The 229,862-nt window shown below is 72.5% G+C and carries 200 protein-coding genes, 7 pseudogenes, 1 CRISPR repeat array and 1 riboswitch (2 of these 209 cut by a window edge); of the genes and pseudogenes, 92 read left to right on the forward strand and 115 right to left on the reverse strand.

The genetic code is table 11. From position 1 onward, the window contains the following. Positions 1 to 299, reverse strand: partial view of a hypothetical protein gene (locus tag ACN28G_RS12090; RefSeq protein ID WP_421479143.1) — the beginning only. The gene continues 643 nt to the left of window position 1, outside the view; the window shows 299 of its 942 coding nt (coding positions 1-299); it begins with the start codon at positions 297 to 299; its stop codon lies beyond the left edge, outside the window. Between the two features lie 313 nt (positions 300 to 612). On the opposite strand from ACN28G_RS12090, the gene ACN28G_RS12095 reads away from it, so the two are divergent. After that, on the forward strand, positions 613 to 1,221 hold the full coding sequence (locus ACN28G_RS12095) for a histidine phosphatase family protein (protein ID WP_421479144.1): 609 nt from the start codon (positions 613 to 615) through the stop codon (positions 1,219 to 1,221). Here ACN28G_RS12095 and ACN28G_RS12100 read toward each other — a convergent pair. Together ACN28G_RS12100 and ACN28G_RS12105 are read right to left on the reverse strand one after the other, a co-directional pair. Further along, a complete protein-coding gene (locus ACN28G_RS12100) occupies positions 1,154 to 1,657 on the reverse strand; it encodes an Lrp/AsnC family transcriptional regulator (RefSeq protein WP_091438870.1) in 504 nt (167 codons plus the stop codon). The two genes, ACN28G_RS12095 and ACN28G_RS12100, sit on opposite strands and share 68 nt — an antisense overlap. Positions 1,658 to 1,721: 64 nt before the next feature. After that, entirely contained in the window at positions 1,722 to 2,864 is a 1,143-nt protein-coding gene (locus ACN28G_RS12105) for an acyl-CoA dehydrogenase family protein (RefSeq protein ID WP_091438872.1), read from the reverse strand. Positions 2,865 to 3,041: 177 nt separating this feature from the next. Here ACN28G_RS12105 and ACN28G_RS12110 point away from each other — a divergent pair, with 177 nt between their 5' ends. Beyond that, on the forward strand, positions 3,042 to 3,959 hold the full coding sequence (locus ACN28G_RS12110) for a 5'-3' exonuclease (RefSeq protein ID WP_091438874.1): 918 nt from the start codon (positions 3,042 to 3,044) through the stop codon (positions 3,957 to 3,959). 14 nt (positions 3,960 to 3,973) lie between these two features. On the opposite strand, the gene ACN28G_RS12115 is transcribed toward ACN28G_RS12110, so the two are convergent. Together ACN28G_RS12115 and ACN28G_RS12120 are read right to left on the reverse strand one after the other, a co-directional pair. Then, positions 3,974 to 4,858: an MHYT domain-containing protein gene (locus ACN28G_RS12115; protein ID WP_091438876.1), complete on the reverse strand. Its 885-nt coding sequence runs from the start codon at positions 4,856 to 4,858 to the stop codon at positions 3,974 to 3,976. A gap of 141 nt (positions 4,859 to 4,999) precedes the next feature. Beyond that, positions 5,000 to 7,783, reverse strand: a complete 2,784-nt coding sequence (locus tag ACN28G_RS12120; RefSeq protein WP_421479145.1) for a DEAD/DEAH box helicase — start codon at positions 7,781 to 7,783, stop codon at positions 5,000 to 5,002. Positions 7,784 to 7,860: 77 nt separating this feature from the next. Here ACN28G_RS12120 and ACN28G_RS12125 point away from each other — a divergent pair, with 77 nt between their 5' ends. Both ACN28G_RS12125 and ACN28G_RS12130 read left to right on the forward strand, forming a co-directional pair. Then, on the forward strand, positions 7,861 to 8,619 hold the full coding sequence (locus ACN28G_RS12125; protein WP_421479146.1) for an HAD family hydrolase: 759 nt from the start codon (positions 7,861 to 7,863) through the stop codon (positions 8,617 to 8,619). Between the two features lie 46 nt (positions 8,620 to 8,665). Next, entirely contained in the window at positions 8,666 to 9,370 is a 705-nt protein-coding gene (locus ACN28G_RS12130; RefSeq protein ID WP_421479147.1) for a TetR/AcrR family transcriptional regulator, read from the forward strand. Between the two features lie 51 nt (positions 9,371 to 9,421). Here the strand turns inward: ACN28G_RS12130 and ACN28G_RS12135 are convergent, their stop codons facing one another. From ACN28G_RS12135 to ACN28G_RS12160, 6 genes are all read right to left on the reverse strand, one after another. Next, complete coding sequence (locus ACN28G_RS12135; protein WP_421479148.1) at positions 9,422 to 10,354, reverse strand: diacylglycerol kinase family protein; 933 nt, start codon at positions 10,352 to 10,354, stop codon at positions 9,422 to 9,424. Positions 10,355 to 10,373: 19 nt separating this feature from the next. Further along, the gene (tatC, locus tag ACN28G_RS12140; protein WP_091438882.1) at positions 10,374 to 11,324 is read right to left on the reverse strand and encodes a twin-arginine translocase subunit TatC; all 951 of its coding nucleotides are present in this window, start codon (positions 11,322 to 11,324) and stop codon (positions 10,374 to 10,376) included. Positions 11,325 to 11,342: 18 nt separating this feature from the next. Further along, complete coding sequence (tatA, locus tag ACN28G_RS12145; protein ID WP_091438883.1) at positions 11,343 to 11,705, reverse strand: Sec-independent protein translocase subunit TatA; 363 nt, start codon at positions 11,703 to 11,705, stop codon at positions 11,343 to 11,345. Between the two features lie 206 nt (positions 11,706 to 11,911). Further along, positions 11,912 to 12,160, reverse strand: coding sequence for a hypothetical protein (locus ACN28G_RS12150; protein WP_091438884.1), 249 nt, complete (start codon positions 12,158 to 12,160; stop codon positions 11,912 to 11,914). A 136-nt stretch (positions 12,161 to 12,296) separates the two neighbouring features. Beyond that, positions 12,297 to 13,286: a helix-turn-helix transcriptional regulator gene (locus ACN28G_RS12155; protein ID WP_091438885.1), complete on the reverse strand. Its 990-nt coding sequence runs from the start codon at positions 13,284 to 13,286 to the stop codon at positions 12,297 to 12,299. After that, positions 13,283 to 14,281 carry a helix-turn-helix transcriptional regulator gene (locus ACN28G_RS12160; protein WP_091438886.1) on the reverse strand — a complete coding sequence of 333 codons (999 nt, stop codon included), beginning with the start codon at positions 14,279 to 14,281 and terminating at the stop codon, positions 13,283 to 13,285. Before ACN28G_RS12160 ends, ACN28G_RS12155 begins: the two co-directional genes overlap by 4 nt. A gap of 105 nt (positions 14,282 to 14,386) precedes the next feature. Between ACN28G_RS12160 and ACN28G_RS12165 the strand changes: the two genes are divergently transcribed. Next, positions 14,387 to 15,472, forward strand: a complete 1,086-nt coding sequence (locus tag ACN28G_RS12165) for a DUF3866 family protein (RefSeq protein ID WP_091446536.1) — start codon at positions 14,387 to 14,389, stop codon at positions 15,470 to 15,472. A 21-nt stretch (positions 15,473 to 15,493) separates the two neighbouring features. On the opposite strand, the gene ACN28G_RS12170 is transcribed toward ACN28G_RS12165, so the two are convergent. From ACN28G_RS12170 to arc, 8 genes are all read right to left on the reverse strand, one after another. Next, positions 15,494 to 15,685 carry a hypothetical protein gene (locus ACN28G_RS12170; protein ID WP_091438887.1) on the reverse strand — a complete coding sequence of 64 codons (192 nt, stop codon included), beginning with the start codon at positions 15,683 to 15,685 and terminating at the stop codon, positions 15,494 to 15,496. 71 nt (positions 15,686 to 15,756) lie between these two features. After that, complete coding sequence (gene pafA, locus ACN28G_RS12175) at positions 15,757 to 17,115, reverse strand: Pup--protein ligase (protein ID WP_091438888.1); 1,359 nt, start codon at positions 17,113 to 17,115, stop codon at positions 15,757 to 15,759. Positions 17,116 to 17,331: 216 nt separating this feature from the next. Beyond that, the gene (gene prcA, locus ACN28G_RS12180; RefSeq protein WP_091438889.1) at positions 17,332 to 18,159 is read right to left on the reverse strand and encodes a proteasome subunit alpha; all 828 of its coding nucleotides are present in this window, start codon (positions 18,157 to 18,159) and stop codon (positions 17,332 to 17,334) included. A 65-nt stretch (positions 18,160 to 18,224) separates the two neighbouring features. Next, on the reverse strand, positions 18,225 to 19,064 hold the full coding sequence (gene prcB, locus ACN28G_RS12185) for a proteasome subunit beta (protein ID WP_175440560.1): 840 nt from the start codon (positions 19,062 to 19,064) through the stop codon (positions 18,225 to 18,227). After that, positions 18,983 to 19,165, reverse strand: coding sequence for an endonuclease domain-containing protein (locus ACN28G_RS12190; RefSeq protein WP_229688339.1), 183 nt, complete (start codon positions 19,163 to 19,165; stop codon positions 18,983 to 18,985). The genes prcB and ACN28G_RS12190 overlap by 82 nt, the downstream gene beginning before the upstream one ends. Before the next feature lie 104 nt (positions 19,166 to 19,269). Continuing rightward, positions 19,270 to 19,485 (reverse strand): ubiquitin-like protein Pup, encoded by a 216-nt coding sequence (locus tag ACN28G_RS12195; protein ID WP_091438891.1) that lies wholly within the window; start codon positions 19,483 to 19,485, stop codon positions 19,270 to 19,272. 84 nt (positions 19,486 to 19,569) lie between these two features. Beyond that, entirely contained in the window at positions 19,570 to 21,087 is a 1,518-nt protein-coding gene (gene dop, locus ACN28G_RS12200) for a depupylase/deamidase Dop (RefSeq protein WP_091438892.1), read from the reverse strand. Between the two features lie 151 nt (positions 21,088 to 21,238). After that, complete coding sequence (arc, locus tag ACN28G_RS12205) at positions 21,239 to 23,020, reverse strand: proteasome ATPase (protein WP_091438893.1); 1,782 nt, start codon at positions 23,018 to 23,020, stop codon at positions 21,239 to 21,241. Between the two features lie 472 nt (positions 23,021 to 23,492). Here arc and ACN28G_RS12210 point away from each other — a divergent pair, with 472 nt between their 5' ends. After that, entirely contained in the window at positions 23,493 to 23,789 is a 297-nt protein-coding gene (locus ACN28G_RS12210) for a ferredoxin (protein ID WP_091438894.1), read from the forward strand. 167 nt (positions 23,790 to 23,956) lie between these two features. On the opposite strand, the gene ACN28G_RS12215 is transcribed toward ACN28G_RS12210, so the two are convergent. From ACN28G_RS12215 to ACN28G_RS12225, 3 genes and pseudogenes are all read right to left on the reverse strand, one after another. Continuing rightward, positions 23,957 to 24,532, reverse strand: coding sequence for a hypothetical protein (locus ACN28G_RS12215; protein WP_091438895.1), 576 nt, complete (start codon positions 24,530 to 24,532; stop codon positions 23,957 to 23,959). Between the two features lie 267 nt (positions 24,533 to 24,799). After that, positions 24,800 to 25,681: pseudogene (locus tag ACN28G_RS12220) on the reverse strand (tRNA (adenine-N1)-methyltransferase); the annotation flags it as partial. Positions 25,682 to 25,743: 62 nt separating this feature from the next. Next, a complete protein-coding gene (locus tag ACN28G_RS12225) occupies positions 25,744 to 26,958 on the reverse strand; it encodes a site-2 protease family protein (RefSeq protein ID WP_091438896.1) in 1,215 nt (404 codons plus the stop codon). A gap of 271 nt (positions 26,959 to 27,229) precedes the next feature. Between ACN28G_RS12225 and ACN28G_RS12230 the strand changes: the two genes are divergently transcribed. The 5 genes from ACN28G_RS12230 to ACN28G_RS12250 all read left to right on the forward strand — a co-directional run bounded on the left by ACN28G_RS12230 (position 27,230) and on the right by ACN28G_RS12250 (position 33,750). Further along, positions 27,230 to 28,147, forward strand: a complete 918-nt coding sequence (locus ACN28G_RS12230; protein ID WP_091438897.1) for a RecB family exonuclease — start codon at positions 27,230 to 27,232, stop codon at positions 28,145 to 28,147. A gap of 76 nt (positions 28,148 to 28,223) precedes the next feature. Then, a complete protein-coding gene (locus tag ACN28G_RS12235; protein WP_091438898.1) occupies positions 28,224 to 29,444 on the forward strand; it encodes a sensor histidine kinase in 1,221 nt (406 codons plus the stop codon). 11 nt (positions 29,445 to 29,455) lie between these two features. Next, on the forward strand, positions 29,456 to 30,142 hold the full coding sequence (locus tag ACN28G_RS12240; RefSeq protein ID WP_091446538.1) for a response regulator: 687 nt from the start codon (positions 29,456 to 29,458) through the stop codon (positions 30,140 to 30,142). Positions 30,143 to 30,433: 291 nt separating this feature from the next. Continuing rightward, positions 30,434 to 31,201 (forward strand): ABC transporter ATP-binding protein, encoded by a 768-nt coding sequence (locus ACN28G_RS12245; RefSeq protein ID WP_091438899.1) that lies wholly within the window; start codon positions 30,434 to 30,436, stop codon positions 31,199 to 31,201. Continuing rightward, positions 31,201 to 33,750, forward strand: a complete 2,550-nt coding sequence (locus ACN28G_RS12250; protein WP_421479149.1) for an ABC transporter permease — start codon at positions 31,201 to 31,203, stop codon at positions 33,748 to 33,750. The genes ACN28G_RS12245 and ACN28G_RS12250 overlap by 1 nt, the downstream gene beginning before the upstream one ends. A gap of 193 nt (positions 33,751 to 33,943) precedes the next feature. On the opposite strand, the gene ACN28G_RS12255 is transcribed toward ACN28G_RS12250, so the two are convergent. The 4 genes and pseudogenes from ACN28G_RS12255 to ACN28G_RS12270 all read right to left on the reverse strand — a co-directional run. Next, positions 33,944 to 34,600: an HAD family hydrolase gene (locus ACN28G_RS12255; protein ID WP_091438901.1), complete on the reverse strand. Its 657-nt coding sequence runs from the start codon at positions 34,598 to 34,600 to the stop codon at positions 33,944 to 33,946. A 175-nt stretch (positions 34,601 to 34,775) separates the two neighbouring features. Further along, entirely contained in the window at positions 34,776 to 35,555 is a 780-nt protein-coding gene (locus ACN28G_RS12260; RefSeq protein WP_229688338.1) for a neutral zinc metallopeptidase, read from the reverse strand. 168 nt (positions 35,556 to 35,723) lie between these two features. Then, positions 35,724 to 36,203: pseudogene (locus ACN28G_RS12265) on the reverse strand (ionic transporter y4hA); the annotation flags it as partial. Positions 36,204 to 36,623: 420 nt separating this feature from the next. Further along, a pseudogene (locus ACN28G_RS12270) lies at positions 36,624 to 37,226 on the reverse strand (calcium:proton antiporter); the annotation flags it as partial. Positions 37,227 to 37,431: 205 nt separating this feature from the next. Here ACN28G_RS12270 and ACN28G_RS12275 point away from each other — a divergent pair. Further along, positions 37,432 to 38,085 carry an HNH endonuclease family protein gene (locus ACN28G_RS12275; protein ID WP_091438903.1) on the forward strand — a complete coding sequence of 218 codons (654 nt, stop codon included), beginning with the start codon at positions 37,432 to 37,434 and terminating at the stop codon, positions 38,083 to 38,085. Here the strand turns inward: ACN28G_RS12275 and ACN28G_RS12280 are convergent. After that, positions 38,073 to 38,303 carry a hypothetical protein gene (locus ACN28G_RS12280; protein ID WP_175440561.1) on the reverse strand — a complete coding sequence of 77 codons (231 nt, stop codon included), beginning with the start codon at positions 38,301 to 38,303 and terminating at the stop codon, positions 38,073 to 38,075. The genes ACN28G_RS12275 and ACN28G_RS12280 overlap by 13 nt on opposite strands. A gap of 661 nt (positions 38,304 to 38,964) precedes the next feature. Then, positions 38,965 to 42,480, reverse strand: a complete 3,516-nt coding sequence (metH, locus tag ACN28G_RS12285) for a methionine synthase (RefSeq protein ID WP_175440562.1) — start codon at positions 42,478 to 42,480, stop codon at positions 38,965 to 38,967. Positions 42,481 to 42,742: 262 nt separating this feature from the next. Here metH and ACN28G_RS12290 point away from each other — a divergent pair, with 262 nt between their 5' ends. Next, positions 42,743 to 43,612 (forward strand): PAC2 family protein, encoded by an 870-nt coding sequence (locus ACN28G_RS12290; protein ID WP_091438905.1) that lies wholly within the window; start codon positions 42,743 to 42,745, stop codon positions 43,610 to 43,612. Positions 43,613 to 43,750: 138 nt separating this feature from the next. Here the strand turns inward: ACN28G_RS12290 and ACN28G_RS12295 are convergent, their stop codons facing one another. After that, entirely contained in the window at positions 43,751 to 44,005 is a 255-nt protein-coding gene (locus tag ACN28G_RS12295) for a hypothetical protein (protein WP_421479150.1), read from the reverse strand. Between the two features lie 177 nt (positions 44,006 to 44,182). On the opposite strand from ACN28G_RS12295, the gene ACN28G_RS12300 reads away from it, so the two are divergent. Next, positions 44,183 to 44,974 (forward strand): GntR family transcriptional regulator, encoded by a 792-nt coding sequence (locus ACN28G_RS12300; protein ID WP_421479151.1) that lies wholly within the window; start codon positions 44,183 to 44,185, stop codon positions 44,972 to 44,974. 99 nt (positions 44,975 to 45,073) lie between these two features. On the opposite strand, the gene mshC is transcribed toward ACN28G_RS12300, so the two are convergent. From mshC to ACN28G_RS12330, 6 genes are all read right to left on the reverse strand, one after another. Next, positions 45,074 to 46,312 (reverse strand): cysteine--1-D-myo-inosityl 2-amino-2-deoxy-alpha-D-glucopyranoside ligase, encoded by a 1,239-nt coding sequence (gene mshC, locus ACN28G_RS12305; protein WP_091438907.1) that lies wholly within the window; start codon positions 46,310 to 46,312, stop codon positions 45,074 to 45,076. Between the two features lie 67 nt (positions 46,313 to 46,379). Further along, positions 46,380 to 47,192, reverse strand: coding sequence for an SCO1664 family protein (locus ACN28G_RS12310; protein ID WP_091438908.1), 813 nt, complete (start codon positions 47,190 to 47,192; stop codon positions 46,380 to 46,382). Beyond that, positions 47,189 to 47,773: a DUF3090 domain-containing protein gene (locus ACN28G_RS12315; protein ID WP_091438909.1), complete on the reverse strand. Its 585-nt coding sequence runs from the start codon at positions 47,771 to 47,773 to the stop codon at positions 47,189 to 47,191. The genes ACN28G_RS12310 and ACN28G_RS12315 overlap by 4 nt, the downstream gene beginning before the upstream one ends. A 76-nt stretch (positions 47,774 to 47,849) precedes the next feature. Further along, positions 47,850 to 48,554 carry an MSMEG_4193 family putative phosphomutase gene (locus tag ACN28G_RS12320; protein WP_091438910.1) on the reverse strand — a complete coding sequence of 235 codons (705 nt, stop codon included), beginning with the start codon at positions 48,552 to 48,554 and terminating at the stop codon, positions 47,850 to 47,852. Positions 48,555 to 48,749: 195 nt separating this feature from the next. Beyond that, positions 48,750 to 49,586, reverse strand: a complete 837-nt coding sequence (locus ACN28G_RS12325) for an undecaprenyl-diphosphate phosphatase (protein WP_091438911.1) — start codon at positions 49,584 to 49,586, stop codon at positions 48,750 to 48,752. Beyond that, positions 49,583 to 50,635 carry an LLM class F420-dependent oxidoreductase gene (locus ACN28G_RS12330; protein WP_091438912.1) on the reverse strand — a complete coding sequence of 351 codons (1,053 nt, stop codon included), beginning with the start codon at positions 50,633 to 50,635 and terminating at the stop codon, positions 49,583 to 49,585. Before ACN28G_RS12330 ends, ACN28G_RS12325 begins: the two co-directional genes overlap by 4 nt. Before the next feature lie 223 nt (positions 50,636 to 50,858). On the opposite strand from ACN28G_RS12330, the gene ACN28G_RS12335 reads away from it, so the two are divergent. Beyond that, complete coding sequence (locus ACN28G_RS12335) at positions 50,859 to 51,830, forward strand: aldo/keto reductase (protein WP_091438913.1); 972 nt, start codon at positions 50,859 to 50,861, stop codon at positions 51,828 to 51,830. 116 nt (positions 51,831 to 51,946) lie between these two features. Beyond that, positions 51,947 to 52,138, forward strand: coding sequence for a DUF5703 family protein (locus ACN28G_RS12340; RefSeq protein WP_091438914.1), 192 nt, complete (start codon positions 51,947 to 51,949; stop codon positions 52,136 to 52,138). A gap of 48 nt (positions 52,139 to 52,186) precedes the next feature. On the opposite strand, the gene ACN28G_RS12345 is transcribed toward ACN28G_RS12340, so the two are convergent. Together ACN28G_RS12345 and ACN28G_RS12350 are read right to left on the reverse strand one after the other, a co-directional pair. Then, positions 52,187 to 52,849, reverse strand: coding sequence for a hypothetical protein (locus tag ACN28G_RS12345; protein WP_091438915.1), 663 nt, complete (start codon positions 52,847 to 52,849; stop codon positions 52,187 to 52,189). Positions 52,850 to 52,892: 43 nt separating this feature from the next. Further along, positions 52,893 to 54,221, reverse strand: a complete 1,329-nt coding sequence (locus ACN28G_RS12350) for a M20/M25/M40 family metallo-hydrolase (protein ID WP_421479152.1) — start codon at positions 54,219 to 54,221, stop codon at positions 52,893 to 52,895. An 82-nt stretch (positions 54,222 to 54,303) separates the two neighbouring features. On the opposite strand from ACN28G_RS12350, the gene ACN28G_RS12355 reads away from it, so the two are divergent. The 3 genes from ACN28G_RS12355 (at position 54,304) to ACN28G_RS12365 (ending at position 56,275) form a co-directional block, all read left to right on the forward strand. Further along, positions 54,304 to 54,909, forward strand: a complete 606-nt coding sequence (locus ACN28G_RS12355) for a hemerythrin domain-containing protein (protein WP_091446542.1) — start codon at positions 54,304 to 54,306, stop codon at positions 54,907 to 54,909. A gap of 105 nt (positions 54,910 to 55,014) precedes the next feature. Next, the gene (locus ACN28G_RS12360) at positions 55,015 to 56,019 is read left to right on the forward strand and encodes a LysR family transcriptional regulator (RefSeq protein WP_091438917.1); all 1,005 of its coding nucleotides are present in this window, start codon (positions 55,015 to 55,017) and stop codon (positions 56,017 to 56,019) included. Positions 56,020 to 56,038: 19 nt separating this feature from the next. Continuing rightward, the gene (locus ACN28G_RS12365) at positions 56,039 to 56,275 is read left to right on the forward strand and encodes a hypothetical protein (protein ID WP_091438918.1); all 237 of its coding nucleotides are present in this window, start codon (positions 56,039 to 56,041) and stop codon (positions 56,273 to 56,275) included. Between the two features lie 114 nt (positions 56,276 to 56,389). Here the strand turns inward: ACN28G_RS12365 and ACN28G_RS12370 are convergent, their stop codons facing one another. From ACN28G_RS12370 to ACN28G_RS12380, 3 genes are all read right to left on the reverse strand, one after another. Continuing rightward, positions 56,390 to 56,740 (reverse strand): DUF3140 domain-containing protein, encoded by a 351-nt coding sequence (locus ACN28G_RS12370; protein WP_421479153.1) that lies wholly within the window; start codon positions 56,738 to 56,740, stop codon positions 56,390 to 56,392. After that, positions 56,740 to 56,904, reverse strand: a complete 165-nt coding sequence (locus tag ACN28G_RS12375) for a hypothetical protein (protein WP_175440563.1) — start codon at positions 56,902 to 56,904, stop codon at positions 56,740 to 56,742. Before ACN28G_RS12375 ends, ACN28G_RS12370 begins: the two co-directional genes overlap by 1 nt. Positions 56,905 to 57,016: 112 nt before the next feature. Then, positions 57,017 to 59,569 (reverse strand): ATP-dependent Clp protease ATP-binding subunit, encoded by a 2,553-nt coding sequence (locus ACN28G_RS12380; protein WP_421479154.1) that lies wholly within the window; start codon positions 59,567 to 59,569, stop codon positions 57,017 to 57,019. A gap of 87 nt (positions 59,570 to 59,656) precedes the next feature. On the opposite strand from ACN28G_RS12380, the gene ACN28G_RS12385 reads away from it, so the two are divergent. The 5 genes from ACN28G_RS12385 to ACN28G_RS12405 all read left to right on the forward strand — a co-directional run bounded on the left by ACN28G_RS12385 (position 59,657) and on the right by ACN28G_RS12405 (position 64,904). Beyond that, positions 59,657 to 60,037 (forward strand): hypothetical protein, encoded by a 381-nt coding sequence (locus ACN28G_RS12385; RefSeq protein WP_421479155.1) that lies wholly within the window; start codon positions 59,657 to 59,659, stop codon positions 60,035 to 60,037. Between the two features lie 168 nt (positions 60,038 to 60,205). Beyond that, a complete protein-coding gene (locus ACN28G_RS12390) occupies positions 60,206 to 60,466 on the forward strand; it encodes a hypothetical protein (protein ID WP_030504016.1) in 261 nt (86 codons plus the stop codon). A gap of 10 nt (positions 60,467 to 60,476) precedes the next feature. Further along, positions 60,477 to 61,577: a hypothetical protein gene (locus ACN28G_RS12395; protein WP_229688646.1), complete on the forward strand. Its 1,101-nt coding sequence runs from the start codon at positions 60,477 to 60,479 to the stop codon at positions 61,575 to 61,577. After that, positions 61,570 to 64,248, forward strand: a complete 2,679-nt coding sequence (locus ACN28G_RS12400) for an FtsK/SpoIIIE domain-containing protein (RefSeq protein ID WP_421479156.1) — start codon at positions 61,570 to 61,572, stop codon at positions 64,246 to 64,248. Before ACN28G_RS12395 ends, ACN28G_RS12400 begins: the two co-directional genes overlap by 8 nt. Then, entirely contained in the window at positions 64,245 to 64,904 is a 660-nt protein-coding gene (locus ACN28G_RS12405) for a hypothetical protein (protein ID WP_421479157.1), read from the forward strand. The genes ACN28G_RS12400 and ACN28G_RS12405 overlap by 4 nt, the downstream gene beginning before the upstream one ends. A 159-nt stretch (positions 64,905 to 65,063) precedes the next feature. On the opposite strand, the gene ACN28G_RS12410 is transcribed toward ACN28G_RS12405, so the two are convergent. The 9 genes from ACN28G_RS12410 to ACN28G_RS12450 all read right to left on the reverse strand — a co-directional run bounded on the left by ACN28G_RS12410 (position 65,064) and on the right by ACN28G_RS12450 (position 71,196). Beyond that, positions 65,064 to 66,332, reverse strand: coding sequence for a cupin domain-containing protein (locus ACN28G_RS12410; protein ID WP_421479158.1), 1,269 nt, complete (start codon positions 66,330 to 66,332; stop codon positions 65,064 to 65,066). Between the two features lie 9 nt (positions 66,333 to 66,341). Beyond that, on the reverse strand, positions 66,342 to 66,584 hold the full coding sequence (locus ACN28G_RS12415) for a hypothetical protein (protein ID WP_091438925.1): 243 nt from the start codon (positions 66,582 to 66,584) through the stop codon (positions 66,342 to 66,344). Between the two features lie 122 nt (positions 66,585 to 66,706). Beyond that, positions 66,707 to 67,135: a DUF2267 domain-containing protein gene (locus ACN28G_RS12420; RefSeq protein WP_091438926.1), complete on the reverse strand. Its 429-nt coding sequence runs from the start codon at positions 67,133 to 67,135 to the stop codon at positions 66,707 to 66,709. 250 nt (positions 67,136 to 67,385) lie between these two features. Then, positions 67,386 to 67,784: a TraR/DksA family transcriptional regulator gene (locus tag ACN28G_RS12425; RefSeq protein ID WP_091438928.1), complete on the reverse strand. Its 399-nt coding sequence runs from the start codon at positions 67,782 to 67,784 to the stop codon at positions 67,386 to 67,388. Between the two features lie 142 nt (positions 67,785 to 67,926). Beyond that, positions 67,927 to 68,565 (reverse strand): uridine kinase, encoded by a 639-nt coding sequence (locus ACN28G_RS12430; RefSeq protein WP_421479159.1) that lies wholly within the window; start codon positions 68,563 to 68,565, stop codon positions 67,927 to 67,929. A gap of 77 nt (positions 68,566 to 68,642) precedes the next feature. Then, positions 68,643 to 69,248: a winged helix-turn-helix domain-containing protein gene (locus ACN28G_RS12435; protein WP_421479160.1), complete on the reverse strand. Its 606-nt coding sequence runs from the start codon at positions 69,246 to 69,248 to the stop codon at positions 68,643 to 68,645. Positions 69,249 to 69,563: 315 nt separating this feature from the next. After that, on the reverse strand, positions 69,564 to 70,115 hold the full coding sequence (locus ACN28G_RS12440; protein WP_421479161.1) for a winged helix-turn-helix domain-containing protein: 552 nt from the start codon (positions 70,113 to 70,115) through the stop codon (positions 69,564 to 69,566). Positions 70,116 to 70,168: 53 nt separating this feature from the next. Further along, complete coding sequence (locus ACN28G_RS12445; RefSeq protein WP_091438933.1) at positions 70,169 to 70,660, reverse strand: rhodanese-like domain-containing protein; 492 nt, start codon at positions 70,658 to 70,660, stop codon at positions 70,169 to 70,171. A gap of 74 nt (positions 70,661 to 70,734) precedes the next feature. Continuing rightward, positions 70,735 to 71,196 carry a cysteine dioxygenase gene (locus tag ACN28G_RS12450; RefSeq protein WP_421479162.1) on the reverse strand — a complete coding sequence of 154 codons (462 nt, stop codon included), beginning with the start codon at positions 71,194 to 71,196 and terminating at the stop codon, positions 70,735 to 70,737. Positions 71,197 to 71,399: 203 nt separating this feature from the next. Between ACN28G_RS12450 and ACN28G_RS12455 the strand changes: the two genes are divergently transcribed. After that, positions 71,400 to 71,747: an ankyrin repeat domain-containing protein gene (locus ACN28G_RS12455; protein WP_421480895.1), complete on the forward strand. Its 348-nt coding sequence runs from the start codon at positions 71,400 to 71,402 to the stop codon at positions 71,745 to 71,747. A 598-nt stretch (positions 71,748 to 72,345) separates the two neighbouring features. Then, a CRISPR array of direct repeats spans positions 72,346 to 73,777; the repeat unit is 29 nt; unit sequence CTGCTCCCCGCGCATGCGGGGGTGATCCC. A gap of 11 nt (positions 73,778 to 73,788) precedes the next feature. On the opposite strand, the gene ACN28G_RS12460 is transcribed toward ACN28G_RS12455, so the two are convergent. The 5 genes from ACN28G_RS12460 to ACN28G_RS12480 form a co-directional block, all read right to left on the reverse strand. Next, positions 73,789 to 74,289: a DUF2231 domain-containing protein gene (locus ACN28G_RS12460; protein WP_091438940.1), complete on the reverse strand. Its 501-nt coding sequence runs from the start codon at positions 74,287 to 74,289 to the stop codon at positions 73,789 to 73,791. Between the two features lie 100 nt (positions 74,290 to 74,389). Continuing rightward, positions 74,390 to 75,130, reverse strand: coding sequence for a GAF and ANTAR domain-containing protein (locus ACN28G_RS12465; RefSeq protein ID WP_091446548.1), 741 nt, complete (start codon positions 75,128 to 75,130; stop codon positions 74,390 to 74,392). Positions 75,131 to 75,319: 189 nt separating this feature from the next. Beyond that, positions 75,320 to 77,611 (reverse strand): accessory Sec system translocase SecA2, encoded by a 2,292-nt coding sequence (gene secA2, locus ACN28G_RS12470; protein ID WP_091438942.1) that lies wholly within the window; start codon positions 77,609 to 77,611, stop codon positions 75,320 to 75,322. Positions 77,612 to 77,784: 173 nt separating this feature from the next. After that, positions 77,785 to 78,873: a zinc-dependent alcohol dehydrogenase gene (locus ACN28G_RS12475; RefSeq protein ID WP_421479163.1), complete on the reverse strand. Its 1,089-nt coding sequence runs from the start codon at positions 78,871 to 78,873 to the stop codon at positions 77,785 to 77,787. Next, positions 78,866 to 79,867 (reverse strand): Gfo/Idh/MocA family protein, encoded by a 1,002-nt coding sequence (locus ACN28G_RS12480; protein ID WP_421479164.1) that lies wholly within the window; start codon positions 79,865 to 79,867, stop codon positions 78,866 to 78,868. Before ACN28G_RS12480 ends, ACN28G_RS12475 begins: the two co-directional genes overlap by 8 nt. Positions 79,868 to 80,062: 195 nt before the next feature. Here ACN28G_RS12480 and ACN28G_RS12485 point away from each other — a divergent pair, with 195 nt between their 5' ends. From ACN28G_RS12485 to ctaD, 5 genes are all read left to right on the forward strand, one after another. Beyond that, positions 80,063 to 81,079, forward strand: coding sequence for a glucosyl-3-phosphoglycerate synthase (locus ACN28G_RS12485; RefSeq protein ID WP_091438954.1), 1,017 nt, complete (start codon positions 80,063 to 80,065; stop codon positions 81,077 to 81,079). A 130-nt stretch (positions 81,080 to 81,209) separates the two neighbouring features. After that, positions 81,210 to 82,460 (forward strand): glycosyltransferase, encoded by a 1,251-nt coding sequence (locus tag ACN28G_RS12490; protein ID WP_421479165.1) that lies wholly within the window; start codon positions 81,210 to 81,212, stop codon positions 82,458 to 82,460. A gap of 277 nt (positions 82,461 to 82,737) precedes the next feature. Beyond that, complete coding sequence (locus ACN28G_RS12495; RefSeq protein ID WP_421479166.1) at positions 82,738 to 83,241, forward strand: DUF4383 domain-containing protein; 504 nt, start codon at positions 82,738 to 82,740, stop codon at positions 83,239 to 83,241. 133 nt (positions 83,242 to 83,374) lie between these two features. After that, positions 83,375 to 84,103 (forward strand): STAS domain-containing protein, encoded by a 729-nt coding sequence (locus tag ACN28G_RS12500; RefSeq protein ID WP_091438964.1) that lies wholly within the window; start codon positions 83,375 to 83,377, stop codon positions 84,101 to 84,103. 95 nt (positions 84,104 to 84,198) lie between these two features. After that, the gene (gene ctaD / locus ACN28G_RS12505; RefSeq protein ID WP_091438967.1) at positions 84,199 to 86,169 is read left to right on the forward strand and encodes a cytochrome c oxidase subunit I; all 1,971 of its coding nucleotides are present in this window, start codon (positions 84,199 to 84,201) and stop codon (positions 86,167 to 86,169) included. A 56-nt stretch (positions 86,170 to 86,225) separates the two neighbouring features. Here ctaD and ACN28G_RS12510 read toward each other — a convergent pair whose 3' ends face one another. The 3 genes from ACN28G_RS12510 to ACN28G_RS12520 all read right to left on the reverse strand — a co-directional run bounded on the left by ACN28G_RS12510 (position 86,226) and on the right by ACN28G_RS12520 (position 90,058). Further along, positions 86,226 to 87,077, reverse strand: a complete 852-nt coding sequence (locus ACN28G_RS12510) for a SigB/SigF/SigG family RNA polymerase sigma factor (protein ID WP_091446551.1) — start codon at positions 87,075 to 87,077, stop codon at positions 86,226 to 86,228. Between the two features lie 273 nt (positions 87,078 to 87,350). Further along, positions 87,351 to 88,781, reverse strand: a complete 1,431-nt coding sequence (locus tag ACN28G_RS12515) for a hypothetical protein (protein WP_421480896.1) — start codon at positions 88,779 to 88,781, stop codon at positions 87,351 to 87,353. Between the two features lie 152 nt (positions 88,782 to 88,933). Beyond that, complete coding sequence (locus ACN28G_RS12520) at positions 88,934 to 90,058, reverse strand: Vms1/Ankzf1 family peptidyl-tRNA hydrolase (protein WP_421479167.1); 1,125 nt, start codon at positions 90,056 to 90,058, stop codon at positions 88,934 to 88,936. Between the two features lie 167 nt (positions 90,059 to 90,225). Between ACN28G_RS12520 and ACN28G_RS12525 the strand changes: the two genes are divergently transcribed. Next, entirely contained in the window at positions 90,226 to 90,774 is a 549-nt protein-coding gene (locus ACN28G_RS12525; protein WP_175440778.1) for a hypothetical protein, read from the forward strand. Here ACN28G_RS12525 and ACN28G_RS12530 read toward each other — a convergent pair. Continuing rightward, positions 90,661 to 91,077: a DUF3817 domain-containing protein gene (locus ACN28G_RS12530; protein WP_091438972.1), complete on the reverse strand. Its 417-nt coding sequence runs from the start codon at positions 91,075 to 91,077 to the stop codon at positions 90,661 to 90,663. The two genes, ACN28G_RS12525 and ACN28G_RS12530, sit on opposite strands and share 114 nt — an antisense overlap. 164 nt (positions 91,078 to 91,241) lie before the next feature. Between ACN28G_RS12530 and ACN28G_RS12535 the strand changes: the two genes are divergently transcribed. Together ACN28G_RS12535 and ACN28G_RS12540 are read left to right on the forward strand one after the other, a co-directional pair. Then, positions 91,242 to 92,720: a glutamate--cysteine ligase gene (locus ACN28G_RS12535; protein ID WP_091446557.1), complete on the forward strand. Its 1,479-nt coding sequence runs from the start codon at positions 91,242 to 91,244 to the stop codon at positions 92,718 to 92,720. Between the two features lie 36 nt (positions 92,721 to 92,756). Then, positions 92,757 to 93,182, forward strand: coding sequence for an SUKH-4 family immunity protein (locus ACN28G_RS12540; RefSeq protein WP_217628825.1), 426 nt, complete (start codon positions 92,757 to 92,759; stop codon positions 93,180 to 93,182). Positions 93,183 to 93,289: 107 nt separating this feature from the next. Here ACN28G_RS12540 and ACN28G_RS12545 read toward each other — a convergent pair whose 3' ends face one another. The 5 genes from ACN28G_RS12545 to glgX form a co-directional block, all read right to left on the reverse strand. Beyond that, the gene (locus ACN28G_RS12545) at positions 93,290 to 94,033 is read right to left on the reverse strand and encodes a class I SAM-dependent methyltransferase (protein ID WP_421479168.1); all 744 of its coding nucleotides are present in this window, start codon (positions 94,031 to 94,033) and stop codon (positions 93,290 to 93,292) included. A 67-nt stretch (positions 94,034 to 94,100) separates the two neighbouring features. Beyond that, on the reverse strand, positions 94,101 to 94,295 hold the full coding sequence (locus ACN28G_RS12550; RefSeq protein WP_421479169.1) for a hypothetical protein: 195 nt from the start codon (positions 94,293 to 94,295) through the stop codon (positions 94,101 to 94,103). Positions 94,296 to 94,484: 189 nt separating this feature from the next. Continuing rightward, complete coding sequence (treZ, locus tag ACN28G_RS12555) at positions 94,485 to 96,221, reverse strand: malto-oligosyltrehalose trehalohydrolase (protein ID WP_421479170.1); 1,737 nt, start codon at positions 96,219 to 96,221, stop codon at positions 94,485 to 94,487. Then, positions 96,218 to 98,539, reverse strand: coding sequence for a malto-oligosyltrehalose synthase (gene treY / locus ACN28G_RS12560; RefSeq protein WP_421479171.1), 2,322 nt, complete (start codon positions 98,537 to 98,539; stop codon positions 96,218 to 96,220). Before treY ends, treZ begins: the two co-directional genes overlap by 4 nt. Further along, complete coding sequence (glgX, locus tag ACN28G_RS12565; protein ID WP_421479172.1) at positions 98,536 to 100,656, reverse strand: glycogen debranching protein GlgX; 2,121 nt, start codon at positions 100,654 to 100,656, stop codon at positions 98,536 to 98,538. The genes treY and glgX overlap by 4 nt, the downstream gene beginning before the upstream one ends. Positions 100,657 to 100,966: 310 nt before the next feature. Between glgX and ACN28G_RS12570 the strand changes: the two genes are divergently transcribed. The 4 genes from ACN28G_RS12570 (at position 100,967) to ACN28G_RS12585 (ending at position 106,231) form a co-directional block, all read left to right on the forward strand. Continuing rightward, complete coding sequence (locus tag ACN28G_RS12570) at positions 100,967 to 102,364, forward strand: glycosyltransferase family 4 protein (protein ID WP_421479173.1); 1,398 nt, start codon at positions 100,967 to 100,969, stop codon at positions 102,362 to 102,364. A 187-nt stretch (positions 102,365 to 102,551) separates the two neighbouring features. Further along, positions 102,552 to 103,208 (forward strand): response regulator transcription factor, encoded by a 657-nt coding sequence (locus ACN28G_RS12575; protein ID WP_091438995.1) that lies wholly within the window; start codon positions 102,552 to 102,554, stop codon positions 103,206 to 103,208. Between the two features lie 115 nt (positions 103,209 to 103,323). Further along, positions 103,324 to 105,447, forward strand: coding sequence for a M14 family zinc carboxypeptidase (locus tag ACN28G_RS12580; RefSeq protein ID WP_421479174.1), 2,124 nt, complete (start codon positions 103,324 to 103,326; stop codon positions 105,445 to 105,447). 79 nt (positions 105,448 to 105,526) lie between these two features. Then, positions 105,527 to 106,231: a fasciclin domain-containing protein gene (locus ACN28G_RS12585; RefSeq protein WP_139135687.1), complete on the forward strand. Its 705-nt coding sequence runs from the start codon at positions 105,527 to 105,529 to the stop codon at positions 106,229 to 106,231. A gap of 79 nt (positions 106,232 to 106,310) precedes the next feature. Here ACN28G_RS12585 and ACN28G_RS12590 read toward each other — a convergent pair whose 3' ends face one another. The 4 genes from ACN28G_RS12590 to ACN28G_RS12605 form a co-directional block, all read right to left on the reverse strand. Beyond that, positions 106,311 to 107,594, reverse strand: a complete 1,284-nt coding sequence (locus ACN28G_RS12590) for a citrate synthase (protein WP_091439006.1) — start codon at positions 107,592 to 107,594, stop codon at positions 106,311 to 106,313. Between the two features lie 316 nt (positions 107,595 to 107,910). Then, positions 107,911 to 110,013, reverse strand: a complete 2,103-nt coding sequence (locus ACN28G_RS12595) for a sulfatase-like hydrolase/transferase (RefSeq protein ID WP_421479175.1) — start codon at positions 110,011 to 110,013, stop codon at positions 107,911 to 107,913. After that, the gene (locus ACN28G_RS12600; RefSeq protein WP_421479176.1) at positions 110,006 to 111,430 is read right to left on the reverse strand and encodes a methyltransferase domain-containing protein; all 1,425 of its coding nucleotides are present in this window, start codon (positions 111,428 to 111,430) and stop codon (positions 110,006 to 110,008) included. The genes ACN28G_RS12595 and ACN28G_RS12600 overlap by 8 nt, the downstream gene beginning before the upstream one ends. Before the next feature lie 17 nt (positions 111,431 to 111,447). After that, positions 111,448 to 111,684: a hypothetical protein gene (locus ACN28G_RS12605; protein WP_139135688.1), complete on the reverse strand. Its 237-nt coding sequence runs from the start codon at positions 111,682 to 111,684 to the stop codon at positions 111,448 to 111,450. 112 nt (positions 111,685 to 111,796) lie between these two features. On the opposite strand from ACN28G_RS12605, the gene ACN28G_RS12610 reads away from it, so the two are divergent. Then, on the forward strand, positions 111,797 to 112,186 hold the full coding sequence (locus tag ACN28G_RS12610) for a VOC family protein (protein WP_421479177.1): 390 nt from the start codon (positions 111,797 to 111,799) through the stop codon (positions 112,184 to 112,186). A 66-nt stretch (positions 112,187 to 112,252) separates the two neighbouring features. Here ACN28G_RS12610 and ACN28G_RS12615 read toward each other — a convergent pair. The 3 genes and pseudogenes from ACN28G_RS12615 to ACN28G_RS12625 form a co-directional block, all read right to left on the reverse strand. Continuing rightward, positions 112,253 to 112,534: pseudogene (locus ACN28G_RS12615) on the reverse strand (helix-turn-helix domain-containing protein); the annotation flags it as partial. Between the two features lie 52 nt (positions 112,535 to 112,586). Then, positions 112,587 to 113,975 (reverse strand): sensor histidine kinase, encoded by a 1,389-nt coding sequence (locus ACN28G_RS12620; RefSeq protein ID WP_091446560.1) that lies wholly within the window; start codon positions 113,973 to 113,975, stop codon positions 112,587 to 112,589. Between the two features lie 184 nt (positions 113,976 to 114,159). Further along, positions 114,160 to 114,906: a response regulator transcription factor gene (locus ACN28G_RS12625; protein ID WP_091439021.1), complete on the reverse strand. Its 747-nt coding sequence runs from the start codon at positions 114,904 to 114,906 to the stop codon at positions 114,160 to 114,162. Positions 114,907 to 115,069: 163 nt separating this feature from the next. Between ACN28G_RS12625 and ACN28G_RS12630 the strand changes: the two genes are divergently transcribed. The 3 genes from ACN28G_RS12630 to ACN28G_RS12640 all read left to right on the forward strand — a co-directional run bounded on the left by ACN28G_RS12630 (position 115,070) and on the right by ACN28G_RS12640 (position 117,661). Beyond that, positions 115,070 to 116,005 carry a serine/threonine-protein kinase gene (locus tag ACN28G_RS12630; RefSeq protein ID WP_091439024.1) on the forward strand — a complete coding sequence of 312 codons (936 nt, stop codon included), beginning with the start codon at positions 115,070 to 115,072 and terminating at the stop codon, positions 116,003 to 116,005. A 70-nt stretch (positions 116,006 to 116,075) separates the two neighbouring features. Continuing rightward, on the forward strand, positions 116,076 to 116,501 hold the full coding sequence (locus tag ACN28G_RS12635; RefSeq protein ID WP_091439027.1) for an OsmC family protein: 426 nt from the start codon (positions 116,076 to 116,078) through the stop codon (positions 116,499 to 116,501). Between the two features lie 275 nt (positions 116,502 to 116,776). Next, positions 116,777 to 117,661: a hypothetical protein gene (locus tag ACN28G_RS12640; protein ID WP_421479178.1), complete on the forward strand. Its 885-nt coding sequence runs from the start codon at positions 116,777 to 116,779 to the stop codon at positions 117,659 to 117,661. Between the two features lie 13 nt (positions 117,662 to 117,674). On the opposite strand, the gene ACN28G_RS12645 is transcribed toward ACN28G_RS12640, so the two are convergent. The 5 genes from ACN28G_RS12645 to ACN28G_RS12665 form a co-directional block, all read right to left on the reverse strand. Next, positions 117,675 to 118,196: an ATPase gene (locus ACN28G_RS12645; protein WP_421479179.1), complete on the reverse strand. Its 522-nt coding sequence runs from the start codon at positions 118,194 to 118,196 to the stop codon at positions 117,675 to 117,677. A 137-nt stretch (positions 118,197 to 118,333) separates the two neighbouring features. After that, on the reverse strand, positions 118,334 to 118,780 hold the full coding sequence (locus ACN28G_RS12650) for a response regulator (protein WP_091439033.1): 447 nt from the start codon (positions 118,778 to 118,780) through the stop codon (positions 118,334 to 118,336). Positions 118,781 to 118,849: 69 nt separating this feature from the next. After that, complete coding sequence (locus tag ACN28G_RS12655) at positions 118,850 to 119,197, reverse strand: STAS domain-containing protein (protein ID WP_091446564.1); 348 nt, start codon at positions 119,195 to 119,197, stop codon at positions 118,850 to 118,852. A gap of 86 nt (positions 119,198 to 119,283) precedes the next feature. Continuing rightward, positions 119,284 to 120,333: a cobalamin B12-binding domain-containing protein gene (locus ACN28G_RS12660; protein ID WP_091439036.1), complete on the reverse strand. Its 1,050-nt coding sequence runs from the start codon at positions 120,331 to 120,333 to the stop codon at positions 119,284 to 119,286. 2 nt (positions 120,334 to 120,335) lie between these two features. Further along, entirely contained in the window at positions 120,336 to 122,093 is a 1,758-nt protein-coding gene (locus tag ACN28G_RS12665) for a PP2C family protein-serine/threonine phosphatase (protein WP_091446566.1), read from the reverse strand. Between the two features lie 181 nt (positions 122,094 to 122,274). Here ACN28G_RS12665 and ACN28G_RS12670 point away from each other — a divergent pair, with 181 nt between their 5' ends. The 3 genes from ACN28G_RS12670 to ACN28G_RS12680 are packed head-to-tail and all read left to right on the forward strand — an operon-like array spanning position 122,275 to position 124,301. Continuing rightward, positions 122,275 to 122,691, forward strand: coding sequence for an STAS domain-containing protein (locus ACN28G_RS12670; RefSeq protein WP_091439039.1), 417 nt, complete (start codon positions 122,275 to 122,277; stop codon positions 122,689 to 122,691). Positions 122,692 to 122,739: 48 nt separating this feature from the next. Next, a complete protein-coding gene (locus ACN28G_RS12675; protein ID WP_091439042.1) occupies positions 122,740 to 123,102 on the forward strand; it encodes an STAS domain-containing protein in 363 nt (120 codons plus the stop codon). A 53-nt stretch (positions 123,103 to 123,155) separates the two neighbouring features. Further along, positions 123,156 to 124,301, forward strand: coding sequence for an AI-2E family transporter (locus ACN28G_RS12680; RefSeq protein WP_091439045.1), 1,146 nt, complete (start codon positions 123,156 to 123,158; stop codon positions 124,299 to 124,301). Here the strand turns inward: ACN28G_RS12680 and ACN28G_RS12685 are convergent. The 10 genes from ACN28G_RS12685 to ACN28G_RS12730 form a co-directional block, all read right to left on the reverse strand. Further along, complete coding sequence (locus tag ACN28G_RS12685; RefSeq protein ID WP_421479180.1) at positions 124,272 to 125,573, reverse strand: NAD(P)/FAD-dependent oxidoreductase; 1,302 nt, start codon at positions 125,571 to 125,573, stop codon at positions 124,272 to 124,274. The genes ACN28G_RS12680 and ACN28G_RS12685 overlap by 30 nt on opposite strands. A gap of 140 nt (positions 125,574 to 125,713) precedes the next feature. Further along, positions 125,714 to 126,733 carry a TerC/Alx family metal homeostasis membrane protein gene (locus ACN28G_RS12690; RefSeq protein ID WP_091439051.1) on the reverse strand — a complete coding sequence of 340 codons (1,020 nt, stop codon included), beginning with the start codon at positions 126,731 to 126,733 and terminating at the stop codon, positions 125,714 to 125,716. A gap of 285 nt (positions 126,734 to 127,018) precedes the next feature. Beyond that, entirely contained in the window at positions 127,019 to 127,429 is a 411-nt protein-coding gene (locus ACN28G_RS12695; protein ID WP_091439053.1) for a DUF2267 domain-containing protein, read from the reverse strand. Positions 127,430 to 127,805: 376 nt separating this feature from the next. Continuing rightward, positions 127,806 to 128,780 carry a pirin family protein gene (locus ACN28G_RS12700; RefSeq protein ID WP_091439056.1) on the reverse strand — a complete coding sequence of 325 codons (975 nt, stop codon included), beginning with the start codon at positions 128,778 to 128,780 and terminating at the stop codon, positions 127,806 to 127,808. A gap of 16 nt (positions 128,781 to 128,796) precedes the next feature. Then, entirely contained in the window at positions 128,797 to 130,359 is a 1,563-nt protein-coding gene (locus ACN28G_RS12705; RefSeq protein WP_421479181.1) for a hypothetical protein, read from the reverse strand. Positions 130,360 to 130,547: 188 nt separating this feature from the next. Continuing rightward, positions 130,548 to 131,138: a hypothetical protein gene (locus ACN28G_RS12710; protein ID WP_091439060.1), complete on the reverse strand. Its 591-nt coding sequence runs from the start codon at positions 131,136 to 131,138 to the stop codon at positions 130,548 to 130,550. A 675-nt stretch (positions 131,139 to 131,813) separates the two neighbouring features. Continuing rightward, a complete protein-coding gene (locus tag ACN28G_RS12715; protein ID WP_091439064.1) occupies positions 131,814 to 132,521 on the reverse strand; it encodes a hypothetical protein in 708 nt (235 codons plus the stop codon). A gap of 434 nt (positions 132,522 to 132,955) precedes the next feature. Beyond that, positions 132,956 to 133,585: an MBL fold metallo-hydrolase gene (locus ACN28G_RS12720; RefSeq protein ID WP_091439067.1), complete on the reverse strand. Its 630-nt coding sequence runs from the start codon at positions 133,583 to 133,585 to the stop codon at positions 132,956 to 132,958. After that, a complete protein-coding gene (locus ACN28G_RS12725) occupies positions 133,585 to 134,670 on the reverse strand; it encodes an S-(hydroxymethyl)mycothiol dehydrogenase (RefSeq protein WP_091439071.1) in 1,086 nt (361 codons plus the stop codon). Before ACN28G_RS12725 ends, ACN28G_RS12720 begins: the two co-directional genes overlap by 1 nt. Positions 134,671 to 134,743: 73 nt before the next feature. Beyond that, on the reverse strand, positions 134,744 to 136,096 hold the full coding sequence (locus tag ACN28G_RS12730) for an MFS transporter (protein ID WP_421479182.1): 1,353 nt from the start codon (positions 136,094 to 136,096) through the stop codon (positions 134,744 to 134,746). Between the two features lie 95 nt (positions 136,097 to 136,191). Between ACN28G_RS12730 and ACN28G_RS12735 the strand changes: the two genes are divergently transcribed. Further along, positions 136,192 to 137,640, forward strand: coding sequence for a cryptochrome/photolyase family protein (locus ACN28G_RS12735; RefSeq protein WP_421479183.1), 1,449 nt, complete (start codon positions 136,192 to 136,194; stop codon positions 137,638 to 137,640). 49 nt (positions 137,641 to 137,689) lie between these two features. On the opposite strand, the gene ACN28G_RS12740 is transcribed toward ACN28G_RS12735, so the two are convergent. Further along, on the reverse strand, positions 137,690 to 138,598 hold the full coding sequence (locus ACN28G_RS12740) for an SDR family NAD(P)-dependent oxidoreductase (protein ID WP_175440779.1): 909 nt from the start codon (positions 138,596 to 138,598) through the stop codon (positions 137,690 to 137,692). 6 nt (positions 138,599 to 138,604) lie between these two features. Then, positions 138,605 to 140,083 (reverse strand): annotated as a pseudogene (locus tag ACN28G_RS12745) (flavin-containing monooxygenase); the annotation flags it as partial. Between the two features lie 183 nt (positions 140,084 to 140,266). On the opposite strand from ACN28G_RS12745, the gene ACN28G_RS12750 reads away from it, so the two are divergent. The 5 genes from ACN28G_RS12750 to ACN28G_RS12770 all read left to right on the forward strand — a co-directional run bounded on the left by ACN28G_RS12750 (position 140,267) and on the right by ACN28G_RS12770 (position 147,276). Further along, positions 140,267 to 140,896, forward strand: coding sequence for an ATP-binding cassette domain-containing protein (locus ACN28G_RS12750; RefSeq protein WP_175440566.1), 630 nt, complete (start codon positions 140,267 to 140,269; stop codon positions 140,894 to 140,896). Next, positions 140,893 to 142,197 (forward strand): extracellular solute-binding protein, encoded by a 1,305-nt coding sequence (locus ACN28G_RS12755; protein WP_421479184.1) that lies wholly within the window; start codon positions 140,893 to 140,895, stop codon positions 142,195 to 142,197. Before ACN28G_RS12750 ends, ACN28G_RS12755 begins: the two co-directional genes overlap by 4 nt. A gap of 38 nt (positions 142,198 to 142,235) precedes the next feature. Further along, entirely contained in the window at positions 142,236 to 143,987 is a 1,752-nt protein-coding gene (locus ACN28G_RS12760) for a hypothetical protein (RefSeq protein ID WP_421479185.1), read from the forward strand. Continuing rightward, positions 143,984 to 146,341, forward strand: a complete 2,358-nt coding sequence (locus tag ACN28G_RS12765) for a tetratricopeptide repeat protein (protein WP_091439092.1) — start codon at positions 143,984 to 143,986, stop codon at positions 146,339 to 146,341. Before ACN28G_RS12760 ends, ACN28G_RS12765 begins: the two co-directional genes overlap by 4 nt. Before the next feature lie 98 nt (positions 146,342 to 146,439). Then, positions 146,440 to 147,276, forward strand: coding sequence for a pentapeptide repeat-containing protein (locus tag ACN28G_RS12770; protein WP_421479186.1), 837 nt, complete (start codon positions 146,440 to 146,442; stop codon positions 147,274 to 147,276). A 175-nt stretch (positions 147,277 to 147,451) separates the two neighbouring features. On the opposite strand, the gene ACN28G_RS12775 is transcribed toward ACN28G_RS12770, so the two are convergent. Both ACN28G_RS12775 and ACN28G_RS12780 read right to left on the reverse strand, forming a co-directional pair. Further along, positions 147,452 to 147,679: a ferredoxin gene (locus ACN28G_RS12775; RefSeq protein WP_229688587.1), complete on the reverse strand. Its 228-nt coding sequence runs from the start codon at positions 147,677 to 147,679 to the stop codon at positions 147,452 to 147,454. Beyond that, positions 147,676 to 148,902: a cytochrome P450 gene (locus ACN28G_RS12780; protein WP_091439102.1), complete on the reverse strand. Its 1,227-nt coding sequence runs from the start codon at positions 148,900 to 148,902 to the stop codon at positions 147,676 to 147,678. Before ACN28G_RS12780 ends, ACN28G_RS12775 begins: the two co-directional genes overlap by 4 nt. Positions 148,903 to 149,209: 307 nt before the next feature. Between ACN28G_RS12780 and ACN28G_RS12785 the strand changes: the two genes are divergently transcribed. The 3 genes from ACN28G_RS12785 to ACN28G_RS12795 are packed head-to-tail and all read left to right on the forward strand — an operon-like array spanning position 149,210 to position 151,280. Then, a complete protein-coding gene (locus tag ACN28G_RS12785) occupies positions 149,210 to 150,037 on the forward strand; it encodes a hypothetical protein (RefSeq protein ID WP_421480897.1) in 828 nt (275 codons plus the stop codon). Beyond that, positions 150,034 to 150,690: a hypothetical protein gene (locus ACN28G_RS12790; RefSeq protein ID WP_421479187.1), complete on the forward strand. Its 657-nt coding sequence runs from the start codon at positions 150,034 to 150,036 to the stop codon at positions 150,688 to 150,690. The genes ACN28G_RS12785 and ACN28G_RS12790 overlap by 4 nt, the downstream gene beginning before the upstream one ends. After that, positions 150,627 to 151,280 carry a TetR/AcrR family transcriptional regulator gene (locus ACN28G_RS12795; RefSeq protein ID WP_421479188.1) on the forward strand — a complete coding sequence of 218 codons (654 nt, stop codon included), beginning with the start codon at positions 150,627 to 150,629 and terminating at the stop codon, positions 151,278 to 151,280. The genes ACN28G_RS12790 and ACN28G_RS12795 overlap by 64 nt, the downstream gene beginning before the upstream one ends. A 164-nt stretch (positions 151,281 to 151,444) precedes the next feature. Here ACN28G_RS12795 and ACN28G_RS12800 read toward each other — a convergent pair. Continuing rightward, a pseudogene (locus tag ACN28G_RS12800) lies at positions 151,445 to 152,618 on the reverse strand (lycopene cyclase family protein); the annotation flags it as partial. 211 nt (positions 152,619 to 152,829) lie between these two features. Between ACN28G_RS12800 and ACN28G_RS12805 the strand changes: the two are divergent. The 9 genes from ACN28G_RS12805 (at position 152,830) to ACN28G_RS12845 (ending at position 161,799) form a co-directional block, all read left to right on the forward strand. After that, on the forward strand, positions 152,830 to 153,312 hold the full coding sequence (locus ACN28G_RS12805; RefSeq protein ID WP_091439114.1) for a hypothetical protein: 483 nt from the start codon (positions 152,830 to 152,832) through the stop codon (positions 153,310 to 153,312). A gap of 217 nt (positions 153,313 to 153,529) precedes the next feature. Further along, entirely contained in the window at positions 153,530 to 154,132 is a 603-nt protein-coding gene (locus ACN28G_RS12810; RefSeq protein ID WP_421480898.1) for a class F sortase, read from the forward strand. Positions 154,133 to 154,288: 156 nt separating this feature from the next. Continuing rightward, a complete protein-coding gene (locus ACN28G_RS12815; RefSeq protein WP_229688585.1) occupies positions 154,289 to 154,708 on the forward strand; it encodes a YchJ family protein in 420 nt (139 codons plus the stop codon). A 236-nt stretch (positions 154,709 to 154,944) separates the two neighbouring features. Then, a complete protein-coding gene (gene lanKC / locus ACN28G_RS12820) occupies positions 154,945 to 157,563 on the forward strand; it encodes a class III lanthionine synthetase LanKC (RefSeq protein ID WP_421479189.1) in 2,619 nt (872 codons plus the stop codon). A 6-nt stretch (positions 157,564 to 157,569) separates the two neighbouring features. Beyond that, a complete protein-coding gene (locus ACN28G_RS12825) occupies positions 157,570 to 157,689 on the forward strand; it encodes a SapB/AmfS family lanthipeptide (RefSeq protein ID WP_091439120.1) in 120 nt (39 codons plus the stop codon). A 50-nt stretch (positions 157,690 to 157,739) separates the two neighbouring features. Beyond that, the gene (locus ACN28G_RS12830) at positions 157,740 to 157,859 is read left to right on the forward strand and encodes a SapB/AmfS family lanthipeptide (protein ID WP_091439122.1); all 120 of its coding nucleotides are present in this window, start codon (positions 157,740 to 157,742) and stop codon (positions 157,857 to 157,859) included. Positions 157,860 to 157,915: 56 nt separating this feature from the next. Further along, a complete protein-coding gene (locus tag ACN28G_RS12835) occupies positions 157,916 to 158,035 on the forward strand; it encodes a SapB/AmfS family lanthipeptide (protein ID WP_091439122.1) in 120 nt (39 codons plus the stop codon). A gap of 69 nt (positions 158,036 to 158,104) precedes the next feature. Beyond that, entirely contained in the window at positions 158,105 to 159,955 is a 1,851-nt protein-coding gene (locus ACN28G_RS12840) for an ABC transporter ATP-binding protein (protein ID WP_421479190.1), read from the forward strand. Further along, complete coding sequence (locus ACN28G_RS12845) at positions 159,952 to 161,799, forward strand: ATP-binding cassette domain-containing protein (protein WP_421479191.1); 1,848 nt, start codon at positions 159,952 to 159,954, stop codon at positions 161,797 to 161,799. The genes ACN28G_RS12840 and ACN28G_RS12845 overlap by 4 nt, the downstream gene beginning before the upstream one ends. 17 nt (positions 161,800 to 161,816) lie before the next feature. On the opposite strand, the gene ACN28G_RS12850 is transcribed toward ACN28G_RS12845, so the two are convergent. The 4 genes and pseudogenes from ACN28G_RS12850 to ACN28G_RS12865 form a co-directional block, all read right to left on the reverse strand. Next, a complete protein-coding gene (locus ACN28G_RS12850) occupies positions 161,817 to 162,401 on the reverse strand; it encodes a response regulator transcription factor (RefSeq protein WP_091446584.1) in 585 nt (194 codons plus the stop codon). A gap of 148 nt (positions 162,402 to 162,549) precedes the next feature. Continuing rightward, positions 162,550 to 163,161: a response regulator transcription factor gene (locus tag ACN28G_RS12855; protein WP_091439130.1), complete on the reverse strand. Its 612-nt coding sequence runs from the start codon at positions 163,159 to 163,161 to the stop codon at positions 162,550 to 162,552. A 347-nt stretch (positions 163,162 to 163,508) separates the two neighbouring features. Then, entirely contained in the window at positions 163,509 to 163,880 is a 372-nt protein-coding gene (locus ACN28G_RS12860; RefSeq protein ID WP_421479192.1) for a hypothetical protein, read from the reverse strand. After that, a pseudogene (locus ACN28G_RS12865) lies at positions 163,864 to 164,759 on the reverse strand (mechanosensitive ion channel family protein). The gene ACN28G_RS12860 and the pseudogene ACN28G_RS12865 overlap by 17 nt, the downstream one beginning before the upstream one ends. 250 nt (positions 164,760 to 165,009) lie before the next feature. Here ACN28G_RS12865 and ACN28G_RS12870 point away from each other — a divergent pair. From ACN28G_RS12870 to ACN28G_RS12910, 9 genes are all read left to right on the forward strand, one after another. Next, positions 165,010 to 165,708, forward strand: coding sequence for a tryptophan 2,3-dioxygenase family protein (locus ACN28G_RS12870; RefSeq protein ID WP_091439138.1), 699 nt, complete (start codon positions 165,010 to 165,012; stop codon positions 165,706 to 165,708). Positions 165,709 to 165,766: 58 nt separating this feature from the next. Next, a complete protein-coding gene (locus ACN28G_RS12875; RefSeq protein ID WP_229688583.1) occupies positions 165,767 to 167,041 on the forward strand; it encodes a tryptophan 2,3-dioxygenase family protein in 1,275 nt (424 codons plus the stop codon). After that, positions 167,038 to 168,216 (forward strand): aminotransferase class V-fold PLP-dependent enzyme, encoded by a 1,179-nt coding sequence (locus ACN28G_RS12880; protein ID WP_421479193.1) that lies wholly within the window; start codon positions 167,038 to 167,040, stop codon positions 168,214 to 168,216. The genes ACN28G_RS12875 and ACN28G_RS12880 overlap by 4 nt, the downstream gene beginning before the upstream one ends. 86 nt (positions 168,217 to 168,302) lie before the next feature. After that, positions 168,303 to 168,920: a copper chaperone PCu(A)C gene (locus ACN28G_RS12885; protein WP_091439144.1), complete on the forward strand. Its 618-nt coding sequence runs from the start codon at positions 168,303 to 168,305 to the stop codon at positions 168,918 to 168,920. Continuing rightward, complete coding sequence (locus ACN28G_RS12890) at positions 168,917 to 170,146, forward strand: Dyp-type peroxidase (RefSeq protein ID WP_091439147.1); 1,230 nt, start codon at positions 168,917 to 168,919, stop codon at positions 170,144 to 170,146. Before ACN28G_RS12885 ends, ACN28G_RS12890 begins: the two co-directional genes overlap by 4 nt. Further along, a complete protein-coding gene (locus tag ACN28G_RS12895; protein ID WP_421479194.1) occupies positions 170,143 to 170,673 on the forward strand; it encodes a copper resistance CopC family protein in 531 nt (176 codons plus the stop codon). Before ACN28G_RS12890 ends, ACN28G_RS12895 begins: the two co-directional genes overlap by 4 nt. A 45-nt stretch (positions 170,674 to 170,718) precedes the next feature. Further along, complete coding sequence (locus ACN28G_RS12900) at positions 170,719 to 171,603, forward strand: ABC transporter substrate-binding protein (RefSeq protein WP_421479195.1); 885 nt, start codon at positions 170,719 to 170,721, stop codon at positions 171,601 to 171,603. Between the two features lie 161 nt (positions 171,604 to 171,764). Next, positions 171,765 to 172,145, forward strand: a complete 381-nt coding sequence (locus ACN28G_RS12905) for a YbaB/EbfC family nucleoid-associated protein (RefSeq protein WP_421479196.1) — start codon at positions 171,765 to 171,767, stop codon at positions 172,143 to 172,145. After that, positions 172,138 to 172,536: a type VII secretion target gene (locus ACN28G_RS12910; protein WP_421479197.1), complete on the forward strand. Its 399-nt coding sequence runs from the start codon at positions 172,138 to 172,140 to the stop codon at positions 172,534 to 172,536. The genes ACN28G_RS12905 and ACN28G_RS12910 overlap by 8 nt, the downstream gene beginning before the upstream one ends. A 48-nt stretch (positions 172,537 to 172,584) precedes the next feature. On the opposite strand, the gene ACN28G_RS12915 is transcribed toward ACN28G_RS12910, so the two are convergent. Next, the gene (locus ACN28G_RS12915; protein ID WP_175440567.1) at positions 172,585 to 173,061 is read right to left on the reverse strand and encodes an RICIN domain-containing protein; all 477 of its coding nucleotides are present in this window, start codon (positions 173,059 to 173,061) and stop codon (positions 172,585 to 172,587) included. Between the two features lie 228 nt (positions 173,062 to 173,289). Here ACN28G_RS12915 and ACN28G_RS12920 point away from each other — a divergent pair, with 228 nt between their 5' ends. Further along, positions 173,290 to 174,231, forward strand: coding sequence for a TIGR01777 family oxidoreductase (locus tag ACN28G_RS12920; protein ID WP_091439167.1), 942 nt, complete (start codon positions 173,290 to 173,292; stop codon positions 174,229 to 174,231). A gap of 78 nt (positions 174,232 to 174,309) precedes the next feature. Here ACN28G_RS12920 and ACN28G_RS12925 read toward each other — a convergent pair whose 3' ends face one another. Beyond that, on the reverse strand, positions 174,310 to 175,647 hold the full coding sequence (locus tag ACN28G_RS12925; RefSeq protein ID WP_091439170.1) for a serine/threonine-protein kinase: 1,338 nt from the start codon (positions 175,645 to 175,647) through the stop codon (positions 174,310 to 174,312). A 368-nt stretch (positions 175,648 to 176,015) separates the two neighbouring features. On the opposite strand from ACN28G_RS12925, the gene ACN28G_RS12930 reads away from it, so the two are divergent. From ACN28G_RS12930 to ACN28G_RS12940, 3 genes are all read left to right on the forward strand, one after another. Then, positions 176,016 to 178,184: a hypothetical protein gene (locus tag ACN28G_RS12930; protein WP_421479198.1), complete on the forward strand. Its 2,169-nt coding sequence runs from the start codon at positions 176,016 to 176,018 to the stop codon at positions 178,182 to 178,184. 39 nt (positions 178,185 to 178,223) lie between these two features. Then, positions 178,224 to 178,874: an HAD family hydrolase gene (locus ACN28G_RS12935; RefSeq protein WP_091439178.1), complete on the forward strand. Its 651-nt coding sequence runs from the start codon at positions 178,224 to 178,226 to the stop codon at positions 178,872 to 178,874. Positions 178,875 to 179,091: 217 nt separating this feature from the next. After that, a complete protein-coding gene (locus tag ACN28G_RS12940; protein WP_139135692.1) occupies positions 179,092 to 179,754 on the forward strand; it encodes a hypothetical protein in 663 nt (220 codons plus the stop codon). Positions 179,755 to 179,975: 221 nt separating this feature from the next. Here the strand turns inward: ACN28G_RS12940 and ACN28G_RS12945 are convergent, their stop codons facing one another. Both ACN28G_RS12945 and ACN28G_RS12950 read right to left on the reverse strand, forming a co-directional pair. Then, positions 179,976 to 181,508, reverse strand: a complete 1,533-nt coding sequence (locus ACN28G_RS12945; RefSeq protein WP_091439184.1) for a non-reducing end alpha-L-arabinofuranosidase family hydrolase — start codon at positions 181,506 to 181,508, stop codon at positions 179,976 to 179,978. Positions 181,509 to 181,749: 241 nt separating this feature from the next. Then, positions 181,750 to 182,274, reverse strand: coding sequence for a TetR/AcrR family transcriptional regulator C-terminal domain-containing protein (locus ACN28G_RS12950; RefSeq protein ID WP_280519283.1), 525 nt, complete (start codon positions 182,272 to 182,274; stop codon positions 181,750 to 181,752). On the opposite strand from ACN28G_RS12950, the gene ACN28G_RS12955 reads away from it, so the two are divergent. Both ACN28G_RS12955 and ACN28G_RS12960 read left to right on the forward strand, forming a co-directional pair. Continuing rightward, the gene (locus ACN28G_RS12955; RefSeq protein WP_421479199.1) at positions 182,233 to 183,195 is read left to right on the forward strand and encodes an NAD(P)-dependent alcohol dehydrogenase; all 963 of its coding nucleotides are present in this window, start codon (positions 182,233 to 182,235) and stop codon (positions 183,193 to 183,195) included. The two genes, ACN28G_RS12950 and ACN28G_RS12955, sit on opposite strands and share 42 nt — an antisense overlap. A gap of 101 nt (positions 183,196 to 183,296) precedes the next feature. After that, positions 183,297 to 183,752, forward strand: coding sequence for a YkvA family protein (locus ACN28G_RS12960; protein WP_421480899.1), 456 nt, complete (start codon positions 183,297 to 183,299; stop codon positions 183,750 to 183,752). Here the strand turns inward: ACN28G_RS12960 and ACN28G_RS12965 are convergent. The 3 genes from ACN28G_RS12965 to ACN28G_RS12975 all read right to left on the reverse strand — a co-directional run bounded on the left by ACN28G_RS12965 (position 183,715) and on the right by ACN28G_RS12975 (position 186,567). Further along, complete coding sequence (locus tag ACN28G_RS12965; protein WP_421479200.1) at positions 183,715 to 184,521, reverse strand: sodium:calcium antiporter; 807 nt, start codon at positions 184,519 to 184,521, stop codon at positions 183,715 to 183,717. The two genes, ACN28G_RS12960 and ACN28G_RS12965, sit on opposite strands and share 38 nt — an antisense overlap. 197 nt (positions 184,522 to 184,718) lie before the next feature. Then, positions 184,719 to 185,351, reverse strand: a complete 633-nt coding sequence (locus ACN28G_RS12970) for a class I SAM-dependent methyltransferase (RefSeq protein ID WP_421479201.1) — start codon at positions 185,349 to 185,351, stop codon at positions 184,719 to 184,721. Positions 185,352 to 185,889: 538 nt separating this feature from the next. Next, positions 185,890 to 186,567, reverse strand: a complete 678-nt coding sequence (locus ACN28G_RS12975; protein ID WP_421479202.1) for a hypothetical protein — start codon at positions 186,565 to 186,567, stop codon at positions 185,890 to 185,892. Positions 186,568 to 186,999: 432 nt separating this feature from the next. Here ACN28G_RS12975 and ACN28G_RS12980 point away from each other — a divergent pair, with 432 nt between their 5' ends. Further along, positions 187,000 to 188,187, forward strand: a complete 1,188-nt coding sequence (locus ACN28G_RS12980; protein ID WP_421479203.1) for a hypothetical protein — start codon at positions 187,000 to 187,002, stop codon at positions 188,185 to 188,187. A gap of 93 nt (positions 188,188 to 188,280) precedes the next feature. Further along, positions 188,281 to 189,870, forward strand: a complete 1,590-nt coding sequence (locus tag ACN28G_RS12985; RefSeq protein ID WP_421479204.1) for a hypothetical protein — start codon at positions 188,281 to 188,283, stop codon at positions 189,868 to 189,870. A gap of 68 nt (positions 189,871 to 189,938) precedes the next feature. Here the strand turns inward: ACN28G_RS12985 and ACN28G_RS12990 are convergent, their stop codons facing one another. Both ACN28G_RS12990 and ACN28G_RS12995 read right to left on the reverse strand, forming a co-directional pair. Continuing rightward, a complete protein-coding gene (locus ACN28G_RS12990; RefSeq protein ID WP_421479205.1) occupies positions 189,939 to 190,862 on the reverse strand; it encodes a PIN domain-containing protein in 924 nt (307 codons plus the stop codon). 371 nt (positions 190,863 to 191,233) lie between these two features. Next, positions 191,234 to 192,103: a helix-turn-helix domain-containing protein gene (locus ACN28G_RS12995; protein WP_421479206.1), complete on the reverse strand. Its 870-nt coding sequence runs from the start codon at positions 192,101 to 192,103 to the stop codon at positions 191,234 to 191,236. Between the two features lie 348 nt (positions 192,104 to 192,451). Here ACN28G_RS12995 and ACN28G_RS13000 point away from each other — a divergent pair, with 348 nt between their 5' ends. From ACN28G_RS13000 to ACN28G_RS13015, 4 genes are all read left to right on the forward strand, one after another. After that, positions 192,452 to 192,628, forward strand: a complete 177-nt coding sequence (locus ACN28G_RS13000) for a DNA-binding protein (protein ID WP_308472690.1) — start codon at positions 192,452 to 192,454, stop codon at positions 192,626 to 192,628. Positions 192,629 to 192,677: 49 nt separating this feature from the next. Continuing rightward, entirely contained in the window at positions 192,678 to 192,860 is a 183-nt protein-coding gene (locus ACN28G_RS13005) for a helix-turn-helix transcriptional regulator (RefSeq protein ID WP_421479207.1), read from the forward strand. Positions 192,861 to 193,206: 346 nt separating this feature from the next. After that, the gene (locus ACN28G_RS13010) at positions 193,207 to 193,443 is read left to right on the forward strand and encodes a GntR family transcriptional regulator (RefSeq protein ID WP_421479208.1); all 237 of its coding nucleotides are present in this window, start codon (positions 193,207 to 193,209) and stop codon (positions 193,441 to 193,443) included. Positions 193,444 to 193,449: 6 nt separating this feature from the next. Then, positions 193,450 to 193,872, forward strand: a complete 423-nt coding sequence (locus ACN28G_RS13015; RefSeq protein WP_421479209.1) for a hypothetical protein — start codon at positions 193,450 to 193,452, stop codon at positions 193,870 to 193,872. A 343-nt stretch (positions 193,873 to 194,215) separates the two neighbouring features. Here ACN28G_RS13015 and ACN28G_RS13020 read toward each other — a convergent pair whose 3' ends face one another. The 6 genes from ACN28G_RS13020 to ACN28G_RS13045 form a co-directional block, all read right to left on the reverse strand. Then, positions 194,216 to 195,001, reverse strand: coding sequence for a hypothetical protein (locus tag ACN28G_RS13020; protein ID WP_421479210.1), 786 nt, complete (start codon positions 194,999 to 195,001; stop codon positions 194,216 to 194,218). A gap of 525 nt (positions 195,002 to 195,526) precedes the next feature. Next, positions 195,527 to 199,642 carry an Eco57I restriction-modification methylase domain-containing protein gene (locus ACN28G_RS13025; protein ID WP_421479211.1) on the reverse strand — a complete coding sequence of 1,372 codons (4,116 nt, stop codon included), beginning with the start codon at positions 199,640 to 199,642 and terminating at the stop codon, positions 195,527 to 195,529. Further along, a complete protein-coding gene (locus tag ACN28G_RS13030) occupies positions 199,642 to 202,572 on the reverse strand; it encodes a helicase-related protein (RefSeq protein WP_421479212.1) in 2,931 nt (976 codons plus the stop codon). Before ACN28G_RS13030 ends, ACN28G_RS13025 begins: the two co-directional genes overlap by 1 nt. 72 nt (positions 202,573 to 202,644) lie before the next feature. Continuing rightward, on the reverse strand, positions 202,645 to 208,947 hold the full coding sequence (locus tag ACN28G_RS13035) for a protein kinase domain-containing protein (RefSeq protein WP_421479213.1): 6,303 nt from the start codon (positions 208,945 to 208,947) through the stop codon (positions 202,645 to 202,647). 427 nt (positions 208,948 to 209,374) lie between these two features. After that, positions 209,375 to 209,818 carry a hypothetical protein gene (locus ACN28G_RS13040; protein WP_421479214.1) on the reverse strand — a complete coding sequence of 148 codons (444 nt, stop codon included), beginning with the start codon at positions 209,816 to 209,818 and terminating at the stop codon, positions 209,375 to 209,377. A 37-nt stretch (positions 209,819 to 209,855) separates the two neighbouring features. Beyond that, positions 209,856 to 210,113 (reverse strand): Txe/YoeB family addiction module toxin, encoded by a 258-nt coding sequence (locus ACN28G_RS13045; protein ID WP_091439251.1) that lies wholly within the window; start codon positions 210,111 to 210,113, stop codon positions 209,856 to 209,858. A gap of 221 nt (positions 210,114 to 210,334) precedes the next feature. Here ACN28G_RS13045 and ACN28G_RS13050 point away from each other — a divergent pair, with 221 nt between their 5' ends. Next, on the forward strand, positions 210,335 to 210,613 hold the full coding sequence (locus tag ACN28G_RS13050) for a type II toxin-antitoxin system Phd/YefM family antitoxin (protein ID WP_421479215.1): 279 nt from the start codon (positions 210,335 to 210,337) through the stop codon (positions 210,611 to 210,613). After that, positions 210,610 to 211,020, forward strand: coding sequence for a type II toxin-antitoxin system VapC family toxin (locus tag ACN28G_RS13055; RefSeq protein ID WP_091439259.1), 411 nt, complete (start codon positions 210,610 to 210,612; stop codon positions 211,018 to 211,020). The genes ACN28G_RS13050 and ACN28G_RS13055 overlap by 4 nt, the downstream gene beginning before the upstream one ends. Positions 211,021 to 211,141: 121 nt before the next feature. On the opposite strand, the gene ACN28G_RS13060 is transcribed toward ACN28G_RS13055, so the two are convergent. After that, on the reverse strand, positions 211,142 to 212,716 hold the full coding sequence (locus ACN28G_RS13060) for an exonuclease domain-containing protein (RefSeq protein WP_421479216.1): 1,575 nt from the start codon (positions 212,714 to 212,716) through the stop codon (positions 211,142 to 211,144). Positions 212,717 to 212,812: 96 nt separating this feature from the next. Here ACN28G_RS13060 and ACN28G_RS13065 point away from each other — a divergent pair, with 96 nt between their 5' ends. Together ACN28G_RS13065 and ACN28G_RS13070 are read left to right on the forward strand one after the other, a co-directional pair. Then, positions 212,813 to 214,576: a DUF6119 family protein gene (locus tag ACN28G_RS13065; protein WP_421479217.1), complete on the forward strand. Its 1,764-nt coding sequence runs from the start codon at positions 212,813 to 212,815 to the stop codon at positions 214,574 to 214,576. 117 nt (positions 214,577 to 214,693) lie between these two features. Continuing rightward, complete coding sequence (locus tag ACN28G_RS13070) at positions 214,694 to 215,170, forward strand: hypothetical protein (RefSeq protein WP_421479218.1); 477 nt, start codon at positions 214,694 to 214,696, stop codon at positions 215,168 to 215,170. Positions 215,171 to 215,249: 79 nt separating this feature from the next. Here the strand turns inward: ACN28G_RS13070 and ACN28G_RS13075 are convergent, their stop codons facing one another. The 4 genes from ACN28G_RS13075 to ACN28G_RS13090 form a co-directional block, all read right to left on the reverse strand. Next, complete coding sequence (locus ACN28G_RS13075; RefSeq protein WP_421479219.1) at positions 215,250 to 216,134, reverse strand: lipase family protein; 885 nt, start codon at positions 216,132 to 216,134, stop codon at positions 215,250 to 215,252. Between the two features lie 150 nt (positions 216,135 to 216,284). Then, complete coding sequence (locus ACN28G_RS13080) at positions 216,285 to 216,755, reverse strand: DUF1707 domain-containing protein (protein WP_421479220.1); 471 nt, start codon at positions 216,753 to 216,755, stop codon at positions 216,285 to 216,287. Between the two features lie 83 nt (positions 216,756 to 216,838). Continuing rightward, positions 216,839 to 217,837 (reverse strand): diacylglycerol/lipid kinase family protein, encoded by a 999-nt coding sequence (locus ACN28G_RS13085; RefSeq protein ID WP_091439274.1) that lies wholly within the window; start codon positions 217,835 to 217,837, stop codon positions 216,839 to 216,841. Positions 217,838 to 217,967: 130 nt separating this feature from the next. Continuing rightward, positions 217,968 to 218,567 carry a transglycosylase family protein gene (locus ACN28G_RS13090; RefSeq protein WP_091446592.1) on the reverse strand — a complete coding sequence of 200 codons (600 nt, stop codon included), beginning with the start codon at positions 218,565 to 218,567 and terminating at the stop codon, positions 217,968 to 217,970. Then, positions 218,564 to 218,706: riboswitch (cyclic di-AMP (ydaO/yuaA leader) on the reverse strand. It overlaps the preceding gene by 4 nt. Before the next feature lie 294 nt (positions 218,707 to 219,000). Here ACN28G_RS13090 and ACN28G_RS13095 point away from each other — a divergent pair. Continuing rightward, on the forward strand, positions 219,001 to 219,285 hold the full coding sequence (locus ACN28G_RS13095) for a hypothetical protein (RefSeq protein ID WP_091439277.1): 285 nt from the start codon (positions 219,001 to 219,003) through the stop codon (positions 219,283 to 219,285). Between the two features lie 56 nt (positions 219,286 to 219,341). On the opposite strand, the gene ACN28G_RS13100 is transcribed toward ACN28G_RS13095, so the two are convergent. Next, the gene (locus ACN28G_RS13100; protein WP_421479221.1) at positions 219,342 to 220,838 is read right to left on the reverse strand and encodes a BTAD domain-containing putative transcriptional regulator; all 1,497 of its coding nucleotides are present in this window, start codon (positions 220,836 to 220,838) and stop codon (positions 219,342 to 219,344) included. Positions 220,839 to 221,084: 246 nt separating this feature from the next. Here ACN28G_RS13100 and ACN28G_RS13105 point away from each other — a divergent pair, with 246 nt between their 5' ends. The 4 genes in view from ACN28G_RS13105 to ACN28G_RS13120 are tightly spaced (at most 27 nt apart) and all read left to right on the forward strand, a layout consistent with a single transcriptional unit that may run on beyond the window. Continuing rightward, a complete protein-coding gene (locus tag ACN28G_RS13105) occupies positions 221,085 to 222,074 on the forward strand; it encodes a DUF1702 family protein (RefSeq protein ID WP_091439290.1) in 990 nt (329 codons plus the stop codon). Between the two features lie 19 nt (positions 222,075 to 222,093). Further along, positions 222,094 to 223,983: a CRTAC1 family protein gene (locus tag ACN28G_RS13110; RefSeq protein WP_421479222.1), complete on the forward strand. Its 1,890-nt coding sequence runs from the start codon at positions 222,094 to 222,096 to the stop codon at positions 223,981 to 223,983. Between the two features lie 26 nt (positions 223,984 to 224,009). After that, positions 224,010 to 225,017 (forward strand): enediyne biosynthesis protein UnbU, encoded by a 1,008-nt coding sequence (locus ACN28G_RS13115; protein ID WP_229688577.1) that lies wholly within the window; start codon positions 224,010 to 224,012, stop codon positions 225,015 to 225,017. A 27-nt stretch (positions 225,018 to 225,044) separates the two neighbouring features. After that, positions 225,045 to 229,862 carry the 5' portion of an SDR family NAD(P)-dependent oxidoreductase gene (locus tag ACN28G_RS13120; protein WP_421479223.1) on the forward strand. The gene runs 885 nt beyond the window's last position, so only the first 4,818 of its 5,703 coding nucleotides appear in the window; its start codon is at positions 225,045 to 225,047; its stop codon lies beyond the right edge, outside the window.

The raw sequence follows: 229,862 nt of genomic DNA on the forward strand, positions 1-229,862 counted from the left end.
GCACCGATCGTGGCCACCTGGACGTTCGGCAGGGCCGGGCCGGGGTAGATCTCGATCTGCGGCCCCTCGGTGATCACCCGTCCGTCGCCGTACACGCTGACAGTGGGCAGCCGGGTCAGCATCATCGTCGGGGTCACGAAGCCGCCCACCTGGTCCACCCGCAGCACCACCGCGTCCGCCGGGTACGCCGGCGGCCCACCGTCCGCGCCCCCACCGGCGTCGTCCCGCGCGGCACAGGCCACGGTGGTCAGCAGCAGGGGCAGGAGCACCACGACGGGTACGGCGGGAAGCTTCGTCATGCCTCCTGGGACGTCGGCGGCTGCCGAACCGTTCCGTCCGATCCCTCGAAACCGCCCGCCATCCTGCGTCGCCGCGCGCCCCGTTCTCGCCGCACCTCGCCACCTTCGCCGCTAACCGCCACCTCTCACCGCACTTCGCCGCCACCGCTCGCCGCCCGCCACCTCTCACCGCACTTCGCCGCCCGCCGTTTCTCGCTCCGGTCCGCGCGGTGCACCACCGCCCGCCGCGGTCGACGCTCCGCGGTGAGCGGGGTTCCCTTCTCTACCGAAGGCGTTAACAGGGGGCCCTTCCTTACCGGCCTAGGGTGGGCGGATGGGTGAGATCATGCTGATCCGACACGGCGAGACCGAGTGGAGCGCCAGCCGCCGCCACACCTCGTACACCGACCTGGGGCTCACCGACAACGGGGTCCGGCAGGCCCGCGCGCTGCGGGCCGCCCTCGCCGGGCACCGCTTCGCGGCCGTCCTGGCCAGTCCCCGCGCCCGTGCCCTGCGCACCGCCGAGCTGGCCGGGCTGCGGGTGGACGACGTCGACGACGACCTCGTCGAGTGGAACTACGGCCGGTACGAGGGGCGCACCACCGCCGAGATCCGCGGCGAACGCCCCGACTGGGTCATCTGGACCGACGGCTGCCCCGACGGGGAGTCGCCCGAACAGGTAGGTGCCCGCCTCGACCGGATCCTGGCCCGGGTCACCGGGCTGCTGGAGCAGGGCGACGTGGCGCTGGTGGCCCACGCGCACAGCCTGCGGGTCGCCGGTGCCCGGTGGATCGGCCTGCCGGCGGCCGGCGGCGGGCTGCTGCGGCTGGACACCGCCACGGTCAGCGCCCTGGGGCACGAGCACGGGCGGCGGGTCATCCTGCGGTGGAACCAGGCTCCCCCGCCGGTCGGGTCCGGGTCCGCGGTGACGGCGCGGCACTGATCCGGGGCGGGCGGCTCTCGTACGGGGTGGAGAGCACCACCGTGGTCCGGGTGGTCACGTTCGCCGAGGTGCGGATCTCCTGCAGCACCCGTTCCAGGTCCACCGGGCTGGCCACCCGCACCAGCAGCAGGTAGAAGTCGTCACCGGCCACCGAGTAGCACGAGTCGATCTCGGGCAGGTGGGCGAGCCGTTCCGGGGCGTCGTCGGGTTGCGACGGGTCGAAGGGCCGGATCGCCACGAAGGCGGTCAGCGGCAGGTCGAGCGCCTCGAACGACACCCGCGCGGTGTAGCCCTTGAGCACGCCGCGCTGCTCCAACCGGCGGACCCGCTGGTGCACCGCGGACACCGACAGGCCGACCTTCTCCGCCAGGTCCGTGTAGGACAGGCGGCCGTCGGCGGTCAGCGCGGTGACGATGGACCGGTCGATCTCCTCCACGGCGTGCAACCTACCCGGAAAAGCGCTCTCCCGCGACGACGTACCGCCGACCGGTGACCGGTGCTCAGCCCTTGGCCAGGGCCCGGGAGATGACCATCCGCTGGATCTGGTTGGTGCCCTCGACGATCTGCAGCACCTTCGCCTCCCGCAGGTACCGCTCCAGCGGGTGGTCGGCGACGTAGCCGGCACCGCCGAGGACCTGCACCGCGTCGGTGGTCACCCGCATCGCCACGTCGGTGGCGAACAGCTTTGCCTTCGCCGCCTCGGTCGAGTACGGCCGGCCCGCGTCGCGCAGCCGGGCCGCGTGCAGCGTCAGCGCGCGGGCGGCGGAGATCTGGGTGGCCGCGTCGGCCAGCAGGAACCCGAGTCCCTGGAAGGCGATGATCGGCTGGCCGAACTGCTGCCGTTCGCGGGCGTACCCGACGGCGTAGTCGAGGGCGGCCTGGGCCAGGCCGACGGCGCAGGCGGCGATGCCGAGCCGCCCGGAGTCCAGGGCGGACATGGCGATGGTGAAGCCCGCCCCCGCACCGCCAATCAGCCGGTCGGCGGGGACCCGGGCGTCGTCGAAGGCGATCTGGGCCACCGGGGAGGCGTGCAGCCCCATGGTCTTCTCGGCGGCCTGCGGGACGATGCCCGGGGTGTCCCGGTCGGCCAACAGGCAGGAGATGCCCTTGGGGCCGGGTCCGCCGGTGCGGCAGAAGATGTTGTAGAAGTCGGCCACCCGGGCGTGGGTGATCCAGGCCTTGGTGCCGGTGACCAGGTACGCGTCGCCGTCACGGACGGCCCGGGTGGTCAGGGCCGCGGCGTCCGAGCCGCCCTGGGGTTCGGAGAGACAGTACGCCCCGATCAGCTCGCCGCCGATCAGCTCCGGCAGTCGGCTGCGCTGCTCGTCGCTGCCGAACTCGGCAAGCGGGTAGCAGGACAGGGTGTGCACGCTGACCGCCTCGGCCACCGCCAGCCAGCGGCTGGCCAGGATCTCCAGCACCTGCAGGTACACCTCGTACGGCTGGGCGGCGCCCCCGTGCTCCTCGGGGTAGGGCAGCCCGAGCAGGCCGGCCCGGCCCAGCGTCCGCAGCACCTCGCGGGGGAACTCGGCGCGCTGTTCGTAGCCGGCCGCGTTCGGCGCGAGCTCCCGGTCGGCGAGTTCGGTGGCGAGGTCGAGCAGGTCGTGTGCCTCGTCGGTGGGTAGGATCCGGTCGACAGTCATGGCGGGGTGAGCTCCGTGGGGTGTTGAGCCGTTGCCGGGGTGGCCGGTCGGGCAGTGGGGGCCACCCGTCGTCGACAGCTTAACGTTCGTTCGGCATTCCTGGTCGGGTGGTCACCCGGACGGGACGCGACCACCGGGAGCCGGTTTTCGTCGGTGGGTTGTGCCAGGCTGTCGGGCGTGGCACACCGACCCCTGTTGCTCGTCGACGCGCCGAGCCTCTACTTCCGGGCCTACTTCGGCGTTCCCGAGTCGGCCGCCCGGGCCCCCGACGGCAGCCCGGTCAACGCGGTGCGCGGCTTCCTGGACATGCTCGCCTCGCTGGTGCGCAGCCGCCGACCGGACCGGCTGCTCTGCGCGCTGGACCACGACTGGCGGCCGGCGTGGCGGGTGGCGCTGCTGCCGTCGTACAAGGCACACCGGGTCGCCCCGGCCGGTGGCGAGGAGGTGCCGGACACCCTCACCCCGCAGGTCCCGGTGATCCTGGAGGTGCTCGCCGCGATCGGCATCCCGGCGGTCGGCGCGGCCGGTTACGAGGCCGACGACGTGCTCGGCACCCTGTCGGTGACCGAGCCCGCACCGGTGGAGGTGGTCTCCGGCGACCGGGACCTGTTCCAGCTCGTCGACGACGCCCGTGGGGTCCGGCTGCTCTACGTCGGCCGTGGGGTGGCCAAGCTGGACGACTGCGACGACGCGGCGGTGCGGGCCCGTTACGGGGTGCCGGCCGCGGGGTACGCCGACTTCGCGGCGCTGCGCGGCGACCCCAGCGACGGCCTGCCCGGGGTGCCCGGGGTCGGCGACAAGACCGCCGCCCGGCTGATCGACCGACACGGCAGCCTGGCCGGTGTCCTCGCCGCGCTGGACGAGCCGGGGGCGGGTTTCGCGCCGGGGCTGCGGGCCAGGCTGGTGGCCGCCCGCGACTACCTCGCCGTGGCACCGAAGGTGGTCGGGGTCGCCCGGGACGTGCCCCTGCCGGAGCTGGACACCCGGCTACCCACCGAGCCGGCCGACCCGGAGCGGTTGCTGGCCCTGGCGCAGCGGTGGAACCTGGCCGGCTCCTGCCGCCGCCTGGTCGACGCCCTCACCGACCAGGCCTGACCCGGAGGCAGGCGTCAGCGGGGCGGCGGGTTGCGCCGGGACGGGAACGGGGTCCCCGGCTGCCCCAGGGTCGACCGGCCCCGCAGCCCGACCGGGTCGATCGGCTCCGGCGGCGCGGGGGTCTGTTCCGCCGCCGCGTAGCGGGAGTCCAGGTAGGCCGCGGCGGCCCGGTCCTCGTCGGTGGGGGCGGCGAGCAGGGCGTAGACCAGCCCGACCACCACGAAGATCACCGCCAGTACGATCGGGGTCAGCAGGGTACTCACCCCGGCCCCGCTCACCACGCCGGTACGCGGGTGCAGGTGCACCGAGAGCGCGCTCATGCCGGTGAAGTGCATGCCGTTGACCGCGACCCCCATCAGCAGCGCCGAACCGGCGATGGCCAGCGGACGCCGGACGGTCATCGCCAGCCAGAGCGCCACCGTGGCGGCCACCACCGCGATCACCACCGACAGCACCACCCGAAGCGTGTCGTAGCCGAAGGTGCCGTTGAGGCGCATCGCCGCCATGCCGGTGTAGTGCATCGCCGCGACACCGGCACCGGTGAACAGGCCGCCGACGAGGAGCCTCGGGGCGGTGAGCCGACCGGTGCCGACGATGGCCAGGCCGATGCCGACGGCGACCACGGCGATCACCGTGCTGGCGATGGTGATCGGCACGTCGTAGCGGATCCGGGTGCCGGAGACCGCGAAGCCGAGCATCGCCATGAAGTGCATCGCCCAGATGGCGGTGCCCCCGAGCGCCCAGGCGCTCAGCGACCCCCACCAGATGCGTTGGCCGGTGCTGGACGCGGTACGGATCCGGCCGGCGCAGACCAGCCCCAGCACCGACCCCAGCACCGACAGCGCGTAGCTGAGCGCCGGGGTGATCCACCCGTACTCGAAATGACTGATCTGCGCCATGACAGAGATCTCCCCACGGATCAAACTTCTCGTCGGCGCTCCCCAGGCCGTGTCCATGATGGCGGCCCCTCTGAACAGGCCAAACGGCACCCCCCGAAAGTTTCGGGGGGTGCCGTTTCGGTGACAGACGGGTGCGTCGTTTCAGGTCGCGGCGTGGTAGGCGAGCACCCCTCGGTTGACGGTGGCGATCGCCTGCCGGGCGGTGGCCCGCAGCTCGGCCGAGGCGCCACCGGAGTCGGCGAGCTGACCCAGCAGGTCGACCACCTGCCGGGCCCACCGGACGAAGTCACCGGCCGGCATCTCACCGTCGATCTCGTGGCCGCTGGCCAGCACCTTCGCCAGCGTCTCGCCGCGGGCCCACCGGTAGATCGGCCAGGCGAAGCCGAGATCCGGCTCGCGGGTGACGGTCAACCCGCGGGCGGCCTCGTCGGACTCGATGCCGCTCCACAGCTTCAGCGTCTCCTCCACCGCCTCGGCCACCCCGCCCCGGGGCAGCGAGGCGCGTTCGTCGACGTCCCGGCGTGCCTCGAAGACGATCACCGAGACGGCCGCGGCCAGCTCCGCCGGGGTCAGACCGTCCCAGACGCCGCCGCGCAGACACTCGGCGACCAGCAGGTCCGCCTCGGTCCAGATCCGGCTCAGCATCCGCCCGGCGGCGGTGACCTCACCGTCGGCGGTGAGGTAGCCCCGGGCGGTCAGCAACGCCACGATCCGGTCGAAGGTACGGGCCAGCGAGCCGGTCCGGCCGGAGACCCGTTGCCGCAGCTCGTCGGTGTCACGCTCCAGGCGGCGACGCCGCTCCGCCCAGCGGGCGTGCTCCTCCCGGTCCGGGCAGGCGTGGCAGGGGTGCCGGCGCAGCTCGGCCCGCAGCTGGGTGAGCCGGTCGTCCTCGCCGTTGCCGCGTCCCCGGGCTCCCCGCCGGCTGCGCCGGTCCAGACCGGTGCCGCTGACCTGCGCGGCAAGGTCCCGGCGGGCGGCCGGCGACCGGTGGTTGAAGTGCTTGGGCACCCGGATGCGGGTGAGCACCTCGGCCGGGGTGGTGAAGTCACCGGGGCTGACCCGGCCGGCCCAGCGGTCCTGGGTCAACACCAGCGGGCGCGGCTCACCGAACCCGCCGGTGGCCGGATCGAGCACCACCGCCAGCCCGGCCCGGCGGCCGGCCGGCACCCGGATCACGTCGCCGACCCGCAGCCGCTCCAGGGCGGCCACGGCGGCCGCCCGGCGCTGGCTCTGCCCCTGCCGGGCGATGGACCGCTCCCGTTCGCCGATGGCCACCCGCAGGGCGAAGTACTCGTCGAAGTCACCGTGGTGGCACTCGGCCTCCACGCCGTACGCCTCGATGGTCTCGGTGTTGCGCTGCACCTGCCGGGCCAGGCCGACCACCGACCGGTCGGCCTGGAACTGGGCGAACGAGGACTCCAGCAGCTCCCGTGCCGGCGCGGTGCCGACCGTACCGACCAGGTTGACCGCCATGTTGTACGACGGCCGGAAGCTGGACCGCAGCGGGTAGGTGCGGGTGGAGGCCAACCCGGCCACGTGCCGGGGATCGGTCTCCGGTGACCAGACCACCACGGCGTGGCCCTCGACGTCGATGCCCCGCCGCCCGGCCCGGCCGGTGAGCTGGGTGTACTCCCCCGGGGTCAGGTCGACGTGCGCCTCGCCGTTGTACTTGACCAGCCGTTCCAGGACCACACAGCGGGCCGGCATGTTGATCCCCAGCGCCAGGGTCTCGGTGGCGAAGACCGCCTTGACCAGGCCCCGGACGAACAGCTCCTCGACGACCTCCTTGAAGACCGGCAGCATGCCGGCGTGGTGGGCGGCCAGGCCGCGCTCCAGGCCGTCGAGCCACTCCCAGTAACCGAGCACCGTCAGGTCCTCGCCGGGGATCGCGGTGACCCGCGACTCCACCACCCGGCGGATCTCCGCCCGCTCCTCCGGCGAGGTCAGTCGCAGCCCGGCGGCGAGGCACTGCTGGACGGCGGCGGCGCAGCCGGCCCGGCTGAAGATGAACAGGATCGCCGGCAGCAGGCCCTCCCGGTCCAGCCGGTCGACGATGTCGGGACGCAACGGCCCCCGCCACCGGGGACCCCGACGGCCCCACCCGCCGCCGCGGGTGTCGCTGACCTCCAGCCGGCGCAGCGTGTCCCGGGTGTAGCGCAGCAACTCGGGGTGGACGTCGTGCTTGCGGGCGGCGTCGGCATCGTGGAACAGGTCGAACATCCGCTTGCCGACCAGCATGTGCTGCCACAGCGGCACCGGACGGTGCTCGCTGACCACCACCGCGGTCTCGCCGCGCACGGTGACCAGCCAGTCGGCGAACTCCTCGGCGTTGGAGACGGTGGCCGACAGGGAGACCAGGGTGACCGAGGCCGGCAGGTGGATGATCACCTCTTCCCACACCCCGCCCCGGAACCGGTCGGCCAGGTAGTGCACCTCGTCCATCACCACGTAGGCCAGGCCGTCGAGGGTGGCCGAGCCGGCGTAGAGCATGTTGCGCAGCACCTCGGTGGTCATCACCACCACCGGCGCGTCGCCGTTGATCGCGTTGTCGCCGGTGAGCAGCCCGACCTGCTCGGTGCCGTAGCGCTCCACCAGGTCGTGGTACTTCTGGTTGGACAGCGCCTTGATCGGGGTGGTGTAGAAGCACTTGCGCCGCGCCGGTGCCGGGCCGTCGGCGACCGCCGGGCCCGCAGGGGCACCCCGCAACGCCAGATGTACGGCGAACTCGCCGACCACCGTCTTGCCCGCGCCGGTGGGGGCACAGACCAGGACCCCGCTGCCCTTCTCCAGGGCCTGGCACGCCTCGCGCTGGAAGTCGTCGAGATCGAACCCCACCCCGAGGGCGAACTCGTCAAGCGCCGGGAACTCGGAGGCCTGCGCGGCCCGGCGGCGCGCCGCGGCGTAGCGCTCGGCGGGACTCGACATGTCACCAAGATTAGTGCGTCCTGCCACGGGCCACCCGGCAAGGCCGTGCGGGCGGGTGGTCGGGGGCGGTCGGTAGGGTGCACGGCGTGCCGGACCATGCCGAATCTCCCACGACCCGTGCCGCCGAGCCACACCGCCGGTCCGTCGCGGCGGTCCTCTTCGACTTCCACGGCACCCTCGCCCAGGTGGAGGAGCCCCACGAGTGGGTGCTCGCCGCCGCGGCGGCGTGCGGGGTCACCCTCGACCGGATCCGGGCCACCTCGCTGGCCGACCGGCTGGTGATGGCCGGCCGGGCGGGCGGACCCCTGCCGGCCCGGGTGCCGCCCCGGCTGGCCGAGCTCTGGGCCGACCGGGACCTGTACGAACACGCCCACCGGGCGGCGTACACCGGGCTGGCCGAGACGGTCGACACCGGCATCGACGGGTTGGCCGAGGCGCTGTACCAGCGGGTGCTCGTCCCCGAGGGCTGGGTGCTGTACCCGGACACCGGGCCGACCCTGACGGCGCTGCGGCAGGCCGGCGTGAAGGTCGCGGTGGTCAGCAACATCGGCTTCGACCTCCGGCCGCTCTTCGTCGCCTGGGGGCTCGACGAGCTGGTAGACGCGTACGCGCTCTCCTACGAGGTGGGGCGCTGCAAGCCCGACCCGGGGATCTTCCTGCGGGCCTGCGGGATGCTCGGGGTGGACCCGGAGGAGACGCTGATGGTCGGTGACACACCTGCCGACGCTGGCGCGGTCGCGGCCGGCTGCGCGGCGCTGGTGCTGCCGGCGGTCGGACCGGGGCGGCGCAGCGGCCTCGGCGCGGTGCTCGACCTGGCGCTAACCACCTCCCGTTAGCACCGTCGGTTAGCGCCGCTGTGACGATCGGGTTATCGTCGCTGCCATGATCACCGAGGTGGGTCCGGCCCGGGACCGCATCGTGCGGGCCGCCGCCGCGCTGCTGGCCGAGGGCGGCCGGGAGGCGGTCACCACCCGGGCGGTGGGCCGGGTCGCCGGAGTGCAGGCCCCGACCATCTACCGGCAGTTCGGCGACATGCGGGGCCTGCTCGACGCGGCGGCCAGCTACCGATTCGCCGCCTACCTGCACGCCGAGTCCTCCGGCGAGCTGACCGGCGACCCGGTAGACGACCTGCGCCGGGGCTGGGACGTCCAGGTCGGCTTCGGCCTGACCAACCCGGCCTGCCACGCCCTGATGTACGGCGACCCGCAGCCGGGCCGGACCCCCACCGCCGCCCGGGTCGCCGCCGACATCCTGCACCACCTGGTCCTGCGGGTGGCCGAGGCGGGCCGGCTGCGCACCGGCGTGCCCGAGGCGACCGGCATGCTGCACGCCGCCGCCTGCGGGGTCACCCTCGCCCTGATCCGGGCGGACCCGGCGACGCAGGACCCCGACCTGTCCGCCCGGACCCGCCAGGCGCTGCTGGCCACGCTGGTAAGCGACTCGGTGGCCGCCCGGGCGCTGCCGGCCGCCGCCGACCCGGTCCGGCACGCGGTCGCCCTGCGGGCCGCCCTGCCCCAGTGGGCCACCGCCCTCACCGACGCCGAACGCGCCCTGCTCACCGAGTGGCTGGACCGGCTGGCGGCCTGACCGCCCCAGCGGGCCACCGGGCCACCGGGCCACCGGGCCCGACGGTGGCGGTCAGCGCAGCAGGTGGGCGGCGGCGGGCACGGCGGTGACGGTGACCGGCAGGTCCAGCACCCGCTCCCCGTCGGCGTAGCCGGTGATCCCCTCGGCGGTGAGCTGCACGCTACGGGCCCGGAAGCAGCGCACCAGCGGATGCCGGACGTGGGTGCCCCGGTAGATGCTCGGCTTGACCCGCATCAGGGTCCGCCTGTCGAACCGGCCACCCACCACCACGTCCAACAGCCCGTCGGTCGGGTCGGCGTCCGGGCAGATCCGCATCCCACCGCCGTAACTGGCGCAGTTGCCCACCGCCACCAGGACCGCGTCCAACTCGTGCACCACCCCGTCGAGCCGCAGCGTGTACCGGCGGGCACGCAGCCGGGCCAGCTCGACCAGGATCGCCAGATCGTAGCGGCGGGGACCACGGGGCCACCGCATCCGGTTGGCCCGCTCGTTGACGATCGCGTCGAAGCCGGCGGCCAGCACCGCCCCGAACCACCGTGGTGCGCCCGCCGCCCCGGTCAGCCGGGCCAGGTCGACCGGGCGGGTCCGGCCCGCCCGCAGGGCCGCCACGACCGCGTCGGCCGCGGCGAGCGGATCGGTCGGGAAGCCGGTGTCCGCCGCGAAGTCGTTGCCGGTGCCGACCGGCAGCACCCCGAACGGCACCCCGGTGCCGGCCACCGCCTGCAACGCCCGGTGCACCGTGCCGTCACCGCCCACCGCGACCAGTGCGCCGGCTCCCTCGGCGACCGCCCGCCGGCAGGCCGACTCGGCCCCGGCACCACCGTCGGCGGTCAGCACCCGGACCGGGCGGTCGACCGCCGCCAGCCGGTGCAGCAGGTGGGGCAGCAGGTCACGATGGCGACCCCGGGACGCCGACGGGTTGACCAGGACGGCCAGGGGGCCGTCGGGAGGCGACGGTCGATCGGGGACGATCACGGCCAGCACCGTACCCGTCCCCGACCGGTCAGGTCATGTCGTCGTACCGGCGCTCGATCGGCGTCGGTGCCGCGATCGGCTCGGGCGCGGTGATCGGATCGGCGGCCTCGATGCGCTGCCCGGCGACCACCGGCTCGCGGTCGTCGGACAACGGCGACGCCTCGTCGTCGTCGACACCCGCGTAGATCTCCTTGCCGCGGCCCCGACGTCTGTCGTTGACGAACGCCACCCCCACCGCGATGAAGTAGAGCAGGCAGAGGCAGAGCGCCAGCAGCGTCATGCCGAACGGGCCCGGGTCCGGCGTGGCCACCGCCGCGAAGGCGAAGCAGATGAAGACCACGACCCGCCACCAGCTGAGCAGCCGACGGGCGCTCACCACCCCGGTGAAGTTGAGCATCAACAGGGTCAACGGGAACTCGAACGCCACCCCGAACAGCAGGATCATGTTGGTGACGAAGGAGATGTACCGGGTCACCTCCAGCTGCGAGTCGGTGCCGGTGACCCCGGCCTCCAGCAGGAAGGCCAGCCCCTTGTCGACCACGAAGTACGCCAGGATCGAGCCGGCGGCGAACAACGGCGCCGCGATCGCCACGAAGACGTAGGCCCACTTGCGTTCGTGCCGGTGCAGACCGGGGGCGATGAACGCCCAGAGCTGGTAGAGCCAGACCGGGCCGCCGAGGATCAGCCCGACCCACAACGCGATCTTGAGCTTGAGGACGAACCCGTCCGCCGGCGAGAGCATCAGGAAGTTCTGACACTCGCCGTCGACCATCATGCCGGGCAGCCGGCAGTACGGCTGCGCCAGCAGGTCGAACACGTCCTGGGCGACCACGAACCCGGCCACCAACCCGATAAGGATCGCCAGCGAGGCGCGGAACAGCCGGGTGCGCAGCTCGCGCACGTGCTCGATGAGGGTCATCGAGCCGTCGGCGGCCCGTTCGAACGTGCTCGGACCGCGTTTACGGAGGGCGAAGGCCACGGTCTCGGGGCCCTTCGGTCAGTTGTCGCGGACGCGCTGCACCGGGTCGCTGACCGGGGGTGCGTACGGCTGCTGCTGACCCGGGGCGGCGTACTGCTGCTGCGGGGGCGGCGCGTACTGCTGCTGACCCGGGGCGTACGGCTGCTGGCCCGGAGCGTACTGCTGCTGGGCGGCGTTGGGCGGCAGCGGCTGGTAGCCGGTCTGCGCGTCGGCCTTCTCGGCCAGGTCGCGGTCGTCGTCCTGCAGGCTCTTCGTCTCGGCCTTGATGATCCGCAGCGAACGGCCGAGCGAGCGGGCCGCGTCGGGGAGCCGCTTCGCGCCGAAGAGCAGGATCAGCACGACCACGAGTACGGCGATGTGCCACGGCTTGAGGGCACCCATGGGAAGCTCCAGTCGCTCTGTGTGTCTGCCGGGGTGGGTCGCAACCCATCGTACGTCCGTCACGGGCCGTTGCCACCCGCCGGGCGGTGGTGATTCGTCCCGGCCGGTGAAGTCTCGGCCAACCCGGGTTGTCCCGTCAACCACCTGCGCGGACCCTTTCCCCGGTCGGGCCGGGTCGGGTCGGCGGCCGCGACGACCGCGATCGATCAGCCGCCGCGCCGGGCGTTGATCACGGCCATCCGCTGCTGGGCGGTGGCCAGCCGCTCCTGGAGCGACTCGGCCCGCGACTGCAACGCCTCGGCGGAGTCGCGCAGCTGCTCAGCCTCGGCGGCCCGCCGTTGCAGGGCCAGCGCCGCCCGGCGCAGCCGGGGCAGCCGGGTCAGCACCGACCGGACGGCCAGCGCCAGCACGACCAGCGCGAACAGCAACACCGCGAGCACGATCCACGTCACCACGGCGTCAGCCTACCGGCCGTCGCCACGGACCGCCGGAGCGGCGGTGCCGGTGACCGCCACCGGCCGCCACCGGCGCTGATGCCGGCCCGGCGGGGGCCGGGGTGACAGCGACGGTGCCGGCCCGGGGTGGCTGCCCTCACCCGGCGGCGGGCGCGGGGGACGCGTAGGCGTCGAGCGCGGCGACCGCCTGGGCGCGTACCTGCTCGACCAACTCCGTCGGAGCGACCACGGTGACGTTCGGCCCCAGGCCCAGCACGAACCGGCGGGCCCAGTCCAGGTCGGTGACCCGCAGCGAGACCAGCCACCGGTCGCCGTCGCCGGGCTCGACCGACTCGCACGGGTAGTACTCGGTGATCCACCGCTCCCCACGACCGATCCGCAGGGTGATCAACGGCAGCTGCGGCGAGGGCCGGAACACCCCGTCACTCAGATCGTGCGGACGGGCCCGCGGCGGTGCCGCCGCCGGCTCGGCCAACTCGGTGAACGCGTCGATCCGGTCGGCCCGGAACAGCCGTACCTCCTCCGCCCGGCGGCACCACGCCTCGACGTACGCCCGGCCGCCCACCGAGAGCATCCGCAGCGGGTCGATGGTCCGTTCGGTGGTCTCGTCCCGGGCCGCGGTGTAGTACGTGATCCGCAGGGCCCGCCCCCGCTGCACCGCGTCGCGCAGCTCACGCACCTGCGGGCTGTCCCCGGCCAGCCGGACCGCCACCGGGGCGCCGACCAGGTCGCCGGCCGCGTCCTCGATCTTGGCCAGGGCCCGCTCCACCGCCTCCCGGTTGGCCACCCCGGGCGTCTCGGCGAGCATCCGCAGCGCCACCACCAGCGCCAACGCCTCGTCCGGGGTGAGCCGCAGCGGCCGGTCGATCCCCGCGTCGTAGGTGATGGTCACCCGGTCGCCGTCGAAGGCCATGTCGATCAGGTCGCCGGGGCCGTAACCGGGCAGTCCGCACACCCAGAGCAGCTCCAGGTCCTCGCGCAGCTGCCGCTCGGTGACCCCCAGGTCGCCGGCGGCCTCGGCGATCTCGATGCCGGGCCGGGCCAGCAGGTAGGGCACCAGGTTGAGCAGCCGGGCCAGCCGGTCGGCCGAGGCCCGGGAGCCGCCCCGGGCGGCCGGGCGGGTCACCGCGGGCTCCCGGCGGGCACCAGCTCGTCGTGCCGGGCGGCGATCTCCTTCAACCGTTGGATCACCGCGTCGCGGACCTCCGGCGGCTCCAGCACCCGCACCTGCGGGCCGTACCCGACGAGCTGACCGGCCAGCGAGTCCGGATCGGCGTACGGCAGCACCAGCCGGTCACCGTCCGGGCCGCCGCGGCACTCCACCGCCCAGCGGCGCAGGCCGGCGGCGCGCCCCGGGGCCACCAGGACGGTGGCCCGCCCGGTGCGCTCCACCGGCCCGGACCAGCGGGCGACGTGGCTGATCAGATCCAACCCGGCCGGCGGCTGGTAGGCCCCCGGGGGGCCGGTCACCCGGACCGCGCCCACCACCCGGGAGAGCCGGAAGCACCGGGTGGCGCCCCGGTCCAGGTCGTGTCCGACGACGTACCAGCGGCCACGCCAACAGACCACGCCCCACGGCTGCAGTCGGCGGCGGGTGGGCGCGTCGTCGTCGGGTACCCGGTAGTCGAAGCCGACCACCCGGCGGTCCCGGGCGGCGGCGGTCAACGGCGCGAACGCCGGGTCGACGGTGACCATCGGCTCCAGGCCGAGGGTCGCCTGCGGGTCCACGTCCACCCCGGCGGCGCGCAGCTTGGCCAACCCGGAGGAGGCGGCGGCGGCCAGCCCGGCGTGCTGCCACAGCCGGGCGGCGATGCCCACCGCGGCGGCCTCGTCCGGTTCCAGGGGGATGTCGGGCAGCGCGTACTCGCGGTGCGCGATGCGGTAGCCCGGCTCGGCGTCGAAGATGCTCGCCGTGCCGGTCTCCAACGGCACGCCCAACTCCCGCAGCTCGGCCTTGTCCCGCTCGAACTTGCGCTGGAAGGCCTCGTGGTCCCGGGGATCGTCGGGGTCGTGCTCGTAACCGGGCACGGTCGCGGCGATCTGCGCGGCGGTCAGGAACCGTCGCGTGGACAGCAGACAGATCACCAGGTTGACCAGGCGTTCGGTGCGGTTCCGCGACACGTGCAAACGCTAGCAGGCCGACCGGGCGCGGCGCGCACCCACGCCGCCGCCCCGGCGCCGACCCCGGGCACCGGCGCGCGGGGGGTCGAGGCTAGCGTGCCGGGCATGGTGCGATGGCGGTCCGGCACGGTCACGACGGTACGGCGGCAGTGGGCCGGCGCGGTGGAACTCGACGTCGCACTGCCCGACGGCGCCACCATGCGGGCCCTGGCCTACCCCGACCTGGTCGGCCGGCCGGAGCCCGGCGACCGGGTGCTGCTCAACGCCGGGGCACTGCTGATGGGCCTCGGCACCGGCGGGTACGCCCTGGTCGTGGCGGTGCCGGACCGGCTGCCGGCCGACCCGCCGCAGACCGTCGACACCCGCGACGCCGGGCACCTGGTCAAGGCCCGATACACCCCGCTGCAGCCGATCCTGCTCGGGGTGGACGAGGAGGCCTCCCCGCACCACGGCCTGCTCGCCGCCGCCGAGAGCCTCGACGGGATGCCGGTGGTCACCGCCGACCTGCACTCCGCGCTGCCGGCCATCCTCGCCGGCGTCCGCGCCGACGCGCCCGGTTGCCGGGTGGCGTACCTGCTCACCGACGGTGGCGCGCTACCGGCCTGGTTCTCCCGCACGCTGGCCGGGCTGCACGACCAACTCGCCGGCACGATCAGCGTCGGGCAGGCCTTCGGCGGCGACCTGGAGGCCAGCACCCTGCACAGCGGACTGCTGGCCGCCCGGCACGTACTCGCCGCCGACCTCGCGATCGTCGCCCAGGGGCCGGGCAACCTCGGCACCGGTACCCGGTGGGGTTTCTCGGGGGTCGCGGTCGGTGAGGCGGTCAACGCCGTCGCCGTGCTCGGCGGCCGGCCCGTCGGCTCGCTGCGGATCTCCGCCGCCGACCCCCGCGCCCGGCACCGGGGGGTGTCCCACCACAGCGTCACCGCCTACGGTCGGGTCGCGCTCGCCCCCGCCGACCTGGTCGTCCCCGCCGGCCTGGCCCCGGAGCTGGCCGCCGAGGTCGACGCCGCGCTCGCCCCGCTGGCCGAACGGCACCGGATCGTGCGGGTACCCGCCGACGGCCTCGACGCCGCGCTGCGCGCCAGCGCGGTCCCGCTGTCCACCATGGGTCGTGGCCTGGACGCCGACCACGCCTACTTCCTCGCCGCCGCCGCCGCCGGCCGGCACGCCGCCGGCCTCATCGCCTGACCACCGGGGCCCGCGCGGGAGTCAGAGTAGGAAGATCAACGCCAGCCAGGCACCGATCATGGCCACCAGCGCGACGGTCAACACCCAGGTCGGCACGGTGTACTCGCCGCGCCGGTTGCGCTCGATCTCGGCGCGGACCTTCTCCCGACGGCGCTCCAGCCAGTTGCGCGGTCGGGTGTCCTCGGATCGCCCGGAGGGCTCGGAACTCGTCATGACCAGGCAAGCGTACCGGTGGGCTCTCGACCGCCCACCGGTACGCCGGTGCCACCTGCCGGCGGCGCCGCTCACATGCTGGCGATCAGCCGCTCCACCCGCTCGTCGTAGGCCCGGAACGGGTCCTTGCAGAGCACCGTGCGCTGCGCCTGGTCGTTGAGCTTCAGGTGCACCCAGTCGACGGTGAAGTCCCGTCGCTTCTCCTGGGCGTGCCGGATGAACTCGCCACGCAGCCGGGCCCGGGTGGTCTGCGGCGGGGTCTCCTTCGCCTCGAAGATCTCCGGATCGGTCGCCACCCGGTCCACCTCGCCGCGCCGCTCCAACAGGCCGTACAGGCCGCGACCCCGGCGCACGTCGTGGTAGGCCAGGTCCATCTGCGCCACCCGGGGGTGCGACAGCGGCAGGTCGTGCTTGCGCTGGTACCGCTCGATCAGCCGCAACTTCGTGACCCAGTCGATCTCGCGGGACACCGGCTCCAGGTCACCGGACTCCACCGCGCTGAGCACCCGGCCCCAGAGCTCCACCACCCGCTTGGCGGTCTGGTCCCCGCCGCGGCGCTCGACGAACTCCGTGGCCTTGGCGAGGTACTCCTGCTGGATGTCCAGGGCACTGACCTCCTTGCCCGAGGTCAGCCGCACCTTGCGCCGGCCGGTGATGTCGTGCGACACCTCCCGGATCGCCCGGATCGGGTTCTCCAGCGACAGGTCCCGCATCACCACACCGGCCTCGATCATCCGCAGCACGATGTCGGCGGTGCCGACCTTCAGCAGCGTGGTGACCTCGTTCATGTTGGAGTCACCGACGATCACGTGCAGCCGCCGGTACCGCTCCGCGTCGGCGTGCGGCTCGTCCCGGGTGTTGATGATCGGCCGGCTCCGGGTGGTCGCCGAGGAGACCCCCTCCCAGATGTGCTCGGCCCGCTGGGACAGGCAGTAGACAGCGCCCCTGGGGGTCTGCAGCACCTTGCCCGCGCCGCAGATCAACTGCCGGGTGACCAGGAACGGGATCAACACGTCGGCCAGCCGGCCGAACTCACCGTGCCGGGAGACCAGATAGTTCTCGTGGCAGCCGTACGAGTTGCCGGCGGAGTCGGTGTTGTTCTTGAACAGGTAGATCTCGCCGGCGATGCCCTCGTCGTGCAGCCGCTTCTCCGCGTCGACGAGCAGCCCTTCCAGGATCCGTTCACCGGCCCGGTCGTGGGCCACCAGGTCCACCACCGAGTCGCACTCCGGGGTCGCGTACTCCGGATGCGACCCGACGTCCAGATACAGCCGGGCCCCGTTGCGGAGGAACACATTGCTTGACCGGCCCCACGACACCACCCGCCGGAACAGGTACCGCGCGACCTCGTCGGGGGACAGTCGACGTTGCCCGCGGTAGGTGCAGGTGACGCCGTACTCGGTCTCGAGGCCGAAGATTCGCCGCTCCATGATGTGACATTAGCCGCCCGAGGCCCCAGATGGGCACTGCTCACCCCGCCGGAAACCGGCGTGCCCCCGCGGCCGGGCGCACAGCGCGCTGCCCGGGCCTGGTCGGGCCCGGGCAGCACCTGGTCACCGCTGGTGCCACCGCGATCCGACCGGCTCGGCGGGCCGGGACAGGAGGCACCGCCCACCGGGTGGCTCGGTGCGCGGGTGCGCGGCGGGTTACGGGGTCGGCGGCTGGGGCTGCTGGCCCTCCAGGTCGGCCGAGCCCGCCGAGGTCGTCGGCTTGCCGGCCTCCTCGGTCGGAGTCGGCGGCGTGTCGTCGGTGGCCGGGGCCTCGGCCGTGGCCGCGTCCCCGTCGAGCAGAGCGGTCAACGCGGCACCGGTGATCCGGCGGAACGTCCGACCGACCCGACGGCGGTCCAGCACCGCGACCTCAAGCTGGTCGGCGGCGATGGTACGGGCCGCGCCACCCTCCCCGCCGACGCTGCTCAACGCCCGCATCGCGACCTTGACCGCCTCGCCGAGGGACATGTCCGGGCGGTGGTGGGACTTCAACACCCCGGTGATCGCCTCGGCCTGCCCGCCCATGGCCATCCGGCCCGGCTCGTCGTTGACCGAGCCGTCGTAGGTCAACCGGTACAGCTCGTCGTCGGCGGCGGTGGCACCCACCTGGGCCACGCAGATCTCCACCTCGAAGGGCTTGGACTGCTCGGTGAAGATCGCCCCCAGGGTCTGGGCGAAGGCGTTGGCCAACGCCCGACCGGTGACGTCGCGCCGGTCGTAGCTCAGGCCGTTGAGGTCGGCCATCCGCACGCCGGCGCGGCGCAGGTTCTCGAACTCGTTGTACCGACCGACGGCGGCGAAGCCGATCCGGTCGTAGATCTCACTTACCTTGTGCAGGGCGCTGGAGAGGTTCTCGGCGGCGAAGAGCACCCCGTCGGCGTAGCTCAGCACCACCGCGCTTCGACCCCGGGCGATGCCCTTGCGGGCCAACTCGGAGCGGTCGCGCATGATCTGCTCGGGCGAGGCGTAGAACTGCATGGCCACGGCGGCGGTTCTCCTTCTGGGGCGCGGTGACGAACGACTGCTTCGGGTGGAGGTCGGCTGGGCGGTCAGCCGCCCGGGTTCTCCCGGCGGGCCTCGACCACGCTCTGGGCCAGCGCGGAGACCTCCTCGTCGGTGAGCCGGTGGGTGCCCTCCGCCGTCGCCGTCATCACCACCGGGTAGATCCGGCGGATCAGGTCCGGGCCACCGGTGGCGGTGTCGTCGTCGGCCGCGTCGTAGAGCGCGTCCACCGCCAACCGGACGGCCTCGTCGACCGCGACCCCGGGGCGGTAGCGCTTCTTCAACGCGGACTTGGCGAAGATCGAACCGGACCCGACGGCGTCGTACCCCTGCTCCTCGTAGGGGCCGCCGGTGACGTCGAAGCTGAAGATCCGGCCGGCGCGCTGCGGGTCGCTGGCGGCCAGGTCGAAGCCGGCGAAGAGCGGCACCACCGCGAGGCCCTGCATCGCCGCACCGAGGTTGCCCCGGATCATCGCGGCGAGCCGGTTGGCCTTACCGTCCAACGAGAGCATTGCGCCCTCGATCTTCTCGTAGTGCTCCAGCTCCACCTGGAACAGTCGCATCATCTCCAGGCCGATGGCGGCCGAACCGGCGATGCCGACCAGGGAGTACGCGTCAGCCGGGTGCACCTTCTCCATGGTGCGCTGGGCGATCATGTTGCCCATGGTGGCCCGCCGGTCGCCGGCCAGCACCACGCCACCGGCGGCGGCGATGGCCACGATGGTGGTCGCGTGCGGCGACAGGTCGGCGGCGATGCCCGGCGGCAGCGGCCGCCGTCCGGGCAGCATCTCGGGAGCAGCCTTGCTCAGGAACGTGGTGAAGGAGGACGTCCCCGCGTTGGTGAACACATCTGGTAGACGCCCGGATGGATCAAAAGCCGCTGCCACGTGGTTCCTCTCAGGTACGTGATGGCCCTGGCCAGCCTCACCGGACTGTCCCGGAACTGACCAAGACCACCGTTGCAGTTGAAGCAGAGTATCCCGCGCACCCACCCGGTGCGATGATCGTGGTCCGGACGTCACGGGCCCGCGCCCGGCCGAACGGACCCCGGGCACGCCATGATCGAGCGGCCCGACAGAACGGATATGTTGCCTATTGCCCGCCTTTTTGCACATAGCCCCGCACGAACTCCTCGGCGTTCTCCTCCAGCACGGAGTCGATCTCGTCGAGCAGGTCGTCGACGTCCTCGGTGATCTCGGCGTGCCGCTCGGCGACCTCCGGATTCGCCTCGGTGGTGACGTCCTCGGTCTCCTCACCCTGGCGGGACTTGCCCGACTGCGACTGCCCGCCGCTGTCACGAGTGGCCATTGCTGCCTCCTCCACGATCGCCTGCGATGAACTTACCTCGCACCGGTGACGAAAACCCGCCCCGCCGGTACGCCGGGCGGGGTGTCAGCCCCCGGTCAGGGTCTCCAGCAGATCCTTGGCGCTGGCACACCTGTCGAACAACGCGCCGACGTGCGCCCGGGTGCCCCGCTCGGGCTCCATCATCGGCACCCGGACCAGCGACTCCCGCCCCACGTCGAAGATGACCGAGTCCCAACTGGCGGCCACCACCTCGGAGGCGTACTGGGCCAGGCAGCGGCCCCGGAAGTAGGCCCGGGTGTCCGCCGGCGGCTCGGTCATCGCGGTGCGGGTCTGCTCGTCGGTCAGCAGCGTCTTCATCGCCCCCCGGGACACCAGCCGGTGGTACAGCCCCTTCTCCGGACGTACGTCGGAGTACTGCAGGTCGACCAGCTGCAGCTTGTGCGAGCCCCAGCCGAGCTTCTCCCGCTCCCGGTAGCCCTCCAACAGCCGCAGCTTGGCCACCCAGTCCAGCTCGTCGGCGCAGGACATCACGTCCCGGCCGAGCTTGTCCAGCACCGCCTCCCAGCGGGCCAGCACGTCGGTGGTCTGCTCGTCGACGTCGGCGCCGTACCGCTCGTCCACGAAGGACCGGACCCGCTCGTAGTACGCCCACTGCACGTCCAGCGCGGTGAGTCGCCGGCCGTCGCGCAGCCGCATCCGGTGGGTCAGCGACGGGTCGTGGCTGACCGCCCGCAACTCGGCGACCGGGTCGGCGATGCCCAGGTCACCCCCGAGCGCCTTCTCCTCGATCATGGTCAGGATCAGCGCCGTGGTGCCGAGCTTGAGATAGGTGGAGATCTCCGACAGGTTGGCGTCACCGATGATGACGTGCAGCCGGCGGTACTTGTCGGCATCGGCGTGCGGCTCGTCGCGGGTGTTGATGATCGGCCGCTTCAGGGTCGTCTCCAGCCCCACCTCGACCTCGAAGAAGTCGGCACGCTGGGAGATCTGGAAACCGCTCTGGCCGCCGTCCTGGCCGATGCCGACCCGGCCGGCCCCGCAGACGATCTGCCGGGTGACGAAGAACGGTGTCAGGTACGCGACGATGTCGGCGAACGGGGTCTGCCGACGCATCAGGTAGTTCTCGTGGGCACCGTAGCTGGCGCCCTTGTTGTCGGTGTTGTTCTTGTAGAGGTGGATCGGCTGCGTGCCGGGGATGGTGGCGGCCCGGCGGGAGGCCTCGGCCATCACCCGTTCACCTGCCTTGTCCCACCGGACCAGGTCCAGGGGGTTGGTGACCTCGGGTGTGGAGTACTCCGGGTGGGCGTGGTCGACGTAGAGCCGGGCCCCGTTGGTGAGTATCACGTTGGCCAACCCCAGGTCCTCGTCGGCGAGGGCCTCGGCGGGGTCGTAGGCGGCGCCGGAGTAGGTGAACCCCCGGGCGTCGCGCAGCGGCGACTCCTCCTCGTAGTCCCAGCGGGCCCGGCCGCCCCGGTTGAGCTCCGGGCGGGCCCCGTAGGCGTTGACCACCTGCGAGGAGGTGACCATCGGGTTGGCTCCGGCCTGGCCGGGCACGGAGATGCCGTACTCGACCTCGGTACCCATGATCCGTCTTACGCTCATCGAATTACCCGCTTCGCTCGCCCGACCCGGTCCCCCGTCATGTCGAGCGTAGTCGGCCCGGCACGCGATGGTGGTGCCGCGACGCGACGGCGGGTCGCCGGTACGCGCCGGGCCCACGGCGTGGCACGCCGCGGGCCCGGAACGGTGACCGTCAGAGGTACTGGCCGGTGTTGCTGGCGGTCTCGATGGACCGGCCGGCCTCGGCGCCCTTGCCGCCGGAGACGAGCGTACGGATGTAGACGATCCGTTCGCCCTTCTTGCCGGAGATGCGGGCCCAGTCGTCGGGGTTGGTGGTGTTGGGTAGGTCCTCGTTCTCGCGGAACTCGTCGACGCAGGCGTCGAGCAGGTGCTGCAGGCGCAACCCCTTGCGGCCGGAGGTGAGGAACTCCTTGATGGCCATCTTCTTGCCCCGGTCGACGATGTTCTGGATCATCGCGCCGGAGTTGAAGTCCTTGAAGTAGAGGACCTCCTTGTCACCGTTGGCGTAGGTGACCTCGAGGAAGCGGTTCTCCTCGGTCTCGGAGTACATCCGCAGCACGACCGCGTCGATCATGGCCGCCACGGTGCTCTGCGCGTCGCCACCGTGCTCGGTCAGGTCGTCCGGGTGCAGCGGCAGCCCGGAGAGGATGTACTTGGAGAAGATGTCCTTGGCCGCCTCGGCGTCCGGCCGCTCGATCTTGATCTTCACGTCCAGTCGGCCCGGCCGCAGGATCGCCGGGTCGATCATGTCCTCCCGGTTGGAGGCGCCGATGACGATGACGTTCTCCAGCCCCTCCACCCCGTCGATCTCGCTGAGCAGCTGCGGGACGATGGTGTTCTCCACGTCGGAGGAGACGCCGGAGCCCCGGGTACGGAAGATCGAGTCCATCTCGTCGAAGAACACGATGACCGGGGTTCCCTCCCCGGCCTTCTCCCGGGCCCGCTGGAAGATCAGCCGGATGTGCCGCTCGGTCTCGCCGACGTACTTGTTGAGCAGCTCCGGGCCCTTGATGTTGAGGAAGAAGCTGGTGTGCCTGTCCTTGCCCAGCCGCTCGGCGATCTTCTTGGCCAACGAGTTGGCCACCGCCTTGGCGATCAGCGTCTTGCCGCAGCCCGGTGGGCCGTAGAGCAGGATGCCCTTCGGCGGGCGGAGCTGGTGCTCACGGAACAGGTCGGCGTGCAGGAAGGGCAGCTCCACCGCGTCGCGGATCTGCTCGATCTGCGACTGGAGACCACCGATGTCGGTGTAGTCGACATCCGGCACCTCCTCCAGGACCAGCTCCTCGACCTCACTCTTCGGGATCCGTTCGTAGGCGTACGCCGAACGGGGCTCGATCATGAGCGAGTCGCCGGCCCGGATCGCGCTGCCGATCAGGGTCTCGGCCAGATGCACGATCCGTTCCTCGTCGGAGTGGGAGACCACCAGCGCCCGGTCGGCCGGGCCACCGGAGGGGTTCTCCAGCATCTCCTTGAGCATGACCACCTCGCCGACCCGCTCGAACCCGAACGCGTCGACGATGTTGAGCGCGTCGTTGAGCAGGACCTCCTGCCCACGGCGCAGCTCGGTGGCGTCCAGCGAGGGCGAGACGGCGACGCGGAGCTTGCGTCCGCCGGTGAAGATGTCCACCGTGCCGTCGTCGTGCCGCGCCAGGAAGACGCCATAGCCACTCGGCGGTTGCGCGAGGCGGTCGATCTCCTCCTTGAGCGTCACGATCTGCGCGCGAGCCTCCTTGAGGGTGCTCACGAGCCGGTCGTTGTTCTCGGTCAGCCGCGCCAACTGGGCCTGGGTGGCCGCCAGCCGCTCTTCGAGCTGCCGGACGTGTCGGGGGCTTTCGGTCAACTTGCGCCGCACCAGAGCGAGTTCCTCTTGGAGAAACGCGACCTGCGTGGAGAGATCGTGGGCCTCCTTCTCCCACCGTGCGGCGCGCGAGTCCGCGTCGTCGCTGCGTGCCACGTCCCACCTCCCCGGGGGGCTTGAACGTTCTTGCCTAACACTAGCCGCTGTGAGGCCGATTCGGTCCCACGCAACGCCCTCGTCACTGAACCTTGATCGCCGCGACCTGATCGGCCGGCCGGCCGACCGCCCTCGGGCCGGTACTGCCACCGACGGTCCACCGGCCCCACCTCCGCCCCGTCCGGCCGCCGTGACCTGCGGCTGAGGGCCGCGGCGAGCGGACCGACACGCCGGGTGCCGGGCCCGCCACCCGGCGCGCCGACACCACCGGGCCCACCGGCGACCGGCCGGATGATCACGCCAGGGATCAATGTCATACCGCGTCGGGGTTTCGCCCCGACGACCGGACCACGGTGTGCCGGGTGCCGCCGCGTCCCGGACGTCGGGCCGGTCGGGGCCGGCGGGGTGCGGACGGGCGTGGGCACCGGGGTACCGTCGAGGTCGTGGGACGGACGAAGATGGGGGTACGTCGGTGACCGAGGTCGCGACCGATCAGTTGCAGGTCTGGGTGGATCAGGAGCTCTGCACCGGAGACGGGCTCTGTGTGCAGTACGCCCCGGAGGTCTTCGAGTTCGACGTCGACGGCCTGGCCTACGTCAAGGCCGCCGACGGTGAGCTTCGGCTGGCCCCAGGCAGCCGGGTCGACGTCCCCGAGCACCTGCGCCTGGAGGTGATCGACTCGGCCAAGGAGTGCCCCGGTGAGTGCATCCACGTGGTGCGGGGCAGCGACGACGTCGAGGTGGCCGGCCCGGACGCCGCATCGGACTGAGCACCGCGGCGCCCGGCCACACCTCTCCCCCGCACCTTTCTCCGCCGGCCTACAGCCACCGCCGGCCACGTGCCACTACCGGCGCAGGGCGACGCCGGCCCGGGTCCACAGCCGGCCCGGGTCCACAGCCGGCCCGGGTCCACAGCCGGCCCGGGTCCACAGCCGGCTCAGAGCAGTGGCCGGCCCACCACCGAGGCGACCAGTCGGGCGAACTCCTCCAGTCGGGCGATCTGGCCGGCGCCGCCGTCGTCGAGGGTCTTGCCGAACCGCAACGCGTCGTGCCGGGGCGCGCCGAGCGCTGCCTCGTCGCCCGGCGGCGCCTCGTCCAGCGAGGTCAGCAGCAGGTAGACATCGATGCTGTCGACCCGGACACCGCCGTTGTCGGCCCGGGTGAGCCGCCGTCGGCAGCCGACCTCGGTGACGGTGGAGACCGGCACCACCCGCAACGAGGAGGTCATCGCCCCGGGTGGCCCCTCCCCCGGTGGAACGTCCTCGCCGTGCCAGAGGATCAGGCGGCTGCCGTCGCAGACCACCACCTCCTGCCACACCCCGTTGACCTCGTTGACGAAGCGTTCCAGGGTGAAGCCGAGCACCGACGCACCACGCAGCACCCCGCCGAGCGCCTCCAGGGCCACATCCGGGTCCCGCAGGTAGGCGCGGGTCGCCGATTCCAGGTCCTGGTACGGCGACCAGTCGGGAAAGACCGCCGGCACGTCGCCGCCGTCGAAGCCGGGCAGGGTCATCGGGTGCCCTCCGCCCGGCCGGTGTGTCGTCCCTGCCCGGCCCCGCGGGGTCCGGTGATCCGCCCGCTCATGCCGGGCCGTCCAGCGCGCCGGTCACGACCGGTCCCGCTCCTGGGCCGTACCGGACGAGGGCTCGGCGACCTGCCCACCCGAGGGGGCGACCTGCGCACCGGACGGCGACTCGGTGACCTGCCCACCCGACGGGGCCACGGCGTCCTGCCGGCCCGACGAGGGGTCGGCGGCCTGCGCGGCGGCGGCCTGGCGGGCGGCCTCGGCCTCGCGCAGCACCTGCCGGCGCTGGACGTAGGCCTCGGCGCCCTTGCTCGGTTTGCGTCGCCGGGGCGGGGCGGTGACCCCGGGGGCGAGCTTGCGGGCGGAGACCAGGAACGCGGTGTGCGCGATCATCCGGTGGTCCGGCCGGACGGCCAGGCCGTCGGCGTGCCAGTCGCGCACCAGGGACTCCCAGGCCCGGGGCTCGGTCCAGCCGCCGCGCTCCCGCAGCGCCTCCACCAGCTCGGACAGCTGCGGGGTGGTGGCCACGTAACCGATGAAGACGCCGCCGGGCACCAGCGCCCGCTCGACCATGTCGAGGGTCTCCCACGGGGTGAGCATGTCGAGGATGATCCGGTCGAAGCCGGTCTGCCGGCAGTCGGCGACGTCACCGACGTGCAGTTGCCAGGCCGGGTGGGGGCCGTTGAAGAACGCCTCGACGTTGCGCCGGGCGATCTGGGCGAAGTCGTCGCGCAACTCGTAGGAGTGCAGCTCGCCGCTGGTGCCCACGGCGCGCAGCAGGGAGCAGCTCAGCGCCCCCGACCCGGCACCGGCCTCCAGCACCCGGGCCCCGGGGAAGATGTCGCCCATCGCGACGATCTGCGCGGCGTCCTTCGGGTAGATCACCTGCGCGCCGCGCGGCATGGACAGCACGTAGTCCGACAGCAGCGGACGCAGGGCGAGGTACGCCGTACCGCCACCGGAGGTGGTGACCACACTGCCGTCGGGCAGCCCGATCAACGCGTCGTGCTCCAGGATGCCGCGATGGGTGTGGAAGGCCTTGCCCACCTCCAGGGTGACCGTGTGCATCCGCCCCTTGGGGTCGGTCAACTGCACCCGGTCACCGGGGCGAAACGGGCCACGGTGCACGGGTGTCAGCGCCGGGGCCGCCTCGGGCGCCGGTGTCTCCGGTTCGGTCGGGGTCGCACAGGGGTGAACGGTCACGTGTTCATCTTCCGTTTGGGTTCGAGGAGCTGCACCAGATCCACGAGGTGCAGAACGCCGACGACATTTTCCCCCGAGGTCACCACGTACTGTGCGCCCGGGTGGGTCTGCACGGTCTCCAGCACGCGTTCGCCGTCGAGATCCACCGGCATCGTCGGCAGGCCGGCCAGCGAGCGGGCCACCGCGTCCACCGCCAGCCAGGGCCGACGCTCGGCCGGCACCGCGGCGACGGCCACCGGGTCGACCACCGCCAGCGGCCGACCGGCGGAGTCGGTGACACCGAGCACCACCGGCCGGTACGCCCCGGCGTCCGCCCGAGGCTGCGCGTCGACGTGGGCGTCGGCCAGCGGCTGCTCCACCGCCAGGTGGGCGTCCGCCTGCCGTTGGGCCGCCAGGTGGGCGTCCGCCCGGCGCTGCTCCGCCACGTGGGCGTCCGCCCGGCGCTGGGCCTCGGCCAGCGGGGTGCCGCTGGGCACCGGCAGCAGCGGCCGGGCCAACCGGGACAGGTCGATCATGGGCAGTCGACGGCCGATGCGGGCCAGCCGGATCGACTGGCCGGCACCGCGCCACAGGGTGAACGCGACCAGCAGCATCAGCGGCAGGGCCAGCGGCGCCAGCACCTGGTAGACGACCAGCAGCAGCACCAGCGCGACGGTGCCGGCGGCCACCGCCCGGCCGATCCAACCGGCCACCTCGGTGCCGGTGTGCCGGTCGCGGGTGACGGCCCAGACCGCCGCGCGCAACGCCCGCCCGCCGTCCAGCGGCAGGCCGGGCAGGAGGTTGAACACCGCCACGATCACGTTGCTCACCGCCAACTGGAAGGCGAGCTGATGGATCACCGTACGGTCCGGCAGGGCGAGGGTGGCCACCGTGGCGGCGACCCCGAGCACCGCGGAGACCGCCGGCCCGGCCAGCGAGACCAGCAGGTCGATCCGGGGGGTCGGGGCGTCGCGGTCCATCTCGGTGTACCCGCCGAGCAGTTCCAGGGTGATCCCCCGCACACCGATGCCGTACCGTCGGGCGGTGAGGGCGTGGCCGAGCTCGTGCAGCAGCACCGAGCCGAGCAGCGAGACCACGAACCCGAAGCCGATCAGGTATCCGGCCAGCGACGACAGGCCCAGCCGCTGCCCGGCGAACTGGCCGTACAACACGGTGATCAGCAGGGTCAGCAGCAGCATCGAGGCGTTGAGGTGCAGCGGTACGCCGAACACCCGCCCGACGGTGAGTCCGGGGCTGCGGTCACGACGGGCGGGTCTGCTTGGCTGCTGCACCCCGCCGATGCTACGGACCGCCCGGCCCCGGCCGGCAGCATGGACCACCGCCGGCCCCGGGCGGCACGGGCCACCTCTCGGCCCCGGCGGCACGGACCACCCCCCGGCCCCCGCGGCACCGGCCACCGCCGGCCCGGCGGCACGGACTACTGCCCGGTCCCGTCGGCGGGGTACGCCGACAGTGTCGGACCGGTGGCCTAACCTTCCGGACATGACAGCGGATCCGGTGACGACCCGACAGCCCGTGCCCGCTGCGCAGGTGCCCGCCACGGTCCGGGCGTCCCTGTCGCCGTCGCGGGCGGCGGACTTCAAGACCTGTCCGCTGCTCTACCGGCTGCGCAGCATCGACCGGCTGCCCGAGCGCACGAGCGTGGAGCAGGCCCGGGGCACCCTGGTGCACGCGGTGCTGGAGCGCCTGTTCGACCTGCCGGCGGCCGACCGTACCCCGACCGCCGCCGGGGACCTGGTGGCTCCGCAGTGGGACCGGCTGGTCACCGAGGAGCCCGAGTTGGCCGAGCTGTTCGCCGAGGCCGACCCGCAGGCCGCGGCGGATTTCCTGCGGTCGGCCACCGAGCTGTTGGGGGGGTACTTCGCGGTGGAGGACCCGCGCCGGTTGGAGCCGGCGGAGCGGGAGGCCCTGATCTCCGCCGTGGTCGACGACGAGCTGCTGATCCGGGGTTACCTGGACCGGCTCGACGTGGCCCCCGACGGCGCGCTGCGGGTGGTGGACTACAAGACCGGCGGGGCGCCCCGGGAGGCCTTCGAGGCCCGCGCGCTGTTCCAGCTGAAGTTCTACGCGCTGGTGCTGTGGCGGACCCGGGGGGTGGTGCCCCGGGTGCTGCGGCTGCTCTACCTGCGCGACGCCGAGGTGTGCGACTACACCCCCGACGCCGAGGAGCTGGCCCGCTTCGAGCGCACGGTGGTGGCGTTGTGGCGGGCCATCGAGCAGGCCACCGAGCGGCAGGACTTCCGGCCCCGGCCCAGCCGGTTGTGCGACTGGTGCAGTCACCATGCGCACTGTCCGACCTTCGGCGGTACGCCACCGCCGTTCCCGGTCGGCGCGGTGTCGGCCGGTCCGTCGCCGGATTCCCGGTCCGCCTCGCCGGTCCACCCGGGCGCGGACGAGTGACCCTCCTCCTCACGGAGGATGGCCGAGTCACCGCCGGCGACGATCTCAGTGGCGTGCGGGCGGTTAGCGTCACGGTATGACCGACGCGCCACGGGTGTTCCTGCGCCGGCATCCGGTCGCGGCGGATGCCCTGCTCGCGGGTGCCCTGGTGCTGTTCGACGTGCTGTTCACCCTGCTCAGCCCGCGGGACTTCTGGCCACGGCAGCTTCCGTCGGCGCTGGGTCTGAGCGTGCTGTGCGCGGCACCGGTGGTGCTGCGCCGCCGCGCGACCCGGTGGGCGGTGGGCGCGGCGGCGGCCACCCTGGTCCTGCCGGCGCTGTACGAATCCGCTCCGAGCACGCAGGGGCTGACCTTCGTCGTGCTTACCTACACCGTGGCGGCGACCTGGCCGGCGCGCCGGGCGGTGCTCGCCTCGGTGGGGTTGTGGGTGCCGGTGATGGTGCTCAACGTCACGGCGCCGTTGGAGAGCCGGTTGGACGTGGGCACCGGCTACCTGGTCCTCAACAACCTGCTCACCGCCGTGGTGTCGTACGCGGTGGGTCGGGCGGTGCACGCCCGCCGGACCTCGATCGAGGCGTTGCGGGAACGGGCCCGGGTGGCCGAGGAGAACCAGCGGGCGCTGGCCGAGCAGGCGGTGGCGCAGGAGCGTCGCCGGATCGCCCGGGAGCTGCACGACATGGTCGCCCACCAGGTGAGCGTGATGGGGGTGTTGGCCACCGGGGCGCGGCGGGTGTTGCGCAGGGACGCGGACGCCGCCGACGCCGCGATCGCCACGATCGAGGGCACCAGCCGGGCCACCCTGCGGGAGATGCGCCGGTTGCTGGACGTGTTGCGCACCGACGCCGAGCCGGCCGCGGAGCTCGCCCCGCAGCCGGACCTGGCCGGCATCGAGGCCCTGGTCGACCGGGCCCGTGACGCCGGGCTGCCGGTGGCGTTCCAGGTCGTCGGCGAGGTGACGCCGGTGCCCGACGGGGTGGCCCTGGCGGTGTACCGGATCGTGCAGGAGGCGCTGGCCAACAGCCTGCGGCACGCCGGGACGGCCACCGGGCAGGTGCGGTTGACCTTCGGTGGCACGTTCCTGTCGGCCGAGGTGACCGACACCGGACGGGGGCCGGGGCCGCAGCCGCCCCGACCGGGGCACGGGCTGGTGGGGATGCAGGAGTGGGTGGGCCTCTACGGTGGGACCCTGCACACCGGCCCACGACCCGGCGGCGGGTTCCGGGTGTACGCGAGCATCCCGGTGGAGCAGGCGGACGGGGTTCCGGCGGCAGCCGGTGCGGACAGGGAGACGCGATGACCGACCACGCGATGACCGATCAGGCGACGTCAGCGCGACCGGTACGGATCCTGCTCGTCGACGACCAGCCGTTGCTGCGTACCGGGTTCCGGATGGTGTTGGGCGCGGAGGACGACCTGGACATCGTGGCCGAGGCCGGCGACGGCGCGGAGGCGGTGGACCTGTCGCGTCGGCTGCTGCCGGACGTGGTGCTGATGGACATCCGGATGCCCCGGATGGACGGGGTGGCGGCGACCCGGGCCATCGTCGAGGCCCGGTTGCCGGTCCGGGTGCTGATCCTGACCACCTTCGACCTCGACGAGTACGTGGTGGGCGCCCTGCGGGCCGGGGCCAGCGGGTTCCTGGCCAAGGACGTCCCGGCGGAGGACCTGGTGACGGCGATCCGGACGGTGGCCGCCGGTGACGCGGTGGTGGCCCCCCGGATCCTCAAACGGCTGCTGGACCGGTTCGCCGGTGCGCTGCCCGACCCGGCGGCAGCGCCACCGCGGACGCTCAACGCGCTCACCGAGCGGGAACGGGAGGTGCTGGTGCAGGTCGCCCGGGGGCTGTCCAACGCCGAGATCGCCCGGGAGCTGACGGTCAGTGAGACCACGATCAAGACCCACGTCGGGCACGTGCTGACCAAGCTGGGGCTGCGCGACCGGGTCCAGGCGGTGGTCCTGGCGTACGAGACGGGCCTGGTCCGGCCCCGGGCGTAGCCGGCCACCGGCGGCGGCGTGGTGATGGGCTTCACCTACGGTGATGGGTGACGGTCGACTGTGACGTGGCGTCAGGTCCTACCGTCACCGACAGTGGCGCCGCCGACGGCGGGCCGGATCGCTCAGGGGTAACCCTGAGTCGGTCTCCGGGCCGACCCGCAGCGGGAAATCCGCGCCGGCTCCCCCCGGAGTCGGACGGTCCGCTGCTTGCGGTGACCGAAGATGACGAGGTACCGCGCCGACCAGCGGGGGCGGCGCGGATCGCTGGTACCCAGACATGAGGGAGATGACGTGACCGCGACGGTGGGACAGGCGCAGGCCGCGGCCCGGGCGGACGAGGTGTGGAAGGTCTACGGCAGCGGCGAGGCACAGGTCGTCGCGCTGCGGGGGGTGAGCGCCGAGTTCGAGCGGGGCCGGTTCACCGCGATCATGGGCCCCTCCGGGTCGGGCAAGTCGACGCTGATGCACTGCCTGGCCGGGCTGGACTCGGTCAGCCGGGGCACGGTGTCGATCGGGGACACCACGGTGACCGGGCTGGGTGACGCCGGTCTGACGAAGCTGCGGCGGGACAAGGTCGGCTTCATCTTCCAGCAGTTCAACCTGCTGCCCACGCTGACGGCGAAGGAGAACGTGCTGCTGCCGATGTCGATCGCCGGGCGCAAGCCCGACCCGGCCTGGTACGACACGGTGATCGACACGGTAGGCCTGCGGGACCGGTTGGACCACCGGCCGGCACAGCTCTCCGGTGGCCAGCAGCAGCGGGTGGCGTGTGCGCGGGCGCTGGTCGCCCGCCCCGAGGTGATCTTCGCCGACGAGCCGACCGGCAACCTGGACTCGCGCTCCGGCGCGGAGGTGCTCAACTTCCTGCGGAACTCGGTACGCGAGCACGGCCAGACGATCGTCATGGTCACCCACGACCCGAGCGCGGCGGCGTACGCCGACCGGGTGGTGTTCCTGGCCGACGGACAGATCGTCACCGAGCTGATCGAGCCGACCGCGGACACCGTGCTGGACACCATGAAGAAGCTGGACACCACCGCCGCCGAGGTGGGTCACTGATGCTGCGGGCAACCCTGAAGAGCCTGCTGGCACGCAAGGTCCGGCTGATCCTGTCCGGGCTGGCCGTGGTGCTGGGCGTCATGTTCGTCTCCGGCGCGTTCGTGCTCACCGACACCCTCAGCCGCACCTTCGACCAGGTCTTCGCCGACGCGTACGCCGAGGTGGACGTCAACGTGGCGGGCAAGCCGAAGGTGACCGTCTCCGAGGCCGAGGGTTCGGCGGTCGCCCCGCCGTTCGCGGCCTCGACGGTGGAGCAGGTCCGGGCGGTGCCGGGGGTGGCCGACGCGGTCGGGGTGGTCTCCGCCGACGGGGCCAGGCTGATCGGCAGCAACGGCAAGGTGGTCACCTCGTTCGGCCCGCCGCAGCTGGGCCAGAACTGGGTGGGCGAGAGCGACCTGCTGCGGCTGCGCCAGGGCCACGAGCCCCGCGCCGACGACGAGATCGTGGTCAACGCGGCCCTGGCCGAGGCCGCGAAGGTCAAGGTCGGCGACCGGGTAGGCGTGCTCACCCTGGCGCCGAAGCGGGAGTTCACCCTGGTCGGGATCTTCGGCTACAGCGGTGGCCGGGACTCCATCGGCGGCTCGCACGAGGTCTACTTCACCACGCCGGTGGCGCAGGAGCTGATGCTCGGCGAGGCCGGCACGTTCAACAGCGTGACGGTCACCGCCGCCGACGGGGTCGCCGACACCGCGCTGCGCGACGAGGTGGCCGCCGCCCTCGGCGACGACTTCGTGGTACGCACCGGTGCGGAGCTGGGCGAGGAGATGTCCGCCGCGTTCGACGAGGGGCTGACCTTCTTCAACCGGATCCTGCTCGGTTTCGCCGCGGTGGCGCTGCTGGTCGGCACCTTCCTGATCCTCAACACGTTCTCGATCATCGTCGCCCAGCGCACCCGGGAGCTGGCGTTGATGCGGGCCATCGGGGCCAGCGGCCGGCAGATCATCGGCTCGGTGGTGCTGGAGGCGGTGGCGGTGGGCCTGCTCGCCTCGGTGTTCGGCCTGGCCGCCGGGATCGGTGTCGGTGCCCTGCTGGCGTACCTGTTCGGCACCTTCGCCGGCGGGTTGGAGCTGGCCGGTGTCGGTGTGCCGCCCAGCGCGGTGATCAGCGCCTTCGCCGTCGGTCTGCTGATCACGGTGGTGGCGGCGCTGCTGCCGGCGCTGCGGGCGGCCCGGATCCCGCCGATCGCCGCGATGCAGGACGTGGCCACCCCGGACCGGCCCCTGACGAAGATCACCATCGGCGGCGCGGCGGTCACCGCGGTCGGCGCGGTGCTGCTGGCCCTCGGGTTGACCGGCAACGCCGGCGGCAGCACCCTGCCGGTGATCCTCGGTGGGGTGCTGTTCACCTTCATCGGGGTGGCGCTGCTGACCCCGCTGCTCAGCCGGCCGGTGGTGTCGTTGCTGGGCGCGGTCTTCTCCTGGTCGGTGCCGGGCAAGCTGGGCCGGCTCAACTCCGGCCGCAATCCGCGCCGCACGGCGATCACCGCCGCCGCGCTGATGGTGGGCATCGCGCTGGTCACCGGCGTGACGGTGATCCTGGACTCGGCCAAGAGCAGCCTCAGCGCCATGGCCCGGGACAACGTCACCGCCGAGCTGGTCATCGCCGGGGCGCAGAGCGGCCCCCGGTCGCCGAGCTTCGACCGGGAGGTGCTGACCCAGACGGCGGCGCTGCCCGGGGTCCGGCTGGCCGACGGCGAGTACGGCGACCTGGCGCTGGTCGACGGGGAACGCACCTGGGTGGCGGCCAGCACCGAGCCCGCCGCGCTGCGACAGATCTTCAACGCCGAGCAGGTGGCCGGGGACATCAGCCAGCTCGGGCCGGACCAGATGCTGGTCCGCAAGGAGAGCGCCGAGTCGCGTGGCTGGTCGGTCGGGTCGACGGTGCCGGTGCAGCTGACCCGCGGCGAGGAGCGCACCTTCACGGTCAGCGGCATCTACGCCAGTGAGGTCTACACCAATCCGGTGGCGTTGCCGCAGAGCGTGGCGAGCGACTTCGCGATCCCGCATCCGATCCAGGGGTTCATCCAGCTGGAGCCGGGCACCCGCAGCGCGGACGTGCTGCCCCGGGTGGAGGCGCTGCTGGCCGACAGCCCCGAGGTGTCGGTGGCCGACCGGGACGCGTTCATCGACCAGCAGGCCAGCCAGTTCGACACCCTGCTGACGATGATCCAGATCCTGTTGGCGTTGGCGATCGTGATCGCCGTACTCGGCATCGTGAACACCCTGGCCCTGTCGGTGCTGGAGCGGACCCGCGAGCTGGGGCTGTTGCGGGCGATCGGGCTGCGGCGCGGGCAGACCATGCAGATGATCACGGTCGAGGCGGTGGTGATCTCGGTGTTCGGCGCGCTGCTCGGGGTGGCAGTCGGCCTCGGCCTCGGCGCGGCGGTGGTCCGGGCGCTGCGCGACGACGGCATCACCGACCTGGTGCTGCCCTGGTCGCAGATGGGGATCTTCCTCGGCCTGGCGGCGTTCATCGGGGTTGTCGCGGCGGCGCTGCCGGCGATCCGGGCCGCCCGGATCAACGTCCTGGGAGCCATCGCCCACGACTGACCGGTACCCCACCTGTCCCCCACCGGGCCCCGCCGTCGCAGCGTCGACGGCGGGGCCCGGTGTTTCCGGCGGCCTGGCCCGACCAGGCAGGGCTCTCGGGCCAGGCCCGACCAGGCAGGCTCTCGGCAGGCACCGCCCGGTTTCCGCGGCGGGTTCGGACGGCCGGGTAGGGCCCGGCGGACACCGGAGTGGGTCAGCGCGGGGTGGGGCGGGGCGCGCGGGCCAGGGTGGCGAGCAGGTGCAGGTCGACGCCGGTCAGGTCGGCCAACTGATGGACGCCGTCGATCGGGTCGAGGGGCACCTCGGCCGGCACGGCCAGTACCGCCGCGCCGGCGGCGAGCGCGCTGGCCACCCCGGTCGGCGAGTCCTCGATCGCCACGCACCCCCCGATCGGCACGCCCAGCAGCCGGGCGGCGGTCAGGTACGGCTCGGGGTGCGGCTTGGCCGAGGTGACCTCGTCGCCGCAGACGACCACGTCGAAACTGTCCCGGCCCAGGGTGTCCAGGGCCACCTCGACCAGCGCCCGGCCGCTGGAGGTGACCAGGGCGGTCGGGATGCCGGCCGCGCGTACCGCCGTGAGCAGGGCCGACGCCCCCGGCCGCCAGGGCAGGCCGGCCCGGAACAGGGCCAGGATACGGGCGTCGACCCAGGCCGCGCTGCGTACCGGGTCGAGGTCGGGCTGGTCCAGGTCGGCGTGCAGGATCCGCATCGCCTCGGCCATGGTCTTGCCGACGATCGCCTGCCGGCCCGCCGGGGAGAGGGTGGCACCGTACTCGGCGGCCAACTCCTGCAGCGCGACGTCCCAGAGCCGCTCGCTGTCGACCAGGGTGCCGTCCATGTCGAAGAGCACGGCGGCGGGGTGGGGGCTGCTCAGCGGGTCCTCCTGACCTCGGGCGATCCTGACGGCTCGCCAATGGGAGTCGTCGGTCGGCGACCCGGGTCACGGGCACCGACACGGCGACCCGGACGATCCTGTCAAGCCCGCCGGGACCCCGCCACCGCCGGGCGTACGGGGGTGACCCAGGTCAAAGGTCGCAGGCCGCCAGGGACCGCTGGTAGCCCCGGAAGAACGCGTCGACGCGCTGCTCGGGGGTGCCGTGGGCACCCTCGGCGAACCACGGCTGGTCGGGGCTGTCCCCCACGGCGAGCAGTCCGTCGCGGAACTCCTCCAGGTCACCGTCGTCGAGGGTGAGCACCCGGTCGCGCACCGAGTCACCCAGGTACGCCCCGGCCATGCAGTCGGCCTGCAACTCCTGCTGGATGGTGAACTCGTAGCGGATGCCGAGCCGGATCTGGACCCCGTGGGCGTACTCGTGGCCGAGCAGGTAGAACACGAACGCGTCGCCGACCTGGCGGAACGCCGAGAACGACCAGTTGATGTCGTAGGCGATGAAGTCCCCGACCGAGCAGTAGACCGCGTTGTTCGCCGGCACCGCCTGCCCGCCGCAGGTGACCTCCCCGTCGCGCTGGTAGGTAAGCACCCGCCGGACCGGCTGGAACCGCTGTCCGGAGGCCTGGAACTGCCGCGACCAGTACCGTTCGGCGAGCCGCTGGGCATCGGCGATGTCCTGCTGGAACTCCTCCGGGGTGTCGGTGCCGTCGGCCCGGGTGGTCTGCGCCCCCGGCGAACGGTCCTGCTGCGCCTGCGACCGTGGCGGCTGCTGCTCCTGCGACTGCTGCGGGGCCCGTGGCGGGGCCGCGCCGTCGTCCCCGGGCACCTCGCCGACGACACAGCCGGCGGCGATCAGGGCCGCCACCAGACCGACCAGCGAGCCTCGTCGTCGAGGTCGAACCGATGCCGTCACGTGTGCCTCCCCGGCGCTCGGGCGGTGGGTCAGCTGGTACCCCGACGGCCGATCCGCCATGCCCGTCGAGATGATCTACGCGAGGCGGCACCGGATGGTTCAGTGCCGCCGGCCGGTCGCGGGCGGGCCGTCCGGGACCGGCGGCTGGTCAGGGGTGGCGGCTGGGCGTCAGGGGCTGGCGGCGAGGAAGATGAACGCGCCGAGGATCACCAGGTGCACGCCGCCCTGCAGCAGGGTGGCCCGGCCGGGTACGACGGTGAGCACGCCGGCCACGGCGGTCAGCGCCAGCAACGCCATCTGGGTGCCACCCAGGCCCAGCAGCAGCGGACCCTCCAGCCAGATCGAGGCGACGGCGATCGCCGGGATGGTCAACCCGATACTCGCCATCGCCGATCCCAGGGCCAGGTTGAGGCTGATCTGCACCCGGTCGCGCCGGGCCGCGCGGGCTGCCGCGAGGGTCTCCGGCAGCAGCACCAGCAGGGCGATGAGCACGCCGACGAACGACGGCGGCAGGTTCGCCGCCGCCACGCCGGCCTCCAGCGCCGGTGAGACGGTCTTGGCGTCACCGACCACCGCCACCAGCGCCACGATCAGCAGCGCCAGGCTGGTCAGGGCGGCCCGCTTCGACGGTGGATCGGCGTGCTCCTCGACGTCGTCCCCGGCTTCGACGGCAGGCCCGGCTTCGGCGGCAGGCCCGGACCCGATGGCGGCGGCGGGCCCGAACCCGATGGCGGTGTCGGTCGCGCCGGGGCGATCAGCGCTATCGGTCACGGCGGCGGTATCGGTCACGGCGGCGGGACGGTCGGCGGTATCGGTCACGGCGGCGGTGTGCCGGCCGGCTGCGGGGTCGGCGGCCCCGGCGGCGCTGCCCGGCGCGGCGCTGCCCGGCGCGGTGCCGCCCGGCGCGGTGCCGCCCGGCGCGGTGCCGCCCGGCGCGGTGCCGCCCGGCGCGGTGCCGCCCGGCGCGGTGCCGCCCGGCGCGGTGCCGCCCGGCGCGGTGCCGCCCGGCGCGGTGCCGCCCGGCGCGGTGCCGCCCGGCGCGGTGCCGCCCGGCGCGGTGCCGCCCGGCGCGGTGCTGGGGCCGGGCGGGGCGGCGTGCGGCACCGGCAGGAAGTAGTCCCGGTGCCGACCGGTCTGCACCATCACGAACAGCAGGTACAGGGCGAGTGAGGCGACCGCCGCGAAGGCCAGCTGGGCCGGGCTGAACTCGGGACCGGGACGGCTGGTGGTGAAGGTGGGCACCACCAGGCCGAGCGTGGCCAGCGTCGCCACCGTGGCCAACGCCCCACCGGTGCCCTCCGGGTTGAACGACGCCACCCCCCGGTGTAGCGCCCCGAGCAGCAGCGACAGGCCGAGGATGCCGTTGCAGGTGATCATCACGGCGGCGAAGACGGTGTCCCGGGCCAGGGCCTGGGTCTTGTCCCCGCCGCTGATCATGAGGGTGACGATCAGCGCCACCTCGATCACCGTGACCGCCACCGCGAGCACCAGCGACCCGTACGGCTCACCGACCTTGTGCGCCACCACCTCGGCGTGGTGCACCGCCGCGAGCACCGCCCCGGCCAGGAAGAACGCCACCACCGCCACCACCGGTCCGGGCAGCGCCCGATTCCAGGTCAGCACGAGCAGGACCACCGCCAGCAGCGGCACCACGACGGTCCAGAGGTGCATCCGGGAACGGGCGGCGGCGATCACCCACCCCACCCTGCCAGAACCCCCGATCGACCGGCCGGGAACGCCGGCGAGCCACGCGGACAGGTAACGCCCGTGGCCCGGTTTCGCCGTCCATCGTTAACCCGATCGACCTGGCTGCCCAATTCCAGCCCGGTCTATATATACGGCAGGCACCACGCCCGCTGACCTGGACGGAGCCATCATGACCCGTACCCTGCGCGCCGCCGCGACCACCCTCGTGGCGATCGTGGCCGTCGGTCTCGCCCACCCGGCGACCGCCGCCGGCTACTCGGCACCGCTGCGTACCGCCGTGGCCGACCTGCCGGTGGCCACCGAGGTCCGCACCGGCTACGACCGGGACCTCTTCCCGCACTGGACCGACGCCGACGGCGACGGCTGCAACACCCGGTACGAGGTGCTGATCGCCGAGGCCGTCACCGCCCCCACCGTCGGCAGCGGTTGCACGCTGTCCGGCGGCCGGTGGTACTCCTACGTCGACAACGCCTACTGGACGCTCCCCGCCGACCTCGACATCGACCACCTGGTCCCGCTCGCCGAGGCGTGGGACTCCGGTGCCCGAGGTTGGACCACCAGCCGCCGCCAGTCGTTCGCCAACGACCTCGGCGACGCCCGCGCCCTGGCCGCCGTCACCGACAACGTCAACCAGGCCAAGGGCGACCAGGACCCGGCCACCTGGCTGCCGCCGTACGCCCCGGCCCGCTGCCGGTACGTCAACGAGTGGGTGGCCACCAAGATCCGCTGGCGGCTGACCGTGGACACCGCCGAGAAGAACGCCCTGACCAGCTGGGCGAACAACTGCACGAACGTGACCATTTCGGTGACCTACGCGTACTGATCCACCGGTCCGGGCCACTCGACCCCCAGGTGCGTGCGGTGGTGGACGGGAGCCTCGATCTCGTCCACCACCGCCACGGCCAGATCGGCGTACGAGATCCGGCTGGCCGCGTCCGCCGGGGCCACCAGGTACCGCCCGGTACGCGGACCACCGTGGTCGAAGTCGCCCGACGGGCTGACGATCAGCCAGTCCGGCACGTCGGTGGTGGCACGCAGCACCGCCGCCCCGGCCGCGTGCGCGAGGTAGAACGCGCGGTACTGCTCCGGTCAGATGCGCCGCGCCGTCGCGCTCACCGATCGCCAACTGCGCGACGGCAAGCTGACACCCGTAGGTGCCGGTCCCGTCGACCGACGCCGAGCCGGCGTCCGGACCGCCACACCCCGCGGTCACCTCCGCCCGACACCGACGATGCCACGTCGTCTGGGGAGAGTTGTGGTCGCCATGGCGACCACAACTCTCCCCAGAACCCAGCGCTGGTGAAGCAGTCGATCAACATCCGTACCGGGTGCCGCAAGAACCGCGGACAGCAGGCTCCGACAGCACCGCCACCTTGTCCTACCTGCGGCACTGCCCCCGAGCTGCCATCACTGTCTGCCGTCGGTCCGCCCTCCGGGCAGCAGGCCGCAGCCCGGCCCGCAACGTCAAGACGGCTGGTACGCCGGTACGGACGCTGGCGGGTCGCGGTCGGTCGTCTACCCGGCCCGCCCGGGTCGACGATGGGCGGGACGGCTTCCCACCCCGACCACCCAAAGCCGACAACCCGCCGACGGCACCGGTGTGCGCTCCCCTTCTCCCGACGGCCCACCTGATCCTCACCAGGGACGGTGAGAGGGGTGACCTGCTATACCGGAGGCGTTAACAGGGGGCCCTTCCTTACACCTATTTGGCGTTGAAGTAGCTGGCTTCGGGGTGGTGGACGACGATGGCGTCGGTGGCCTGCTCCGGGACCAGCTGGAACTCCTCGGACAGCTCCACGCCGATGCGCTCCGCGCCCAGCAGGTCCACGATCTTCGCGCGGTCCTCCAGGTCGGGGCAGGCCGGGTAGCCGAACGCGTACCGGCAGCCCCGGTAGTCGGTGCGCAGCAGGCCGGCCAGGTCACCCGGGTCGTCGGCGGCCACGCTACGCCCGCCGGGCAGGGTCAGCTCGGTGCGGATCCGGCGGTGCCAGTACTCGGCGAGAGCCTCGGTCAGCTGCACGGACAGACCGTGCACCTCCAGGTAGTCGCGGTACTCGTTGGCGGCGAACATCTTCGCGGTGTACTCGCTGATCGGCTGGCCGACGGTGACCAGCTGCAGGGCCACCACGTCCGGCTGGTCGCCCTTGGGCTTGAAGAAGTCGGCCAGGCAGAGCCGCCGCTCCTGGCGCTGCCGGGGGAAGGAAAAGCGGGCCCGCTCGGCGTGACCGTTCTCGTCCAGCACCACCAGGTCGTTGCCCTCGGAGTAGGCCGGGAAGTAGCCGTAGACCACGGCCGCCTCCAGCACCTTGTCGGCGATCAGCCGGTCCAGCCAGTACCGCAGCCGGGGCCGCCCCTCGGTCTCCACCAGCTCCTCGTACGACGGGCCCTGGCCGCCCCGGGAGCCGCGCAGCCCCCACTGGCCGAGGAAGGTGGCCCGCTCGTCCAGCAGCGACGCGTAGTCGGCCAGCGGCACCCCCTTGACCACCCGGGTGCCGAAGAACGGCGGGGCGGGCACGGTGACGTCGGTGGCCACGTCGGAGCGGACCGAGGCGTCGTCCAGCTCGGGCAGCGCCTCGCGGACCACGGTGCGCTGGCGTTCCCGGCGGGCCCGCCGGGCGGCCAGGGCGGCCTCCCGTTCGGGGTCGACCACCGGCGCGCCGCCGCGCTTGGCGGCCATCACCCGGTCCATCAGGGACAACCCCTCGAAGGCGTCCCGGGCGTAGTGCACCTGCCCCGGGAACATGGCCCGCAGGTCGTCCTCGACGTAGGAGCGGGTGAGCGCGGCCCCGCCGAGCAGCACCGGCCAGCGCTCGGCGACGCCCCGGGAGGCCATCTCGGCGAGGTTCTCCTTCATGATGACGGTGCTCTTGACCAGCAGCCCGGACATCCCGATCGCGTCGGCGCGGTGTTCCTCGGCGGCCTCCAGGATCGCGTTGATCGGCTGCTTGATACCGATGTTGACGACCTCGTAGCCGTTGTTGCTCAGGATGATGTCGACCAGGTTCTTGCCGATGTCGTGCACGTCGCCCCGGACGGTGGCCAGCACGATGCGGCCCTTGCCGCCGTCCTCGGCGGTCTCCATGTGCGGCTCCAGGTAGGCCACCGCGGTCTTCATCACCTCGGCCGACTGCAACACGAACGGCAACTGCATCTGGCCCGACCCGAACAGCTCGCCGACGACCTTCATGCCGTCCAGCAACAGGTCGTTGATGATCGACAACGGGGTACGCCCACCGGCCATCGCCGCGTCCAGGTCGGCCTCCAGGCCGTTGCGCTCACCGTCGACGATCCGCCGCTTGAGCCGCTCCTCCAACGGCAGCGCCGCCAGCTCCTCGGCCCGGGTGGCCCGCGCCGAGGCGGCGTCGACGCCCTCGAAGAGGTCGATGAACCGCTGCAACGGGTCGTAGCCCTCGCGGCGGCGGTCGTAGACCATGTCGAGGGCGACCTCGCGCTGCTCGTCGGGGATCTTCGACATCGGCAGGATCTTGCTGGCGTGCACGATCGCCGAGGTCAGCCCGGCCTGGACGCACTCGTGCAGGAAGACCGAGTTGAGCACCTGCCGGGCCGCCGGGTTCAGCCCGAAGGAGATGTTCGAGATGCCCAGGGTGAAGTTGATCCCCGGGTACCGGCGGGCGATCTCCCGGATCGCCTCGATGGTCTCGATGGCGTCGCGGCGGGTCTCCTCCTGGCCGGTGGAGATCGGGAAGGTCAGCGTGTCGATCATGATGTCGGGCAGGGCCATGCCCCAGCGGCCGGTCAGGTCGTCGATGGTCCGGGCGGCGATCCGGACCTTGTCCGCCGCCGTACGGGCCTGGCCCTCCTCGTCGATGCACATCACCACGACGGCCGCGCCGTGCTCGCGGATCACCGGCATCACCCGGCCGTACCGGGACTCCGGTCCGTCGCCGTCCTCGAAGTTGACCGAGTTGACCACGCACCGGCCACCGAGCATCTCCAGCCCGGCCTCGATGACCTGCGGCTCGGTGGAGTCCAGCATGATCGGCAGGGTCGAGGCGGTGGCGAACCGGCCGGCCAGTTCCCGCATGTCCTGGGTGCCGTCCCGGCCGACGTAGTCGACGCAGAGGTCCAGCACGTGCGAGCCGTCGCGGGCCTGGCCCCGGGCGACCTCCACACAGGCCTGCCAGTCGGCGGCCAGCATCGACTCCCGGAACGCCTTGGAGCCGTTGGCGTTGGTCCGCTCCCCCACCATCAGCACCGAGGCGTCCTGAGCGAACGGCACCGGGTGGTAGATCGAGGAGACCCCGGCCTCGGGGCGCGGGTCACGGGGCGTCGGGGCGAGCCCGGCCATCCGCTCGGCCAGCACCCGGATGTGCTCCGGCGTGGTGCCGCAACAACCGCCGACCAGCGCCACCCCGTACTCGGTCACGAACCGCTCCAGGGCGTCGGCCAGCTCCACCGGGCTCAACGGGAAGTACGCGCCGTCGGCGGTCAGCACCGGCAGGCCCGCGTTCGGCATCACCGACACCGCGATCCGCGAGTGCTGGGACAGGTAGCGCAGGTGCTCGCCCATCTCGGCCGGGCCGGTCGAGCAGTTCAACCCGATCAGGTCCACCCCCAGCGGCTCGATCGCCGCCAGCGCCGCCCCGATCTCGCTGCCCACCAGCATCGTGCCGGTGGTCTCCACGGCCACGTGGCAGATGATCGGCACCGTCCGGCCGAGCTGGGCCATCGCCCGCTTCGAGCCGACCACCGCGGCCTTGACCTGGAGCAGGTCCTGACAGGTCTCGATGATCAGCGCGTCCGAGCCGCCCTCGATCAGACCGGCGGCGTTCTCCTGGTACGCGTCGCGCAGCGTGGCGTACGGGGCGTGACCGAGGGTGGGCAGCTTGGTGCCGGGGCCGATCGAGCCGAGCACGAACCGGGGGCGCTCCGGTGTGCCGTACGCGTCGGCGGCCTCCCGGGCGATGCGCGCCCCGGCCGCCGACAGCTCCCGGATGCGCTGCGGGATGTCGTACTCGGCGAGGTTGGCCAGGTTGGCGCCGAAGGTGTTGGTCTCGACCAGATCCGCCCCGGCGGCGAGGTACGCCTCGTGCACGCCCCGCACCACGTCCGGGCGGGTGACGTTGAGGATCTCGTTGCAGCCCTCCAGCCCCTCGAAGTCGTCAAGGGTCAGGTCGGCTGCCTGCAACATGGTGCCCATCGCGCCATCGGCGACGAGAATCCGACTGGTCAGCGCGTCGAGCAACGAAGTCTGCACCCGTACAGGTTAGTTCGCGCCTGACGGGCGGGCCCCGTACCCGCTGCGGTTCCCACAATGTGTCAGCGGGATCACGCCCGTCTGGTTCGTACCCAGATGTCCTTCCGGGGGCGGCGGCGAGCCGGCGCGGCCGACGGGCCGCATCCGGGCCTGGCACGTAGGCTACGGACGTGAAGGACAACAGGGACACCACCGCGCCCGGCGGGCGGACCACCGGGCGGTGGCCCGGTACCGGCCCCGACGACCAGGGTGAGGTGACGGCGTGACCGAGTTCGACGGACTGCCGGTGCTGCGGTCCCCGGTGGCGGTCGCCGCCTTCGAGGGCTGGAACGACGCCGCCGACGCCTCCACCGCCGTGGTCGAACACCTGGAGCAGGTCTGGCAGGCCCGGCAGGTCACCGAGCTGGACCCGGAGGAGTTCTACGACTTCCAGGTCAGCCGGCCGACGGTGACCATGACCGCCGGCGAGACCCGGCGGGTGCAGTGGCCGACCACCCGGTTCATGGTGGCCAGCCCCGAGGGCACCGAGCGCGACGTGGTGCTGATCCGGGGCATCGAGCCGAGCATGCGCTGGCGGACCTTCTGCGAGCAGGTGCTGGAGATCTGCCACAGCCTTGAGGTGGAGCGGGTGGTGCTGCTCGGCGCGCTGCTGGCCGACGTGCCGTACACCCGGCCGTTGCCGATCAGCGGCAGCGCCTCGGACGCCGGGGCCGCCGAACGTTTCCAGCTCACCCCCACCCGGTACGACGGGCCGACCGGCATCGTCGGGGTGCTGCACGAGGCCTGCGCCCGCGCCGAGGTCGACGCGGTGTCGTTCTGGGTGCACGTGCCGCACTACGCCAACAACCCGCCCTGCCCGAAGGCCACTTTGGCGCTGCTGCACCGGGTCGAGGAGGTGCTCGACCTGCCGGTGCCGATGGCCGACCTGGCCGAGGAGGCCGCCGAGTGGGAGCAACGGGTCCGCAGTGCCGCCGAGCAGGACGCCGAGCTGGGCGAGTACGTCCGGGAGCTGGAGGAACGGGTCGGCGACGCCGGCATCACCCCGCTGACCGGTGACGAGATCGCCCAGGAGTTCGAGAAGTACCTGCGCCGCCGGGGCGGCTCCGCCGGCCCCACCGCCGGCTCCTGGTAGCCGGCCCTCTTCGGCAACGGCTGGTGCCCGGAACAGGCACCAGCCGGCGGCCTGGGTGGTGTCGAAGGACCGGCCGTTGTCGAGCACGACCGGCAGCCCCGTGGGGACGCTGGGCGGCGTGCTGAACCTGCTCTTAGATCACCGGGAGTTGGACATGCAGGAACTTCGCCGGGCCGCCTTCCCGTCCCCATCGGCGCGTTTCTGTTCCACCTGGGAAACGGTGGGATAGCGAAGAAGAACACCGAACAGGTTCTGGTGGACGCCCTCGCGCGACACGGCCGGCGTTTCGAACAACACCCCAACCACCCCGACAAGTGGCGACTCCCACAGCGCACCGGCAGCGTCCCCACCCACGTCGCCGCCGCCCTGGCCGTTCCTCACCACCAGGGACATCCCGGGACCGGCCCGTCGTGGACGAACGGGTCTCCCGCGGCCGAGCGAGCCGGGATGACGGCACCGGGGCGGGTCAATCCCGGACCCGGTAGGTGACCAGACCGGGTGTGTCCGGGGTGGCGGCGTCAACGACGCCTAGGGCATCCTAGGAACCTAGCTGTAATCGTGGAGGTGGGCATGCAGATCAATCCGGGGGCCGCCGAGTTCCCGCACCGGCAGATCGCCGCGCAGCTCAAGGCGCAGGTTCGCCGGGGCGACTGGGCGCCGGGCGAACGCCTGCCGTCCATCCCGGCCATCGCCGAGATGTTCGGCGTGGCCAAGCAGACCGTGCAGCGCGCCGTCGACCAGCTGCGGGTCGAGGGCATCCTGATCACCAAGCCCGGCTCCGGTACGTACGTCAGGGGCACCCGCCGTCGCCTCAACCGACTCTCCCGGGGCCGCTACGGCGGCTTCCGCGGCTACCACACCGACCTGGCCGCCCGGTACCGCCAACAGCTCGTCTCGGTCGGCCGGGCCCCCGCCCCACCGGAGGTGGCCGACGCGTTCGGCGTCGCCGACGGCACCGACCTGCTCTGCCGCCGACACCTGGTGCGCACCGAGGACTCCCCGGTCGAGGTGGGCGCGAGCTGGTTCCTGCCCACCGACACCGCCGGCACCTCGCTGGAGCGCACCGAGGCGTTCGGCCGGCCGCTCTACCAGGAGGCCGAGGAGGCCACCGGCCGCCGGTACGTCACCGCCACCGACACCATCACCGCCCGGCAGCCCAGCCGGGAGGAGGCCGAGACCCTGCAGATCCGCCCGGACACCCCGGTGCTGCACCTGCTGCACGTGGCCTACGACGAGCGGCGCAAACCGATCGAGGTCGCCCAGGCCACCTGGCCCGGACCGATGACCACCCTGACCGAGGAGTACCAGGTCCCGGCCCCCGCCGCCGACCCGGACCCGGACCCGGGACTGGTCCTCGGCTGAGCACAGGTCACGCCGTTCCGGACCCGGTCACACCTCGGAGGCCGCTCGCGCTGTCGGCGGCCGGTCAGGCTGTCGCGTTGTCGGCGGCCGGTCACACGCTCAGAGGCGGATGCCGAGCAGGGCGTCCACGGCCTCGGCGAACAACGCCGGGGCGGCCGGATCGTCGGCGGCACCGGCCAGCGCCCGTTCGGCGAACTCGTCTGCCACCGCCAGCGCGCCCGGCGAGTCGAGGTCGTCGGCCAGCCGCTGGCGTACCCCGGTCAGGAAGGCCATGCCGGACGGCCCGGCGGGCGCGGCGGCGGCCCGCCGCCAGCGGGCCAGTCGCTGCTCGGCGGCGGTGAGCAGGTCGCCGGTCCAGGACCGGTCTGCCCGGTAGTGCCCGGCCAGCAGCGCCAACCGCACCGCCACCGGATCGACCCGGTCGGCCCGCAGCCGGGAGACGAAGACCAGGTTGCCCTGGGACTTACTCATCTTCTCGCCGGCCAGGCCGATCATGCCGGCGTGCGCGTAGTGCCGGGCGAAGGGGACCACCCCGGTCAGCCGCTCGGCGTGCGCGGCGGAACACTCGTGGTGCGGGAAGATCAGGTCGTTGCCGCCGCCCTGCACGTCGATCCGGTCACCGAGCAGGTTCAGCGCGATCACCGCGCACTCGATGTGCCAGCCGGGCCGCCCCGACCCCAGCTCACCACCGGGCCAGGACGGCTCGTCGGGCCGGGCACCCCGCCAGAGCAGCGGATCGAGCGGGTCGCGCTTGCCCGGCCGGTCCGGGTCGCCGCCGCGCTCACCGAAGAGCTCACGCATCCGCTCGCGGGTCAGGTTGGACTCGTAGCCGAACTGCGGCGCGGCGGCGATGTCGAAGTAGACGTCCCCGGTGCCGTCGTCCAACCGGTACGCGGCACCGTCCTTGAGCAGCGCCAGCACCCGGTCGGCGATGTCCGGGATCGACTCCACCGCGCCGACGTAGTGCGCCGGCGGGATGATCCGCAGCGCCTCCATGTCCTCGCGGAACAGCGCGGTCTCCCGCATCGCCAGGACCTTCCAGTCCTCGCCGTCGCGCTCGGCCCGCTCCAGCAGCGGATCGTCGATGTCGGTGACGTTCTGCACGTAGCGCACCGGGTGGCCGTTGTCCCGCCAGACCCGCTGCACCAGGTCGAAGGCGATCATCGTCGCGGCGTGACCGAGGTGGGTGGCGTCGTACGGGGTGATGCCGCAGACGTACATCGTCGCGGTGCCCTCGGGGCTGCTCGGGTGGGCACCCTGGCGGGCCGAGTCGTACAGCGCGAGGGGCTCGCCCCGGCCCGGCAGTCGTGGCACCTCGTGTCCCGCCCAAGACTCCATGGTCCTCAGCCTATCCAGCCGCACGGTACCGGCGCGGGCCCGCCCGGGTGACCAATGCGACAACGGCTCAGATCGGCGGCCAGGGCATCGCCGGCCACTCCTGCGACGGCGGCGGGAAGCAACCGACCTCGCGCAGCCGGTCGATCCGGGTGCCCAGCGCGGCGATCTCGGCGATGGTGAGGTGCTCGGCCAGCTCCTCGCCCAGCTCCCCGCCCAGCTGGGTGGTGAGCGACGCCAACGCGGCCAGGGCGTCGGCGGGCAGCTCCCGCCCGGCCCAGCCCCACAGAACGGTACGCAGTTTGCCCTCGACGTGGAAGCTGACCCCGTGGTCCACCCCGTGGACCCGGTCGTCCGGGCCGGTCAGCACGTGTCCGCCCTTACGGTCGGCGTTGTTGATCACCGCGTCGAGCACCGCGAGCCGGGCCAGCCGGGGGTCGTCGGCGTGCGCCAGGGCGTACGCGGTGCCGTCGTCGTCGCGGGCCGCCGCCACCGGCAGCCAACGCGGCGGCACCGCGTCGGCGGGCACGAAGCCGACCAGCGGCTCGGCATCGGCGGGCTCGTCGATCCAGAGCTGGCAGGAGCCGGGGCCCAGCGGGCCGTCGCGCAGCACGGTGGGCGGCACCAGGTCCCACCCGATCGCCGCGGAGACCAGGTACGCGGCGACCTCCCGGCCGGCGAGGGTGCCGTCCGGGAAGTCCCACAGCGGCCGCTCACCGCGCACCGGCTTGTAGACGCAGCGGGCGGTGGCGGTGTCCAGGGTCAACTCGGCACGCAGCGTGGTGTTGGAGGCGTCGACCAGCCGGCCCTCCAGGGCCAGGTCACCGTCGCGAAGCAGGCGCAGGACGGCAGCGCCGTCCCGGTGCAGCTCCACCGAGGTCACCGATGGTAGCCGTTGTGCCGGGGGCAGAGATGCCCGGCGGGGTCCAGCGGCTGGCCACAGAGCGGGCAGGGCGGGCGACCGGCGTTGACCACCCGGCGGGCCCGCTCGATGAACTCGCGGGTCGCCTCGGGGGTCAGCCGGACCCGGAGCCGGTCGAGATCCTCGTCCGGCTCCTCGGTCTCCTCGTCGGCCTCCTCGGCCTCGGCCTCCGCGCCGAGCGCCACCTCGGCGTCGGCCTCCCCGGTGGCGATCGCCTCGATCACCACGGTGGCGGTGTCCACGTCGAAGGCCAGCCCGAGGGTGCCGACCCGGAACTCCTCGTCGACCGGGGTGTCCAGCGGCTCGTTGTCGCCAGCCACCGGGACCGCCTCGGGCAGCTGCACCCCGAACCGGCGCTGCGCCTCGGCGAGCAGCTCCTCCAGCTTCTCGGCGAGCAGGGAGACCTGCACCTTCTCCAGCGCGACGCTGACCAGCCGGCCGCCACCGCGGGCCTGCAGGAAGAACGTGCGCTCCCCCGGCGGCCCGACGGTCCCGGCGACGAACCGCTCCGGCGGCTCGAAGGCGTGCACCTGGTGGGTCATACCCACGACCCTATCCGGCGCGCCACGGCGTCGCGCACCCCACCGACGCCCTTTTCGCCACGCCCGACCGACGGCGTCACCGCCGCGCTCCCGCTCCCCCACCGACGGCCGCGTCGCTGTCGGCCGCCCGGGCGGCCCGCCGACGTCGCTTGGCCGGCGGCGGGACCAGCCCGGCGAGGTCCCCGCCGGTGTCGTTGAGCCGGACCAGGAAGGGCCGCAGCGGCGTGTAACGGATCGCGGTGACCGACGCCGGGTCCGCGACGATCCGCTGGAAAAGATCAAGGTGTACGCCGAGCGCGTCGGCCACGATGGCCTTGATCACATCGCCGTGGCTGCACGCCAGCCAGACCGCCTCGGGGCCGTGTTCGGCGGTGACCCGGGCGTCCCAGGACCGCACCGCCGCGACCGCCCGGCCGGCCATCGCCGCCATCGCCTCGCCCTCGGGGAAGACCACGGCGCTGGGGTGCTGCTGGACCGCCGGCCAGAGCGGCTCCTTGGCCAGCTTCTTCAGCGGCTGGCCCTCCCAGCTGCCGTAGCCGCACTCGATCAGCCCGTCCTCCAGCACCGGGGTGACCTCCGGCAGCGCCAACTCCAGGGTCTGCCGGCAGCGAATCAACGGGCTGCTCACCACCGCGGCCAGGGGCACCGGACGCAGCCGCTGGCCCACCGCGGCGGCCTGGGCCCGACCGGTGTCGTCCAGCTCGACCGGCTGTCGCCCGGCCAGCCCACCGTCGGCGTTGGCCGTCGTCCGGCCGTGTCGCAGGAGCAGAAGGGTCGCCACGGCACCACCCTAGTTCGCCACCGGCCCGGCCGTCCGCGACGCCCGACGCCCAACGCCCACACACCGCCCGGCCACGCGCGTCGCCCGGCCACGCGCGTCGCCCGGCCACGCGCGTCGGCCGGCGGGCCCGCGGGCGTTAGGAAGGGACCCCTGTACATCAGAAAGCGTTAACAGGGGGCCCTTCCTTACACCTGGTCAGGTGGCGGGGATGGTGCCGGTCAGCAGGAGGGCGAGGACCAGGGTGCCGACGGCCACCCGGTAGAGCACGAAGACGTACAGGGTGTGGTGCGCCACGTAACGCAGCAGCCAGGCGATCGCCGCGTACCCGACCCCGAAGGCGATGATCGTCGCCACCACCATCTGGGCCACGCTCGGCGCGGAGGTGCCCTCGGCCGCCGGGGCGAAGACGTCCGGGATGCTGAACACGCCCGACATCACCACCGCCGGGATGGCCAGCAGGAAGGAGTACCGGGCGGCGGTCTCCCGGGTGAGATTCAGGAACAGGCCGGCGGTGAGCGTGCTGCCGGACCGGGACACCCCGGGGATCAGGGCCAGCGCCTGGGCCAGGCCCATCACCACACCGTCGCGCATCCGGAAGTCCCGCAGCACCCGGGTCTGCCGGCCCCAGTACTCGGCGAAGGCCAGGATGAAGGCGAAGACGATCAGGGTGGTGGCGACCACCCACAGGTTCCGGGCGGTCGCCCGGATCTGGTCCTTGAACAGGAACCCGAGCAGCCCGATCGGGATCGAACCGACGATGACGTACCAGCCCATCCGGTAGTCCAGGCTGCTGCGTACCGAGGAGTCCCAGATGCCCACCACCCAGGTACGCCCGATGCGCCAGATGTCCTTGGCGAAGTAGAGCAGCACCGCCGCCTCGGTGCCGAGCTGGGTGACCGCGGTGAACGACGCGCCGGCGTCCTGGTCGAAGAAGATCGCCGAGGTGATCCGCAGGTGTCCCGAGGAGCTGATCGGCAGGAACTCGGTGAGCCCCTGCACGATGCCCAGGACGATGGCCTCGATCCAGCTCACTCGCCCACTCCGGCCAGCTCGAGCGCCTCGGCACAGGTCCGCAGGGTCTGCACACCGCTGTCGGCGTCGGCGACGAAGAGGGTGACCGCCAGGGTGGTCACCCCGGCGGCGGCGTACTCGCGCATCCGCTCGGCGATGCGTTCCTTGGGCCCGAGCAGCGAGGTGCGGTCGATGAACTCCGTGGGTACCGCGGCGGCGGCGTCGCGCTGCCGCTTGGCCAGGTAGAGGTCCTGCACCTCGCGGGCGGCGTCGCCGTAGCCCATCCGGGTGGCGAGCTGGTTGTAGAAGTTCTGCTGCCGGCTGCCCATCCCGCCGACGTAGAGTGCGGCGTACCAGCGGACCAGTTCGGCGCAGCTCTCCACGTCGTCGCCGACGACCACCGGCACGGCGGGTACGACGTCGAAGCCGGCGAGGTCCTTGCCGGCCCGCACCCGCCCGGCGCGCACCGAGGCGAGCTGCTCGTCGGCGAACTCGGGGGCGTAGAAGACCGCCAGCCAGCCGTCGGCGATCTCGCCGGCCAGCTCCAGGTTCTTCGGGCCGACGGCGGCCAGGTAGATCGGGATGTGCTCACGGGGCGGCCGGAAGCCCAGCCGCAGCGCCTTGCCCGGCCCGTCGGGCAGTGGCAGGGTGTGGAACTCGCCGTCGTAGGCGACCTCCTTGCGGGCCACCGCCAGCTTGACGATGTCGACGTACTCGCGGGTGCGGGCCAGCGGCTTGGCGAACCGTACGCCGTGCCAGCCCTCGGAGACCTGCGGGCCGGAAACGCCCAGCCCGAGCCGGAACCGGCCGCCGGAGAGCGCGTCGATGGTGGCCGCGGTCATCGCGGTCATCGCCGGGGTCCGGGCGGGGATCTGCATCACCGCGCTGCCCAGGTCGATCCGTTCGGTCTGGCCGGCCATCCAGGCGAGCATGCTTGGCGAGTCGGAGCCGTAGGCCTCCGCCGCCCACACCACCGAGTAGCCGAGACGGTCGGCCTCCCGGGCCAGCGCCAGGTGGTCGGCGGGTGTGCTCCACGCCGTCTGGTATCCGAGGCTGAGCCCGAGTCGCACTGGTCCTCCCCCATCCGTACCACAAGGTCGCATCAGGTTACGCAATGCCGACAGTCGGGCCGACCACCGGCTCACCCGCCCCGGGCAGGCGGCACTGACCTGCGCGAACCCCGCCGGCCAGGTGGCACCTCAGCCGATCGGGACCCCCGCCGGACGGCCGGGGAGGCAGAGATGGCGGGCGTGAGGATATCGGTACGACCCCGGTTGCAAATAAGGTTCACCCATGCAGCAGCGACCGCTCGGCCGCAGCGGGCTGGCGGTCTCCCGGCTCGCGCTCGGCACCATGACCTGGGGCCGGGACACCGACGCCGACGACGCTGCCGCCCAACTCAAGAGCTACCTCGACGCCGGTGGCAACCTGGTCGACACCGCCGACGTGTACGCCGACGGCGACGCCGAGTCGGTGATCGGTTCGCTGCTGGGCAGTCTGGTCGAACGCGAGGAGTTGCTGATCGCCACCAAGGCGGGGCTGCGGCCGGGCAGCCGACGCCGCCGCGACGGCTCCCGCGGGCACCTGCTGCGGACCCTCGACGCGTCGCTGCGGCGGCTCGGCACCGACCACGTCGACCTGTGGCAGGTGCACGGGTACGACCCGGAGACCCCGCTGGAGGAGACCCTGTCGGCGCTGGACCACGCGGTGGCCAGCGGCCGGGTCCGCTACGCCGGGGTGTCGAACTTCTCCGGCTGGCAGACCGCCCGCGCCGCCGCCTGGCAGACCGCCTGGCCGGGTCGGGCCCCGGTGGTCGCCACCCAGGTGGAGTACTCGCTGCTGGAGCGGGGGGTGGAGCGGGAGGTGCTGCCGGCCTGCGCGGCGCTGGGGCTGGGGGTGCTGCCCTGGTCCCCGCTGGGCCGGGGGGTGCTGACCGGCAAGTACCGCCACGGCCGGCCGGCGGACTCCCGGGCCGCCTCGGCGCACTTCGAGCCGTTCGTCGCCACGTACCTGGAACCGCGCTGCTCCAGCATCGTGGAGGCGGTGGTGATCGCCGCCGGCGGGCTCGGGGTGTCGCCGCTGGAGGTGGCGCTGGCCTGGATCCGGGACCGCCCCGGGGTGACCGCGCCGATCCTCGGGGCCCGGACGGTGGGGCAGCTGCTCGGGGCGTTGCAGGTGGAGCGGATGACCCTGCCGGCGGAGATCGTCACCGCCCTGGACGACGTCTCGGCGGTGCCGGTCGGCTACCCGGAACGCGACGGCTGACCGGATCGGTCAGGCCCGCCCGCACTGAAGCGATCCGCGCGGCACGGCCGCGCCGAGCCGCCGGAGACCGCCATCGGGGTGGCGGATCACCGCCAGGAAGGCGCAGCATGGATGCCATGGACTACGAGTACGCGCCGCTGCGGCTGCCGCCGAACGTCGACCGGGCGACCGCCGCGGCGCAGCTGGCGATCCAGGCGGAGTTCTCCGGGTGGGAGCTGGCCCGGGTGCAGCTGTTCCGGGACGGCACCCGGCAGGTGGTGCTGCGGCGTCGCCGGGTCAACCAGCCCCAACCGGGCCTGTCCTACTGACCTTCCGGCACACCACACCACCGGAAGGCCAGCAGGCACTCGTGGTGGTCAGGCGGTGCGGTCGGCGGTCTCGGTCTCGCCGTCGGCCAGGAACGGGTGCTCGTCGAGCCGGCCCACCAGCCGGTCGTCGGCCCCCGGCTGGAACGGGCCCAGCGGGTCCTCGTCGTCGAAGGCCTCCAGGTCGACCGCCTCGGTGACCTCGCTGACCATCACCACCCCGTCGAGTGGCTCCAACTCGGGCACGTCGAGTGCGCTCAGCGAGCCGTCCCCGCCCTGCAGCAGCTCCAGCACCGCCTCGCCGACCCCCTCGACCGGGGCCGGCTCGTCCTCGGCCGGGGTGCCCTCCCGGCGGGCCGCCTCGGCCGCCTTCAGCAGCGCGGCGACGCTGGGCACCCGGAAGTCGCGGCGCTGGCGTACCGAGAGGATCCTCGGGTGCGGGTCGTCGGCGACCGCGCCGCCGCCCCCCGCGCCGAAGTGCTCGTCGGCCTCGTCGGGGTCGATCGAGTCCACGTCCCAGGGGGTGACCTCGCCGTGGGCGGCGAGCAGCCGCTGGTCGTAGTCGTACGAGGCGTTGTTCAGCGTGACGTAGGCCTGCCAGACGTCGTCGTCGTCGACCCGGCCCTCGCCGGCCCGGACGGCGGCCAGGTGGGCGCGTGCGGCCTCGATCACCCGTTCCAGGGCAACCTCCAGCTCATCGTGCTGGTCGGTCATTGTGCAGTCCCTTTCGCCTTGGAGGTGCGAGCCCGGGCCACGCTCAGCAGCTGCGGAGGAAGCGGTCGAGTACTCGCACGCCGAACTGTAGCCCGTCCACCGGTACCCGCTCGTCGATGCCGTGGAACAGGGCGGAGAAGTTCAGGTCCGCGGGCAGCCGCAACGGGGCGAAGCCGAAGCAGCGCATGCCGAGCTGGGCGAAGGCCTTGGCGTCGGTGCCGCCGGAGAGCATGTACGGCACCGGCCGGGCGGCCGGGTCCTCGGCCCGCAGGGCGGCGGACATCGCCTCGACCAGGGCCCCGTCGAAGGTGGTCTCCAGGGCCGGTTGCCGCTGCACGTACTCGATGTCGATGTCCGGGCCGACCAGCTCGCGCAGCTGTCGTTCCAGCAGCTCCGACTGGCCCGGCAGGCTGCGGCAGTCGATGGTGGCGGTGGCCCGGCCGGGGATGACGTTGTCCTTGTAGCCGGCCGCCAGCCGGGTCGGGTTGGCGGTGCTGCGGATGGTGGCCCCGATGATGTTGGCGATCGGGCCGAGTTTGGCGATGGCCACCTCCGGGTCGTCCGGGTCCAGCTCGACGCCGAGGACCTCGGAGATCTCCGTCAGGAAGGCCCGCACGGTCGGGGTGACGGTGAGTGGGAACCGGTGCCGGCCCACCCGGGCGACCGCCTCGGCCAGCGCGGTGACCGCGTTGTCGTCGTGCACGAACGAGCCGTGCCCGGGTCGGCCCCGGGCGTGCAGCCGCAGCCAGTCCAGCCCCTTCTCGGCGGTCTGGATCAGGTAGAGCCGGGCGTGCTCGTCGACGGTGTACGAGAAGCCGCCGACCTCACCGACGGCCTCGGTGCAGCCGTCGAAGAGCCCCCGGTGCCGCTGGGCCAGGAAGTGCGCGCCGTAGTCGCTGCCGGCCTCCTCGTCAGCGGTGAACGCCAGCACGATGTCGCGGGGCGGCCGGACGCCGGTGCGTTGCCAGTGCCGCACGACCGCCAGCACCATCGCGTCGAAGTCCTTCATGTCGATCGCGCCCCGACCCCACAGGTAGCCGTCGCGGATCTCACCGGAGAAGGGGTGCACGGACCACTCGGCGGCGTCGGCGGGCACCACGTCCAGGTGGCCGTGCACCAGCAACGCCGGCCGCTGCGGGTCGCTGCCGGGGATCCGGGCGACCAGGTTGGCCCGCCCCGGCGCCGACTCGTGGATCTCGGCGGCCACACCGACCTCGGCCAGTCGCGCGGCCACGTACTCGGCTGCCGCGCGTTCCCCGGCGCTGGTGTCGTTGTCCCCGGTGTTGGTGGTGTCGATGCGCAACAGATCACGGCAGATGTCGACCACCTCGTCGGTGGGCTCGGGTCCGGTGGTGGCGGCGTCGCTCGTCATCGGTTCCTTATACCAGCACGTCGTTGCGGTGTCGGTTTGCCGGTCGGTCCGCCCGGGTACCGGCGGCGTCGAGGAGGTCACCGTGACCGTTCACCTACCGCCCCTACCGCCCGGCCCCGACGAGGGGTACCGACCTGGCGGGCGAAGCCTGGTCGACATCGTCGACGACGAGCACCGTCACCTGCTGGAGCTGCTGGACGCGGCGCTCGCCCCGGACACGCCGCAGCCGCGGCGCCGGGAGCTGCTGGACGTGTTCACCGCCATGCTGTCCCGGCACCTCTCCGGTGAGGAGCAGTACGTCTTCCCCGCCACCCGGGTCGCGGTGCCCGACGCCGCGGCGCGCATCGACCGGGAGCTGACCTGCGACGCCGAGCTGCTCGCCGCGGTACGCGGACTGACCGAGCACTCGCTGCCCGAGGTCACCGACCGGCTGCGCCGGCACGTCGAGGCGGTCGACGCGCTGGTCGGGTCGTTGCGGGCGCACGCCACCGACGAGGAGCTGATCCGGTTGGGCAACCGGATGGAGATCGCCGAGGAGGCGGCACCGACCCGCCCTCATCCGGGCAACCCGCACACCCCGCCGTGGAACCGCATCGTGGACCCGGCGGTGGGGGTGCTGGACAAGGTCCGTGACGTGGTCAGCCGACGGCACACCCGGCTGTCGGATCTCCGCCCGCCACGCGACTGACGGGAGGGCGACTGGTCCGTTCGTGCACGTTCTGCAGGTCACTGCTTGGTTTCCGGTCCGTTTCAGGACTTTCGGCCAGTCCGTCATGGTCATACCGTCACGGTTATGAATCTGGAGTTGCGTCACCTGAAGGTGGTCTGCGCGATCGCGGAGACGGGGAGCGTGACCAAGGCGGCCTCCACTCTCGGTCTTGCCCAACCCGCTCTCACCGCCCAGCTCCAGCGCATCGAACGGACGCTGGGCGGGCCGTTGTTCGAGCGGGACCGGCGGGGCGCCCGGCCGACCGCGCTGGGCGAACTGGTGCTGGCCCGGGCCCGGGTGCTGCTGCCGGCGATGAAGGGTCTGCAGGACGAGGCGGCGCGGCTGGCCGGTGCGGTCGACGCGCCACGGCGGTACCGCTTCGGCGGGGTCAACAGCCCCATCCTGGGCCGACTGGTGCACCGGCTCGCCGCCGAGCAGCCCCAGGCGCAGATCACCACGTACGCGTCCTGGTCGGTCGACGAGCTGGCCCAGCTGGTGGCCGGCGGTCGGCTCGACTTCGCGCTGGCCGGGGTCTGCGGCGACTCGACCCCGCCGACGGAGTCCGGGCTGGGTTGGCGGGAGGTCGCCGTCGACCCGGTGGGGGTGCTGCTGCCCGAGCGACATCCGATGGCCGGGCGGGACGAGGTGGGCCTGGTGGACCTGGGCCGGGAGCAGTGGGTGGCGGCACCGGGCGACGGTTGCTTCGGTGACTGTTTCGCCGCCGCCTGCGCCCGGGCCGGCTTCACCCCCCGCAAGGTCTTCGAGACCGACATCCGGGCCGGCTTCGACCTGGTCGAGGCCGGTGTGGCGGTGGCGTTGTGCCAGGCCACCTTCCGGCCGGTGGCCGGGCTGGTGACCCGCCGGCTGGCCGGTTCGCCGCTGCGCTGGCGGTTGATGCTGGGGTGGCACCCGGACTCCCCGGCGGCCGACGTGGCCGACCTGGTGTTGGAGGCGGCGGTGGCCTCGTACACCGACTCGTTGGCCGCGCACCCGGACTACCAGGCCTGGTTGACCCGCAACCCCGAGTTCGGGGTACGACTGCCCGCGCCCGTCCCGCCGATCCCCGGCACCGGGGTGCGAACGGCGTGACGACGGGTAACCAGCGACCATGACCGACCTGTACCCGCCCGCCGACGAGCGGGAAGACGTGCGCCGCACCGCCGCGGCGCACACGGCCGCCTCCCGGGACGTGGAGGCCTTCGTGCGACGACTGCCCGGCACGCCCGGCGCGGCCGACGTCGCCGAGTACGCCGCCCTGCTGGCCCGGGAGGAGCTGCTGCGGGTGGAACGTCAGGCCGCCGCGGACGCCGCCGGGCTGATGCTGCCCAGCCTCGACCAGAGCTGACCCACCGGCGCGCCGGTGCCGGCCGGCACGCGCCGGCCGCCGCGCGCACCGGCCCCCGCACGCTGCGGCCCGCAGCGGCCTCAGCGCGCCCCGGACCCCGGCGCGCAGCGGGCCTCAGCGGTCGGCGAGCGGGTCGTGGCCGAGGTCGAGCAGCGCGTGCCGCCACCGATCCTCGGCGTTGCCGGCGGCCGGCCGTTCGTCGAGCAGGCCCTCGATCCGCTCGACGGCCTCCCGCATCACCTGGATGTCGGCCGGGGTGAGGTCGACCTTGCGTTTGCGCAGCACGGCGAGGATCTGCCGGCCCGGCTCGGGCAGGTCCAGGTCCGGGTCGGGCCCGAAGGACTCCTCCCCCGAGCCACGGGTCAGCAGCCAGCTGCGCAGCTGTTCGGACGGGACGTTGACCTGGGCGTGGAAGTCCGCCCAGAGCGTCTCCACCTCGGCGTCGACGCGCTGCTCGCGGGCCATCATGCCTCCTTGACGGGTGGGGCCCCGGAGACCGGGGCACCGGTGTCGGTGTCACTGCCCAGGCCCTCCGGTGGCACCCGTACCCGGGACGGGTTCGCGGTCGGTGGGGCCTCGATCGGATCGGCCGGTTCGGCCTCGTCGGGCACCTGCTCGGGCTCGGTCATCGGATTCCTCCGGGTCCTGGGCGACGTCCGGTGGCGGTCGGACCCCGGCGGCGCGGTCGGCCGGCGCGTCCCGGGCGGTCGCGGCGGACGGTCGGCCGCCGGCCGACGGTGGTCACCGGGGATGGGTCGAGACGCCGGCCCGATGGGTACCGGTCCCGGCGTTGACCTCGACCTGCAGCGCGCCGTCGCGGGCGTCGACGACCACCCGCTGCCCCGGTGACATCGCGCCTTCGAGCAGCATCCGGGACAGCCGGTTGTCCAACTCGCGTTGGATCACCCGACGCAGCGGCCGGGCGCCGAACTCCGGCTGGTAGCCGTGCTCGGCCAGCCAGTCCACCCCGGCGGTGGTGATCTCGATGGTGATGTCCTGGGCGTGCAGCCGACGCCGGGTCTCCTCCAGCAGCAGCCCGGTGATCTGGCGCAGCTGCTCGGCCTCCAGCCGCCGGAAGATGATCACCTCGTCGACGCGGTTGAGGAACTCCGGCCGGAAGTTCTCCTGCAGCCGGCGCATCAGCCGCTCGCGCAGCTCGTCGGACTCCTGGCTGCTGCCCGGCTCGCCGGCGCCGAACCCGACCGGCCGCTGGCTGCCGGTGATCAGCTCCGAACCCAGGTTGCTCGTCATGATCAGTACGGTGTTCTTGAAGTTCACCGTACGGCCCTGGCTGTCGGTGAGCCGGCCGTCGTCGAGCACCTGGAGCAGGATGTTGAACACGTCCGGGTGGGCCTTCTCGATCTCGTCGAGCAGCACCACCGCGTACGGGCGACGGCGCACCGCCTCGGTGAGCTGCCCGGCCTCCTCGTACCCGACGTAGCCGGGTGGGGCGCCGACCAGCCGGCTGATGGTGTGCCGTTCCTGGAACTCGCTCATGTCCACCCGGACCATCCGGTCGGCCTCACCGAAGAGCGCCTCGGCCAGGGCCCGCGCCAACTCGGTCTTGCCCACGCCGGTCGGGCCGAGGAAGAGGAAGCTGCCCATCGGCCGGTTCGGGTCGGCCAGCCCGGCCCGCGAGCGGCGGACCGCCTCGGCGACCGCGCCGACGGCGTCGTCCTGACCGACCACCTTCTCGTGCAGCTGCCCCTCCAGTCGCAGCAGCCGGTCCCGTTCCTCCTCGGTGAGCTGGGCGACCGGGATTCCGGTGGCCCGGGAGACCACCTCGGCGATCTCCGCCGGGCCCACCTGCGGCACCTGCGGGGAGTCCCCCTCGCCCCGGGCCCGCCGGATCCGCTCCTCAACCTCGGCCAGCCGGTCACGCAGTGTCGACGCGCGCTCGTACTGCTCGTCGGCGACTGCCTGTTCCTTCTCCCGGCGTACCTCGTCGAGTTGTTGTTCCAGCTCCCGCACGTCCGAGGCGGGGGTCCGGGTGCGCAGCCGGACCCGGGCCCCGGTCTGGTCGATCAGGTCGATGGCCTTGTCCGGCAGGAAGCGGTCGGTGACGTACCGGTCGGCGAGTTCGGCCGCGGCGACCAGCGCCTCGTCGGTGAAGCGGACCTGGTGGTGGGCCTCGTAGCGGTCGCGCAGGCCACGCAGGATCGCCACCGTGTCGTCGACGCCGGGCTCGGGCACCAGCACCGGCTGGAACCGGCGGGCCAGCGCGGCGTCCTTCTCGATGGTGCGGCGGTACTCGTCAAGCGTGGTCGCGCCGATCACCCGCAGCTCGCCCCGGGCCAGCGCCGGTTTGAGCATGTTGGAGGCGTCCATCCCGCCCTCGCTGCCGGCGCCGCCCGCGCCGACCAGGGTGTGGATCTCGTCCAGGAAGATGATCAGCTCCTCCCGGTGGGCGCGGATCTCGTCGATCACCTTCTTGAGGCGTTCCTCGAAGTCACCCCGGTACCGGGTGCCGGCGACCAGGCCGGCCAGGTCCAGTTGGATCACCCGCTTGCCGAGCAGGGTCTGCGGCACGTCGCCGTCGCAGATCCGCTCGGCCAGCCCCTCCACGATCGCGGTCTTGCCGACCCCGGCCTCGCCGATCAGCACCGGGTTGTTCTTGGTCCGCCGGGACAGGATCTCCACGGCCTGTTCGATCTCGTCGGCGCGCCCGATCACCGGGTCGATCTGGTCGTTGCGGGCCAGGTCGGTGAGGTCCTGACCGTACTGGTCGAGGGTGGGGGTCCCGCGGTCCGGTTTCGGGCCGGGCATCGGCCCACGTTCGGCGTTGGCCGCCTGCAACGACTCGGGTTGGATCCGCCCGGCCGACAGCATCCGCCCGGCCGGTGACTCCGGGTTGAGCGGCAGGGCCATCAGAATGTGCTCCGGGCCGATGTAGTTCGCGCCCATCGCCCGGGAGAGCTGGTGGGCGTCGAGCAACGCCCGCTTCGCCGCCGGGGTGAGCGACAGGTTCGGCGGCACCTCGCCCGCCGGTGCGCCGTCCGCGCGCCCACCGAGGGCGTTGACCAGGGCGTCCGGGTCGGCCCCGGCCCGCCGGACCAGGTCCCGCAGGGGCTCGCGTTGCAGCGCCGCCCAGAGCAGGTGGTCGGTGTCCAGGTCGGTGCTCTGCCGCTGGGCGGCCCGGCGCGCCGCGTCGGCCAGCAGTTCCCGGGCGTCGGCGGTCATCAGCCGGGTGATGTCGACCCGGTGCGCCGGCCGGCGCCCGCCCTCACCCCGGCCGAAGTACCGGGCCAGGAACTCGTCCCACGGATCGGCGCCGAAGTCATCGGGTCCCAACATGCGCGTCCTCCGGGTTCGGGCAGGGTCGACGCGCTGGGCTACCCGTCACTCGGGCCGGCAAACGCCCCCAGATGGCAGGCTGCGGGGATGACCGAGACACCGTTGCTGATCGTGGACGCCGCCAACGTGGTGGGTTCACGCCCCGACGGGTGGTGGCGGGACCGGGCCGGGGCCACCGCCCGGCTCCGCGACGCGTTGGCCCCGCTGGCCGAGCGGGGCCGCCCACCCGAGCTGGCACCACCGGCCGAGGTGGTGCTGGTGGTGGAGGGCGCGGCCCGGGGTGTGCAGGGCCGCGCGGAGGTCCGGGTGGTGGCCGCCGAGGCCTCGGGGGACGACGCCGTGGTGGCGCTGGTCGACGCCGCCGCGGGACGTCGCCGGCTGGTCGTCACCGCCGACCGTGAGTTACGGCAGCGGGTCCGGGCCCTGGGTGCCGAGGTGTACGGGCCCCGCTGGCTGCGCGGCGACTGAGCGTGGGCCGCTGCGGTGCGATGCGCGGTAGACGGGACTGGCGCGAACGGGACTCCCGGGCCGGCCAGCCAACCGGACACGCGGGCAGGAACACCGACAGGGCGGATGTTCTCTCACCGACCGGGATAGGCTGTAATGGAGGCCTCCCCGCCCCCAGGAGGTTCCACAGTGGCGAGCGTCGCCGAGCTGAAGGCAGCCATCGATGTCGCCCTCCAACAGATCGGCGACGGCCAGACCGCCGTGCAGGCGGCCGGCGAGAAGCTGGCCGAGGCGCAGCAGACCCTGGCCGGCGCGCTGGAGGGCAGTGGGCACGAGACAGTGGAGGCCGCGCAGGCCTCGTTGACGCAGGCCAGCCAGGAGTTGGAGGAGTGCCTCGCCGCCACCCTCGTCGCGGTGGAGCAGGCTCAGCTCTACGTAGCGACGCTCTGAGAGGCGGGTCGTGTCCATCGTCGAGGACATCGGCGCGCAGGTGCGGGCCGCCGCCGAGGACCTGCCGCTCGGCCTGCTGGCGCAGGCCTTGGAGAAGTTCGGGCAGGCCGCCGAGCGGCTGCGCTGGGTGCGGCAGGAGTCGGCGAACCCGATGGGGGTGCCGGAGCTCTCCGCGGCCACCGAGCACGCCGAGACCGCCGGATACGCGCTGCGGGTGGCCCAGGAGCAGTTGGCGGCGTACCTGACCACGCTGGGCCTGACCGCCGACGGCGCGCCGGCGCCGCGCCCGCAGCAGCGTCAACCGAAGCACGACCAGCCCCGCGACGATGCGCCCCCGGCCGCCGGCGAGGGCCCGCAGCAGGCCGCCGACCCGACGGTGCGCCGCTGGTGGGCGGTGCGGGTGACCGAGCTGACCGGCGGCACCACCGCGCCGACCGGTGAGCCGGACGCGCAGATCGGCGACGCCCGGGAGCTGCTGCGCCGGGTGACCGGCGGGGTCCGCTCCGGCGACCGCGACCGGGTACGCGCCGAGCTGTGCCGCGCCCACGCCGACGTCGGTCTCGGCCTGGCCGCGCTGGCCCCGCCCCTGCTGCGCGAGCTGGCCGGGGAGCTGCTCGGCCACCCGCCCCGTGCCGAGGACCTGCCCCGGCTACGCAGCCAGCTCGACGGCCGGGTCCGGGACCTGCTGCCCAACCTGCCCCCGCCGGTGCTGGAGACCCTGCTCAGCCGGGTCTGCCGGATGCCGCCGCCCCGAGGCGGTGAGCAGCCGCACGCCGCCGACTCGGCGGTGACCTCCGGGGTGCTGGCCGGGGTCCTGCTGGACCGGCTCGGCCGGGACCTGCCACCGGAGTCCTCCGGTTCCCCGCAGCGCCCCGGGGCCGCCGACGGGTCCACCCCGGACGGGCAGCGGTCCACCCGGGACGGCGGTGCGCCACCGCCACGCGACCCTCGACCCCGACCGGGTACCGGCTCCGGCGGGTCCACCCCGCGCAGGACCACCGGCCCGACCCCACGGACCGGCCCCGGCGGACCGGCCGGCCCGGTCCCGCGCGGCGGCACCGCGCCCCGGCGCGGCGACGGCCCGGCCCGTCCCGGGAGAGCCGATGGCTGACCGTCGCGCCCAACTGGTGACCCGGGTGCGCGGCATGCTCTCCGACGCGCTGGGCGCCACCCGGGCCCGGCTGGCCGCCGCCGACGCCGAGCTGACCGCCGGCCAGCAACGGCTGACCAAGGTACGCCGGGCCGCCGCCGCCGTACCCGAACGGGTAGGTGCCGAGCGGGACCGGCGACTGGCCCAACTCGACACCGGGCAGCAGGCCCGGATCGCCGACCTGGCCGAGCGGGCCGCCGAGGCCGCCCGGCGGGAGGCCCCCGGCGCGGCCTCGGCGGACTGGTCGGGGTGGCAGCCGACACCGAGCGGGCCGGCCGAGCCCCCGGGTGCGGTACGCGTCGGCACGCTGCGGATCCCCGGCACGGTGCCGGTGCCCGCGCTGGTGCCGCTGCTGGACGCCGGACACGTGCACCTCTCCGGCGCCGACCTGGCCGGTGACGAGGCGGTGGTGCCGGCGCTGCTGCTACGCAGCCTCGGCCGCACCGACCCCGGGGCGGTCCGGCTGATCGGGTACGACCCCGAGCACCTCGGCGGCGGGCTGGCCGGGTTCGCCCCGCTGACCGCCGCCGGGCTGCTGACCTTCGTCGGGCCCGGTGGGCTCGGGCGGCTCCTGGACGACCTGGTCGAACAGATCCGCCGGATCAACGAGACGGTGCTGGCCGGCGAGTACGGATCGCTGCGGGAGCTGGCCGCGGCGACCGGCCGACGGCCGGAGCCGTGGCGGGTGGCGGTGCTGCTCGGCGGGGACGAGCTGAACCGCCACGAACGCGGCCAACTCGACCGGGTGGTGCGCACCGGCACGGCCTGCGGGGTGCATCTGGTGGTGCGCGGGGTGCCGCTGCCGGAGCACCCGACGGTGACCCGGATCGTGGTGGGGCACGACGGTGCCCGCATCGGCGGGCCGCCCGGACTGGCCGCCCGGCTGGACCCACCCCCGCCCGCTCCCCTGGTCACCGAGACCTGCCGGACGCTGGCCGCCACGGTCAACGCCGGCCCGGCCCCGGCGCCCTTCGCCGAGCTGCTGCCGCCGGTGGAGCAGATGTGGCAGGACGACTCCGCCACCGGGCTGACCGCCCCGATCGGGTCGGCGGCCACCGGCCGGCAGGTGCAGCTCACCCTCGGCGACTATCCGCCGCACGCGCTCATCGGCGGGCCGTCGGGCACCGGCAAGACCAACCTGATCTTCGCCTGGATCGGTGCCCTGGCCGCCCGTTACTCCCCCGACCAGCTGGAGTTCTACCTGCTGGACTTCAAGGAGGGGGTGTCCTTCGCCCGGTTCGCCCAGGGCCGCCGGGACCCGAGCTGGCTGCCGCACATGCGGCTGGTCGGGATCAACGTCAACACCGACCGGGAGTTCGGGCTGGCCCTGCTGCGGTTCCTCGCCGAGGAGCTGCGCCGCCGGGCCGACGCCGCCAAGAAACACGAGGTCACCAAGCTGGCCGAGTTGCGCGCGGTGGACCCGACCGGCCGGTGGCCCCGGATCGTCGCGGTGGTCGACGAGTTCCAGATGCTGCTGGCCGGCCGGGACGTGGTGGCCCGGGAGGCCGCCGACCTGCTGGAGGACCTGGCCCGGCGGGGCCGGTCGCAGGGCATCCACCTGGTGCTGGCCAGCCAGGACGTCCGCGGCATCGAGGCGCTCTGGGGACGCCCGGCCCTGGTGGCCCAGTTCACGCTCCGCATCGCCCTGCCGAAGGCGCTGCGGATCCTGGCCGAACGCAACGACGCGGCCCAGTCGCTGCCCCGCCACCACGCGGTGGTCAATGCCGAGTCGGGCATGGCCGAGGGCAACCAGGTGGCCCGGATCCCCTCGGCCAGCGACTGGGAGAGCTGGAGCGAACTGCAGCACCGGCTGTGGCGGATGCGCCCACCGGACGCCGCCCCGGCCCGGCTCTTCGACGGTGACGCGATCCCCCGGCTGGCCGAGGCGCCGGACTTCCGGGCGCTGCGCGCCGACGGGACGGACCGGCGGGCACCGGTCGCCCTGCTCGGCGAGATCATCGACGTGCAGGCCCGTTCGGCGGTGCTGCGGCTGCCCCGCGCCCCGGGGCGTAACCTGGCCGTGCTCGGCACGCGGGTGGACGAGGCCTGCGCGGTGCTGGACGCCGCCGCCCGCTCCCTGGCCCGCCAGCACGCCCCGGGCACCGCCCGGTTCTCCATCGCCTGCCTCGACCCGGACGCCGACCCGGCCGCCCGCGCGCTGTACGAGGAGTTGGCCGACGACGCGGCCTGGTACGACGAGGAGACGGTGCCGGAGCTGATGGCCGAGACCGCCGAGGGGCTGGGTCGGGCCGGCACCCCGAGCGTCCCGCACTACCTGCTGCTGTTCGCCGTGGACGCCGCCGCCGGTCAGCTGGCCGGGCCGGCGGGTCGACGCAGCGGGTTGGAGCAGTTGCGGCGGATCCTGCACGACGGCCCGGAACGGCGTACCCACGTGTTGGCCTGGTGGCGCGGGGTGGCCCGGATGCGGGTCGACCTCGGCGGGCCGGCCGCCCGCACCGACCAGATCGGCGCCTGGGTCGCTTTGGACGTGCAGGGCGGTGAGCTGAGTTCGTCGCTCTACCCGGGCACCGGCGGCCCGGACTGGTATCCCCGCCCCTGGCGGGGGCTGTTCTTCGACCGGTCGGTGCACCGCACCGGGCAGGTCGTCATCCCCTACGGACCGGCCCGATGAGCCAACCCGACGCCAGCCCGACCTACTCCGCCCAGGTCCGCCGGCTGGCCGAGTTGACCGCGCGGGTGCAGGCCCAGCGGGCCGAGGCCCAGGACTGGTACGACCAGCAGTGCGCGGCGGCGCAACGGGCCGTCAGCGAGGCCACCGACCAGGTCCGGCGGGCCGAGGCGGAGGTCGCGGCGGCGCGGGAGGAGCTGGAACGGGTCGACGCCGAGGCGGCCCACCTGTGGCAGCAGCTGCGCGACCGGCTCGGCGGCCGGGGACTGGGCGGCCCGCCCGGCCCGGCCCTGGACGCCACCGGCGATCCGCTGCACCTGGTGCAGGGCGTGCGGGAACTGCTGGGGCGGGTGGGACAGCCGGGTGAGCTGCCCAGCTCGGCCAACCCGCTGCTGGTGCTCTGCGGGCTGTTCGGCGCGGTGCTGGCGTACGCCCTCGGGCTCGGCGCCCGGCAGCTCGGCGTCAGCTACGGCGGGGACCTGGCGGTGGGTCTGCCGGTGCTGGCCCTGGTGGTGACCCTGCTCGGCCCGCTGATCGGGCTGGTGCCGGCCAAGCGGCTGGCGGACCGCCGGCACGCGGTGTTCGGCCCGCGCCCGATGGCGGTGGTGGTGGTCGCCGGCCTGGCCGGCACCGCCCTGCTGCTGGCCCTCGGCCGCTGACGCCGCCTGCCGCGCCGGTACCGCGGGCCCGACAGGCAGCGCGCGACGTGTGGTCGGGCCGGTTACCGCAGGGCCCACCGGGCGGACCGTCAGGCCGGTACCGCAGGGCCCACCGGGCGGACCGTCAGGCCGGTACCGCAGGGCCCACCGGGCGGACCGTCAGGCCGGTACCGCGATGGCCTCGCGGAGCAGGCGGCGGGTGAGCACCAGCCGGTCGGCGTCGTCCAGGCCGGGCAGGTCACCCACCCGGGTCGCCGCACCGGTGAGCAGGGCGCGTACCGCCGGCGCACACGCCGCCGGCAGGGTGAGGGTCCGGTCGACCAGCCGCAGGCTGAACCGCTCGGCGTCCTGGTCGGTCAGCTGCCAGCGCAGCCCCGGCCGGACGGTGACCACGCTGTCCACGGTGAGCGCGCCCAGCGCGGCGGCCTGGGCCAACGGACGGATCGGCGCGGGCCGGCTGGCCGGCCAGAGCCGGTCGCGCAGCCGCCCGGCGACGGCCGCCGGATCGGCCCGCTGCAGCCAGTCGCGCAGCGCCTCGACGGTCTCGGTCAGCTCCGGCTCGATCGCCTCGGCGTCGGCCAGGTCGACGCCGAAGGGCAGCCCGGCGCGCAACCGCGCGTCGTCGGCGGCGAGCGCGAGCAGCTCCTCGACGAGGGCGTACCTGGTCAACGCGCGGATGCCGACGGTCAGGTGCAGCGAACTGGCCTCCTGCGCCTGGGCGCTGTGCAGCCAGCCACGCGGCAGGTAGAGCGCGTCGCCCGGTTCGAGGACCACGTCGAGCGCGGCGGGGCCCTGCGCGGTGGCGGAGACCTCGTCGGCCCGGCCGCCCCACGGCTGCCGCTCCAGCGGGTCGGGCAGCACCGGCGGGTGGATCCGCCAGTGCTTACGGCCGTCGACCTGGAGCACGAAGACGTCGTGGGTGTCGTAGTGGGTGGCGAAGCCCTGGCTGCCGGGCGGGGTCAGGTAGGCGTTCACCTGCAACGGCTGGGCGAGGGCGGCCCCCAGTTCGCCGGCGAAGTCGATGAGCGCCGGCCAGGTGCGGTGCAGACCCTGTAGGACCAGGGTGGCGCCCTCGGCGTACAGCTGCAGGACCTTGTCGTCGACCACCTGGTCGCCGATCTCGGCGCCCGCGCCACCGCCGCCGGTGTAGCGGCCCGCCGCGACGAGCTGGCCGTCGGTGGCCACCCGCAGGAACGGGGTACGCAGACCGCGCCGGCTCAGCAGCTCGTCGGCGTCGGCGGGGCTGAACAGGTCGGTGAAGCCGTGGCGGTTGGGCAGCTCGGCGGCGCGGGACAGCAGCGGGCCGCGTCCCCAGTGCGCGGTGGCGAACTTGGCCGGCTCGACGGCCACGCAGCGGGCCAGCGCGGCGCTGGCGGCGGACGAAACCGCCGGGCGGCCGTGGCCACCCGGCGGGTCGATGATCGACACGGCGGTCGCTTACCGGGCGCTGCCGTCGGCGCCACCGTCCTGGTGCCCCGGGGTCGCGCCACCGTCGGCCGGGCCCTCGGCACCACCGTCCGCGCCACCGTCCTGCTGACCCGGGGTCGCGCCACCGTCGGCCGGGCCCTCGGCACCGCCATCGGCGCCACCGTCCTGCTGACCCGGGGTCGCCCCACCGTCGGCCGGACCCTCCGGGCCGCCACCGGTACGGGTCGTGATGTCGTCGTCGTTCAGTGCCATCGGTGCTCCCTCGGATCTGTCGGGGGTCTGTCGTGTGACGGGTGGTACCCCACCCGCGATCTTCTAACCCCCACACGTTAGACGTCCGGTGGGCCGACACGGCCCCGTTCCGGGCACCGGGGTCAGGGCATCAGCTGCAGCAGGTCCTGCGGCATGGTGGCCCTGACGTCCTCCCACTCGCCCTGGGTGACGTGCCGCCGCAGGGACTCCAGCACCACCTGCACGACCCGTTCGGCGCCACCGGCGACGTCGTAGGGGAAGCCCTGCCGCACCTCGTACAGGAAGTCGTCGCGGTTGAGTTTGATCGGCACGTTCTCCGGCTGCCACCCGTCGAAGTAGATCCCGCGCAGCAGCACCGGCAGTTGGGCCGCGAACTCGGCGCTCTCCGGCACCGGCATCCGGTCCCGCAGCAGGTGCAGCACCGTCCGCAACGCCGCGTACGACTGGTTGCGTTGCTCCTTCGGCCAGCCGTAGGCCTGCTCGATGTCCTTGAGGATCAGGTTCGTCTTGTCCAGCGACGACTCGAACGCCGACCACATCTGCTCAGCCATCTCGCCACCCCCGTAGCTCGTCGGCCCACCGTCGGTCGTCGGCACGTCGCGGCGGGCCGGCGGGACCCCGCCACTGCCGGGTCGGGCTGAACCGGCCGGCCGGGGAGACCCGGCGGCCGCTGGGTGCCGTGCCGACGACGCGCAGCACCTCTGCCCGTCGGCGTCGCGGCCCGTGATGAAGCGTCGTCATCGGAGCAACCCCCTGGTCGACGTCCCGGTCGGTACCGGTGCGGCACCGCCGGCGGTGGGCTCAGGCGGCCCGCCGCTCCCGGCTCTGCTTGCAGGTGACACAGGCGGTGGCGGAGGGGTAGATCTCCAACCGCTCTACCGGGATCGCCACCGAGCACCCCTCGCAGAAGCCGTAGGTGCCCGCGTCCAGTCGGGCCAGCGCGTGCTCGAACTGGGCCCGCCGGTCGAGGATGGTGCGCAGCAGCGACTGCGCGGTGTCCCGCTCGGCCGTCTTGGTGCCGCTGTCGGCCTGGTCGTCGCCGGCGGTGTCGCCGACCTCGACCAGCCGCAGCACCTGGCTCTGCAGCACCGCCCGGTCGTACTCCTCGGAGAGTTCGTCGTAGCGGGCCTGCAGGGAGAGCCGGATCCGGTCGACGTCGGTCTGCGGCCGGGCCGTGCCAACGGTGTCGTGCACGAGCATCGCTGCCTGCCTTTCGTACCCCGGGCACACCCGGGCGGCCGTGACCCGAGGTCCCGGCTACGGTCCGTCTGCGGCGCGGTGGTGATCATCCACGCCCGTTGAGCCCGGCGTTTACCCCGCCCTCCCTTCCGCCAAACCGTGGTCAGCCGTAAATTTCCGACTCCACCACGGCCGGTCTGCGGGGGTCGTCGACGCGCACCACGACGTCGGCGAAGGCGGACGGGACCACCTCCTCGGCGTACCGGGCGAAGGCGGGCAGGGTCCACCGGTGCGGCTGCGGCGTGCGTCGGGCCAGGGCCGCCGGGGAGAGTTCCAGGTGCACGGTACGGTCGAACGGCAGCCCACCGCCGAGCAGCAGCGCCCCGCTGACCAGCACGATCCCGCCGGCTGGCAGCTCCAGGTAGGTGGCCCGGACGGCCCGGTCGGTGCCGGGATCGCGCAGCGCCGGCAGCAGCCGGCCCGACCCGGTCGGCCCGGCCGGATCGAGCACCTCGCGGCGTAACCCGGCCTCGTCGGTCCAGGAGTCGTAGTAGGAGTCGGCGTTGGTGTGCCCGAACTCCAGCCGTACCGACGCCGGGCGCAGGTAGTCGTCGGCCCGCACGTGCGCGACCGGTCGGCCCCGGGCCCGCAACGGGTCGACCAGGGCGGCGGCGAGCCGGTCCGGCCCGGCCGCGGGGGCACCGTCGACGGCCACCCGCAACCGCCCGGGTACGGCCGCGTCGGCGAGCCGGTCGGCCAGTTCGGTGACGAGCCGGTCGGGCGAGATCGGGCGTACGCGCATGACGTCCATGGTGACCGGCGGACGCGGTGGCGGGTCAGCCGGTGCGCTCCGTCGTGACCGGCGGACGCGATGGCGGGTCAGCCGGTGCGGTCGATGGTGACCAAGGCGTCGTCGGCCAGCCGGTAGCCCACCCCGTAGACCGTGGTGACCAGGGGAACGTCCACCCCGACCTTGCCGCGCAGCCGGCGGACGTGCACGTCGACGGTACGCACCCCGGCGTGTTCGTAGCCCCAGACGGCGTTGAGCAGCTGCAGGCGGGTGAACACCCGCCGCGGGTGGGCGACCAGGTGCAGCAGCAGGTCGAACTCCAGACGGGTCAACGGCAACGCCTCACCGTCGCGCAGCACCGACCGCGACGCGGCCAGGATGTGCAGGGTCGGCACGGCGGGGGTCAGCGGCCGGGCGGCCGTCCGGCTGGTCGGGACGGAGTCCGCCCGCCGCTCCGCGGCACCGCCGTTGCTGGTCACCGTGCACTCGCCCCGCTCGACCAGCTCCCGGGCCGCGTCGAGCAGTCGTCGGGCCGGCCCGGTCAGGGCCTCTTCGTTGGCCAGTGGGATGGACAGTGTCACGGTGAGCACTGTGGCGGTGTTTGCCGGTCGGCGCTGCCCACCGGGCGGACGACCCGGCACCACGGGTTGAGACGTGTGCCATCCGGCGCGCGACGAGGCGGGGCTGACCGACATGGTCCTCCTTGGCTGGTCGGAGTTCTCCCCACGGCCCGGGACGCCGCTGCATCGATGCTTCCCGGCACTCGCGCGAGGGTCAAGTGCCGGCTACGTTGCATGACTGTGACAATTGACGAACACACCGGAGCCGAGCGCTCGCTCTGCGTACTAGACCAGATGATTACAGCAGAGTCGTCAACATGAACAAATCCGGGGGTCCCCAACGCGTGGAACGCCCGACCCACCAACTGGGACACGGGGACAGCGGAGGACGGGCCGGGGCCCTCGCCCCGACCCGCCCTCCGCGTGCCAGCCCGACCCGCACCCCGGGCGTCACTGGTCCCGGTCGATACCGATCCGGGCCTCGTCGGCGAGCCGGTAGCCGACCCCGTGCACCGTGGTCACCAGGGGCGTGTCGGCGCCGAACTTCGCCCGCAGCCGCCGTACGTGCACGTCCACGGTGCGTACCACCGCGTGCTCGTACCCCCAGACGTTCGACAGCAGCTGGAGCCGGGTGAAGACCCGGCGGGGGTGCTCGGCGAGGAACAGCAGCAGGTCGAACTCGATGCGGGTCAGCGCGACCATCCGGCCACCGTGCTCGACGGTGCGGCACCCGACCAGGATCCGCAGGTCGGCGGGGTGCTCGGCGGGTCGCGGCCGGGGCGCGGGCGGGGTGGTCGCGGCTGCGCCGACCGGCGTCACCTCCCCCGTCACCGCCAGTTCCTGCAGCAGCTCGATCAGCCGGGCCAGCCGGGGGCTCACCGTCCCGGGGGTCAGGTCGACGGTGACGGTGAGCGTCGAGGTGGACCGCGGCCGCACCGCCGTGGGCCGGTCGGAACGGCGTCCCGGCGAGTGGGGGCGCGACGAGATGGCGACGACGGACATGGATCCTCCTGGAGATGGCGGTGCCGTCGACCACGCCCGGTGGAGCGTGGCGGTCAGGGTAGGTACGCCGCGCCGGCGGTCACCGGCGAGGCCACGGGTGAGGGACGGTGGATCGGGTCGGGACCGAACGCGGGCAGCCCGGCGATCCGCCAGGCCATGAAGCCACCGATCACGTCGGTGGCCCGGTGCAGGCCGAGGTCCTGGAGGGCGGCCGCGGCCAGCGAGGACGTGTAGCCCTCCTGACAGAGGACCAGCACCGGCAGGTCGTAGTCGGTCACACCCGGCAGCCGGGCCGCCGACCGCGGGTCGAACCGCCACTCCAGTACGTTGCGTTCGACGATCAGCGCGCCCGGCACGCTGCCGTGCGCGGCCCGTTGGGCGGCGGGGCGGATGTCGACGAGCACGGCACCGTCGCGGTGGGCCAGGTGGGCCTGCTCGGGATCGAGCCGGCGCAGCCGGGCCCGGGCGGCGGCGAGGATCTCGTCGATCCCCCGGGATCCGGGTGGGGACGGACAGGCGGTCGGGGAGACGTCGGTCTGCGACATACGGGGATCCTTTCCTGACAGCTGGTGTGACGCCGCAGCGGGTGCGAAGGCCGCGGGTACGGGTGCGGGGCTGGTCACCACGCCACGCCTGCCTCGGCCACCTCGGCGACCCGCAGTCGTCCCTCGGCGAGGAGGTAACGGGTCATCCGGCGTAGTGCCGGGCGGTAGACGTGCACGCTCACGGCCGGCTGGTCGCCCCGGTTGGTCACCTGGTGCACGTGCCGGGGACCGAACCGCCGACCGGTGCCGGCGACGAGTTGCTGCGGGCGCAGCGCGCCGCGACTGACCGTCTCCTCGGTGAGCACACCGGAGACCACCAGGAAGGCCCCCGCGGAGCCACCGTGGTCGTGCAGGTCGGTGCCCTGACCGGGCAGCCAGCTCAGCGCCCACACCTCGTGGTCGGCGGCGACCGCGAGCCGCTGGTACCACCGCTGTACGGGATCGAAACACACCGGCGTGGGCCAGGTGTGCGGGGCGTCGGCGTACCGACGGGCGGTGGCGAGCAGGTCGCGGTCAAGCTGGCGGATGCTGATCATGTCGGTCCTCGTGGAGCGGAGCGGAGCGTACCGACACAGCCTATCTGGCAAAACCTATAGACTTAGTAGGGAATACCGAATGCTGGGACATAGATCACCCGTTCGAGTGCTCCGGCGCTGCCCGGCAGGCCCACCACCGGCGGACTAGCCTTGGGTGGGTGAGTGCCGAACTGGACGCCGAGACCCTGGCCTTCGCCCACCGGATGTTCGACCTGGCCCGCTCCGGTGCCACCGCCGAGCTGAGCGGCCACGTCGACGCCGGGCTACCGGTGAACCTGACCAACGCCAAGGGCGACACGCTGCTGATCCTCGCCGCGTACCACGCCCACCCGGAGACCGTGACGGCCCTGCTGGGCCACGGCGCGGACCACACCCGGGTCAACGACCGGGGCCAGACCGCACTCGCCGCCGCCGTGTTCCGCCAGAACGCCGAGGCGGTCCGGGCACTGCTGGCCGCCGGTGCCGACCCCGACCACGGCACCCCGTCGGCCACCGACACCGCACGCTTCTTCGACCTGCCCGAGATGCTGGAGCTGCTGCACGCCGGCTGACCTCACCACGGCGGGTGTCGCGAGCTGCCGCATGGTGCCTGGCCGACGGACTCCAGGCCGGCGGAGCCGCCTTCACCACTACGGCGCACCTCGGCACCGAACGTTTCATCCCGGAACAGCTCCTCCCCAGTGGAGCCCCACTCCGGGAAGCACTCGTCGCCGAGCACCAGCAGACGGTCAGCGACGTTTCGGCACCCTGGAACGGTGTCTCCCTGCTCCCCGAACGACCCGGACCACCCCCGCGTACGCGGCGCAGGAACCACGCGCAGTGCTAATCGAAGATCTCGCACCGATCACCGCCGACACGTGACCTACAGGTGAATCTTGGACACTTATCTGGGGCCGTCGGGGGGCGACGGGCGCAAGATCGCGGATGGCAAGCGCGTACGCCAGGCCACGGGCCGGCCAAAACTCTTCGGGTCACACCACAAGCGAGTCGACCGCCGCCCGGGCGTCGGCTGTGCCGGAAAGCCCACCGGTACGCTGAGCCCACCCGCACGCCCCACCTGCCCGACACCCGAGGGACTGCATGGCGATCCTCAGAACCAAAGTGAACGAAAACGAGGAAGTTGATCTCTAGCGCCCCAGGTCAAGAAGTCTGCTCCCCGCGCATGCGGGGGTGATCCCGCGGAGCCGCCGCAGATCCGCTACCGGCTGAACTGCTCCCCGCGCATGCGGGGGTGATCCCGTCAGCAACGTCCCGTTGCACGACCTGAGTGCCTGCTCCCCGCGCATGCGGGGGTGATCCCAGCCAGTAGTCCGGCTCGGTCGGGGTGGTCGGCTGCTCCCCGCGCATGCGGGGGTGATCCGTCGTGGACCCTCACGCGGCCCGCCCTTCTCGGCTGCTCCCCGCGCATGCGGGGGTGATCCGTGCACGTCAACGGGCAGGTCGTGGCATCCGCCCTGCTCCCCGCGCATGCGGGGGTGATCCGACGACGGGCTCATCAACGTCCACCGCAACGGCCTGCTCCCCGCGCATGCGGGGGTGATCCGCACAGTCCGCCGACCACCGGCCGGTGGACCGGCTGCTCCCCGCGCATGCGGGGGTGATCCGTCTGGTACGCCGCCCTCACCGACGTGCCGTTCCTGCTCCCCGCGCATGCGGGGGTGATCCCTCTGTCGGGGACCTGGCCACGGTCAGTGTGCACTGCTCCCCGCGCATGCGGGGGTGATCCCGTTCGGCCGGCCGCGTCCGGGTCGTGCCGGGACTGCTCCCCGCGCATGCGGGGGTGATCCCTTCGCCTTCACCTCGTCCAGGTCGATGCCCAGCTGCTCCCCGCGCATGCGGGGGTGATCCCTCGGGGACCGAGGTGGACGCGGCGGCGGCGACCTGCTCCCCGCGCATGCGGGGGTGATCCCACCTTCCGGTCGGCGCGGTGGTGCTTGCCGTTCTGCTCCCCGCGCATGCGGGGGTGATCCCGTGAACTTGGGCTCGGTCACCCGGGCCGGGGCCTGCTCCCCGCGCATGCGGGGGTGATCCCCCGTCGAGCGCCCACAGACCCAGCAGGGCCTGCTGCTCCCCGCGCATGCGGGGGTGATCCCGGGCAGGCCGAACGGTGGGATGACGTGAACCGCTGCTCCCCGCGCATGCGGGGGTGATCCGGCTGTCATCGCCCTTCGGGAAGCACGCCGTGTCTGCTCCCCGCGCATGCGGGGGTGATCCCGATCCTGGCCCTGCTGGGTGAGGACAACGTCACTGCTCCCCGCGCATGCGGGGGTGATCCGCTGTCAATGCGCGAAATTGCGCAACACGCCTACTGCTCCCCGCGCATGCGGGGGTGATCCCGGGTCACACACCAGCCGCCGGTACGGCAAGTCCTGCTCCCCACGCACGCGGGGGTGGTCCCGTGGCGACCTGGATGGTGGCCATCGCCCTGGACTGCTCCCCGCGCGCTCGGGGGTGATCCCGTCGCGCAGCTGGCGTCGCCGACCACGTGAATCTGCTCCCCGCGTACGTGGGGGTGTTCCCCCGACGCTGCCGTCCACCGGGTCGTGCACGTCGTGCTCCCCGCGTAGGCGGGGGTGGTCCCGTTGACGCTGCTCAGAGGCGGCGGATGTTGATCTCGACGGTGGCGTTGGCGGGGCTGCCGAAGGCGTCGAAGGAGGTCGGCTCGGCGCGGCCCGACTCGAACTGCCGCACCAGCCGGGAGCCCAACCAGACGCCCACTGCGCCGACGGCCAGCGCGGCCACCTCGACCGCCAGCAGCATCGGCGAGACGCTCCGCTGTGGCGCGGCGGCCCGGATCAGGCAGGTGAGCAGGAACAGCCCGGCCATGGCGGCGTTGACCAGGTTGAAGGTCAGCGCCGTCCGGCGGGTCGCGTCACCTGGTACGTCCCAGAGGTCGACCATGCCGGCGATCACCGTCAGCGCGGCGGCGACCAGGGCGGCGACGGTGGTCCAGTAGCCCACCTCGCCGAGGAACGCCGGGCCACCGGCCACATCGGCCAGGTCGAAGACGGTCGCGCTGACGAACAACCCGAACGGGAACGTCACCAGCATCGGTTGGATCGGATGACCGTGCACCCGCAGTCGGCTCTCCATCGTTGCCTCCCCCGGTGGGACCGGATCGTCCCGTTCCCACCGGAGAAGGTGCTACCCGACCGGCCGTCGCCGTAACCGTGACGACCGTCCCGGGCGGCGGTCAGCCCTCCCGGGGGCGGGAGACCGTGGCGACCAGCCGGTCGGCGACCTCGCGCAGTGGAATGTCCAGCGAGGACGCCGCGCTGCGCAGCACCTGCAACGCCTCCGGCGCGGGGCAACCCCGCTGCGTCATGATCACGCCGATCGCCTGGCCGATCACCCCCTCGGTCAGCAGGGTGGCGTCCTGCTCTCCGGTGAGTGCCCGCTGGCGGGCCCGCTCCCGGACCGCGGCCAGCAGCAGGCCGGCGTGCTCGGCCAGCAGCATCGCGGTGAGCTGCCGCCGCGCGCTCAGCGCACCGGGCGCGCCGGCGTACAGGTTGACCGCGCCGATCACCTGGTCGTCGATGTCGACGGGGGCGGCGACCACTCCGTGCACCCCCAACTCCTGGGCGTGCCGGGTCCACGCCGGCCAGTGGTCCTCCAGGCTCAGATCGGCGGAGAAGACCATCTCGCGGCGGCGGATCGCGCTCATCGCCGGCGTGTCGGGGCCGTGTCGCAGGTCGTCGAGCTCGGCCAGCCGCGGATCGGAGGCCGCCACCCCCACCGGCTCCCCGGCCCGCAGGGTGGTGAACCCGCACCAGGCGACTCCGGGGACCGCGGCGCGGGTGATCCGGACCAGCCGGCCCAGCGCCTCGTCGAAGTCGGTGACGTCGAGCAGCCCGGCGGTCAGCTCCCGCAGCAGCGCCGCGGTCTCCAGGACGCCCAGGTTCTCCTCGACCGGCTCGCGCGTGTCCAGGTTCACCGGACCGCGGTCCACGTCGCCACCGGGTCCGGCCCGGTGGTTGCGTACGCTGTCCTGTCCTGTGTCATGTACCGCTCTCTTCCCGACTGATCGGACCAGGCCTACTACCCTCGCAGACTTGGGTCGAAACAGTCCCAAAAAGGGCCCCGGTCGTCGCTGATCGGCGACGACCGGGGCCCTGGAGAGCCGTCAGCCGCCGGTGCTGAGCCGCCGCCCCACCGAGGCGATCAACCGGTCCAGCTCGGAGCCGAACGGGTTGTCGTGCACGAGGTACGTCCAGGTGGCGCTGGGCCGGACCAGCTTGGCGGCGTCCGGCTCCCAGTCCTCGTCGAACTCGGTCTCGGTGAACGTGGCCAGCGTCCGGGTCTCGATCTCGGGGACCAGGTTGTTGAAGGCGGGCACCGCGGAGCGGTGGAACTCGTCGAGCGGGTCGAGGCGGCCCAGCGCCCGCAGGTGCACGCCCTCGCGGATCTCGGAGAGTTCGGCCAGGTGCTCGGCCCAGAGCCGGTCGAGGTGGTAGAGGGCGATCGACCGGGCCACCCGGGCCAGCAGGTCCTCGTCCAGCTCGCCGGCCTTCTCGGGCATCCGGTCCAGCAGCATCAGCGCCGCCACGTCGGAGGTGAGCAGCCGCTCGCGCCGCTCGGCCAGCGCCTTGCGCTGCTGCTCGATCACCACGCTGTACCGCCAGGTGTTGCGGTGGATCTCGTGGTTGACCCCCTCGGCCACCCGCTGGGCGTGCTCCACGGCGTAGTCCACCTGCTCGTCGGTGACCAGGCCGTCGGCGTTCATCCGGGGAGAGGCCGGCACCGCGTCCGCGGCGTGCCGGACGACCAGCTCGTCCTCCAGGCTGACGAAGAAGACCGACCCGCCCGGGTCACCCTGCCGGCCGGCCCGGCCCCGCAGCTGGTCGTCGACCCGGCGGCTGTCGTGCCGGCCGCTGCCGATGACGTACAGGCCGCCCAGCTCGGCCACCCGGTCCCGGTCGGTGGAGTCGCTGCCGCCGAGGCGGATGTCCACGCCCCGGCCGGCCATCTGGGTGGAGACGGTGACCGCGCCGTACGCGCCGGCCTCGGCGATGATCGCCGCCTCCTCGTCGTCGTTCTTGGCGTTCAGCACGACGCTGGACACCCCGGCCGCCGCCAGGGCCTCGGAGAGGGCCTCGGACTCCTTGACGTCGAGGGTGCCCACCAGCACCGGGCGCCCCGCCTCGTGGCACCGGGTGATCTCGTCGACCAGCGCCTCGTCCTTCTCGGCCCGGGTGGCGTAGATGCGGTCCGGCTCGTCCTCCCGGACGCAGGGGGTGTTCGGTGGGATCACCGCCACCTCCAGCGAGAAGAACTCCCGCAGCTGGTCACCGACGAGCACCGCGGTGGCGGTCATCCCGCAGATCTTCGGGTAGAGCCCGATGTAGGCCTGGACGGCGATGGTGCCGAGCACCTCCCCCTCGGCCGTGGCGTCGAGGCCCTCCTTGGCCTCCACCGCCGCCTGCAGCCCGTCGGGCCATCGGCGGCGCTGGGCCACCCGGCCGCGCATCTCGTCGATCAGCTCGACCGAGCCGTCCCGGACGATGTAGTCCACGTCGCGGTGCAGCAACGCGTGCGCGTGCAGCGCCACGTTCACCGCGGAGAGCTGCGCGACGTGCTCCTCGGCGTACAGGTCGATGTCGCCGAGCTTGGCCTCGACGGCGGCCAGGCCGGCGCTGGTGAAGGCCACGCTGCGACCGTCCTCGGCGACCGTGTAGTGCTTGCCCTTGCGCAGGCCGCGCACCAGCGCGGCGGCGGCGTGCACCGGGTCCTGCTCGCCGGCGACCGCGCCGGCCAGGACCATCGGCACCCGGGCCTCGTCGATCAGGATGGAGTCGGCCTCGTCGACGATCGCGGTCGACAGCGGCGGCTGGACCCGGTCGTCGAGGTCGGTGACGAGCTGGTCGCGCAGGTAGTCGAAGCCGGCCTCGCTCACCGAGACGTAGGTGACGTCCCGCCCGTACGCCTCGCGTCGCTCCTGGGGGGTGGAGGCCTCGTTGACCCAGCCCACGGTGAGCCCGAGCAGGGTGTAGATCGGCTCCATCCACACCGCGTCCCGGCGGGCCAGGTAGTCGTTGACGGTGATCACGTGCACCGGGCCGTTGCCGAGCTGCACGTGCCCGTAGGCGGCGATCGCGGCGGTCAGGGTCTTGCCCTCACCGGTGGCCATCTCGGCGACCTTGCCGGACAGCAGCGCCATCGCACCGAGCAGCTGCACGTCGTACGGCCGCTGGTCGATGCCACGACTGGCGGCCTCGCGGCCGACCGCGCAGATCTCCGGGTAGGTCTTGGCCTGGCCGGCGGCCTCGGTCAGCTCGGCGTCGTCGAGCGCGGCGAGCTCCTCGGCGCGCTCGGAGATCGCCGGCAGGAACTTCTCCAGCGGAGCCAGATCGACCGTCGTGCCCGGGCGCTGGAGAAACCGGCGGAACCTGGACCTCAACCGTTGCGACACACCCATGAGACTGCCGAGACCTCCCGAGACCGCGCGCCGGACGGTGGATCCGACGCGACACACCCATGAGGCGCAACGGTACGCGACCCGGGCCGGTTTTCGGTTGCCCGTCGCGGCCGAATGTCGGCCGGGGCCCCGATTGTCGGTTTCCCGCTCCTCGGGGCCCCGTACCCCGGTGGTCAGGGGGTGAGCACGACCTGGAGTTCCTGCCGGCGGCGCTGCGCCAGGTCGGTCAGGAGCGCCGGGGCCTCGTCGAAGGGCACCACCGCCGAGACCAGGTGCGTGCCGATCAGGTTGCCGTGGCAGCGCAGCAGGTCGATGGTCTCGGCGGAGAGCCGCTCGCGGTCCCAGGTCGGGGCGAGCCCGCGCGGCACCCGCCCGATCTGCGCGCACCGCAGCGCCAGCCCGTTGTGATGGAACTCCTCGCCGAGCCGGACCCGTTCGGCCCCGCCCTGGTAGAACGCCAGGTCGATCACGGTGCCCTGCGGTCGCAGCAGCCGCAGCGCCAACTGCAGCGCCCAGTCCTGCCCCCGGCACTGGAACACCACGTCGGCGCCCCGGTCACCGGCGTGGTGGGCCCACCGGGTCTTGAGCATCACCGCCGGGTCGGCCTCCTGCGGGTCGAGGGTCTCCAGTCCGAGGGCCTCGGCGACCTCGCGGCGGCGTGGGGTCGGGTCGAGCACCACCACCGACGCCGCGCCGTGGTGCCGGGCGAACAGGGTGGTGAGCAGCGCGACCACTCCGCTGCCGACCACCGCCACCCGCCGGCCCCGGACCCCGTCGCCAAGCGACCGGACGTCGGTGCCGCGCAGGTCGGCGGCGGCGTGCAGCAGCCCGTTGGCGCAGATCGGACCCATGTGCGCGGCGTAGACACCGAGCAGCGGGTCGAGGTCGTCGGGCAGCGCCACGAACCGCTCGGCGACCGCGTCGGCCAGGTAACCGGTGCGGTGCCCGTAGGTCATCGCACCGACCGCGCCGACGGCGACCGCCGGGGTCGCGCTCTCGACCACCCGTCCCACCTGCATGTACCCCAGCCGGGTGACCGGGTACGGGGTGCTGGCCGCGCCGGGCTGGAACACCTGCAGACCGGCGTTCCAGCTGACGTGCAGGTACGGGTTGGTGCCCTTGACGTAGCTCAGCTCGGTGCCGGCGGAGACCCCGCTGTGCAGCGTCTCCACCCGGAAGGTGCCCTCGCGCAGCTCGCCGGCGTCCTGCTCGACGATCTCGACCCGACCCGGGCCGCTGACCACCACCACCCGGTCACGCATCGACGCGCTCCGGACCGCTCGTCGCCGGCGGAGTCGGCAGGGTCACCCCCCGCCCGGTACGCGCCGACTCGGCCACCGCCAGGGCCAGCCGCTGGGTACGCAGCGCCTCGGCGTACGGCACCCGCACGTCGTCACCGATCCCCCGGACCGCGTCGACGAAGGCCCGGTCCACGGCCACCCGGGCGGCGTCCGGGTCGGCGCCGACGTGCCGTTCGCCCTCGGCGTCGCGGATGGTCAGTCCCTCCTCGGTCAACGCCAACGCCAACCCGTCGGCGAGGATCTCCAGCCCGGCGCGGTGTTTCCAGCCCAGGACGCAGGCGGTGGCGAGGGTGCCCACCGCGCCGCTGTCGAAGCGCAGGGTGGCCGCGGTCACCGAGTCGATGTCGGCGCCCTCCACCGGCGGTGGTGAGCCGTCGCCGTAGGCGGTCACCTCGGCGACCTCGCCCACCAACGCGCGCAGCAGGTCCAGCACGTGCGCGGCCTGCTCGACCACCGGCCCACCGGAGCGGTCCCGGCGGGCCCACCAGGCGACCGGTGGGACCTTGTCCAACCAGGCGCCGTTGACCATCCGTACCGGACGGCCGGCCAGCAGCTCCCGGGCCTGGTCCACCACGTGCAGGTAGCGCCAGTGGTGTCCGACGGCGGTCAGCAGCCCCTGCCGGGCCACCAGCTCGGCGATCCGTTCGGCGGTGTCCAGGTCCACCGCGACGGGCTTCTCGACGAACATCGGCACCCCGGCGGCGATCACCTCCTCCTCCACCGGCCCGTGCGCGAACGGTGGCACGCAGACGTACACCGCGTCCGGCCCGGCGGCGAGCAGCTCCGTCACGTCGCCGAAGGCCCGGCCACCGTGCCGCCCGGCGAGGTCGGCCGCCGCCTGGCCGACGACGTCGGTCACGCCCAGTAGTTCCACGTCATCGAATCCGGTCAACACCCGCGCGTGGCGTTGCGCCACCCCGCCGGCTCCCACCACACCCACCCGACACCTGCGCACCCGAAAGACCCTCTCGTCCCAGCTCGTTGACGGGTGTCGAACTCCCCCCGCACCGACGCAATCAAACGTTCACCGGCCGGGAACCGCCGGGTGCCGCGTTCGTGATCAAGCTGTTAGTCGTTGTCCGGTTAGCGTGGGGCGCGTACTGGGAACACTCAGTTCGCTTTTTTCCGCACACGATCTGGGGGTATGCCAGTGCGGGATACAGATTCGATGGTCTCACCGGTCGTCGAGGCGTGGGCCACCTACCGCACCACCTCGGCCCGGGAGTGGACACCACGACGACTGCTGCGGGCCAAGGGGGGCGACCGGGTGAGCGTGGTGTTGCCGGCTCGCAACGAGGAGGCGACCGTCGGCGCGATCGTGTCGACCATCCGGGAGCACCTGATGGACCGGGTGCCGCTGGTCGACGAAGTGATCGTGGTGGACTCCCGGTCCACCGACCGCACCGCGCAGGTGGCCCGCGCCGCCGGTGCCGAGGTGGTCGGCCAGGACGAGATGACCACCGGGCTGCCCCGACTGACCGGCAAGGGCGACGCGCTCTGGGCCGGGCTGGCCGCCGCCGAGGGCGACGTGGTGGCCTTCGTCGACGCCGACCTGCGGGAGTTCCGGCCGCACTTCGTCACCGGCCTGCTCGGGCCGCTGCTGACCGACCCCTCGGTGTCGTTCGTCAAGGGCTTCTACCACCGGCCGCTGGTGGGGGCCACCGGGGTCGAGCCCGACGGTGGGGGCCGGGTGACCGAGCTGATGGCCCGCCCGCTGCTCAACCTCTTCTGGCCGGAGCTGGCCGGTTTCGTGCAGCCCCTGGCCGGGGAGTACGCCGGCCGGCGCGAGGTGCTGGCGCAGGTGCCGTTCGTCTCCGGGTACGGCGTGGAGACGGCGATGCTGATCGACCTGCTGGACCTGGTCGGCCTGGACGCCCTGGCCCAGGTGGACCTCGGGGAACGCAAGCACCGCCACCAGGACACCGCGGCGCTGGGCCGGATGTCCGCGCAGATCATGCTGACCGCCTGGACGCGGCTGCAGCGGCGGGGCTGGGCCGTGCCCGGTACCGTGCCCACCGCGCTACTCACCCAGTTCCGCCGGGGTGGCACCGACGCGCTGCCCAACCTGGACCGCGAGATCGTGGTCAACGACGTGTCCATCGAGGAACGTCCCCCACTGTCCCAGCTGCGCCACCTGGTGCCCCGGCGCCGGGTGGCGGCGGCGTGAACCGCCACCGCCACGGCGAGGACGGCGGCGTGCGTCGCCGCCTCCGGCACGAGGGCGGCGTGCGTCGCCGTCGGCACCGGGTCGTTCCACCGGTCCCGGCCGGACCCGCCGTACGAAGGGACCCCACCCGATGAGCCTGACCGTCCTGATGAACGCCGGCCCGTGGCTGTCGGTTCCGCCGCCCGGTTACGGCGGCATCGAGAACGTGGTGGCGACCCTGGTGCCGGAGCTGCGCCGGCTCGGCGTCCGGGTGGTGCTCGCCTCGGTGGAGACCAGCACCCTGGCGGCCGAGGAACGGATCTCGGTCTTCCCCGACGGGCAGTTCGCCGCGCTGCAACGGCCGTACAACCAGGTGTGCGGGATCGCCCAGGCCCATCTCGCCGGGGTGGTCCGGGCGGTGCGGACGCGCGACGACATCGATCTGGTGCACGACCACGTGGAGGCCGTGGGGCTGGCCACCCTCGCCGCGATGGGCCCCGACGCCCCGCCGGCACTGCACACCCTGCACTGGGACCTCGCCAAGCACCCCGCCCTCTACGGGCACCTCGACGGCGGTGACCGGGTACGGGTCAACGGCGTCTCCGCCTCGCAGCTGGCCCGGGCCCCCCGGGCGCTGCGCGAGCACTCGGTCGGCCACGTGCACCTGGCCACCCCGCTGGCGGTCGACGCCGACCGCCGTAAGCCGCCGGCCAAGGGCGGGTACCTGCTCATCCTGGGCCGGATCAACCCGGGCAAGGGCCAGGACGTGGGCGCCCGGTTGGCCCAGCGGCTGCGGATGCCGCTGGTGCTGGCCGGGCCGGTGGGCCCGTACCACCGGCCGGCGGACCTGGCCGCGGCCGGCGACGAGGCGCGGCAGAATCCGGACGTCCGGTTCTTCCTGGACGAGGTCGCCCCGCACGTCGACGGCGACCTGGTCCGGTGGATCGGCACGGTCGCCGGCCAGGAGCGCGACGACCTGCTGGCCGGCGCGCGGGCCGCACTCTTCCCGTTGCGCTGGGAGGAGCCCGGCGGCACCGCCGTGGTGGAGTCGCTGGCCCTGGGTACGCCGGTGGTGGCGACCGCCCGGGGCTGCCTGCCGGAGCTGGTCGAGCACGGTCGGACCGGGCTGCTCACCACCGACGAGGACGAGCTGGCCGACCTGGTGTCGGCAGCCGGCCGGCTCGACCCGGACGAGTGCCGGCGGGAGGCCGCCGCCCGGTTCACCCCCGCGGTGATGGCCCAGCGCTACGTGGAACTGTACGAACGGGTCCGCGCCACCGCCGCGGCAGCGGCCCCGCCCACGGTGCCCACGGCACGTCTCACCGGTGCGGCCCTCCCCCGGCCGGCCGGCGGGTCCGGTGCCACCGTCGGCACCGCCACCGGGGACCTGCTCCCCGCCTGAACACCCGCACCCGACGCAGGGGCTCCGGTCGCCGACCGGAGCCCCTACCGCATCCCCGCATCCGCCCGGACCAGCGGCCCGGCGGCCCGGCGGCCCGGCGGCCCGGCGGCCCGGCGGCCCGGCGGCCCGGCGGCCCGGCGGCCCGGCGGCCCGGCGGCATCAGCGGCATCAGCGGCATCAGCGGCATCAGCGGCATCAGCGAGGTTAGTCGGCGCGGGGGGTGGGAACGCCGGGTCGGCGTACCAGCGGTGGTGGTCACCGACGGCGAGGAGGCGCGATGGCGGGGTCGACGGCGCATGTCCGCGCCCGACGCGGTCCCGGCGAGGGCCAGGCCACGGTCCGGCGGGTGGCCCGGGGCGTCGCGGTGGTCTTCCTGGTCGTCGGCGTGCTCGGCTTCGTGCCCGGGATCACCAGCGACGTCGGTGGCCTGCGCTGGGCCGGTCACGAATCCGGCGCCCGGCTGTTCGGGGTGTTCCAGGTGTCGGTGCTGCACAACCTGGTGCACCTGCTGTTCGGGGTGGCCGGTCTCGCGCTGGCCCGCACGGCCGCCACCGCCCGCGCCTACCTGCTCGGCGGGGGTGCGGTCTACCTGGTCCTCTGGCTGTACGGGCTGGTCGTCGACCACGACAGCACGGCGAACGTCCTGCCGGTCAACACCGCCGACAACTGGCTGCACCTGGGCCTGGGCGCGGCGATGATCCTGCTCGGTCTGGTCACCACCCGGACCGGCACCCGGCACCAGCCCCGGCACGGCCTCGACCGGTCCCGCGGGCGCGGCTGATCCGTCCCTCGCCGGGCGAGGTACCGGTCGGTGGTTCTCCGGTGACCTTGCGCACGCGCTGGCCACACGGTTTCGGGCCGCCGGGGGCCGGGTAGTTCGCAGCCCATCGACGATGCGGAAACGAGGGCGCGAGATGTCCAGCCGGATCAGCTGTGTGGTCAGCGACGAGTCCCCGGTGACCGTCGTCCGGCTCTCCGGTGACCTCGACGTGGCGACAATGCGGTCGGTGCATGCCGAGCTGGAGCGCTGCCTCACCGCCCAGCCCGACGCGCTGGTGGTCGACCTGGCCGGGGTGCGGGTGGTCGACCGGCTGGCGTTGTCGGTCTTCGCCGCGATCTGCCGGCAGGCCGCCGGCTGGCCGGTGGTGCCGATGGTGCTCTGCTCGCCGCCACCGACGACCGCGACCTGGCTGGCCGAGACGACCGCCTGCCGGGTGGTCCCGGTCCGGGCCGACTGTGTGGAGGCCACCCGGACGGCGGGTGAGGCCGCCGCGCCCCGGCTGCGGGCCCGGTTGGAGCCGGTCACCGGGGCCTGCCGACGGGCGCGGGACCTGGTCGGGGAGGCCTGCGGTCGGTGGAACCTGCCGGAGCTGGTCGGTCCGGCCTCGCTGGTGCTCAGCGAACTGGTGGGCAACGTGGTCCGGCACGCCGGCACCCCGATGCAGGTCACCCTGACGCTGCGTCGACCGTACCTGCACGTCGCGGTCTCCGACGGCAGCCGGTTGGCGGTCCGGGCCGGCGGTGGGGACCTGCGCGCCGAGGGCGGCCGGGGGCTGCTGCTGGTACGGGAGATGACCCAGCGGTGGGGCACCTCCCCGGTGCCCGGCGGCAAGGTGGTCTGGGCGATGCTGCCCACCGGCTGACGATATGCACCAATTTTCCCCTCACGCCTGGTTACATGGGCGACGGGGCGGGTAGCCACGCCCGTCCGTTCGGTCGTCACGACGGGGTGAGAGCGATGCCCAAGCGGGTAACCACGGAAGCCGGCCACGACCGGTCGCCGGCGATCCTGGCCCCGGCCCGCTTCGGCGGCTTCCCCGGCCCGGTACGCGGCACGCTGCCCGGCAGCCAGCTACGCAAGCTGCTGGGCACCACCGACGCCAAGCAGATCGGCCTGCTCTACCTGGCCACGTCGTTCGTCTTCTTCCTGATCGGCGGGGTGCTGGCCCTGCTGGTACGGGCCGAACTGGCCCGGCCCGGACTGCAACTGCTCTCCCCCGAGCAGTACAACCAGGCCTTCACCATGCACGGCACGATCATGCTGCTGCTCTTCGCCACCCCGCTGGTCTTCGCCTTCGGCAACTACATCGTGCCGCTGCAGATCGGCGCGCCCGACGTGGCGTTCCCCCGGCTCAACGCGCTGGCGTACTGGCTGTACCTGTTCGGCGGGACCATGGTGACCGCCGGGTTCTTCACCCCGGGCGGGGCGGCGGACTTCGGCTGGTTCGCGTACACGCCGTTGAGCCTGGCCCAGCACTCCCCCGGCGTCGGCGCCAACATGTGGATCATCGGGCTGGTCGTCTCCGGACTGGGCACCATCCTCGGCGCGGTCAACCTGATCACCACGACGCTCACCCTGCGGGCCCCCGGCATGACCATGTTCCGGATGCCGATCTTCACCTGGAACATGCTGCTGACCAGCGTACTGGTGATCCTGGTCTTTCCGCTGTTGGCCGCCGCGCTGCTGGCGCTGGCGGCGGACCGGCTGCTCGGCGCGCAGGTGTACGAGGCGGCGACCGGCGGACCGCTGCTCTGGCAGCACCTGTTCTGGTTCTTCGGCCACCCCGAGGTGTACATCGTCGCGCTGCCGTTCTTCGGCATCATCACCGAGATCATTCCGGTCTTCTCCCGCAAACCGATCTTCGGCTACACCGGCCTGGTGCTGGCCACCATCGCGATCACCGTGCTGTCGATGAGCGTCTGGGCGCACCACATGTTCGGCACCGGCCAGGTGCTGCTGCCGTTCTTCAGTTTCCTCAGTTACCTGATCGCGGTGCCCACCGGCGTGAAGTTCTTCAACTGGCTCGGCACGATGTGGAAGGGGCAGCTCACCTTCGAGACCCCGATGTTGTTCGCCGTCGGGTTCCTGGTGACCTTCCTGCTCGGCGGGCTCACCGGCGTGCTGCTGGCCAGCCCGCCGGTGGACTACCAGGTCACCGACTCGTACTTCGTGGTGGCGCACTTCCACTACGTGCTCTTCGGCACGATCGTCTTCGCCGCGTTCGGCGGGGTGTACTTCTGGTTCCCCAAGATGACCGGCCGGCTGCTCGACGAGCGGCTCGGCAAGGCGCACTTCTGGACCATGTTCGTCGGCTTCCACGCGACCTTCCTGGTCCAGCACTGGCTGGGCGCGGAGGGCATGCCCCGCCGGTACGCCGACTACCTGGAAGGTGACGGCTGGACCACCCTGAACATGATCTCCACGGTCGGCTCGTTCCTGCTCGGCGCCTCCACCCTGTTCTTCATGTACAACGTCTGGAAGTCCTGGCGGTACGGGGCGATGGTGTCGGTCGACGACCCGTGGGGGTTCGGCAACTCGCTGGAGTGGGCCACCACCTGCCCGCCCCCGCTGCGCAACTTCGACCGGATGCCCCGGATCCGCTCCGAGCGGCCCGCCTTCGACGCCAAGTACGGCCCGCTCGTGTCCAACCTGGGCCGGGACCTGCCACAACGGACCACGAAACCCCCGCAGGAGCTGCACGAGGAGTTCCACCACGAACGGCGTGCCCCCGAGTCACCGGCCGTCGAGGGGGCCCACGGCGCACGGGAGGCCGTCGCGTACCAACCGGCTCCCCAGTCGGGGGCCCGGCCGGTCGAGGTGCCGGAACCGGAGGAGGTCCGCCGACCCAGCTTCGAGTCCTCCGACGCCCCGGAGACCGACAGCCCCGACGAACCCGACAACCGCTGGCGCCACCCCCACAGCCGGTGAAAGGAAGGGCCCCCTGTGCAACAGAAAGCGATAACAGGGGGCCCTTCCTTACCGCGCTACTCGCGGGCTCGGGCGGGTTCGGTCTCGGCGGGGCCGTTCTGCCAGGGTGGCGGGGTGTCGGCGAGCATCGCCTGACGCAGCCAGGTCAACGCCCGCGACAGCAGCCGGGACACGTGCATCTGGGAGATGCCGAACCGGGCGGCGATCTCGGCCTGGGTCTGGTTGCCGTAGAAGCGCATGGCCAGGATGCGTCGTTCCCGCCAGGGCAGCCGGTGCAGCAGGCCGCTGATGGTCACCCGGTCGTCGACCGACTCCAGGGCGTTGTCCGACTCGCCTACCAGGTCACCGAACTCGGCCGAGCTCTCCCCGCCGACCGGGGCGTTGAGCGAGGCCGGGCTGTACCCGGCGGCGGACTCCAACGCGGCCAGGATCTCCTGTTCCGGGGTCTCCAGCCGGGCGGAGAGCTCGGCCACCGTCGGGGCCCGGGACAGCTCGCTGGTCAGGGCGGCGGTGGCCTGCCCGACCTCCAGGATCAGGTCACGCAGCCGGCGGGGTACGTGCACCCCCCAGGTCCGGTCCCGGAAGTGCCGCTTGATCTCACCGACGATGGTGATGGCCGCGTAGGCGGTGAAGGAGCCACGTTCCGGGTCGTACCGGTCGACCGCGTTGACCAGGCCCAACCGGGCCACCTGCTCCAGGTCCTCCAGGGGTTCCCCCCGGCCCCGGTAGCGGCGGGCCAGCCGGCCGGCGAACGGCAACGCGAACCGGACCAGGTCCTCGCGGGCCTCGCCGTGCCGCTCGGGTGGCAACCCGGCGATCCGGGCCGCGTACGCCATGGCGGCGGCGTCCAGGTCCTCCAGTCCGCGTTCGGTCGGCGGTGGGGTGGTTGTCGTGGTCTGTCCGAACATCCGCGCCTCCCTCAGGAAGGTCCCGCCCGGATCGGAACCGGTCGTGCGCATGGTCGAGCCACGCACCGGGCCGGAATGTGGGTCACGTGCCTGATTTCGCAGCCGGAACACCCACGCCGTCGGGCCGCCGGTCGTCGACGGCACACGGGTCTGCCAGCGCCTGCCGGCCGTCGCCGACCGGCGGTGTTCCCGCTCCTCAGGTACTCAATCACGGGTTCCGGGATCGCGAGGATGATTCGGCGGGGTTGGTCCGGACGGAGCTGACCGGGGCGCTCAGCAGACCAGCAGACCCTGCCGGGCGCCGCCGTCGCGCAACGCGGTCAACGCCGCGTCGACCGGGATCGGCGGCGGGGTCGGCAGGTCGTAGGGCTGGCCGCGGAGCACCTCGGTGGCCCGCCGGGTGGGTACCGAGGTGACCGGGTAGCCCCGGGCCGAGGTGCGGTCCAGGGCACGGCGACGCCGCCCGAAGGAGGCCACCGCGAGCCACTGCGGCAGTCCGGCCAGGGCCGGCGAGCGGACCCCGGGCGGCTCGGGCAGCACGTCGACGGAGCTGAACGGCGCACTACCGGCCAACCACCACTCCGCGCCCGCGACCGCCCGCCGGGTGGCGTTCTCGCACCAGTACGGCACCAGCCCCGTCCGGATCACCTGCCACGGATCGAGCAACCGGCCGCACTCCACCACCAACCGGTCACCGCTCTTGCCTGCCGCGCGCAGCCACTGCCGGTAGAGGTCGGCGACGGTCGCGCTCAACGCCTCGGCCTGTGGAAAGAGCACCCGGTGCAGCCGGTGTCCGCGTCGGGCACCCCACTGCCGGGTCGCCTCGGCGAAGTCGGTCTCGACGCCGTGCTCGGCGTACGCCCACGCGGCGGAGACCTCCGGCAACTCCCAGCGGGCACCGTCGCCGCCGGCCGCGCGCAACACCTGGCGCAGCGCGTGACTGTCCGGGTGGAAGTCCACCGGGTCCAGGCCGCTGGCGGGACAGCCCACCTGGAAGCTGTGTCCGTCACCGGCGTCGAGCACCGGCCAGGTCCGGGTGTCCTGCAGCAACAGCACCGGCGCGCCGGGGGCCAGCCGGTCGAGCAGGAACCGCCGGTACGCCCCCGGCAGGTGCCGCCAGCGCACCGTCATCGACACCGTCGAGCCGGCCGTCATGCCCCGGCTGGCCGGGCAGTGCACCTGACGTACGTGCACGTCGGCGTTGCCGGCGAGCAGCCGGGCGGTCAGCGCACCGCCGTGGGCCAGCGCGGCGGCGGGCCGGTCGACGGTCCCCTCGCCCCACCGCACGGCCACCTCGAAGCCGGTGGGCAGCCAGGGCACCCCCAGGGCCACCGCCAGGTGGGCCGCGGCCCCGTGCGGCGAGCCGAGCAGCACCCCCGGGTAGCGACGGACCGGGTACTGCTCGGCGAACCAGCGCGCGACCCGGCCGGTGTCGACCTGGCCGAGCTGCGCCGGGGTGAGCGCGCTGCGGCCGGCGGCCCGGGTCACCGCGGTACGGCGCACCGGCTCGGGCGCGGCGGCCAGGCGGGACAGCACGGCCGGCTGCCCCAGGTCGGCGCAGTCGGCACCGCGCAACGCCCGCGCCGTGACGGCCACCAGGACCCGGGCGGTGCTGCCGGCCGCCACCACCCGGTCACCGGTCAGGGCGCCGGTCGGATCCGCCGACGCCACCCGTACCGGCTCCACGCTGCCTCGTTCGCTCACCACGGGCCCCGGCTTCCCGTCCCGATCGGGTTCAAACAGGGCATAGGCCGCTGTCGGACAGCAACCGCCGAGCGTGGTGGCCCAGGATGCCGGTGGGACCGGACCGGGGCGGCCCGGTCAACCGCGCCGCCGCAGCCGCAGACCGGTACGCCTCAGCCTCGACCGCCGCCGCGGCCCGGTGTGGACGCGTCGACGTAGCGCAGCACCGCACCGACCCCGTCGGCCAGCTGCGGCGCCTCCTCCGGGGCCAGCACGGTCAGCTGGGCGTCCGTACGGACCAGGGCGCGCAGCAGGGCGGCGTCGGCGCGGACCCGCTGCGGGTCGCCGGCCCCGGTGAGCCGACCCGGCTCGGTGGCGATCTCGTCCGGGGCCGCACCGATCCAGAGCTGCCCGGTGGCCGACGGGTCGTCGACCAGCAGCATCGTGTCGACCTGGTCGCGTTGCAACGCCTCGACCACCGCGTCCAGTCCGGCACCGACGTCCTGCTGGCTGCCGAAACGGTCCAGGGCGGCGGTGACCCGGGCCTGCGCCGCCTCGGCGATGACCTGCACCGTCACGTCGTCCATGGCGGCCGGGTCGGCCCCGCCGGTACGCGCACCCGCGTCGGTGCGCACCAGCACGTCCTGCCAGCGGCGGGGCAGTTGGGCGGCGATCGCACCGGTGGCCCGGATGTCACCGGCGAGCACCACCACGTCGGCGTCGACCCGTTCGGCCAGTTCGGCGGTGGCCGCCGCGGTGTCCCCGGCGTTGCGCTGCCACACCTCGTCGGCGGCGCGCTGGTAGCGCGACTGCGACCAGCCACCCGCGTTGGGTCGGCGGATCGGGAAGCCACCCCCACCGCGTATCTGGGCCCGACGGGGCAGCTCACCGGCGCCCACCGCGATGGCGTCCGCACCGGTCCGGTCGGCCAGCACCCGTACCCAGGAGATCTGCTCGCCGCGTTGGGCCACCAGCGGCATGGTGTGCGGTAGCGACGCGACGCTGGCCAGGTCCCGCAGCGGCGGCGCGGAGAGGTACTCGGAGAGCACCACCCGGCCCCTGGTGGCGAAGACGGCGATGCCGTAGTCGCCGGGCATCGGTTCGTGGCTGCGGACCACCCGCTCGATGGCGTCGACCGTCGCGGGGTCCGCCCCCTGTTGCCGTAGTTGCCCGGCCAGGGCCCGCCAGCGCAGGTCCAACGCCGCACGGGCGTCCTCGGTGTCCCGGGAGGCGTCCAGGTAGACCGAGCACCACGGGCCCCGGCGGTCGTAGAGCGGACGCAGGAAGGACAGCTGCATGCTCGACCCCTCTCCAGCTCGGCCCCGCGCTTACCCGTACCGGCCGGGTTGTCACCTCGACGTGACCGCAGTTCATTCACGTCGTTCCACCGGTACGACCGATACCATGGGTGCACAGAACCCGACTCTGGGTGTTCGTCGACGTGTCGGCGACACACGGTAATCCGGTGGTGAACATGGACAGCGACCTCGACTACCGGCCGATCGCCCGCCCGACCCAGCGGATCTTCACCGGTCGGGTGGTACGGCTGATGGACGGCTACACCCGCGAGCTGAAGGTCGGCCAGCCGGTGCTGGTCGCCGTGGTGACCGCGGCCAGCGTGATGGGCCTGCTGCTGCTGGCGTTCCGTTCGCTGCTCTCCAGCGCCGGCGGTGGTGGCGCCCGGCGCAGCTGGAAGGAGCTGCGCAAGGGGCCGGAGTTCCTGGTCACGCCACTGCGCCTGCGCGACCGCGACAACCAGCTGTACGAAGTGGAGCTGCACGGTCATCTGGCGCAGAGCGCCCTGCACCCGGCGGACTGGGTGCAGATCACCCTCCGGCCGCAGGATCTGGACCTTCCGCCCCGGGTCGAGCAGATCGTCAACCTCACCACCGGGCAGCTGCTACGCCCCCGCCACGCCACCCTGTGGAGCCACCTCGGTCCGCCCCTGCTGCTCCAGGCCGTTCTGGGTGGGCTGCTGCTGCTGACGATCGTCGCCCTGGTCGCGTTCACCTGAGGTGGTGCCGAGCATGCCCCGGCGGGCGGCCCAGCGTTCGAAGACGATGGTGGCGAACGGCGGCACCGCGCAGGCCAGCGCGACCCCGGTGGCCAGCAGGCTCCACCGGTGCAGGCGGGCCACCATCAGCACCAGGACCCCGTAGGCCACGAAGAGCGCGCCGTGGATCGGGCCGAAGATCTGCACCCCGATCTCGTTTCCGGGCGGACCGTACTTGACCGCCATCCCGATCAGCAGGGCCAGCCAGGAGCCGGCCTCGGCGATCGCCGCCACCACGAACAACCTCGTCACCATCTCGCGCATCGGGCAATGTTAGACACCGGTCGCGACCCGGGACGGACCCCCTTACCCATCCGCCAGGCGAAAATCACCCGCCAGAGGGGGTAAGGGAGAACACAGGCCCGGGGCTTCCCTGGCCTGCGCGGACGTGCGAGGTTGAAGGCACCAACGGTGACAGGGTGGTGACCATGGGCGAGGAAGTGGGGATACGTACCTTCAGCCGCGAGGACCGGGCCCGCTACCGCGACAAGGTACGCCGTTGCCTCGACGTCTTCGCCGAGATGCTCCGGGAGTCCCGGTTCGACACCGACCGGCCGATGACCGGGGTGGAGATCGAGTTGAACCTGGTCGACGGGGACTCCCTGCCGGCGATGCGCAACGCCGACGTGCTGGCCGCCATCGCCGACCCGAGCTTCCAGACCGAGCTGGGCCAGTTCAACGTGGAGATCAACGTCGAGCCCCGCCGCCTGGTCGGCACCGGCACCGCCGAGTTCGAGGAGCACGTCCGGGCCAGCCTGAACGCCGCCGAGATCAAGGCCCGTACGGTCGGCGCGCACATGGTGATGATCGGCATCCTGCCCACCCTGCGCCCGGAGCACCTGACCGCCGAGACGCTCTCGGCCAACCCGCGCTACCGGCTGCTCAACGAGCAGATCTTCGCCGCCCGGGGCGAGGACCTGCGGATCGCCATCAACGGCGTCGAGCGGCTGTCGGTCACCGCGGACACCATCACCCCGGAGGCCGCCTGCACCAGCACCCAGTTCCATCTCCAGGTCAGCCCCGACCAGTTCGCCGACTACTGGAACGCCGCGCAGGTGGTCGCCGGGATCCAGGTGGCGCTCGGGGCGAACTCCCCGCTCTTCTTCGGCCGCGAGCTGTGGCGGGAGACCCGCATCCCGCTGTTCCAGCAGGCCACCGACACCCGGGCCGAGGAGATCAAGGCCCAGGGGGTACGTCCCCGGGTGTGGTTCGGGGAACGCTGGATCACCAGCGTGTTCGACCTGTTCGAGGAGAACGTACGGTATTTTCCCGCCCTGCTGCCGGTCTGCGACCCGGAGGACCCGGCGGCGGCACTGGCCAGCGGTGACGTGCCGAAGCTCGCCGAGTTGAGGCTGCACAACGGCACCGTGTACCGGTGGAACCGGCCGGTCTACGACGTGCTGCGCGGCCGGCCGCACCTGCGGGTGGAGAACCGGGTGCTGCCCGCCGGCCCGACCGTGGTGGACACCATCGCCAACGGCGCGTTCTACTTCGGGCTGGTCCGGGCCCTGGCCGAGGCGGACCGGCCACTGTGGTCGCAGATGTCGTTCAGCGCCGCCGAGGAGAACTTCCTCTCCGGTGCCCGGCACGGCATCGACGCCCACGTCTACTGGCCCGGTCTGGGCTACCTGCCGGTGACCGAGCTGGTGCTACGCCGGCTGCTGCCGCTGGCGCACCACGGTCTGGACCGCTGGGGTCTGGACCCCACCGAGCGGGACCGGCTGCTCGGCATCATCGAGCAGCGCTGCCTGACCGGGCGCAACGGCGCGAGCTGGCAGGTCGCGACCCTGCACCGGCTGGAGTCCGCCGACCACCTGGACCGGCCGTCGGCGCTGCGCGAGGTGGTGCACCACTACGTGGACCTGATGCACACCAACCAGCCGGTGCACCAGTGGCCGATCCCGTGACGGGGCAACGGAAGCGGCCCGGTTAGAGTCCTGCGGGTGGCGACCGACACCGCAGCGATCAACTCCGCCCTGACCCGGCTCCGCGTGGCCGGTGACACCCTGCCCTACCCGGGGGCCTGGCTGGCCGAGCCCCGGAGCGAGCCGTCCGGGGTGGTGCTGGCCGAGGACGAGGGTTTGTCCCGGCTGGTCCTCGATCCGGTCACCGGCACGGTGTCGCTTGTCGACGACGACGGTGCTGACCTGGTGAACTCGTCCCTGGCCGCGTTGGTGGCCTGCGCCGAGGCGTTCCTGGCCGCCCAGTCCTCCGCCGGGGCGATCGACGACGACGAGGCCGACGAGGAGCTGGCGGCACTCGGCGAGCAGCTCACCGAGCAGTTCCGGGAGATCGACCCGCCGGCGGTCGCCCACGAGAACACCCTCTGGTCGGTGGCCGCCGAGGAACTGGGCTACGGCCTGGGCTGAGCCGCCGGCCGGCTGTTCCGAACCCCCCTGCCCCGGCCAGGCAGGGGGGGGTTCGCGGCGCGCGGAGTCCGCCTACCCGACCGGCGGGAGGGAGAAGTCCGCCTCGCCTACGCGACCGGCGGGAGGCGGTACACGGAGACGTGGCTGCGGCTCTCGGCGGTGAACTCGCCGCCGGTCCAGTCCGCGTGCCGGCTCTCCAGCTCGAAACCGGCCAGCTGGCCCATCAGGTCCAGCTCGGCCGGCCAGACGTAGCGGTGCGGGGTGCGGAAGAGCGTGGCCTGTCGGCTGTCGTCGAACCGGAAGTGGTGCGAGACGATCAGTTGCGCCAGCGGGTCGTAGGTGTCCAGGCCGACGTAGCCCGGCTCGACCTGCCAGACGGTGGCCTGCTGACCGGGTGGGAGCTTGCGCAGCTCGGGCACCCAGAGTTCAATGACGAACCGGCCACCGGGGGCCAGGTGCCGGGCGGCGTTACGGAAGCAGGCCACCTGCTCGGCCTGGGTGAGCAGGTTCGCGATGGTGTTGAACACCAGGTAGACCAACGAGTACTCCCCAGGGGCGGTGGCGGTGGCCATGTCCCCCACCACCACCGGGATCCCCGACTCGTCCACCTTGTCGCGGAGCCGCGCGACCATCGGCTCGGAGAGCTCGATCCCGGCGACCGGCACGCCCCGCTCGGCCAGCGGCACCGCCACCCGGCCGGTGCCGACCGCGAACTCCAGCGCCCGACCACCGGCGGCAAGCTCCGCGAGGCGGTCGACGGTGGGCCCGATGACCTCCGGCGCGAACATGCCGGTCCCCGGCGTGTCGTAGTCCCGGGCGGTCTCGGCGTCCCAGATCTCGTCCTGTCGCATGGGCCCCACGATTCCGCCGCGGCGGCGCGACGTCCACCGATTTCCGGGTTACTTCTTCGCCGGCGCGTCACCGTTGTCGTTGAACCGGAAGCCGGCCGCCGGGGTCGGCGTCGCCCAACTCCTCCAGGATCAGCCCGGACCGGGCGGAGTGCTGGAGGAAGGCGGAGTTGTTGCTGATCTGGAAGGCCCCCTCGCCATCGGCGGCAGCGGTGATGGTGAACCGCTGCGTGGCATCGCCCTCGGCGCAGGTCGCCGAGCCCACGTACAACGACCTGCCGCCGCCGGGGTTGCGCACCTGCCAGCAGACCGGCTCGCCGGTGCCGGGACAACAGTTTCGGGGTGGCGCTCGGGGCGGCCGGCGACACGGATCCCACCCGGAGAATCTGCTACCGGACGGACCGACGGGGCCGGGGTGGGCCGGCACCACCGGAGAACCGCCCGTCGGGGCGGCTCAGAGCGCGACGACCGCGGCCGTCTCCGGCGGCAACTCCAGCCCGTCGCGCATCACCGTGACACCGGTTCCGGTGGCCAGCAGGACGCCGCGCACCACGCCGGGGGTGCTGATCCGCTGCGCTCGGTCGGCGAGGTTCGCCGCCACCAGGGTCCGGCCCCGACGGACCAGCAGGAACCGGTCGCCGTGGCGGACCTCGACGGTGTCCAGCCGGGGGTCGGAAAGGTCGGCCCGGCTCTTGCGCAGCGCGATCAGCCGCCGGTGGAAGTCGTACATCTCGCGGTGTTCGGGTTTGTCCAGCTCGGCCCAGTCCAGCCGGGACCGCAGGAAGGTCTGCCGGTCCTGCGGGTCGGGCACGTCCGGGCCCGACCAGCCGTGCGCGGCGAACTCCCGCCGCCGACCGGCGGCCACGGCGGCGGCCAGTTCCGGCTCCGGGTGGCTGGTGAAGTACTGCCACGGGGTGCTGGCGGCCCACTCCTCACCCATGAACAGCATCGGGGTGAACGGCGCGGTGAACAGCAGGGTCGCACCGACCCGCAGCAGCGCCGGGGAGAGGGTCGCGGAGATCCGGTCCCCGGTGGCCCGGTTGCCGATCTGGTCGTGGTTCTGCAGGTACGCCACCAGCCGGTGACCGGGGGTACGCTGCCGGTCCACCGGCCGACCGTGGTGGCGGTTGCGGAAGCTCGACCAGCCGCCGGCGTGGTAGAAACCGCCGGTCAGCACCTCGGCGAGGCACTCCAGGGAGCCGAAGTCGGCGTAGTAGCCCTGCCGCTCGCCGGTGAGCAGGGTGTGCAGCGCGTGGTGGGCGTCGTCGTTCCACTGGGCGTGCAGTCCGAAGCCGCCGGCCTCCCGGGGGGTGATCAGCCGGGGGTCGTTGAGGTCGGACTCGGCGATCAGCGACAACGGTCGGCCCAGGTGGGTGGCGAGGGTCTCCACCTCGACGGCCAGCTCCTCCAACAGCGGGACGGCCCGGGTGTCGGGCATCGCGTGCACCGCGTCCAGGCGCAGCCCGTCGACGTGGTAGTCCCGCAGCCACATCGTCACGCTGTCGACGACGTAGCGGCGCACCTCGTCGGAGTGCGGGCCGTCGAGGTTGACCGTCCGCCCCCAGGGGGTGTCCTGCGCGCTGAGGTACGGCGCGAACATCGGCGCGTAGGCCCCGGAGGGCCCGAAATGGTTGTAGACGACGTCGAGGATCACCCCCAGTCCCTTGCGGTGGCAGGCGTCGACGAAGCGTTTCAGCCCGTCCGGGCCGCCGTACGGCTCGTGCGGGGTGTACCAGCAGGCCCCGTCGTAGCCCCAGTTGTGCTCGCCGTTGAAGGCGTTGACCGGCAGCAGCTCGACCAGGTCCACCCCGAGGTCGACCAGGTGGTCGAGGCGGTCGACGGCCGCGTCGAAGGTGCCCTCCGGGGTGAAGGTGCCCACGTGCAGCTCGTACAGCACGCTGCCGGGCAGCTGCCGGCCGGTCCAGGACCGGTCGGTCCAGCTGAACGCGGCGTGGTCGTAGCGGCGGCTCGGGCCGTGCACCCCGGCCGGCTGCCAGGCCGAGCGGGGATCGGGCAGCTCCTGGTCGGAGTCGTCGAGCAGGAACACGTAGTCGGTGCCCGGCCCGGCCTGCGGCACCCGCGCGTGCCACCAGCCGGAGTCCGCCCGGGTCATCCGGTGGTCCTCGCCCGCGCCGGTCAGCCGCAGTCGCACCCGGGCGGCCGCCGGCGCCCACACCCTGAACTCGGTCACGAAGCAGCCTCCACGGAGTCGCTGGGCACCAGCAGTGCGACGGGGAAGGTGGTGAGCAGATCGGTGAGTGACACCTGCGGGTCACTGTAGACCCGTCCGGTGAACAGCTCCGTCATCTCGTGAACGGGAAGTGTCAGGGATGTGTCGCCCCAGCCGCCGGCCCGGGCCAGACCCAGCGGCAACCGGGTGGCCACCGCCACCGCGCCACCGGTGTCGAAGGCGACCGCGTGCGCCGCCGCGCGGCCGGTCGCCGGCACCGGCCGGTAGCCACCGAACAGCTCCGGGTGGTCCCGCCGCAGCCGCAGCGTCCGGGCGACCACCAGCAGCTTCGCCGCGCCCTCGGCGTCGACCGCGGGCCGCCAGCCGCCGTCGAGACGGGCCAGCAACTCCCGGCGTACGGCGAAGTCGACCGGCCGGCGGTTGTCCGGGTCGACCAGGGAGTTGTCCCACAGCTCGGTGCCCTGGTACGTGTCGGGCACCCCGGGCATGGCCAGCTGCACCAGCTTCTGGCCCAGCGAGTTCGACCAGCCGGCCGGAGTGATCTCGGTGGCGAAGGCGGTCAGCTCGGCGTGCAGCGTCGGATCGTCGTACATCCGGTCCACCAGGGCGTGCATGGCGTCCTCGAAGCCGGCGTCGGGCTCGGCCCAGCTGGTGGCCACCGACGCCTCCCGGGCGGCCTTCTCGGCGTAGGCGTGCAGCCGGTCGCGCTCGATCGGCCAGGCGCCGACGGCGGTCTGCCAGAGCAGGTGCGCGAAGGCCGGGTCGGGCAGCGGCGCGGCGGCCGTCCAGGCCTCGACCCGCTCCGCCCAGCGCCCCGGCAGCTCGGACAGGACGGCCAACCGGGCCCGGACGTCCTCGCCGCGTTTGGTGTCGTGGGTGGCCAGCGTGGTCATGCTGGCCGGCCAACGGGCCTGCCGGGCGGCGACGAAACGGTGGAACTCCGCCGGGGCCACCCCGAAGTGGGCGGGGGTGCCCCCCACCTCGTTGAGCGCGACGAACCGGCTCCACCGGTAGTAGGCGGTGTCCTCCACACCCTTGGCCATCACCGCCCCCGTCAGCTGCGGGAAGCGCCTGGCGAGTTCGTCGCCCGGTTCGCGCAGCCGGCGGGTGACCGCGTCCAGCGCACCGGCCAGGTCGGGCCGGCGGCGACCGGCCTCGGCGCGGGCCACCGCCAGGTGCCGGGCGCCCTGCGGCGGGTAGCCCCGGTAGACCGGGAAGCAGGCGGCCAGCTCGGCCAGGGCCGCCCGGGCCACCTCCGGCGCCAGCTCGGGGAGCAGCGCGGCCAGCCGGGTCAACTCGGTGGCCAGCAGCCGGGTGGCCGCCTCCCACTTGGTGTCGTGGGTGAGGTCCTGCCAGGAGGTGTGCCGGCCGGTCAGGCGGGTGTCCAGCGCGGTGAAGTGCCCCTCGGCGCTACCGTCGACGAAGAGACCGCAGACCGGGGCGAGGGCGTCGTAGCCGGTGGTGCCGTCGACCGGCCAGTCCGGCAACTCCTCGCCGTACTCCAGGATCTTCTCCACGATCAGCCAGGCGTCGCCGGTGGCCTCGCGCAACCGGGCCAGGTAACCGGCCGGGTCGCGCAACCCGTCGGGGTGGTCGACCCGGATCCCGTCGACCTCACCGGCGGCCACCCACCGCAGCACCTCGGCGTGGGTGGCGGCGAAGACCTCCGGGTCCTCCACCCGCAGTCCGGCCAGGTCGCTGACGGCGAAGAACCGCCGGTAGGTCAGGTCGGTGTCGCCCCGCCGCCAGGAGACCAGCTCGTAGTGCTGCCGGTCGTGGACCTCGGCGGGGGTGCCCTCGCCGGTGCCGTCGGCGATCGGGAACCGGTGCTCGTGGTAGCGCAGCTCCCCGTCGACCAGCTTCAGGTCGTCGGGCGCCGCCGGATCGTCGGCCAGCACCGGCAGCAGCAGCCGGCCCCGCTCCCAGTCGATGTCGAACCAGGGCGCGTACGCCGAGGAGCGGCCCCGGCGCAGCACGTCCCACCAGGCGGGGTTGGCCGCCGGCCGGGCCACCCCGACATGGTTGGGCACGATGTCCACCACCAGGCCGAGCCCGGCGGCGCGCAGCGCCCGGACCAGCCGGACCCGGGCCGCCTCGCCACCGAGTTCCGGGTTGACCGCCCGGTGGTCGACCACGTCGTAGCCGTGTGCCGAGCCGGGGGTGGCGGTCAGCAGCGGGGCGCTGTAGAGGTGGGTGACACCGAGGTCAGCCAGGTAGTCGACCAGGCCGGCGGTGGTGTCGAGGTCGAAGCCGGGGCGGACCTGCACCCGGTAGGTGGCCCCGACCCGACCGGGGGCGGGGCGGTCGTCGTGGGTCACCGGGCCGTCCTCTCCAGCACCAGCAGGGAGCGGTCCGGCACGCAGAGCACGCCGCCCGCCTCGACCGTCGTCGTCTTCTCCGGATCCGGTTCGGCCGTGTTGATCACCAGGTCCCAGCGTTGGCCGAAGTCGGTGCCGGGCAGGGTGAAGTCCAGCGGGGCGTCGTGGGCGTTGAAGCAGAGGATGAACGAGGTGTCGTCGTGGCGCTGGCCGTACTGGCCGCGCTCGGTGAGCCCGTCGCCGTTGACGAAGAGCATCACCGAGCGGCCGAAGTCGTTGCCCCAGTCCTCGCCGGTCATCTCCCGCCCGTCCGGGGTGTACCAGCCCAGGTCGGGCAGGGGCTCGCCGGCGCCCCGGGTGCGCACCAGCCGGCCGTCGAAGAAGCGGCGCCGGCGGAAGACCGGGTGCTGGGCGCGGAACGCGGTGAGCCGTTGGACGAAGGCCAGCAGGTCGGTGTCGACGGCCGACCAGTCCACCCAGGCCAGCTCGCTGTCCTGGCAGTACGCGTTGTTGTTGCCGTGCTGGGTCCGGGCCAGTTCGTCGCCGTGCCCGATCATCGGCACGCCCTGGGACAGGATCAGGGTGGCCAGGAAGTTGCGGCGCTGCCGGGCCCGCAGGGCGAGCACCCCCTCCTCCTCGGTGGGGCCCTCGACCCCGCAGTTCCAGGACCGGTTGTGGCTCTCGCCGTCGCGGTTGTCCTCGCCGTTGGCCTCGTTGTGCTTGTCGTTGTACGACACCAGGTCGTTGAGGGTGAACCCGTCGTGGCAGGTGACGAAGTTGATGCTGTGGAACGGCTTGCGCCCGTCGTCCTGGTAGAGGTCGGCCGAGCCGGAGATCCGGGAGGCGAACTCGGCCAGGGTGGCCGGCTCACCCCGCCAGAAGTCCCGGACGGTGTCGCGGTACTTGCCGTTCCACTCGGTCCACACCGGCGGGAAGTTGCCTACCTGGTATCCACCGGGGCCGACGTCCCACGGCTCGGCGATCAGCTTGACCTGGCTGACGATCGGGTCCTGCTGGACCACCTCGAAGAAGGTGGAGAGGCGGTCGACCTCGTAGAACTCGCGGGCCAGGGTGGCGGCCAGGTCGAAGCGGAAGCCGTCGACGTGCATCTCGGTGACCCAGTACCGCAGCGAGTCCATGATCAGCTGCAGCGAGTGCGGGCTGCGCACGTTGAGGCTGTTGCCGGTGCCGGTGTAGTCGACGTAGTAGCGGCGGTCGGACTCGCTCAGCCGGTAGTAGCTGGGGTTGTCCACGCCCTTGAAGCTCAGCGTCGGGCCCAGGTGGTTGCCCTCGGCGGTGTGGTTGTAGACCACGTCGAGGATCACCTCGATGCCCGCCGCGTGCAGCGCCTTGACCATCCCCCGGAACTCCTGCACCTGCTGACCCAGCCGACCCAGCGCCGAGTAGCCGTGGTGCGGGGCGAAGAAGCCGATGGTGTTGTAGCCCCAGTAGTTGCGCAGGCCCAGGTCGGCCAGGCGGTGGTCGTGCACGAACTCGTGCACCGGCATCAGCTCGACGGCGGTGACCCCGAGCTGCTTGAAATAGTCGATCATGGCGGGGGTGCCGAGCGCCGCGTACGTGCCGCGCATCTCCTCGGGCACGCCGGGGTGGCGCATGGTCAACCCGCGCACGTGCGCCTCGTAGATCACCGAACGGTGGTACGGGATGCGGGGCGGCTTGTCGTTGCTCCAGTCGAAGTACGGGTTGACCACCACGGACTTGGGCATGAACGGCGCGGAGTCGGTCTCCGACATCCGGTCCGGCTCACCCAGCACGTAGTCGTAGACCGCCGGATCCCAGCTGATCTCGCCGTCGACCGCCTTGGCGTACGGGTCGATCAGCAGCTTGTGCGGGTTGCAGCGGACCCCGTTCGCCGGGTCGTACGGCCCGTGCACCCGGTAGCCGTACCGCTGCCCCGGCTCGATGCCCGGGATGTAGGCGTGCCAGACGTAGGCGTCCACCTCGCGCAGGCGGACCCGACGCTCCGCGCCGGTGTCCCACTCGTCGAACAGGCACAACTCGATCGACTCGGCCACCTCCGAGAAGATCGCGAAGTTGGTGCCCATCCCGTCGTAGGTGGCTCCCAGGGGATAGCGCTCGCCCGGCCAGACCAGCATGTTGCTCCTTCAGCCACATGATCGAAGCGTCACGGCGGGGACCGCCGGAACGCACGCCGGTTATGCCCTGCGCCCGCACCCGCCAATCCACCCGTTCGGCCGATTCGGCGAAATCCACCCACCCGGCACCGGAAGGTGTCCTGCGTCACCTTCGCCCCCCTGGAGATGCGGTATGCCCCCGGATGCCTTTTCCTGTTCGCGGGGCCGTCACGCGCGCGTGCCATGATCGACCCCACCGCACACCCCACCACTTCCTGTTCCGCCGTCGACGATGACGGCGCGTGCCACCATGCCCTCGGATGGAGACAATGTGACGACCTTGCGGGTCGGCGAGCACCTCGCACACGCCGTGGACCGGTCCTGCCGGCCCACCCTGACCTCCCGCACCCAGCCCCCCGCCGCGTCCGGCGCGGGGCCCCGCAAGCGCCGCATCCTGATGCTCTCCTGGGAGTACCCGCCGGTCCTCGTCGGTGGTCTCGGCCGACACGTGCACGCGCTGTCCATCGCGCTGGTCGCCGCCGGGCACGACGTCACCGTGGTCACCCGGCACACCGAGGGCGCGCCCATCGAGGAGTACGCCGACGGGGTACGCATCGTGCGCGCCGCCGAGGACCCGGTCACCTTCCCACTGGCCACCGACAGCCTGCTGGCCTGGACGATGGCCTTCAACCACACCCTGACCCGGGCCGCCCTGCGCGCCACCGAAGCCGACAGCTACGACGTCATCCACGCCCACGACTGGCTCGTCGCGCACACCGCGATGACGCTGCGCGACCACCTGGACATCCCCCTGGTGAGCACGATCCACGCCACCGAGGCCGGCCGGCACCAGGGCTGGCTGCCCGAGGAGATGAACCGCACCATCCACGGCGTCGAGCAGTGGCTCAGCGGCGAGTCGAACCGGGTGATCGTCTGCTCCGGGTACATGCGCGACGAGGTGGGCGCGCTGTTCGGGGTGGGCACCGACCGGGTCGACGTGGTGCCCAACGGCGTCGAGCCGCACCGCTGGCGGGTGCCGACCTCGGCGGTCACCTCGGCGCGGACCCGGTTCGCCGGTGACGGTCCACTGGTGACCTTCGCCGGTCGCCTGGTCTACGAGAAGGGCGTGCAGCACCTGGTCGCCGGGCTGCCCCGGCTGCGCGAACGCCACCCGGGGCTGCGGGTGGTCATCGCCGGGGACGGGCCGTACAAGCCGGCCCTGGAGGCCGAGGTGCACCGGCTGGGTCTGGGCGGCGCGGTCACCATGCCGGGCTTCCTCGGCGGCACCGACCTGCCGGCGTTGATGGCCGCCTCGGACTGCTTCGCGGTGCCGAGCATCTACGAGCCGTTCGGCATGGTGGCCCTGGAGGGGGCCGCCGCCGGGGCGCCGCTGGCCGTGGCCGCCACCGGTGGGCTGGCCGAGATCGTCGAACCCGGTGTCACCGGGATGACGTTCGCCCCGCAGGACCCCGACGGGCTGGTCGAGGCGGTGCACGCCCTGCTCTCGGACACCGAGCGGTCCCGCACCCTGGCCCGCCGGGCCCGCCGGATGGTGCACGAGCAGTACGGCTGGTCGGCCATCGCGCAGCGGACCGCGACCAGCTACGCCACCGCGATCGCGCAGTCCGCGGCGTTCACCGCCGCCCGCGCCGAGGCCCGGATGACGCGTGGCCGGTCGGCCGTCGCGGTGCCCGAGGGCAACCTGCTCGCCGCCGCCGGCCTGCGCTGATCCGTCCGCGATCCCCCGCGGCACGACCCCGGGGGATCGCGGACGACAGGGCTGCACCGGCCGGTGGGCGCACGCGTGTCGGCCAGGTTATGTTGCGGTCACGATCTTCCGTTTGCACTGTTCGGAGCCGGTCTCCGTCGGACAGACTCGCAGGGATCACGGCGGGCCGGTCCGAGGAGAGACACGATTGCGGGTGCTTCTGGTAGAAGACGACCTGCGCGTGGCGTCGGCCCTCTCCGCCGCACTGCGCCGCCGGGGATACGAGGTCGTCCAGGCCATGACGGCGGCGGAGGCGGTCCAGGCGGGTCCGGTCGACCTCGTCCTGCTCGACCTCACCCTGCCCGACCGCGACGGCATCGAGGTGTGCCGGCGGCTGCGCCAGCACGACGAGGGAGTGGCCATCATCGCGGTCACCGCCCGCGCCGAGGAACGCGACCGGGTGGCCGGGCTACGCGCCGGCGCCGACGACTACGTGGTGAAGCCGTACTCGATGGTGGAGTTGCAGGCCCGCATCGAGGCGGTGATGCGCCGGGCGGCGCGCACCCCCCGGCCGACGAACGCCCTGCAGGTCGGCAGCCTGCGCATCGACGTCGACGCCCGGCGGGTCTGGGTGGCCGACCGGGAGGTCGGCCTGGCCCGCAAGGAGTTCGACCTGCTGCTGGCCCTGGCCCGGCAGGCCGGCACGGTGGTGCCCCGCGACCGGCTGCAACTGGACGTCTGGCAGACCACCTGGGCCACCAGTCACACCCTCGACGTCCACGTCGCCGCCCTGCGCGGCAAGCTCGACACCGTCGGTCTGGTGGAGACCGTGCGCGGGGTGGGCTACCGGTTACGCGCCGGCTGACGCCGCCGCCGCGCAAATCTCAGGGGATCCTCAAGAATCGCAGGCCAACGGCGTGGGCCGGGTCGGCGGGCGGTGTGCTGTCGGTACCCCAGCCACCCCTCCTGTTTGGAGTTCCATGAGATACAGACGGACCACGGCCGGTGTCTTCTCCGCGCTGCTCGCCGCCACCCTCGCGGCCACGGCGGTGCCCGCCCAGGCCCAGGGCGGCCCGGCGCTCGCCGCCTGGCAGCAGGCGGAGCCGAACCAGGTTCAGGGCCTCACGGTCGTGCAGGGCGACGGGTACGCGACGTTGTCCTGGACCGCGCTCGCCGGCGCCAGCGACTACCAGATCGAACGCACCCCGCTGGCCGCCGACGGCACCGCCGCCGGCCCGGCGGTGATCTCCGGCGTCTGGCGTCCGAACCGTCAGATCAACAACACCTCGCCGACCTTCGCCGACGCCGGTTTCGCCCCCGGCACCCGGTGGCAGTGGCGGGTGCGGGCCCGCGTCGGCACCGACCCGCAGCCGTACTCGGCCCCGGTGGCCGACACCACCCGCGCCCACTGGGGCGCACCGGACACCCCCGGCCAGAACCTGCGCACCCAGTGGGAGAACACCCTCGGCGCGCAGTACACCAGCGACGTCGACGAGTACGCCTACACCGCGGCGCTCGACGCGCTCAGCGACCGGGTCCGGGTCGTGGAGATCGGCCGCACCATCGGCAACCGGCCGATCAACATGTTCGTCATCGGCTACCCCACCCCGCCGGCCACCCCGGCGGCGGTGGCCGCGACGAACCCGCTGATGGTCAACTGCAACGTGCACGGCAACGAGCCCGGTGACCGCGAGGCCTGCCTGATCATGGCCCGGCAGCTCGCCTTCACCGACGACGCCGCCACCCTCGACCGGCTGTCCAAGACCACCATGCTGATCGTGCCCACCCTCAACGGCGACGGACGCGCGGCCAACAGCCGTGGCAACTCCACCGGTCAGGACCTGAACCGGGACTACTCGCTGATCCGCCAGCCGGAGACCCGGGCCTTCGTCGAGATGGTCCGCGACTACCGGCCGATCGCCGGCTACGACGGCCACGAGTACGGCAACTCCAACACCGGTGACCTGCCGATGCTGCCGCCACGCCACCAGAACGTGGCCAAGGGCATCTTCGACGAGTCGCAGCACATGATCGAGGGCCACATGTACACCGAGGGGGCCAAGGACGGCTGGTGGGCCTGCCCGTACGGCTGCACCGGGGCCAACGTGGGGCTGGGTGAGGAGACCATCCTGCGCAACACCCTGGGGCTGAAGAACGTGGTCAACTCGCTGCTGGAGCTGCGCAGCTCCGGTGGCCCGACCCGGCCCGACGAGGGCAACACGGCCAACAACCGCCGGCGCAAGACGTACTCGGCGCTCTGGACGTTCCACCAGTTCCTGACCTACCACAACGCCAACCTGACGAAGATCACCACGGCGCGGGCGGAGGCGATCACCTCCCAGGCCGCCAACGCCGGCCGGATCGTCTTCCGGGGCTCCCGCCCGATCGAGGCCTACCCGGCCCCGCACCCGGGTGAGAACCCGCCGCCGCTGGACGCCCCCACCCCGGAGCGGATCCTCGAGCAGGCGCCCTGCGCGTACCGGTTGACCGAGGAGCAGTACCTCGGGGCGCGTACCGACGGGCCGGAGGGCGGTCGTACCACCGTGGCGCAGCGGCTCGCCGCGCACGGCTGGCAGGTCGTCAAGGTCGGCGACGAGTACCTGGTGCCGCTGACCCAGCCGGAGCGGGGACTGGTGCCGCTGCTGCTCGACGGGCAGGCCGTCGAGGGCCTGGTCGCCGGGGAGCGGGTCAACCCGAACCTGACCGGCACCCGCAACGGCCCGCTGACGGTCACCGGCGTGACCTGCGTCGACGGCGCCGCCCTGCGGGGCCCCGTCCGGGTCCAGCCGGGTGCGGTCCTGATCGTCACCGGCACCTCGATCAACGGTCCGGTCGACGCCACCGGCGCCGCCGGGGTCTTCCTGACCGGCAGCACCGTCAACGGCCCGGTCCGGGTCGTCGGCACCCGGGGCCCGGTCTCCGTGGTCGGCACCCGGGTCAGCGGCCCGGTCGACGTGGTCAACAACGCCGGCAGCGCGCCGCTGCTGGCCGGCAACACCGTCAACGGCCCGCTGAGCTGCACCGGCAACGCCGTACCGCCGGTCAACCTGGAGGTCGCCAACGCGGTGTCGGGTCCGAAGTCCGCGCAGTGCTCGCGCCTGTGAGCCACTGACCCCGATCCGCCGTACCGGCAGGTCGGCCCCGCGCCGGCCTGCCGGTACCCCCTCGTGAGTGGAGAAGACCGTGTCCGACACCGTAACCGCGCGGCTACGGCCGACGTCGCCACTGGGGTGGCCCGCGACCGGGTCCGGGATCGTCCGCCGGCGGCGGGTGCTGACCGGGGCGACGCTGGCCATGCTGATCGCCCTCACCGGGTGTACCGGCTCGACCGGGCCGGAGCCGGCCCAAGGCCCGGCGCAGACCGTCCCCGTCGCGGTCGCCGGTCCGCTCTGCGACGCGCTGCCTTCGGGCACCGAACCGGGCAACCCGAACTCGCTGGCGGGACAGACCCCCGACCAGGCGCTCACCTGGATCCCGGTGCTCACCACCTTCGAGGCGGCGGTGCGGGCCACCGGGCTGGCCGCCGAGTTGGCACCCGCCGGAGGCGTGACCATCCTCGCCCCGACCGACGACGCCTTCCGCGCCAAGTTCTCCACCGACAACGTGGACGAGTTGCTGCTCAAGAAGACCGACACGCTTCGCGACCTGCTGCGGGAGCACGTGGTCACCGGCGCGCACTCGGCGGCCGAACTGGCCACCGCCGGCACCGTGACCACCCTGACCGGCAGCACCCTCACGGTCACCGCCGCCGGGGCCGGGGCCCGGGTGGCCGACCGGGCGGAGACGGTCTGCGCCGACTACCGGGCCGCCGGGGCCCGCATCCACGTCGTCGACGCGGTGCTGGGTAACCTGCCGGACACCGCCCACGAGGAGGAACACCACCACTGAGGTCCGGCCCGTCGACAGCGTACGGCCGCCGCCCCGCGCTCCGGGACGGCGGCCGTACGGCCCAGCGGTGGCCGGGTGGTCAGCGCTGCGTGGCGGGTACGTAGTCCCGCTCGGGGGCGCCGGTGTAGAGCTGACGCGGACGGCCGATCTTGGTCTCCGGGTCACCGAGCATCTCGCGGTACTGTGCGATCCAGCCGGGCAGCCGGCCCAGGGCGAACAGCACGGTGAACATCTTCGTCGGGAAGCCCATCGCCTTGTAGATCAGACCGGTGTAGAAGTCCACGTTCGGGTAGAGCCGGCGGGACACGAAGAAGTCGTCGGCGAGCGCGATCTCCTCCAGCTGCATCGCGATGTCCAGCAGCGGGTCCGGCTTGTTCATCCGGCCGAGCACGTCCTGGGCGGCCTTCTTGACGATGGCGGCCCGCGGGTCGTAGTTCTTGTAGACCCGGTGGCCGAAGCCCATCAGCTTGACGCCCTCCTCCTTGTCCTTGACCTTGCGGACGAAGGACTGGACGTCGCCGCCGGAGGCCTGGATCTTCTCCAGCATCTCCAGCACGGCCTGGTTCGCCCCGCCGTGCAACGGCCCGAACAGCGCGTTCACCCCGGCCGAGACCGAGGCGAACAGGTTGGCGTTGCTGGAGCCGACCAGCCGCACGGTCGACGTGGAGCAGTTCTGCTCGTGGTCGGCGTGCAGGATGAACAGCATGTCCAGCACCTTGGCCATCACCGGGTCGACCTCGAAGGGCTCCGCCGGCACGCCGAAGGTCATCCGCAGGAAGTTCTCCACGTAGCCCAGGGAGTTCTCCGGGTACAGCAGCGGCTGCCCGATCGACTTCTTGTAGGCGTACGAGGCGATCGTCGGGACCTTGGCCATCAGCCGGACCGTGGACATCTCCACGTGCTCGGCGTCGAACGGGTCCAGGCTGTCCTGGTAGAAGGTGGAGATCGCGCTGACCGCCGAGGAGAGCACGGCCATCGGGTGCGCGTCGCGGGGGAAGCCGTCGAAGAAGCGACGCATCTCCTCGTGCAGCAGCGAGTGCCGCTGGATGCGCTGGCTGAACTCGGCGAGCTGCGTCTCGCTGGGCAGCTCGCCGTAGATGAGCAGGTACGAGACCTCCAGGAAGGAGGACTTCTCGGCCAGTTGGTCGATCGGGTAACCCCGGTACCGCAGGATGCCCGCGTCACCGTCGATGTAGGTGATCGCGGAGGAGCAGGATGCGGTGTTGACGAAACCGGGGTCGTAGGTGACCAGACCGGTTTCCTTCAGCAGCTTGCTCACCCCGACACCCGGGGGGCCCTCGACCGCGCTCTGCACCGGCATCGACAGCTGCCCACCGGGGTGATCGAGCTTGACTTCCGTCATGTGGTTCCTCGCTTCGCCGGCAGATCTACGTTGAATTGCCTTCGCTTTTACCGTAAACGCGGTGGTGGAGATACCGCTCGGCGTGGATTGCGGGTGAGGTATGCGTCACCCGATTCCCGACCGGTAGGATCGGGAAACCTGTGCCCGCCGGAGCTGGGCGGACGCGAAAGCCCTCGGGTACCCGGTCTGCGGCCGGAAAACCTCCGGCGCCGCGCACGGCGGCCCCGGGGGCGGGCGGTACGAGTCGGTGAGCGGCCCGGGGGGCCGGACGGTCAGCCGGTGGGCGGGCCCGCCGGACGGTCAGCCGATGGGCCGCTCAGGACAGGGCGAGACGGCGCAGCGCGCCGTCCGCGGCCACCCGGTAGATGTCCAGCCGGTTGGCACCGGGCCGGAAGAACCGGTCGTCGGTGACGAAGGCGGCGAACCGGCGTCCCCGCAGGTCCGGCGGCACGACCGGGACGACCGCGCCGATCCGGCCGTTGACGGCCACCGCGAGCAGGGTGCCGTCCGGCACCGAGGCGGGCACGGTCCCGGTGACCAGGGCCGGCAACGCGCCGGTGTCCGGGTCTACCGCGTCGAAGGCGGCCAACCGGTCCACCCGGGCGGTGCCCTCGGTCGGCCGGTCGCCGACGGTGGTACCGGTCGGCCGGTCGCCGACGGTGGTACCGGTCGGCCGGTCGCCGACGGTGGTGCCGACCAGCGGATGGACGGCCGGCTCGGGTGGCGGTTTCGGCACGCCGCCGGGGATGGTCACCGGCTGGGCGGGGCGGTCGTAGAAGCTCTTCTCGGCCTGCGCGCGGGGCTCCTGCCGGGCGGAGCGGCCGTCGACCTGCCAGGGGATCCGGATCCGGACCTCGTCGGCGATGGTCGGCAACAGGTCCACGTGCTGCCAGTTGCGGTCGTCGACCCGACCGGCCCGCTGGCCGGGTTCCTTGACGAACAGCGGCACCCCGGCGACCTGCCCCGGCTCGGCCTCGATCGCGCCCATCCCCCGGCCCTGCGCCCCGGCGGTGAAACTCACCCCGTGGTCGGCGGTGACCACCAGCAGGGCCTGGTCGTAGAGTCCCCGCTCACGCAGGGTACGCAGCGTCTCGCCGATCAGCCGGTCGGTGTAGCCGAGCTGGGCCAGGTGCCGTCGCCGGGCCAGGTCCACCCAGCCCGTGCCGTCGTTGGGCAGGTCCTCGGGTGCCTCGTAGCGGGCGCCCGACGGCAGGTACACCCACGGCGAGTGCGGCATCAGCAGGTGCAGGAAGTGCAGGGTTGGCCGGTCGGTGGGGCGCAGACCGGCCAGGAAGTCGGTGAACCGGGCCGGCTGGCTGTCGTTGAGCTTGTCCCAGCGGAACCGGGGGTCCGCCGGCACCGCCTCGGCCGCGTCCAGGTCGACCGCGGCCCGGGTCGGCTCCCGGTACGAGTCCTCCGGGTCGACCCGGCTCTCCACCGGGGAGGCGATCCGGCCGAGCAGCCCGACGCTCTCCCGGACCAGCACCCCGAGCCCCTGCTCCGGACGGACCGGCTGCTCACACCGGCTGGGCGGGCAGAGCCGGGTGATGCTCTCCTGGGCGCGGATGTCGTAGAAGTCGCCGAGGGCGGTGAAGAGGTTGTCCGGGTACTGCGAGTAGTGCGGCGCGACCGGCTCGGCCGGGTACCGCCCGGTGAGCATCGCCGGCAGCGCGTACGGCGTCCAGCCGCTGACCCCGCTGGCCGCGCGGTACCAGGTCGAGCCCTGGGCCAGCTCGGCGAAGTGCGGATACCGGGCGGCGTCGATCCGCCCGTCCGGGCCGAGCAGCGACACCAGCGGGAACTCGTCCAGGATCAGCAGCACCACCGGTGGCCGGGGTCCGGTGCCGTGACCCACCCCGGCCGCCCCGCCGGGGCCGCGCGGCAGCAGCACCGCCGAGGTGGGCGAGACGAGCGCGAAGAGCGTGACGAAGACCAGCGGCCCGACCGCGGCCACCCGCAGCACCCGACCCGGTGCGGCGAAGCGGCGGTGGACGTACCCGCAAAGGATGCCCACGCCGACCGCGGCGGCCAGCAGCGGTACGCCCCGCAGCCCGGTGAGGTGCCGGCCGACCTGGACGGCCAGCGCGGCCACCAGCAGGGCGACCAGCAGGGTGTGCACCGCCGCGCGGACCCGCCGGCCGGCCAGCCGGCTCACCCCGCCCAGCACTGCCACCGCGACGGTCGGCAGCAGGGCGATCAGGGCCACCAGGGCCGCCACGTCGGCGGCGGTGGCCCCGTGGAAGAGGAAGAAGTCCGGGCTACGCCCCAGCACGTCCAGCAGCGGCTGGGTGACCACCAGCCCGACCAGGGCCACCACCTCCAGCAGGCGACGCAGCTCGGCCCGCCACCGGGCCGGTGCGGGCGCCGACGCGGGTGCGTCGACCGCTGACGGCTCAGCCGCGACGACCGGCTCAGCCACCCACGGCCACCTGGTACAGGGTCCGGGTGCCCGAGGGCAGGTCGAGCTGCCGTTCGAGGCGGAAACGGCTGGTCAGCAGCGCCTCGAAGGTTTCCCGTCGGTAGTCGGGGAAGAGCCCGTCGGGTTTGTTGGCCAGCAACCGACGGGCCATCGGGTCACCGGGGTGGACGAACTCCACCACCAGCCGACCACCCGGGGCGCAACAGTCGGCGAGCCAGTCGAGCACCGCCGGCAGCGGGACGTTGCGCCCGAGCGCCAGGTGGTGCACCACGGCCAGGGCGAGCACGACGTCCGCGGCGGCCCGCGCGGCGAAGCCGGCCCGTTCCACGCCCCGCCAGCCGCCGCCGGGCGAGGGGTCGGCCAGGTCCATCACCAGCGGCAGGATCCGCCGCTCGTCGTCGGCGCGCAGCGCCCGGTAGAGGGTGTCGACGACCTCGGGGTCCTGCTCGACGGCGACCACGTAGTCGGCGTGCCGGGCGGCGACCCGGGCGTACCGGCCGTCGTTGGCGCCCAGGTCGAGCACCAGCCGGGGCCGGCCGGCGGCGGTCAGCGCCGTCTCGACGAAGCGTTCCTTGCCGGCCCGGTCGGCGTCGGTGTAGCCGCAGGTGCGCTGGTAGTGCGCCCAGTGGCTGGCCGTCGGCGGGCGGTCGAGCCGGCGGACCAGTCGCTGCAGGCCGCGCACGGTGGCCAGCGCCAGGTCCCGGGAGTAGCCGGCGGCGCGCAGCTGGGCCCGGACGTCGCTGGTGCTCGACGCGGCGTTGCGGGCCTGCATCGCGCCGTGCAGGTGCACGTGGGTCGGCACGCCCGGCAGCAGCCGACGGGTGCCGGTGAACAGCCGACGCATCTGCTCCGGCTCGACGCCGTCGACCTGGGCGCGCAGCAGGGGCCGGAAGTCCCACCCGAGGTGGGCGGTGAGCAGCAGCGGGTAGAGCAGGGTCTGGCAGAACTGCCGGTACCCGGCCCAGGGCTCACCGTCGCGGACCGGCTCGAAGGAGCCGACGTCGATGAAGACCGGCCCGGCCCCCTGGAACTGGAGGTTGTAGGCCGAGCCGTCCTTGGTGGTGAAACCCGCCGGCAGCGCGCGTAGCAGGATCTCCAGGTGCAGCAGCGCGGCGTCGCGCAGCATGGCCGACGACCACTCGTACGGGTGGGAGACGAACGGGATGCGCTCGTGCCGCAGCACCGCCGCCCACCGGTGGCCGTCCGGCACCCGGGTCGGGTCGACGGCCTCGGTGCCGCAGACCTTGCCCTCGGCCAGCAGGGTCGGGAAGAAGTCGGTGGCGGCCAGCGCGTGCCAGTGCCGCGCCGACTGGGCGTCCAGCCCACGCAGCACCTGAGCGCCGGCGTGGAAGACCTGGTTGCCGGGGTCACGGAAGGACGCGGGCTCTATGCGGGCCAGGGGTTCGGAGATCGCCATCGGCGGTGCCGCCCGGCTCAGTTCTGGTCGGTGCGCTGCCGGCGGAACCGGGCGACCAGTCGTCGCCAGTAGAGCTTGGTCGCCACCGCCACACCGGCGGCCCCACCAACCACCGCCTGCACGATCAGGCTGCCGGAACCCGCATCCAGGTAGGCCAGGTCGATCACCGGCCGCTCCCTTCCCTCGCCGTTGCGTCGCGCCGACGCCCGCCACTCCACCAACGTGAGCAGATTTTCCGTTTTGGTGAAGGTCATGTCTCTTTGACACCGTACGCGAAGGTTCGGCCGCCGGGGGCGACACCGCTGACCTGACCCCGGTCCGTTTCGTTCAAGACCACCGGCGACCCGGGCACCTAGCCTCGAAGCCATGACGCCTCGACTCGACCTGGTCGGCACGGTGGCCACCGACATGGCCCGCACTCTGGACTTCTACCGGCGCCTCGGCCTGGACATCCCGGCCGGCGCGGAGACCGAACCGCACGTGGAGGTCACCCTGGCCAACGGCCTGCGACTGGCCTGGGACACGCCGGAGGTAATCCGGTCGTTCGATCCCGACTGGGCCCCGGGCGGCGGGGCCAGCCTGGCCTTCCGCTGCGACAGCCCGGCCGAGGTGGACCGGTGGTACGCCGAGCTGACCGCCGCCGGCTACGACGGGCACCTGCCGCCCTGGGACGCCCACTGGGGCCAGCGCTACGCCGTCCTGCGCGACCCCACCGGCACCCCGGTCGACCTCTTCGCTGCCCTGCCCACCCCCTGACCTCCACCCGACTCTGGGGAGATCTGTGGTCGCCAGGACGACAACAGATCTCCCCACACCGCGCTGTCAGGGGTTGAGCAGGGCCTGGGGTGGCAGGCCGGCAAGGTCGCGCACGTCCCGGGTCAGTTGGGCCTGGTCGGCGTACCCGCTGCGGGCCGCCACCTCGGCCAACGGGGTGCCGCACCGGGCCAGGGCCAGGGCCCGGCGCATCCGCAGGATCCGGGCGAGGGTCTTCGGGCCGTACCCGAACCACGCCTGACACCGGCGGCGCAGGAGTCGCGGACCGAGCCCCACCTCGGCGGCGGTCGCGGTCACGCTGGCACCCCTGGCCAGCCGGGCGGACCCCGCTGAGCCACGGACCACCCTCGGCACACGCGCTGCCGGTCCGGCCGCACCGCCGCTACGCGGTGGCGGTGGGCTCGGGCAGACGTACCCGGAACTCGGTGTGACCCGGCCGGCTGGTCACCTCGACCGTGCCGTGGTGGGCCTCCACCACCGCGGCTACGATGGCCAGGCCGAGGCCGGTGCTGCCGTGGGCCCGGGAGCGGGAGCTGTCGCCCCGGGCGAACCGCTCGAAGACCTCGGGCTGCAGCTCCGGCGGGACACCCGGCCCGTCGTCGGTGACGCTGAGCCACACCGCACCGGGCGCCGGGTGGAGCCGGGTGACGACCGTGGTGCCGGGCGGGGTGTGCACCCGGGCGTTGGCGAGCAGGTTCGCCACCACCTGGTGCAGCCGGGCGGCGTCGCCGCGCACCGTCACCGCCTCGTCGGGCAGGTCGAGCTGCCAGCGGTGCCCGCCGCCGGCGACGTGCGCGTCGCTGACCGCGTCGACGACCAGGGCGCTCAGGTCGACCGGCTCGGTCGCCAGCGGGCGGCCGGAGTCGAGCCGGGCCAGCAGCAGCAGGTCGTCGACGAGACGGGTCATCCGGGTGCTTTCCGACTCGACCCGGCGCAGCGCGTGCGCCACGTCGGGCGGCACCTGGTCCCGGCCCCGTCGGGCCAGTTCCGCGTACCCGCGGATCGCCGCGAGGGGGGTACGCAGCTCGTGGCTGGCGTCGGCGACGAACTGGCGTACCCGGGTCTCGCTGGCCTGCCGGGCGGCGAGCGCGGCGGCGACGTGTCCGAGCATCCGGTTGAGCGCGGCACCGACCTGGCCGACCTCGGTGCGCGCATCGGTGTCGGCCGCCGGTACCCGCACCGACAGCGCCACCTCCCCCCGGTCCAACGGCAGCTCGGTGACGCGGCTCGCGGTGGCCGCCACCCGGCGCAGCGGCCGCAGGGTGGCCCGCACGATCAACGCCCCGACGCTGCCGGCGATCAACAGCCCCAGGCAGACCAGCCCGACCTGGGCGACCACGATCGACCTGACGGTCTCCTGCATCCCGGCCAGGGGCACCCCGAAGGCGCGTACGTCGCCGTCGGGCAGCGGGCGGGCGACCACCCGGTAGTCACCCAGCTCGCCCAGGTGCCGGCTGCGGGGGCGCCCGTCGGTCGGCAGGTCGACCAGGGCGGACAGCTCGGCGACCGGCACCGCCTGCTCGGTACGGTCCCGGTCGAGCGTGGCCGCCCCCACCACCCGGTCGGCCGAGACGTGGACCACCACGGTGCCGGGCGGGAATCCGGGCGGGATCCGCAGCTGGTCCCACCGCCAGCCGGGCGGCTGGGGTTCCCGCCCGGCCGGCCACCGCCCTTCCGGCGCCAGTTGTTCGTCGATCTGAGCAATCAGCACCTGCCGCAGCGCCACCGTGGTGATCGCCCCGATACCGACGCTCACCAGCGCCAGCAGCATCACCACGGTGGCCACCAACCGAGCCCGCAACGACACCGTGGAAAGGAAGGGCCCCCTGTTAACGCCTTTGGTAGAGAGGGGTACCCCGCTCACCGGCGGATCCGCTGGGGGCCCCACCGAGGGCTCGGTGGGGGGCCCAGCCGAGGGCTCGGTGGGGGGCCCAGCCGGCGGATCGGTGGGGGGCTCAGTCGGCGGGCTTGAGGACATACCCGGCGCCGCGCAACGTGTGGATCATCGGTTTGCGGCCCGCGTCGATCTTCTTGCGCAGGTACGAGATGTAGAGCTCGACCACGTTGGCCTGGCCGCCGAAGTCGTAGTTCCACACCCGGTCGAGGATCTGCGCCTTGCTCAGCACCCGGCGCGGGTTGCGCATCAGGTAGCGCAGCAGCTCGAACTCGGTGGCGGTGAGGGTGACCAACTGGCCGCTGCGGCGTACCTCGTGGCTGTCCTCGTCCAGGCTGAGGTCGCCGACGGTCAGCACCGCGTCGGGCCGGGCGGCGACGGCGAGGCCGGAGCGGCGCAGCAACGCCCGGAGCCGGGCGATCACCTCCTCCAGACTGAACGGCTTGGTGACGTAGTCGTCGCCTCCGACGGTCAGCCCGGCGATGCGTTCCTCCACCGCGTCGCGGGCGGTCAGGAAGAGCACCGGCACCGTCGGGGTCTGTGCCCGCAGCCGGCGCAGCACCTGGAAGCCGTCCAGGTCGGGCAGCATCACGTCGAGCACCACCACGTCGGGCTGGAACTGGCGGGCGGCGCTCAACGCCGTCGTGCCGTCACCCGCGCTGCGCACCTGCCAGCCCTCGTAGCGCAACGCCATCGACAGCAGGTCGGTCAGGGTCGACTCGTCGTCGACCACCAACACCCGCACCGGCGTACCGTCCGGGCGGCTCAACTCGATCCGGCCCTGCTCGACCTGCCAGTTCATGACCATGTGCCTCATCGTGGGCGAAGTGACTGTGTCGGACCTCTGCTCTTCCTGTGTACCAGCTGTGCGGTACCGGCTGGGGGCGGTTTGCCCTGCTGGCGGCCCGGGTACCGCGTCCGGTGGTACCGGGTCGCCCCTCGACGCGGTAACGGGACGAGGAGGAACGTCGATGAGGACGCTGGACGGGCGGTACCGCCTCGATCAGCGCATCGGCATCGGTGGCATGTCGGAGGTGTGGCAGGCCCACGACACCGTGCTGGACCGACCGGTCGCGGTGAAGCTGATGTCGCCGGCCAGGGCCGACGACGGCCGGCAGGTGGAGCAGATCCGCACCGAGGCGCGCTCGGCGGCCCGGTTGGTCCACCCCAACGTGGCCAGCGTGCACGACTTCGGGATGTCCTCGACGCTGGGCGGGCGCACCGTGCCGTACATCGTCATGGAACTGGCCGAGGGTGAGACGCTCGCCGCGCACCTGCGTGCCGGGCCGCTGGACTGGCGGATCGCGGTACGGGTCTGCGCCGAGGTGTGCGCGGCGCTGGCCGCCGCGCACGCGCACGGCATCGTGCACCGCGACGTCAAGCCGGCCAACGTGATGCTCACCCCGGCCGGGGTGAAGGTGCTCGACTTCGGCATCGCCACCGCCGTCGGCAAACCCGACGCCAGCCCGGAGGGGATGGTCGTGGGCACTCCGGCCTACCTCGCCCCGGAGCAGTTCGACAGGTGCCCGGTCACCCCGGCCGCCGACATGTACGGCGTGGGGGTGCTGCTCTACTACAGCCTCACCGGACGGCTGCCGTACGCTGCCGCCACCGCCACCCAGTTGATCGGCGAGCGCCGCCGGCACCCACCGGAGCCGCTGCCGGAGATCGCCGGGCTGCCGCCGGAGGTGGCCGCGCTGTGCCAGGACTGCCTGGCCGACGATCCGGCCACCCGACCGACCAGCCTGATGGCCGCGTTGCTGCTGGCCGAGGCGGTCGACGCCCGGGTGTACGTGCCGATGCTGCAGCTGACACCACCGGCGCCGCGGATGTCGCCGTGGACCGAACGGGCCGCCACCGAGGCCACCCAGGCGGCCGTGCTCACCGACCCGACGCACCAGCACTGACCAGCCCCTCCTGCGGAGTTTCAGCAGGTGGGGGGCGGGTAGCCGGCGCGGGAGGGACGGGAGGAGCGCGATGCCGGAGCCGAGTTCCTGGTTGCACACCGCCACCGCCACCGCCGAGGGCGGGCACGTACGCACCGACGACGGCGAACTGTCGACCGCGCTGGCGTCCCCGTTGGCGCCGCACTGCACCGGGCTGACCCCGGAGCAACTACTGGCCGCCGCCTTCGCCTCCTGCCTGCACCACGCGGCGGTGGAGGCGGCCGGCGGGATCACCGACGAGGCCCACACCGTCCAGGTACGGGCCGAGGCGCGGCTCGGCCGCGACGACGACGGCCGGTACCGGGCCGACGTGCACGCCACCATCGCCTCGACCGGGTTGAGCCCGCAGCAGCTGGCCGAATTGGTGGAACACGCCGACCGGCTCTGGCCGTTCTCCAGTGCCGACGGCAGCCGGCACCGGCTCAGGGTTTCCCGGGCCGAGAACGGACGCCGCTGAGCCGCTCCCGACCGACGGGCTCCTGGGGGCCCGTCCGGACCGGTCGTCCTCCTCCGAACGGTGGAGTCCGCCGGACACCCGTGGAGCCGCCACCCCATACCGGCCTTTCGCGGCGTTGATCCCTGCAATTCGGGTTTATCCGACATAGGTGACATCGGATTGAGATCCGTTTTGCGGCCATCTGCCGGCAATCGAGCACGAGATCCGGCCAAATTGTGGCGCATGCCACCAACCTGGCCGATGGCAATCGGTGCCAGGCTTTCTAGCCTCGGCGGGTGCACCCCATTGATCCCTTCGAGCAGAACCAGGCCGGGTCGCGGTCCACTGACCATTCGACCGAAAGCTTATCCACCGAAAGGACGATCGGCCGGCATCGTACGCCGGCACGCCGCTGGCGCGGTGCCGCGCTGGTCACCTCGGCCCCGTTCCGGGTCGCCCTCGCCACCGGTGTGTGCTGCTGCCTCGGCGTCACCGCCTTCGCGGTCAGCCGGCCCGACGCCGAGGGCACCGACCGGGCGGTCCGCGAGGCGCTCGTCGACCGGGCCGCCGAGGCCGACCGACGCGCCTCGCGGGACCTGGAACGCAGCGCCCTGCCCGACCCGCTCTCACCCAGCCCGCCCCTCTCCCCCAGCCCGACCGTCTCCACGGTGCCGAGCCCGACGAAACCGGCCGCGAAGCCGAAGCCCAAGGCGACCCCGAAGCCGAAGCCGACCACGCCGCCGCGTCCCCGCCCGGTCGCCGGACTGTCCCAGCGGCAGATGGACAACGCCAAGGTGATCGTCGACGTCGGCGCCGACCTGAAGATGCCGCGCCGGGCGATGGTCGTGGCGGTGGCCACCGCCATGCAGGAGAGCAATCTGCACAACCTGGCCAGCGACGTACTCCCCGAGTCACACAGCTACACCAACCAGGGCAGCGGCTCGGACCACGACTCGGTGGGCCTCTTCCAGCAGCGGCCCAGCAGCGGCTGGGGCACCGTCCGCGAGCTGATGCAGCCGGCGCACGCCGCCCGGCTGTTCTACGAGGCGCTGCGCGAGGTTCCCGGCTGGGAGAACCTGAGCATCACCGGGGCGGCCCAGGCCGTCCAGATCTCGGCCTACCCGGACGCCTACGCCCAGCACGAGCAGCGGGCCACCACGGTGGTCAGCGCGCTTACCTGACCCGGCCGGCCGGTCACCGCACCCGGGCGTCCTGTGGTCCGGGCGGCGGTTCCACCGCGCCTGCGGCGGCCCGGGTGGCCGGCACGCCACCGGCCGCAGCGGTGGGCTGGTCGACCGGCACCGCCTCCACCGTCACGTCGCTGAGGAGTTCGTCCACCTGGTCGGCACGTCGACGCCGGGCCTGTAGGGCCGCCTCGAACTCGCGGCGGGCCCGTACCGCCTCGGCGTACGCCCGTTCCCGTAGCTGGCGGGCCTCCTCGCGGGCCGCGTCCAGCTCGATGCGGGCCTGGGCGAAGACCTCGGCGGCCCGGCGCTCCAGGTCCGCCGGCTCCCGACCGGGCCGGCCGGCCGCCGCCACCCGCCGATCCACCAGGGTACGGAGCCGGACCGCCTCCTGTCGGATCTGGTCGGCGTCCCGGCCGGGTACGACGCCCTCGGCCCGCGCCGCCAGCCGGGTCAACCCCACGCTCAGCTCGGTCAGACAGGAATCCACCTGACCCTGGTCGTAGCCGTTCGCAACGACGGAGAACCTCATTCTGTCGCCCCCCAGGCAGCTGGTGTCTCTTCCCCCACCTGCCGATCCTCGACGCACCGCCGCCGGAGCCGGGGGCGTTCGGGAAAAATGCTCAGCATTCGAGCGGGGGCCGGGGACGAACCGGCACGAACCCCGGATCAGACGCGCTTGGGCAGCACCACGACCCGGCCGAAGAACTCGTCGATACGCCGCACCACGTCGTTGAAGTCGTCAAGGTCGATCGGCTTGGTGACGTACGCGTTGGCCTGCAGGGTGTAACTGCCGACGATGTCGGTGTCGGCGTTGGAGGTGGTGAGCACGACGATCGGAATGGTCCGCAGGTCCTCGTCCTGCTTCACCTCGCCGAGCACCTGCCGCCCGTCCATCCGGGGCATGTTGAGGTCGAGCAGGATGACGTCCGGCCGGGCGGCACCGCTGTGCCGGCCCTCGCGACGCAGGAACTCCATCGCCTCCTGCCCGTCGCTGACCACGTCGATGACCTTGTCGACGTCGGAGTCGGCGAGGGCCTCCTCGATCATCAGAACGTCGCCGGGGTCGTCGTCCACCACCAGGATGCGAACCGGGCTCGGGGTACCTACGCCCATGACTACCTGCCTCATCTCGGCGGAAACGGGGACCGGACGGTCACCACGCTGGCGGGGAAATGTAGCCCATCAGGAAGCGGCCTGTGACATCGGGTCGACCCGCTCCGGGTCGTACCGCAGGACCTCCCACAGGCCGGTCACCCGCAGGACCCGTTCCACCCGGCCGGAGGCACCGGTCAGCCGCAACCAGCCCCCGTCGCGCTCCGCCCGGTTGTCCCCCCGGACGAAGGCCGCCATCCCGGTGGAGTCACAGAAGACCAGGTCGGTGAGGTCCACGAGGAAGTGACGCGCCCCGTCGTCGAGCAGCCGGTCAAGTACGGTGTGGAGTTGGCCGACCGTGCTCAGGTCAAGTTCGCCGCCCAGGCGCAGCCGCATCGCGCCGGGCGCCCAGGGCGCGTACGTGACGGTGAACGTCAACGTGGTCCCCTTCACTCCACCACAGGCTGATGCTTGCAGTGGAGCAAGTATAAGCAGGCCGCCGCGCCAACCCGACCGGCCGGGCGTCAGCGACGCCGCGCGTCGAGCCCGCCGGGCACCCGCGCCGCCGCGGCACCGAGATAACCCGCGGCCCGCGGGAAGTCCCGCAACTGTTGTCCATAATGATCCACGGTGAGCCCCAGCGCCGCGGGTGGCACGCCCCGGCTGGTCAGGATCACCAGCAGCCAGTCGATGAAATCGGTGAACAGCGACCCGTCGTCCACATAGACCGCCGCGGCCAGGAAGTCCACGATGTAACCGAGGTCGCTGACGGTGGAGTCGAGCTGGGTGGGGCTGTAGTCCCGGGTCCGCGGCGCCCGCTCGTACAGGTCGGCCAACCCGCTGTCGATCAACTCACCCCGGCGTCTGACCAGGCTGGCGTACTCGTCGTCGGCAAGGTGGGGCAGCTCGGCGGTGAGCATCCGACGTAACGCCCGCTCGTCGGCCACCAGTTCGGCGGCGGCAGGGGCGTCCGGGGCCCAGTTCACCCCGAGCCGGCCGGCCCAGCGGCCGTCCACGCCGAACCCCCGACCGCCGACCACCACCGGCACGTCCGAGCGGCGGCACGCCTCGATCATGCGGTGGGCGTACGGCAGCCGCATCGGCAACGCGCAGGCCAGCGCGACCGCGTGTGCGTCGTGGCGGTGCAGGTACGACACCAGGTGCGCGGCCGGGACGCTGGCACCCAGGAAGGTGACCTGCCACCCCCGCAGCCGCAGCACCTCGGCGACCAGCCGGGGCGGCAGCGCGTGCCACTCCCCGTCCATGCACGCCACCACGATCCGTTCCCGGGTCGGCCGGGGATCGGCGTACGCCACCACGGCGGCGACCACCCGCTCGCTGATGTGGGTGGCGGCGTGCTCCTCGGCGACGCTCCACTGGTTGCGGGCCCACCGCTCGCCCACCTCGACCTGTGCCGGTGCCACCAGGTCAAGCAACACCCGCTCGGCGGGCACCCCGGACTCCAGCAGGGCCAGCGCCACGTCGGTCGCGGCGTACTCGTCGGCCTCGGCGAGACAGTCCAGGTATTCCGGGTAGGCCGCGGCCGGGCCGGCGTGGGTCACGGGGGCGACCATGCTCAGCGCCCCCTCGCCTCGGGGTGGGGCCCGGCGGTGGGCACGGCGTGCAGATGACGGGCCGGTCGGGAGGTCGGCCCGACCGCGCGCAGGGCAAGCACCGCGATGTCGTCGTGGTCGCCCTGGGCGAGCCAGTCGCAGGTCACCTGCTCGAGCCGCTCAGCCAGTGCCGGCGCCGGCATCCGTTGACACCCCAGGAGCGCGTTGAGCAGCCGGTCGGTGCCGAACTGCTCGTCGCCACGGCGACCGCCCCGCGCCTCGGTCACCCCGTCGCTGTAGAGCAGGCAGGTCTCGCCGGGGGCCAGCCGGACCGTCACCTCGCCGAGGCGGGGATCGGGCACCACACCGATCAGCATCCCGCTGAGCTTCACGACCTCGACGGCGCCCGCGTTGCGCAGCACCAGGGGCGGCAGATGGCCTCCACCGGCCATGGTCAGGATCAGGCTGCCGTCGCGCTGCGGCCGGGCCACCCCGAGGATCATGGTGGCGAACCGGCCCTGACCGTGCGCCTGGGTGGTCTCCAGCAACGCGTCGTTGAGCAGACCCAGCAGCCGCGCCGGCTGGGACTCGACCCGGTGCAGGGCCTGGAGGCACTGCCGCAGCTGACCGGTGAAGACCGCCGCCTCCACCCCCTTGCCGGAGACGTCACCGAGGAAGAACACCGAACCGCCGTCGGCCAGCCGGTGCGAGCCGTAGAAGTCGCCGCCGATCCGCAGGCCCGCCTGGGCCGGTCGGTAGGCCGTTCCCCACTGCACGCCGCTTGTCTCCGCCGGCTCCACCGGCACCAGGCTGGCCTGCAGGGTGTCGGCCACCTCGGCCTGCTCGCGGTAGAGCACCGCGGTGGTCAGGGTCGCGCCGGCGCGGGCGGCGAAGGCCCGCACCAACTCCAGGTCGGCGTCGTCGTACCACCGGCTCGCGCGTCGGGCCACCAGCAGCACTCCCGCCGGGGCCTCCCGGCCGGGCAGCGACACCACCCGGGCGCTGGTCTGCGCCGCGCTCAGGCCCGGCAGCCAACCCGCCTCCACGGCCTGCTCGACGAGCCAGTCCACCGAGTGCGGCTCGGTGCCGGCGAGGCCGGCCGCGATCGCCGGCGGCAGGTCGACGACGGTCAGTACCCCGGTGTCGACCGCCGGCGCCTCGTCGTCGACCCGCGAGGCCCGCCACCAACGGCTCCGGCCGGAACGTGGGGCGAGCACCAACACGGCGACCTCGGCCAGGGTGGGCACGGCGAGGCGGACCACCGCCGCCGCCGCCCGGTCCGGATGCAACGGGTTGCCGAGCTTCTCCCCCACCACCGCCAGGAAGGCCGACCGGGCCCGCTCGGCCAGCAACGCGTCGGCCCGGCTGACGCTCTCGGTCACGTCCTCGACGTACCAGCAGCAGCGGGCGGCGGACAGCGCGACCCGGCGGACCCGCAGCCGACGACCGTGGTGGGTGACGTCGCCGGTGGTCGAGTCCGGGGCCAGCCCGTCCAGGCCCGCCGCGGTGAGCGGCGCACCGACGACGACCTCGGGAAGCAGTCGCTCGGCTACCGGGCTGAGGTGACGCACCACACCCTCGGCGTCGCAGACGATCAGGCCCTCGCGGAAGTGCTCGACGACCTCGGACCAGTCGGGCGCGGCGTGACTGCGGTCGGGTGCCAGGGGGGCCAACGCAGAGCGGATCCCGGCGTCGACGGGCCTCGCCGAGGCCCGTGCGGCGCTCGGCGGGGTACTCCGTCCGTCGCCGGGAACTCCACCCCGAACGTCGGCGCCAGCCACCAGCTTGAGCCTCACTCCTTGTCGACACCCCGCACCCCGCCGGCGGCGGGTGTGATCCAGTCCTTCCTCGTCACCCTACGCCGGTCTGCCGACACCGCCACCCGGGTACGCCGTCCCGGTCATAATCTGCGGATCCACCGCGTGATTGTTACGATTCCGGCAGCCACCCCCGCGGAAAGGCGTGATCTTGGTACTCCCTGGGCGGAAGCCGGAGGCGACACCCCTGGGTCTCGTTGTCGACCGGACGGATCCGAACGCACCCCTGATCCGGGTCAGCGGCGACCTCGCGTTCGCCACGGCCGGGCCGCTGCGGGTCGAGATCGACCGGATGCTCGTCGACCACCCACCCGCCATCGTGCTGGACTTCGGCGAGCTGCTCTTCATCGACAGCACCGGCCTGTCGGTGATCGTGCACGCCTGGCGGGAGGGCCAGCAGGGTGGCACCGCCATCCAGCTGCGTTCCACGCCCCGGTTCCTGACCACGATCCTGGACATGACCGGCGTCACCGGCCTACTCGCCCGCCCCCTGGCCGCCTCCGGCGGGTACCGGTCGCCGACGGCCGGCCGGGCACCGTCACCACCGGCTGCCTCCGCGTAGGCACCCCCTCGGGGTGCCCCCGTCGCGAACGGCTGCCAGACTGGGGGCATGCCGCCGCAACTGCTGTCCATCGAGGTGACCCGGCTGGACGCCGGGCGCGCCCGGCTGCGGCTGGCCGGAGAGCTGGATTTCGACACCGCGCCGGAGCTCATCGCCGTCGGTGCCGAGCTGCGCCGGGAGGGTCACCAGGAGCTGCTGGTCGACCTGACCGGGGTCACTCTCTGCGATTCCTCCGGGTTGAGTGCCTTCCTGGTGATGCACCGTGGCGGCTCCGGCGCGATCCGGCTGACCGGGATGAGCCCGCAGCTCCAGCAACTGCTGGACCGCACCGGTCTGGCCGAGCTGCTGGCCGTGCAGCACAGCGACGTGACACACCACGGCATCACCGACGGGGACCGCGCGGTCGGCTGAGCGCCCCGGCCCGATCCGGGTTTCCGGTCGGCCCGCCCGGGTAGCCGCGCGGGATGAGCGAGACCGACGGTCGACGCACCGCCCACCGGGCGATGATCGTCATCGGGCTGGTGCTGGCCACCCTGCTCAGCCTGGCGCTGCTCTGGATCACCCGACGGGTGCTGGGCTGGCTGGTGCTCGCCGCGTTCTTCGCGACCGCCCTCAAACCGCTGGTCGACCGCCTGGAGCGCCGACTCGTCCGACGCCGCGCGCTGGCGACGCTGCTGGTCTTCGTGGCCACCTTCACCGTGTTCACCGCGCTGGCAGCGGTGATCGTCGTGCCGCTGTTGGACGAGATCACCCATGCCGTCGACCGGGCCCCGACGCTGCTCGCCCAGGCTCGCGAGGGGCAGGGCCCGGTCGGGGCGGTGCTGGACCGGCTGAATCTGAGCCGGTACGTGGCCACCCACTCCGGCCAGATCGACCAGTACGCCGACCAACTGCGCCGACCCGCCCTGGACCTGCTGCGCGGCGCGGCGGAGACGGTGATCGCCATGATCAGCGTGACGGTGCTGGCGTACCTGATGGTGTTGGAGGCGCCGCGGCTGATCCGCTGCACCCTCGACCTGGTCGGCCCCGGCCCGGGTGAGCGGCTACGACGGGTCGGGCGAGCGGTCTCGCGTACCGTGACCGGCTACCTCACCGGCAACCTGCTGATCAGCGTGATCTGCGGCGGGCTGACCTTTGTCGTCCTGGTCCTGATGGGGGTGCCGTTCGCCGCGGTGATCGCGCTGCTGGTGGCGATCGCCGACCTCATCCCGCTGGTCGGGGCGACCCTCGGCGCCCTGATCGCGGCGGGCGCCGGGTTCGTCCACTCGCCCACCGCCGGCATCGTGGTGCTGGTCTTCTTCGTGGTCTACCAACAGGTGGAGAACCACCTGCTGCAACCGGTGATCATGTCCCGGGCGGTCCGGCTGAACCCGCTGACCGTGCTGGTGAGCGTCTTCCTGGCCGCCGATCTGGCCGGGGTACTCGGCGCGCTGCTGGCCATCCCGGCCGCCGGGATCGTCCAGATCCTGCTCCGCGAGTTCGCCCCGGCCCGGCCCTGGCTGCGGTCCGGCCGCACCGGGAAGCCCGTTGGCAGGTCCGGGCGCACCGGGAAGCCCGCGTCCGGGCCGGTCGGCGACGACTCAGCGGCGACGGGCGGGCACCTCGGGTGAGGAACTCTCCAGCGGTACGGCGTTGGCCGGCACCAGACCGAGTTGCACCGCCGGCCGGGGCAGGGCCGCGTCGAGCACCCAGTCGGCGCCGATCCGGGCCCGGTTGCCGGGCATCGCCAGCAGGTGGTAGCCCCGGGTGACGGCCTTGGCGGGCAGCCCGGACAGGGAGATCTTCAACGGGTTCGCCGCCGCGTCCCGGCCACCCAGATCGACCACCCAGCCCAGGTCGTGGTGCTTGTACGGCCGACGTCGCCCCTGCCCGTAGGAGGCGGCGATGTTGTGCGCCACGAGCTTGCCCTGCCGCTGGGCGTGCTGGGCGGTCATCGTGCAGATCTCGCCGGGGCGGGTCAGGTCGGGCACCGCGGCGGCGTCCCCGCAGGCGTAGACCTCCGGGAACCCGGGGACGTTGAGGTACTCGTCGACGACGAGCCGGCCCCGCTCGGTACGCAGTCCCAGGTCGGCGACGAACGGATCGGGGCGTACCCCGACGCACCAGACCAGCGAGCAGGTCGAGACGTACCCGCCGTCGGTCAGCCGCACGCCGTCGGCGGTGGCCTCGGCGACCGAGGTGCCCATCCGCACGTCGACGCCCCGACGCCGCAGCACCCGGTCGGCGGTGTCCGACATCCGCCGGTCCAGCTCCGGCAGGACCCGGGGGGCCACATCCAGCAGCATCCACCGGGGGCGGATCGACAGCCGGGGTCGTTGGGCGGCCAACTGGTCGGTGAACAACTGACCGTGGGCGGCCACCTCGGTACCGGTGTAACCCGCGCCGACCACCACGAACGTCGCCCGGGCCTGCTGCTCGGCCGGATCCTGCGCCTGCTCGGCCAGCTCGATCTGCCGGACCACGTGGTCGTGCAGGTACAGCGCCTCGGGCAGGCCCCGGAAGCCGTGGGCGTACTCGGTGACCCCCGGGATGGGCAGCAGCTTGTTCACGCTGCCGATGGCGAGCACCAACCGGTCGTACGCCAGCCGGCCCCGGTCGCCCTCGGGCTGGGTGAACCCGACCCAGCGGTTCTGCAGGTCGACCCGGTCGGCCTCACCGACGACCACGCGCACCCCGTCGAGGGTCCCGCTCAACGGCACCGAGACCCGACTCGGTTCCACCACCCCGGCGGCCACCTCGGGCAGCAACGGCAGGTAGAGGAAGTAGTCGGTCGAGTTCAGCAGCACGATCTCGGCCCGGTCGCGGGCCAGCCGGCTGAGGGTCTTCGCCGCGTGGTATCCGGCGAAACCGGCCCCCACGATCACCACACGAGGTTTCGTCATACCTGGTGCCGTTCCCGCCGACCCGCCGGACAAACCTCACCCGACGGACCGACCGGCGACCGACCGGGCCCGCTCCGGACGTGGCGAGGCCCCCGGCGCGGAGTCGATCCGCGCGCGGGGGCCTGGTCGTCGCGGCCGGCTCAGAGCCGCTCCTTGATGACCTCCGTCGGGCCGGGCTCGGCGTTGCGGGTGGCCCGCAGGCTGGTGATGGTGACGATGGTCAGCACCCCGACGATGACCCCGAGCGAGACCAGGGTGGGGATCTCCGGCAGCCCGGGCCAGATCCCGTGCGCCCAGTGCAGGCCCAGCTTGATGCCGATGAACGCCAGGATGACCGCCAGGCCGTAGCTGAGGTGCACCAACCGGCTCAGCGCGGCGTGCAGGACGAAGTAGAGCGCCCGCAGTCCGAGCAGCGCGAAGGCGTTGGTCGCGAAGACCAGGTACGGATCCTCGGTGATGCCGTAGACGGCGGGCACCGAGTCGACGGCGAAGACGATGTCGGTGGCGAAGACCGCGACCACGACCAGCGCCAGGGGGGTCAGCGTCCGCCGGCCGCCGAGCTTCACGATCATCCGGGTGCCGTGGTACTCGTTGGTGACCGGCATGATCCGGCGCAGCAACCGGACCGAGCGCATCTTCGAGATGTCGACTTCCTGCTCGTGCCCGGAGAGGGCGTCGCGCAGCAGCTTGACCGCGGTGAGGATCAGGATGATCGAGAAGAGCAGGAAGGCGAAGTCGAGCGTCTGCAGGGCGGCGGCGCCGAGGGCGATGAAGATCGCGCGCAGCACCAGCGCCCCGGTGATGCCGAAGAGCAGCACCCGCTGGGCGAGCGCGGCCGGCACCGCGAAGGCGGCCAGCAGCAGCATGAAGACGAAAAGGTTGTCGACGGAGAGTGACTTCTCCACCAGGTAGCCGGTGAGATACTCCACACCCTGCTGCGAGCCGAACTCGTACCAGACCCAGGCGCCGAAGGCCAACGGCAGCGCGATGTAGAACGTCGACCAGCCGAGGGCCTCCCGCATCGACACCTCGTGCGGGCGCCGGGTGACCAGGAAGTCCAGGCACAGCAGGGCGATCACGCCGGCGATGGTGACGGCCCACAGGGTGGGGGTACCGACCGACGTCAGCTCACCGGCGGACAGATAAGAGATTTCGGGCATGAGGTCTCCTCGAACACCATTCCATGTTCGAGGTCTCCTTCACCCAGCATTCGCTGGGCAACCACCCGAGGTGCACGCCAGTGCACCGTACTGACCGGTATGGTTCGTGGGAAGTACTCCCCTCGTGCGACAAAGATTAGGCCAGCCGGGCCGGCTTACCAAGTCCAACGGCCCAACCCGCCCGCGCGCGCCGCCGGCGAAGCCTGTCGTCCCCAATTTCGTCACGCTGGGTGATCTCCCCGGTCGACACCACTCGCCTGCGGGCCTGCCGGTCGGCCGCGCCGGTCAGGCCCGGCGCAGGGCGGTACCGGGGGCCAACGCCGGCTCGACGATTTCCCGGTAGTCGCGCGGCAGCTGGGTCACCACGTCGTCGAACTCACCGCCGGAGATCGCCTCCCGCAGGGTGGTGAAGACGGCCTGGACGGCGTACCGGGCGGCGGACTCGTCGAGCCCGGCCCGCAGGCTCACCCGGGCCACGAACTCGGCCGCACCGAACCTGTCGGCGGCCTCGGTGCCCGGGCTCGGCCTGAGGACCAACCGCAGTGGCTTGGGCAACTGCGCGGCCAGGTCCAGCACCTCGCCGCCGGTGAGCCGCTCGGCGAGGGTCTCCAGGGTTGCCCGGGTCAACTCGACCGCCCGCTCGCCGGACGTGCGGGCACGCCGGGCCACCTGGTCGATGAAGGTGTCGTAGTCCATGCCCGTACTCCCTCGGCTCGTCGGGGCGGCACGGGTACCCGCGGCTGCGGCGGGGAAACGGGGCGCGGCGCCCGGGCCTCGACCGGGCCGAAAGCCCACCGGGCCGGAACAGAGCGGGCCGAAAGCCCACCGGGCCGAAACAGGCGGTGCCCCGGACCGCGAACCGCGACCGGGGCACCACAGAACCTGACTCCGCCAGCCGGACCCGAACCGGGTCACGGCCGCGAGGCGGATGTACGCCCGAACCGGGCGGGCATCACTGCCGCCGTAAGCATACGTGCGCCATCGTCCTAACGGATGATTTTCAGCAGAACTGTGGCCCATCGCACGTTCTTGATCACCTTGGCGGGTACGTGCGGAGCGGGCCGACGCCGGCTCAACCGCGGGTGCCGCCGTGCCGGTCCCGCACCTTCAGCCGGGTGGTGGGCAGTGCCGGGGCGGGCAGGGGCGGCGCCGGATCGTCGGCCACGGCACCGAACCGGTCGCTGCCGGCCGCCCAGTCCTGCCGGGCGGCGGCGACCTCCTCGTGGGAGCGGCCGACGAAGTTCCACCACATCACCAACGGCTCCTCGAACGGGACGCCGCCCAGCAGCAGCAACCGGCTGCCGGGCTCGGCCCGCAGGGTCAACTCCGTCCGACCGGCCCCCAGGTAGAGCAGCACGCCGACCTCCAGCGTCATCCCGTCGACCTCGGCGGAGCCGGACATGGCAAGCAGTCCGTACTCGAAGTCGTGGCGCAGCGGCACGGTGGCCGGTCGGGGGCCGCCGACAGCGAGGTCCACCCCGACCAGCGGCGTGTGCACCACGGCCGGGGACCGGGCGTCGCCCAACTCGCCGACCAGGACCGTACCGACCAGGTCACCGCCCTGCCAGGTCGGCAGGTCGGCGTGGTGGGCGAAGTCGGCCGCGCCGGCCCGCGCCGGGTCGGGTAGGGCCACCCAGAGCTGCACGCCATGCATGACCGGTGGGCGCGTCGCGGGCGAGCGTTCGGAGTGGGCGATGCCGTACCCGGAGGTCATCACGTTGAGCTGGCCGGGCCGGATGGGCTGGACGTTGCCGAGGCTGTCCCGGTGGATGATCTCCCCGTCCAGCAGCCAGGTGACGGTCTGCAGCCCGGTGTGCGGGTGCGGCGGTACGGTCATCCCCGGCCGTTCGGCGACGTCGTCCGGGCCGAAGTGGTCCACGAAGCACCACGCGCCGACCATCCGGCGCTGCCGCTGCGGTAGCAGCCGGCGCACCGTGGTCCAACGCCCCAGCGGCACGTCGTGGCCGGGCAACAGGACGCTGCCCGGATCGGTCGCGGCCGTGCCGGCTGGCCGGGTCAGCGCCGGCATCGTTTCGGTACGCTCCACCGAGCTGACTCTACGCTCAGCTGCGCCCGACGGTCACCAGGTTGGCCCCGGCGACCAGGTCCACCCAGATGCGGTCGGTGGCGTTGTCCCACTGCGGGCTGTCGACCACCTGCCCGGCGGCGATGCCGGCCTGCCGCTGGTCGTACACCCGGATCGTGCCGGCGCCGGAAGCGGCCCGGACCCGCGCCGGAGGGTCCCCGGCCGACCGGATCAGCAGCTCGTTCAGGCCGCCGGACATCCGCACCGACAGGGTGCCGGTGACCTGCGGCAACCGTAGGTCGACCCGGGTCGCTCCGCCGATCAGCTCCACCCCGGCCAGCCGGCCCCGGCTCAGGTCGAGCACCTGCTCGTCGACCCCGCCCACGATCTTCAACTGCCAGGTGACCCGCGAGTTCAGCACCACGTCGACGACTCCGGGGCCGGGTCGACCGGTCTGCTCGACGTACAGCCGGACCTTGTCCCCGCGCAGCTGCGGTTCCGGTCTGACACCGCCGGCCGGGGCACCGATCCGGTACAGGTCGTCACCGAGGTCGTCGGCGCGCAGCGCCAGGGTGGTGAGTCCGTCGAGGAGCTCGAAGGTGGCCGCACGCCGACCGTCCAGCGCCGCGGTCAACGCACCGTCGGGAGCCGGCTCCGCCGGCACGGCGGTCTCACCCGTGGGTGGTCGACCGTCACCGTCCCCGGAGAACGCCACCCCCAGCGGATTGGGGGCGGCGAGCGTGGCGGCCACGGCGGCGGCGCCGAGGGCGAGCACCACCACGACAGCGGCGGTCAACCACCTGGTACCTCGCGACCAGCGGCGCCGGGGCGGCGGCGAACCGTCCGCCGGCGTGCCGTCGACGTCGATCAGCAGCCCGTCGTCCGGTGGTCCGACCGGCGGCCAGGGCGACATGCCGAGACGGTGGTCGTCGGGTCCCGGCCCGACGTCGCCGACCAACGGCTCCCACGGGTCGTGCTGGTAGCCGCCGTCGACCCGGCCCAGGGCGCCGGCCACCCAACCCGGGGCGGGATCGGCCGGCACGGCGGCGGACTCGACACTGTGCGGGGCCGCGTCGGCGGGCTTGACGGCAGCCTCGTCCGGACTCGGGCCGGCGTCGACAGGGCGCGGGCCGGCGTCTGCCGGTGGCGCGCCCGCCTCGACGCGACGCGGAGCCGCCTCGGCAGGCACGGCGGCAGGTTCGACGCGACCGGGCACCGGGTCGAAGATGGACGGCGCGGTGCCGGCGGAGGCCGAGACCGACGCGGTGTCGGCGGGGGCCGACGCGGGGTCAGCCGGGGCCCAGCCCGATTCGGCGCTAGCGGACGCGGCGGCGGGGGCCGACGCGGGGTCGGCCGGAGCCCAGCCCGATGCGGCGTCGGCGGTGGTCGGCGCGTTGTCGGCTGGTGCGACGCGGACGGGGTCGTCGGCCGGCGCACGGTCGGCGCGCGTCGGACCGTTGGCCGGCCGGTGCGGTGGTGTGGGCGGAGCGCCCCCGGTCGCTACATCCGGCCAGAACTCCTCCGTGGTCGGCACGGTGGCCGGTGCGAGTCCCACGATCTCGATCGTGGGCTCGTCGGCATCCGGGACAGGTCTCGTCACCGGACGTCGGTACATCTCGTGGTCCGACACGACCTTCCCCTTTCGCGGTCCCCCGCCAGGAGATACGTGCCCGGACCGCTTTCGGATCAACCCGGCGCAGGTCACGCTGCCGGGTGTGGGGACGCCGTTGGCCGGTACCCCCGGGTGGGGGGTACCGGCCAGTCGGCGTTGAGCCTGTATCGCGGGGGTCAGCTGTTCCAGTGCTCGGCGACCAGGTCAGCGGCCTGCTTCTCCCACTGCGCGTAGTGGTCCGGGAACGCCGACACCTGCACCGTCTGCGCGGCCCTGGTCAACGACATGTCCTCCCAGCCGTCGACCTGCTTCAGGCCCTTCAGGAACGCCGTGGTCGCATACTGCGGATCGGTGATCTGCTCCACCGTCCCCCAACCACTGGACGGACGCTGCTGGAACAAGCCCTGCGAGTCATGATCGTTACGGTCACCCAGATGACCCAGGTTCTCCAACTTCGACTCCTGCAGACTGGTAGCGATCGCCACCACCGCGGCCCGCTCGTCCATCCCGGCCTTCTTCGTCGCCGCGATGATCTCCTTCGTGTTGGTCACCTGCTCGTCGTTCAACTCGATACGCGACTGACCCGACGGCTCACCATGCGGCAACAGAGCCGCCGTGTCCGGCTTCGACTCCTGCACCGCGGCCACCGGAGCCAGACCCGAGGTCACCGGGGTGGCGTCCTGATGGTTCAGCGGACCCGCCGCCAGACCACCGGCAACCGCCAGACCCGCGATACCCAACACACTCCTACGAATGATCGTGGTCATGAGAAAGCTCCAACCTGGGGGTCGACACCCACACCACAAGGGGGAAAAAACACCGGTGCGGATGCGAGCACCACGAGGCGCCCACCAACAAGAAAACAAGGGGAAATTCGCCGGCCGGGAGCAGAGAAGAACACCGCTCACCGCGCCGGGTCCAGATGCAACGACCGACCACCCGCCACCATTCCCGGAGGCCACCCGACCCGGCCCGGCCCGCAGGCCGAACCGCCGAGCTACTCGGTCGTACGCAGGGTGTAACGACCCCCGGCCCGCACCCATTCCACCCCGACCCCGCCCAGAGAACCGGACAAAACCCCCGGACGCGCCTCAACTCGCCCCCAACAAGGGACAGGCGTTCACCTCAGACCCCCCGAAGAGACAAAGCGGACATAAGGCCTGGTCGGCTGCGTTCACGGCCGCACTGTCCACGGGCCGACGAGCGACCCAATCACCCACCCGCACCCAGGCGGTAGATCTTGGACATTTACCGTTCTATTTGAACGGTAAATGTCCAAGATCTACCCGACACCCGCGATCCACGTCGGGGCACCGTACACGGGCATCCGGTACGCCCTGGAGCACACCGCGCCCGGACCCCCGCCCGCCCACGTGTAAGGAAGGGCCCCTTTTGCATCAGAAAGCGATAACAGGGGGCCCTTCCTTACCGGTAAATGGGGGTTACCAGAGTTCGTGGACGATGTCGGCTGCCTGCTGCTCCCATTGGGCGTAGGCGTACGGGTAGGCCGAGACCTGGACGGTCTGGGCGGCGGCGGTCAGCGGCAGCTCCTGCCAGCCGCCGACGTTCTTGAGTGCCTCGAAGAACGCGGTGGCGGCGTACTCGGGGTCGGTGATCTGGTCGGGCGTGCCCCAACCGGACGACGGACGCTGCTGGAACAGGCCCTGCGAGTCGTGGTCGTTGTACATGCCCAGGTGGCCGAGGTTGTAGAGCTTCGACTCCTGTAGCGAGGTGGCCACGCCGATGACCGCGCCACGCTCCCCCACGCCGGTCTGCTTGGCGGTCGCGATGATGGCCCGGGCGTTGGAGACCTGGGCGTCGTCCAGGGGGATGCGGGACTGGGCGCCCTCGACGCCGTGCGGGATCAGTTCGTCCCGGGTCGGCTTGGCCGTCTCGGTCCGGGCGCCGCCGGCCTGCCAGGCTCCGGTGGTCAGCCCGGACTCGACCGGGTCGGCCGCTCGGCTCTTACCGGTGGCCAGGTCGATGGCGGCCACCGCGCCGGCGTGCGGGGTGCTGGTGATCGGTGCGGCGACGGCGGTGGGCCCGAAGGCCAGGCCGCCGATGACGGCCACCCCGACGACGGAGAGGGTGGCCTGACGGGAGGGGGTCTTGGCGATGGCGGGGAGCCATCGGGTGAAGGGGGACTTCACGATGGTTGCCCTTTCGATCGTTACGACGCGCTGCGACGGTGAGCGCCTCTTCGGGACAGGGGCTGCCGACGCGGGTGTGCTGGTCGGCGCTTTGGGGATGCCAACCACCCCGCCGTGTCCGTCATTCCGGACATGCGGCTATCGGCGCGGGCTGTGGTCCGGGTCACGCCCGGGAATCGGACGGGCCACCCCCGACCCGTCACAACCCAACGAGCGGACCGGATGCCCGCACCGTCCCGGACCGGGAGCGGCCGGAAACGCCGAGGTGCGCCCGGCGATCGGACGCCCGCGCCGTCCCCGGCCCACGACCGACCGGGAAACGAACGAGGTGCGCCCGGCGATCGGACGCCCGCGCCGTCCCCGGCCCACGACCGACCGGGAAACGAACGGGGTGCGCCCGGCACCCGCCGGACGCACCCCGTTCTCCGACTCGGTCAGTGGCCCCGGGCCAGCCACTGCTCCAGCTGGGGTGCCTCGGCGCCGATGGTGGTGCTGTCGCCGTGCCCGGTGTGCACCACGGTCTCCGGCGGCAGGGTGAGCAGCCGGGTCCGGATCGAGGCGATGATGGTGTCGAAGTCGCTGTACGAGCGCCCGGTGGCACCCGGACCGCCGGCGAAGAGCGTGTCGCCGGTGAAGACGACCCCCAGCTCCGGCGCGTGGAAGCTGCACGCGCCCGGGCTGTGCCCCGGCGTGTGCAGCACCCGCAGGCTGGTCCCGGCCACCTCGATCGTCTCGTCGTCGACGAGTTCACCGGCGGGTGGGACGTCGGGGTGGACCATGTCCCACAGCACCCGGTCGGCGGGGTGCAGCAGCACCGGCGCGTCGACGGCCCGGGCCAGGGCCGGGGCGAACAGGACGTGGTCGTCGTGACCGTGGGTGGCCAGGACGGCCCGGACCCGCCGACCGGCAACCACCGCCAGGATCGCGTTGACGTCGTGCGGGGCGTCGAAGACGACGCACTCGGTGTCGTCGCCGAGCACCCACACGTTGTTGTCGACGTCGAAGGTCTGCCCGTCGAGGGAGAACGTGCCGGAGGTGACCGCGTGGTCGATACGGGCCGCCATCAGAACACCACCACCGAGCGCAGGACGTCACCGTGGTGCATCCGGGTGAACGCCTCCTCCACCTGGTCCAGCCCGATCTCCTCGGTGACGAACGCGTCGAGGTCGAGGCGGCCCTGCAGGTACAGCTCGGTCAACAGCGGGAAGTCCCGGCTGGGCAGGCAGTCGCCGTACCAGCTGGACTTGAGCGACCCGCCGCGGCCGAAGACGTCGAGCAGCGGCAGCTCGACGGTCATCTCCGGGGTCGGCACGCCTACCAGCACGACCGTGCCGGCGAGGTCACGGGCGTAGAAGGCCTGCTTCCAGGTCTCCGGCCGACCGACGGCGTCGATGACCACGTCGGCGCCGAAGCCACCGGTGGCCGCCTGGATCGCCGCGACCGGGTCGTCCTCGGAGGCGTTGACGGTGTGGGTGGCACCGAACCTGCGGGCCCAGTCGAGCTTGCGGGAGTCGGTGTCCACCGCGATGATCGTCGTCGCCCCGGCCAGGACCGCGCCGGCGACGGCCGCGTCACCGACGCCACCACAGCCGATCACGGCCACCGAGTCGCCCCGGGTCACCTGCCCGGTGTTCATCGCCGCGCCGAGCCCGGCCATCACCCCGCAGCCGAGCAGGCCGACCGCCGCCGGTCGGGCCGCCGGCGCCACCTTGGTGCACTGGCCGGCGTGCACCAGCGTCTTCTCGGCGAAGGCGCCGATGCCCAGGGCCGGGGTCAGCTCGGTGCCGTCGGTGAGGGTCATCTTCCGGGTGGCATTGTGGGTGGCGAAGCAGTACCAGGGGCGGCCGCGCCGGCAGGCCCGGCAGGTGCCGCAGACGGCCCGCCAGTTCAGCACCACGAAGTCGCCCGGCGCCACGTCGGTGACGCCCTCGCCCACCTGCTCCACGGTCCCGGCGGCCTCGTGGCCGAGCAGGAACGGGTAGTCGTCGTTGATGCCGCCCTCGCGGTAGTGCAGGTCGGTGTGGCAGACCCCGCAGGACTGCACCCGCACCACCGCCTCACCCGGCCCCGGATCGGGTACCACGATCGTGGTGACCTCGACCGGAGCACCCTTGCTCCGCGACACGACTCCCCGGACCTGCTGACTCACGTTGCCTCCCTGTTCCGGTTCCCAGGGCGAACCTACCGCCGATCACCCCGGCCGGCTCACCGACCGGCCTGGGTCACCCGGCGGCGAGCTGCCGCCGGGTGACCCTGCGGTACCGCAGCACCTGCACCACACCGAGCGCCCAGAGCAGGTACTGCACGGCGAAGGCCCACCGGAAGGACGACAGCGCCGGGTTCGCCGCACCGGCGGGGGTGGTCAGGTCGAGCACGAAGCCGATCGCCAGGATCAGGACGATCGAGGCGACGAAGCCACCGACGTTGACGATGCCGGTGGCGCTGCCGAGGCGGTGCGCCGGGTTGAAGGTCCGGGCGTAGTCGAAGCCGATCGCCGAGCCGGGGCCGCTGACCGCCAGCACCACCACCAGCACGACCAGCAGCCACCCCGGTGCCCGACCGGGCCAGGCGAGCACCACCGTCCACATCAGGGCGGTGCCGCCGACCAGGGCCAGGACCAGCGACGAGCGGTGGTACGGGTGCCGCGCGCAGAGCTGCGCGATGACCGGCGCGAGCAGCAGCCCGACGACGGTCATGACGGTCAGCGTCGCGGCGGCGGTGGTGGGGGCGAACCCCTGCCCCTGTACGAGGAAGGGGTAGCCCCAGAGCAGCGCGAAGACCGTGCCGGGGAACTGGACGACGAAGTGCGTCCAGAGGCCGAGCCGGGTCCCCGGCTGCGCCCAGGCGTCGGCCAGTCGCTGGCGGACGACGGCCAACCCGGGCGGCGCGACGGTGGCGGTCTCCCGGTGCGGGGTGTCCCGGACCGCGACGGCCACCATCATCGTGACGCTCGCGCCCACCGCGGCGGCGATCAGGAACGCGGTGCTCCAACCGGTGGCGTGCAGCAGCGTCACCAACGGCACCGCGCCGAGAATCGCACCGAACTGACCGAGGGTCACGGTCAACTGCACCATCATCGGGTTGCGCCGGCCGGGAAACCAGGAGGCCACCAGCCGCAGCACGCTGATGAACGTCATCGCGTCACCGAAGCCGACCAGGACCCGTCCGGTCACCGCCAGCGGCACGTCCGTGGCGAGGGCGAAGCAGAGCTGGCCGGCGACCAGCAGGGCACCGCCGACGAGCAGCAGCCGGCGGGAGCCGTACCGGTCGAGCAGTACCCCGACCGGTACCTGCATCACGGCGTACACCGCGAGTTGGGCGACGGAGAAGGTGGCCAGCGCGGAGGCGTTGATGCCGAACCGGTCGGTGGCGTCCACCCCGGTCACCGCCAGCGAGCTGCGGTGGAACACCGCCGCCGCGTACGCGCTGAGGGCCACCGCCCAGACCATCCCGGCCCGGGCAGGGGCCGCCTCGACGGCGCGGATCCGGTCGAGCACGGTGGCAGGCATGATCTCCATCATCACCGCCGGCTCCCGGCCGGTCACCGCGCCCCGGTCGGGCGTGGTCCGGGACACGTGGGGCGGGCGGTAAGGCGGAGCCGATCGGACCATATTCCGGACACCGGGCCCGCCAGCCGGCGCGACAGTGGCGCACTGGGCAGAATCGACGTATGTCTCCTCACCGGTGGCTGCTCGCCGACCAACTCGGGCCGCACTTCCTCGACGACCCCGGTCAGCCGGTGCTGCTCGTCGAGGCACGGGAGGTGTTCCGCCGTCGGCCGATGCACCGGCAGAAGGCGCACCTGATCCTCTCCGCGTTGCGCCACCGGGCCGCCGAGCTGGGTGACCGGGCGGTCCTGCTGCGCACCGGCACCTTCCGGGAGGCGCTCGGGCAGCTCGGCGGGGCGGTCGAGGTGTGCCATCCGCACTCCCGGGCCGCCCTGGCGTTCGCCCGGTCGGTCGACGGACTGACGGTCCTGCCGCCGCGTGGCTTCATGACCAGCCAGGCGGACTTCGCCGCCTGGGCCGACCGCAGCCGGCGGGCGCCGCTGCGGATGTGGGACTTCTACCGGGAGAACAAGCGTCGGTACGGGGTGTTGACCGAGCCGGCGGGTGGTGCGCGGGCCCGTACCCCGGATCGCCGTGACCCGCTCGACGTGCCCCCGCCGCCGGCGGTCGAGGAGGACGACATCGACGCACAGGTGCGTCGTGACCTCGACCGGTGGGCCGCCGAGGGGGTCCGGTTCGTGGGCCGGGACTCCCCCCGCCGCTATCCGGTCACCCATGCCGAGGCCGAGGCCCGGCTGACGCACTTCCTGCGGCACCGGCTGGCCGAGTACGGCCGGTTCGGTGCGGTGATGAGCGCCCACGACCCGACCCTGGCGCACAGTGTGCTCTCCTCCTCGTTCAACCTGGGGCTGCTCGATCCGGAGCCGGCGGTACGCCGAGCCGAACAGGCCTGGCGCGACGGGTGGGCCCCACGCTCGGCGGTCGAGCCGTTCATCCAGCAGCTGCTCGGTTGGCGCGAGTTCCTCTGGCAGCTGTACTGGTACGTGGAGCCGTCGTTCCGGGGTGGCCGGTGGCTGCCCGCCACCGAGCCGCTGCCGGACTGGTTCCGCGACCTCGACGCCGACGCCGTGGAGGCCCGGTGCCTGGGCGACGTGCTCGCCGGGGTACGGGACCGGGGCTGGGCCCACCACGCCCAGCGGTTGCTGGTGTTGGGCAACTACGGGCTGCAGCGGGGTTGGCGGCCGGCGGAGCTGGTCGAGTGGTTCCGGCAGTCGTTCGTCGACGGCACCGACTGGGTGATGAACGCGACGGTAATCGGCATGAGCCACTACGCCGACCTGGGTCGCGTCGACACCCGGCCGTACGCGGTCGACGGGGCGTACATCGACGAGATCAGCGACTACTGTGCCGGCTGCCGGTACGTTCCGGAACGCGCCCTCGGCGACCTGGCCTGCCCGTACACCGGGGGTTTCGAGAGTTTCCTGCACCGCAACGGGGCCCGACTGGCCGACGATCCGCGGTTGACCGCGGAGCTGGCGGCCCGGGACGATCCCGAGCACCGGGAGGCGGTGCTGGCCCAGGAGGAGAAGCGCGGCGACAACCCGCCGTGACGTCGGCGGGCGGCGACACCGGACCCGACGGACGGCCCGGCGGCGTGGGTCAACCCGGCGGGGTGGCCGGATCCGGTGCCGGTGCGCGGGTCGGGGCGGACCGGGCGGCGGCCCGGCGGGCCAGGGCGTGGGTGAGCAGGCGCTGACCGACGTCCAGGAACCGGCCGTAGGACACCGGCGCGACCCGGCCCAGCAGGTCGGGCAGCTTCGCCGACCAGCCGATGAGCACCCGTGGTCGGCGGCGACGCACCCCGGTCAGGATGATCTCGGCGGCGCGGGCCGGGTCGATGGTGAGCAGTCCCTCGAAGCGGCGCAGGTCGGCGGCGAAGTCCTCGGCGGGCACCCCGCTGCCCATCCGGGCGTTGCGCGCGATCGAGGTCCGGATGCCGCCGGGGTGCACCGAGGTGACCCCGACGCCGTCAGCCCGCAGTTCGTGCCGCAGCGCCTCGGTGAAGCCCCGGACGGCGAACTTGCTGGCCGCGTAGGCGGTCTGCCCGGCCGGGGCGATCAGGCCGAAGAGGCTGGAGACGCAGACCAGGTGGGCGCCCGGCTCGGCCTTGAGCGCCGGCAGCAGGACGTGGGTCAGCTGCACCACCGACCGGAAGTTGACGTCCATCACCCAGCCGAACTCGTCCAGGCTGATCTGGTCGAACCGGCCGCCCAGGGCCACGCCGGCGTTGTTCACCAGCAGCCGGATCCGCGGGTGCCGGTCCCGGATCTGCTCGGCGACCTCGGCGGTGCGGGTCGCGTCGGCGAGGTCGACGACGTGGCCGGTGACCTGCTGGTCGGGGTACCGGGTCCGGAGTGCGGTCAGCACCGTGGCCAGCCGCTGGGCGTCGCGGTCCAGCAGCACCAGGTCGCTGCCGCGGCGGGCCAGACCGTGGGCCAACGCCTCGCCGATGCCGCTGGCGGCACCGGTGACCACGGCGGTGCCGCCGGTGAAGTCGAAGGTACGCATCGGTCTCCTCGCTGCGGGCGCTGTCGGGGTGACCGGACCGGAGAACCGGACGCCCTCGTCGTCGAGTCGACCGTGCCGCATCAGCAGCAGGTCGCGGGGGTAGTTCTGGTGCAGCCGCCAGGGGGTGCGGGCACCCTGGCGGGGCAGCTGGTCGACGCTGCGCAGCACGTACCCGGAGCGCAGGTCGATAAGCGGCACCCGGTCGCCGTCGGGTGGCGGCAGCGGCGTGACGACCCGCTGGCCGGTGCGGTCGAGGTGGCGCAGCAGGCGGCAGACGTACCCGGCGACCAGGTCCGCCTTGAGGGTCCAGGAGGCGTTGGTGTAGCCGATGGTCAGCGCGAAGTTGGGCACCCCGGAGAGCATCATGCCCTTGTACGCGACCGTCGTGGCCAGGTCGACGTCGGTGCCGTCGACGGCCAGGGTCAGGCCGCCCAGGGCGAGCAGGTTCAGCCCGGTGGCGGTGACCACCACGTCGGCGGACAGTTGCGCGCCGGAGGCCAGGCGGATGCCGGTTTCGGTGAGGGTGTCGATCCGGTCGGTCACCACCGAGGCGCGGCCGGCGCCGATCGCGGTGAACAGGTCACCGTCGGGGACCACGCAGAGCCGCTGGTCCCAGGGGTCGTAACGGGGCGCGAAGTGCCTGTCGACGGGGTAGCCGGCGGGTAGCTGACGGCGGACGGCCCGGCGCAGCAGCCGCCGGGCCACTCCGGGGGCGCGTCGGCTGAGCTGGAAGCTGACCGTGGAGAACAGCACGTTCCTGCCCCGGACCAGCCGGTGGCCGACGCGTGCGGGCAGCCAGCGCCGCAGCGTGTCGGCGAGGGCGTCCCGCGAGGGCAGGGCGACCACGTAGCCGGGTGAGCGCTGCAGCATGGTGACGTGGGCGGCCCGCTCGGCCAACGCCGGGACCAGGGTCACCGCCGTGGCACCGCTGCCGACCACCACCACCCGCCGGCCGGTGTGGTCGAGGTCGGCCGGCCAGTGCTGCGGGTGGACCAGCCGTCCGGTGTACCGGTCGAGGCCGGGCAGCGTCGGGGTGTAGCCGGCGTCGTACCGGTAGTAGCCGGTGCAGGTGAAGAGGAACGAGCAGGTGAGCACCACCGGCTCGGCGGTGTCGCCCCGCTCGGCGTGCACCGTCCAGCGGGCGGTGGCGCTGTCGAACTCGGCGCGTACCACCCGGTGCCGGAAGCGGATGTGCCGCTCGACGTCGTACTCCCGGGCGGTGTCGCGGACGTAGTCGCGGATGGCGTCGCCGTCGGCGATGGCCCGCGGGTCGGTCCAGGGGCGGAACGCGTACCCGAGGGTGTGCATGTCGGAGTCCGAGCGCACCCCGGGGTAGCGGAACAGGTCCCAGGTGCCGCCGATGGCGTCGCGCGCCTCCAGCACCGCCCAGGTCTTGTCCGGGCAGTCGCGTCTCAGGTGGCAGGCGGCACCGATGCCGGAGAGGCCGGCGCCGACGATCAGCACGTCGACGTGGTCGCTGGCCATGGCTGTTCTCCCGGTGCCGAGGGGCGGTCCGGTGCGGACCGTATCCAGCGCGGTGACGACGCGTCAACGCGGGCGGGTCGGTCGGGTTACCGGCGTGAGGTTGCAGACGACTTCCGGACATCGACGATCGCCGGCGTGTGCCACCCTGGTGACCGACGGTGCCGACCTGGGGAGGTGGCGGCCATGTTGCAGCTGTGCGAGCTCGTCGCCGTGCCCGACACCGGCCCGCTGAGCCTGGACGTGGCCGCCGGTGAGATCGCCGCCGTGACCGCGCCCGGCTGGGCGGGCACCGCGCTGGCCCGGGTGGTGACCGGCCTGGCCGCGCCGTGTGCCGGCCGGATCCGGGTCGGCGACCGGGACGTCACCGACCTGCCGCCGGCCCGCCGGCAGATCGGGTACGTCCCCGCCGGTGGCGCCCTGTTGCCGCAGCTCACCGTGCGCCGCAACATCGAGTACGGCCAACGCCGGCGGGAGCGGGTGCACGCGGTGGCCGACGACTGGGTGCGTACCGTCGTCGAGCGGCTGGAGCTCTCCCCGACGTTGGACCTGCGACCACACCTGCTCTCCGACGCCCAGCGGTTCCGGGTCGCCCTGGCCCGCGCGGCGGCCTGCCTGCCGGAGGTGCTGGTCATCGACCTGCCCACCGGCGACGACGGCATCGGACGCCTCACCGACGTGCTGCCCCGGCTCGCCCCGCCGGGAGCGGCCGGCAGTGCCGTGCTGGTCTGCTCCGGCGACCCGAGCGTGCTCGCCGGGATCGGCCGCCTGGTCTCGGTCGGACCGGTCGACCGGCCCGGGGTGACCGGCCGGTGAACCGGGCCGGGCCGGTGCGCCGCCGCACGCTGCTGCGCGCCGCCACGGCGGCCTCGGTCCCGACCGCCGTCGGGCTCACCGGCTGCCGGGGCGGGGCCCGGCCGGTCCGGGTGGCCGTGGTGTGGAGCGCCGACGAGCTGGCCCGGTTCCAGTCGGTGCTGGCCGACTACACCACCGCCACCGGGCTGCCGACCCAGGTGACCAGCGCCGGCGACGACATCGACGCGTTTCTCAATGCCCGCTATCTCGCCGGCACCAGCCCGGACGTGGCGATCCTGCCCCGCCCGGGCCTGGTCACCGAGTACGCCCGGCGCGGCTGGCTGGCCGAGGTGACCCCGGACGTCGGGTACCGGGCCCCGCGCGGGCTGACCGATCTGCTCTCCCCCGACGGCCGGCGCTACGGGGTCTGGGTGAAGGCGGCCCACAAGTCGCTGTTCTGGCACTACCCGTCGGTGCTGGCCAGCGAACCCCCGACCACCTGGGACGCGTTGGTCGCCCGCAGCCGGCAACTGGGGACGCTGGCCAGGTCGGGCGCGGGTCCCGCGCCGTTGGCCGTCGGCGCCGCCGACGGTTGGGTGCTCACCGACTGGTTCGAGAACGTCCTGGCCGACGTGACCGCCCCCCGGGAGTACGACGCCCTGGCCCGGGGCGAGGCCGACTGGGCAGGCAAGCCGGTACGGGACGCGCTGGACCGGCTCGCCGAGATCTGGAGCATCCCCGGTGCCTTCCCCGGCGGCGGACGGCGGGCCCTGCTCACCCAGTTCCAGGAGTCGGTGATCGAGGTGGTGCACCGACGCCGCGCGGTGCTGGTCTACGGCGCGGACTTCGCCGGCGGCGTGGCGCAGCGGTTCCGCCGCGGCACCGAGGAGCCAGCGACGTTCCGGTTCCCCGGCGCCTGGGCCCTCGCCGCGCCGTTGCTGGTCGGCGGGGACGTCGCCGTCGCTTTCACCGGCTCCGGCCCCGGGGCCGACCTGGTGCGCTGGTTCACCCGACGGTCGTCGTTCCAGCGCTGGCGCAGTGCCGGCGGCTACCTGTCCCCGGACGTCAACGTGCCGACCCAGGACTACCCCGACCAGAAGACGCAGCTGCTCGCCGAGCAGCTGCGGACGGCGACCAGCCCGCGCTTCGACCTGTCCGACCAGCTGCCGGGCCCGTTCACCGGTTCCGACAGCGTCGGCATCTGGCGGATCATGCAGGACTTCTTCGCCGACGTCACCACCGGGATCCGCGCCGACGAGGCGATCCGCCGGGCCACCGGCCAGCTCGCCGTGGCGGCCCGCGCGACGGGGCCAGCGCGGTGACACCCGGCAGGCCAGCCGCGCCGGGGACCCGTCCCCCGGTGCTCGGGGAGATCGCCGTCCTCGACGACGTGGGTCCCCCACGCCGTGGCCGGGCGTACCCGGCGGCGGGTGCCACCTCGGCGCTGCTGCTGCCGGCGGGCCTGCTGCTGGGCGGGCTGCTGCTCTGGCCGGTGCTGCGGACGTTGCACGCCAGCGTCACCACCGACGGTCGCTGGGTCGGCGCCGACCACTTCCGGACGGCCTGGGCCGGGCCGGGCACTCCGGCGGTGGTGGGTCGCACGCTGCTCTGGGCCCTGGTGGTGCCCGCCGTGGTGACCGCGCTGGGTTACCTGCTGGCCACCGCGACCGGCCGTTCCGCCACGGGTCGACTGGTCCGGCTCATCCTGGTGCTGCCGATCGGTGTCCCGCTGGTGGTCACCGGGGTGACGTTCCGGCTGATGTACGACCCGGACCCGACCCGGGGACTGGCCACCTCGCTCGCCGCGCGACTGACCGGGGCGTCGGTGGAGACGACGCCGCTGCTGCTCGGTCCCCGCCTGGTGACGGTGGCCCTGATGTCGGCGTTCGTCTGGGCCTGGGTGGGCCTGGCGGTGGTGGTGTTCCGGGCCGCGCTGGACGCGGTACCGCCCAGTCTGGCCGACGCCGTCCGGGCCTACGGCGGCAGCCGGCGCGACGTGTTCTGGGACGCGCAGTGGCGGCCGTTGCTGCTGCGTACCGTGGCGGTGGTCTTCGCCCTGGTGGCGCTCGGCACCAGCCGCACCTTCGACCTGATCCTGATCATGGTGCCCGGATCGGTGCGCGACGACGCCGCGGTGCTCGCGGTGCGGGTCTGGCAGACCTCCGGCGGCACCACCACCGGCGAGGGAGCCGCGCTCGGGGTGATCTGGCTGGCGGCCGTGGCCGTCGGGATGCTGGTGGCCGCGCTCTTCGTCCGGCAGGCCTGGCCCCCGCCCCGGCACGTCGACCCGCCGCCGGACGATCCGCCGCCGGCACCGGCGCGCCGGTTACCCCGCCTGGTCGCCGCGGGCGCCGCGATCGTCTGGTTGGTGCCGTTGGCGACGCTGGTCGTGACGTCCCTGCACGCCCCGGTCGACGCCGCGGCGGGATGGTGGTCCGCCCCGCCGAGCGTGGACTCCTACGCCACCGTGCTGTCCGGCGCGGAACTGTGGCACAGCCTGCTGTTCACCCTGGCCCTCGCGACCGTGGTGACCGCGACGGTGCTCGGGGTGGCGCTGCTGGCGGCGTACCCGTTGGCCTGGTTGACCGGGCCGGCCGCCCAGTTCACCGGGTTGCTGCTGATGGCCGCGGTGGTGGTCCCGGTGCAGGTGGTCGCCGGCCCGGTCAACGAGGTCCTCGGCGCGGTCCTCTCCTCCGGCACCGCCCGAGGCCTGGCCCTGGTGCACATCGCGTTGGGTCTGCCCTTCGCGGTGTTGGTGCTGCGCAACGCCTTCGCCGACCTGCCGGCCGACCAGGTCCGCGACGCCCGGCTCGGTGGTCGGCACTGGTGGGGCACGGTGGCGCGGTTGGCCCGGCACAACCGGCCGGCGGTGGTCGCGGTCTGTGTGCTGGAGTTCGTCCAGGTGTGGAACGACCTGGTGGTCGGGTTGCTGTTCAGCGGCGCCGACGCCGCACCGCTGGGGTTGTTCCTGCACGGCCAGACCCGGCACTTCGTGGCCAACAGCGGCGTGTTGACGGCCGGCTCGGTGCTCGCCTCGATCCTGCCGGTGGTGCTGGTCGTGCTGGCCCGTCGGCAGCTCGTCGTGGGCCTGGTCGCCGGTGGTGTGCGGTGACCGGTCCCCGGACGCCCCGCTGGCCGGCTGCGGTGGCGGTCCTCACCCTGGTCGGCGGGGTGCTGGGCAACGTGGCCAGCAACCTGCTCGCCGGGCTGGCCGACACGATGCTCGGGCCGGCCAGCATCGTGCTGGCGGTGGTCGGTGCGGTCGCCTCCGTGGTGGTCGAGATCCGCCGGCGGCGGGTCGAGCGGGAGCCGGCCGCCGAGCCGACGGACCTGGTCACGCCGGCCACCGGCGCGCCCTCCCTGCCCTATCCGGCCGGCTTCACCGGCCGGGCCGAGCAGACCGGGGCCATCGTGGCGGCACTGCTACGCGAGCACGCGGTGGCCGTGGTCGGGCGGCGGGCGGCGGGCACCTCGTCCTGCGCCGTGCAGGCGGCCAACCTGTGCCGGGACCGGTTCCCCGACGGCCACTACTACGTGGACCTGCGCCGGGGCGGGCGGCCCCGCTCGGCCCGGGAGGTGCTCACCGCGCTGGCCCGCATCCTGGGCACCACGCCACCGGCGTCGGGTCGGGCCGACGATCTGGACGAGGCCGCCGACGAGTTGCGCCGGCAGCTCGACGGCCGGCAGATCCTGCTGGTACTGGACAACGTGGACCGGGCGGCGCAGGTACGCCCGCTGCTTCCCCCGGCCGCCAGGACGTGTCGGCTGCTGCTCGCCGGTGGTCCGGCGCTGGCCTCGCTGGAGGGGCTGGTGGCGTACTGGCTCGCCGAGCCGGACACCGCCGACGCGGTGGAGCTGTTCGCCGCCGCCGGTGGCACCGCGCCGACGCCCCGGGTCCACCGGCCCGACCCGCGCACCGACCCGGCGGTACGCGAGATCGTCGAGGTGTGCGGGCGGCAACCGCGCACCGTCCGGGCCCTGGGCTACCGGACCGCCCAGCACGGTTGGCGCTACTCCGACGTGCGGGACACCCTGCGCCGGGCGGTCGAGACCGCGCCGCACCAGCGGGTACCGGTCTCCCCGGCGGCCCGGTTGGTCACCGACCGGGACACCGCCTACCACGCGCTGTCGGCGCGGGCCCGGCGACTGTACCGGCTGATGTCGCTCAGCCCGGTGCCGTTGGACCGGCCGACGCTCGCGGCCCTGGCCGGACGACGCTGGACCGACGTGGCCACGCTCCTCGACGAGCTGGCCGCGGCGGCGTTCGTGGTCGGTGCCGCCGGTGACCGGTACGAGGTGCGTCCGCTGCTGGCCCCGTACGCCCGACTGCACCTGCGCGAGGCCGAGCCGGTCGCCGCGCGGGTCGCCGCGCAGGCCCGGCTGACCCGGCACCTGGCCCGACGGGCCGAACGGCACGCGGCGAACCTGGCGGTCACCGTCTCGCTGCTGAACCGGGGGCGGTCGCTGCCGCTGGAGGACGACCCGGCGGGCTGGTTCGACCTGCACCAGGACCTGCTGCTCGCGGTGGTCAAGGTGCCGGCCGGAGCGGCCGAGACGCTGCCCCGACGGATCCGCCGGTGGTGGTTCCGGCTGGCGGTGGCGCTCTGCGGCTGGCTGGCCCACGCCGACCGGCTCGACGAGTGGGCCGAGGTGTGCCGGATCGTGCTGGACATGCCGACCGCCGGCGACCGGCCGGAGATCGCCGGCTGGGCGCACAACGAGCTGGGGGTGCTCCGACGCCGGCGGCACGACCCGCAGGGTGCGGCGGCGGCGCTCACCCTGGCGGTCGCCGAACGTGGTCGGCGGGGCACCGCGCAGGCCCGGATGAACCTCGGTCTGGCCCTGCTGGACCTCGGGCAGGTCGACGACGCGGTGGAGCACCTGGAGTTGTCCCGCCGGCACCGCTCCGCCGCCGACCGGGCCGGGATCGCCCTGACCGACCTGGGGCTGGGCGCGGCCCGGCTGGCCCGGGGCGAGCTGGAGACCGCCCACCGGCACCTGGTCCGGGCGGCCAACACGTTCAGGCTGCTCGGCGACGCCCGGGGCTACGCGGCGGCCCTGACCAACCTGGTGCTGGTGCACGCCGGTCTCGGTGAGCACCTCGACGCCGCGCAGGCCGGGCAGGCGGCGCTGCGGGAGTACGAGTCGGTGGCCGACCCCGCCACCCGCGCCACCGCGCTGCTCAACGCCGGCGCGACCCTGCTGACCAGCGTCCCCGGGCAGGCGCGGGAGGCGTACGAGCTGCTGGCCGAGAGCCACCGGCTGCGGGACTCGCGACGCCCGACGGCGGGGCTGGGGCGTACCCTGCTCTATCTGGGCGACGCGGCGGCGGCGCTGGGCGACCACACCGAGGCCCGCCGGCGGTGGACCGACGCGGCGGACCTCGGCGAGGAGGTCGGTGACCCGGCCGGCCAGGCGGCGGCGGACGCCCGGTTGATCGGCGAGGGTGGCCCCGCGTCCCGCTGAGGGAGTCGACCCGGCTGAGGGATCGGCCCTGAGTGCGGGAGCCGCCCCGGCAGGGGCACCCGCCCCGGACCCCGACGAGCACGAGGAGGCCGTCCCACGTGTCGGAGACCCCCCGCCAGTTGCGGGCGGACTGTTCCCGGTGCTTCGCGCTCTGCTGCGTCGCACCGGCCTTCGCCGCCTCGGCCGACTTCGCCCTGGACAAGCCGGCCGGGCGGCCCTGTGCCCACCTGGCCGGTGACTTCCGGTGCGGCATCCACGGGCAGCTGCGTGACCGGGGCTTCGCCGGGTGCACGGTCTTCGACTGCTTCGGCGCCGGCCAGCAGGTCTCCCAGGTCACCTACGGTGGGCGGAGCTGGCGCGACCAGCCGCGGTCGGCGGCGCAGATGTTCGACACCTTCGCCGTGCAGCGGCACCTGCACGAGCTGCTGTGGTACCTGACCGAGGCGGTGGCGCTGGGCCCGACCGAGCCGCTACGCGGCCAACTGCGGCGCGCGGTGGCGGAGACCCTCCGGCACACCGACGCGAGCCCGGCGGAGCTGCTGGCGCTGGACGTCGACGCCCACCGGGCCACGGTCAACGTGCTGCTGTCGCGCGCCAGCGAACTGCTGCGTGGTCGCGGCGGGGCCGACCGGCGCGGCGCGCAGCTGGTCGGGGTCGACCTGCGCCGGGTACGCCTGGTCGGGGCCAACCTGCGGGGCGCGGTGCTGGTCGGGGCGGACCTGCGCGGCGTTGACCTCACCCGGGCCGACGTCACCGGGGCCGACCTGCGCGGCGCCGACCTGCGCGGGGCGGACCTGCGGCGCACGCTCTTCCTGCACCGCTCCCAGCTCGACGCGGCCCGGGGTGACCTGCGCACCCGGCTGCCGGCGTCGCTGTCCCGGCCCGCACACTGGTCAGCGCTGCCGCTCACCCCGACCCGCCGCGCCACCCGGTGACGACTTCGCCGACCTGCCGGCCGAGCAGGCCCGGCCCACGCGGGAGACCAGCCGGGCCGGGTACGACGTGGCGGCGGTCTCCGGCACCGAGGACCCGATGCTGGAGGAACAGACCTGACGCCCGGCGTCCCGCCGGTCCGTGGCCCCGATCGGGTGGCACCACGGACCGGCGGACTCAGTCCAGGTGGATCGCGCCGGCCGGGCAGAGGTCGACGGCGCGACGGACCCGCTCGACGCTCTGCGGTGCCGGCTCGGCCACCCGCAGCAGCACCAGACCGTCGGTGTCGTCCTGTTCGAAGACCTCCGGGGCGGTGAGCACGCAGTTGCCGGAGCCGCAGCAGACGTCCCGGTCCACCCGCAGGCGCACCGTCGTCTCCGGCGGGGCCGGCCGGTCGGCGCTCACCAGCTGACCGGAAGCACGTCGAGGCCGAATACCACCGCGTTGTCCCGGATCGGCAGTTGTTCCGGCTCGGCGGTCACCCGCAGGTCGGGGAAGCGCCGGGCCAGCCCCACCAGGGCCAGCCGCAGCTCGGCGCGGGCCAGCGGCTGACCGATGCACTGGTGCACACCGAAGCCGAAGGCCAGATGCTGGTGTGCCTGGCGGTACGGGTCGAACCCCTCGGCGTCGTCGAAGACCTCGGTGTCCCGGTTGGCCAGGGCGATCAACACGATGACCCCCTCACCGGCTCGGATCAGCTGCCCACCGATCTCCACGTCCTCGGTGGCCACCCGGGCCAGTCCGGTGCGCACGATGCTGAGGTAGCGCAGCAGCTCCTCGACCAGATCGGCGACGCGTTCGGGCTCGTCGCGCAGCAGGGCGAACTGGTCGGGTCGCCGGGTCAGCAGCAGGACGCTCAACCCGAGCATGTTGGCGGTCGTCTCGTGGCCGGCGATGAGCAGCAGCAGCGCCATGCCGACCAGCTCGTCGAGCTCCAACTCCCCCGGCTCGACCCGTTCCCGGACCAGGCGGCTGAGCAGGTCGTCGGCGGCGGCGTCGGGGTGGGCCAACCGCTCCTGGGCCAACTGCCGCAGGTAGCTCTGCAGCTCCCGGACGGCGGCCTGCACCCGCTCCATCGGCTCGTTGCGGCTGAGCAGGGTGCGGCTGTGGGCCTGGAAGAAGTCGTGGTCGGCGTAGGGCACGCCGAGCAGGTGGCAGATCACCATCGACGGCAGCGGCAGGGCGAACGTCGACACCAGGTCGGCCGGTGGACCGACGGCGGCGAGGTCGTCCAGGCAACGGTCGACGGTCTGCGTGATCAGCGGCTCGATCCGCCGGACATTCTTGATCATGAACTCGGCGGTGAGCATCCGCCTCAGTCGACTGTGCTCGGCGCCGTCCATCCGGATGAACGAGCCCTTGCCGTCCTCGGCGGTCTGCGGCGGCAGGGGACGCAGCAGGGGGAAGCCGGGCCGGGTGAGGTCGGAACTGAAGGCCGGGTGGCGCAGCAGGCGACGCACGTCGGCGTGCCGGCTGACCAGCCAGGCGGTGGCCCCGGTGGGCAGCCGGACCCGGGTCACCGGGGCGGCGTAGCGCTCCTGCTCGTCCTCGGCCAGCAGGGCGAAGGGGCCGCGGGCGGCGTTCACCGGCGGCCACACGGGCAATTCAGCCTCGACGGAACGGGTCATCGGGGGCACCTCCCGCAGCGACTCCTCGTATTCATGTCGTTGCGAAACGTTACCCATCGGCACACATCTACACAAGACCCGACCACTTGAGCGATCGCTCAAAAGCGACTACGCTCCGATTTGAGCATCCGCTCAACCCAGGGAGGCCGCAGTGGACGGTAGCCACGGAGACGATCTCACCTCGAATTCCGACGACGCCCCGAAAGACCTGGACTGGGCCTTGTTCGCCCCGGGCCCGGCGGCCGACACCGACGACTCCCGGCCACCCCGGACGGCCGCCAACTGGATCCTGGCCGGTCTCATCGGCATGGTCGGCGTGCTCTCGTTCTTCGTCACCGTCCACACCGGACGGGCCGACAGCGCCGTGCTCTTCGTCGGCCTGCCGGTGACCCTCGCGGTGGCGCTGGCGCTCGTGCCCGGTCGGACCGGGCACGGTCGGGTCTTCGGGCTGACCACGGTCGCCCTGCTGCTCGCCGCGGTGCTGCTGCACGAGGGCGCGATCTGCGTACTGCTCGCCGCCCCGCTGGTGTATCTGGTGGTGCACGGCACGACCGCTCTGATCCACGCCGTCCGGCGCCACTCATCGGCCCACGTGCTGGTGCTGCTGCCGCTGCTGCTGGTAACCGCGACCGAGGGCACCGGTACGGGTTGGCGGGTCACCCCGGATCAGCGGGTCGAGGTGGCGCGGGTGGTCGCGTTGCCGGCCGACGAGGTCGCCGCCCGGCTGGCCGCCGGTCCCCGTCCGGTGCCGGTCCGGTCACTGCCACTGCGGCTGCTGCGGGTGCCCATGCCGCAGCAGGTCTCCGGGGACGGGCTGGCCGACGGCGACCGCTGGCTGTTCGCGTACCACGGCTCGGCGCACGGCCCCGGCGGACACCTGCTGGCCGAGGTCGACCGGAGCGGGCCGGGCCGGGTCGGCTTCCGGTTCGTGACCAACAGCTCGATCACCGGGCGCTGGCTCGACTGGCAGCGGGCCGACCTGAGCTGGCGGGCCGTCGACCCGGCACAGACCGAGGTCCGCGTGACCGTCGCCTACCGGCGCGGACTCGACCCGTCGTGGTACTTCGGGCCGCTCCAGGACGCCCTGATGCACCGGGGCGTCGGCCACCTGCTGGACATGCTGGCCCTGCCGTGATCCTGCTCCGCTACCTCTGGCTGGTGGTGCCGGCGCTGCTCGCCGCGGCGCGGGCGGACTCCTCCCGCGCCGGACGCGCCGGGGCGCTGCTCGCGGTGACCGGCAGTTGGGCGTTGGCCGCGGCGGCGGTGCTGGCCGTGGCGGTCGGCGCGGCGGTCGCCGACCCGCACGGGCACGATCACCTCGACCGTCGGTACGGGACGTCGTGGCGCGCCTACCGGCGGGCGGTGCGCCCCTGGTGGCCCCGGTGGCGGCCGTACCCGGGTAACCCGCCGGCCCGGCTCTGGCTGGACGCCGGCTGCGGGCCGTGCGCCCGGACCGGCCGGTTCCTGCTTTGCCGGCGACCTACCGGCCTGCGCCTGCGGCCGGCGGCCCGGCACCGGCAAGTGCTGTGGCGGGCGGAGTACGTGGGCGGCGACGGCCACATCGGACGGGGGGTGGTCGCCGTCGCCCACGGACTCGACCATCTCCAGCGGGGCTGGGCCTACCTCGGCTGGCTGCTGCGGCCGCCCGGCCCGGCCTGGCTGGCGCAGCTGGTGACCGATGCGATGATCGCACCGCCCCATCCGGCGCGCGTCCGAGGAGACCCATGTCCGACACCAAGCAGCGACTGCTCGACGGCACCCTCACCGCGCTGCGCGAACACGGGATAGCCGGCATCTCCGCCCGGACCATCGCCGCGGCGGCCGGGGTGAACCAGGCGCTGGTCTTCTACCACTTCGGCACCGTCGACGAGCTGCTCGGCGCGGCCTGCCGGGCCGGCACCGCGCAGCGGGTGGCCCGGTACGCGCAGCGGTTCACCGAGGTGGGCTCGCTGCGTGAGCTGCTGGCGGTCGGGCAGGCCCTGCACGTGGCGGAACGCGAGCTGGGCAACGTCTCGGTGCTCGCCCAACTGCTCGCCGGGGCGCAGAGCGAGCCCCGGCTGGCCGCGCCCACCGCCGAGGCCCTGCAACTGTGGGTGGACGAGATCGAGCCGGTGCTGGTCCGGCTGCTGGCCGGCTCACCGTTGGCCGAGGTGGCCGACATCCCCGGGCTGGCCCGCGCGGTCGCCGCCGGCTTCGTCGGCCTGGAGCTCTACGAGGGGGTCGACGCCGTCGGCGCGACCCGGGCGGTCGGGGCCCTGGAGCAGCTGGCCGTGCTGGTCGAGGCTGTCGACGACCTCGGCCCGGTGGCCCGCCGGGCGGTGCGCGCCCGGATCAGCCGCACCGCGCGCCGGAGTGGCCCGGGCCGGCCCGTCCGGTGAACCGGGCCGTGCGTCTGGGCCGGGCCGTACGTCTGGGCCGGGCCGTGCGTCTGGGCCGGGCCGTACGTCTGAGCCGGGCCGCACGTCTGAGCCGGGCCGTACGTCGGGTGCCACGCCGGCGGTGACCGCCGCGGGCACCGGCGCCGCCGGCACGGCCGGGCGCAGCCGGGCCGTCAGGCGGGCGGCGGCGTCACCGGCCGTCGCGGTGACCATCGGCAACAGCCTGGTCGTGCTCATCACCGCCAGCTCCTCGGCGGGGGTGCTGGTGCCGTCGAGGAACCGCAGCACCCGCTCGGCCGGGTTACGGGCGAAGAGCCGGGCGAAGAAGTCCGGCCCGCCGACCGTCCCGGCGTCCAGGGCCCGCAGCGCGACCGCGTCCATCCACCGGTGCCGACGCGGGTACGCGGGCGCGGGCACCGGTGGACCGCCGGCGGCCACGGCCCGGGCGACCTGCTCGGCCTGGCGGTGCATGGCGGAGAAGGTGAAACCGGTGGAGCCCCGGGTGGCGCCACCGGCGGTGCCGAGGCGGACCACCCGGGGTGAGGGACGGGCCACGAAGGTGCCGTCGGTCATCGGGATCACCCCGTTCTCCACCTCCCGCACCCGCAGCGTCGCCGGGTCGAGCCCGAGCAGGTCGCGGTACCCGGCCAGCGCCCGGTCGTAGGCCTCGGAGGTGAGCAGGCCCGGGGTGAACTCGGTGTACTCGATCAGGGCGTACCGGCTGTCGACCGGCAGCACGTAGCCGAAGGAGACACCCCGGGCCGGTTGCCGGGTGCGGAAATCCATCAGGACCGCCCGGTCGGGGTCGAAGACCGGCGTGGCGGCCTCCACCCACCAGCCCCGGAAGTGCTGCAGCCAGGTGGTCCGGCCGGCGCGCTCCGGTGGGCGGGGACGGGAGTCCAGCACCCACCGGGCCCGCAGCAGCGGCTGCCCGTCGGGGGCGTTCACCCGTACCCGCTGCCCGTCGTCGTCGAGCCGGCCGACGGCCGCGCCGATGCGGATGGCCGCCAGCCGCCGCTCGGCCTCGGCGGCGCGGGCGTAGAGCGGGGCGGAGCGCAGCATCGCGTACCGCAGCGGGGTGAGGTCGAGCAGCCGGCGGCCGGCCGGGGTGGTCACCTCGACCCGGTCCCAGCTCGCGCTGAGCAGTGGGTCCAGGTCGTCGTCGGGGGTGCCCCAGAAGGCCCAGGTGCGGTCCTGGCCACGCTTGTGCACCGGGTCGACCACGGCCACCCGCAGGCCGCGGACCCGGTGGCGGTCCAGGGCGGCCAGCACGAGCGACGCCGCACCGCCCCCGCCCACCAGGGCGAGGTCGACGTCCGGGACAGAGGTGACGCTCACCTTCCTGAGGCTGCCACACCGCCCGCCCGATGCCGGCGGCGGCGTACCGGGACGTGCCGGGGTGAACACGGGACGGCAACGAAGATTTCTCATTTTCACCGGATGGAGGACCCGACCGCCCTAGTGTTGGGCACACCGGTGCTCGTCACGGAGTTGGCCACCCGAACGACGTCCCACGCAGTCAGCGGACGAAAAGTGAGGGAACACGCGTATGAAGACGAAGACACTACCCGTAGCGGCGGCGCTCGGCGTGGGACTCGGCACGGTGCTCCTCCCGGCCGCCGCGCTCGCCGACACCACCGTGTCACCGGCGACCACACCGGTAGGCGGGACGGTCGTGCTGACCAGCTCCTGCAATCCCAAGAGCGGCGACGCGATCTTCCGGGTCACCGGCCCGGACCGGGACCAGAACGTCCGCTCCACCACGGCCGCCGCCGGCGGCGGCCTGAGCGCGGAACTCTTCACCGCCGGCTTCACCCTGGGCAGCTACACGGTCACCTCCACCTGCGGCGACGGCAGCGACGCAGGCAGCGCGACCTTCACCGTCACCCCGATCGGGGGCGCCCCGGCCGGAGACGGTGGCGGTGGCGGCGCGCCGGAGCTGATCGCGGCGGGCGGGGTGCTGGTGGCGGCGGCGACCGGCGGCACGGTGCTGCTGGTCCGCCGCCGGCGGCAGCGCACCACACCGGCCTGAGCCCCGCATCCGGGCCGACCTGAGCCCGGGCAGTCCGACCCATCCCTGACGCGGGTGCCCGTCCCGGTTCGCCGGGGCGGGCACCCGTCGACGCGTACGGAGGTGAGCCGTGAGCGGCTGCGCTCCCCCGCCCGGGGCCCGGCCTCCGGAACCGACCGGGTCGGCCGACCGCACCGGGACCGGCCGGCGCCCGGGGCAGCCGGTCGACTGGGGACCGCTGGCGCTCGGGCTGGCCGGGGTGCTCGGCGTGGCACTGCTCGTCGCCGGCCTGACCCTGGCACCGACCCGACCACCCGGGCCGTCCGAGGCGGCCCGCCCGGCGGGTCCGGCCCTCGACCGGCCGGGACCGGCCGTGCCGGCACTGCCCCGGGCCACCCCGGTCCGGGTGACCATCCCGGCGATCGGGGTACGCGCACAGGTGGTTCCGGTGGCCGCCGACGCCGCCGGGCAGTTGGAGGTACCCCCGCTGGACCGGCCGACGGTGGCCGGCTGGTACCGGCTCGGGGTCAGTCCCGGCGAGCCGGGCAACGCGGTGCTGGTCGGTCACGTCGACTCCCGACAGACCGGCCCGGCGGTCTTCTTCCGACTCGGTCAGCTCCGGCCGGGCGACACCGTCGAGGTGGCCCGTGCCGACGGGCGCAGCGCCCGCTTCACCGTGGACGGTGTCGCGTCGTACCCGAAGGAGCAGTTTCCCAGCGCGCTGGTCTACGGCGGCGACGGCACCGCCCGGCTGCGGCTGCTCACCTGCGGCGGCCGCTTCGACGACGCCCGCCGCGCCTACCTGGACAACACCGTCGTCTTCGCCACCCGGGTCGGCTGAACCCACCGGCCGGGACCGCCGACTGCGGGCGCGGCCACCGCGCGGCCCGGACCGCCGACTGCGGCCCGGGTCACCGGCGGGTCGCGCCGAGCGCGGGTGGGGTCGGTCGGTGCACCCCCGGTGGGGTGGGCGTTCACCGGTGGGGACAATGGTCAGGTGGCGAAACGGGGGGCCCACCGGGCGGTGGGTGGCGAGTCGGTCCGGCCCTGCGCGTGCGGCTCCGGCACGACGTACGGCCGGTGCTGTCGACCGTTGCACCGGGGTGAGGCGCACGCCGCCACCGCCGAGCAACTGATGCGCTCCCGGTTCAGTGCCTTCGCCGTCGGCCACCGGGACCACCTGCTGCGCAGCTGGCACTCCTCGACCCGCCCGACCGGGCTGAGCCTCGACCCCGCCCAACGGTGGTTGCGGCTGGAGGTGCTGGACCGCGAGCGCGGCGGCCTGCTGGACAGCACCGGCACGGTCGAGTTCCGGGCCCACTACCGCACGGCCGGCCGCACCGGCACGCTGCACGAGCGCAGCCGGTTCGTCCGGGAGGACGGACGCTGGGTGTATCTCGACGCGTCGACCGGCTGAGCCGTCCGCCTCCGCCGACCAGACCCCGGCGACTGACCGACCGCCTGCGCCAGGCTGACCGACCGCACCGCGACAGGTGGCCGATCGCGCGGTCCAAACGTTACATCTGTCACGAACTAGCGTGCGGCACGCACCCGCTTGTCATGACTAACCGCACTGGAGGTGGTCGGTCCCATTGACGAGACTTTCCTTCGCCGGGACGACAGGCCGGCGGCTCAGCGAAGGGGAGGTGCCAGGTGGACGAGCGCTACGACAGCTACTGCGCCGCAGACCCGCTGTTCTACGACTCGCTCGGCAGCGTGACGACCCAGCCCGGCTTCCCCACCGCCACCCGGCCGCTGCCCGAGGGCTGGCAGAGCGAGCCGACCGGCGACTGGCTGATCTACGCCCCGGTCGACGGAGCGCTGCCCGAGCAGGGCTGGAAGATCCACGTGTCGGCCACCCTGACCAACGCCGACGAGGTGCTCGCGGCGGTCTGGGACTACTGCGTCCCCCGGGGCCTGGCGTTCAAGTTCCTACGTGGACCGCGCACCCTGCTGATGCGCAACTCCAAGTACGCCGCCCGGGGCGCCAGCGGCAAGTTCGTCACCGTCTACCCACGCGACGAGGCGGAGCTGGAGCTGACCTGCAAGGAGCTCGACGAGCTGCTCGCCGGCCAGGACGGCCCGTACATCCTCAGCGACCTGCGCTACCACGCCGGTCCGGTGTACGTGCGCTACGGCGGCTTCGCCGCCCGGTACTGCCACTCCGACGAGGGTCAGGTGGTGCCCGCGATCGCCGACGACAGCGGCACCCTGGTCCCGGACCGCCGGGACCCGGTGTTCCACGTGCCGTCCTGGGTGACGCTGCCCGACTTCCTCGCACCGCACCTGGCCGCCCGCAACGGCTCCCGTACCGACGAGCTGCCGTACCGGATCGAGAAGGTCATCCACTTCTCCAACGGTGGCGGCCTCTACGTCGGCCGGGACCTGCGCAGCGACACCCAGGTGGTGCTCAAGGAGGCCCGTCCGCACGCCGGGCTGGACGCCGACGGCGCCGACGCGGTGGCCCGGCTGCACCGCGAGGCGGACAACCTGCGTCGCCTGGCCGACCTGCCGCAGGTGCCCCGGGTGCACGACGAGTTCGTCTTCAGCGACCACCACTTCCTGGCCCTGGAGTTCATCGAGGGCCGGGCGTTGAACAAGGAGATCGTCGAGCGGTACCCGCTCATCGACGCGGACGCCACCGACGCGGACCGGGCCACCTACGCCGACTGGGCCCGCAGCGTCCACGCCCAGGTCGAGACGGTGATCGAGGAGATCCACGCCCGCGGGCTGGTCTACGGCGACCTGCACCTGTTCAACGTGATGATCCGCCCGGACGACACCGTCGCGCTCGTCGACTTCGAGGTGGCCGCCCCGATCGACGGCCACCGCCGGCCGGGCCTGCGCAACCAGGGCTTCGCCGCCCCCCGGGACCGCACCGGGCCGGCCGTCGACCGGTACGCCCTGGCCTGCCTGCGGCTGGCGTTGTTCCTGCCGCTGACCCAGCTCGTGCGGCTGGAGACGACCAAGGCCGCGCAGTTGGCCGACGTGATCGCCGAGGCCTTCCCGGTGTCCCGGGACTGGCTCACCCCGGCGGTCCAGGAGATCACCGGCAGCCCGGCGACGTCGGACGCCGCGCCGGTGACCGGGATGACCGCGCCGGACTACCGCCCACACCGGTGGGACGCGCTGCGGGCTTGCCTGGCCTCGGCGCTCCTGACCAGCGCCACCCCGCAACGCGACGAGCGACTCTTCCCCGGCGACATCGAGCAGTTCCGCAGCGGTGGCCTCAACCTCGCCCACGGTGCCGCCGGGGTGCTGCACGCCCTGGCCGTCAGTGGTGCCGGGCAGTGGCCGGAGCACGAGCAGTGGCTGCTGCGGCGGGCCACGTCGCCGGTCTCCGGCACCCGGTGCGGCTTCTACGACGGGCTGCACGGGGTCGCCTACGCCCTGGACGGGTTGGGGCGTCGGCAGGGCGCACTGGACGTGCTGGACATCTGCCTGCGCCAACCCTGGCAGGACCTCGACCACAGCCTGCGCGGCGGGCTGGCCGGGATCGCACTGAACCTGCTGCACCTGGCCGAACGGACCGGCGAGACGCGGCTGCGTGAGGAGGCCTGGCGGGTCGCCGAGCGCCTCGTCGAACAGGTCGCCGTCGACCCGGGCGGCGAGATCAGCGGCGGCCGGAACCCGTACGCCGGGCTGCTGCGCGGCCGGACCGGGCCGGCGTTGCTGCTGCTGCGGCTCTACGAGGCCAGCGGAGACCGGACGCTGCTGGCACACGCGGCCACCGCGCTGCGCCAGGACCTGCGCCGCTGTGTGGTCCGCCCGGACGGGGCGCTGGAGGTCAACGAGGGCTGGCGCACCATGCCGTACCTCGCCGAGGGCAGCGTCGGGATCGGTCTGGTGCTCGAACGGTACCTACGGCACCAGGACGACGAGCAGTTCCGGACCGCCACGGTGGGCATCCGGCGGGCCGCCCGGTCGCCCTTCTACGCCCAGACCGGGCTCTTCGCCGGCCGGGCCGGCATCATCGCCTACCTGGCCGCGACCAGCACCGCCGGCGACGAGCCGGATGCGCTGCCGGCCCAGGTACGCCGGCTGGCCTGGCACGCGCTGCCGTACGCCGACGGGGTCGCGTTCCCCGGCGAGCAGCTGCTCCGGCTCTCGATGGACCTGGCCACCGGCACCGCCGGTGTGCTGCTCGCGGTGGCCGCCGCCCACGGCGAGGCCGCCGCCGGACTGCCCTTCCTCGCGCCCGCACCGGGCGCCCCACGACTCCCCCGGCGTTCCGGGGGCGACCAGACCGATCCGACGACCGAAGGGAGGTGACACGACATGGCGCTTCTCGACCTCCAGGGCCTGGAGATGGCCCCCGCCGACCGCACCGGCGACGGCAGCCGGGCCAGCCTGCTGCTCTGCGGCGACAGCTCGCTCTCCGTCACCACCTGCAACTGACCTCCGTTCCCCCGCACTTCTGCTCGACCTCTCGAAAGGACGTGACCACGATGGCGCTTCTCGACCTCCAGGGCATGGAGATGGCCCCCGCCGACCGCACCGGCGACGGCAGCAAGGCGAGCCTGCTGCTCTGCGGCGACAGCTCGCTCTCCGTCACCACCTGCAACTGACCTCTCGGCCCCAGCGCGGTGACCGTGACCTACCGATTCGAAAGGAGGTGACCAGAATGGCGCTCCTCGACCTCCAGGGCATGGAGATGGCCCCCGCCGACCGCACCGGCGACGGCAGCAAGGCGAGCCTGCTGCTCTGCGGCGACAGCTCCCTCTCCGTCACCACCTGCAACTGATCACGGCAGCACGGCGCCCCGGGCGGTGGACGCAACACCGCCCGGGGCCGCTGTGCGTGGGAGGACAGCATGGACGTACCCGCCGGAGCCGACCGGCTGCTGCGCTGGGCGGTACGCGCCGGCGGCGGCTGGACGTTCGGGCTGGCGGTGGTCGCCCTGGCCGGTGCGGTCGCCGAGTTGCTGCTGCCGCTCACCCTCGGCCGCGCCGTCGACGCCGCCCTGGGCGGCGACGGCGGCTGGTGGCCGGTGGCCGCCTGCGCCCTGGTGGCCCTCCTGATCGTCACCGACACCGTCGGCGACCTGGCCACCGGGTACGGGGCTGCGCGGGCCACCGAACGGGTCCGCGTCCGCCTGCTGCGCCACCTGTTCGCACTCGACGTCCGGCAGGTCCGCCGGTATCCGGTGGGTGACCTGGTGGGCCGGCTGGTGGCCCAGGCCGCCGACACCGGGCAGGCCGGCAACGCGGTGGTGCTGGGCGTCGTGTCGCTGCTGCCGCCGGTGGGCAGCGTGGTCGCGTTGACCCTGCTGGAGCCGGTGCTGGGGCTGACCCTGCTGGCCGGGCTCGCGGTGCTCGCGGTGCTGATGCGGGCCTTCGTCGCCGACGCCTCCGCCGCCGTCGGGGCGTACCAGCGGACCCTGGGCACGATCGCCGGGCGGCTGCTGGAGGCCAGCGGCGGCGCGCGTACCGTCGCCGCCGCGGCCACCACCGACCGGGAGGTCGACCGGGTGCTGACCACCCTGCCCGAGCTGGCCCGGCACGGCCGGCACGGCTGGCAGGCGCTGGCCCGGGCCAGCGCCCGGACCGCCGCCGTCGCGCCCCTGCTCAGCCTGGCCGTGATCGCCGTCGGCGGGTACGCCCTCAGCGCCGGCTGGCTCACCCCGGGGGAACTCGTCGCCGCCGTCCGGTACGCCGCCCTCGGCGCCGGCCTGGGCGCGGTGGTGGCCACGCTCAACCGGCTGGTCCGCAGCCGGGCCGGGGCCGGCCGGGTCGCCGAGCTGCTGGCCCGACCGGCCACCCCGGACGGAGACCGGCCGGTGCCGGCGGGTCGGGGTGCGTTGCGGCTGCACCGGGTGACCGTACGTGCCGACGACGGACGACCGATCCTCGACGGCGTCGAGCTGGACGTGCCGGCCGGCGCCACGCTGGCGGTGGTCGGGGCGTCCGGGGCCGGCAAGTCCACGCTCGCCGCGGTGGCCGGCCGGCTGTACGACCCCGACGAGGGCGAGGTGCTGCTGGACGGGGTGCCGTTGGCCGAGTGGGACCACGCCGCGCTGCGCACCGCGGTGGGCTACGCCTTCGAGCGGCCGGTGCTGGTCGGGGCGACCATCCACGAGGCGGTCGGCCTGGCGCTGCCGCCCGGATCCGCCGCCCCACCCGCCGGTTCCGCGCCGGCCGGCGCGGCGGTGCTGCGGGCGACCCGGGACGCCGCCATCGCCGACTGTGTCGCCCGGCTGCCCGACGGCTTCCGGACCCGCACCGAGGCCGCGCCGCTGTCCGGCGGCGAGGCACAGCGGTTGGGGTTGGCCCGGGCGCTGGCCGCCGGGCGGCTGCTCATCCTCGACGACGCGACGTCCAGCCTGGACACCGCCACCGAGCACCGCATCGCCCGCGCGGTGGCCGGACGGGCCGGTGACCGTACCCGCCTGATCGTCACCCACCGGGTCGCCACCGCGGCGGCGGCGGACCTGGTCGCCTGGCTCGACGCGGGCCGGCTACGGGCGGTCGGCCCGCACCGACGGCTCTGGGCCGACCCGGCCTACCGCGCGGTCTTCACCCCCACCGACCCGGTCGCGACACCGCGTGGCCCGGCGGATGCGACCGCGGCGACACCGGGCGGGCCTCCCGACCCACCCACCGGCCCGACGGCCGCTGCCGGCACCCCGGCGGGTACGCCGGCCGGGACCGGGGGGAAACGGTGAACGGCGCCCGGGTGGGTGCCGGGGTGGGCCGGGTCACCTGGCGGGCGCTGCGGGACCGACGGTCGGCGGTCGGCCGGCTGGCCGGCTGGTCGGTGCTGGAGTCGCTGCCGACCCTGCTGACCGGCTACCTGCTGGCCCGCGCGGTGGACCAGGGATTCCTCGCCGGACGGTTCGGTACCGGCCTGGCCTGGCTCGCGCTGCTCGCGACGGCCGTGCTGATCGCCGCGGCGGCCACCGGCCGGGTGTACCGGGGGCTCGGCGCGGTGGTGGAGCCGTTCCGCGACGACCTGGTGACCCGGGTGGTCACCGCGACCCTGCACGACGCCACCCGGGCCGCCGCACCGGCCACCGCCGACCCACCCGGCACGACGGTGATCCGGGAGCCGCGCAGCGCGGCGGTGATCCGGGAGCCACGCAGCGCGGCGGTGACCCGGCTGACCCACCAGGTGGAGCTGGTCCGGGACACCTTCGGCGGCCTGCTGATGGTGGTACGCGGCTTCCTGTTCTCCGGCACCGCGGCCCTGCTCGGGCTGCTCGCCCTGGCCCCGGTGGTGGCTGCCCTGGTGGCGGTGCCGCTGGTGGTGGGTCTGGCGGTGTTCGCGGCGGCGTTGCCCGCGATGGCCCGCCACCAGGGCGGGTACGTGCGCGCCGGTGAGACGCTCGGCGAGGCGGCGGCCACCGCCCTGGCCGGGCACCGCGACGTCTGGGCCTGTGGCGCGCAGGACCGGGTGGTCGCCGAGGTCGACCGGCGGGTACGCGCACAGGCCACCGCCGAGCGGACCGTGGCCCGGATGACCGCGGTCCGCAGCATCAGTCTCGGGCTCGGCGGTTGGCTGCCCCTGGCGGTGCTGCTCTTCGCCGCGCCGTGGCTGGTCCGCCAGGGGTTGACCCCCGGGGAGGTGCTCGGCGCGCTGGTCTACGTCAGCACCGGCCTGCAGCCGGCCCTGCACGCCCTGGTGCAGGGGGTGGGCGGCGGCGGGCTGCGGTACGTGGTGACGTTGGACCGGATCCTGCGCACCAGCGTCCCGCCCACCGGTCCGACCTGGACCGGTCCCCCGGTCGGCGGCACACCGACGATGGCCCCCGGGCGGGTCGGTACCGGCCCGGACACGCCGGTGGCCGGGCGGCTGTGCCGGGTCACCTTCCGGCACGGGCCCCGGGCTCGGGCCGTACTCTCGGATTTCTCCCTCACCCTGCCGGCCGGCGACCACCTGGCCGTGGTCGGCCCCAGCGGGGTCGGCAAGTCCACCCTGGCCGCCCTGCTGGCCGGCCTGGTCACCCCGGAGGCCGGCACGGTCGAACTGGCCGGACGCCCGGTGCGGGGCACCCCACCGGAGGTGCTGGCCGGGCGGCGGGTGCTGGTGCCGCAGGAGGCGTACGTCTTCACCGGCACGCTCGCCGACAACCTGTGCTACCTCCGACCGACGGTGGACGCGGCGGCGCTGTGGGCCGCGCTCGACGCCGTCGGCGCCGGGGCCTTGGCCGACCGGCTCGGTGGGCTGGCCGCCCCGGTCGACCCGGCGCGGCTCTCCGCCGGTGAGCGGCAGCTGATCGCCGCCGCCCGGGCCTGGCTGGCCCCCGCCGCACTGGTGATCCTCGACGAGGCCACCTGCCACCTGGACCCGGCCGCCGAGGCACGGGTGGAGGAGGCATTCGCCGCCCGCGACGGCACGCTGCTGGTGGTGGCGCACCGGATCAGCTCCGCGCTACGGGCCCACCGGGTGCTGGTCCTCGACGGTGGCACACCACAGCTGGGTGGGCACCGGGAACTGCTGGACCACTCGGCGACCTACCGGGAACTGGTCGGCTACTGGGACGATCAGGCGGTACTACCGGCGCGGTGAGCGACGACCTCGGTCGATCAGATCCAACCCGCCTCCTGGGCCACCCGGACCGCCTCCACCCGGGTCCGCGCCCGGCACCGGCGGGTGATCCGGCTCAGGTTGTTGCGGACCGTGCCCGGCGACAGCCGCAGGTTCACGGCGATCTCGGCGACCGGCGACCCGGCCGCGGTCAGCCGCAGGATCTCGGTCTCCCGGTCGGTCAGCGGGCTCGTCCCGTCCAGCGCGGCGACGACGAGGTTCGCGTCGACCACCGGCTCGCCCCGGGCCAGCCGACGGACCCCGTCGACCACGCTCTGCGGCGCCACGTCGGTGCCGAGGATGCCGACGGTACGTCCCTCGGCGAGCATGTCGCACAGGTCGCGGGCGCGCCGGGGCTCGGCGAGCACCAGCACCGGGCACCGCCCCACCGCCGCGCCGACGTCCCCGTCGAGCAGCGCCAGGTCGACCACGGCGACGTCGGGACGGTGCTCCCGCAGCACCGAGGAGACCCGGTCGCCCCGGTCGAGTTCGGCCACCACGCTGATGTCGTGCTGGGCGTCGAGAACGAGCGCCAGAGCGCCCCGCACCAGGGCACCGTCGAGCGCGAGCAGAGTACGTATCACGGCGGCCTTTCCTCTCGCACCGGTAGGGAGCGACACGTGCGCCACCCGGCGACCGTCGGTGACCATTGCAACACGACGGACCCCGGACCGCCCGTCGAGCAGTGCGCAATCTCGCGGAAGCCGGCTCGCCTTCCGCGACCGGACTGGGTCACAACCAGCCGTCGCGCTGCGCCCGGCGGATCGCCTCCAACCGGTTGCGGCTGCCGGTCTTGTGCAGGATCGCGGAGAGATGGTTGCGTACGGTGCCGTGCGCGAGAAAGAGGCGTCTTGCGGTCTCCTTCAGCGGCAGCCCCTCGGCGACGGTCCGCAGCACCTCCAACTCCCGCCTGGTCAGCGGGCAGGCTGTGGGTTTCAGGGCGGCCACCGCCGCGGTCGGGTCGATCACCCGCTCCCCGGCGGCCATCGACCGGACCATCCGGACCAGTTCGTCGACCGGTCCGTCCTTACCGAGGAAACCACGCACCCCGACGGCCACGGCGGCCCGCAGCACGCTGGGGTTCCACCGGCCGCACATGGCCAACACGGCGGTGCCCGGGGCGACCCGTTCGACCTCGCCGATCGCCTCGAAGGTCTCCGGTGGCGCGTCCGAGGGCAGGTCGACCACGACCACGTCCGGCCGTTCACGTCGGACGACGGTGGGCAGGTCGGCCACCGCGGCGGCCTCGGCGGCCACGTCGATGTCCGGCTGCCCGGACAACGCGGCGCAGAGCGCCCCACGTAACAGGCCCATGCTCTCCACCACGACCACCCGGATCGTCACACGCTCTCCGATCTTGGGAAGAGCCGGACGGTGGCCGGACGGGCGCAGCGCGGGCCGGCCTGATCCGCCCGGTCAGGAGCCCGCACATCGTAGGCACGTAACATCGGCGTAGCACAGAGTAAACAACCCGACAGTGAACTTCCGCCGGTCGATCCGCCGGTGCGGCCGGGCGGGCAGTGCGGTGCGGTGGGGCGGCGCAGCGGTGGGGCGGCGCGGGGCGCGGACCCGATCAGCGGAGGGTCCCCTCGTCGGCCCGGACACGACAGCGGCCGGGGCCGCCGACTGGTGTCGACGGCCCCGGCCTGGGTACTTCCGCGCCGAACCGGGTGCGGTTCGCCGGGGCGGGCTCAGCGTTGTTCGTCGGCCCCGTCCGGGCGCCGGGTCGACTCGCCGTCGGTGCCGCCGCCCTGCCGGGGGATGAACCGGGTCGCGTCCACATCGCTGCGCGGCAACACCCCGGTCGCCTCCGGGTCGTCGCGCCGGATGACCCCCGTGGCCTCCGGGTCGTCGCGCGGGATGACCGTGGTGGCCTCCGGGTCGTCGCGCCGGATCACGCCGGTCGCCTCCGGGTCGTCCTGCGGGATCACGCCGGTGGCGTCGGGGTCGTCGCGCCGCATGATGGTGGTGGCCGCCAGGTCGGGCCGGGGAATGACGGTCGTGGCCTCGGGGTCGTCGCGCCGGATCACGCCGGTGGCCTCCGGGTCATCCTGTGGGATCACACCGGTGGCGTCGGGGTCGAAGTCGCCCGGAGCAGCCGGGCCGGCCGCGGCGGCCCGAGCGGCCTCCTCGTCCCGCCGGGCCTGAGCGGCCTCCTCGTCCCGCCGAACCTGAGCCGCCTCCTCGTCCCGTCGGACCTGAGCCGCCTCCTCATCCCGCCGAGCCTGAGCCGCCTCCTCATCCCGCCGGGCCTGGTAGGCGCGGGCGTGCGAGACGATGGTGCGGGATTCCTGCTCGGCACGGCTGAGCCAGCCCTCCCACCGGTACTGCATCGGCCGGACCAGCCCGCCGCCGACACCCACCACCAGGATGCCGCCGACGGTGGCGAGCACCGCGATCAGTACCGGCGTGGTGACCGTGGTGGCGATGCCGATCTGGTTGAGCGCGGCGATGACGCCCAGGCCGAGGATGAACCAGGACGCCACGTTGGCCAACATCCGCCCGTAGGACAGACCGCCCAGGGCGCTGCTGATGATGTCCTTGACCGCGTTGGCGATGGCCGCCGCCACGACGATGATGACGATGGCCACGAAGGCACGGGGCAACCAGCCGATGATGCCGGCGATCAGGTCGGAGATGGGGTTGGGTCCCCAGATGCCGAAGGCCAGGTAGAGGGTGAGCAGCAGCACGCCGTAGTAGGCGAGCTTCGCGACGATGTCGCTGGCGTCGTACCTGGACCTGGCCAGTGCGGTGCGGATGCCGCCGCGTTCGACGGCCCGGTCGAAGCCCACCCGCTCCAGCACCTTGTCGACGATCTTCAGAACGGCCTTGGCGACCAGCCAGCCGGCGACCAGGATCGCCACGAAGGCCAGCGCCTTCGGCAGGAACAGCAGCACGGCACGGAACGCGTCACCCACGGCGTCGCCGACGTTGTCGGACATGAAAAGGGTCCCTCCACACGGTCGGGGCAGACAGTAGGGACCCCATCTTCCCCGAGCCGCAGATGGACAAACCCGGCGGGTCGTACCCGAAGCGGGTCCCGGCCTGCCGACGCGGGCCCCGCCGACCCCGGGGGACCTTCGGTGATCGGGTAGTGACACATCGGCACATCGGCCTGCATAATTGCCGCTGCCACGCGCCGGCACGCCGTCGGTCTCCGACGCGCCGACGCCGAGTCGAAGGGACCACTGCGTGAAGCGGGACCACTGCCCGATGCTGCCGGGCGACGGCACCACGGACTACGCGCGCTACATGCGTACCGACGCCCTGCTCGACCTGCAGCGACGGCCGGCGGAGATGCTGCACCGCGACGAGTTGCTCTTCCAGGTGGTGCACCAGTCCACCGAACTGTGGTTGAAGCTCGCCGTGGCCGAGCTGACCGAGGCACTCACCCGGCTCGACGCCGACCAGCCGGCGGCGGCCGAGGCCCTGCTGGTCCGGGCGACGCTGGGCGTCCGGCTGGTCACCGCGCAACTCGACATGCTGGAACACCTCCGCCCGGCCGACTTCCAGACGATGCAGCCCGCGCTGGGCAACGGCTCCGGTGCCGAGTCACCCGGCTGGCGAGGGCTCCAGGCGGTCAGCCGGCAGCTCGGCCGGTCCTTCGCCGCCCACCTCGCCGCCCGGCGCGTCACCCCGGCGGCCCTGCGCGAGGCGGATCCGACGGACCCCGCCCGCCGGCTGGCCGAGGCCATGTGGACGTGGGACGAGCAGGTGTCGCACTGGCGGGCCCGGCACTACCAGATCGCCCTGCGCATCGGTGGTCACGCCCCCGCCGGCACCCCGGGCAGCCCGGCGACGATGCTCGCCCGGCTGGTCGAACACCGGTTCTTCCCGGAGCTGTGGCCACCGCAGCCGAGCACGGTCGAGCGCGCCTCCCGGACGGATTGAGACAGCCGGAGTTCGACCCGCACCGTCCCGATCTGACTGGAATCCCGAGGTGCTCCACGTGCGCGATGTGACCCGCTGGCTGTCCGGCGCGGCCGAACCCGACAGTTTCCCCTACTCACCGGTGCTGCGGGAGTTCCACCGGGTGGGCAAGCACTTCGTCGCCCCGGACCTGCTCGCCCTGCTCGACCAGAGCCGGATCCGGGTGCGTCCGGCGGCGGACCGGCCCACGGGTGACGCCCGGCTGCTGTGCGACTTCCTGGACGTGGCACTGGACAAGTGGGACGGTCGGTACGACTACCGCAGCTACCTGGCCCTGCCGGTGCTCCGGCTGACGGGCCCGCCCCGACAGACCGACGACGCCGTCGAGCCGACCGACGCGCGCCGGGCCCGGGACCGGCTGCTCGTCGGCCTGGTCGCCGACGCGTTGGCGTTCGAGCTGGCCGCCGGGGTGGACACCGACCTCCTGGCCGAGCTGCGTCCGGGGCCGCAGGTGGTGGCCAAGCGCTGCCGCCTGGGCCTGCGGGCGGTCCGGCCGGCGCTGGGCCGGCTGGGCCTGACCACCACGACGGTCGCCGAACCGGCCGCGGCGGCGGCCGCCGCCGCGCTGCACGCCATGGTCACCGCCCTGGACGACCCGACCGACCGGCAGGCGTTGCGGCTGAGCATGCTGCCGGTCTACGTGTCGCACGACGAGTACCTGTTCATCCGGGTGCTCCAGGCGTACGAGTGTCTCTTCGTGGGGCTCGCCGCCGAGCTGCACGCGACCATCGCCGCGCTGGCCGCCGGGGCGGCCCGCACCGCCGCCGAGCGGCTGGCGTACGCCCGGGAGCTGCTCAGCACCGCCAGTCCGCTCTTCTCGTTGCTGGCCACCATGCAGCCGGCGGCCTTCCGCACGTTCCGCGCGTACACCGAGGGGGCCAGCGCCATCCAGTCCCGGTCCTACAAGCTGATGGAGTCGCTGTGCCGTACCCCCGACCGGTCGCGGCTGGACTCGGCCGCCTACCGGTCGGTGCCGGAGGTCCGCGACCGGGTACGCGCCGGGCAGCCCTCGGTCGACGAGGCGTACCGGGCGGCGGTACGCGGCGGTCGGCTCGACGCCGCGGAGCAGGCCCTGCTGGTCGGGCAGCTGCACGGCTTCTCCACCGCCGTGCTGCAGTGGCGGCGCACCCACCACGGGCTGGCCACCCGGATGCTCGGCCCCCGCCCCGGCACCGGCTACACCGAGGGCACGCCCTACCTGGCGGCCACCCGGGGCATCGCGGTCTTCACCGCCGTCGCCCCCGAGTCCGGCGCGCCGTCACCTACCGAACCGACTGGAGGCTGCCCCGCGTGAGCGCACCCGAACTGGCACCCGACATCGAGACGCCCCGGTGCCTGGACCCCGCCGCCCACACCGCGTTACGCGCCGAGTTTCCCCTGCTGGAGACCTGTGTCTACCTGAACAACAACTCGACCGGCGCGGTGCCCCGGGCGGCCGAGCGGGTGCTGACCGACTACTGGGACACCCTGCGTACCTGGCGGGACGACGTCTGGCAGGGCTGGCACGTCGGCCTCGACCGGTACGCCGACTCGGTGGCCGCCCTGATCGGCGCGCCGCCGGGCAGCGTCATCACCGACGCCAACCTGAGCACCCTGCTGGCCCGGGTGGCGTCCTGTTTCGACTACCGCCCGCCCCGCGACCGGGTCGTCACCACCGACCTGGAGTTCCCGACCGTGCCGTTCATCTTCGACGCGTTCCGCCGTTACGGCGCCCGGCCCGTGGTGGTCGGCTCCGGGGGGCCGGACTTCGACCTCGACGCCCTCGACGCCGGGATCGACGAGCGGACGTTGCTGGTCTGCGTGCCGCACGCCAGCTTCACCTCCGGCGCCACCATCGACCTGCCGCGCCTGGTCGACCGGGCCCACCAGGTGGGCGCGCTGGTGGTGGTGGACGCCTTCCAGACCGTGGGGACGGTGCCGCTGGACGTGACCGCGCTCGGCGTCGACGTGGTGCTCGGTGGGGCACACAAGTGGTTGTGCGGGGTGGGCACCGCCTTCCTGTACGTCCGCCCGGAGCTGGCGGCGACGCTGGAGCCGGCGGCCACCGGCTGGCAGGCCGGCGACCGGGCGTTGACCTTCCGCCGGTCGACCGGCTGGGCGGCCGACGCCCAGCGCTTCGCCGGCGGCACCCCGTACCCGCTGACCTCGCTGGTCTCCCAGGTCGGGCTGGACCTGCTGGCCGGCGTGGGCGTCCCGGCGATCCGACGGCACTCGCTGGCGCTGACCGGGCGGGTCCTGGAGCTGGCCGGGGCCGCCGGCATCGAGGTGGTCAGCCCGGTCGAACCGCACCGGCGGGGCGGGGTGGTGTGCCTGGACGTGCCCGACGGTGAGGCGGTCAAAAGGCGGCTGGCCGACCGGAACATGATCTGCAGCTGGCGGGGCTGGCTGCGGGTCGGACCGCACGTCTACAACACCCTCGACGAGGTCGAGGTCTTCATGGCCGCCCTGACCGAGGAACTCCGCCGCTGAGCGCAGACGCGCTGAAGGACGGCGGGAACCGGATCAACCCCTCGCCCGACCAACCAGGAGGAATCACGATCACGAGAAGGTAACCGATGAGCAGCAGCACCCGGCTCGGCCGACGCCGCGCCCTCCTCCTGGCCGGCACCCTGGTCCTGGCCGTCGCGGCCACCGGCTGCGGGTCCTCCGACACGACGACCACCGGCGGGCCCAGCCCGTCCGCCCCGCCCTCGGCCTCGACGCCGACGGACGCCGGGGCCGGGGTGCTGGAGATCCGCGACCCGTGGGTGAAGGCGGCCGACACCGGCATGACGGCGGCCTTCGCCACCCTGGCCAACACCGGGGACACCGACGTCACCCTGACCGGCGCCTCGACCGACGTCTCGGTGATGGAGGTACACGAGATGGCGATGCGGGACGGCAAGATGGTCATGAAGCCCAAGGAGGGCGGTGTGGTCATCAAGGCCGGCAGCAGCCACGTACTGCAGCCCGGCGGCGACCACCTGATGCTGATGGACCTGCGCGAGCCGGTCCCGGCCGGCGCCGAACTGGCCATCACCCTCACCTTCGCCGACGGCCGCAGCCAGCGGTTCACGGCCGTGTCGAAACCGTTCACCGGCGCGCAGGAGAGCTACTCCCCCGAGCACGGCGGGCCCAGCCCGATGCCGGGCGGCAGCGCGACGCCCGGGATGACCATGAGCCCGGCGTCGTGACCGGTGCCCCCGGCTCCCCCGCGGTGAGCAGACGTGGGCTGCTCGCCGCGGGGGCCCTCACCGCCGGTGGCGCGCTGGCCGGCGGCGCGGCGGTCGCCGTCGGCACCGGCCGACCGGACGCCCCGGCCACCCCGCCGGTGCCGGTGGCGGCCGTCGGTACGGCGGTCGAGCCGTTCCACGGTGCCCGCCAGGCCGGGATCGCCACCGAACCGCAGGCGCACGCGGCGTTCGTGGCGTTCACCCTGCGCCCGGCGACCGACCGGGCGGCACTGGGCCGGTTGCTGCGGCTGCTCAGCGACGACGCCGCGCGGCTGACCCAGGGCCGGCCGGCGCTGGCCGACACCGAGGCCGAACTCGGGCTGCTGCCGGCCCGACTCACCGTCACCTTCGGCTTCGGACCCGGCCTGTACCGGGCCGCCGGGCTGGACGACCGCCGACCGGCATCCGTGGTCGACCTGCCGTCGTTCCGCATCGACCGGCTCCAGCCGGCCTGGTCCGGTGGGGACCTGCTGCTGCAGATCTGCGCCGACGACCCGATCACCGTCGCCCACGCCCAACGCGTACTGGTCAAGGACTCCCGGCCGTTCGCCACCGTCCGGTGGGTGCAGCAGGGATTCCGCCGCAGCCCCGGCGTCGAGGCCGGCGGACACACCCAGCGCAACCTGTTCGGCCAGCTCGACGGGACCGCCAACCCGCAACCCGGCACCCCGCTGGACACCGCCGTCTGGATCCCCGACGGGCCGCCGTGGCTGCGCGACGGCAGCACCCTGGTCGTGCGGCGGATCCGGATGGACATGGAGACCTGGGACCTGCTCGGCCGCACCGACCGGGAACTGGCCGTCGGCCGTCGGCTGGACACCGGCGCACCGCTGACCGGCACCGCCGAACGCGACGAGCCCGACTTCGCCGCCACCGACGAGTCCGGGCTGACGGTGATCCCGGACTTCTCCCACCTCACCCGGGCCCACGTCACCGACGACCGGTTCCGGATCCTGCGCCGGCCCTACAACTACGACGGGGTACCGGCCGCCGACGGCAGCGCCGACAGCGGTCTGGTCTTCGCCGCCTACCAGGCCGACATCGAACGCCAGTTCCTGCCCATCCAACGTCGGCTCGCCGAGCGGGACCTGCTCAACGAGTGGACCACCCCGATCGGGTCGGCCGTCTTCGCCGTACCGCCCGGCTGCCCGGCCGGCGGCTGGATCGGAGAGCAGCTACTCGGATGAGAACCCGAATCGTGTTGGCGCTGTCGGGTGTCGTGGTGGTCCTGCTCGGCACGCCCACACCGGCGTGGGCGCACAACTCGCTGCGCGCGGCGACCCCGGCCCAGAACGCCACCCTGACCACCGCACCGACCCAGATCACCCTGGACTTCCAGCAGCGCATCGACCCCGCCTTCACCACCATCGTGGTCACCGACGCCAGCAGCCGCCGGATCGCGGCGACGGACCCGGTGGTCACCGGCGCGACCGGCACCGCCCGGCTGACCGAGACCCTGCCCAACGGCAGCTACCTGGTCGCGTACCGGGTGGTCTCGGCCGACGGCCATCCGGTCCAGGGCTCGTACCCGTTCACCGTCGCCGACCCCACCGCGCCGCAGGTCGCCCCGCCCACGCCCGCCCCGGCCGCCGCGGCCCCGGACGACCGCCGGCGGACCTGGCTCGCCGTGGCCGCCGGCACGCTCGCCACGCTTGCCGGGCTCGTCGTGGTGACGCTCATCGGCCGGCGGCGGCGCGCCCGTCCGGCCCGCTGAGCACCGGGTACGGGCCGAGCGGCGGGACAGGGCACCATGGGAGGCATGCGCCTGGTGTCGTTGCTCCCCTCCGCGACGGAGATCGTCCACGCCCTCGGCCTCGGCGACGACCTCGTCGGGGTCACCTTCGAGTGTGACCACCCGCCGACCGCCCGCACCGACGCCACCGTGGTCGTCGGCGGCCGGGACACCCGGGGCATGAGCCCCGCCGAGATCGACGACTACGTACGCGCGCAGCTGGCCGCCGGTGGGGACCTCTACACCCTGCACGCCGACGCGTTGTCCGGGCTCGCGCCCGACCTGATCCTCACCCAGGACCTGTGCCGGGTCTGCGCCCTGCCGTCCGGGCACGTCTCCGACGCCCTCGACCATCTCGGCTGCCGCGCCGACGTGCTGTCGTTGGACCCGTACTCGCTGGACGAGGTCCTGGCGACCATCATGGAGGTCGGCGAGCGCACCGGCGTACCGGAACGGGCCGGCGCGCTCGTGGCCGACCTGCGGGGACGACTCGCGGCGGTGGCCGCAGCGGTCGCCGGGCGACCACGACCCCGCGTCGCGGTGGTCGAATGGGTCGACCCGCCCTTCCCCGCCGGACACTGGGTGCCCGACCTGGTACGCGCCGCCGGCGGGGAACCGGTGGCCGCCCGCCCCGGCAGCCGGACGGCCCGGACCACCTGGACGGAGTTCGTCGAGGCGGCCCCCGACGTGGTGCTGGTCTCCCCCTGCGGCTTCCATCTGCCGGGCGCGGTCGAACAGGCCCGGCTGGTCGCCGAGCGGCTCCCCGACGCGGCGATCTGGGCGATCGACGGGGACGGCCTCGTGGTACGCCCCGGCCCCCGACTCGTCGACGGCGTCGAGGCGATCGCGGCGATCCTGCACCCGGACGCGGTACCGGCCGCCCCCGCCGGGACGGTCGCCCGGGTGGCCTGACCGGCAACCCCCACCACCGGTACGCAGAGCGACCGGTTGGTACCGTCACCGTGGCGCGGCATCGCTGTCGGTGGCGATCCTGACGGGTGACGCTGGTGTGATTGCCGGCCTCGTGTGGTCGGTGCCGGTCGCGGCCGGTGGGGTCCCCTGGGAGGGTCGGCATGTGGTCCGACGAGGCCGCGCTGGACGCGGCGGCGCGACGGCTCGACGACTGGGAGGCCGGCTTCGCCGACCGGGCGCAGCGGGCCCGGTCCCTGGCGGCGCGCATGCGCAAGCTGACCGGCACCGCGCAGAGTCCCGACCGCAGCATCACGGCCACCGTCGACTCGTCCGGCCGGCTCCTGGACCTGCGGCTGGACGAGAGCACCCGGCAGCACTCCGCCGCGCACACCGCCCGGCAGGTCCTGGCCACCACCCGGGCCGCCCACGCCGACCTGCTCCGGCAGGTCACCGACGCGACCCGGGACACCCTCGGCGACGACCCGGCCGGGCAGGCTGTCATCGACGCGTACCGGCCCGGTCCGGGTGGCACCGGTGCGTGACCCCCTCCAGGTCCGCCCCGGAGACCTGACCGCACACGCCGGGCACCTCGACCGCACCGCCGCCAGCCTCGACACCGCCCGCGCCGCCGGCCAGCACGTCCGGCTCGGCTCCGAGGCGTACGGGCAGCTCTGCGCGATTATGCCGGTGCTGCTCGACGGCGTGCAGCGGACCCTCGTGGACGGCATCGGCACGGCAGCCGCCTCCGTCCGCGACACTGCCGGACGCGTGCGTACCAGCGCCGATGGCTACCGCGCCACCGACGCCCGCGCCGAACAGCTGCTCGACCGGGTCCAACCCGCCGGTCAGCCCGACCCGGTCCGCGCATTCACGCAGCAGGATCGCGCCCGCGTGACCGACCACGCCCTTCCCGCCCGAGCAAATCCCGTCTGACGGACCGCCCACTCGAGATCGCGCCGCTGCCGTGGAAAGCCGCGGAGATCATGCGCCGAGTCGGGTCCACCACTGGTGTTGTCCCCAATTGGACTGCCCGGTGTAGACCGCGCCGTCGAAGTTGCTGTCCAGGATCAGGCCCGTCGCCCGGTTGCCCCAGAGGTACGAGGTGATCCCGTGATCACTGCCGATCATGTCCCAGATCTGGTGGTTGCCTCCGTTGCACGGCAGGGCGTACACGGCGCCGTTGAAATTGCTGTCCAGGCACCAGCCGGAGGCCCGGTTCACGAAGGTGTACCCCCCGTTCACCACGTTGAGGATCCAGTGCTGATTGTGGACGTTCGAGTAGCAGGGAAGCGTGTAGACCGAGTTGCCAGAGCTGTCTAGGCATCGCTTCGTGGCGTAGTTGCGCAGGGCCGTGGTGTCGGCGGCCAGTGCCGGCTGGGCGGCGACCACGAGACCGGACGCCACCAGGCCGATGGTCATGGTGACGCGGAGCAGGCTGCGGGTGAGCAGGTTCTTCACAGTACCTCCGATGCGAGTGCTTGACGTGAAGGTACGGTGGCGCCATTCGGCTCCGCGTCGGCGAAAACTACGTACGTGGGTGCCACGCAAAGTTAGGTGAACGGCCCTCTCAGCCCCCTCGACGGACATCACGATGTCGTCGTGCACGGGACCGACAACGGACTGCGCTGCCGCGTAGGCTCGTCATGAAGGGGAACGGTGCGCGAAGGTACCGGGTGGGGGGGGCTCGTGAAGGTCGTCATTCCCGGTGGCACCGGGCAGGTCGGTTCGATCCTGGACCGGGCGTTGACGGAGGCGGGCCATGACGTGGTCCTCCTGACCCGTTCGCCCCGGGGCGAGCGTCAGGTTTACTGGGACGGTGCCACGCTCGGCGACTGGGCCGAGCAGATCAACGGCAGCGACGTGGTCGTCAATCTGGCGGGCCGCAGTGTGAGCTGCCGGTACACCGCGGAGAACCTCGACGCCATGATGCGCTCGCGGGTGGAGTCGACGCGGGTCGTCGGCGAGGCCATCGCCCGGGCGGCCCGTCCGCCCCGGGTGTGGCTGCAGATGAGCACCGCGACGATCTACGCCCACCGCCTCGACGCGGCCAACGACGAGGACAGCGGTCTGATCGGCGGCAGTGAGCACGGGGTGCCCGGGTACTGGGCGTACAGCGTCGAGATCGCGCGGAACTGGGAAGCGGAGCAGGAGCGGGCGGAGACCCCGTACACCCGGAAGGTCGCCCTGCGGTCGGCCATGGTGATGAGCCCCGACCGCGGTGGGGTGTTCGACGTGTTGAGCTGGCTCGCGCGGCTCGGGCTCGGCGGACCGGTAGCCGGTGGCCGCCAGTACGTCTCGTGGATCCACGATCTGGACTTCGTCCGGGCTGTCCGGTTCCTGATCGCACGCGACGATCTCACCGGCCCCGTCAACCTGGCCGCTCCGGGTCCGGTGCCGCACCGGGAGTTCATCCGGGAACTGCGGGCGGCCTGGCGGATGCCCGTCGGTCTGCCGGCCACCAGATGGATGGCCGAGGTCGGTGCGTTCGCGATCCGGTCAGACACCGAACTGCTGCTGAAGAGCCGGCGGGTCGTCCCTCGCCGACTCTCGGAGGCCGGGTTCACGTTCGACCATCCGCGGTGGCGGGCCGCCGCCCTGGACCTGGTGTCGCGGCGTCGCCGAGGTTAGGAGCCGACCTCAGCTCGACAGGCCGACGGGCCGGGTCGGTCGATGCTGGAGGCGGGCCAGGCGCATCGACGGTAACGGTCACGAGCGGCGGTTGAGGCGGAAGGGGCGGCGGACGGCGACGAACTCGTTGAGGTCGGTGGCCTCGGCGCTCTGCCGACGGGGCAGGTCGGTGGGGATGTCCGGCCGGGCCTCGTCGGCACCCTCCGGGCCGGCCCGGCCCATCCGGCGCAGCCCGAACTGCCGCCGCAACTGCACGGTCCGGTGGTCGTTCGGGCCGAAGACCTTGGTGTGGTCGTCGATCAGCCCGGCCAGTTCCTCGCTCATCTGGTCGGTGAGTCCGAGCAGGGCGTGGCAGGTCGCCACCCTCGACCGGTAGGTCAGGGCCCGCTCGGAGAGCGGGCCGTGGCGGTTGGCGACGTCGTCGGCGAGTAGCCGGTAGACCGCTGCGGCCTGCCGGTAGTCGCCGTCGGCGAAGAAGGCGTCGGCCTGCTCCGAGCGCAGGGTCAGCACGTGGCCCTCGGTGAAGGCGCCGACGGTGACCGGGCGCGGCCCGGCGGCGAGCATCCTGCTCAGGGCGCGGGCGTAGAGGCGTACCCCGTTGGGGGTGGTCGGTGATTCGACCACGCCGGGGATGGGCGCGAGGTCGGTCACGTACGCCAGCAGCAGCTGGTGGACCACGTCGGCGTCGGCGAGCCGTTCCTCGGGGCGTTTGCGCAGCATCTCCAGGACCAGGGCCTCCAACCCGACCGGCACCTCCGGCCGGGCCTGGCGCAGCGGTGGGGGCTCGTCGCGGACCTGCCGGTTCATCACCTCGAAGGGGGTGGCGCCGGCAAAGGGGCGCCGGCCGGTGAGCAGCTCGTGGATGGTGCAGCCGAGCGCGTAGATGTCACTGGCCGGGCCGCTGACGTTCGACTCGATCCGCTCGGGGGCCATGTACTCCGGTGTGCCCATCATGAGCCCGGTCACGGTGATCAGCGACGAGTTGCTGAGCGCCGGCGCGACGGCGAGCCCGAAGTCGAGCACCTTGACCGTGCCCTCGGGCTCCAGCATCAGGTTGCCCGGCTTGAGGTCGCGGTGGATGAGCGAGGCCCGGTGTGCCGCGGAGAGCACCGCGCAGACCTGGGCGGCCACCGCAGCCACCCAGCCGATCGGCAGGCGCCCCTCCTCGACCAGGAGGGTGCGCAGGCTGACCCCCCGGATGCGCTGCATGACCAGGTACGGCCGTCCCTTGTGGGTGCCCACGTCGTAGACGGCCGGCACGCCTGGATGTTCCAGGTGGGCGGTGATCCGCGACTCGCGGACGAAGCGCCGGGTGTAGTCGTTCTCGGCCGCCTGGTCACCGGCGGGAAACCGGATGAACTTGACCACCACCTGCCGGTCGAGCCGGATGTCCCGGCCGAACCAGACCTCCCCCATGGCTCCCTGTTCGGAGGGCCGCTGCAGTAACTCGTAGCGGCCGTTGACAAGTGTTCTCCGCCCCACAGCCGCTCCAGTCACCTGTTTCGATCGGTACCCGAAGGCTAACGAAACCGAAGTCCACTGTAGTCAGCGACACTACGCAGTGCTATCGAACGGTGCACCCTGGTGACGCCCGGGGTCGGAGTCTACCGGCAGGTGTCGACCTGCCGACGAAGGACACCCACCGACCGAAACCACCTCGTCACACCCGACCTATGGATGATCGGGCGGCCTTCCGGCCGTCCCGGGTGATAGCCAGGAGTCAATTTACGACTACCGTCGGCTGATGCCAGCCCACCGACGCCGAATGCTCACGAGGATCACCGATGTGGCGGAACCCCCGAGTGGTGGTGGCGGTCGTCATCACCGGTCTGCTCACCGCGGCGACCGTCCTGACCGGCCTGATCACCAACGAGGCGTCGGCACAGCAACGCTGGCCCGGGCTGCTGGAGTTGGTGCGCACCCACCCCTGGCACACCCTCGGTGTCCTCGCGGTGCTCCTGGTCGCGCTGACCGTCGTGCTGGCCGCTCTGCCCGAGGGCGACAGGTCACGCGGCGAGGGCACGCCCGGCCAGGACGGCGCCGCCCGCCCGGCGGCCGCAGTCCCGCCGGCGGCGTCCAGTGATCCCGTGGCACCCGCGCGGACGAGCAGCGGACGGGTGAGCCTGCTCGACGAGCGGCCCGACCGGCTGGACCGGCTCTCCGCCGGCCTGGTCGGTCGACTGGGCCGGCGGCGGACCGCGTACCCCCTTGATCTGAGCCTGGCCGAGTTGCACCGGATGGGTCTCTTCGTGCCGGGACGACTGGCCGCGTACCACGATCGTGCCGCCGGGCCGGGTGAGCAGTCCGTGGTGGCACTGGTGGCCCGGCTGCGTCGCGGTGAGTCGGTGCTCCTGCTGGGCGAGCCGGGATCCGGCAAGAGCCTCACGCTCTACGGTGTGGCGCTTGCCCTGCTGTCGGCCGGCCGGTTGCCGCTCCCGCTGCGGGCGCTGGATGCCGTGGCGCTGCTGGACACGTTGCGCGGGGCGGGACTCGATCCGGCGGGGCTGCCCGGTGCGGTGGTGCTCGTCGACGGGTTGGACGAGGCGAGTGAGTTGTTCGGCGGCGGCCCGCTGGCCACCGCCCTGCTGAACCTGATGCGGCACGCTCCCGTGCTGGTCACCTCGCGCACCCGGGAGTACGAGGAGTGGATCGCCTTCGAGACCACGGAGATCAGCTTCGACGAGGTCTTCGTGCTCCGGGGCTGGTCGGTGGAGACCGAGTTCGCCGACTACCTGCTCCGGTTGCAACGGCACGGGTTGATCACCGACCCGGATCTGTATCGCACGGTGGTGACCTCGCAGCGGTTGACCGGACTGGTGACCCGGCCCCTCTACGCTCGGATGTTGACGTTCATCGGCCAGGACGCGGCGACCCGGATAACCAGCACGAGCGGCCTGTACGGGGAGTACCTGACCCGCCTGGGTCACGCCACGGACTTCGCGGTACGCAGCGGTCATCCCGACTGGACCGGCGACTCGTTGGCGCTCTGGCAGACCGCCGCCTGGTTCGTCCACTCCCGGGGACTGTCCGCCGACGCCATCCCGATCGCCGATCTGCACGTCACCCTGACCAGGGGGCGTGGCCGCAGCCCCACGGTGCGGGCTCTCGACCAGGTCATCGACCGGCGCACCCTGCACGGCATCGACATCGGCGAGTTCCTGCACTACTCGTTCTACGAGTATCTGCTGGCCCGCCACATCCGGGATCGTCTGCTCTCCGACCTGACCGCCGGACAGGCCACCGCCCTACTGCGACGGGACCTGACCAGGGAGGTCCGACATCACCTCGCCGGACAGTTGCAGGAGTTGTCCGACGAGCGGCTCGGCGACTGGCTGTCCGCCTCGTACCGGCAGATCCGTGACGAACCGGGGATCGACCAGGCCGACCGGCTCACCGTGTGCAACCTGCTGGTCTACCTGATCTCGCGCACGAGCCCGCAGGCTCAGCGTCAGTTGGACGCGTTGCTGCACCGGGAACGCGACGAGTTCCTGCTCAGCGCGATCCTGTGGGCGTTGTGCCACCACCGGTCGGACCAGGCGCTCGCGCGCTTCTTCGCGCTGTTGCAGTACGACGCCGTGTTCCGGGCGTGCAACCGCGGTTACGTCCTCTACTACTACGGGGACGTCCGGACGGGCCGCCCGCCGTTTCTGGACGAACCGCCGCACCAGGCGCACGAGCGTACGTCGACCCGGGTGTTGGCGATGTTCGAGAGCCCGACGTTCCGGATCATCCCGGCGCAACGTCGTTACGTCGACCTCTACACCTTCATTGACATCTATCTTGTACGCCATGAGACGGTCGACGGTCGCGCCCTGTCCACGCTCCGCGCGGCCGTCGCCGACCTGTCGGGACAGGGGTTGGCGAGCCCACTGGTGGAACAACTGTCCGAGATGCTGCAGGCAATCTCCGGTCAGCCCATACCGGACGCAAATCCACCCTCGTTCTCGGGGTGAACGAATGACGATCCCACGCAACCCTGGGAGGGCCGAGAAGTGAAACTCTTCGTCTGGGACCTGCACGGCGTACTGGAACAGGGCAACGACCGGGCGGTGGTCGACATCTCCAACGAGGTCCTGTCGTCGTTCGGCTACACGCCCCGCTTCGGGTACGCCGACGGCCGACGCCTCTACGGGCACAAGTGGTACGAGTACTTCGCCTTCCTGCTGCCCGAGGAGCCGCATGAGCGCCACCTGCAACTGCAGGACGCCTGTTTCACGCTCTCCGAGGAGCGGCCCGAGCTGCAGTACCGGTGGATGCAACCGACCCCGCACGTCAACGACGTCCTGGCCGGGATCGCCGCCCGGCACCAGCAGATCGTCATCTCCAACACCCGCCCCGGCACCTTGGACATGTTTCTCAAGCTGTTGGAGTTGACCGACTACTTCACCCCGGACCGCGCCTTCGCGGTGGATCAACATGTCCGGGACGTGCAGACCACCAAGAAGGACGTACTGGCCCAGTACCTCGCGACCCGTGCCCCGTTCGAGGAGATAGTGATCATTGGTGATTCAGCCGGCGACATGCACCTGGCGGAGGTCGCCGGCGGGACGACCTACCTGTTCGCCCATCCGGGTTTTGCATTCCGCAAATGTCCGTCGGATTTCCGAATTCGAGACCTACGCACGATACTCAACCACACGTAGACCCGACGAACGCCACTAAATACACTGGCGACAGTCGATGCCTCTGTCGTGTGAGGTGCCCATGGCATCACCTCGGGCCGATTGGTCCCCGTCACCGGACACACCGTCCTCGCCCTGCGATGCGTTGATCGTCGTACCACCGCCGTCACCGTCGGACACGAATCCGCCACTGGGTCCGGCGATCCTCGCGACCGCTGCGGCGCGCGGTGGTTTCCGGGTGGAGGTGCTGGACCTCAACATCCTGTTGCTCAGACGGTTCGCCAGACAGGCCGACCGCGCCGGCCCGACCCTCGGTGACCACGGCAAGGACCGCTCTGGCGTGTCCGCAGCGGCGCGGTGGCTCTTCACGCAGACCGGCCTCTACGACACCCCACCGTTGCACCTGCCCGACACCGCCGATCCGGTCGCCGGCATGCACTACCCACTGGAGGCGGTCACCGCGGCCGTCAGCGGTGCCGTCGGATCGTGGCGGGAATGGTTGGAGCAGCAACTGCGCGCCTGTTGCGACCGTCCGCCGACGATGGTCGGGGTGTCGCTGATGGGACCGTCCCAGGTCTTCGTTGGCCTGCTCGTCCTCCGGGTGGCCAAGGCGATCTGGCCCGGCACGACGACCGTACTCGGCGGCAGCCACGTGACCCTGCTGGCCGACGAGATAGAGCGCGACCAGCGGCGGAGCGTCCTGGCCGACCTGATGCTCACCGGGCACTGCGAGGACGACTTCGTGACCACCCTGGCCGATCTCGACCCACCCGGCGTCCAACGGCCACCCGCTCCGGCGCCGGACCGCCCCGAAGGCCCCTTCGAGTACCTTCCCACCTTCTCCGAACGGCAACTCGCCCACTGCGGGCCTTCGCCGAGGCACTGCTCGCGGAGCCGGTGACGTCGATCCGATGGAGCGCCACCACGAAGGCCAACCGGGCAGCCCCCGGTTGGCGGCGGGACTTCGTCAGCGCCCTGGAGCGGGTGGAACGGGCCCGGTAGCCCTCCCGCGCGAACGCCCGGCCGACGGGACGTACGCGGCGGGCCCGGCTGTGCGCCGGGCCCGCCGCCGTGGTTCTCAGCCCCTCGTGGTCACGAGCGGGTCGGTCCCCGGTCGTGTCGTCAGCGTTGCAGGGTGAGCATCCCGGGCCGGTACGGCAGGCGGCCGTAGTCGCCGCCGGAGTTCGGGTCGCGGCCCTGGTAGAGCAGCTGCAGGTTGCAGGGGTCGATGGTCATGGTCTGGTCGGCGTTGGTCCGGATCAGCTCGCCGTGGCTGATGTCGCTGGTCCAGGTGGCGCCGCTGTTGGCCTTGCCGGCGAACGGGTTGCTCTCGGTGGCCGCCTGCGGCGTCCACGTACCACCCAGGCTGGTGGCGGTGAACGACCGGAAGTACCGGCCCTGCGCACCGATCGCCTCGACGATCATGAGGTACCGGTTCTCACCCTGGAGCTTGTAGACCTGCACCGCCTCGAAGAGGTTGTTGGTGGTGTCGGTCATGATCGTGGTGTAGTTCGTACCGAAGCTGCTCGGGAAGTTGCCGATCGGCATGCTGGCCCGGTAGATCCGCCCGTTGTCACCGGCGAAGAACAGGTACATGTTCTGCCCGTCACCGATGAGCGCCTGGTCGATCGGCCCGGTGCCGGAGTTGGAGATGCTGCCGCTGAACAGCGTCTGCGCCGGCCCCCACGAGTTCACGTTCGTCGGGTCGGTCGAGGTCCGGTAGGAGAACGCCGGCCCACCCCACTGGTACGCCAGCACCCAGATGTTCTTCGGCGCGAAGTAGAACAGGCTCGGGGCCACCGCCGAGAACGGCATCGCGTTCTGGCTGGCCGAACCCATCTCCGACCAGTTGGTGAAGAGGCCGAAGTTCATCGAGCCCCACGACGTACCGTTGTCGTGCGTGGTGCCGTACACCAACTGCCGGCCGTTGTACGGCGCGTGGGTGAAGTCCTTCAGCGACACCCAGCCCGACCTCGGCTGGGCCAGCGGACCCGTCGACGACCACCGGTACGACGACGGCAGGCCGCAGGTGCCACCCGGTGGCGGCGTGGTGGGCGGCGGGTTGCTGCCGCCATCGACCCGGACGAGCTGCCACTGCTGGTTGGTGCCGCCCCAGTCGTCGTACTGCACGATGTTGCCGCCGTCGGCGGTGGAGGCGCCCTGCACCTCCACGGCCTTGTTGCTGTTGCGGTTGATCAGCCGGACGTGGCCGCCGTCGGAGTCGGCCAGCCGGAACTGCTGGTTGGTCCCGTTGCCGTCGCTCCACTGCACGATGCTGGCGCCGTTGGCGGTGGAGAAGTTGTAGACGTCGAGGACCTTGTTGGACAGTCGGGACTTGAGCCGGTAGTAGCCGCCGCCGGAGTCGACGAACTGCCACTGCTGCTGGTTGCCGTTGTTGCGGGTCCACTGGGTGATCCGCGCGCCGTCGTTGGTAGCCAGGTTGTAGACGTCCAGGGCCTTGCCGCTGTTGCGGTTGACCAGCACGTACCAGGCGCTGGTGTCGACCGTCGCGGCCGCCGCCGGCGTCGACACCGCGACGGCGGCGACACCACCGACCACCACTGCCGACACACCGGCGGCGACGGCTCGCGCCAACCACCCGCGCCGCCGCCGCGACGGCGGCGCGATCGATGGAACTGTGCCCAAGGCAGACATGATCCTCCTTCAACGACCAACAGCCGAACGGTCTGCCCGAAGCTGGGCGCACCGCTTCACACGGGCCGGGCGTGGTCGGCAGATGTCAGCGCTAACACCATCTCCCGCACGCCGTGGCGCACGCCTTGTCCAAGGTCCGGCGACGCGGGCCCGCCCGGTGAGCCCCGGGCGGCGCCACCCCTTGGCCATCGACTGTGAGCGATAACATGCTGTTCGTCAAGTCGTAACGTTCGATGTCCGGTCAGCCGGTACGGTGCCCGCGTCGCCGTTCCAGCTCGTCGAGGATGACGTCGAGTCCGTAGTCGAACTCGGCGGCGAACGAGTAGTCGCCGCTGGCGGTGAGCTCCCGGACCAGCTCGACGAGGTACGGGTACTCCGCCGACGGCGGCGCGACCTCGGCGACGAAGTCGGCGGCACCGGTGGAGGCGTCGAACGGCAGGTTCTGCTCGGTCAGGACGAAGCCGTAGACGTACGCGTCGACGACGGAGAAGGCGTGCGCGGCGAGGGCGACCGGGAAACCGTCGCGTCGCAGGCAGCCGAGGACGGCGTCGTGGTGGCGCAGCAGCGCCGGGCCGGGGTTCCTTCTCGACTCGATGAGGGTGAGGGCCCACGGATGCCTGCCCAGGACCCCTCGTGCCGACGCGGCCCGTCGCCGCATCCCCTCCCGCCACGACGATCGCCGGTCGGGCAGCTCGATCCTGGTGAAGATCCAGTCGGCGAGGCCATGAGAGCCGCCGTCGTCGTCCGTTACGGACCGCCGGAGCAGGTAGTCGTCACCGACGTACGCACGCCCGAGCCGCGCCCCGGTGAGGTGCTGGTCCGCGTCGAGGCCGCCGCGGTCACCGCCGGGGACGCCCGGCTGCGCGCCGGCCGCTTCCCGGCGGGCTTCGGCGTCCTCGCCCGGCTCGGCGTGGGCCTGCGCGGGCCTCGGGCCCGGATCCTGGGCGGCACGCTCTCCGGTCGGATCGAGCGGGTCGGCCGGGACGTCACCCGCTTCTCCCCCGGTGACCTCGTCGCCGGGATGACCGGCATGCGACTGGGCACGCACGCCGAGTACGCCACCGTCCGGGCCGCCTCCCTGGTGCCCAAACCCGCCGGGGTACGGCACAGCGACGCCGCCGGGGTGCTCTTCGGCGGTACGACCGCACTGTGGTTCCTGCGCCAGCGCGCCAGGATCAGGGCCGGGCACCGGGTGCTCGTCAACGGGGCCTCCGGGGCGGTGGGGTCCAGCGCCGTGCAGATCGCCGCACACCTCGGCGCCACCGTGACCGCGGTGACCAGCGCCCGCAACACGGCCTTCGTGACCGGGCTGGGCGCCCACCGGGTGGTCGACTACACCACGACGCCGGTCAACAGACTCGACGAACGGTTCGACATCGTCTTCGACGCGGTAGGCAACATCTCCCGCGCCGAGGGGCTACGACTCCTGGCCCCCGGCGGCTCGCTCGTGCTGGCGGTCGCGAACCTGCTCGACACCCTCCGGGCACGCGGGCCGGTCCTCGCCGGCCCCGCGCGGGAGCGGGCCGAGGATTTCGGGTACCTGCTCGATCTCGTAGCGAGCGGGCAGTTCGCTCCCGTCACCGAGGTCGTCGGCGGGCTGGACCGCCTGCCCGAGGCACATCGCCGCGTCGACACCGGCCGCAAGGTCGGCAATCTCGTGATCACCCCCCACTCGGCGGCAGGCTGACCGCCCGGCTCGGGCCAACCCGGCCGGCGACGGCCAACTGCCCGCGTCCCCGGAGGTCGTCGCCCCGTTACCAGGACGTGCACGGCGTACTCGATCATGATTTGGCGCTGCGCGACTGGGCCGTCGCGGCGGCCGGCGCGGTGGGGTTGCTGGTCGCCTCCTGGGCGCTGTTGATCCTGCTGGCCCGCCGGCTTCCGCCCGGCGTGCTGCGCGAGGTCGCCGGCTTCGTCCCGGACTGCGTCACGGCCGTCCGGCGGCTGCGCCGGGATCCCCGGGTACCCCGTCGGGCGAAGATGGCCGTCCTGGTCGCCGGGCTCTGGGTGGCCAGCCCGGTCGACCTGATCCCCGACTTCCTGCCCGTCGTCGGGGCCCTGGACGACCTCGTCGTGGTGGCGCTCGCCCTGCGCTACGCCGGCCGGCGGGTGCCCCGGGAGGTCCTGCTGGCCGCCTGGCCGGGTGAGCCCCGGCTGATCGAACGGCTACTCGGCACGCCGTCGACCCAGGGCTGCCCCGCGCCGGTCAGTCGGCCTCGACCGGCGCTTCGCCGAAGACGGTGAAGCTGACGACCCAGTAGGCGACGTAGAGGGCGAGCAGCAGGTACCCGTGCCACCGCCGCAGCCGGCGGGTCCAGAGGAAGTACGCGGCCAGCGCGGTCATGCCGACGAGCACCGGCAGGTGCCAGCTGAGCACGTCGTCGTCGACGACGATGCTGCCACCGGCGAGCAGGATGATGCCGAGCTTGCCGGTCACCCCGAAGACGACGCTGCCGACCACGTTCGCGAGACCGATGTCGACCGCGCCCCGGCGGGCGGGCCGGACGGTCAGCAGCACGTCCTCGAAGGTGAGCACGAGGGTCGCGATGATGGCGCCGAAGAGGGCTCCCTGGATCTCGAACTCCTCCAGGATGCCCTCGGTGCCGATGCTGGTCATGGCCGCGCCGACGACGAGACCGACGAGTGCGACGACGGCCAGCCCGACCGCGGGCCAGCCGGAGCGCGGACGACCCCGGTCGAACGGCCCGGTCACGACGAAGGGCGACGGGCCTGTGAGTGTCGGGCCGGTGGTGGTCGGGCCCGAAGTCGACAGGCCGGTGGTGGACGGGCCGGTGGTGGACGGGCCCCGGTGCCGCTCGCGGATGGCGACGTAGCCGAGGAAGAGCGCGAAGAGCAGCAGGAGCAGCACACCGTGCAGCGCAGTCAGCGGTCCGAACACGAGGAACGGGATCAGCACCAGGGGTGCGACGACGAACAGGACGAGGTAGTGCCCCGCGACGGCGGTCCGGGTCGGGGAGATGATCGCGGCGAGGGCGAGGACCACGCCGATCATCGAGATCGCCGTGCCCCTTTCCACAGGCGCCCGGCCAGGTCGGTGCAGCGCGCCCCGGCGGCAGACGACAATCACCCGCGACCTCGATGCGCCATCGTCGCATATCGATGCTGCAAAACCAACCGGCAGAATGCGTCAATTACCACCGCGGGAATTGCACGTCGGCGAATACCGCCGGAGGGGACTCGGGAAAGGTGTCACGGGGACGGCTTGCGGGCGTACACGCGTTCCACCGTGCCGAGTTTGCGCCGTTCGGACTCGACGACCTCGAGGCCGGCGGCGGCCAGCATGAGCCGGGGCCGGCGGGTCAGGTGCTCCCCGGCGGTACGGATCGTAAACCGCTCGACCAGCCACTGCGCCGCCCACACCGGCCACCAGGTGCTGCCGACATGGTCGAGCAGGAGCAGCCGTCCACCCGGACGCAGCACCCGGGCCATCTCGCGGACCGCCGCCACCGGGTCGGGAATGGCACAGAGCGACAGGGTGCAGGTCACCGTGTCGAAGCTGGCATCGGGGTACGGCAGGGCCTGCGCGTCGCCGACGCGCAGTTCGACCTCCAGGCCGAGTGCCGTGGCGTGACGCCTGGCGATCTCCAGCATCGCCGGACTGAGCTCGATGCCGGCAAGGCGCACTCCGACCGGGTAGCAGGGCAGGTTGCGGCCGGTGCCGACGGCCACCTCCAGCACCCGCCCGGTGGCCCGGCTGCCCACCCACTGGCGACCACCGGCGAACTGGACCCGTTCCCAGAACTCGATGCCCCGGTCGTAGCGGGGTGCCACGCCATCCCACACCCGCCGCGCCTTTGCGGTCGGGTCCTCCCCGGCTGCCATCCGACCCCCTTCGGTGACGAGTGCCCCCGCCCCTCATTGTCGGCCAGCGTCAAGGGCGGTGCCCTGAGCCAACCGGTGGCTCAGGGCACCACCGAAGCGCTGTCTGACAACGGGTCGCGGTGTCGCCACCGGCCAGTCGTGGCTCGATTCGCGCAGGTCAGCCGGTAGTCGCCGGGACGGACAGGTTGGTCTGGTCAGGGCACCACACCGAGGACCCCAGGTTGAGCATCAGGTCGTCCCTAATCCATCCCCGCTTGGTCGGATTGGGGACGCTGACGACGTAGGTCCACGTGTCGATCCCGTTGATGTCCAGCGCGTAGCTTCGAACCTCCCCGTGAAGGATTCAGACCGCTCTATCCTCGGAGAACATTCACCGCAGTTCAACACCAGGCGGTGTCAGAAGAACGTCTCGGATTCAATCAAACATCCGCCCCAAAACCGGCAGAGAACATCGTAGAATGTCGTTCGACATGATCCATTCGTGCGGACCTCCGTGCGATCGCACGGAGGCCGTCCCTCCAGTCGGCACCCCCGACCGTCACCGTCGGGGGGCACCTCGGTTGGTGTTGTCCTGGGCGGGGCCCGGCCCGGTGGCCGGCTGTCCGGGCTGGGTGGTGTCAGCCGGGCCCGACCCGATGCGCTGCCGGGCCATCCACACCCGCAAGTCGCCCACGGTCTGGTACTGCGGCGCCGGACCCGCCGGGGCCTGATACTGCATCGGGTACGACGTCGGGCCCTGCGGCGGCAGCCCCTGCATCGGGTACGACGGGGGCCCGTAGGGCTGTTGCGGGTGGCCGTACGTGGGCAGGTTGGCGACCTGGTGGGTGGCCAGGGGCGGTGCGGCGGGAGGCTGGGCCCGATTGGCCCGGTCGGCACTGCTGACTGCCGCGTTCAACTGGGTGAACAGCCCCCGCAGAGCGGCGTCGGACACCTCGGCCTCACGCCGCACGGCCTCCCCCGGATCCGGTGCCGGCGGGCCGCCGGGGTCGGCGGCCGCCTGCGGAGCATTCGGCCGGGCATATGCCGCATGCCCGTACTGCATGTTCAGGTTCTTGCGGTACTGCAGGTTCTCCTCGATGCCGTAGAGCGCGGTCTGGACGCCACGGTCCTTGGCGATCTCCGCAAGGTTCGAGCCCTGCGCCTGCAGAGCCCGCCAACTGTCGGCATGGAGGTGCTGCTCGAGCAGACCCAGCGCCTGCTCCGGGGTGTAGATCACGGTGCTACCTCCGCTTCACGGGAATGTCACATTCCCTTAACGGCCTCCCACCCCGCCCGGTTCAGGCAGTATCTGTTTTCATGGATGCACCGTCGGCAAAGAGCCTGTTCACCGGGCTCCGACGTCGTCAGCTCGGTGGCGCGGGGGGCAGGAACGGGCTGGGTTGGCCGCTCCAGGACACCTCCAGCGCCTCGCGGGCCCGGGTGCTGGCCACGAAGAGCAGGCAGCGTTCCCGCAGCAGGTCGTTGTCGTGGCCGCACCAGAGCGACGCAGCGGAACTCCAACCTTCATGGCGTGCATGGTGGCCAGCCGTACCCCGTCGACGTGCGCGCCGGGCTGGTCGCCTCCGGCGTCGTGGCATGGGGCGCATGAATCTTCATCCGTTCTGGTCAGGAAGGATGATGCCACGACACGGAACGAGCAGGAGGGTACATGTCTGAGCCGTGGGGTCCGGAGTGGAACGTCAACGCGGCAGTTGAGCTGCCGCTCGGGTCTACTGAGGAGCCCGCACCCTTATGGGGTGATACGTCCTCGGGCAGAGTCTGGGGTTCTGACGGGTGGAACGATGAAGCGTTGGACCGCCTGCTGTTCGACCCCGTCGAGTCAGCGGATACCGGGCAGCCATCGGATGCCCGACCCCGGGCAAAGGCCCAGGAACGGGCGAGAAGGATCCGAGACTACGGGAACCGAATCGACGGCGCTTCACCCAACAGCAAGAAGGCCGCCCAAGAGACCGGCCACAAAGACACCTACGACCACTTGCAGGCCCTCAGGCGCGGCACAGCGACGTTCTCTCCGGAAGTGGCGCACGCCGTCGCAGATCTCGGATGGGCCGATCATGTCGTTCCTGAGGGTTCGGCAGGCCGCCGTGGCTTTGACGCGGCATTCGCAGGTACACCACTGCCCGTCACCGCCAGACACAAGCGCCGCCTGCGCAGTGGAGAGGAGTGGGCGGCAAGGATCCGAGACTACGGAACCCGAATCGATGGTGCCCTACCCAAGGGCGAGAAAAGCGCCAAAGCGATCGGCCACAAAGACACCTACGACCACCTGCAGGCCCTCAGGCGCAACACAGCGACGTTCTCTCGGGAAGAGGCGCACGCCGTCGCAGATCTCGGATGGGCCGATCATGTCGTTCCTGAGGGTTCGGCAGGCCGCCGTGGCTTTGACGCGGCATTCGCAGGTACACCACTGCCCGTCACCGCCAGACACAAGCGCCGCCTGCGCAGTGGAGAGGAGTGGGCGGCAAGGATCCGAGACTACGGAACCCGAGTCGATGGCGCGCTACCCGACAGCATGAAGGACGCCGTGGAGATCGGCCACAAAGACACCTACCACCACCTACTGAACCTTAAGCATGGCAGAACGACGTTCTCTCGGGAAGAGGCGCACGCCGTCGCAGATCTCGACTGGGCCGATCACGTAGTTCCCCAGGGCTCAAAGGGCCGCCTGGGTTACGACGCCGTCTTGTCACAGGTCTCCTCCGGTCACCTCGCCGCGGTCGCAGCCATGACCACACCGGGAGTAGGAGCCGCACCAGCCTCGCCGACCTCAGCGACGCAACCCCTTATCGACTGGCGCACGAGAACGTCACCCTCACCATCGCACCGACCCTCCTGAGAGGGTGCGCTTGAGGGTGTCGGCGGCGACGGTGGGCCTCAAGAGCGAATCACCGAGGCGGTGATGTCGCCGTGATCGGACAGGACCTCACCGATGCCTACCGGAGCCGACTTTCAGACGCGGTTGGCGCTGGCCAATGCCGATGAGGTCGCCGACCTGGTCGCGATGCGGGATCTCGCGGTGGTCCGGCTGTTGCCGGCCCTGTCGGCGGGACGGGTGGTGACCGGGCCGACCTTCGAGGGCAGTGCGGACCTCAACGCCGACGCCGACCTGATCGTCGGTGGAATGTTGGTGGACTTCAAAGCCGGGCAGGGTGGGCGGCCCCGAGCCGACGGCACCAGGGCGGCAGCGCTGTCCCGCACCGAACTCGACCAGCTGCTGGGGTACGTGCTGCTGGACTACCGGGACGAGTACCAGCTGGACACGGTGGCGGTTTATGCCGCACGGGTCAGCCACCTCCAGGCATGGCCGCTGGCGGACCTGTGCGCCAGGCTTGCCGGTCGGGCGGTCGATGTCCGCCGTTCGCAAGGAGTTCGCCGATGTGAGTACGCCAAGGACCGATCCCTCGACCAGGAGGCGTACCGGTACGGCAAACCGCTGACCCCGGTGAACGTCGGCAAGGGACTGCTGCCCACCAGCCCGGCACAGGTGCTGCACGCACTCGGGGTGGCCACCACCCTGCTGACCGCGTCTCCGCTGGCGCAGGTGGCCCGGCACTGGGCCCACGTCCGGTATTGCGCGACGTTGACCAGGACTCGCCAGCAGCGGCTCGCGCTCTCCACGCACGCCAACGCCGTCGTCTACCACCACAAGGTGACCCAGTCCGAGCAGTTGGGCATCGGGCTGGCCCTGGTCGTGGCCAGGGACGTGCTACGCCGCCAGTTCCCGCGATGGACGTTCCACGCGGTTGACGCGGAAATGGCTCTGAAGGCAGGGCGGCCCCAGTCGTCGCTGATGGTGGCCTCATGCCTGGCGCAGTCCGGGATCACCGCGTACGCGCTCGACCCGCCCGGTGACGACGAGCTGTGGTCCGGCGGCAACGACCACCTGGACGAGTTGCTGAGCATCAATCCCGAGGAGCAGTTCTGGCGGCCTCGACCCGCCGCGCCGGACGAGACCCGCGACAGGGAAGAGCCGGCAGATGCTCCGCCCGCCGCCACCGGCACCACACCGGCGACCAGTGCGGCCGACCCTGCCGAGGAGCTGCCACCCGGGGCACCTCAGGTCTTCGACGTGCCGGCGGAGCAGCGGGGCTGGTTCACCCGGGTCCTGACCCGGGCGGTGGCAGCCACCACGCTGCTCTTCGCCGGTGACAGCGCCACCGCCAGCGGCTATGCCACGCCCCGTCAACGCGGGAGGGAGGAGCCGGAACTCCAGCCTGGGCTCTTCGAGTTGGATCCGCCCTGGGCCACGAGCACGGCCGGCACCATCCCATTGCCTGACGGGCTGTCCGCGGAGGGCACCCGATACCGCGCTCCGCTGGGTCGGGGCAGGACGCTTGAGGTATTCCGGGGTGTGGAGAGCAGCCTCTACCGCCATCTGGCCGAGGGCCGGGTCGGGCCGTACCTCAAGGGAGCACCGGCTGTCTTCGGGCGGCGGGCAACGGCGCGCGACGGCGGGGTGTATTCGTACGGCCCGGACGGCACCGTCCTCGTCGTCCACCTTCTCCACCGTGGTCAGTGACAGCGCCCCTGATCCTCCGGGTGGGACGTGACCGACACGCCGGCCACGCGCAGCAGCACACCACCTAGTCAGGGTAGAACGGCGAGCCCGGGAAAGCCGTCGAAGTGACGACGGTTCAACGTCAGTAGTGGCGCTTCGTAGCGGATCACCGTGGCGCAGATCCACAGGTCGTTGGTCTGCGCCGCATGTTCGAGCGGATGGCCGGCGGACTGGGCCTGCGCCTTGAGACGACCCCACAACCGAGCCAGTTCCTGGTCGTACAGGGCGACGACGTAACGCCGTACGGCCTCCTCCAGGGCTCGGAGCCGACGCTCACCCCAGCGTGCTTTCGCGGCCCCGTAGTGCAGCTCGGCGATGCTCGCAAAACGGATCGTCGCGCCGTTGGGCTCAAGGTCAGCGACGCCCTCCGCCATCACCATCTGGTCCATCGCGTCCAGCACGGCGTCACGCAGATCCGAGTCGAAGTCGCACAGGATACTTCCCGCGTAGGTGTCGATCCGGCAGCGCAGAGTCGCGGGCGAAAAGTCACCCATGTGGAGCCTGCCCACCACGGTCGACTCCTGAGCGATCTTCTCGAAGGATGTCCGGCGAACAGCGCTCTGCAGGGCGTCGTCGATGAGGAATCGAGAGCGATCGCCCTGCCGCAGCTCCACCCGGGTGACGTTGCTGGTGCTGATGCCTCCGGTCAGGCTTCTGAGCTGGTTGAGCACCTGCGGACCGAAGTGCGGCGGACGCACGTCGGGCCGCTCGCGGAGGCTGTTGGTGCCCTCCTCCAGCGCCGTCAACGCCTGCTCCAACACCCCTTCGCCGAGCTGGAGCTGCCCCGTCCGCGCGATATCCAGCACGGCCGAGCCCGCGCGGAAGCCGACGAAGTCGAGCCGCACCGCGTCCACGATCTCCCGAGGTCGGCGGCCAGGCCCAGCGGCCTTGCCGGCGATACTCAACGCCAGCAACTCCAGGGTCGCCTGCAACCCGCTGGCCAGTCGGGACAACTCGCGAGCGGAAGCCGTCCACCTTCGGTGGCCGGACCGACCGCCCGCAGGGTCAGGTCGACGACCGGTGAACCATCACTCGTCATCGCCACCTCCTCCACACTGCGTAACTCCGGCCCGCAACAGCGTACGCGCCCAGCGGACCACAACCGCGCTGCAAGCGGACACCCCGTCCGTCCTCGACGGCGAACGGGCGGCAAGTGAGGGGCTGCATGGGCATGTTGTACGTGCGGATCCTGCAGCGCTTCGCCCGGAACGACGGCCAGCGGCAGGACCCGGTGTCGAGCGACCGCTGAGCCTCGCCGCGCCGAGCGGCGGACACGTCGCCCGGCGCAGCCCACGGTGAGCCGTGGTGGGTCAGCGACCGCCGTTCAGCTGCCGGCCTCCTCCAGGATCTTCTCGACCAGGGTTCGGGACTGGTCCGGGTCGAGGGCAAGGTCGTCGAAGCTGGCCCAGGCCCGCTGGTACGCGGCGAGCTCGTGCGGGCGGTCGAGGTAGAGCGCGCCGGTCATCGACTCCTGATACACCACCGGCGGCGCGACCTCGGCCCGGTTGCCAGGCGGAAAATCGAGCAGCACGAACGGCCCGGCGAGCACACCCGCACACATCCCGGCGGCGAACGGCAGCACCCGGATCGACACCTGCGGCAACCCACCCACCTCCAACAGGTGTCGAAGCTGACCCACCCCGGTCGCCGGATCACAGGCCGCCCGCAGTAACACCGACTCCGACAACACCACCTCCAGCCGCGGCGGCACGGGAAACGTCCGCCGCAGCAGCCCCTGCCGGGCCAACCGCGCCTCGACCACCCGATCGCGCTCACCGGCGGGCAGGTGCCCCTCGACCCGCAGCGCGTACCCACGGGTCTGGAGCAGGGCGGGGATCAGCGCGTGCTGGTACTCGCGCAGGCGGCAGGCATCGGACTCCAGGCCGGCGTACACGTCGAACCAGGCCGGGACCGGCCCCTCGTAGGCGCGCCACCAGCCCTTCGACCGGGTCTCCCCGGCCAGCGCCACCAACGCGCCGGTCAATTTAGTACGCGCGTCGTACAGCTCGCACATCGCCCGCACGTCCGCACCCCGGGTCGGGCCGCCACCACCCTCGATCAGCCACACCCTGCGCCGACTCCACCCCAACGCGTCGGCCGCGCCCTCCAGGGTCATCCGCGCTTCGGACCGCAACTCCCGCAACGCCCGCCCCAACACCCGCCGAGGCACCCCCGACACCACACCCTCGCTCACCGCCCCCGCCCTCCCCGCAGCACCGGCACCACGCGAACCACCGCGCCGCCGCACCGCGACGCCACCACCCCATCGGGTACGCGACCACGGGCCGCCTCCCTCACCCGCACCCACCGCTTCCCATGCCTAGCCATGTGCCCTCCCCTTCTGCTAGATGCCAATAGCGAACTCGCTCCCATACCCCCTGTCAAGTACGACAGTGGCTGCAGATTGCGAGGCAACCCGATCTGAGCTGCCCGTTCAGGTGAACCGACGAGGGCTTGCGTATTCGCAAGGGGGTCAGCTCGGGATGCTTCCAGGGTGGGCTGGAAGCGGAGGCTGTACGGAAGCGCGGAGCTTCAGGAACGCTTGGGCGTCTCCCGGGTCCGCGTCGTTCAGCTCACCAGCCGCCCCGACTTCCCACACCCCTTCGACCGCCTGGCCGGCGGCGCTGTCTGGCTGGTGGAGGACGTGGAAGCCTGGATCGCCCAGCACCAGCCCTGGAAGGCCAAGGGTGCGGACGAACCGCCACCCCCGGAGAGCTGAACCGTCCCGAGCGACCCCCCGCGGTGGAGGCACGGGAGGCCTTCGGCTGGTGGCGAGCCAGGAGATCCAGGAGATGCTCGGCGTCTCCCGTACGCGTGCCTACCAGATCACCAACTCGAAGTCCTTCCCGGACCCGGTGGCCGTCCTCTCCGTCGGCCGGATCTGGCAGACCGAAGACGTCGAACGCTGGATCAAGGCCCACCGCCCGGCCCCCGAGACCACCGAAGACTAAGAACCTCGCTCGCCGGGGCGGCCAGCGCGACTCCATCCGACGTAGCGCATGAGGCAACTGAGGGCCGCTGATCGCCACCTTCGACCGGGGCGAGCGTCATCACGCAGACCCCACACCGCGCCATCACCACCGGACCGGGTACGCGAGCCTGCGAGGTCGCCTCCCCCGCCCGCACAAACCAATCCCATCGCTTTAACCATGAGCCCTCCCCATCGTTGATTAGCGACCCGGTGGCAGTTTGCCTTCCCCATCCTTCGCCCGGTGACGCGGCCGCCGCTTTCCTAGGGTTCCTAGCAAACCCACGGTTGCTTGCCGACAGGCAGATGATCGATGGTCGGATCTGGATATGACTCACGCCCAGCACCTATGGCGGTCGATTCGCGACAACCTCAGGGCCCGGATCAGAGCCGGCCTGCTGAAGCCGGGCGAGAGGATCCCCACTACCCGGGACCTCATGGACCAACACTCGACCAGCTCCGCCACTGTCCGCAGAGCCGTCGACTCCATGATCGAGTCCGGAGAACTAATCGGCAGGCAAGGGCTCGGCGTCTTCGTCGTCGACGCCCGCGCTGAAGACTCATAGATTCACATGATCAGACCTGAGTTCCCCGACTACATCCGTACACTGGTGCGCGGGGAGCACGCCGCGAACGATGCGATCGAGGCCAGGCTCCAGGCCGAGGGCTGGGACGGCTTCCCGAAGTTCCTGGCGATGGCCTTCTTCCTCGCCGTGGACCTCCGGTTCGGCGAGAACGCCGAGTGGTCCGACGTGATCAAGTTCGTGGCCGACCTGCGCACCGACCTGCACGGCGGCGCGGAAATCAACGCCGAGGCCGCCGAACGGCTGATCATGTCGGTCGTCGACCCGTCGGTGGACTACACCGCCGCCCAGGAGATGATCGGAGCCATCCAGGCCGCCACCGCGTTGAAGATCCTCGCCGAGGCCAACCTCACCGACACCGACCTGGACTCCCTCCTGGCGGAAGCGGTCACCCTGACTGATCGTCCGTAGCGCGTCCGGACGGCCGCCGGGCAGTTCAACCCCGGTGAAGCTCCACAAGGATCTTGGTAACTAGTCGCCGGGACTGCTCCTCGGCCAGAGCCAACCCGGCCAAGCCGATCCAGGTCTCCTTGTACGCGGCCACCTCCGCCGGACGGTCGAGGTGGAGCGCCCCGGTTAACGAGTCCTGGCACCACCGGCGGCCCGGGCTCGATACGGCTACCGGGCGGAGAGTGCAACGCGCGCTCTTTCGCATTTCAACCGCAGCGATCTATAAGAACATGAAAGACAACAAGCACTTGCCAAGGACCGATGTACCGCCCTTGCAACACTCGGGCCACTTTCAACGCCTTCGCTAGGATTTGCTACTAGAACCCACCTGACGAATCTTTGGCTCATCGCCCTCTTTGGACTGTGGCGAGCTCTCCGGAAAGTCTTTCTGAAAAGAAGCAAAAGCCAAACTGAGGCGAGCAATTGATTCAGGCGAAGCCTTGGATGCAGCTTGCATGGCTTGCCGCATCATACCCAACACATAAGCTTCATAGGAAAGATCGGCAGCCTCACGATCAACCTTGTCCAGTTCTGCAAACTCCATCAAAGGGTCAGCCTCGGACTCGATATTTTCAACTCTTCGGCTGCCTGGGTCATGAATATGTTGAAAGATGTCCGTCGAGAGACTCACGAACGCCTTATTCGGGTTATACGCATGCAGCGCGTGAGAAAGTTGCTCGTGGTCCACAAAACCATAATCGCTGTAACTTAGAGAAGCGCTAGATCCACTTAGATGTTGCCGTACAGCAATCCAGATAGAATCTCCGTCAGAAATTGGATTCTCTGACCACACTTGCATTACTCCATAACTTCCAGAAGAAAAGAATTTACCTTTTAAGCGCTCAAGTCCACGAAACCATCTTGGCCTTTCTAGATTTTCCGTGAGAATTATCGCCTCCACCAGTGTCGCATCAGCGCTAAACTCGGCCGCGGCCTGCCGACCAATTGCGAGTAGCTCATCACCTACTTCCCGCCGAGATCGCGTCACAATCTCTTCAGTGTCATGATATTTGCTATTGTCACGAAGTGCGATGACGGCAACCACCGCCACAAATGCTGCAGTCCAGATTGCTTTAAAGAACTCGTCCACTGTAGGCACCACAACTACCGCAGGCCCAGGACCGAGACCGCCAATAAAGCTGACCAACAAGAGCCCCAGCAATGACACTGCAGAGAAAACTACCGTCGGTATCCGCAGCCTCGAACCCCGCATCTTCAAGCTGCTAAATATCCGGACCCCCTGCGTCCGGGCGGCATGAACCGCACCAATGCCAAGTGCGCACACTACGGAGTGGCCGCCAAATCTGCCCACCGTAGTTGCGACGAGCAAGGACACCAAGTACGTCGGACCTAGCGCAAAGAGCAGGTACCGCGCGAAGCCTCGATTTACCACAACCCCGTAATCACTAGCGGCTAGAGTTGCATACTTGATCGGCCATTCCGTCTTTACCGCCAGATAAAAAACATAGAGAAGCAGGACGCCTACACAAACACCAAAAAGCGTAGGCCAAATGACTTGCCAGTTCAGTTCAGCCGGGAACACAACAAACTCCCACAGACTTATTTTGCAACTCACATTCGAGCTGCGCCGCATTATCAACCGACGACCGAAATGTCAAATTCTTGAAACATGCATTGGAGGCTGGCCTGGCGGAGGAGTTAACGGTGATAAGTAGCTCTGACCATCGACCAACGGATCATTTAGACCTAGTCCAGCCGCAGCCATGCGGTCATACTCAGCAAGGACCAGTTCCTTTGTGCGATATGAGCCATGTTTCGCGATGTCGTTGTTCTTCAGTCCGCCATTCTCTGTCTGAAACGACTCCATAATGTAGTCGACATCGTCGCGCTCAATGCCGTACAAATGGAAGAAGTAGGCGTCCAATTCGGCGCGAATCTGAGCACGGCGATTCTCGTCCCAACGGAACGGCTCCCCTTGGTAAGCAAGGTCTCTCGCAAACGGGGCCATGTCGCTGGCGGTAAAAATGAGTTCCAACACACGCGGTGCAATGAATGTCACATGGGGTTCCATCATCCCAGGGGTGGGCACTGGAAGCTGCTTCCACGTCATGAGGGCCATATGCGCGCCGCTCACCTTTTGACGACTGATGTAGTCGAAAACCAGGGAGCTCTGAGCAGCGATCAAGGCGGCAGACAATGCTGGACCGACTCCTGGAAACATCAATGGAAAAGTGTGCCCTACCGCCGTCCGCGGGATGATGGCGGGAATAGCCGTGCGCTCGTCGGTGGTACGGCACACATCACGCCAGCCACAGAGCCAGTCATACGGCCAGCCGGCTTCCTTAATGCGCAACTGAACGCCAGCAACCCTAACATCTTGATCTTTTCTCACCGTAGAAACTAATTCATCATCTGCCACCCAGTAACGAGGCATCGCCATGGTGAACGGTTGGCTCTTATCTAATGATGTCACGCGATCGCGGTCGTCACTGCCTTCGCCATAGTAGGAATTCCAGCGATGATCGAATTGATGTACCATTTTGCCCTCATAGAGCGGCAACATTCGATCTTCACCATGGACGAAGACGTTCCCTTGCAACGCCCAGCCGTTGGCCTCCAACTCTTCCCTGGTTTGGAATAGATCGGAGTCGTCGGTCATATTAAACAGATTCTTGAAGCTTAATCCCCACGGATTACTGGGTGGGCAACTCTCATTCCACAACACTGGGACTCGACGGTAGATGGCGGCCGTCAGGTCTGCATCTCGCCGACTACGGAAGATTGGCAGCGTCCCCGTATTAGGGTTGATCAGAATAATTTCTTCAGAGGTGAGTGCGAACACTCGATCGCTGCCATCAAGGTCAATCGGGGATTCCAGAAAAAAGGCGTAACGCGCAGCCGGTTCGGCCAAACCTCGCCCAGTGCCCGCTAGCAAACAAAACTTGTAGCTGGAATGCACACCTACGAACAGCGGCTTGCGATTCTCGAAGTCATAGAGCGATGCAATACGGCCACTCCCGCTGAGCCCACTGAAGAGATGCTGGGCACCGGCACCCGTAGCAATAGCCGTGGGAATGACACATCCGAAACGACCTGTCAATGTGATGATCGAGGCAAAGCGCTCGGTGAAAAGCTGGTCCGTCTGAAGCGAATTTACCCCCCTGACGGTGAGGCCCTTCGCGCAGAGAGGAAAGGCACCGGATCCAGCTGCAAAGTGGAAACTCGCCTTTACTCGCCTGCGTTCGGCTCGATAGCGCTCGCCCTCGTCCGGGAACTCCTCTGCCCAAGCGGCGATCCGACTTCGGCGAGCGGTGCCGGCAATCGCGGCAATCTCGGGCTCGACCACGCTGAAGTACTTCTTGTCCTCGAAGTCGACCTTGTCCCAGGGTGGGTTTCCGAGGACACACGAGAAGCCACCCGCCCAACCCGTAGTCGGGTCGACGTCGACATGGGGGGTGGATTCTTTCGGCACCACGAAGATTTCCGGGAACTCCAGATGCCAGTGGAAAAAAGTGTACCGCTCACGTAGGCGCGCAATCTCGTCGTGCGTGACCTGGAAAGCACCTGCTCCAGCCGGATCCCGGAGCGTTCGGAAGATCTCATGCGTGATGGCTTTGGGTGCATCCTTCGCCTTGTGCCAGACGAACGCCGCGCACCACGCGTCGGCAACGTGCTTGGCGTGCACGTACGCCGCAGAGCAGGCCCACTCACGGTATGCGGCGGCCCGCTTGCGGACGCCGCGAAGGTCGCCGGCCGAAGTGCGGATGATCTGCCGCAGGGCGGTCGCGAAGGTGATGTTGGTCAGGGACATGCCTTCGTCGAGTCCGAAGAGGACGGGATGTTCGTCCCGTTCGACTTCGTTGCGTCTCTCCAGTGCCCGTGCCCAAGCAGGATCGTCGCCTTCGACTGGTCTGAAAGCCTTACTGGGGATGCCGCCTCTGATCAAGGCTGGCGTCGCCCCCATCAAGCCGTTGCCGTGCTTGACGTGCGCGTCCAGGAAGTCCAGCGGTCGGCCCGGTTCCAGCGCCTCCAGCCAGAGGGATACCTTGGCGAGTTCCACCGCCATCGGATTGAGGTCGACGCCGTAGATGCACCGACCGACCACTTCGTGCAGCGCGTGTCGTACCGCCTCGACCGTGGGCTCCGGGTTGCCTTCCCGGATGGCCGCGACGCGCTTGGCGATCCGGCGAGCGGCAGCGACCAGAAAGTGGCCGGACCCACAGGCCGGGTCACAGACGGTCAGCGACAGCAGCTCGTCGATGATGCTCTCGGTCGTGTCGGGCTTGCCTTCAGCCGCCGCCTTCTGGTCACCGCGCTTCTGCGCGTCGTCGATGACCGGGTCGAGCGTGGAGTCGAGCAGGGTCTCGATCAGCGAACTCGGCGTGTAGTACGAGCCCGTCTTCTTGCGGTCATTGCCGGCACGGTCGACCAGTGCGAAGGTGCTGTCCGTCGGGCTGTGCTTCGGCACCGACTCCAGCAGCGATTCGTAGATCGAGCCCAGTTCCTCGGCACCCATGTTGCGGTAGTCCACCGGACGCCAACGGCCTGATCCACCGTGCCGGACCCGGCTAAGGAAGCGAACCGCTTCCAGCAGGTCCTTGTTCGCGAGCGACAGCCCGTGCAGCGGAGCATCGGCCTCGACGTCGTCGTAGAGGCCGCCGAGGCCGGGAAGTCCCAGTTCAGGGCGTCCATCGACGTCGCCGAGCGCCGTGAGGACGATCCGTAGCGCCTGGTAGAGGTCTGCGTGCGTGGTGCCCCGACGGCGCAACGCCTGGCGGCGCAGCCGCGCAGAGGAAAAGTACTTCGCATACCGATCGCGAGTCTCGTCGCTGGTGCTTGGTGGGTGCAGGGCGTCGCGATCCTCGGCGACGAAGAGGAAGATCAGCCGATAGACCAGGCGCAGCAGGGCTGCGTGGTAGGCGTTGACGTCGAGATCACGTCGCAGCTCGCCGTTGGCCGGGTGCCTGAGGAACCCGGTGCCGAGCGCCATGATCGCGCTCTTGACCGCCTCTCGGTGATAGTCCAACGCGCGTACGCCCGAGGAGATGGCTTCGGTGCGCCACTTCTCCAGCCAGCAGGTCGACGGGGTAGCCCCCTCCCCCACCGCGAAGCGGGAGACGTGCAGCAGCCGGTAGAGCAGGACGAACTCGCTGAACAGTTCGCCGTCGAAGATCGCCTCCAGGTCGAACTCGACGTAGGCGGCGGTGGCCAGGGCGTTGGAGTCGCGCAGCAGTCGCAGTTGCCGGCCGTTGGTGAGCACTCCCCACAGGTGGGCGTCGGTGCGGTTCAGGCACTCCTGCACCAGTGACTGCGGTGGCACGCCGCCGGTGGCCGGGCGCTTGTCGAGGGTGGCGTTCCACGGGGCCAGGTGGATCGGGACGTGGTCCCAGCGGTGGCTGATCGGGAAGGTCTTGCGGCCGTCGTCGGCGGTGATGCCGGTGGCCCCGATCGGGGTGAGGATGCCGAAGCCGAAGGCGTTGAACAGCGGTTCCAGCCACTGGGTGACGGCACGGCCGGTCGGGTCGGCGGGGGTGTCGGCCTCCGGGGCGACCGGCAGCGTGTCGCGCAGGTCTTTCCACACCGACCTGAGCCAGTCCCAGTGGCGTTCGGCGTCGTCGCGGACCGAACGTGCGGCGACCACCCGGTAGTCGGCGGGCTTGCTGCCGGGGACGTCCCTGCCCTCGGCGATGCGGACCAGCATGTCGGCGGGGAGCAGGCCGCCGATGGTGTGCACTGCGGTGAAGATCTGGTTGCGGGCGGTGGCGGACATCAGGCGACAGCTCCGGCGGTGGGGGCGGGCAGGTAGACGTAGGCACCGAGGACGTCGGGGCGGCCCTGGGCGGTGACGGTGAGGCCCCGGACGATCTCGCCGGCGGCGCTGCGCACCCGGCGGTGCGAGGCGAGCAGTTCGGCGGCCAGCTCGTCGCCGTACCCGGTCAGGTGGTCGTGGGTCGCGGGCAGGTCGGTGAGGATCTGCCGCATGGTGCGTTCGCCGAAGCCGGGGTCGGTGTTGGCGTCGGCGGTGGCGTCCAGCAGCGCCAGGGCCTCGGGGTGGTCGAGCCAGCGGGCGTTGCCGGGGCTGCCGGCGAAGGCGAGCAGCCGGGCGTCCTCGGCGACGAGCTGCCGGCTGCCGGCCCGCGAGGGCAGGGTGAGCTGGAAGCGGTAGCGGACCACCAGCAGGGTGGTGCGGCTGGTCACCGCGCGGGTGCGGATCACCCCGCAGCGGCGGGCCGGGCGGGGGCCGGCGGTCTGCTCGTCGAGGGCGGCGTTGAGGACGTATCCGGCCAGTGCCGCCACCGCGGGGTCGGTGCGGACCATGGCGACCTCGCCGCGTTTGACCGCGGCGGTGGTGCGGAACGGTACCGGCCGGCCGGTCTCCACGGCGTCGCCGCCGAGCGCCGGGGCGAGGGCGTCGCGCAGGCCGGCGGGGGTGCCGCTGACGTCGGCGGTGAAGTCGCCCGGGTGCGCGGGGTCGTCGCGCAGGAAGCCGTCGAGGCTGCGCAGGGCCCGTCGGACGAAGCCTTCGATCTCCGAGGTACGGCCCAGGGTGTCCCGGATGGCGGCGACCTCGCGGGCCACCTCCTGCGGGTGGATGGCGTGCTGGGCGAAGCGGGAGCGGGAGGTCTTCTCCCGTTCGGCGGCGGACTGCCAGTCGCTGGCCAGTGCGGCGGCCTTTTTGTCGATGGCGCGGTACTCGTCGGCGTCGAAGAGGCTGCCCTGTTCGCCGTCTCGGCCGCGCAGCAGCAGCCACTCCACGATCGCGTCGGTCACTCCGGAGGAGGCGGCGTCCGGGACGGAGACGGAGATGCCGAGGTCCTTGCGGATCTGGCGGTGCTTGCGGATGAGGACGTCGAGGACCTTGCCGTCGATGCCGTTGTCGCTGCCGTAGAGGGTGACGACCCGCACCACGCCGCGCTGCTGTCCGTACCGGTCGACCCGACCCTCCCGTTGATCGTGGCGGGTGGGGTTCCAGGCCAGGTCGTAGTGGATCACCGCGTCGAAGTGGTGTTGCAGGTTCACGCCCTCGGAGAGACAGTCCGTGGCCACCAGCACCCGACGGGCGGCCGGGTCGTCCCCGGCGTCGCGGGCCAGGTCCTCGATGCGCTGGATGCGCTGCTGCGGGGAGAGGGTGCCGGTGACCGCCCGGACGATGGTCTTCTTGCCGAGCTTGCCGTCGAGGTGTTCGGCGACGTACTCGGCGGTGGGGATGTAGCGGCAGAAGACGATCGGGTGGTAGCCCTCCTTGAGCAGCGCCTTGACCTGCTTGACCAGGGTGGCGAGCTTGGTGTCCTCGGCCGGCCCCTCCAGCTTCGCGGCCTGGGCGGCGAGCTGCGCCAGCCGTGCCCCGGCCGCGCTGTCGGCGTCGGTGGTCTCCGCGCCGGGGGCGACGTCCAGCCCCTCCAGCGCGTCGGCGTCGGAGAAGTCGCTGGTCAGCGGGGCACCAAGCCGGTCGGCCTCGGCGGCGTCGCGGGCGGTGGCGGTCGCCGAGCGGGTCTGCAGGGTCTGCGCGGCGGCGCGCGGTGAGGACACCAGCGAACGCAGCAGGGCGATCGCCGACCACCAGGCGATCCGGACCTCCCGCCGGCCGCGCTGGTCCGCGGCGCTCACCCGCTCGCTGGCGTACGCGATGGCGTCATCCAGCAACGCCCGGTACGCCGGGGAGAGCTTGTACGTCTCGTCCTTGAACTCCCGGTCGGTGGGGAACGAGGTCTGCTCGGTGAGCGAGTCGTCGGCGACCCCGTCCTCCCGGGTCAGGTACTTGCGCACGTCCTGGCGCTTGCGGTGCACGAAGTACGGGGCGAGGGCGCGGCGGCCGGCGTCGGAGCCGAGATCGACGTCGGCCAGCTCCGGCTTCAGCAGGCCGAGCAGGTTGCGGAAGGCGCCCTCCTTGCCGCTGTGCGGGGTGGCGGTGACCAGCAGCAGGTGCCGGCCGGTGTCGGCGGCCACCCGTTGCAGCAGCTCGTAGCGGAGCTGGTTCTGGCTGGTCACCGTGTCGTCGGCGGCCACACAGGTGTGGGCCTCGTCGACGATGACCAGGTCCGGGCAGTGCCGGACGAAGTCGTCGCGGTGCCGGGTGGACTTGATGAAGTCGGTGGAGACGATCACGTGCGGGTGCCGGTCGAAGAGCGACTGGCCGAGGTCCAGGCCGCGTTCCAGCCGGGACACCGTGGAGGCCAGGACCAGCTCCGCGTCGATGCCGAACTTGGTACGCAGTTCGTCCTGCCACTGCTCGGCCAGGGCCGGGGAGCAGAGCACGGCGAGCCCGCTGGCGCTGCCCTGGGCGAGCAGCTCGCTGGCGATCAGTCCCGCCTCGACGGTCTTGCCGATGCCGACGTCGTCGGAGATGAGCATCCGTACGGTCGGCTGGCGCAACGCCATCAGCAGCGGCACCAGCTGGTAGGCGCGGGGTTCCACGGCGATGCCGGCCAGCGAGCGGAACGGGCCGGCGCCGGAGCGGAAGCCGATCCGCAGGGCCGAACGGAGCAGCCCGGCGGCCTGGGCGTCGCCGAGGTCGGTCGGGGACGGGTCGGCGAACTCGGCGCTGCGTACCTGCTCGAAGGCGGGGAAGACGGCGGCGATGTCGTCGTCCGCACCGCCGAGCGGGCGCAGCACGAGCAGGTCGCTGGCGCTCTCCGGCAGCACTACCCAGTCGCGGCCCCGGGCGGAGACCAGCGATCCGGCGCTGAAGGGGATGGTCATGAGGGGAGGGGGTCCTTCGCGTCGTGGACTGTTCTGTTGTGGTGGTCAGGTGGCGCGGGGGTCGGGGTGGGCTCAGCGGCCGGTGCTGGTGCCGAAGCAGTAGCGGTGCTCGGCCACGATGGCGGCCCAGTCCGCGTCGTGCGGGAACCGGATCACGTCCCAGCCGGCGTCGCGGAGCCGTTCCTCGGCGTCGCGGTCGCGCTGGGCGACCGTCTCGTGGTCGTGGACCGGGCCGTCGACGAAGACGGCGACCTGGCCGCCGGGCAGCCGGTAGACGTAGTCCGGCCGGGCCAGCGCCTCGGTGATCAGGACCTGCGGCTCGTCGGGCAGCCGCAGACCCCGCTCCTTGAGCCAGGTGACGAGCTTGCGTTCCAGCGCGGTGTCCGAGCCCTCGCTGAGCCGGCTGAGCTGCTCGGTGCGGGACTCGCCCTGGCCGGTGGTGGTGGCCCTGGCGGCGGCGAAACGCAGCAGCAGGTCCCGGACCAGCTGCCGGTTGATCAGCTGGTGGGTGAGCTGGTTGCCGTAGGTGAGCAGGCAGTCGTAGCAGCCCCGGGCACAGGACCTCTCGTCGGTCAGGTCCTGCAGATCGCTGCCGTCGGGGGCGAAGTGACAGATCTCCAGGGCCTTGGCGGCGGCGGTGGCCAGCGCCTGCGGGTCGGCCTGCATCAGCCGCAGCACCCCGGCCCCACCCTCGGCGGCCTCGGTGAACAGCATCCGATCCCGGGGTCCGGTGTCCGGCGGCAGCAGCTCGGTGGTCAGCTCCGAGTCCTCCAGCTCGAACGCGGCCTCGATGCCGCGTTCCAGGGCGTACATCAGGGTCAGCGCGACCTCCTGCGCCACCGGCTCGTCCAGCTTGAGGACGAGGATGTTGCGCCGGTCCTCGACGTACGGGATGACCCGCTTCTTGCGGCGTTTCTCGTTGCCGTCGTCGTCGACGACGGGCATCTCCCGGGAGTCCCCGGCCGCCTCACCGGCGTCGCGTTCGTTCATCCAGCGGCCGTCGGCGGGGTCGAGCCAGAAGCCGTCCGGTTCGTTCTCCTTGGCCCGGACCCGGCCGACGTTGGTGACCCGCACGGTGGCCGAGTCACCGTAGGACAACAACCCCAGATCACCACCCGGATCGGCGATCAGGGCGTCGCGGCGGCCCGGTCGGGCCCCGTGGTCGTGGAAGCGGTACGAGGTGACCAGCCGGTAGCCGGCCCGGCGACGCTCCTCCTCGTCGGAGGAGATCCGCTCCCGCCGCTTGGTGTAGACGGTGTGCAGATGCAGCAGGCCGGTGCTCGTGTCCTGGCTGCTGAACGGCTGGTCGCACATCTGGCAGCGGTCGGCCTGGTGCCTGGCGTCGTGGTGGTAGCCGCACCGGGTGCAGCGGGTCGCCTCACCGGTGGTGACCTCGCCGGCCGCGTCCGCCGGCAGCTGGATCCGGGTCACCTGGTAGCGGGCCCCCTCGTGGTAGATCAGCGCGCCGGGGCCGAACTCGCGGATCGCCAGGAACCGGGGCCGTTGCAGGTAGTCGCCCTCCCCCGACCGCCGGCCGGTGGTCGGCACGTACGCGGCCAGCGGCAACCGGGGGAACGAGTAGCCGGGAAGGAACCCCTCGCTGGCCAGATACCGGTACGGGTTGAAGTCCGACAGCACCGACCGGCTGTCCACGCTCTCGTTCTTGAGCAGGTTGAGCTGGGTCTCGGCCTCCTTGCGGCGACCGACGGCGATCCGGCGGTCCCGTTCGGACAGGGTGTGGTCGAGGACCCGCCGGTTCTGCTCCGCCTGGTCGACCAGAGCCGCCTTGAACAGGCCCCGCCACCTGTCGAAGGCGCGGTCGAACCGGTCCGGGGTGGTCCGGACGGTGTCCTCGATCCACTGGTCGTCCCACCAGCTCGACTCCCGGTACTCGGGCAGCAGGCCGGCGAAGACCCGCCGGGCCGAACGCGCGGCGCTGTCCTGGAAGCGGGCGTCGTGCAGCGCCGCGGCGATGTGGTCGTGCAGCGGCAGGGTCGGGTTCGGCAGCCGGGAGTCCTCCGGGTAGCTGATGTCGATGTTGTCCGGGATGGCGCGGCCCAGCTTGAGGCCGGTCTCGGCCAGCCAGATCGCCTGCACGTGCGAGCGGACCAGGTCCTCGTTGGCCAGGTCCAGCCGGGGCGGGGCGACCGCGCCGGCGACCATCTTCTCCGAACGGCGGAAGTAGTACTGGTCGTGGCTGTTGCCGGTGGCACAGTACGTGGTCACCAGGGCCGGTTGCCCGGAGCGACCGGCCCGGCCGCTGCGCTGGGCGTAGTTGGCCGGCGTCGGCGGGACGTTGCGCATCATCACCGCGTTGAGCTCGGAGATGTCGACGCCCAGCTCCATGGTGGGCGAGCAGTAGAGCAGCCGCAGCTCCGCCTTGCGGAAGGCCTCCTCCCGGCGTTCCCGCTCGGCCGGGTCGACCTGGGCGGTGTGCTCGCGGGCGGCCAGGCCGGCGAGAGTGCTGGCGGTGTCGCGGTAGAGCTTCCGGAAGAAGGTGTTGACCCGGGGGCCTTCGCCGCTGGCGTAGGTGCGGGTCAGCGGATCGTGGCCGCCGGTCTCGCCCCGGCCGGCCCGCCAGAGCAGGGCGGCGGCGGAGACCCGGTAGCCGGTGGTCGGGGTGACGGCCCGGCGGAAGCGCGCCGGACCGCTGGGGGTCTCGGTGCACTCGACGACGAGGTTGTCGTGCTGCAGCACCTTGAGCAGGTCCACGATCAGCCGCTGCGCGTCGTCGAAGGAGAGGCCGGTGCCGAAGTGGGTCGGACGCCGGAGGAATTTGCCGACCTTGCCGCGCCCGGACAGGAACAGCCCGGACCGGCTCGACCCCTTCTTCGACGACTGCGGATAGGCGGTGCCGACCACCGGTTGGTCGCTGGCCGACAGCGTCCACGGGTCGACCAGCAGCTCCTCGCTGGCCCGCTGCAGCGAGTCGAACTCGCGGAAGTACTGCACGTCGATGGCGAGGCCGCGACGCATCTCGTTGAGCAGCGCCCGCATGATCTCGGATCGCTGACCGGGCGTGGCGTCCCGCAGGTGCCGGTCGGTGCCGGACCACCGCTTCTCGTTCCCGGCGATCCAGTCCACGTCCGAGTAGTCGATGACCAGCAGCCCGGTCTGCTCCAGGTTGGGCATGGTGACCCGCCAGCCGCGCTCCAGGTCGAGGTAGAGGCGGTAGGCGACGACGTCCCGGAACGCCTTCTCGGCCCGCTTCCTCATGTTGGGCGCCAGGTCGTCGCCGCGGGCGAAGTCGGTCAGCCGTAGTCGCAGGGCCGCCGTCACCGCGTCGGCGAGCTGCTCGTGGGTGAGCGCGGCCTCGTCATCGTCGCCGGTGGCCGCCTCGGCCGCCTGCACCGCCGCCCGGTAGAGGGCACCACGGAGCTGGGTGATCTGCACGAAGTCGTTGAAGTGCCCGGCCTGCAGCGAGGCGTCCTGCCGGTTGTCCACGAAGGTCAGCAGCTTGCGGGCCTTCTCGTCGAGGGCCTCCGGGGGTGCACTGAGCAGTGACCGGATGATGGACGTGGACACCAGCGACGTGGCGGATGACCGTCCCTCCTGGTCCAGGCTGGCCAGCTTGGCGAAATCCTGACCCCGGGCCTGCTCGTAGCTCACCCCGCAGTGCAGACAGAACCGGAACGGCGAGGGTACGAACGCGGCCTGCAGCGCCCCCTGCCCCTCCCAGCCCTGGGGGTTCACGGTGACCGCCAGCGGCAGCCGGTCCCGCAGTGTGGGGCGGACGGTCTCGTGGCCGTGGTCGTCGGCCTCCAGCCAGGACTCGGGGATCCGACGTTCCTCGATGGCCAGCTCCGCCGTGGCCGGCCAGGCCCGCTCGGAGTCGACGTAGAGGTAGCCGTCGCCGGCCCGGCCGCCGGTGGCGGTGGTGTCCCGGCGCGGCTCGTACCGGTACGAGCCCTGGTGTTCGGTGCGGAAGACGGTCAGGTACTCCTGTCCGCACTCCCGGCAGAACGCCAGCGGCAGCAGGATCTTCTCCTCCGGGCCGGGCAGCACCAACTGGTACTCCCGGGTGAGGTGCCGGGTGAGCTCGTCCTCCAGGGTGACGTAGACGGTGTCGCCCTTGGAGATGAACTGGTGCAGCCGGAAGGCGAACAGGGGCCGCTCGGTGACCGGGTGGCGGGCCTCCGAACCCGCCTTGAGGGTGTCCCGGATCGCGGTGACGCACTCCTTGACGGGCAGACCGCTGGACCCGGCCAGTTCGGCGGCGGCGTCTTCGATCTTGGCCGGTTGCTGCCGGACGAGCTGGCCGGTCGGGTCCGGGACGAGACCGAAGCGGCTCTCGATCCACCGGGCGAGGGGATCGTTGACCAGGTCGGCGTAGGCGCGCGGGGCACCAGGTGCCCGCAACCGCTCGACGGACACCGTGTCCGGCGTCGGGCCGGTCGCCCGGACCAGGGTCTCCCCGATCACGTTCTGCCGGGTGACCGGCGTACCGAACAGGGTGGTGGCCACCCGGGCCACCGCGGACCGCCGCTGCTCGGCGCTGCCCTCGCTGGAGATGGTCGCGGAGGTACCGACGCACTGAAGCTGGTCGGCCGCGCAGGCCTCCCGCACTCGGCGGATGAGCAGGGCCACGTCCGCGCCCTGCCGGCCCCGGTAGGTGTGCAACTCGTCGAATACCAGGAACTCCAGGCCATGGGCCATCCGGATCAACGACCGCCGGTCGTCCGGCCGGGTCAGCATCAGCTCCAGCATCACGTAGTTGGTGAGCAGGATGTCCGGTGGATTCTCCCGGATCTGCCGGCGCTGCTCGTCGCTCTCCTGCCCGGTGTACCGGGCGTAGGTGACCGGTTCGCGGCCCTGGCCGTAGCCGTCGCTGAGGTACTTGTCGAGTTCCTTGAGTTGGCTGTTGGCCAGCGCGTTCATCGGGTAGACGATGATCGCCCGGACCCGTTTGCCGGCCTTGTCACCCTCGGCCTGCCGGACCTTCAGCACCCGGTCCACGATCGGCACGATGTACGACAGCGACTTGCCGGAGCCGGTGCCGGTGGTCAGCACGTACGACGCGCCGGACTGAGCCTTGTCGATGGCTTCGCGCTGGTGCTGGTGCAGGGTCAGCGGCCGGCCGTCACAGGACCGGCCGCCCTCGGTCTTGCCGGCCTGGAAGATCCGGGCGCACTCCTCGTGCAGCACGCCCTGGCTGACCAGTTCGAGGATCGAGCCCCCGGAGGCGAAGAAGGGGTTGAGCGACACCCAGGGGTCCGGCCACTGCGACTTGGCCTCCAGGTCCTCATCGACAAAGATCGCGATCCGGTCGTCCCGGATGACGGTGCCGCCCTTGGTGAAGGACCGGTAGTCGTTGATGAGCTGCTTGTGCACCCCGAAGACGTCCATGCCCGACGGGGGCGTCACGGCCAACGGCCCCGGTGCGGCTCGGACGGGCACCGGCTCGGTGGCCACCCGCTCGCGGGCCTGGGCAAGATAGCGGACCGGATCGGACTCCGCCCAGCCGGGGACCGTGTCGGTGCCCTTGGCGTAGGGCAGCAGCGCATCGCGGACCGTCGCGGCGTCGGCGGGACGGTCCGCCGGATCCTTCGCCAACAGGACGGTGATCAGCCTCATCAGGTCGCCGGGCACGTCCGAGCGCATCAGATCGATTGGTGGGACCCGCTCGTGCAGGTGCTTCTGCCACAGCTCGTGCGGGTTGTCGCCCTGGAAGGGCGGCACCCCGGTCAACAGCTCGTAGAGCACGCAACCCAACGCGTACAGGTCGGCGGCCTGGGTCACCGCGGCGACACTGAACTGCTCGGGAGCCATGTACCGCACGGTGCCGACGGTGATGCCGGTACTGGTCACCTTGCCGTTCTCGGCGTCGTCGAGCATCCGCCCCATGCCGAAGTCCAGGACCTTGACCACGCCCGAGCGCAGCAGCATCACGTTGGCCGGCTTGAGATCACGGTGCACGATCCCGACGATGTGCGCGGCGGACAGTCCGTTAGCGATTTGCGCACCGATGGCAGCGGCCCAGGAGATCGGCAACTGTGGTTGCTCGTCGACCAGGTCCCGCAGGGTCCCGCCGTCGAGGAGCTCCATCGCGATGTAGGGCAGCTCGTCGGGGGCGGCGGCCCCGGCGATGATGCGCGGCAGATTGGGGTGATCGAGTTTGCGCATGATGCGCACCTCGCGCTCGAACCGCTGCCTGGCCTTGTCGTCGGCCGAGGTCCCGATGGCGGTCCCCGCCCGGCTGCGCAGGATGAGCTTCAGGGCGACCCGGCGGTGCGGCGAGTCCTCCGGCGCCTCCATGTCGTCGGCCCGGTGGACCTCCCCCATGTTTCCCTTGCCGATCGCCCCCCACAGCCTGAACCGGTCTGCCACCCAGTCGTTCTTCGCCGTCACCCTCAACGCCCCCAGCTCGTCGCGCACGACGACCACGCATGCGGCGGGACCGTTTTGATGCTGGCTGCCCACTCAGCCAGCGAGTCCCGTGCACAGGACTCCACGGGGACATTTCGCCCAGAAGAGATGTTCGTGATGCCGTCCGTGGAGTATGCCGCGCAAGCTCCAAACAGGAATCATCCGGTCGGCGACGAAGGCAGACCGTTTGTTGCCAGGACTCGGCACCGCCATCGTGGTCCTGAGCGGACCGTTTCATCATCAAGCCTTGGCGATGACAACCATCGCTACTGGTCAAGCCTGCCATTGTGGACGGCAGCGACTCTTCCCACCGACCGCACACGATGGACAAAGCTGTCGTCTGACGCGCAGCCAGCTGAGGTGTCGGATTGTCGACTCAATGTCTTTCAGCCACGGAATGTCCGGACCGGGCTACCTCGTCGTCGGAGGCCGACGGTCAGCTGTTCCAGAACATCAGCGCACGCGCCCGCCGCGCGCAGGCGGTCAACTCGGGCACGCCCCGCGCGGGAACGGCGTACCCGCGCGCCCGGATCAGGGCCAGGAACTCCGCCGGCACCGCGACCCGGTGCCGGCGTACGTAGTAGGCGAGATCCCGACGCCACAGCCAGTCACCGTCGGTCAGCACCGTGGAGCCGTTCATCACCTGATCGGTGGGCTCGAACGGGTCGGCGGCGACGTCCATCACGTCGATGAGCACATGACCCGCGTCGAGGTAGCCGACCACCCGGGCCAGGTCGGGCAGCTCCTCGTCGGCGACGCTGTCGAGGATGCTCCGCTGCGGCTCGGCCGAACGGACCGGACCGAACTCCAGGAACATCCCCGCCGTCTTCACCTGACCGCCGTCCATCAGTGCCCGCCGTTCGGATAGTAGGTCTTCCACTGCCCGTCACCCCGGCGGGCTCGGTGGCACCGGTCCGCTATCGGTCGCCGTAACGGTATCGACAGGCGATGATCTCGACGTCGTCCTTGGTGATGCGGTACACCAGCCGGTGTTCGCGATCGATCCGGCGGGACCAGAAGCCGGACAACTCGCCCCGCAAGGGCTCCGGCTTTCCGATGCCCTCGTACCCGTTGCGCATCACGTCCGCGATCAGGTCGTTGATGCGCTTGACCAGCTTGCGATCGGAGTGGTCGAGGCACTGGCTCCATGCCGTCGCGGTGAAGACCAGCCTCACGCGACGTCCCGTACAGCGGCCGGATCGGGCAGCTCCCGCTCGGTCGTGTCGCCCTGCTCAAGCTCGGCGATCGATCGGCGGAGGGCAGCAGCATTGTCGGGGCAGCGCAGGTGGGCCGGAGGCACCACCAGGTGAACGACACCGCCACGGGCCGGCAAAGCGGCAGCCCGGATGACGCCAGGAGCTAGAACCGTAGAACATATCGTTCTACACTCGTTTCCATGGAACGCATCGGTGTCCGGGAGCTGAACCAGAACACGAGCCAGGTCCTGGCTCGGGTCAGTGGCGGCGAGACCGTCGAGATCACTGATCGCGGCCGCCCGATCGCCCGACTTGTTCCGGTAGGCGACGACAGGTCGGTGTTGGCCAAGTTGGTGGCGGCAGGGCGAGCCGCCCCTCCCACCGGCGGCGGCTCTGTGCCACTCCCGCCGAAGCTCGGTGACGAGAGTGTCGACGTGGCCACCTCGCTTGCGGCGACGCGTGACGAGGAGCGCTGGTGATCTATCTCGATTCAGCTGCCGTCGTCAAGCTGGTTCGCCAGGAGGAGTGCAGCACCGACCTCGTCTCCTGGCTCAACAAGCACGACGACGTGCCGCTGGTCTCCTCCGCTCTGGTGGAAGTGGAAGTACCCAGAGCGCTGCGCCGATCAGCTCCCCAGGCCTTGATCGGAGTGCCGGCTGCCGTCGGACGGCTGTTCCGGCTGGAAATCGACAGCACGATCCGGGCAACCGCAGCAGCATTCGCCGAGCCGACGATCCGCAGCCTCGACGCCATCCACCTGGCCACCGCCCAGGTGCTGACCAACGAGTCCGGCACGGCGCTCACCGCCTTCGTCACCTACGACCGGCGGCTGCTCCAATGCGCCAGAGAAGCAGGGCTACCCGTAGCAAGCCCCGGCCAGAACTGACTCACGAAGTCCCGGCCGCCGCACGGCCACGACATCGGCCGTGCCTGCGTTCTGCGCTCTTGCACCCCTCCGCTTGAGGCATCCGTTTCGAGTGGGCCAGAGGTACCACGCGGCGATGCGTTCACAGGACGAGGTGGCGTACCAGTTCGATGGTGCCGGCCAGGAGTGCGCCACCCAACAGCGCCACCACCGCGCACCCGCTCTTGGCGTGGGAGCCGCCCAGCACCGGCGCGGACCGCCCGACCGCCGGTCCGGCCGGAAACTCCTCGGTGTCCGCCACCGGCGCGGGCGGAATCGGGTCGATGACCGTCCCGCCGTACTGGTCGTGGTACTCCGCCGGGCTCAGCTCCCGTACCCGCCAGAACTCGTGCCAGCGCGGACCGTCGTACACCTCGGTCGGCTCGTCGGTCCCGGCCTCCTGGCCACCGCCGGTCGCGGCGGCGATCGCGTCGGCCAGCAGCGGGTGGGCCTCGGCCACCGACAGCACGGGTACGCCCAACTCCCGCGCCCGCACGATCCGGGGATCGGTGTCGTCGGCGGCGGGGTCGGTGACGACCAGGCGGACGGTGCGGGTGAGCTTGACCGCGACGGTGGCCCCGTGGTCGACGGCGAGGTCGACGACGCCGGTGACCTCGGCGGAGTCGCCGACGGGCAGGATGCGCCAGCCGCGCAGTGGTGCGCCGCGGCGGGCCCGGTTGGCCGCCGCGGCCTCCTCCAGGTCCATGATCAGGTGGGTGGCGGCGAGTTCCTTGGCGGCGCGTTGCAGCTCGCGCAGTTCGGCGGCGGTGACCACGCCGTCGGATTCGGCGTGGGCGCGGCGGACGACCAGGAACTCCTCGTGTACCTGGCGGGCGGTGGCCTGGGTGAGGCCGGCCCGGCCGACCAGGGCGGCGAGGTTGGTGGCCTCGTCGCCGACGATCCGGCCGTCGGTGAGGGCGCGGGCTAGCAGCGCCCGGTAGTCGCTGAGCCCGTCGGGGCGCGGTGCGGGCGGGTCCACCGTGTACGGCAGTCGGGCGCTGAGGGTGGCCAGCCAGCCTTCGGTGCCCTTGCGCAGGCCGACGACCCGGGGCGTGACCGGGGTGTGTCGTGGCTGGCCGGGTAGGGCGACCGGGGCCAGGCCGCGCCAGTGCAGCGGCTCGGGTGCCGCGCCGACCAGGCTGGCCAGGGTCGCGGCCATGGCGCGGGCGATACCGAGGGCCGAGGGCAGCGCGCTGGGCCACTCGCCGGTGATCAGGTTGGCCACCTCGGCCAGTTTGTGGTCGGGGCGGTCGAGGTGGAGCCGGGTGGTGGTCAGGGAGCAGAGCCCGGGTACGGGTGGCAGTGCGACGCCGAGGCGGTCGTACTCGGCGCTGAGGAAGCGGTCGACGTAGTCCAGGCTGTGGCCGACCACGATCGCGCCGCTGAGCCGGGCGAGCAGGTCGTCGGCGATCTCGGCGAAGGTCGGCGCGTGGGTCACGTCGGCGTCGGTGATCCGGTGTGACTCGGGGTTCGGCACGGGGGTCTGCGGGTCGACCAGGGTGGCGTACTCGTCCAGGACGACGCCGTCGCCGCGCATCCGGACCACGGCGACCTCGCAGATTCTGGCCCCCTGCGCCGGGTCCAGGCCGGTTGTCTCCACGTCGACGAGGACGAAGGTGACGGTCCGGGGATCTGCTCCTGGCTGCCGGGTCAGCTGCCCGGCGACGAAGATCGACACCCCCGAAGTGTGCCATGCCTGTCAAACGGCATGACTGTTGACACGGTTCACAGAGGATGCTCTCATTGACGCCACCGACGACGCGAGGAGTCCATCATGGACAGTTTGACCAGGCCGCCCCGGAAGCGGTCCACCACGCGCCCGGCCGTGAACCGCCGACGCCGCCGCGCCGACGGGCCGCCGCCCGACCAGCCGGCGCTCTTCGACCACCTGCCGCACCGGCCGGACACCTACCTGACCACCGTCTACCGGCTCGACACCGCGCCCACCATGGCCGGGCTGCGCCGCGCGCTCCACCACCCGTACCTGCGGGAGAAGGGCTTCACCGCGACGCCGCGCCGGGTCGCCGGACGGCCGGCCCTGCTGGTCGACGGCGTGGTGCGGCAGCCCCGGGCCGAGTACTGCGACGTCATCGCGCGGCTCACCGGCCACGACATCGCCCTGGGCCACAGCAGCGGCGGCAGCGTCCTGCTCCTGGCCGTCGACGACCGGGTGTACGCCCTGACCTACGGCACCCTGGGCCGGCACATGATCGACCCGTCGGCCGTCGACCGGGGCTTCGGCATCGAGTTCGCGGTACGCGCCCTGCTGCCCGACCACATCCGGCAGGTACGGCGCCGGGTGCTCGGTGCCAGTGGCCGGGTCGACCGCAGCCAGGTGCCCGGTGGGCAGCCCATCCGCTGGTACACCATCGACAAGTGGAACGAGCTGGTCGGCCAGGTCGCCGGTCGGGTCGACAACCCCCGGCTGGCCGACTGCCGGCGTACCGGCAGGCCGACCGTGGTGGAGGGCAGCGACAGCCTGCGCATCCGGCTCTGCACCGAGCCGGACGGGTTGCTCGCCGACCTGCGGGAGATCGACCGGGTGTGCCGGCAGGAGTCTCCCCTGTCCGACCTGGAGTTCATCACCCAGCTCCGGCCGCTGCGGTCGGACGACCCGAGGATGAAGGAGTTGCGCGACGCAGTGGACGAGCGGCTGGGCCTGGCCGATCCACCGGCGTTCGGGCTCGCGGTCCCCGGCCCGCTGCTCGGTGAGATCGAGCAGGTCCGGTCGTACCGGATCAGGGTCGCCAGGTCGGGGCGGCCGGCAACCTCGACGACGGAGCTGGACCTGGCCGCATTGCTGGCCCACACCCGGCGGGTGCCCGACGGGAGGCGGTGGACGGGGCTGCAGGCCACCGACAGCCTGACCCTCTGCACCGACGAGGCCGGCAAACAGACCATGGCCACCACGCCGTTGTCCCGGTGGCTCACCGCCGAGGTGCCGGTGGGCGCGCACCGCCTGCTGCTGCACGAGGGCACCTGGTACGAGATGGGCGCCGGACACCAGCGTTTCCTGCGGGAGGAGATCGAGCGGTTGCTGGACCGACCGGCCAGCCTGGTGCTGCCGGCCTGGCCGACCGGCATGCCGGAGAAGGACTACAACGACCGGGTGGCCGGCGTCCTCCCGGGCTTCGTACCGCTGGACCGCAAGCTGCTGCGTACGGCCCAGCACCGGCACGGATTCGAGGCGTGCGACCTGCTCGGCCCGGACGACGAGCTGATCCACGTCAAGCGGGCCAAGGGCAGCTCACCGCTGAGCCACCTCTTCGCCCAGGGCGTCACCTCGGTCGACGCGCTCTGCCACCAGCACGACGCCCGTACCCGGTTCGTGGAGACGGTCCGGCGGCAGCGGCCCGGCCGGACCATCGACGAGAGCTTCCGGCCCCGCAAGGTCGTCTACGGCATCGCCCTGGACCCGGGCCGGGCGCTCACCGCCACCGACCTCTACACCTTCGCCCAGGTGGCGCTCTACCACGCGGCGAAGACGCTGCGGGTCGAGGGCGTCGACGTCGAGGTGGTCAGCATCCTGCCCCGCTGACCGACGACTCCTCCCGGCCCGACGGACCGGTCCACCCGGCCCGTCGGGCCGCTCCACCCTGCCCGGCCGCTGCCACACGGGCCGCTCCACCCTGCCCGAGATCAACCAGGAGGCGTCGTGTTCCCCGACGAGTTCGACGAGGCCATCGCGAAGCTCCCGATCGACCTGTACCAGCGGGTCCGGGCGCTGAGGCCGCACCTGGACCGCCCGGCCTGCCCCGACTGCCTGCGGATCACCGACCCGGTCGACTTGGCCCTGCTGGCGGCCCGCTACGGGGAGCTGTCCGCCAGCGGCAAACTGATCGCCGCCGCCGAGCGCCTCGCCGCCGCGCACCCGCACGACGCCGCCGAGCCGGACCCGCAACCAGAGACCGCGGTGCCCCCTGCCGCAGGGGCTCCGGCAGCGGGGGCTCCGGCAGCGGGGGCCCCGGGCACAGGGGCCTTGGCAGCGGGGGTCCCCGCGGCAGGGGGTACCCGGGCCGCCGGACGGCGGCCCACCAGGCGACGGCCGTCCAGGGTGGTGGCCGACCGGCGTCGGCCGTCCACGGTGACCGTCCGGCGGATGACCTTCCGCGGTTCACCTGCTGGCAGGTAGCCGATTGATCGACTCGGTTGGGTTGATGTGGCGGTATCAACCGGCCCCGGACGCCGCCATATCGCCCCAACCGAGTCGATCACCATCCACCCTCGTGCACCCACGCTCCCACCTCGGCCGGCCCGTCCCCGTGGCCGGCGACGGACTGGCAGGTCTGGCGGGCCGGGTAACCCTTCAGCCGCAGCTCCAGCCAGGTCATGATGTCGTCGTCGGCGATGGCCACCACCGTGTTGTGGTCGGCCCCGGGGTACGTCCGGTAGTCCACGACGTCGCCCACCGCACAGAGCGCGCCCACGCCCTGGTTGGCCTGGGTCTGGGCGGCGATGGTGTCCTCGGCCCCGTGCACGAAGAGGATCGGCGCGGCCGTGCGGGACCGTACCGTGGAGACGTTGCGGACCCACTCCAACAGCGTCTGGTTGCGGGCCCAGTCGGGGTTCACCCAGCGGGTGATGGGTGGCGTCACCGCCATCAGATGCGCAGCCAGCTCTTCCAGGCAGAGGCTGCGCACCGCCGGCAGTTCGGCGGCGAACTCCGGGGAGAGCAGGTCAGTGGCCTGGATGCGGTCGGGCGCGTACTGCATGGCGGCCACCGCGATGAAGCCGACGAACGCGGCCGAGGAGTAGATCCCCGTCGCGAAGGGGGGCTTCGTCGTGGCCAGGGTGTCCAGGCCGGGGGCGAAGTCGCCGCCGGACGAGATCGGCACCACGCCGAGCAGGTCCAGCTCCGGTGCCCGGTCGGCGGCCAGCTCGCCGGCACCGAGCGCGGCGAGCCCGCCCTCGGAGTGGCCCACCGAGAACCACCGCCGGCCCACCTCGGCGGAGAGGTCGCGCACCGCCCGCACGCTGTCGATCATCGACCGGCCGAGCGCCTGCCGCTCCACGAAGTTGTGCAGCTGCCCAGGCAGGCCGAGCCCCGGGTAGTCGGTGCCGGCGACCGCGTACCCGTCCCGCAGGTACTGGGCCAACAGGCCGCCGTAGTCCAGGTCAGGATCGCGCGACGGCGCGCACTGCGGCGCGACGCCCGTGGTGCCGTGCGCCCAGGAGGTACGCCGGAGGCCGAATTAGAAGAACCTTCGCGTTGTCCGCCCGTCGCAGTGGCTCGGGGCGGACCAGGGTCAGAGCAGCACGAAGAGGACGATGCTCAGCAGCGACAGGCCGAGACCGGCGACACCCAGCAGGATGCCGATGACCGCCAGCGTCTGGTTGGGCGGGCTCTTGAGGGCGGGCCGCCCGAGCAGGATCGCGGCCACCCCGAGAATCCCGCCGATGCCCCAGCAGAGCGCGAAGAACAACGACGCCCCGCCCAGGACCACCGAGACGATGGCCCAGGGGCGGGCCCGGAGGTCGAAGTCGGTGGCGGGCCGCAGGGCGACCGGGGCCACCGGAACCGGGTACGGATACCAGCGGAGCTGGCGGGGCAGGTCGGCCACCTGGCTGGTCAGGTCACCGACGAACAACGCGCCGTGGACGGCGGAGATCCGGCTCTCGTACTCGGCGAGATCGAGGTAACCCTGCTCCAGAGCCTGCGACAGCAGGTCCAGGACCTGGTTCCGCTGTGCCGTGCCCACCCGCTCTTTCAGGTTCATCGCACGAGTCCCGTCCTCCGTCTACGCCGGGGTCCCGGGAGCTGCCGGGACCTCAGCGTAGACAGCATGATCAAGCGAACCGGCTACCGCGGATCGGGGCAGCAGACCGTCAGGGCGTCCGGGACGACCTTCACCTTCATCCGGCTCACCTTCGCGCGGGCGCCACCGTCGAGTTCGTACGTCCTCGGGGTGTCCAGCCGGACGGTGACCTTGCGGGCGCGGGTGATCCGGACGAAGGGTGACTCCTCGGAGCGGCCGGCGGCCATCCGGCTCAGGGTGCGGGCCCAGTCGACCGCGCCGCTGGCGGTGGCCACCCCGACCTCCAGCGCGCCGTCGTCGGGGCGGGCGTCGTCGAAGGCCGGGATGCCGCCGGTGATCGTGCCGACGTTGCCGAAGAGCACGCAGCTCGCCTCGCCGTCGAACCAGTCGCTGCCGTCGACCCGGATCCGGGTACGCACACACTCGCCGCGCACGTGCCGCAGCCCGGTCAGCACGTACGCGAGGCGACCGAGCTTGCCCTTGAGGTTGCGGTCGGCGTCCTTGATGAGTTCGGCGTCGAAGCCGGCGCCGGCCATCACCGCGAAGTGTTCGCCGTTGAGTTTGCCCAGGTCGAGGGTACGTCGCCGGCCACGCAGCCCGATCCGTACCGCCTCGGGCAGGTCCTTCGGAATGCCCAGGTTGGTGGCGAAGAGGTTGGCGGTGCCGGCCGGCAGCACGGCCATCGGCACCCCGGAGCCGGCCATCGCGTCGGCGCTGCGCTGCACCGTGCCGTCGCCACCCCAGACGAAGACCAGCTCGGCGCCCTCCTTCAGCGCCCTGCGGACCTTCTTCGGCGCCTTGCGGCTCTTCGGTACCTCGTACCAGAGCAGGTTCTCGATACCGGCGCTGACCAGCGTCGACCGCAACTGGTCGAGGCCACCGCCGAAGGTCTTCTTCCGGTGCGCGACGACCGCGACGGTGCCGAGCTTCGGCCCGGCGCCGGCCGACTCGGCGGCGGCGTGGCCGTTCGCAGCGTGCTCGGTGGCAGCGTGGTCGGCGGCAGTCGGCTCGGTGGGGTGCTCGTCCAGGGTCCTCGTGCTCATGGTGGTCGCTGTTACCCAGCCGGGCGGTGCGGCACGCGTGTCCACGGTGGAAGAGTCGCGGTGGACGGGTACGGAGGTTCGCCGGAACCGGCCGAGGCGGGGGCTGCCTCGGCCGGGTTCGCGGTCGAGGTCAGATGCTGAGGCGCTGCCCCGGGATGATCAGGCCGGGGTCGTCGCCGACGACGTCCTTGTTGCGCTCGTACAGCGCCTGCCAGCCACCGGTCACGTCGTGCGCGGCGGCGATCTTCGTCAGGGTGTCGCCGGACCTGACCACGTACGTGTCCCGGTCGGTGCTGCGGCTCGCCGGCGGGGCGTCACGCTCGGCGGCCTCGGTCGGGGCCGAGGAGCCCGAGGAGGAGACCGGGCCGCCCAGCGGGCCGCAGGTCGGCCAGGCGCCGATGCCCTGCCCCTTGAGCACCTCTTCGGCGATCGCGATCTGCTGGGCGCGGGTGGCCAGGTCGGCGCGCGGGGCGTACTGCAGGCCGCCGTACGCCTCCCAGGTGCTCTGCACGAACTGCAGGCCGCCGAAGAAGCCGTTGCCGGTGTTGATGCTCCAGTCGCCGCCGGACTCGCACTGGGCGATCGCGTCCCAGTTGACGCTGTCGGCCTGGGCGGGTGCGGCGGTGCCGAACACGGCCGCGAGGCCGGTGACGGCCCCGACGGCGAGGGTGCCGAGTGCCCTGCGGCGGTTGCTGAGGGCGCGGTGTCGGGATTGGTGACGAGTTGCCATGGGTTCCTCCACGCCGACGAGGTGAGCTGTCGGGTTCGGGCCGGGGAGCCCGGCCGCCCGGATCGGGCGGCTTCACCCCGAGGTGACGTGCACCGTGGAACCTGGGTCCCCCGCTCCATGCCTGTGGTGAGTGTTCCGCGAGGCCAGGGGCATGGATTGGGCGTACCGGGCGGCGGTGTCCGCGTCGGCGGACCCGTAAGAATCTAGGGGTGCGCCCCGGTGGCTGCATACGCTGCGTGAGGTTGTTCACCCGGTCACGCGGGGCGACCGGCGCCGGGGTTGCGGTCGGGGCGCGGACGGGGGATCCTGCCGGTTCACCGCCCCTGACCAGGGCATCAGTGTCAACCGTCACCCAACGGGACGGGCGGGACGGGTTTGAACGGGTGTTCACTGGTGAGGTTGAAGGGAACAACGCGTACGAGGGGGGCCGCAGGTGACCAGCCAGACCGGAACCGACCGTCAGGACTTCCCGCCGGAGGGTGTCACCGACCCGATGCTGTGGCGGCTCGCGGTCAGCGTGGCCGAGGAGCACCGGGGTGCCGAGCAGGGGCACTGCCGCAACCTGCAGTGTGCGGATCAGCCGCAGCCCTGCGCGCCGTGGACGTGGGCGCAGCGGGCGATGGAGCTGGCATACCAGCAGGGGCAGACGTTCGGCTACCGGCCGGCGTCGGCGCGGGCCCGGCAGGCACCGCGGCGGCCCGACGCCGCCGCCGCCTGAGGCGGTCCCCGCCCGGATGGGCCGCGTCGACCCTGCCCGGGTCGGCCGCAGCGGGATCACGTACCCGTGGTTCCGTGTCGCGGAGGCCCCGGTCCACCCCGGTACCGGGCGGGTATCAGCCAGATCTGGGAGGCGGGCACCCCGAAGGCCACCAGGCGGACCGTCTCCAGCATCCACAGCGCCGCCCGGGACAGCTGCTGCGCCGGTCGCCGCAGCGGGTCGCCGGCGGCGGGCCGGCCCGGGGTCCCCGCCGACGGGCACCGGAGTCGGCGGACCGCCTCGTACGACAGGCCGAGCGGCTGCCGTGCGGTGACGACGACCGAGACACCTCGGCAGTTGCGCACGATCAGGTCGACCAGGTCCGCGCAGTCGTCGGCCAGGTGGTCGACGTCGTCGAGGACCACGAGCAGCCGCCGGTGTGCCAGCACCCGCAGTAGGCACTGGTCGGTGGACGGCTCGGTGGTGCCGGGCGGGTCGAGCTGACGCAGGAGGAACCCGACCAGGTCGGCGCGGGTGGCGGTGGTGGTGACGTCGACGGTGGCCACCCGGTGGGCGGCGAGGATGGCGGATGCCCGGCGTGCGATCGAGCGGGCCGTCGCCGTCCGGCCGGAGTCGGCCGGGCCGACCAGGGTCACCAGTCGCTGGGTGGCCAGCGAGCGGACGACGGTGTCCAGGTCGACGGTGTCCCGGTCGCGCGTGTCCAGGTCGGTGGTGTCCAGGTCGGTGGCTTCGGGCGGTCGCGCGGTGCCGGGGGCCGACGGGGGGAAGCAGGGGTGGCCGGCCGGATGGCTCGCCGGTACGTCGTCGACCCCGGACCAGGCCCGCCAGAGGTGCCGGTAGGTGTCCACCAGTTCGGGCCCGGGGGCGATGCCGGCATCGGCGGCGAGGCGGGCACGTAGTTCGGCATACCGGTCGAGGGCGGCCGGCAACTGGCGGGTACCGGCCAGCACCGACAGGTACCGGGCCTGCACCGCCTCGTGCAGGGGTGCCACGGCGGCCAGCCGCTCGGCGGTGGCCAGTACGGCCTCGGCCCGGTCCAACCGCAGGCCCAGGGTCACGTACTCCAGGGCCGCGTCGACCCACTCCCGCTGCAGCGTGTCGATTATCGGATGGCCGGGAAGCAGGCTGCGCAGCTCGACCAGTTCCGGGTCCTCCCAGAGCAGGACCGCCAGGTGGAACAGGTGAAAGGCCCAGCGGGGGTGTCCCAGTGGGAGCAGCCGGCGGGCGGTCCGGACGAGTTGCCGGAAGCGGACCAGGTCGGCGTTGTCGTGGTGGGTGCTCAGCTGGTAGCCGCCGGGGCCGGAGCAGATCACGGCGGTGCGGGACCGGCGGGGGGCCTCCGGCTCGACCGATCGACGCAGTCGGGCGATGTAGGTGTGCAGCAGGTGGCCGGCGTTGGCCGGTTGGATGTCTCCCCACAGGAGCTGTGACAGGGTGGCGACCGGCAGGAACTCCCCCGGCTGCAGGGCCAGCGCGGCGAAGAGCGCACGTTGCTTGGCCGGACCGAGGTCGTAGGTCGTCGACCCGTTGCCGGCGCATACCACGCCGAGCACTTTCACCCACACTGAACCGCTCGCTTTTTTCATAGGCTCCCGCCTGACTCCAGAGCCAGGGTAGGACGGCCTGCGGTCACAATCCAGTGTTGCGCAAGGCACTCTGCGTGAGATAGGTGCGTGATTCGCCCCGCTCGCTGCGGACGGGAACTATATAGCTTTCAAGAAGTCTTCAACTCGATCGTGCCAGGATCCGTACCCGTCAGACCCCGCCGACGCGGGCCGCTGCGAGGAACCGGGGAGCGCATGACCGAGGCAGCCGCGATCCCGACCGTGTACCGACCGACGGGCTGGCGTCGGCCGCTGGCCCTCCACCCGCACCTGGTGGACTTCGACATCCGGGGCTTCCACCCCGGCCCGGTCGCCACCCGACAGGCACTCGTGACGGCCGCGGGGTCGTTCCTGGACGGTTTCAACCGGGAACTGGACGTCGGCCCCTCCCACGCCCCGGACCTGGCGGCTGTCCCGCAGGCCTACCGTGGCTTCGCCGTCGAGGGGGCGGCGATGGCCGCCACCCTGCTCGACCGGCTCAGCCCGCTGCCCGGCCGGCGCTTCCGCACCCTCCTGAAAGTCCATCGTGGACGCTACGGCTACCTCGCGTATGTCGGCGCCGGCTGGGCCCTGGCCCGGTTGGACGGCCTCTCGGCCGGGCTGCTCGGCCGACTCGGCCGACTCGGTGCCACCGATCCGCTGGTGCGCTGGCTGGTCTACGACGGTTACGGGTTCCACCAGGCGTTCTTCGACCCGGACCGGACACTGTCGTGGTGGCGGCGGCACCCCGACCGGTGCGACGAGCGGTGCGCCATCCGGTACCAGGGACTGGGGCGCAGCCTCTGGTTCCGCGACTGTGCGGACCCGACGGCACTGGCCGGGCGGATCTCCGGACTGCCCGCCGGGCACCGGGGCGATGTGTGGAGCGGGGTGGGACTGGCCGCCACCTACGCCGGTGGGGTCGGCGACGACACCTACCTCGAACTGCGTCGACTCAACCGTCACCACCCCGCTGAGCTGGCCCAGGGCGCGGCGTTCGGCGCCGAGGCGCGGCAGTCCGCCGGGGCGTCGCCGCCGCATGTGCCCCGGGCCACCGAGCTGTTGACCGGCGCGTCGCCCGACGTCGCGGCCGGGTGGACGTGGCAGGCCCGACGCGGGCTCGACCGCCCGGGTGCCGGCCCGGCCGACTTCCAGCGCTGGCGCGAACGGATCCAGCAGCTGGCCCTTCCGTTCCTTCGCCGTTGACCCGAGGGAGTTTCAGACGATGCAGGTACGCCGAACCCTCCGTACGTTGCTCACGCCGGTTGTCGCAGTGGTCGCCTGCCTGGCCACCGGTCTGGCCACCCAGCTACCGGCCGTCGGTGCCGACGAACGTCGGGCGCTGGCCGCCCGGTTCAGCTTCGCCGTCGCCGACCTCAACCAGGACCCGCCGCAGACCCGCGCCGTACGCGCCGTCCAGCCCGCCCTGCACCACCTGCGGTCCTGGATCTCCTCGGTCGGTGCCGGTGTCGCCGTGGCCGACCTGGACGGCGACGGACTGCCCAACGAGGCGTGCCTGGTCGACCCCCGCGACGACTCGGTGACCGTCCTGGCCACCCCGGACCGGCCGAACCGGTTCCCCGCCTTCGCACTGCCCCCACCCGGGACCGACCCGACGGTGGCCCCGACGGGCTGCCTGACCGCCGACCTCAACGAGGACGGCCGTCTCGACGTACTGGTCTACTACTGGGGCCGGCCGCCCCTGGCCTACCTGCGCCAGCCGGCAGCCCCCTTCGGACCGGCCGGTTACCGGCCCGTGGAGGTGGTGGCCCAGCCCGACGAGATCTGGAACAGCACCACCGCCAACGCCCTCGACATCGACGGGGACGGCCACCTGGACCTGGTGGTCGGCAACTACTTCCCCGACGGCGCGCGGGTGCTCGACCCGACGGCGCGTGACGACCCCCGGATGCAGATGCAGGACTCCATGTCCTGGGCCCGCAACGGCGGCCGGAACCGGATCCTCAGATTCACCGGGTCGACCTCGGTCGACGGGCTGGAGCACCCCGGTTACCAGGACGTCTCCGACGCGCTCACCGCCGATCAGAGCGGTTCCTGGACGCTCGCCATCGGTGGCCAGGACCTCGACGGGGACAACCTCCCCGAGCTGTACGTGGCCAACGACTTCGGCCGGGACTACCTGCTGCACAACCGCTCCCGCCCCGGTCAGGTGCGCTTCACCGAGCTGACCGGCACCCGGGGGGCGGACATGCCGAAATCGAAGGTGGTCGGGCGGGACTCCTTCAAGGGGATGGGGGTGACGTTCAGCGACCTCAACCGCGACGGGCGGCCGGACATCCTGGTCAGCAACATCACCACCCCGTACGCCCTGCAGGAGAGCAACTTCGCCTTCGTGAGCACCGGCACCGGCCCGATCCGGGACGGCCTGGCACCGTACCGCGACGACAGCCAGCCGCTCGGGCTGGCCCGGACCGGCTGGGCCTGGGACATCAAGGCCGCCGACTTCGACGGTGACGGTGAGGACGAGATCGTCCAGGCGCTCGGATTCATCAAGGGCACCGCCAACCGCTGGGCCGAACTCCAGGAACTCGCCATGGGCAACGACGAGTTGCTCAGGTTCCCGGCGGCCTGGCCGGCGTTCCGGCCCGGCGACGACCTCGCCGGCCACCAGCGCAACCCCTTCTTCGTACGGCGCTCCGACGGGCGCTACGTGAACGTGGCAGAGCAGATCGGGTTCGTCCAGCACGGGCCGACGCGCGGGCTCGCGGTCAGCGACGTCGACCACGACGGTCGGCCGGACCTGCTCGTCGCCAACCAGTGGTACCGGTCGCAGTTCCTGCACAACACCGGGGCCGCGCGCCCGTACCTCGGTCTGCAGCTGATGCTGCCGGCCGCCACGCCCGGCGGGCTGCCCCGACCGGCGGTCGGTGCCGTGGTGCAGCTGCGGCAGGCCGACGGATCGGTCCGCACCGGTCAGCTCTATCCCTCCAACGGACACACCGGCGGCAACTCCCCCGAGCTGCTGTTCGGGCTGGACGACCCGAGCGCCACCGTCAGCGCCACCGTCACCTGGCGCGACGCGGCCGGGCAGCACACGGTGACCCGGACCCTGACGCCGGGATGGCACACCGTCGTCCTCACCCCCAACCCGTGACCCGCTCCGTCCCGAGGAGGTCGATCATGCCCGAGCAGAGCAACGCCACTGCCACCGCCGCAGGCCGGGGTGATCCCCGGGTGAAGGCGCTGCGCCGCTTCGCCCTGTCGATCACCGTGTTCAACGTTCTCGGTCACCTGCTGCTCGGCTTCGAGCAGGCGTACCTGACGCCGGTGGTCGGGGTGCTCACCGGGTACACGGTGGAGCTTGTGCTGGAGACCCTGGAGGCACGCGCCCAGGGCCGGCCGGCCCGGTATCTCGGCTCCCCGGTCGCGCTCGTCAACTTCCTCCTGCCGGCGCACATCGCCGGCCTGGCCTGCGCGATGCTGCTCTACGGCAACCAGAGCCTGTGGCCCACCATCTTCGCGGTGACGGTCGCCGTCAGCAGCAAGTACGTGGTGCGGCTGCGGGTGAACGGCACCCTGCGGCACGTGCTGAACCCCAGCAACTTCGGCATCAGCACGACCCTGGTGCTGTTCAGCTGGGTGGCCATCGCACCGCCGTACCACTTCACCGAGCACGTCTCCGGCGTACTGGACGTGGTGATCCCGGTCGCCATCCTCCTCGCCGGCGCCATGCTCAACGGCAAGCTGACCCGCCGGATGCCGCTGATCCTGGGCTGGTTGGGCGGGTTCGTCCTGCAGGCCGTGCTGCGTGCGGTGATCTTCGACGCGCAGCTCGCCGCCGCGCTGCTGCCGATGACCGGCGTCGCCTTCATCCTGTTCACCAACTACATGATCACCGACCCCGGCACCACCCCCACCGCACCCCGGCGGCAGGTGGTGTTCGGCATGACCGTCGCCTTCGTCTACGGCCTGCTGGTCGTCGCCCACATCACCTTCGGGCTCTTCTTCGCCCTGGTCATCGTCTGCGCCATGCGCGGCGGGCTGATTCTCGCCGCCAACCTGCGCCGCCGTCGTCGACCGTCCGGACCGCACGGGGCCGACCCGACCGGGCAGGTCGCGTCGTCCACGCCGCCGGCCACCGCGTCGGCACCGATGCCCGTCGCCGCCGTTCGCCGCTCGATGTCCTGATCACGTCGATCCGAGGGGGAGAAACCGATGGTCGACCACGTGGTGGTCCTCGGCATGGCCTGCCGGTACCCGGGCGCCGACACGCCCGGCGAGTTGTGGGAGAACGTACTCAGCCGCCGCCAGGCGTTCCGGCCCATCCCCGCCGAACGGCTGCCACTTGCCGAGTACGGCGGTGACGGCCCCGACCAGACGTACGTGCCCCGCGCGGCCGTCCTGGAGGGATGGACGTTCGACCGGCACCGGTTCCGCATCCCCGGGCAGACCTTCCGCTCCGTGGACCTGAGCCACTGGCTGGCCCTGGAGACAGCTGCCGCGGCACTGGCCGACGCCGGTCTGCCCGACGCCACCGGGATCGACCGGTCCCGGGTGGGGGTCGTCGTGGGCAACTCGCTCACCGGCGAGTTCTCCCGGGCCGCCGCGCTGCGGGTCAGGTGGCCCTACGTACGCCGGGTCGTCGACGCCGCGTTGGGCGACACCGACGTGGCAGGCGTGGACCGGGCCGCGCTGCTGGACCGGATCGAGCAGCTCTACAAGGCGCCCTTTCCCGCCCCGAACGACGAGACGTTGGCCGGCGCCCTCGCGAACACCATCGCCGGGCGGATCTGCAACCAGTTCGACCTGCACGGCACCGGGTACACCGTCGACGGCGCCTGTGCGTCCTCGCTGCTGGCCGTCATCACCGCCGCCGAGGCGCTCACCGCAGGTCAGCTCGACGTGGCGGTGACCGGTGGGGTGGACCTCAGCCTCGACCCGCTGGAGCTGGTCGGCTTCGCCCGGGTCAACGCGCTCGCCCGCGACGAGATGCGGGTGTACGACGCCGCACCGACCGGGTTCCTGCCCGGCGAGGGCTGCGGGATGGTGGTGCTCGCCCGCGAGTCGTACGCCCGGGAGCACGGGCTGCGTCCGTACGCCCGGCTCCTGGGGTGGGCCTCCTCCTCCGACGGCGGCGGAGGACTGACCCGGCCGGAGGCCGGTGGCCAGCGGCTGGCGTTGCTGCGGGCGTACCAGCGGGCCGGGATCTCGGCCGACCAGGTATCCCTGGTGGAGGGGCACGGTACCGGCACGGCGGTGGGTGACGAGGCGGAACTGCGGGCGTTGCTCGACGTGCGCGGTGCCGGCGCGCCACCGGCGGTGATCGGCAGCGTGAAGGCCAACATCGGCCACACCAAGGCGGCGGCCGGAGTGGCCGGGCTGATCAAGGCCACCCTGGCGGTCCAGCGGGAGGTGCTTCCGCCGACCACCGGCTGTGTCGACCCGCATCCCCTGCTCTCCGGCGGAAGCAGCCTGCGGCCGGCGCGGCAGGCCGGCCCCTGGCCGACCGCCCAGCGGTACGCCGGAGTCAGCGCCATGGGGTTCGGTGGCATCAACACCCACGTGGTGGTGGGGGGCTGCACCCCGTCGGGGTCGTCGCGGCTCGGCGTCCACGTGCGGCGGCTCACCGCCGTGGCGCCCGACCACGAGGTGGTGGTCTGTGCGGCGGACAGCCCCGAGGAGCTCGCCGCCGAGCTGGTCCGGCTCCGGGAGACCGCGTACGCGATCAGTCGACCCGAGCTGACCGATCTGGCCGCCGCCCTCGCCGGCCGGCACCGGCCCACCGCGACCGCCCGGTTCGCGTGTGCCGTCGCCACGGCGACGGAACTGGTGGACGCCCTCGACCGTGCGCTGGACCGGATCGCCGACGGCGACCTCCTCGACCCGGACCGACGGGTCTTCCTGCACAGCGGCACCCCGCTGCGGGTGGGGCTGCTCCTACCCGGCCAGGCCGCACCGGTGTACGCCGGCGGTGGGGCGCTCGGGCGGCTCCTCGACCCGGACGACGGGCGAAGCGCCGACGTCGACGGCCCCCGGTCGGGCCGGGACGACGCGGAACCGGTCGACACCGCCGAGGCGCAACCGGCCATCGTGCGGTCCAGCCTGGCGGGTCTGCGCTGGCTGGACCGGCTCGGCACGCACGCGGTCGCCGCCGTCGGGCACAGTCTGGGTGAGCTGAGCGCACTGGTCTGGGCCGGCGCGCTCGGCCCCGCCGACGCGGAGTCGCTCGCGGCGGCCCGGGGCGCGGCCATGTCCGACGCCACCGCGGTGCCGTCGACCATGGTCGGGCTCGGGGCCGACCTGGTGACCGCACGCCGGCTGGTCGCCGACACCGGGGCGGTCGTCGCCGCCGACAACGCCGACCGGCAGGTGGTCGTCTCGGGGCCGCGCGACGCGGTCGAGGCGGTGGCGGCCACCGCTGCCCGGGAGGGCGTGGCGGTGACCCGACTCGCGGTGTCCCACGGTTTCCACTCCCCGCTGATGTCGGCGGCCGAGGCCGGGGTGCGCTCCGCCGCACGGCGGGTGTCCTGGCGTCCGCCGCGGCGTCCGGTGGCCTCCACCGTCACCGGGACGTGGTGGGCCGCCGAGGACCCGGTCGCGGTCCTGACCCGCCAGCTCACCGCGCCGGTCCGGTTCCGCGAGGCGCTGGCCCTGGTCGAGGCGGACCTTCTCGTCGAGGTCGGCCCGGGGCGGATGCTGAGCACCCTGGCCGAGACGGCGGGACGCCCGGCGGTCGCCCTGGACGCCGGTGCCGACAGCGCCCGGGCGGTGGCGACGGTGACCGCCGCGCTCTTCGCCGTCGGGGCGTCGCAGCGGGTCACGCCGTACTTCGACGGCCGCTTCACCCGGCCGTTCGACCTCGACCGGAAGCGGCAGTTCCTGACCAATCCCTGCGAGCGGGACCGGACCGTGGCGCCGGTCCGGCACGCCGACCGGCCCGAGCCGCCGCCGGCGGCAGGACCGCCCTGGCAGTCGGCGACGACACCCGCCGTGGCGGCCCCGCACGACGGTGGCGCGCCCCTGGATCCCCTGTCCACGGTGGTCGCCCGGGTCGCCGCCGCAGCCGAACTGCCCGCCGACCAGATCGTTCCCGCCGCGCGGCTCCTGGCCGACCTGCACCTGAACTCGATCCGGGTGGGGCAGCTCGCCGCCGAGTTGGCCCGCGATCTGGGGCGGGCGCTGCCGGCCGCGCCGCTGACCCTGGCCACCGCGACGGTCGGGGAGCTGGCCGCCACCGTCGAGGCACTGCCGCCCGCCGACCGAACACCCGACCGGGTCGACGGCGTCGGGTCGTGGGTCCGGGTCTTCGACCACCACCTGGTGCCACGGCCCGCCGCCCAGACCGCCGGCACCGGCCGGTGGGAGCTCGTCGGGAACCTGGCCGGGCATCCGCTGGCCGACCGGATCCGCCAGGTCTTCGCCACCGACGGGCCCGAGCCGCTCGGCCGGTTGCTGGCGCTGCCGCCGGGGCTGACCGGCATCCCGGCCGAGGAGATCGTCGCCGCGTTGCGCGACAGTCACACCGATCGGCGACCGCTGGTGGTGCTGCACCACGGCGGGGTCGGCGCGGCGGTGGGCCGCAGCCTCGCCGTCGAGGCCCCGCAGGCGGCGGTGCTCGTCGTGGAGACCCCGGCCGACCTCGACGGGCTACGGCTGGCCGCGCTCGAGGCGGGTCAGGGCTTCACCGGATACCAGGAGGTGGTCTTCGGCGCCGACGGCGTCCGCACCACGCCGGTGACCCGGCTGTTGGACAGCATGCCGCACGACCACCGGGACATCCCGCTGGGCTCCGGCGACGTCTGCCTGGTCACCGGCGGGGCGAAGGGAATCGGCGCGTACTGTGCCGCGGAGCTCGCCGCGGCGGTGGGCGCGACCATGGTGCTGCTCGGCCGCAGCCCGCAGGACGATCCGGAGGTGCGGGCGACGGTGCGGCGCACCGGTGCGGCGTACCGGCAGGTCGACCTGACCGACCGCGCCGCCGTCGCCCGGACCGTGGCGGCGGTCCGCGCCGAGTTCGGCCCGGTACGCGGACTCCTGCACGCCGCCGGCCGCAACGAGCCCACCACGATCCCGGAGCTGACCCCCGCCGAGGTACGCGCGACACTGGCTCCGAAGGCGGACGGTTTCGAACACGTCGTCGACGCGCTGCCAGCGGAGGAACTCCGGTTCGCGGTCGCCTTCAGCTCGGTCATCGGACGGACCGGGCTGCCCGGGGAGACCGCGTACGCGGTGGCCAACGAGTATCTCAGTCGGCGGTGCACCGAACTGGCCGCCGCCGTACCCGAGGTGCGCTGGCTCAGCGTGGAGTGGTCGGTGTGGTCGGGCACCGGGATGGGGGTACGCCTCGACGCGCTCGACGGGCTCATCCGCCGAGGGGTCGCGCCCATCCCTCCGGACGAGGGCACCCGGCTGCTGCTGCGGTTGCTGGCCGCCCCCGCCCTGCCCCCGGTCGTCCTGGTCGCCGGGCGGCTCCCGGTCGGACCGACGCTGGCCTGGTCCGGCGACGAGGAACTCCCCGCCCGGTTCCTGGAGAACCGGCTGCTCCGTACCCCCGCTGTGGAGTTGGTGGCCGAGGCGAGCCTCTCCCTCGGCGCCGATCCCTACCTGGCCGACCACCGGGTCGACACCGTGCCGGTGTTGCCGGCGGTGCTGGGCCTGGAGGCGATGGCCCAGGCAACGGCCGCCCTGGGCAACAAGACCGTGCCGGGGGTGCTCTCCGAGGTCACCCTCGCCCGGCCGGTGACCGTCGGGGAACGGAATCCCCGACTGATCCGGACCGCCGCGCTCACCGACGAGGACGGGTCGGTACGCGTGGTGATCCGCAGCGACGAAACCGGCTTCGCCGTCGACCACCTGACGGGCCGCTACGGTGGGCTGCCGGGGGCCGGGCGGCCGGTGGGGACGCCGACGACCGAGGTGTCGATCGCCGGTGCGCCGCTCTACGGGCCGTTGTTCTTCCACGGGCCACGGTTCCAACGGGTGGACGGGTACCACGGTCTCAGTGCCGACCGCTGCACGGCCCGGTTGCGGGCG

It is taken from the genome of Micromonospora sp. WMMA1923 (genome assembly GCF_049179195.1).
In the GTDB taxonomy this organism is placed as follows: domain Bacteria; phylum Actinomycetota; class Actinomycetes; order Mycobacteriales; family Micromonosporaceae; genus Micromonospora; species Micromonospora yangpuensis.

What these genes read in the sequence shown, in the direction of transcription:
- ACN28G_RS12340 (WP_091438914.1), top strand. Translation starts at nt 51,947, where the DNA reads ATGGACTACGAGTACGCGCCGCTGCGGCTGCCGCCGAACGTCGACCGG.
- ACN28G_RS12435 (WP_421479160.1), bottom strand. Translation starts at nt 69,248, where the DNA reads ATGTCGGTCAGCCCCGCCTCGTCGCGCGCCGGATGGCACACGTCTCAA.
- ACN28G_RS12130 (WP_421479147.1), top strand. Translation starts at nt 8,666, where the DNA reads ATGATCACCGAGGTGGGTCCGGCCCGGGACCGCATCGTGCGGGCCGCC.
- ACN28G_RS12415 (WP_091438925.1), bottom strand. Translation starts at nt 66,584, where the DNA reads ATGGCACTGAACGACGACGACATCACGACCCGTACCGGTGGCGGCCCG.
- ACN28G_RS12455 (WP_421480895.1), top strand. Translation starts at nt 71,400, where the DNA reads ATGTTCGACCTGGCCCGCTCCGGTGCCACCGCCGAGCTGAGCGGCCAC.
- ACN28G_RS12600 (WP_421479176.1), bottom strand. Translation starts at nt 111,430, where the DNA reads ATGGCGATCTCCGAACCCCTGGCCCGCATAGAGCCCGCGTCCTTCCGT.
- ACN28G_RS13010 (WP_421479208.1), top strand. Translation starts at nt 193,207, where the DNA reads ATGACTCACGCCCAGCACCTATGGCGGTCGATTCGCGACAACCTCAGG.
- ACN28G_RS13065 (WP_421479217.1), top strand. Translation starts at nt 212,813, where the DNA reads ATGGACAGTTTGACCAGGCCGCCCCGGAAGCGGTCCACCACGCGCCCG.
- ACN28G_RS12785 (WP_421480897.1), top strand. Translation starts at nt 149,210, where the DNA reads ATGGTCGGCGTGCTCTCGTTCTTCGTCACCGTCCACACCGGACGGGCC.
- ACN28G_RS12805 (WP_091439114.1), top strand. Translation starts at nt 152,830, where the DNA reads ATGAAGACGAAGACACTACCCGTAGCGGCGGCGCTCGGCGTGGGACTC.
- ACN28G_RS12650 (WP_091439033.1), bottom strand. Translation starts at nt 118,780, where the DNA reads ATGGGCGTAGGTACCCCGAGCCCGGTTCGCATCCTGGTGGTGGACGAC.
- ACN28G_RS12295 (WP_421479150.1), bottom strand. Translation starts at nt 44,005, where the DNA reads ATGTCCCTGGTGGTGAGGAACGGCCAGGGCGGCGGCGACGTGGGTGGG.
- ACN28G_RS13085 (WP_091439274.1), bottom strand. Translation starts at nt 217,837, where the DNA reads ATGAGCACGAGGACCCTGGACGAGCACCCCACCGAGCCGACTGCCGCC.
- ACN28G_RS13050 (WP_421479215.1), top strand. Translation starts at nt 210,335, where the DNA reads ATGGAACGCATCGGTGTCCGGGAGCTGAACCAGAACACGAGCCAGGTC.
- ACN28G_RS13025 (WP_421479211.1), bottom strand. Translation starts at nt 199,642, where the DNA reads ATGTCCGCCACCGCCCGCAACCAGATCTTCACCGCAGTGCACACCATC.
- ACN28G_RS12630 (WP_091439024.1), top strand. Translation starts at nt 115,070, where the DNA reads ATGAGGACGCTGGACGGGCGGTACCGCCTCGATCAGCGCATCGGCATC.
- ACN28G_RS12945 (WP_091439184.1), bottom strand. Translation starts at nt 181,508, where the DNA reads ATGTCTGCCTTGGGCACAGTTCCATCGATCGCGCCGCCGTCGCGGCGG.
- ACN28G_RS13105 (WP_091439290.1), top strand. Translation starts at nt 221,085, where the DNA reads ATGACCGAGGCAGCCGCGATCCCGACCGTGTACCGACCGACGGGCTGG.
- ACN28G_RS12620 (WP_091446560.1), bottom strand. Translation starts at nt 113,975, where the DNA reads ATGCTGCTGGCGCTGGTGAGCGTCGGTATCGGGGCGATCACCACGGTG.
- ACN28G_RS12230 (WP_091438897.1), top strand. Translation starts at nt 27,230, where the DNA reads ATGACAGCGGATCCGGTGACGACCCGACAGCCCGTGCCCGCTGCGCAG.
- ACN28G_RS12750 (WP_175440566.1), top strand. Translation starts at nt 140,267, where the DNA reads ATGTTGCAGCTGTGCGAGCTCGTCGCCGTGCCCGACACCGGCCCGCTG.
- ACN28G_RS12195 (WP_091438891.1), bottom strand. Translation starts at nt 19,485, where the DNA reads ATGGCCACTCGTGACAGCGGCGGGCAGTCGCAGTCGGGCAAGTCCCGC.
- ACN28G_RS12315 (WP_091438909.1), bottom strand. Translation starts at nt 47,773, where the DNA reads ATGACCCACCAGGTGCACGCCTTCGAGCCGCCGGAGCGGTTCGTCGCC.
- ACN28G_RS12970 (WP_421479201.1), bottom strand. Translation starts at nt 185,351, where the DNA reads ATGGCAGCCGGGGAGGACCCGACCGCAAAGGCGCGGCGGGTGTGGGAT.
- tatA (WP_091438883.1), bottom strand. Translation starts at nt 11,705, where the DNA reads ATGGGTGCCCTCAAGCCGTGGCACATCGCCGTACTCGTGGTCGTGCTG.
- ACN28G_RS12490 (WP_421479165.1), top strand. Translation starts at nt 81,210, where the DNA reads ATGAGCCTGACCGTCCTGATGAACGCCGGCCCGTGGCTGTCGGTTCCG.
- ACN28G_RS13015 (WP_421479209.1), top strand. Translation starts at nt 193,450, where the DNA reads ATGATCAGACCTGAGTTCCCCGACTACATCCGTACACTGGTGCGCGGG.
- ACN28G_RS12360 (WP_091438917.1), top strand. Translation starts at nt 55,015, where the DNA reads ATGAATCTGGAGTTGCGTCACCTGAAGGTGGTCTGCGCGATCGCGGAG.
- ACN28G_RS12735 (WP_421479183.1), top strand. Translation starts at nt 136,192, where the DNA reads ATGTCTCCTCACCGGTGGCTGCTCGCCGACCAACTCGGGCCGCACTTC.
- ACN28G_RS12345 (WP_091438915.1), bottom strand. Translation starts at nt 52,849, where the DNA reads ATGACCGACCAGCACGATGAGCTGGAGGTTGCCCTGGAACGGGTGATC.
- ACN28G_RS12300 (WP_421479151.1), top strand. Translation starts at nt 44,183, where the DNA reads ATGCAGATCAATCCGGGGGCCGCCGAGTTCCCGCACCGGCAGATCGCC.
- ACN28G_RS12535 (WP_091446557.1), top strand. Translation starts at nt 91,242, where the DNA reads ATGGGCGAGGAAGTGGGGATACGTACCTTCAGCCGCGAGGACCGGGCC.
- ACN28G_RS12105 (WP_091438872.1), bottom strand. Translation starts at nt 2,864, where the DNA reads ATGACTGTCGACCGGATCCTACCCACCGACGAGGCACACGACCTGCTC.
- ACN28G_RS12120 (WP_421479145.1), bottom strand. Translation starts at nt 7,783, where the DNA reads ATGTCGAGTCCCGCCGAGCGCTACGCCGCGGCGCGCCGCCGGGCCGCG.
- ACN28G_RS12425 (WP_091438928.1), bottom strand. Translation starts at nt 67,784, where the DNA reads ATGCTCGTGCACGACACCGTTGGCACGGCCCGGCCGCAGACCGACGTC.
- ACN28G_RS12500 (WP_091438964.1), top strand. Translation starts at nt 83,375, where the DNA reads ATGTCCAGCCGGATCAGCTGTGTGGTCAGCGACGAGTCCCCGGTGACC.
- ACN28G_RS12710 (WP_091439060.1), bottom strand. Translation starts at nt 131,138, where the DNA reads ATGACCACGATCATTCGTAGGAGTGTGTTGGGTATCGCGGGTCTGGCG.
- ACN28G_RS12545 (WP_421479168.1), bottom strand. Translation starts at nt 94,033, where the DNA reads ATGCGACAGGACGAGATCTGGGACGCCGAGACCGCCCGGGACTACGAC.
- ACN28G_RS13115 (WP_229688577.1), top strand. Translation starts at nt 224,010, where the DNA reads ATGCCCGAGCAGAGCAACGCCACTGCCACCGCCGCAGGCCGGGGTGAT.
- ACN28G_RS12965 (WP_421479200.1), bottom strand. Translation starts at nt 184,521, where the DNA reads ATGATCGGCGTGGTCCTCGCCCTCGCCGCGATCATCTCCCCGACCCGG.
- ACN28G_RS12400 (WP_421479156.1), top strand. Translation starts at nt 61,570, where the DNA reads ATGGCTGACCGTCGCGCCCAACTGGTGACCCGGGTGCGCGGCATGCTC.
- ACN28G_RS12830 (WP_091439122.1), top strand. Translation starts at nt 157,740, where the DNA reads ATGGCGCTTCTCGACCTCCAGGGCATGGAGATGGCCCCCGCCGACCGC.
- ACN28G_RS12840 (WP_421479190.1), top strand. Translation starts at nt 158,105, where the DNA reads ATGGACGTACCCGCCGGAGCCGACCGGCTGCTGCGCTGGGCGGTACGC.
- ACN28G_RS12530 (WP_091438972.1), bottom strand. Translation starts at nt 91,077, where the DNA reads ATGCGCGAGATGGTGACGAGGTTGTTCGTGGTGGCGGCGATCGCCGAG.
- ACN28G_RS12170 (WP_091438887.1), bottom strand. Translation starts at nt 15,685, where the DNA reads ATGACGAGTTCCGAGCCCTCCGGGCGATCCGAGGACACCCGACCGCGC.
- ACN28G_RS12985 (WP_421479204.1), top strand. Translation starts at nt 188,281, where the DNA reads ATGCCTACCGGAGCCGACTTTCAGACGCGGTTGGCGCTGGCCAATGCC.
- ACN28G_RS12370 (WP_421479153.1), bottom strand. Translation starts at nt 56,740, where the DNA reads ATGGCCCGCGAGCAGCGCGTCGACGCCGAGGTGGAGACGCTCTGGGCG.
- ACN28G_RS12420 (WP_091438926.1), bottom strand. Translation starts at nt 67,135, where the DNA reads ATGGCTGAGCAGATGTGGTCGGCGTTCGAGTCGTCGCTGGACAAGACG.
- ACN28G_RS12520 (WP_421479167.1), bottom strand. Translation starts at nt 90,058, where the DNA reads ATGCAGCTGTCCTTCCTGCGTCCGCTCTACGACCGCCGGGGCCCGTGG.
- ACN28G_RS12215 (WP_091438895.1), bottom strand. Translation starts at nt 24,532, where the DNA reads ATGACCCTGCCCGGCTTCGACGGCGGCGACGTGCCGGCGGTCTTTCCC.
- ACN28G_RS12445 (WP_091438933.1), bottom strand. Translation starts at nt 70,660, where the DNA reads ATGTCGCAGACCGACGTCTCCCCGACCGCCTGTCCGTCCCCACCCGGA.
- ACN28G_RS12405 (WP_421479157.1), top strand. Translation starts at nt 64,245, where the DNA reads ATGAGCCAACCCGACGCCAGCCCGACCTACTCCGCCCAGGTCCGCCGG.
- ACN28G_RS12635 (WP_091439027.1), top strand. Translation starts at nt 116,076, where the DNA reads ATGCCGGAGCCGAGTTCCTGGTTGCACACCGCCACCGCCACCGCCGAG.
- ACN28G_RS12250 (WP_421479149.1), top strand. Translation starts at nt 31,201, where the DNA reads ATGCTGCGGGCAACCCTGAAGAGCCTGCTGGCACGCAAGGTCCGGCTG.
- ACN28G_RS12680 (WP_091439045.1), top strand. Translation starts at nt 123,156, where the DNA reads ATGAGCGAGACCGACGGTCGACGCACCGCCCACCGGGCGATGATCGTC.
- ACN28G_RS12900 (WP_421479195.1), top strand. Translation starts at nt 170,719, where the DNA reads ATGCGCCTGGTGTCGTTGCTCCCCTCCGCGACGGAGATCGTCCACGCC.
- ACN28G_RS12385 (WP_421479155.1), top strand. Translation starts at nt 59,657, where the DNA reads ATGACCGAGACACCGTTGCTGATCGTGGACGCCGCCAACGTGGTGGGT.
- ACN28G_RS12590 (WP_091439006.1), bottom strand. Translation starts at nt 107,594, where the DNA reads ATGACGGAAGTCAAGCTCGATCACCCCGGTGGGCAGCTGTCGATGCCG.
- ACN28G_RS12380 (WP_421479154.1), bottom strand. Translation starts at nt 59,569, where the DNA reads ATGTTGGGACCCGATGACTTCGGCGCCGATCCGTGGGACGAGTTCCTG.
- ACN28G_RS12350 (WP_421479152.1), bottom strand. Translation starts at nt 54,221, where the DNA reads ATGACGAGCGACGCCGCCACCACCGGACCCGAGCCCACCGACGAGGTG.
- ACN28G_RS12835 (WP_091439122.1), top strand. Translation starts at nt 157,916, where the DNA reads ATGGCGCTCCTCGACCTCCAGGGCATGGAGATGGCCCCCGCCGACCGC.
- ACN28G_RS12885 (WP_091439144.1), top strand. Translation starts at nt 168,303, where the DNA reads ATGAGCAGCAGCACCCGGCTCGGCCGACGCCGCGCCCTCCTCCTGGCC.
- ACN28G_RS12495 (WP_421479166.1), top strand. Translation starts at nt 82,738, where the DNA reads ATGGCGGGGTCGACGGCGCATGTCCGCGCCCGACGCGGTCCCGGCGAG.
- ACN28G_RS12930 (WP_421479198.1), top strand. Translation starts at nt 176,016, where the DNA reads ATGTGGCGGAACCCCCGAGTGGTGGTGGCGGTCGTCATCACCGGTCTG.
- ACN28G_RS12895 (WP_421479194.1), top strand. Translation starts at nt 170,143, where the DNA reads ATGAGAACCCGAATCGTGTTGGCGCTGTCGGGTGTCGTGGTGGTCCTG.
- ACN28G_RS12235 (WP_091438898.1), top strand. Translation starts at nt 28,224, where the DNA reads ATGACCGACGCGCCACGGGTGTTCCTGCGCCGGCATCCGGTCGCGGCG.
- ACN28G_RS12115 (WP_091438876.1), bottom strand. Translation starts at nt 4,858, where the DNA reads ATGGCGCAGATCAGTCATTTCGAGTACGGGTGGATCACCCCGGCGCTC.
- ACN28G_RS12365 (WP_091438918.1), top strand. Translation starts at nt 56,039, where the DNA reads ATGACCGACCTGTACCCGCCCGCCGACGAGCGGGAAGACGTGCGCCGC.
- ACN28G_RS12625 (WP_091439021.1), bottom strand. Translation starts at nt 114,906, where the DNA reads ATGGTCATGAACTGGCAGGTCGAGCAGGGCCGGATCGAGTTGAGCCGC.
- ACN28G_RS12375 (WP_175440563.1), bottom strand. Translation starts at nt 56,904, where the DNA reads ATGACCGAGCCCGAGCAGGTGCCCGACGAGGCCGAACCGGCCGATCCG.
- ACN28G_RS12430 (WP_421479159.1), bottom strand. Translation starts at nt 68,565, where the DNA reads ATGCGCGTACGCCCGATCTCGCCCGACCGGCTCGTCACCGAACTGGCC.
- ACN28G_RS13080 (WP_421479220.1), bottom strand. Translation starts at nt 216,755, where the DNA reads ATGAACCTGAAAGAGCGGGTGGGCACGGCACAGCGGAACCAGGTCCTG.
- ACN28G_RS12660 (WP_091439036.1), bottom strand. Translation starts at nt 120,333, where the DNA reads ATGGTCGCCCCCGTGACCCACGCCGGCCCGGCCGCGGCCTACCCGGAA.
- ACN28G_RS12905 (WP_421479196.1), top strand. Translation starts at nt 171,765, where the DNA reads ATGTGGTCCGACGAGGCCGCGCTGGACGCGGCGGCGCGACGGCTCGAC.
- ACN28G_RS12980 (WP_421479203.1), top strand. Translation starts at nt 187,000, where the DNA reads ATGTCTGAGCCGTGGGGTCCGGAGTGGAACGTCAACGCGGCAGTTGAG.
- ctaD (WP_091438967.1), top strand. Translation starts at nt 84,199, where the DNA reads ATGCCCAAGCGGGTAACCACGGAAGCCGGCCACGACCGGTCGCCGGCG.
- ACN28G_RS12925 (WP_091439170.1), bottom strand. Translation starts at nt 175,647, where the DNA reads ATGGGGGAGGTCTGGTTCGGCCGGGACATCCGGCTCGACCGGCAGGTG.
- ACN28G_RS12740 (WP_175440779.1), bottom strand. Translation starts at nt 138,598, where the DNA reads ATGCGTACCTTCGACTTCACCGGCGGCACCGCCGTGGTCACCGGTGCC.
- ACN28G_RS12165 (WP_091446536.1), top strand. Translation starts at nt 14,387, where the DNA reads ATGGTGCGATGGCGGTCCGGCACGGTCACGACGGTACGGCGGCAGTGG.
- dop (WP_091438892.1), bottom strand. Translation starts at nt 21,087, where the DNA reads ATGAGCGTAAGACGGATCATGGGTACCGAGGTCGAGTACGGCATCTCC.
- ACN28G_RS12460 (WP_091438940.1), bottom strand. Translation starts at nt 74,289, where the DNA reads ATGGAGAGCCGACTGCGGGTGCACGGTCATCCGATCCAACCGATGCTG.
- ACN28G_RS12795 (WP_421479188.1), top strand. Translation starts at nt 150,627, where the DNA reads ATGTCCGACACCAAGCAGCGACTGCTCGACGGCACCCTCACCGCGCTG.
- ACN28G_RS12690 (WP_091439051.1), bottom strand. Translation starts at nt 126,733, where the DNA reads ATGCCCGAAATCTCTTATCTGTCCGCCGGTGAGCTGACGTCGGTCGGT.
- ACN28G_RS12510 (WP_091446551.1), bottom strand. Translation starts at nt 87,077, where the DNA reads ATGTTCGGACAGACCACGACAACCACCCCACCGCCGACCGAACGCGGA.
- ACN28G_RS12780 (WP_091439102.1), bottom strand. Translation starts at nt 148,902, where the DNA reads ATGACCCGTTCCGTCGAGGCTGAATTGCCCGTGTGGCCGCCGGTGAAC.
- ACN28G_RS12610 (WP_421479177.1), top strand. Translation starts at nt 111,797, where the DNA reads ATGACGCCTCGACTCGACCTGGTCGGCACGGTGGCCACCGACATGGCC.
- ACN28G_RS13030 (WP_421479212.1), bottom strand. Translation starts at nt 202,572, where the DNA reads ATGACCATCCCCTTCAGCGCCGGATCGCTGGTCTCCGCCCGGGGCCGC.
- ACN28G_RS13110 (WP_421479222.1), top strand. Translation starts at nt 222,094, where the DNA reads ATGCAGGTACGCCGAACCCTCCGTACGTTGCTCACGCCGGTTGTCGCA.
- ACN28G_RS13090 (WP_091446592.1), bottom strand. Translation starts at nt 218,567, where the DNA reads ATGGCAACTCGTCACCAATCCCGACACCGCGCCCTCAGCAACCGCCGC.
- ACN28G_RS12685 (WP_421479180.1), bottom strand. Translation starts at nt 125,573, where the DNA reads ATGACGAAACCTCGTGTGGTGATCGTGGGGGCCGGTTTCGCCGGATAC.
- ACN28G_RS12695 (WP_091439053.1), bottom strand. Translation starts at nt 127,429, where the DNA reads ATGGACTACGACACCTTCATCGACCAGGTGGCCCGGCGTGCCCGCACG.
- ACN28G_RS12825 (WP_091439120.1), top strand. Translation starts at nt 157,570, where the DNA reads ATGGCGCTTCTCGACCTCCAGGGCCTGGAGATGGCCCCCGCCGACCGC.
- ACN28G_RS12720 (WP_091439067.1), bottom strand. Translation starts at nt 133,585, where the DNA reads ATGGCGGCCCGTATCGACCACGCGGTCACCTCCGGCACGTTCTCCCTC.
- ACN28G_RS12440 (WP_421479161.1), bottom strand. Translation starts at nt 70,115, where the DNA reads ATGTCCGTCGTCGCCATCTCGTCGCGCCCCCACTCGCCGGGACGCCGT.
- ACN28G_RS12645 (WP_421479179.1), bottom strand. Translation starts at nt 118,196, where the DNA reads ATGAGGTTCTCCGTCGTTGCGAACGGCTACGACCAGGGTCAGGTGGAT.
- pafA (WP_091438888.1), bottom strand. Translation starts at nt 17,115, where the DNA reads ATGGAGCGGCGAATCTTCGGCCTCGAGACCGAGTACGGCGTCACCTGC.
- ACN28G_RS12335 (WP_091438913.1), top strand. Translation starts at nt 50,859, where the DNA reads ATGCAGCAGCGACCGCTCGGCCGCAGCGGGCTGGCGGTCTCCCGGCTC.
- ACN28G_RS12275 (WP_091438903.1), top strand. Translation starts at nt 37,432, where the DNA reads ATGACCCGTACCCTGCGCGCCGCCGCGACCACCCTCGTGGCGATCGTG.
- ACN28G_RS12580 (WP_421479174.1), top strand. Translation starts at nt 103,324, where the DNA reads ATGAGATACAGACGGACCACGGCCGGTGTCTTCTCCGCGCTGCTCGCC.
- ACN28G_RS12475 (WP_421479163.1), bottom strand. Translation starts at nt 78,873, where the DNA reads ATGCGTGACCGGGTGGTGGTGGTCAGCGGCCCGGGTCGGGTCGAGATC.
- glgX (WP_421479172.1), bottom strand. Translation starts at nt 100,656, where the DNA reads ATGCTGGTCTGGCCGGGCGAGCGCTATCCCCTGGGAGCCACCTACGAC.
- ACN28G_RS12605 (WP_139135688.1), bottom strand. Translation starts at nt 111,684, where the DNA reads ATGACCTTCACCAAAACGGAAAATCTGCTCACGTTGGTGGAGTGGCGG.
- ACN28G_RS12955 (WP_421479199.1), top strand. Translation starts at nt 182,233, where the DNA reads ATGAGAGCCGCCGTCGTCGTCCGTTACGGACCGCCGGAGCAGGTAGTC.
- mshC (WP_091438907.1), bottom strand. Translation starts at nt 46,312, where the DNA reads ATGGAGTCTTGGGCGGGACACGAGGTGCCACGACTGCCGGGCCGGGGC.
- ACN28G_RS12450 (WP_421479162.1), bottom strand. Translation starts at nt 71,196, where the DNA reads ATGATCAGCATCCGCCAGCTTGACCGCGACCTGCTCGCCACCGCCCGT.
- ACN28G_RS12095 (WP_421479144.1), top strand. Translation starts at nt 613, where the DNA reads ATGGGTGAGATCATGCTGATCCGACACGGCGAGACCGAGTGGAGCGCC.
- ACN28G_RS12240 (WP_091446538.1), top strand. Translation starts at nt 29,456, where the DNA reads ATGACCGATCAGGCGACGTCAGCGCGACCGGTACGGATCCTGCTCGTC.
- secA2 (WP_091438942.1), bottom strand. Translation starts at nt 77,611, where the DNA reads ATGGGTGTGTCGCAACGGTTGAGGTCCAGGTTCCGCCGGTTTCTCCAG.
- ACN28G_RS12675 (WP_091439042.1), top strand. Translation starts at nt 122,740, where the DNA reads ATGCCGCCGCAACTGCTGTCCATCGAGGTGACCCGGCTGGACGCCGGG.